The 224701-nt window shown below is 67.2% G+C and carries 212 protein-coding genes, 2 tRNA genes, 2 pseudogenes and 2 riboswitches (1 of these 218 cut by a window edge); of the genes and pseudogenes, 118 read left to right on the forward strand and 98 right to left on the reverse strand.

Annotated elements, in window-relative coordinates; genetic code table 11:
* A partial coding sequence (locus KNW02_RS01430) for an integrase core domain-containing protein (protein ID WP_216031480.1) occupies positions 1–295 on the forward strand: 295 nt, incomplete at its 5' end.
* Between the two features lie 42 nt (positions 296–337).
* Here the strand turns inward: KNW02_RS01430 and KNW02_RS01435 are convergent.
* The 3 genes and pseudogenes from KNW02_RS01435 to KNW02_RS01445 form a co-directional block, all read right to left on the reverse strand.
* A pseudogene (locus KNW02_RS01435) lies at positions 338–775 on the reverse strand (CaiB/BaiF CoA transferase family protein); the annotation flags it as partial.
* A 14-nt stretch (positions 776–789) separates the two neighbouring features.
* On the reverse strand, positions 790–1128 hold the full coding sequence (locus tag KNW02_RS01440; RefSeq protein ID WP_216031481.1) for a cupin domain-containing protein: 339 nt from the start codon (positions 1126–1128) through the stop codon (positions 790–792).
* Between the two features lie 149 nt (positions 1129–1277).
* On the reverse strand, positions 1278–1889 hold the full coding sequence (locus tag KNW02_RS01445) for a cysteine hydrolase family protein (RefSeq protein ID WP_216031482.1): 612 nt from the start codon (positions 1887–1889) through the stop codon (positions 1278–1280).
* Positions 1890–2014: 125 nt separating this feature from the next.
* Here KNW02_RS01445 and KNW02_RS01450 point away from each other — a divergent pair, with 125 nt between their 5' ends.
* The 8 genes from KNW02_RS01450 to KNW02_RS01485 all read left to right on the forward strand — a co-directional run bounded on the left by KNW02_RS01450 (position 2015) and on the right by KNW02_RS01485 (position 10906).
* On the forward strand, positions 2015–2971 hold the full coding sequence (locus tag KNW02_RS01450) for a GlxA family transcriptional regulator (RefSeq protein WP_216031483.1): 957 nt from the start codon (positions 2015–2017) through the stop codon (positions 2969–2971).
* Between the two features lie 187 nt (positions 2972–3158).
* On the forward strand, positions 3159–4904 hold the full coding sequence (locus KNW02_RS01455; protein WP_216031484.1) for a sigma-54-dependent Fis family transcriptional regulator: 1746 nt from the start codon (positions 3159–3161) through the stop codon (positions 4902–4904).
* Between the two features lie 164 nt (positions 4905–5068).
* On the forward strand, positions 5069–6868 hold the full coding sequence (locus KNW02_RS01460; RefSeq protein ID WP_216031485.1) for an NAD(P)/FAD-dependent oxidoreductase: 1800 nt from the start codon (positions 5069–5071) through the stop codon (positions 6866–6868).
* A 65-nt stretch (positions 6869–6933) separates the two neighbouring features.
* Entirely contained in the window at positions 6934–7989 is a 1056-nt protein-coding gene (locus tag KNW02_RS01465) for a 2,3-butanediol dehydrogenase (RefSeq protein WP_216031486.1), read from the forward strand.
* A gap of 162 nt (positions 7990–8151) precedes the next feature.
* Positions 8152–9237 (forward strand): NAD-dependent epimerase/dehydratase family protein, encoded by a 1086-nt coding sequence (locus KNW02_RS01470; RefSeq protein WP_216031487.1) that lies wholly within the window; start codon positions 8152–8154, stop codon positions 9235–9237.
* Between the two features lie 277 nt (positions 9238–9514).
* Positions 9515–9880: a hypothetical protein gene (locus KNW02_RS01475; RefSeq protein WP_216031488.1), complete on the forward strand. Its 366-nt coding sequence runs from the start codon at positions 9515–9517 to the stop codon at positions 9878–9880.
* Positions 9877–10506, forward strand: a complete 630-nt coding sequence (locus KNW02_RS01480; RefSeq protein ID WP_252733344.1) for an RNA polymerase sigma factor — start codon at positions 9877–9879, stop codon at positions 10504–10506. Before KNW02_RS01475 ends, KNW02_RS01480 begins: the two co-directional genes overlap by 4 nt.
* Positions 10507–10585: 79 nt before the next feature.
* Positions 10586–10906, forward strand: coding sequence for a hypothetical protein (locus KNW02_RS01485; RefSeq protein ID WP_216031489.1), 321 nt, complete (start codon positions 10586–10588; stop codon positions 10904–10906).
* A 69-nt stretch (positions 10907–10975) separates the two neighbouring features.
* Here the strand turns inward: KNW02_RS01485 and KNW02_RS01490 are convergent.
* Positions 10976–11505, reverse strand: a pseudogene (locus tag KNW02_RS01490) (transposase).
* Positions 11506–11800: 295 nt separating this feature from the next.
* On the opposite strand from KNW02_RS01490, the gene KNW02_RS01495 reads away from it, so the two are divergent.
* From KNW02_RS01495 to KNW02_RS01520, 6 genes are all read left to right on the forward strand, one after another.
* Entirely contained in the window at positions 11801–12316 is a 516-nt protein-coding gene (locus KNW02_RS01495; protein WP_216031490.1) for a HutD/Ves family protein, read from the forward strand.
* 104 nt (positions 12317–12420) lie between these two features.
* Positions 12421–14004 carry a BCCT family transporter gene (locus KNW02_RS01500; protein ID WP_216031491.1) on the forward strand — a complete coding sequence of 528 codons (1584 nt, stop codon included), beginning with the start codon at positions 12421–12423 and terminating at the stop codon, positions 14002–14004.
* Positions 14005–14020: 16 nt separating this feature from the next.
* Positions 14021–15532: an HAL/PAL/TAL family ammonia-lyase gene (locus tag KNW02_RS01505; protein ID WP_252733345.1), complete on the forward strand. Its 1512-nt coding sequence runs from the start codon at positions 14021–14023 to the stop codon at positions 15530–15532.
* Positions 15533–15915: 383 nt separating this feature from the next.
* Positions 15916–17202, forward strand: a complete 1287-nt coding sequence (locus KNW02_RS01510) for a CAP domain-containing protein (RefSeq protein WP_216031493.1) — start codon at positions 15916–15918, stop codon at positions 17200–17202.
* Positions 17203–17385: 183 nt separating this feature from the next.
* On the forward strand, positions 17386–18426 hold the full coding sequence (locus KNW02_RS01515) for a glycosyltransferase family 4 protein (RefSeq protein ID WP_216031494.1): 1041 nt from the start codon (positions 17386–17388) through the stop codon (positions 18424–18426).
* 1 nt (position 18427) lies between these two features.
* Complete coding sequence (locus KNW02_RS01520; protein WP_216031495.1) at positions 18428–19045, forward strand: glycosyltransferase family 29 protein; 618 nt, start codon at positions 18428–18430, stop codon at positions 19043–19045.
* 50 nt (positions 19046–19095) lie between these two features.
* Here KNW02_RS01520 and KNW02_RS01525 read toward each other — a convergent pair whose 3' ends face one another.
* From KNW02_RS01525 to argS, 7 genes are all read right to left on the reverse strand, one after another.
* Positions 19096–20202 carry a THUMP domain-containing class I SAM-dependent RNA methyltransferase gene (locus tag KNW02_RS01525; RefSeq protein ID WP_216031496.1) on the reverse strand — a complete coding sequence of 369 codons (1107 nt, stop codon included), beginning with the start codon at positions 20200–20202 and terminating at the stop codon, positions 19096–19098.
* Between the two features lie 38 nt (positions 20203–20240).
* Complete coding sequence (locus tag KNW02_RS01530; protein ID WP_216031497.1) at positions 20241–20435, reverse strand: hypothetical protein; 195 nt, start codon at positions 20433–20435, stop codon at positions 20241–20243.
* A 9-nt stretch (positions 20436–20444) separates the two neighbouring features.
* Positions 20445–21140 carry an SMC-Scp complex subunit ScpB gene (gene scpB, locus KNW02_RS01535; RefSeq protein ID WP_431356727.1) on the reverse strand — a complete coding sequence of 232 codons (696 nt, stop codon included), beginning with the start codon at positions 21138–21140 and terminating at the stop codon, positions 20445–20447.
* 1 nt (position 21141) lies between these two features.
* Positions 21142–21954, reverse strand: a complete 813-nt coding sequence (locus tag KNW02_RS01540) for a segregation and condensation protein A (protein WP_216031706.1) — start codon at positions 21952–21954, stop codon at positions 21142–21144.
* A 178-nt stretch (positions 21955–22132) separates the two neighbouring features.
* Positions 22133–23125 carry a beta-N-acetylhexosaminidase gene (gene nagZ / locus KNW02_RS01545; protein ID WP_216031498.1) on the reverse strand — a complete coding sequence of 331 codons (993 nt, stop codon included), beginning with the start codon at positions 23123–23125 and terminating at the stop codon, positions 22133–22135.
* Positions 23125–24273, reverse strand: coding sequence for an SPOR domain-containing protein (locus KNW02_RS01550; RefSeq protein ID WP_216031499.1), 1149 nt, complete (start codon positions 24271–24273; stop codon positions 23125–23127). Before KNW02_RS01550 ends, nagZ begins: the two co-directional genes overlap by 1 nt.
* A gap of 72 nt (positions 24274–24345) precedes the next feature.
* The gene (gene argS / locus KNW02_RS01555; RefSeq protein ID WP_216031500.1) at positions 24346–26088 is read right to left on the reverse strand and encodes an arginine--tRNA ligase; all 1743 of its coding nucleotides are present in this window, start codon (positions 26086–26088) and stop codon (positions 24346–24348) included.
* A gap of 248 nt (positions 26089–26336) precedes the next feature.
* Between argS and KNW02_RS01560 the strand changes: the two genes are divergently transcribed.
* Entirely contained in the window at positions 26337–27092 is a 756-nt protein-coding gene (locus KNW02_RS01560) for a GNAT family N-acetyltransferase (protein WP_216031501.1), read from the forward strand.
* A gap of 55 nt (positions 27093–27147) precedes the next feature.
* Here KNW02_RS01560 and gdhA read toward each other — a convergent pair whose 3' ends face one another.
* The 3 genes from gdhA to KNW02_RS01575 form a co-directional block, all read right to left on the reverse strand.
* Complete coding sequence (gene gdhA / locus KNW02_RS01565) at positions 27148–28509, reverse strand: NADP-specific glutamate dehydrogenase (protein ID WP_216031502.1); 1362 nt, start codon at positions 28507–28509, stop codon at positions 27148–27150.
* A gap of 169 nt (positions 28510–28678) precedes the next feature.
* Positions 28679–29968: a crotonyl-CoA carboxylase/reductase gene (gene ccrA / locus KNW02_RS01570; protein ID WP_216031503.1), complete on the reverse strand. Its 1290-nt coding sequence runs from the start codon at positions 29966–29968 to the stop codon at positions 28679–28681.
* A 153-nt stretch (positions 29969–30121) separates the two neighbouring features.
* Positions 30122–30928, reverse strand: coding sequence for a hypothetical protein (locus KNW02_RS01575; RefSeq protein WP_216031504.1), 807 nt, complete (start codon positions 30926–30928; stop codon positions 30122–30124).
* A 182-nt stretch (positions 30929–31110) separates the two neighbouring features.
* Between KNW02_RS01575 and KNW02_RS01580 the strand changes: the two genes are divergently transcribed.
* Entirely contained in the window at positions 31111–33090 is a 1980-nt protein-coding gene (locus KNW02_RS01580; RefSeq protein WP_216031505.1) for a protein meaA, read from the forward strand.
* Between the two features lie 31 nt (positions 33091–33121).
* On the opposite strand, the gene lnt is transcribed toward KNW02_RS01580, so the two are convergent.
* Positions 33122–34687 carry an apolipoprotein N-acyltransferase gene (gene lnt, locus KNW02_RS01585; protein WP_216031707.1) on the reverse strand — a complete coding sequence of 522 codons (1566 nt, stop codon included), beginning with the start codon at positions 34685–34687 and terminating at the stop codon, positions 33122–33124.
* Between the two features lie 17 nt (positions 34688–34704).
* Positions 34705–36771, reverse strand: a complete 2067-nt coding sequence (locus KNW02_RS01590; protein WP_216031506.1) for a DEAD/DEAH box helicase — start codon at positions 36769–36771, stop codon at positions 34705–34707.
* A 260-nt stretch (positions 36772–37031) separates the two neighbouring features.
* Between KNW02_RS01590 and KNW02_RS01595 the strand changes: the two genes are divergently transcribed.
* On the forward strand, positions 37032–39020 hold the full coding sequence (locus tag KNW02_RS01595) for a cation:proton antiporter (RefSeq protein ID WP_216031507.1): 1989 nt from the start codon (positions 37032–37034) through the stop codon (positions 39018–39020).
* A gap of 98 nt (positions 39021–39118) precedes the next feature.
* Here KNW02_RS01595 and KNW02_RS01600 read toward each other — a convergent pair whose 3' ends face one another.
* Positions 39119–40216: an AI-2E family transporter gene (locus tag KNW02_RS01600; RefSeq protein WP_216031508.1), complete on the reverse strand. Its 1098-nt coding sequence runs from the start codon at positions 40214–40216 to the stop codon at positions 39119–39121.
* 200 nt (positions 40217–40416) lie between these two features.
* Between KNW02_RS01600 and ndk the strand changes: the two genes are divergently transcribed.
* Positions 40417–40839 carry a nucleoside-diphosphate kinase gene (gene ndk / locus KNW02_RS01605; RefSeq protein ID WP_216031509.1) on the forward strand — a complete coding sequence of 141 codons (423 nt, stop codon included), beginning with the start codon at positions 40417–40419 and terminating at the stop codon, positions 40837–40839.
* 153 nt (positions 40840–40992) lie between these two features.
* Here ndk and KNW02_RS01610 read toward each other — a convergent pair whose 3' ends face one another.
* On the reverse strand, positions 40993–42834 hold the full coding sequence (locus KNW02_RS01610) for a calcium-binding protein (protein ID WP_216031510.1): 1842 nt from the start codon (positions 42832–42834) through the stop codon (positions 40993–40995).
* Between the two features lie 422 nt (positions 42835–43256).
* Here KNW02_RS01610 and KNW02_RS01615 point away from each other — a divergent pair, with 422 nt between their 5' ends.
* Positions 43257–43595, forward strand: coding sequence for a carboxymuconolactone decarboxylase family protein (locus KNW02_RS01615; protein WP_216031511.1), 339 nt, complete (start codon positions 43257–43259; stop codon positions 43593–43595).
* On the opposite strand, the gene KNW02_RS01620 is transcribed toward KNW02_RS01615, so the two are convergent.
* Genes KNW02_RS01620 through KNW02_RS01630 form a run of 3 tightly spaced genes read right to left on the reverse strand, consistent with a single transcriptional unit; the run spans position 43596 to position 46784 of the window.
* Positions 43596–44288 carry a thiamine ABC transporter ATP-binding protein gene (locus KNW02_RS01620; RefSeq protein WP_216031512.1) on the reverse strand — a complete coding sequence of 231 codons (693 nt, stop codon included), beginning with the start codon at positions 44286–44288 and terminating at the stop codon, positions 43596–43598.
* Entirely contained in the window at positions 44281–45825 is a 1545-nt protein-coding gene (locus KNW02_RS01625) for a thiamine/thiamine pyrophosphate ABC transporter permease ThiP (RefSeq protein ID WP_216031513.1), read from the reverse strand. The genes KNW02_RS01620 and KNW02_RS01625 overlap by 8 nt, the downstream gene beginning before the upstream one ends.
* Entirely contained in the window at positions 45801–46784 is a 984-nt protein-coding gene (locus KNW02_RS01630) for a thiamine ABC transporter substrate-binding protein (RefSeq protein WP_216031514.1), read from the reverse strand. The genes KNW02_RS01625 and KNW02_RS01630 overlap by 25 nt, the downstream gene beginning before the upstream one ends.
* A gap of 31 nt (positions 46785–46815) precedes the next feature.
* Positions 46816–46918: riboswitch (TPP riboswitch) on the reverse strand.
* Positions 46919–46987: 69 nt separating this feature from the next.
* Here KNW02_RS01630 and mutS point away from each other — a divergent pair.
* The 8 genes from mutS (at position 46988) to phoB (ending at position 57032) form a co-directional block, all read left to right on the forward strand.
* Positions 46988–49624 carry a DNA mismatch repair protein MutS gene (mutS, locus tag KNW02_RS01635; RefSeq protein WP_216031515.1) on the forward strand — a complete coding sequence of 879 codons (2637 nt, stop codon included), beginning with the start codon at positions 46988–46990 and terminating at the stop codon, positions 49622–49624.
* Positions 49621–50736, forward strand: coding sequence for a chorismate synthase (gene aroC / locus KNW02_RS01640; protein ID WP_216031516.1), 1116 nt, complete (start codon positions 49621–49623; stop codon positions 50734–50736). The genes mutS and aroC overlap by 4 nt, the downstream gene beginning before the upstream one ends.
* A gap of 123 nt (positions 50737–50859) precedes the next feature.
* Positions 50860–51900 (forward strand): substrate-binding domain-containing protein, encoded by a 1041-nt coding sequence (locus KNW02_RS01645; RefSeq protein ID WP_216031517.1) that lies wholly within the window; start codon positions 50860–50862, stop codon positions 51898–51900.
* Between the two features lie 66 nt (positions 51901–51966).
* On the forward strand, positions 51967–53424 hold the full coding sequence (pstC, locus tag KNW02_RS01650) for a phosphate ABC transporter permease subunit PstC (RefSeq protein ID WP_216031518.1): 1458 nt from the start codon (positions 51967–51969) through the stop codon (positions 53422–53424).
* Positions 53421–54776, forward strand: coding sequence for a phosphate ABC transporter permease PstA (gene pstA, locus KNW02_RS01655; RefSeq protein ID WP_216031519.1), 1356 nt, complete (start codon positions 53421–53423; stop codon positions 54774–54776). Before pstC ends, pstA begins: the two co-directional genes overlap by 4 nt.
* A 21-nt stretch (positions 54777–54797) precedes the next feature.
* The gene (gene pstB / locus KNW02_RS01660; protein ID WP_216031520.1) at positions 54798–55595 is read left to right on the forward strand and encodes a phosphate ABC transporter ATP-binding protein PstB; all 798 of its coding nucleotides are present in this window, start codon (positions 54798–54800) and stop codon (positions 55593–55595) included.
* 20 nt (positions 55596–55615) lie between these two features.
* Positions 55616–56338 (forward strand): phosphate signaling complex protein PhoU, encoded by a 723-nt coding sequence (gene phoU / locus KNW02_RS01665; protein WP_216031521.1) that lies wholly within the window; start codon positions 55616–55618, stop codon positions 56336–56338.
* Between the two features lie 4 nt (positions 56339–56342).
* Positions 56343–57032: a phosphate regulon transcriptional regulator PhoB gene (gene phoB, locus KNW02_RS01670; RefSeq protein ID WP_216031522.1), complete on the forward strand. Its 690-nt coding sequence runs from the start codon at positions 56343–56345 to the stop codon at positions 57030–57032.
* Here the strand turns inward: phoB and KNW02_RS01675 are convergent.
* The 8 genes from KNW02_RS01675 to KNW02_RS01710 all read right to left on the reverse strand — a co-directional run bounded on the left by KNW02_RS01675 (position 57017) and on the right by KNW02_RS01710 (position 66336).
* Complete coding sequence (locus tag KNW02_RS01675) at positions 57017–57913, reverse strand: ribokinase (protein WP_216031523.1); 897 nt, start codon at positions 57911–57913, stop codon at positions 57017–57019. The two genes, phoB and KNW02_RS01675, sit on opposite strands and share 16 nt — an antisense overlap.
* A 110-nt stretch (positions 57914–58023) precedes the next feature.
* On the reverse strand, positions 58024–58848 hold the full coding sequence (locus tag KNW02_RS20805) for a cytochrome c1 (protein ID WP_431356730.1): 825 nt from the start codon (positions 58846–58848) through the stop codon (positions 58024–58026).
* A gap of 303 nt (positions 58849–59151) precedes the next feature.
* Positions 59152–60474: a cytochrome b gene (gene petB, locus KNW02_RS01685; protein WP_216031525.1), complete on the reverse strand. Its 1323-nt coding sequence runs from the start codon at positions 60472–60474 to the stop codon at positions 59152–59154.
* Between the two features lie 12 nt (positions 60475–60486).
* On the reverse strand, positions 60487–61047 hold the full coding sequence (petA, locus tag KNW02_RS01690; RefSeq protein WP_216031526.1) for a ubiquinol-cytochrome c reductase iron-sulfur subunit: 561 nt from the start codon (positions 61045–61047) through the stop codon (positions 60487–60489).
* A 255-nt stretch (positions 61048–61302) separates the two neighbouring features.
* Entirely contained in the window at positions 61303–62091 is a 789-nt protein-coding gene (gene radC, locus KNW02_RS01695) for a RadC family protein (RefSeq protein ID WP_216031527.1), read from the reverse strand.
* A 46-nt stretch (positions 62092–62137) separates the two neighbouring features.
* Positions 62138–63310 carry a molecular chaperone DnaJ gene (gene dnaJ, locus KNW02_RS01700; RefSeq protein ID WP_216031528.1) on the reverse strand — a complete coding sequence of 391 codons (1173 nt, stop codon included), beginning with the start codon at positions 63308–63310 and terminating at the stop codon, positions 62138–62140.
* Positions 63311–63387: 77 nt separating this feature from the next.
* On the reverse strand, positions 63388–65304 hold the full coding sequence (dnaK, locus tag KNW02_RS01705) for a molecular chaperone DnaK (RefSeq protein ID WP_216031529.1): 1917 nt from the start codon (positions 65302–65304) through the stop codon (positions 63388–63390).
* 210 nt (positions 65305–65514) lie between these two features.
* Entirely contained in the window at positions 65515–66336 is an 822-nt protein-coding gene (locus tag KNW02_RS01710; protein WP_216031530.1) for an ABC transporter permease, read from the reverse strand.
* A 177-nt stretch (positions 66337–66513) separates the two neighbouring features.
* Between KNW02_RS01710 and cysQ the strand changes: the two genes are divergently transcribed.
* The 8 genes from cysQ (at position 66514) to KNW02_RS01750 (ending at position 75423) form a co-directional block, all read left to right on the forward strand.
* Positions 66514–67311 carry a 3'(2'),5'-bisphosphate nucleotidase CysQ gene (gene cysQ, locus KNW02_RS01715; RefSeq protein WP_216031531.1) on the forward strand — a complete coding sequence of 266 codons (798 nt, stop codon included), beginning with the start codon at positions 66514–66516 and terminating at the stop codon, positions 67309–67311.
* Between the two features lies 1 nt (position 67312).
* Entirely contained in the window at positions 67313–68113 is an 801-nt protein-coding gene (locus tag KNW02_RS01720; RefSeq protein WP_216031532.1) for a 3-deoxy-manno-octulosonate cytidylyltransferase, read from the forward strand.
* 181 nt (positions 68114–68294) lie between these two features.
* Entirely contained in the window at positions 68295–69191 is an 897-nt protein-coding gene (locus KNW02_RS01725) for a UTP--glucose-1-phosphate uridylyltransferase (RefSeq protein ID WP_216031533.1), read from the forward strand.
* 3 nt (positions 69192–69194) lie between these two features.
* On the forward strand, positions 69195–70181 hold the full coding sequence (gene galE, locus KNW02_RS01730) for a UDP-glucose 4-epimerase GalE (RefSeq protein ID WP_216031534.1): 987 nt from the start codon (positions 69195–69197) through the stop codon (positions 70179–70181).
* A gap of 1 nt (position 70182) precedes the next feature.
* Complete coding sequence (locus KNW02_RS01735; RefSeq protein WP_216031535.1) at positions 70183–71232, forward strand: glycosyltransferase family 2 protein; 1050 nt, start codon at positions 70183–70185, stop codon at positions 71230–71232.
* Positions 71233–71315: 83 nt separating this feature from the next.
* Positions 71316–72344, forward strand: coding sequence for a glycosyltransferase family 2 protein (locus KNW02_RS01740; protein ID WP_216031536.1), 1029 nt, complete (start codon positions 71316–71318; stop codon positions 72342–72344).
* Positions 72341–74029 carry a beta-1,6-N-acetylglucosaminyltransferase gene (locus KNW02_RS01745; protein WP_216031537.1) on the forward strand — a complete coding sequence of 563 codons (1689 nt, stop codon included), beginning with the start codon at positions 72341–72343 and terminating at the stop codon, positions 74027–74029. Before KNW02_RS01740 ends, KNW02_RS01745 begins: the two co-directional genes overlap by 4 nt.
* Complete coding sequence (locus tag KNW02_RS01750) at positions 74026–75423, forward strand: hypothetical protein (protein WP_216031538.1); 1398 nt, start codon at positions 74026–74028, stop codon at positions 75421–75423. The genes KNW02_RS01745 and KNW02_RS01750 overlap by 4 nt, the downstream gene beginning before the upstream one ends.
* 20 nt (positions 75424–75443) lie before the next feature.
* Here KNW02_RS01750 and KNW02_RS01755 read toward each other — a convergent pair whose 3' ends face one another.
* On the reverse strand, positions 75444–76832 hold the full coding sequence (locus KNW02_RS01755) for a phosphohexomutase domain-containing protein (protein ID WP_216031539.1): 1389 nt from the start codon (positions 76830–76832) through the stop codon (positions 75444–75446).
* 166 nt (positions 76833–76998) lie between these two features.
* On the opposite strand from KNW02_RS01755, the gene KNW02_RS01760 reads away from it, so the two are divergent.
* The 6 genes from KNW02_RS01760 (at position 76999) to KNW02_RS01785 (ending at position 81312) form a co-directional block, all read left to right on the forward strand.
* Positions 76999–77400, forward strand: coding sequence for a ketosteroid isomerase-related protein (locus tag KNW02_RS01760; RefSeq protein ID WP_216031540.1), 402 nt, complete (start codon positions 76999–77001; stop codon positions 77398–77400).
* Entirely contained in the window at positions 77397–77981 is a 585-nt protein-coding gene (locus KNW02_RS01765; RefSeq protein ID WP_216031541.1) for a GNAT family N-acetyltransferase, read from the forward strand. The genes KNW02_RS01760 and KNW02_RS01765 overlap by 4 nt, the downstream gene beginning before the upstream one ends.
* Positions 77978–78835 carry a carbon-nitrogen hydrolase family protein gene (locus tag KNW02_RS01770; protein ID WP_216031542.1) on the forward strand — a complete coding sequence of 286 codons (858 nt, stop codon included), beginning with the start codon at positions 77978–77980 and terminating at the stop codon, positions 78833–78835. Before KNW02_RS01765 ends, KNW02_RS01770 begins: the two co-directional genes overlap by 4 nt.
* 90 nt (positions 78836–78925) lie before the next feature.
* The gene (gene arfB / locus KNW02_RS01775; protein ID WP_216031543.1) at positions 78926–79348 is read left to right on the forward strand and encodes an alternative ribosome rescue aminoacyl-tRNA hydrolase ArfB; all 423 of its coding nucleotides are present in this window, start codon (positions 78926–78928) and stop codon (positions 79346–79348) included.
* Entirely contained in the window at positions 79345–79803 is a 459-nt protein-coding gene (locus tag KNW02_RS01780) for an NUDIX hydrolase (protein ID WP_216031544.1), read from the forward strand. The genes arfB and KNW02_RS01780 overlap by 4 nt, the downstream gene beginning before the upstream one ends.
* A 66-nt stretch (positions 79804–79869) precedes the next feature.
* Positions 79870–81312, forward strand: coding sequence for an inorganic phosphate transporter (locus tag KNW02_RS01785; RefSeq protein ID WP_252733347.1), 1443 nt, complete (start codon positions 79870–79872; stop codon positions 81310–81312).
* A gap of 9 nt (positions 81313–81321) precedes the next feature.
* On the opposite strand, the gene pncB is transcribed toward KNW02_RS01785, so the two are convergent.
* The gene (pncB, locus tag KNW02_RS01790) at positions 81322–82614 is read right to left on the reverse strand and encodes a nicotinate phosphoribosyltransferase (protein WP_216031546.1); all 1293 of its coding nucleotides are present in this window, start codon (positions 82612–82614) and stop codon (positions 81322–81324) included.
* A 148-nt stretch (positions 82615–82762) separates the two neighbouring features.
* Here pncB and KNW02_RS01795 point away from each other — a divergent pair, with 148 nt between their 5' ends.
* The gene (locus KNW02_RS01795) at positions 82763–83098 is read left to right on the forward strand and encodes a hypothetical protein (RefSeq protein ID WP_216031547.1); all 336 of its coding nucleotides are present in this window, start codon (positions 82763–82765) and stop codon (positions 83096–83098) included.
* Between the two features lie 13 nt (positions 83099–83111).
* Here the strand turns inward: KNW02_RS01795 and KNW02_RS01800 are convergent, their stop codons facing one another.
* Together KNW02_RS01800 and KNW02_RS01805 are read right to left on the reverse strand one after the other, a co-directional pair.
* Positions 83112–83573: an Lrp/AsnC family transcriptional regulator gene (locus tag KNW02_RS01800; RefSeq protein ID WP_216031548.1), complete on the reverse strand. Its 462-nt coding sequence runs from the start codon at positions 83571–83573 to the stop codon at positions 83112–83114.
* Complete coding sequence (locus KNW02_RS01805) at positions 83570–84025, reverse strand: Lrp/AsnC family transcriptional regulator (RefSeq protein ID WP_216031708.1); 456 nt, start codon at positions 84023–84025, stop codon at positions 83570–83572. The genes KNW02_RS01800 and KNW02_RS01805 overlap by 4 nt, the downstream gene beginning before the upstream one ends.
* 129 nt (positions 84026–84154) lie before the next feature.
* Here KNW02_RS01805 and ilvC point away from each other — a divergent pair, with 129 nt between their 5' ends.
* A complete protein-coding gene (ilvC, locus tag KNW02_RS01810) occupies positions 84155–85177 on the forward strand; it encodes a ketol-acid reductoisomerase (protein ID WP_216031549.1) in 1023 nt (340 codons plus the stop codon).
* Positions 85178–85217: 40 nt separating this feature from the next.
* Here ilvC and KNW02_RS01815 read toward each other — a convergent pair whose 3' ends face one another.
* From KNW02_RS01815 to KNW02_RS01825, 3 genes are all read right to left on the reverse strand, one after another.
* On the reverse strand, positions 85218–85655 hold the full coding sequence (locus tag KNW02_RS01815; protein ID WP_348524664.1) for a DUF6841 family protein: 438 nt from the start codon (positions 85653–85655) through the stop codon (positions 85218–85220).
* 57 nt (positions 85656–85712) lie between these two features.
* Entirely contained in the window at positions 85713–86585 is an 873-nt protein-coding gene (yghU, locus tag KNW02_RS01820) for a glutathione-dependent disulfide-bond oxidoreductase (protein ID WP_216031550.1), read from the reverse strand.
* 176 nt (positions 86586–86761) lie between these two features.
* Positions 86762–87469: a corrinoid protein gene (locus tag KNW02_RS01825; protein ID WP_216031551.1), complete on the reverse strand. Its 708-nt coding sequence runs from the start codon at positions 87467–87469 to the stop codon at positions 86762–86764.
* A gap of 123 nt (positions 87470–87592) precedes the next feature.
* On the opposite strand from KNW02_RS01825, the gene KNW02_RS01830 reads away from it, so the two are divergent.
* Complete coding sequence (locus KNW02_RS01830) at positions 87593–88690, forward strand: PA0069 family radical SAM protein (RefSeq protein ID WP_216031552.1); 1098 nt, start codon at positions 87593–87595, stop codon at positions 88688–88690.
* Here KNW02_RS01830 and bmt read toward each other — a convergent pair.
* The 4 genes from bmt to rpsF all read right to left on the reverse strand — a co-directional run bounded on the left by bmt (position 88687) and on the right by rpsF (position 91092).
* Positions 88687–89700, reverse strand: coding sequence for a betaine--homocysteine S-methyltransferase (gene bmt, locus KNW02_RS01835; protein ID WP_216031553.1), 1014 nt, complete (start codon positions 89698–89700; stop codon positions 88687–88689). The genes KNW02_RS01830 and bmt overlap by 4 nt on opposite strands.
* Positions 89701–89865: 165 nt before the next feature.
* On the reverse strand, positions 89866–90459 hold the full coding sequence (gene rplI / locus KNW02_RS01840) for a 50S ribosomal protein L9 (RefSeq protein WP_216031554.1): 594 nt from the start codon (positions 90457–90459) through the stop codon (positions 89866–89868).
* A gap of 12 nt (positions 90460–90471) precedes the next feature.
* Complete coding sequence (gene rpsR, locus KNW02_RS01845; protein WP_085867363.1) at positions 90472–90699, reverse strand: 30S ribosomal protein S18; 228 nt, start codon at positions 90697–90699, stop codon at positions 90472–90474.
* 12 nt (positions 90700–90711) lie between these two features.
* Positions 90712–91092 (reverse strand): 30S ribosomal protein S6, encoded by a 381-nt coding sequence (gene rpsF, locus KNW02_RS01850; RefSeq protein WP_216031555.1) that lies wholly within the window; start codon positions 91090–91092, stop codon positions 90712–90714.
* Positions 91093–91318: 226 nt separating this feature from the next.
* Here rpsF and KNW02_RS01855 point away from each other — a divergent pair, with 226 nt between their 5' ends.
* Genes KNW02_RS01855 through KNW02_RS01865 form a run of 3 tightly spaced genes read left to right on the forward strand, consistent with a single transcriptional unit; the run spans position 91319 to position 93981 of the window.
* The gene (locus KNW02_RS01855) at positions 91319–92638 is read left to right on the forward strand and encodes an NAD(P)/FAD-dependent oxidoreductase (RefSeq protein ID WP_216031556.1); all 1320 of its coding nucleotides are present in this window, start codon (positions 91319–91321) and stop codon (positions 92636–92638) included.
* A gap of 3 nt (positions 92639–92641) precedes the next feature.
* Positions 92642–93019, forward strand: a complete 378-nt coding sequence (locus tag KNW02_RS01860) for a DUF5368 family protein (protein WP_216031557.1) — start codon at positions 92642–92644, stop codon at positions 93017–93019.
* Positions 93016–93981 carry an SLAC1 anion channel family protein gene (locus KNW02_RS01865; RefSeq protein WP_216031558.1) on the forward strand — a complete coding sequence of 322 codons (966 nt, stop codon included), beginning with the start codon at positions 93016–93018 and terminating at the stop codon, positions 93979–93981. Before KNW02_RS01860 ends, KNW02_RS01865 begins: the two co-directional genes overlap by 4 nt.
* Positions 93982–94129: 148 nt before the next feature.
* On the opposite strand, the gene KNW02_RS01870 is transcribed toward KNW02_RS01865, so the two are convergent.
* On the reverse strand, positions 94130–95194 hold the full coding sequence (locus KNW02_RS01870) for a cytochrome-c peroxidase (protein WP_216031559.1): 1065 nt from the start codon (positions 95192–95194) through the stop codon (positions 94130–94132).
* Between the two features lie 144 nt (positions 95195–95338).
* Here KNW02_RS01870 and prfA point away from each other — a divergent pair, with 144 nt between their 5' ends.
* The 3 genes from prfA to KNW02_RS01885 all read left to right on the forward strand — a co-directional run bounded on the left by prfA (position 95339) and on the right by KNW02_RS01885 (position 98284).
* On the forward strand, positions 95339–96391 hold the full coding sequence (gene prfA / locus KNW02_RS01875) for a peptide chain release factor 1 (protein ID WP_216031560.1): 1053 nt from the start codon (positions 95339–95341) through the stop codon (positions 96389–96391).
* A complete protein-coding gene (gene prmC, locus KNW02_RS01880) occupies positions 96388–97212 on the forward strand; it encodes a peptide chain release factor N(5)-glutamine methyltransferase (RefSeq protein ID WP_216031561.1) in 825 nt (274 codons plus the stop codon). The genes prfA and prmC overlap by 4 nt, the downstream gene beginning before the upstream one ends.
* Before the next feature lie 256 nt (positions 97213–97468).
* Entirely contained in the window at positions 97469–98284 is an 816-nt protein-coding gene (locus KNW02_RS01885; RefSeq protein ID WP_216031562.1) for a DUF4167 domain-containing protein, read from the forward strand.
* Positions 98285–98374: 90 nt separating this feature from the next.
* On the opposite strand, the gene KNW02_RS01890 is transcribed toward KNW02_RS01885, so the two are convergent.
* Positions 98375–99109 carry an SDR family NAD(P)-dependent oxidoreductase gene (locus tag KNW02_RS01890; RefSeq protein WP_216031563.1) on the reverse strand — a complete coding sequence of 245 codons (735 nt, stop codon included), beginning with the start codon at positions 99107–99109 and terminating at the stop codon, positions 98375–98377.
* A 64-nt stretch (positions 99110–99173) separates the two neighbouring features.
* Here KNW02_RS01890 and KNW02_RS01895 point away from each other — a divergent pair, with 64 nt between their 5' ends.
* On the forward strand, positions 99174–99743 hold the full coding sequence (locus KNW02_RS01895; protein WP_216031564.1) for a Crp/Fnr family transcriptional regulator: 570 nt from the start codon (positions 99174–99176) through the stop codon (positions 99741–99743).
* Between the two features lie 11 nt (positions 99744–99754).
* Here the strand turns inward: KNW02_RS01895 and rsmA are convergent, their stop codons facing one another.
* From rsmA to lptF, 6 genes are read right to left on the reverse strand one after another with little or no spacing between them, the layout of a single operon-like run.
* A complete protein-coding gene (gene rsmA, locus KNW02_RS01900; protein WP_216031565.1) occupies positions 99755–100615 on the reverse strand; it encodes a 16S rRNA (adenine(1518)-N(6)/adenine(1519)-N(6))-dimethyltransferase RsmA in 861 nt (286 codons plus the stop codon).
* Complete coding sequence (gene pdxA / locus KNW02_RS01905; RefSeq protein WP_216031566.1) at positions 100612–101577, reverse strand: 4-hydroxythreonine-4-phosphate dehydrogenase PdxA; 966 nt, start codon at positions 101575–101577, stop codon at positions 100612–100614. Before pdxA ends, rsmA begins: the two co-directional genes overlap by 4 nt.
* A 4-nt stretch (positions 101578–101581) precedes the next feature.
* Positions 101582–102850, reverse strand: coding sequence for a peptidylprolyl isomerase (locus tag KNW02_RS01910; RefSeq protein ID WP_216031567.1), 1269 nt, complete (start codon positions 102848–102850; stop codon positions 101582–101584).
* Positions 102851–102882: 32 nt separating this feature from the next.
* Positions 102883–105270: an LPS-assembly protein LptD gene (locus tag KNW02_RS01915; RefSeq protein ID WP_216031568.1), complete on the reverse strand. Its 2388-nt coding sequence runs from the start codon at positions 105268–105270 to the stop codon at positions 102883–102885.
* Entirely contained in the window at positions 105267–106376 is a 1110-nt protein-coding gene (gene lptG, locus KNW02_RS01920; protein ID WP_216031569.1) for an LPS export ABC transporter permease LptG, read from the reverse strand. Before lptG ends, KNW02_RS01915 begins: the two co-directional genes overlap by 4 nt.
* Positions 106373–107512: an LPS export ABC transporter permease LptF gene (lptF, locus tag KNW02_RS01925; protein WP_216031570.1), complete on the reverse strand. Its 1140-nt coding sequence runs from the start codon at positions 107510–107512 to the stop codon at positions 106373–106375. The genes lptG and lptF overlap by 4 nt, the downstream gene beginning before the upstream one ends.
* A gap of 119 nt (positions 107513–107631) precedes the next feature.
* Between lptF and KNW02_RS01930 the strand changes: the two genes are divergently transcribed.
* The 3 genes from KNW02_RS01930 (at position 107632) to KNW02_RS01940 (ending at position 110777) form a co-directional block, all read left to right on the forward strand.
* Positions 107632–109152 (forward strand): leucyl aminopeptidase, encoded by a 1521-nt coding sequence (locus KNW02_RS01930; RefSeq protein ID WP_216031571.1) that lies wholly within the window; start codon positions 107632–107634, stop codon positions 109150–109152.
* 167 nt (positions 109153–109319) lie between these two features.
* On the forward strand, positions 109320–109766 hold the full coding sequence (locus KNW02_RS01935) for a DNA polymerase III subunit chi (RefSeq protein WP_216031572.1): 447 nt from the start codon (positions 109320–109322) through the stop codon (positions 109764–109766).
* Positions 109767–109898: 132 nt separating this feature from the next.
* Entirely contained in the window at positions 109899–110777 is an 879-nt protein-coding gene (locus tag KNW02_RS01940) for a MurR/RpiR family transcriptional regulator (RefSeq protein ID WP_216031573.1), read from the forward strand.
* Here the strand turns inward: KNW02_RS01940 and hslV are convergent.
* Entirely contained in the window at positions 110774–111325 is a 552-nt protein-coding gene (gene hslV / locus KNW02_RS01945; RefSeq protein ID WP_216031574.1) for an ATP-dependent protease subunit HslV, read from the reverse strand. The genes KNW02_RS01940 and hslV overlap by 4 nt on opposite strands.
* Before the next feature lie 108 nt (positions 111326–111433).
* Between hslV and KNW02_RS01950 the strand changes: the two genes are divergently transcribed.
* Positions 111434–112336, forward strand: coding sequence for a hypothetical protein (locus tag KNW02_RS01950; protein ID WP_216031575.1), 903 nt, complete (start codon positions 111434–111436; stop codon positions 112334–112336).
* Positions 112337–112367: 31 nt separating this feature from the next.
* On the opposite strand, the gene trxA is transcribed toward KNW02_RS01950, so the two are convergent.
* From trxA to hutC, 6 genes are all read right to left on the reverse strand, one after another.
* Complete coding sequence (gene trxA, locus KNW02_RS01955) at positions 112368–112688, reverse strand: thioredoxin (RefSeq protein WP_216031576.1); 321 nt, start codon at positions 112686–112688, stop codon at positions 112368–112370.
* A gap of 57 nt (positions 112689–112745) precedes the next feature.
* Entirely contained in the window at positions 112746–116120 is a 3375-nt protein-coding gene (gene addA / locus KNW02_RS01960) for a double-strand break repair helicase AddA (RefSeq protein WP_216031577.1), read from the reverse strand.
* A complete protein-coding gene (gene addB, locus KNW02_RS01965; RefSeq protein ID WP_216031578.1) occupies positions 116113–119058 on the reverse strand; it encodes a double-strand break repair protein AddB in 2946 nt (981 codons plus the stop codon). The genes addA and addB overlap by 8 nt, the downstream gene beginning before the upstream one ends.
* Positions 119051–119722, reverse strand: coding sequence for a nucleotidyltransferase family protein (locus KNW02_RS01970; protein ID WP_216031579.1), 672 nt, complete (start codon positions 119720–119722; stop codon positions 119051–119053). The genes addB and KNW02_RS01970 overlap by 8 nt, the downstream gene beginning before the upstream one ends.
* Positions 119710–121116: a tRNA (adenosine(37)-N6)-threonylcarbamoyltransferase complex ATPase subunit type 1 TsaE gene (gene tsaE, locus KNW02_RS01975; protein WP_216031580.1), complete on the reverse strand. Its 1407-nt coding sequence runs from the start codon at positions 121114–121116 to the stop codon at positions 119710–119712. The genes KNW02_RS01970 and tsaE overlap by 13 nt, the downstream gene beginning before the upstream one ends.
* An 83-nt stretch (positions 121117–121199) precedes the next feature.
* Entirely contained in the window at positions 121200–121874 is a 675-nt protein-coding gene (hutC, locus tag KNW02_RS01980) for a histidine utilization transcriptional repressor HutC (protein ID WP_216031581.1), read from the reverse strand.
* A 98-nt stretch (positions 121875–121972) separates the two neighbouring features.
* Here hutC and hutI point away from each other — a divergent pair, with 98 nt between their 5' ends.
* From hutI to hutG, 4 genes are read left to right on the forward strand one after another with little or no spacing between them, the layout of a single operon-like run.
* Positions 121973–123169, forward strand: coding sequence for an imidazolonepropionase (gene hutI / locus KNW02_RS01985; protein WP_216031582.1), 1197 nt, complete (start codon positions 121973–121975; stop codon positions 123167–123169).
* Positions 123166–124686 carry a histidine ammonia-lyase gene (hutH, locus tag KNW02_RS01990; RefSeq protein ID WP_216031710.1) on the forward strand — a complete coding sequence of 507 codons (1521 nt, stop codon included), beginning with the start codon at positions 123166–123168 and terminating at the stop codon, positions 124684–124686. The genes hutI and hutH overlap by 4 nt, the downstream gene beginning before the upstream one ends.
* Before the next feature lie 34 nt (positions 124687–124720).
* Positions 124721–126418 carry a urocanate hydratase gene (gene hutU / locus KNW02_RS01995; protein WP_216031583.1) on the forward strand — a complete coding sequence of 566 codons (1698 nt, stop codon included), beginning with the start codon at positions 124721–124723 and terminating at the stop codon, positions 126416–126418.
* Positions 126419–126476: 58 nt separating this feature from the next.
* Positions 126477–127394: a formimidoylglutamase gene (hutG, locus tag KNW02_RS02000; protein ID WP_216031584.1), complete on the forward strand. Its 918-nt coding sequence runs from the start codon at positions 126477–126479 to the stop codon at positions 127392–127394.
* Between the two features lie 223 nt (positions 127395–127617).
* Here hutG and KNW02_RS02005 read toward each other — a convergent pair whose 3' ends face one another.
* The gene (locus tag KNW02_RS02005; RefSeq protein ID WP_216031585.1) at positions 127618–128043 is read right to left on the reverse strand and encodes a GlcG/HbpS family heme-binding protein; all 426 of its coding nucleotides are present in this window, start codon (positions 128041–128043) and stop codon (positions 127618–127620) included.
* Between the two features lie 309 nt (positions 128044–128352).
* Here KNW02_RS02005 and KNW02_RS02010 point away from each other — a divergent pair, with 309 nt between their 5' ends.
* The 4 genes from KNW02_RS02010 to aroQ all read left to right on the forward strand — a co-directional run bounded on the left by KNW02_RS02010 (position 128353) and on the right by aroQ (position 131872).
* Complete coding sequence (locus tag KNW02_RS02010; protein ID WP_216031586.1) at positions 128353–129348, forward strand: ABC transporter substrate-binding protein; 996 nt, start codon at positions 128353–128355, stop codon at positions 129346–129348.
* 70 nt (positions 129349–129418) lie between these two features.
* On the forward strand, positions 129419–130303 hold the full coding sequence (locus KNW02_RS02015) for an ABC transporter permease (protein WP_216031587.1): 885 nt from the start codon (positions 129419–129421) through the stop codon (positions 130301–130303).
* Positions 130296–131360 carry a quaternary amine ABC transporter ATP-binding protein gene (locus KNW02_RS02020; RefSeq protein WP_216031588.1) on the forward strand — a complete coding sequence of 355 codons (1065 nt, stop codon included), beginning with the start codon at positions 130296–130298 and terminating at the stop codon, positions 131358–131360. The genes KNW02_RS02015 and KNW02_RS02020 overlap by 8 nt, the downstream gene beginning before the upstream one ends.
* A gap of 77 nt (positions 131361–131437) precedes the next feature.
* Entirely contained in the window at positions 131438–131872 is a 435-nt protein-coding gene (gene aroQ, locus KNW02_RS02025) for a type II 3-dehydroquinate dehydratase (RefSeq protein WP_216031589.1), read from the forward strand.
* A gap of 15 nt (positions 131873–131887) precedes the next feature.
* On the opposite strand, the gene KNW02_RS02030 is transcribed toward aroQ, so the two are convergent.
* Positions 131888–132793, reverse strand: coding sequence for a LysR family transcriptional regulator (locus tag KNW02_RS02030; RefSeq protein WP_216031590.1), 906 nt, complete (start codon positions 132791–132793; stop codon positions 131888–131890).
* Positions 132794–132975: 182 nt separating this feature from the next.
* On the opposite strand from KNW02_RS02030, the gene speB reads away from it, so the two are divergent.
* The 6 genes from speB to KNW02_RS02060 all read left to right on the forward strand — a co-directional run bounded on the left by speB (position 132976) and on the right by KNW02_RS02060 (position 141090).
* Entirely contained in the window at positions 132976–133935 is a 960-nt protein-coding gene (speB, locus tag KNW02_RS02035) for an agmatinase (protein ID WP_216031591.1), read from the forward strand.
* An 11-nt stretch (positions 133936–133946) separates the two neighbouring features.
* Positions 133947–135305, forward strand: a complete 1359-nt coding sequence (locus tag KNW02_RS02040; RefSeq protein ID WP_216031592.1) for a YjiH family protein — start codon at positions 133947–133949, stop codon at positions 135303–135305.
* 14 nt (positions 135306–135319) lie between these two features.
* Positions 135320–135772 (forward strand): universal stress protein, encoded by a 453-nt coding sequence (locus tag KNW02_RS02045; protein WP_216031593.1) that lies wholly within the window; start codon positions 135320–135322, stop codon positions 135770–135772.
* Positions 135769–137367, forward strand: coding sequence for a 5-guanidino-2-oxopentanoate decarboxylase (locus tag KNW02_RS02050; protein ID WP_216031594.1), 1599 nt, complete (start codon positions 135769–135771; stop codon positions 137365–137367). The genes KNW02_RS02045 and KNW02_RS02050 overlap by 4 nt, the downstream gene beginning before the upstream one ends.
* Positions 137364–138809: an aldehyde dehydrogenase family protein gene (locus tag KNW02_RS02055; RefSeq protein WP_216031595.1), complete on the forward strand. Its 1446-nt coding sequence runs from the start codon at positions 137364–137366 to the stop codon at positions 138807–138809. The genes KNW02_RS02050 and KNW02_RS02055 overlap by 4 nt, the downstream gene beginning before the upstream one ends.
* Before the next feature lie 100 nt (positions 138810–138909).
* Positions 138910–141090, forward strand: coding sequence for an esterase-like activity of phytase family protein (locus tag KNW02_RS02060; RefSeq protein ID WP_216031596.1), 2181 nt, complete (start codon positions 138910–138912; stop codon positions 141088–141090).
* Between the two features lie 58 nt (positions 141091–141148).
* On the opposite strand, the gene KNW02_RS02065 is transcribed toward KNW02_RS02060, so the two are convergent.
* Genes KNW02_RS02065 through KNW02_RS02080 form a run of 4 tightly spaced genes read right to left on the reverse strand, consistent with a single transcriptional unit; the run spans position 141149 to position 144908 of the window.
* A complete protein-coding gene (locus KNW02_RS02065) occupies positions 141149–141769 on the reverse strand; it encodes an ABC-type transport auxiliary lipoprotein family protein (protein WP_216031597.1) in 621 nt (206 codons plus the stop codon).
* 8 nt (positions 141770–141777) lie between these two features.
* A complete protein-coding gene (locus KNW02_RS02070) occupies positions 141778–143037 on the reverse strand; it encodes an MlaD family protein (protein WP_216031598.1) in 1260 nt (419 codons plus the stop codon).
* Between the two features lie 3 nt (positions 143038–143040).
* Positions 143041–143820 carry an ABC transporter ATP-binding protein gene (locus KNW02_RS02075; protein ID WP_216031599.1) on the reverse strand — a complete coding sequence of 260 codons (780 nt, stop codon included), beginning with the start codon at positions 143818–143820 and terminating at the stop codon, positions 143041–143043.
* Positions 143817–144908, reverse strand: coding sequence for an ABC transporter permease (locus tag KNW02_RS02080; protein WP_216031600.1), 1092 nt, complete (start codon positions 144906–144908; stop codon positions 143817–143819). Before KNW02_RS02080 ends, KNW02_RS02075 begins: the two co-directional genes overlap by 4 nt.
* 173 nt (positions 144909–145081) lie before the next feature.
* Here KNW02_RS02080 and KNW02_RS02085 point away from each other — a divergent pair, with 173 nt between their 5' ends.
* Entirely contained in the window at positions 145082–145789 is a 708-nt protein-coding gene (locus tag KNW02_RS02085) for a GntR family transcriptional regulator (protein WP_216031601.1), read from the forward strand.
* A gap of 92 nt (positions 145790–145881) precedes the next feature.
* Here KNW02_RS02085 and KNW02_RS02090 read toward each other — a convergent pair whose 3' ends face one another.
* A complete protein-coding gene (locus KNW02_RS02090) occupies positions 145882–146370 on the reverse strand; it encodes a phasin family protein (protein WP_216031602.1) in 489 nt (162 codons plus the stop codon).
* 442 nt (positions 146371–146812) lie between these two features.
* Positions 146813–148891 (reverse strand): TonB-dependent receptor domain-containing protein, encoded by a 2079-nt coding sequence (locus tag KNW02_RS02095; RefSeq protein ID WP_216031603.1) that lies wholly within the window; start codon positions 148889–148891, stop codon positions 146813–146815.
* Positions 148892–149039: 148 nt separating this feature from the next.
* Here KNW02_RS02095 and KNW02_RS02100 point away from each other — a divergent pair, with 148 nt between their 5' ends.
* The 6 genes from KNW02_RS02100 to KNW02_RS02125 are packed head-to-tail and all read left to right on the forward strand — an operon-like array spanning position 149040 to position 155837.
* Positions 149040–150077: a hemin-degrading factor gene (locus KNW02_RS02100; RefSeq protein ID WP_216031604.1), complete on the forward strand. Its 1038-nt coding sequence runs from the start codon at positions 149040–149042 to the stop codon at positions 150075–150077.
* A gap of 47 nt (positions 150078–150124) precedes the next feature.
* Positions 150125–150985 carry a heme/hemin ABC transporter substrate-binding protein gene (locus tag KNW02_RS02105; RefSeq protein ID WP_216031711.1) on the forward strand — a complete coding sequence of 287 codons (861 nt, stop codon included), beginning with the start codon at positions 150125–150127 and terminating at the stop codon, positions 150983–150985.
* Entirely contained in the window at positions 150985–152055 is a 1071-nt protein-coding gene (locus tag KNW02_RS02110; protein WP_216031605.1) for a FecCD family ABC transporter permease, read from the forward strand. Before KNW02_RS02105 ends, KNW02_RS02110 begins: the two co-directional genes overlap by 1 nt.
* Positions 152052–152840: a heme ABC transporter ATP-binding protein gene (locus KNW02_RS02115; RefSeq protein ID WP_216031606.1), complete on the forward strand. Its 789-nt coding sequence runs from the start codon at positions 152052–152054 to the stop codon at positions 152838–152840. The genes KNW02_RS02110 and KNW02_RS02115 overlap by 4 nt, the downstream gene beginning before the upstream one ends.
* 55 nt (positions 152841–152895) lie before the next feature.
* A complete protein-coding gene (locus KNW02_RS02120) occupies positions 152896–154953 on the forward strand; it encodes a 4Fe-4S binding protein (protein WP_216031607.1) in 2058 nt (685 codons plus the stop codon).
* Positions 154950–155837, forward strand: a complete 888-nt coding sequence (locus KNW02_RS02125) for an FAD:protein FMN transferase (RefSeq protein WP_216031608.1) — start codon at positions 154950–154952, stop codon at positions 155835–155837. The genes KNW02_RS02120 and KNW02_RS02125 overlap by 4 nt, the downstream gene beginning before the upstream one ends.
* 4 nt (positions 155838–155841) lie before the next feature.
* Here KNW02_RS02125 and KNW02_RS02130 read toward each other — a convergent pair whose 3' ends face one another.
* Genes KNW02_RS02130 through KNW02_RS02150 form a run of 5 tightly spaced genes read right to left on the reverse strand, consistent with a single transcriptional unit; the run spans position 155842 to position 161409 of the window.
* The gene (locus tag KNW02_RS02130) at positions 155842–156801 is read right to left on the reverse strand and encodes an ABC transporter substrate-binding protein (protein WP_216031609.1); all 960 of its coding nucleotides are present in this window, start codon (positions 156799–156801) and stop codon (positions 155842–155844) included.
* Positions 156802–156816: 15 nt separating this feature from the next.
* A complete protein-coding gene (locus KNW02_RS02135) occupies positions 156817–157785 on the reverse strand; it encodes an ABC transporter permease (protein ID WP_216031610.1) in 969 nt (322 codons plus the stop codon).
* On the reverse strand, positions 157782–159266 hold the full coding sequence (locus KNW02_RS02140; protein WP_216031611.1) for a sugar ABC transporter ATP-binding protein: 1485 nt from the start codon (positions 159264–159266) through the stop codon (positions 157782–157784). The genes KNW02_RS02135 and KNW02_RS02140 overlap by 4 nt, the downstream gene beginning before the upstream one ends.
* Positions 159263–160360, reverse strand: a complete 1098-nt coding sequence (locus tag KNW02_RS02145; protein WP_216031612.1) for a Gfo/Idh/MocA family protein — start codon at positions 160358–160360, stop codon at positions 159263–159265. The genes KNW02_RS02140 and KNW02_RS02145 overlap by 4 nt, the downstream gene beginning before the upstream one ends.
* Complete coding sequence (locus KNW02_RS02150) at positions 160357–161409, reverse strand: sugar phosphate isomerase/epimerase family protein (RefSeq protein WP_216031613.1); 1053 nt, start codon at positions 161407–161409, stop codon at positions 160357–160359. Before KNW02_RS02150 ends, KNW02_RS02145 begins: the two co-directional genes overlap by 4 nt.
* A gap of 95 nt (positions 161410–161504) precedes the next feature.
* Between KNW02_RS02150 and KNW02_RS02155 the strand changes: the two genes are divergently transcribed.
* The 12 genes from KNW02_RS02155 to KNW02_RS02210 all read left to right on the forward strand — a co-directional run bounded on the left by KNW02_RS02155 (position 161505) and on the right by KNW02_RS02210 (position 174497).
* Positions 161505–162518, forward strand: coding sequence for a LacI family DNA-binding transcriptional regulator (locus KNW02_RS02155; RefSeq protein ID WP_216031614.1), 1014 nt, complete (start codon positions 161505–161507; stop codon positions 162516–162518).
* 205 nt (positions 162519–162723) lie between these two features.
* Positions 162724–163980: an imelysin family protein gene (locus tag KNW02_RS02160; protein WP_216031615.1), complete on the forward strand. Its 1257-nt coding sequence runs from the start codon at positions 162724–162726 to the stop codon at positions 163978–163980.
* Positions 163964–165529, forward strand: coding sequence for a di-heme oxidoreductase family protein (locus KNW02_RS02165; protein WP_216031712.1), 1566 nt, complete (start codon positions 163964–163966; stop codon positions 165527–165529). Before KNW02_RS02160 ends, KNW02_RS02165 begins: the two co-directional genes overlap by 17 nt.
* Positions 165530–166510, forward strand: coding sequence for an imelysin family protein (locus tag KNW02_RS02170; RefSeq protein WP_216031616.1), 981 nt, complete (start codon positions 165530–165532; stop codon positions 166508–166510). It abuts the gene before it with no gap.
* Positions 166507–167586 carry a DUF1513 domain-containing protein gene (locus KNW02_RS02175; RefSeq protein ID WP_431356731.1) on the forward strand — a complete coding sequence of 360 codons (1080 nt, stop codon included), beginning with the start codon at positions 166507–166509 and terminating at the stop codon, positions 167584–167586. Before KNW02_RS02170 ends, KNW02_RS02175 begins: the two co-directional genes overlap by 4 nt.
* Positions 167587–167825: 239 nt before the next feature.
* The gene (locus KNW02_RS02180) at positions 167826–168125 is read left to right on the forward strand and encodes a hypothetical protein (RefSeq protein ID WP_216031618.1); all 300 of its coding nucleotides are present in this window, start codon (positions 167826–167828) and stop codon (positions 168123–168125) included.
* A gap of 249 nt (positions 168126–168374) precedes the next feature.
* Positions 168375–168451 (forward strand) — tRNA-Arg (locus KNW02_RS02185).
* A gap of 254 nt (positions 168452–168705) precedes the next feature.
* Positions 168706–169809, forward strand: coding sequence for an ABC transporter ATP-binding protein (locus tag KNW02_RS02190; protein WP_431356728.1), 1104 nt, complete (start codon positions 168706–168708; stop codon positions 169807–169809).
* Between the two features lie 121 nt (positions 169810–169930).
* Positions 169931–171001, forward strand: coding sequence for an ABC transporter substrate-binding protein (locus KNW02_RS02195; protein ID WP_216031619.1), 1071 nt, complete (start codon positions 169931–169933; stop codon positions 170999–171001).
* A 99-nt stretch (positions 171002–171100) separates the two neighbouring features.
* Positions 171101–172177 (forward strand): ABC transporter substrate-binding protein, encoded by a 1077-nt coding sequence (locus KNW02_RS02200; RefSeq protein WP_348524665.1) that lies wholly within the window; start codon positions 171101–171103, stop codon positions 172175–172177.
* A gap of 61 nt (positions 172178–172238) precedes the next feature.
* Positions 172239–173537, forward strand: coding sequence for an ABC transporter permease (locus KNW02_RS02205; RefSeq protein WP_216031621.1), 1299 nt, complete (start codon positions 172239–172241; stop codon positions 173535–173537).
* A gap of 6 nt (positions 173538–173543) precedes the next feature.
* Positions 173544–174497, forward strand: coding sequence for an ABC transporter permease (locus KNW02_RS02210; RefSeq protein WP_216031622.1), 954 nt, complete (start codon positions 173544–173546; stop codon positions 174495–174497).
* A 21-nt stretch (positions 174498–174518) separates the two neighbouring features.
* Here KNW02_RS02210 and KNW02_RS02215 read toward each other — a convergent pair whose 3' ends face one another.
* The 8 genes from KNW02_RS02215 to KNW02_RS02250 form a co-directional block, all read right to left on the reverse strand.
* Positions 174519–175481, reverse strand: coding sequence for a HesA/MoeB/ThiF family protein (locus tag KNW02_RS02215; RefSeq protein ID WP_216031623.1), 963 nt, complete (start codon positions 175479–175481; stop codon positions 174519–174521).
* On the reverse strand, positions 175478–176074 hold the full coding sequence (locus KNW02_RS02220; protein WP_216031624.1) for a thiamine phosphate synthase: 597 nt from the start codon (positions 176072–176074) through the stop codon (positions 175478–175480). The genes KNW02_RS02215 and KNW02_RS02220 overlap by 4 nt, the downstream gene beginning before the upstream one ends.
* Positions 176071–176841 (reverse strand): thiazole synthase, encoded by a 771-nt coding sequence (locus KNW02_RS02225; RefSeq protein WP_216031625.1) that lies wholly within the window; start codon positions 176839–176841, stop codon positions 176071–176073. The genes KNW02_RS02220 and KNW02_RS02225 overlap by 4 nt, the downstream gene beginning before the upstream one ends.
* Position 176842: 1 nt before the next feature.
* A complete protein-coding gene (gene thiS, locus KNW02_RS02230; protein ID WP_216031626.1) occupies positions 176843–177040 on the reverse strand; it encodes a sulfur carrier protein ThiS in 198 nt (65 codons plus the stop codon).
* A complete protein-coding gene (gene thiO / locus KNW02_RS02235) occupies positions 177009–178001 on the reverse strand; it encodes a glycine oxidase ThiO (RefSeq protein ID WP_216031627.1) in 993 nt (330 codons plus the stop codon). The genes thiS and thiO overlap by 32 nt, the downstream gene beginning before the upstream one ends.
* Complete coding sequence (gene thiD, locus KNW02_RS02240) at positions 177998–178801, reverse strand: bifunctional hydroxymethylpyrimidine kinase/phosphomethylpyrimidine kinase (protein ID WP_216031628.1); 804 nt, start codon at positions 178799–178801, stop codon at positions 177998–178000. Before thiD ends, thiO begins: the two co-directional genes overlap by 4 nt.
* A gap of 52 nt (positions 178802–178853) precedes the next feature.
* A riboswitch (TPP riboswitch) is annotated at positions 178854–178955 on the reverse strand.
* A gap of 38 nt (positions 178956–178993) precedes the next feature.
* Positions 178994–179563, reverse strand: a complete 570-nt coding sequence (locus KNW02_RS02245; protein WP_216031629.1) for a retropepsin-like aspartic protease family protein — start codon at positions 179561–179563, stop codon at positions 178994–178996.
* On the reverse strand, positions 179563–180180 hold the full coding sequence (locus tag KNW02_RS02250; protein WP_216031630.1) for a MarC family protein: 618 nt from the start codon (positions 180178–180180) through the stop codon (positions 179563–179565). The genes KNW02_RS02245 and KNW02_RS02250 overlap by 1 nt, the downstream gene beginning before the upstream one ends.
* 160 nt (positions 180181–180340) lie before the next feature.
* Here KNW02_RS02250 and KNW02_RS02255 point away from each other — a divergent pair, with 160 nt between their 5' ends.
* The 14 genes from KNW02_RS02255 (at position 180341) to KNW02_RS02320 (ending at position 191214) form a co-directional block, all read left to right on the forward strand.
* Positions 180341–180577 carry a twin-arginine translocase TatA/TatE family subunit gene (locus KNW02_RS02255; RefSeq protein WP_216031631.1) on the forward strand — a complete coding sequence of 79 codons (237 nt, stop codon included), beginning with the start codon at positions 180341–180343 and terminating at the stop codon, positions 180575–180577.
* Between the two features lie 22 nt (positions 180578–180599).
* Positions 180600–181085 carry a Sec-independent protein translocase protein TatB gene (gene tatB / locus KNW02_RS02260; RefSeq protein WP_216031632.1) on the forward strand — a complete coding sequence of 162 codons (486 nt, stop codon included), beginning with the start codon at positions 180600–180602 and terminating at the stop codon, positions 181083–181085.
* Position 181086: 1 nt separating this feature from the next.
* Complete coding sequence (tatC, locus tag KNW02_RS02265) at positions 181087–181944, forward strand: twin-arginine translocase subunit TatC (protein WP_252733352.1); 858 nt, start codon at positions 181087–181089, stop codon at positions 181942–181944.
* A complete protein-coding gene (locus KNW02_RS02270; RefSeq protein WP_216031634.1) occupies positions 181941–182798 on the forward strand; it encodes an ATP-binding protein in 858 nt (285 codons plus the stop codon). Before tatC ends, KNW02_RS02270 begins: the two co-directional genes overlap by 4 nt.
* A gap of 56 nt (positions 182799–182854) precedes the next feature.
* Entirely contained in the window at positions 182855–184129 is a 1275-nt protein-coding gene (locus KNW02_RS02275) for an XRE family transcriptional regulator (protein ID WP_216031635.1), read from the forward strand.
* 100 nt (positions 184130–184229) lie between these two features.
* On the forward strand, positions 184230–184589 hold the full coding sequence (locus tag KNW02_RS02280) for a response regulator transcription factor (protein ID WP_216031636.1): 360 nt from the start codon (positions 184230–184232) through the stop codon (positions 184587–184589).
* Between the two features lie 35 nt (positions 184590–184624).
* Positions 184625–184963: a hypothetical protein gene (locus KNW02_RS02285; protein ID WP_252733354.1), complete on the forward strand. Its 339-nt coding sequence runs from the start codon at positions 184625–184627 to the stop codon at positions 184961–184963.
* Positions 184953–187613, forward strand: coding sequence for an ATP-binding protein (locus tag KNW02_RS02290; protein WP_216031637.1), 2661 nt, complete (start codon positions 184953–184955; stop codon positions 187611–187613). The genes KNW02_RS02285 and KNW02_RS02290 overlap by 11 nt, the downstream gene beginning before the upstream one ends.
* Positions 187614–187694: 81 nt before the next feature.
* Complete coding sequence (locus KNW02_RS02295; RefSeq protein ID WP_216031638.1) at positions 187695–188909, forward strand: flagellar motor switch protein FliM; 1215 nt, start codon at positions 187695–187697, stop codon at positions 188907–188909.
* Between the two features lie 87 nt (positions 188910–188996).
* The gene (gene infA, locus KNW02_RS02300) at positions 188997–189215 is read left to right on the forward strand and encodes a translation initiation factor IF-1 (RefSeq protein WP_010397442.1); all 219 of its coding nucleotides are present in this window, start codon (positions 188997–188999) and stop codon (positions 189213–189215) included.
* A 22-nt stretch (positions 189216–189237) separates the two neighbouring features.
* Entirely contained in the window at positions 189238–189840 is a 603-nt protein-coding gene (locus KNW02_RS02305; protein ID WP_216031639.1) for a Maf family protein, read from the forward strand.
* On the forward strand, positions 189837–190889 hold the full coding sequence (locus KNW02_RS02310) for a ribonuclease E/G (RefSeq protein ID WP_216031640.1): 1053 nt from the start codon (positions 189837–189839) through the stop codon (positions 190887–190889). Before KNW02_RS02305 ends, KNW02_RS02310 begins: the two co-directional genes overlap by 4 nt.
* Positions 190889–191053: a DNA gyrase inhibitor YacG gene (locus KNW02_RS02315; RefSeq protein ID WP_216031641.1), complete on the forward strand. Its 165-nt coding sequence runs from the start codon at positions 190889–190891 to the stop codon at positions 191051–191053. Before KNW02_RS02310 ends, KNW02_RS02315 begins: the two co-directional genes overlap by 1 nt.
* Positions 191054–191138: 85 nt before the next feature.
* Positions 191139–191214 (forward strand) — tRNA-Phe (locus tag KNW02_RS02320).
* Between the two features lie 67 nt (positions 191215–191281).
* Here KNW02_RS02320 and KNW02_RS02325 read toward each other — a convergent pair.
* From KNW02_RS02325 to KNW02_RS02385, 14 genes are all read right to left on the reverse strand, one after another.
* Positions 191282–192310: a site-specific integrase gene (locus KNW02_RS02325; RefSeq protein WP_216031642.1), complete on the reverse strand. Its 1029-nt coding sequence runs from the start codon at positions 192308–192310 to the stop codon at positions 191282–191284.
* Positions 192307–192495 (reverse strand): hypothetical protein, encoded by a 189-nt coding sequence (locus KNW02_RS02330; RefSeq protein WP_216031643.1) that lies wholly within the window; start codon positions 192493–192495, stop codon positions 192307–192309. The genes KNW02_RS02325 and KNW02_RS02330 overlap by 4 nt, the downstream gene beginning before the upstream one ends.
* A gap of 2 nt (positions 192496–192497) precedes the next feature.
* The gene (locus tag KNW02_RS02335; RefSeq protein ID WP_216031644.1) at positions 192498–193199 is read right to left on the reverse strand and encodes a hypothetical protein; all 702 of its coding nucleotides are present in this window, start codon (positions 193197–193199) and stop codon (positions 192498–192500) included.
* A gap of 97 nt (positions 193200–193296) precedes the next feature.
* Positions 193297–193431: a hypothetical protein gene (locus tag KNW02_RS21095; protein ID WP_256447677.1), complete on the reverse strand. Its 135-nt coding sequence runs from the start codon at positions 193429–193431 to the stop codon at positions 193297–193299.
* Between the two features lie 297 nt (positions 193432–193728).
* A complete protein-coding gene (locus KNW02_RS02340; RefSeq protein ID WP_216031645.1) occupies positions 193729–194802 on the reverse strand; it encodes a phage portal protein in 1074 nt (357 codons plus the stop codon).
* A gap of 1 nt (position 194803) precedes the next feature.
* The gene (locus KNW02_RS02345) at positions 194804–195349 is read right to left on the reverse strand and encodes an HK97 family phage prohead protease (RefSeq protein ID WP_216031646.1); all 546 of its coding nucleotides are present in this window, start codon (positions 195347–195349) and stop codon (positions 194804–194806) included.
* Positions 195349–196575 carry a phage major capsid protein gene (locus tag KNW02_RS02350; RefSeq protein ID WP_216031647.1) on the reverse strand — a complete coding sequence of 409 codons (1227 nt, stop codon included), beginning with the start codon at positions 196573–196575 and terminating at the stop codon, positions 195349–195351. The genes KNW02_RS02345 and KNW02_RS02350 overlap by 1 nt, the downstream gene beginning before the upstream one ends.
* A complete protein-coding gene (locus KNW02_RS02355; protein ID WP_216031648.1) occupies positions 196568–196921 on the reverse strand; it encodes an HNH endonuclease in 354 nt (117 codons plus the stop codon). Before KNW02_RS02355 ends, KNW02_RS02350 begins: the two co-directional genes overlap by 8 nt.
* Complete coding sequence (locus KNW02_RS02360) at positions 196912–198441, reverse strand: terminase large subunit domain-containing protein (protein WP_216031649.1); 1530 nt, start codon at positions 198439–198441, stop codon at positions 196912–196914. Before KNW02_RS02360 ends, KNW02_RS02355 begins: the two co-directional genes overlap by 10 nt.
* A gap of 88 nt (positions 198442–198529) precedes the next feature.
* Positions 198530–199018 carry a head-tail connector protein gene (locus KNW02_RS02365; RefSeq protein ID WP_216031650.1) on the reverse strand — a complete coding sequence of 163 codons (489 nt, stop codon included), beginning with the start codon at positions 199016–199018 and terminating at the stop codon, positions 198530–198532.
* Between the two features lie 38 nt (positions 199019–199056).
* Entirely contained in the window at positions 199057–200526 is a 1470-nt protein-coding gene (locus tag KNW02_RS02370; RefSeq protein ID WP_216031651.1) for a helicase RepA family protein, read from the reverse strand.
* The gene (locus KNW02_RS02375) at positions 200523–201083 is read right to left on the reverse strand and encodes a hypothetical protein (RefSeq protein ID WP_216031652.1); all 561 of its coding nucleotides are present in this window, start codon (positions 201081–201083) and stop codon (positions 200523–200525) included. Before KNW02_RS02375 ends, KNW02_RS02370 begins: the two co-directional genes overlap by 4 nt.
* A 204-nt stretch (positions 201084–201287) precedes the next feature.
* On the reverse strand, positions 201288–201473 hold the full coding sequence (locus tag KNW02_RS02380) for a hypothetical protein (RefSeq protein ID WP_216031653.1): 186 nt from the start codon (positions 201471–201473) through the stop codon (positions 201288–201290).
* Positions 201474–201558: 85 nt separating this feature from the next.
* Positions 201559–203862, reverse strand: a complete 2304-nt coding sequence (locus tag KNW02_RS02385; protein WP_216031654.1) for a transglycosylase domain-containing protein — start codon at positions 203860–203862, stop codon at positions 201559–201561.
* Positions 203863–204249: 387 nt separating this feature from the next.
* Here KNW02_RS02385 and KNW02_RS02390 point away from each other — a divergent pair, with 387 nt between their 5' ends.
* Complete coding sequence (locus KNW02_RS02390; protein ID WP_216031655.1) at positions 204250–205593, forward strand: ammonium transporter; 1344 nt, start codon at positions 204250–204252, stop codon at positions 205591–205593.
* Positions 205594–205697: 104 nt separating this feature from the next.
* Here the strand turns inward: KNW02_RS02390 and KNW02_RS02395 are convergent, their stop codons facing one another.
* Positions 205698–206699 (reverse strand): polyprenyl synthetase family protein, encoded by a 1002-nt coding sequence (locus KNW02_RS02395; RefSeq protein WP_216031656.1) that lies wholly within the window; start codon positions 206697–206699, stop codon positions 205698–205700.
* 75 nt (positions 206700–206774) lie between these two features.
* On the opposite strand from KNW02_RS02395, the gene KNW02_RS02400 reads away from it, so the two are divergent.
* The 3 genes from KNW02_RS02400 to KNW02_RS02410 are packed head-to-tail and all read left to right on the forward strand — an operon-like array spanning position 206775 to position 207959.
* Positions 206775–206984 (forward strand): putative signal transducing protein, encoded by a 210-nt coding sequence (locus tag KNW02_RS02400; protein WP_216031657.1) that lies wholly within the window; start codon positions 206775–206777, stop codon positions 206982–206984.
* On the forward strand, positions 206977–207735 hold the full coding sequence (locus KNW02_RS02405; protein WP_216031658.1) for a tRNA1(Val) (adenine(37)-N6)-methyltransferase: 759 nt from the start codon (positions 206977–206979) through the stop codon (positions 207733–207735). Before KNW02_RS02400 ends, KNW02_RS02405 begins: the two co-directional genes overlap by 8 nt.
* A 59-nt stretch (positions 207736–207794) precedes the next feature.
* Entirely contained in the window at positions 207795–207959 is a 165-nt protein-coding gene (locus KNW02_RS02410; protein ID WP_216031659.1) for a YdcH family protein, read from the forward strand.
* A gap of 77 nt (positions 207960–208036) precedes the next feature.
* On the opposite strand, the gene phbB is transcribed toward KNW02_RS02410, so the two are convergent.
* The 3 genes from phbB to KNW02_RS02425 form a co-directional block, all read right to left on the reverse strand.
* Positions 208037–208762, reverse strand: coding sequence for an acetoacetyl-CoA reductase (phbB, locus tag KNW02_RS02415; protein ID WP_216031660.1), 726 nt, complete (start codon positions 208760–208762; stop codon positions 208037–208039).
* Positions 208763–208847: 85 nt separating this feature from the next.
* Positions 208848–210020 (reverse strand): acetyl-CoA C-acetyltransferase, encoded by a 1173-nt coding sequence (locus KNW02_RS02420; RefSeq protein ID WP_216031661.1) that lies wholly within the window; start codon positions 210018–210020, stop codon positions 208848–208850.
* Between the two features lie 185 nt (positions 210021–210205).
* Positions 210206–211021 carry an EAL domain-containing protein gene (locus tag KNW02_RS02425; RefSeq protein WP_216031662.1) on the reverse strand — a complete coding sequence of 272 codons (816 nt, stop codon included), beginning with the start codon at positions 211019–211021 and terminating at the stop codon, positions 210206–210208.
* 99 nt (positions 211022–211120) lie between these two features.
* Between KNW02_RS02425 and KNW02_RS02430 the strand changes: the two genes are divergently transcribed.
* Positions 211121–211696: a DNA-3-methyladenine glycosylase I gene (locus KNW02_RS02430; protein WP_216031663.1), complete on the forward strand. Its 576-nt coding sequence runs from the start codon at positions 211121–211123 to the stop codon at positions 211694–211696.
* On the opposite strand, the gene KNW02_RS02435 is transcribed toward KNW02_RS02430, so the two are convergent.
* Complete coding sequence (locus tag KNW02_RS02435) at positions 211671–212219, reverse strand: TlpA disulfide reductase family protein (protein ID WP_216031664.1); 549 nt, start codon at positions 212217–212219, stop codon at positions 211671–211673. The two genes, KNW02_RS02430 and KNW02_RS02435, sit on opposite strands and share 26 nt — an antisense overlap.
* A 21-nt stretch (positions 212220–212240) precedes the next feature.
* On the opposite strand from KNW02_RS02435, the gene argH reads away from it, so the two are divergent.
* Genes argH through KNW02_RS02455 form a run of 4 tightly spaced genes read left to right on the forward strand, consistent with a single transcriptional unit; the run spans position 212241 to position 217596 of the window.
* On the forward strand, positions 212241–213647 hold the full coding sequence (gene argH, locus KNW02_RS02440) for an argininosuccinate lyase (protein ID WP_216031665.1): 1407 nt from the start codon (positions 212241–212243) through the stop codon (positions 213645–213647).
* Entirely contained in the window at positions 213644–213787 is a 144-nt protein-coding gene (locus tag KNW02_RS02445) for a lipoprotein (RefSeq protein ID WP_216031666.1), read from the forward strand. Before argH ends, KNW02_RS02445 begins: the two co-directional genes overlap by 4 nt.
* Positions 213788–215053 (forward strand): diaminopimelate decarboxylase, encoded by a 1266-nt coding sequence (gene lysA / locus KNW02_RS02450; protein ID WP_216031667.1) that lies wholly within the window; start codon positions 213788–213790, stop codon positions 215051–215053.
* Positions 215054–215112: 59 nt separating this feature from the next.
* Positions 215113–217596: a DUF4175 domain-containing protein gene (locus tag KNW02_RS02455; RefSeq protein WP_252733356.1), complete on the forward strand. Its 2484-nt coding sequence runs from the start codon at positions 215113–215115 to the stop codon at positions 217594–217596.
* A 15-nt stretch (positions 217597–217611) separates the two neighbouring features.
* Here KNW02_RS02455 and KNW02_RS02460 read toward each other — a convergent pair whose 3' ends face one another.
* Positions 217612–218469, reverse strand: coding sequence for a zinc-ribbon domain-containing protein (locus KNW02_RS02460; RefSeq protein WP_252733358.1), 858 nt, complete (start codon positions 218467–218469; stop codon positions 217612–217614).
* Positions 218470–218563: 94 nt separating this feature from the next.
* Between KNW02_RS02460 and KNW02_RS02465 the strand changes: the two genes are divergently transcribed.
* From KNW02_RS02465 to KNW02_RS02480, 4 genes are read left to right on the forward strand one after another with little or no spacing between them, the layout of a single operon-like run.
* Positions 218564–219238, forward strand: coding sequence for a cell division ATP-binding protein FtsE (locus tag KNW02_RS02465; protein ID WP_431356729.1), 675 nt, complete (start codon positions 218564–218566; stop codon positions 219236–219238).
* Positions 219235–220164 (forward strand): cell division protein FtsX, encoded by a 930-nt coding sequence (locus KNW02_RS02470; protein WP_348524666.1) that lies wholly within the window; start codon positions 219235–219237, stop codon positions 220162–220164. Before KNW02_RS02465 ends, KNW02_RS02470 begins: the two co-directional genes overlap by 4 nt.
* Positions 220161–220934, forward strand: a complete 774-nt coding sequence (locus KNW02_RS02475; RefSeq protein ID WP_252733359.1) for a lysophospholipid acyltransferase family protein — start codon at positions 220161–220163, stop codon at positions 220932–220934. Before KNW02_RS02470 ends, KNW02_RS02475 begins: the two co-directional genes overlap by 4 nt.
* Positions 220931–221533, forward strand: coding sequence for a pyridoxamine 5'-phosphate oxidase family protein (locus KNW02_RS02480; RefSeq protein ID WP_216031668.1), 603 nt, complete (start codon positions 220931–220933; stop codon positions 221531–221533). The genes KNW02_RS02475 and KNW02_RS02480 overlap by 4 nt, the downstream gene beginning before the upstream one ends.
* A gap of 33 nt (positions 221534–221566) precedes the next feature.
* Here KNW02_RS02480 and KNW02_RS02485 read toward each other — a convergent pair whose 3' ends face one another.
* Both KNW02_RS02485 and KNW02_RS02490 read right to left on the reverse strand, forming a co-directional pair.
* Entirely contained in the window at positions 221567–222526 is a 960-nt protein-coding gene (locus KNW02_RS02485) for an acetyl-CoA carboxylase carboxyltransferase subunit alpha (protein ID WP_216031669.1), read from the reverse strand.
* Between the two features lie 105 nt (positions 222527–222631).
* Entirely contained in the window at positions 222632–223819 is a 1188-nt protein-coding gene (locus KNW02_RS02490; protein ID WP_216031670.1) for a MalY/PatB family protein, read from the reverse strand.
* A gap of 80 nt (positions 223820–223899) precedes the next feature.
* On the opposite strand from KNW02_RS02490, the gene def (KNW02_RS02495) reads away from it, so the two are divergent.
* On the forward strand, positions 223900–224421 hold the full coding sequence (gene def / locus KNW02_RS02495; protein WP_216031671.1) for a peptide deformylase: 522 nt from the start codon (positions 223900–223902) through the stop codon (positions 224419–224421).
* A gap of 27 nt (positions 224422–224448) precedes the next feature.
* Positions 224449–224701, forward strand: partial view of a peptide deformylase gene (def, locus tag KNW02_RS02500; RefSeq protein WP_216031672.1) — the 5' portion only. It continues 251 nt past the right edge of the window; only the first 253 of its 504 coding nucleotides appear in the window; its start codon is at positions 224449–224451; its stop codon lies beyond the right edge, outside the window.

The raw sequence follows: 224701 nt of genomic DNA on the forward strand, positions 1-224701 counted from the left end.
TCTGTCGATCCGATACACGGAACGGCTGGCCGAGGCAGGCATCGACACCTCGGTGGGCAGCGTTGGAGATTCCTATGACAATGCCCTGGCCGAAAGCATCATCGGTCTCTTCAAGGCCGAGGTCATCAAGTTCCTTGGCCCCTGGAAATCCGTCGGTCAGGTCGAATGGGAAACCCTGAAATGGGTCGACTGGTACAACAACACCCGCCTGCACAGCGCCATCGGATACGTCACACCACAAGAAGCAGAGGAGGCCTTCTACGAAACCTTGAATGCTGCCGAAAAAGCAGCCTAATCATTGAAACAGAAACTCTCCGGTAAACCCGGGGCGGTTCACCTGGATGATCTGATCATAGGCCGGACGCTCGCGCCACGGTCCCTGCTGGCCGAAGCCCGAGATGGCGCAATAGATCAGCCGCGGATTGACCGCCTTCAGCATCTCGTAGCCGACACCGAGCCGGTCCATGACGCCGGGCCGGAAATTCTCGACCAGAACGTCGGCGGTCCCAACAAGGCGCTTCAGCAGCGCCTTGCCCTCGTCATGCTTCAGGTTGATCGTGATGGATTTCTTGCCGGCATTCTGCGCGAGAAAGGAGACCCCCATACCGCGCTTGTTCAGATCGGCATCGGCGCCAAGGTTGCGTGCCAGGTCGCCCTTGCCGACGGACTCGACCTTGATGACCTCAGCGCCCAGATGCACCAGCTGGTGGCAACAGAACGGCCCGGCCAGCACATTGGTCAGATCGAGAACGCGGATGCCTTCGAGCGGCTTCATGTTCTGGCTGGTCATCAGACGATTCCCCGCAGCGGGATGACACCGAACAGGATGGCGCCGAAGAGCATCGCGAAGACCAAGCCAATGACCCAGAAAATCGAGGCGCGCTGATTGTCGCCGTATTCGACGCCAACAAGGTTCACCAGCAGATGGGTCGAGACGACCAGCGGGCTGCTGTCGATCACGGCATAGAACGTGCCCTGCATCACCACGGTCGGGATCGCCTGGCTGTGGTAGTGGAACGGGTTGTCGGCACCGGCGGGAAACAGCACGAAGGCTTCGTAGGGGCCTTTTCCGGCCAGATCGCCGCGCAGGTTGGCGTATTTCACGCCGCCGGCATTCGGCAGCTCCATCCAGTTCAGCTCGCGGGTCGGGGCTGAAACGATCCCGCCGGTCGCGGCGGTCTGGGCGGCGGCATCGACGGAGGTCAGCGCCAGGACGGCCAGCTATGCAAGATGGGTCACCGTGAACATCTCCTTGGCTTCCGGAGGGAAAGACGAACTCAGCCCTTCGCCAGCGCCAGCACCGCGTTGGTATCGAGGATGTCGGCGAAGGTGTCCGCCAGCGTCACCAGCGACGACTTGTGCAGGTCCGCATGGGGAACAGTCTTGCCGTCGGGGCCGGTGATGTCGCGGGTGGCGCAGGCATCGGCGGCGACGATGACGTCGTAGCCGAGCGGAACCGCATCGCGGGCGGCGCCGGCCACACAGGCATGGGTCATCAGGCCGGTGACGATCAGGGTCCTGATGCCGGCGGCCTTGAGCTGTGCGTCGATATCGGTGGTCGGGAACACGCTGACCGAGGACTTGCGCACCGTCTTGTGATGCGGCGCGGGCGTGATGTCCGGATGAAAATCGACCGTCTTGCCATCCTCGGCGAAGATCGGCGCTCCCGAGGGCGTGACATGCTGGATGTGGTAGACCGGCATGCCGAGCGCATCTGCCCGGTCGATCAGGCGCCTGGCATTGGCCAGGGCGCTGGCGCCATCCGGCACCGGCATGCGGCCTTCGAAATATTCCTTCTGGAAGTCGATCACCAGAACGGCGGTCGTCGCCGGATTGACGCTCTCCGGCGCATTGGCGCCGACCATGCTCCGGATGGTGGGATGAGTCACGGCGTGTCTCCTTTCGCTGTGTGTCGTGGAGTTGAATCTGGCGAATTTTTCCGTTCATGAAAGTGGCCTGATGGACAAGTTATGATAGGATTGGGCCAAATTCATCGGATCGGATCAGCCGCGCCATGCACACCATCGCCGTGATCGCCTATGAGGGCGTCATCCCGTTCCACCTGTCAGTGCCCTGCATCGTGTTCGGCGATGCTCTGCTCAGGCTTGGCGCGCCGCGTTACGAGGTGCTGGTCTGCGGCGAGACCGCCGGGCTGACACCGACCATTTCCGGCTTCCAGATCGAGGTGCCGCATGATTTCTCGGTTCTGGAGCGGGCCGATACCGTCATCATGCCGGCCTGGCGCGACACCGAGGACCCTCCTTCCGAGGCCCTGCTCGACGCGCTGCGCGGCGCCCATGCCCGCGGTGCCCGGCTGGTCGGCCTCTGCCTCGGCACTTTCGTGCTGGCCCGGGCCGGATTGCTCGACGGCCGCACCGCCTCGACCCACTGGGCCTGGGCCGACGAGTTCGAACGCTGCTATCCCAGCGTGGTGCTCGACCGCAACGCGCTCTATATCGACGAGGGCGATATCATGACCTCGGCGGGCACCGCGGCCACGATCGACTGCTGCCTGCATCTGGTGCGCAGCGACCACGGCGCCGAGATTGCCAACAACATCGCCCGGCGGCTGGTGATGGCGCCGCACCGCCATGGCGGGCAGGCGCAATATATCGAGATGCCTCTGCCCGATTCCGGCACCCGGGATCAGCTTTCCGCCACACTGGACTGGGCCATCGCCCATCTCAACGAGCCGCTGGGTCTGGAGGCGCTGGCTGGCCATGCCTGCATGAGCCGGCGCAGCTTTACCCGCCACTTCCGGAAGAAGACCGGAACCACCGTGACCCGATGGCTGCTGAATCACCGTCTCGCGGCAGCTCGGCGCCTGCTCGAAACCGGAGAATGCTCCATCGAGCATGTCGCCGAGATGGCCGGATTCGGCTCGGCAGTATCGCTGCGGCAGCATTTCGCGCGGGCGTTCTCGATCTCCCCGGCCAGCTATCGCAGGCAGTTCCGCGACAGCGCCGCGTGATCCGCCATGACACCCGCCAAGGCCAGGACAGGCGGGGCAGGGCGCCAAAACCATAGGTGTGCGTTCAGGCTCGAAGCAGGGCGAAGGCAACCACCCCTGTGTCGTGTAGTGTGGTGTGAGCCTTGCGTTGAAAACACGCGGGACAGAGCAGGTTCTGTGCAATACTCCCGAGATTAAGGGGGAGTAGATGCGCAACCAAGAACATGTCGCCGAGATCGAGCGCGTCATGCGCGGCCAGGCAACGGGTCGTGATGGCGTGGTGCTGGACAGCTGGCGGCGCTGCGTCGAGACCTATAAGCTGGACCCCGCGCGCCCCTCACCGGCTCATATCGTCACCGAGGCCGAGCTGCGCAGCCACCGCGAACAGTCCGAGCGGCTGATCGCCATTGCGCGGTCGGGGCTGGAGGCGCTTTTCCGGCAGGTGTCCGGGCAAAGCTATGTGCTGCTGATGGCCGATGCGCAGGGGGTTACGGTGGATTCCCTTGGCAAGCCGCAGGATCAGGAGGCGCTGCGCGAGGCGGGTCTGTATCTGGGCTCGGACTGGTCCGAACATCGCGCCGGAACCTGTGCCGTCGGGTCCTGTCTGGTGACGGGCGAGGCGGTGACGATTCACCAGACCGACCATTTCGATCTGCATCACACGCCCCTGTCCTGCACGGCCGCGCCAATCTTTGACATTTCGGGCAAGCTGTCCGCGGTGCTGGACCTGTCGCTTCTGCGCTCGCCGCAAGCCAAGGCCAGCCAGAATCTGGCGATGAATCTCGTATGCGCTGCGGCCCGGCGGGCCGAGATGGCCAATCTGATGGCGATGACCCGGCGCGAATGGGTCTTGCGGCTGTCGGCCAGCCCGGAATTCCTTGAGGTCGATCCCGAGGCGGCGATCGCACTGGATGGCTCGGGCCGCATTATCGGGCTGACCCATGCCGCGCAGCAGGTATTGGGGGGCGCCGATGGCGATCTGATGGGCCAGCGGCTGGACCGGCTGATGGAGATCGGCATCGACGACCTGCCTGAACTGATGCGCGGCCGCCCGACCGAGGAGCGGGTGATCCGGCTTCGTGACGGGCGGGCGCTGTTCGGCCATGCCATTGCCCCGCAGGTGCCTCGGGTGGCGCGCAGCGCCGGGGCGGTGCTGCCGGGCGGGCTGTCCAGCCTTGCGGGCCCCGATCCTGCCATGCAGCATGTGCTTTCGCGCGCCGCCAAGCTGGCGCGGACGCAGATCCCGCTGCTGCTGGCGGGCGAGACCGGAACCGGCAAGCAGCGGCTGGCCCGTGCGATTCACATGTGCGATCCGCAGCCCCGGCCCTTTGTCGCGCTGGATTGCGCCGGAGCCGACCCGGCCGCGATCGACGCGTTGCGCCCGCAGGCCGAGGTGCAGGGGACATTGTTTCTTCAGGGTGCCGACGATCTGTCGCCGGCGGGTCAGGCTGCGGTCCTGCGGCTGCTGGGCGACGCCAAGCTGCGGGTAATCGCCTCGGCGCGCGAGGATCTGGCGGCGATGACCCGGCAGGGCGCGTTCCGGGGCGACCTGTTCTTTCGCATTGCCGGGGTGGCGCTGCATTTGCCGCCCTTGCGGTTGCGGCAGGATTTCGACTGGCTGCTGGAGCGGCTGCTGCGGTCGCGCAACCCCGACGGGCTGCGCCTGACCCCCGCCGCGCGCGCCGAGCTGCAATCGCGTGTCTGGCCGGGCAATCTGCGCGAACTGGCCAGCGCGCTTGAGGTCGCCGTCAGCCTGTCCGAGGGCGGCACGATCGACATTGGCGACCTGCCCGATCCGGTGCTGGCGCAGCCTGCGGCCGAGACGGCCGGAAGCCTCGAATCGGTGCTCGATGCCTGCGGCTGGAACATGGCGCAGGTAGCGCGGCGGCTGGGGGTGAACCGCTCGACCATCATGCGCCGGGTCAAGCGCGCGGGCCTCGCGCCGCCGCAATAGGCTGGCGCGGCGTTGCGGGCGTGTTGCGCGGCGTTGCATCTGCAACCGCGGGGCAGGAAAACCCGGGCCTGCATGTGGCCCGCACCTGAAAATCCTGTCCCGGACGGGAGCCGCCCCTCATCCTGATCAGCGGAGGAGATCCGCATTTTCAGGAGGAGGATAACATGCTTGATTCCACTTTGACCGATCAGGTGCAGGCCGTTCTGGACGATTTCGGCGCCGCGCTTGAGGCCGGGGATATCGCCCGCGCCACGCAGATGTTCGTCAGCGATTGCTATTGGCGCGATCTGGTCGCCTTTACCTGGAACCTGCGCACGATGGAGGGGCGGGACCAGGTGGCGGACATGCTGACAAACCAGCTGGCCTCCGCCCGGCCCGGCAAATGGGCGCTTGAGCCAAACGAGATCCCTGCCCAGGACGGCGGCGTCATCACCGCCTGGATCTGCTTTGAAACCGCTGCGGGACGGGGCCGGGGCATGATCCGGTTGCGCGATGGCAAAATCTGGACGCTGCTGACCGCGCTTCAGGAACTCAAGGGGCACGAGGAATCCAAGGGCTTCGCTCGACCACTGGGCGCCAAGCATGGCGCCGGCAAGAACCGCCTCAGCTGGCAGGAAGAGCGCGACAGGGAAGCCGCCGAACTGGGCTATGACCGCCAGCCCTATACGCTGATCATCGGCGGGGGGCAGGGCGGTATCGCCCTTGGCGCGCGGTTGCGTCAGTTGGGCGTGCCCACGATCATCATCGACAAGCACGAACGCCCCGGCGACCAGTGGCGCAAGCGCTACAAGTCGCTGTGTCTGCATGACCCGGTCTGGTACGACCATCTGCCCTATATCAAGTTCCCCGACAATTGGCCGGTCTTCGCGCCCAAGGACAAGATCGGCGACTGGCTGGAAATGTATACCAAGGTCATGGAGCTGAACTACTGGACGAAAAGCGAATGCAGATCGGCCAGCTATGACGAGCAGGCGCAGGAATGGCGCGTCGTCATCGACCGCGACGGCGAACAGGTCACCATCCGGCCGAAGCAGCTGGTGCTGGCTACCGGCATGTCGGGCAAGCCGCGCGTCCCGACCTTCCCTGGCGCCGACAGCTTCGCGGGCGAGCAGCATCATTCCTCGCAGCATCCCGGCCCGGATGCCTATGCCGGCAAGAAGGTGGTCATCATCGGCGCCAATAACTCGGCCCATGACATCGCCGCCGCCCTGTGGGAACACGAGGCCGAGGTGACCATGATCCAGCGCTCGAGCACGCATATCGTGCGGTCGGATTCGCTGATGGAGATCGGGCTGGGCGCGCTGTATTCCGAACAGGCGGTGCAGAACGGCATGACCACCGAAAAGGCCGATCTGGTCTTTGCCTCGCTGCCCTACAAGATCATGCATCAATGGCAGATCCCGCTTTACGAGCAGATGAAGGAACGCGACAGGGATTTCTATGCCGGGCTGGAAAAGGCCGGGTTCAAGCTGGACTGGGGCGATGACGGCTCGGGCCTGTTCATGAAATACCTGCGCCGCGGCTCGGGCTATTACATCGACGTGGGCGCCAGTCAGCTGATCATCGACCGCGAGGTCAAGGTGGCGCAGGGCCAGATCGAGAAGATCGTCCCCGAGGGCGTGGAACTGAACACGGGCGAGGTGCTGCCGGCCGACCTGATCGTCTATGCCACCGGTTACGGCTCGATGAACGGCTGGGCAGCCGACCTGATGGGCCAGGAGGTCGCCGACCGCGTCGGCAAGGTCTGGGGGCTTGGCTCCGAGACCAACAAGGACCCCGGCCCGTGGGAGGGCGAGCAGCGCAACATGTGGAAGCCCACCCAGCAGGAGGCGCTGTGGTTCCATGGCGGCAACCTGCACCAGTCGCGGCATTACTCGCTGTATCTGGCGCTGCAGCTTAAGGCCCGGATGGAGGGAATCGAGACCCCTGTCTACAAGCTGCAGGAAGTCCATCACCTGTCCTGACCATGATTTTGCGCCCGGGGCCATGGTCCCGGGCATCACCATATTTTCAATCAAGGAGAATCGTCATGAAAGTCGCACGCTGGCACGCCGCAAGGGATATCCGCGTGGAAGAGGTCGATGAGCCCAGCCCCGGTCCGGGGCAGGTCAAGATCAAGGTCGCCTGGACCGGGATCTGTGGCAGCGACCTGCATGAATATCTGGCCGGGCCGATCTTTATCCCGGTGGACCAGTCCCATCCGCTGAGCCAGGGCAAGGCACCGATTACGATGGGTCATGAATTTTGCGGCACCGTCACCGAACTGGGCGAGGGCGTCGACGGGCTGGCGGTGGGCGACCGCGTCGCGATCGAGCCGATCTTCGCCTGCGGCGATTGCGCGGCCTGCCGGGATGGCAAGTATAACCTGTGCGAGAATCTGGGTTTCGTTGGCCTTTCTGGCGGGTATGGCGGTTTCGCCGCCCATTCGGTCGTGCCCGCGCGGATGGTCCACAAGATGCCCGACGGGCTGTCGATGGAGCAGGGCGCGCTGGTCGAGCCGGCGGCGGTCGCGCTGCATGCGGTGCGGTTGAGCCAGATCAAGGCGGGCGACAAGGCGGCGGTCTTTGGCGCCGGTCCCATCGGGCTGCTGGTCGTCGAGGCCCTGCGCGTCGCGGGCGCCTCGGAAATCCATGTCGTCGAGCCATCCGATATCCGCCGTGCCCGCGCGCTGGAACTGGGCGCGACCAGCGCCATCGACCCGCGTGACAGCGACGCGGTCGCGGTGATCCGCGCCGCCACCGGCACCGGCGTCCACGTGGCCTTCGAGGTGACCGGCGTGCCGGCCGTTCTGCCCCAATGCGTCGACGCCACCACGCATGAGGGGCAGGTGCTGATCGTCTCGATCTGGGAGGGCGAGGCCGCGATCCAGCCCAATTACCTGGTTCTGAAAGAGCGGCAGTTGAAAGGCACCATCGCCTATCGCAACATCTATCCCGCCGTGATGGCGCTGATGGAGCAGGGCTATTTCAGCGCCGAGCGGCTGGTCACAAAACGGATCGGGCTGGATGATATCGTGGCGGAGGGTTTCGAGGCGCTGGTGGCCGAGAAGTCGCAGGTCAAGATTCTGGTGGAGGCCCCTGAGTGATGGATTGCGGCTTCTGGTGGTACACCGGAAGCAAGCAGCGAGAGGGAGTAGCCGGAGACGGGGAAGCATGCCGAAACGAAATCATGCCGGCGCGGGGCACCGGGCCGGCGCTTCCTCGATTTCCGTGCTGCTGAATTCGCGAGGGCCGAGGAACCTGCGCAAATGAAAGGTCGGGTCTGGATACTCGGCGGAACCGGTCAGGTGGGAGCACATGTCGCTCGCCTGCTGGAGGCCGATGGCGCCGGAATCGTTACGGTGTCGCGGCGTGGCAGTGCCGGGTATGAGCACGTGGCAGCGGATCTGTCGGCGCAAGACACGCATCTTCCGTTTGAAGCCGGGGATCGGGTGATCAACCTGACCGAGGCCACCGGCGCTGCAATCATGCGATCCGCGATTCGCCTGGGCGCGGTGCTCATCGAGACCTCCGCCACGCCGGAATATATGCTGTCGTTTCGCGATCTGGCGCGCCGTGAGGGCGGCCCGGGAATGCTGCTCGATTGTGTCGGCGTCGCACCGGGGCTGACGAACCTGATGGCACATGAACTGCGGCGCCTGCATCCCGACCTGCGGCGGCTTCATATCGGTGCCGAACTTGGCCTTGGCGCGCATGCCGGGCCGGCGGCAATGCGCTGGTTCTATGAAAGCCTCGGCACACGCCTTTCGGTGCGCAGGGACGGGCGCATGACCGAAATCGCGACCGGGCGGCTTGTGCGCCGGTTTCCCTTTGCCGATGGCAAGCCGGATCGCATCGCGCTGAACTTTCCGTTTGTCGAACAACGGATCCTGGCCGAAGAATTCGGGCCGTCGGTCGAGACGGTGCAGGTGTTTCTCGGCATCTCGCCGCCCTGGGTCACGCATCTCTTGCGCTGCGCCTTGCGCCTTGGCTTCGGCGGGCTTGGCGCGCGATTTGCCCGACCGCTGGCGCGCGCCACCCTTGCCGGCCCGACGCTGGGCGAGGCGACGACCCGGATCGTGGTCTGCGGCAGCGACAGCCGGGGACACAGGATCGTCCCCCTCCGGTTGGAAACGGGCGAGCCGAGCATCGCAACCGCAGCGGTCATTGCCGCCGCGGCGGGCCGGGCCCGTCCATCGCCCGGCCGGTCGATTTCCAGCATCGCGGATTGTCTGACCCTGGACGATGCGGTGCGGGCGATCCGCAACCTGCTTCCCGAGACAAGGCTCACCAGCGCGGACCGGGAGGCGGTGACGACCGCGGGCGGTGCCTGCGACCGTTCGGGAAGCACGTAGATGACTTTCAATGGCCGACCCTTCTGACGTCGGCGCTGTTACGGGTGCTGGTCTGGATGTGTGTTCGGCGCGCGCGGTTCGGCAACGATTGGGACCGTGACGCCGAAGCGACGCCTGCGTTCATACCCCGCTTTTCCAACCGCGCCGGAGCATCCGGAGGCAATGACTTTTCCGGCTGATCGCATGATCATTCCCCGCCGCTCATCGGAGAAACCGACCACCGATGGCTGTTTCCGGACCGGACTCGAGACATGAAGGGCGGAAGGCGGGAAGCGCCATGCTGGCGGCTATCGCCCTTGGCATGGCGGCGGCGAATTCTCCCTTGGTGGATACCTACAGGCTGATTCACCACTTCCCATTGCGGCTCACCTATGTGATCTACCTGTTCCTGATCATCGCGCCGCCGGCGATCTTGACCTACCATCACATGCGCTTGTTCGCCCTGACCATTGTGGCCGTGGTCGTTGTCGACATCCTGTTCCTGCGCTACGCTTACATCTCGTTCTTCTGTCTCTTGGCCGGGCTCGGCACCTTGCACCTGATATATATATCATTGTGCGTAACAAATGCGCGCGCGAATGTCCGGTCCTGTTCGCATGAGCCCCGGATGACGGACGCCCGCGCAAGGAAGGAACGGCGATGACAGGCATGGCAAAGGACGGCAACCCGGATGGCGCCCCGCTGGAGCGGACGCTGCGGATCGGCCGCGGTGCGTTTCTGGGCTTCCTGATGAAACGGCTTGGCAACCGGGCGGATGCCGAGGACGTGCTGCAGGACTTCTGCATCCGGGTTCTGGCCCGCAAGGACCAGCTGCGCGATGCCGAGCGGATGGACGCCTGGCTTTATGCGGTGTTGCGCTCGGCGCTCAACGATCATTATCGCAAGGCGGGCCGGTCGCGGCGCCTGAACGATGCGGTCGCGCTCGAGATGCAATCCGCCGAACTTGCCGAGGAACCGGTCGAGGGCAGGGTGGTGATCTGCCACTGCGTCAAGGGGCTGGTGGGAGGGTTGCGACCGGCGGATGCGGATCTGATCCGTAGCATCGACATCGACGAGGATGATCGCGCGACGGTGGCGGCCGATCTGGGCGTGAAGCCGGGTGCCCTGAATGTCCGGCTGCACCGCGCCCGCACGGCCCTGAGCGAGGCGCTGCTGGCGCATTGCGGGCCGTGCTGCCGCCACGGCTTTGACGATTGCTCCTGCCCGCCCGCGGGATGCGAGCATCCGGTGGACGAGACGGATTGCGCGGACGAACTCTCCGCCGGCTGACGCTGGCCATGTAACCAATCCGTGTGACTGGCGTCCTCTTGCAGACGGGCGATCGCGCCCGCGCGAGAGGGGGCTTTTCATGACACGTTCGCGGCCGATGCGACCGGCCACCACCGTTCCCGCGACCGATTCAATACCCGAGATCGAGGACCTGCTCATGGGCGTCTATTGCGCCTGTGAGGAGGATCTGCGGGTTCATGTCGCCTCGCTGGCCTGCCAACTGTTCCGCCGCGTCGATATCGGGGGCGAAGATCTGGCCGCGGTGGCGCGGTCCCTCGATCTGGAAACCGGGGACGCCGAGGCGATCCTTGCCATCGTCCGCCGCGACTTGGCGAACGCCATCGTTGGCCGCCTCTCTACGGTTGCCGACCCATCAAAAAGGCGTCGGAAGCGGCACTGACACCCTTGGGGCATGCGCAGCGCTGTACCGTAGCCTTGTTGCGCAAAGAGCGTGCAGCCCGGACCTCCCCTATCCCAGACGGAATTTTCCCACGGGCTCTGTGTCAGGGATGCCAAGCACGGTGTAGCCGTTCAGCACGGCGGCGCGGACCTGGAGTTCTGCGACCTGGCGATCGAAGTCGCGTGCCATGAGGCTCTGCCCCAGCAGCTTCACGCAGTGCATCTTCGTTTCAGTGCGACTTCGGCGGTGATAGGGAATGGTCACCGCCAAGGACTTCTGTCGTCTGCTCAGCGTGCTGAAGTCCGGCACCGACCAGTCGAGGCCGACCAGGCCTAACAGGCGCTCGACGAACCCGCCTCGCCATGGTCACTCGTCAATGGCGCAACAATGACGACCATGCCGGACAGCACCTTCATCGAGAGCCAGGTCTGGATGGCGGCATCGCTATGCTGCGGCTGCCTGCCTCGCTTGCCGGTCGGTGCCGACATCCACGCCATGTCCGGATCGAACCAGATCGTCAGTGAGCCACGCTGCTTCAGCGCTTCGTTGCAGGTCGGCCAGTTCTTGGCCTTGCAGCCCGGCGGGATGGGTCTGCACATGATGACCAGCTACCACGCTGGACGCACATGATGAATCCTCCACGGCATTTCCGCAACAAAGCCGTCGGGGAGCGGTTACACGATCAACGCCGTATGGTTGCGCAAAATAACTATAGACATAGAACTAAAATACGTTTAGACATATTTTGGGGCTTGGGAGGGTCGCTGCTGTGCTCGGCAAGGGTGTCAAATCGCTTGAGGACTTGTCCGGTGGCCTTCGGCTGCGTGCAAACGCAGGTTCTGGGGCTGTTGTCCGATTTGACATGAATCTGGTCCGTAGGGGCACGGCCACGCCATGCCGTGGAAGAATGGCGGTGGCACCACTCATGAGATTGCGACGTTTCCTCCGGGTGCCGGGATGGAGGATTTCGATTTCCGTGTCAGCCTGGCAGAGGTCGCCGCCGGCGGCCCTTTCTCGCGCTTCGAGGGTGTTGATCGGACGCAGTGCCTCATGCAGGGCGCCGGCATGATGCTGACGCTGCACGGACAAGGCCATGCGCTGGATGCAGCCCATCCCATGATCCGCTTTCCGGGCGAGGCGGAGGTCACGGCGCGACTGACCACCGGCCCGATCCCTGATTCGAACATCATGACCCGTCGTGCCCGGCTGCACCACCGGGTCGTGACGCTGGAGGTCGCCGGCAGGCCTCGTCCGGCTTTGCCCGCGACATGGGCTGTCATCTGCCGGCAAGGAAGAATTTCCGTTTCCGGGCAGGTTCTCGGCCCGAAGGACTGCATGTTTCCGGGCAGTGATGAAGCACAGATCGACGGTGAGGGGGCCGTCCTTATCGCTCAGTGCGAATCGGTGTGAGGAAGCTCGGGAACATCTTTCAGGATCACCGCACGGCAAACGGGAAATACATCGGTTACACATTCCAGAGGGAGGGAAAGTTGGATACCACAAAGCACACACGCATGAACGCGCCGGTTTTTATCCCGGCATTCGCCATCATCCTGATTGCTGTCGCAGTCGGACTGCTGAACAATGAGATGCTGGTCCGCGTGGCCAAGGCCATCTTCTATTTTTCGCTTTCCGATTTCGGCTGGCTGTATCAGCTTCTGGCCTTCGCCGCGCTGGCGATCACGGCCTTCATCTTCTTCTCGAAGGCTGGCAAGATCCGCCTTGGCGGGGAGGACGCGAAACCTGCCTTCTCGCTGCCTTCGACCTTCGCAATGGCGCTGACAGGCGGCATTGCCACCGGTGTCGTGACCTATTCGGTCAATGAGCCGATCATCTATCTTGGCAATGTCTATGGCGAGATCGCCAACCAGTCCTTCCAGCCCGGCAGCGCCGAGGCCGCGATCTTCGCGCTGGCCCGCAGCTTTCATAACTGGAGCTTCATTCCCTACGCCATGTATTCGGTCGTGGGTCTGATGATCGCCTATATGCACTATAACCGCAAACAGCAGTTCTCGATCGCCTCGACCCTGGTGCCGTTGTTCGGCGAACGGGCGATGCAGCCATCAGTCCGTGCCGTCATCAACGTGATCTCGGTGCTGGCGATCGCGCTCGGGCTGGCTTCGTCGCTGGGCGCGGGCCTGGCACTGATCAGTTCCGGGATGGAGGCGCAATACGGTGTCCAGTCCAACCCGACGACGTGGCTGATCCTGACCGTCGTGATCGCAGCAGTGTTCATCTCGTCGGCACTGTCGGGTCTGCGCCGGGGCATCCAGTTCCTGTCCGCGATCAACGCCTACGTCTTTTACGGCCTCGTGGTCGTGCTACTGCTGATCGGGCCGGTCAACTATGTCCTCAGCCTCTCGACCACCTCCTTCGGCTATTGGCTGAACAATTTCTTCACCTGGTCCTTCGATACCAAGGAGCATGGTGGCGAGGCGCTGGTGACCTGGTGGACGATGTATGACTGGTCGATCTGGATCGCCTATGCGCCGCTGATGGGCCTGTTCCTCGCCCGTATCTCCTACGGCCGGACGCTGCGCGAGTTTTTGATCATCAACTGGATCCTGCCCTCGGCCTTCGGGATGGTCTGGTTCGCCATCTGGGGCGGATCCGCAATCAAGTGGCAGCTTGACGGCACCCTCGATCTGGTCGCCATCATCACCGAGAATGGCGCCGTGGCCGGGCTCTGGGGCTTCCTGCAGAACCTGCCTCTGGCGGCGCTTTTCGTGCCATTGATCATCTTTACCCTGATCATTTCCTTCGCCACGGCAGCCGACTCGATGAGTTCCACCATCGCCTCGATCTGCACCCGCGATATCACTGCCGACGAGGAGGCGCCGAAAAGCCAGAAGCTGATCTGGGGCCTGTCGATCAGCGCCATCGCCTATGTCATGGTCGCCTTCGGCGGCGGCGCGCAGGGCGTGGACGGGATCAAGTTCCTGGCAGCGGCCGGCGGCTTCACCGTACTGTTCCTGTTCATCCTGATCGTCGCTTCGGCCACGCGTGAATTCGCCCTCGGGCGGGGCCGGCCTTTGAATGCGGACGAGGTCAGCCCCGCGTCCATTCAGGACACAGCGCTGATTGTCGCTCATGACTGACCGGGCGCATCAGATCATGTCAGGTGATGGTCCCATCGCCTGGCAAGACATCGTGAAGGTCGCCCGTCACGGCGCCGATCTCCAACTGACCGAGGTTGCCTGGGCGCGCATTCGCCGCGCCCGTCGGGCGGTGCTGGAGATCGCGGATTCCGGCCGGCCCAGCTATGGCATCAACACCGGCCTGGGGGCACTGTGCGATATCGTGCTGGATCGCGACGAATTGCACCGGCTGTCGCGCCATACATTGCGCAGCCATGCCTGTGGCGTAGGTGAGGATCTGCGCGCCGAACAGGTCCGCGCCATCATCGCGGCGGCGGTGATCAACTACAGCCACGGCCATTCCGGCATCGACGAAAGCATTGTCTCGGGGCTTTTGGCGCTGCTGGAGCATGACATTCTGCCCAATGTGCCGGCCGGCGGCTCGGTCGGCTATCTGACCCATATGGCGCATATCGGCCTGGCCCTGATCGGCGAGGGCGAGGTCGATATGAAGTGCCAGCGGATGCCGGCGCGGCAGGCGCTGGCATCCGTCGGATTGCAGCCGGTCACGCTGGGGCCGAAGGACGGGCTTTCGCTGGTCAACGGCACACCGGCGATGACCGGGCTGGCCTGCCTCGCGCTGGCGGACGCCGAGCGGGTGGCGGGCTGGGCCGATGTCACCGCAGCACTGAGTTTCGAGGCTCTGGGCGGCCAGATCGACGCCTTCGATCCGGTCGTCATCAGCCTGAAGAAACATCCCGGCATGCAGGAAAGCGCTGGGCGGCTTCGTTCCCTGCTGGCTGGCAGCCAGCAGATCGCCGGCAGCAGGGGACGCCGGCTTCAGGACGCGCTGAGCCTGCGCTCGATCCCGCATGTCCATGGTGCCTGCCGCGATCAGTTGGCCCATGCCGCGCGGCAAATCGAGGCCGAACTGAACTCGGCCACCGACAATCCGCTGGTGGTCGAGATGGGCGGCCGTTTCCGCGTGATGTCCCAGTCCAACTGCCACGGGGAATCGGTGGCGATGGCCTGCGACCTGTTATGCATCGCAGCGGCCGAACTCGGCAGCATCTCGGAGCGTCGAAGCTTTCGCCTTGTAACGCCTCAGACCAGTGAATTGCCGGCCTTCCTGACGGGCGATGGCGGCGTGAAATCCGGCATGATGATCGCCCAGTACACCGCCGCCTCGCTGGTCGCCGACAACAGGCGCCTGGCCGTGCCGGCGGTGACCGACAATTTCATGACCTCGGGCCTGCAGGAGGACCATGTCAGCCTGGGCGAAAGTGCCGCCCTGAAGCTGGATCAGGCATTGCGGAATACCCTGCAGGTGCTGGCGATCGAATATCTCGTCGCCGCGCAGGCGCTGGAATTTGTTGACGCCAGACCGCTCGGCCGGGGCACGGCCCGGGCTGTCGCTCTGCTGCGAGAGCAGGTCGCCGCGTATGAAGAAGACCATCCGCTGTTTCTGGATTTCAGGGCGGCAGCGGCCATGATGCGTGATAGCGATGCCAAGGTGTTCTGGGATGAGGAGGTGTCTGCATTTAGCTGATCACGGCCATCTCAGGTTGACGGCGTGAAGTTCCCCGCAGGAGGTCGCCGATGCCGTTTTTGGGACGACCGCCATATGATCCCGCCCCTTCGCTGACCGGAGCCAGCCTCGCCCGGCCCGGTTAAGGCGCCGTTAAGGCGCCGGGCGTTGTCGGTGTACGCGCGGTGCCCGCCCGGTGCGCGCCCCGTGCCTGCCCGGTGCCGCCGATTCCGGGCCCCGGTCTCGGCCGGAATCCGCCCCGCCCCGCCGGCCTGCGGCGGCCCGCCGACGGCGCCGGGCCTGCTGGGCAGGGACCTGCCCAGATCGGCCGCTCTCGCAAAAAAGGGCTGGATGCGCGGGCAGGCTCTGCTAGCCCTGTCCTCCTGTCACAGAGGGAGACCGGGATGGTCACGGCGACTGCGGATGAACGCTATTTCCTGAGCCTAATCAACCAGTCACGGGCTGGCAGCGGGCTGTCCGCGCTGCAGCTCGAGACGCATCTCAACGGCTCGGCCGATCAGCATACCGGCTGGATGCTGTCGACCGGGCGCTTCTCGCATGAGGGCGGCGGGGGCAGCAGCCCGACCGCGCGGATGCGCGCCGCCGGCCTCGATCTGTCGGGCAGCTGGAGCACGGGCGAGAACATCGCCTATGTCAGCCTCGACAACGATGGCACCATCCGCGACGAAATCCAGCAACTCCACACCAACCTGATGAACAGCCCCTCACATCGCGCGAACCTGCTGTCCTCGTCTTTCGAGCTTGTCGGGATCGGGCTGAAGGTCGGCTGGCTCACGGTTGATGGCCGCAGCTACAAGGTCTTGATGGCGACCCAGAATTTCGCGGTGACCCAGGGCGACTATCAGCTGGACACCGCGCCTGGTACGGTCCCGCCGAGGGCCAGTCTGCCGAATCTGGCGGTTGCCGATCCGGTCTATGCGGACTGGGTCAGGTTCTTCGACGGTGAACTTGTCCGCGCCGACGGCAGGGGCGGCCCCTTGTCCGGCACCGCCCGCGGGGACGATCTGCGCGGGGCCGCCGGGGCGGATGTCGTGGTGGCCGGCGGCGGGCATGACTGGGCGCTTGGTGGTGCCGGCAACGACAGGCTGCACGGCGGCATGGGCAGTGATTTCCTGCTGGGGCAGGACGGGGCGGACCTGATCCGCGGCAATCAGGGCTTCGACCGGATTTCGGGCGGCAACGGCGCCGACCGGCTGTTCGGTGACCTCGGCAACGACGTGCTGCGGGGCAATCTGGACCGCGACCAGTTGGAAGGCGGCGACGGTCACGACCGACTGTCGGGCGGTTACGGCGACGACCTTCTGCGCGGCGGCACCGGCTCGGACCTGCTCCGCGGCGATGCCGGGCGGGATGTGCTGAACGGTCAGGCCGGGAATGACCTCATCGTCGGCGGCACCGGAAACGATGTCCTGCGCGGCGGGGCCGGCGCCGACAGATTCGTCTTCGGCGGCCAGACCGGGGTGGATCGTATCCATGACTACAACCCGGCCGAGGATCGGATTCTGGTCGCCGAAGCGTTCCTGGGTGGTCCGGTCGCGACCTGGCTTGAGGATCATGTGAAAAAGACCCCCGACGGGGTTGTCATCGAGCTTGCCGGCACGAACCGGGTGCATGTGCTGGGCGCCGACCTCACGGTGGCGGCGGTGACGGACGACATCTTCATCGTCTGATGCCTCGCCGCAGGACCGTCATGCCGGTCGCCCGTGCCGGCTCATGGCCGCGACGACTGCGGTAACTGGACCGGAAGCCGCAAACGCCATACCCTCCGGCGCGGGCCTTCGCTATGCTGTCCCCGTTCTTCCTGATGCCGCTGGCGGTCGGGTTCACGCAGGTTCTGACGCCGGAGGCCAGAGATGCCCGACACACCGCTGGTCATCGCCCCCAATCTCAAGCGCCGCCTGTCCGGGGTGACCGCGACCGTCGTCCGGCTGATCCCGGTGCAGGCGCGGATGATCGCGATCCGCGCCACCGGCCCCGGCCTGCCGCCCGGGGTGCCGCATATCCCGCTTTTGCGCGTGGCCAGCCTGCCACGCGACCGCTGGCGGGTCTGGCACGCCCGCCGCAATACCGAAATGGCGCTTGGCCTGATCCTGCGCCACATCCTGCGCCGCCGGTTCCGGCTGATGTTCACCTCGGCCGCACAGCGCCACCATACCGGCTTCACCAGATGGCTGATCCGCCGTCAGGAGGCGCTGGTCGCCACCACGCCGCAGGCCGCCGGCTATCTGGAACGGCCGGCGCAGGTCGTCATGCATGGGGTGGACACCGAAATATTCCAGCCGCCGGCCGACCGTGCCGCCCTGCGTGCCGAGCTGGGTCTTGACCCCGATGCGGTGCTGGTCGGCTGTTTTGGCCGCATCCGCGAGCAGAAGGGCGTCGATCTGTTGACCCGGGCCGGGCTGCGCCTGCTGCCCGACCGGCCGCGTGTGCAGATCATCTTCACCGGCCGCATCACGCCCGACAACCGCGCCTTCGCCGACGGGCTTCTGTCCGAGATCCGCGATGCCGGGCTTCAGGACCGGATCCGCTTTCTGGGCGAACTGCCATGGGACCTGCTGGTGAAACACTATCAGGCACTGGACCTGTTCGTCGCGCCGGCCCGCTGGGAGGGGTTCGGCCTGACCCCGCTTGAGGCGATGGCCTGCGGCGTCCCCGCCATCGGCAGCCGCGTCGGCGCCTATGAGGCGCTGATCCGCGACGGCGAGACCGGCAACCTGGTCGAGACCGGTGATCTTGACTCGCTCGCCCAGGCGCTGGCCCGCTGGCTGGACGACGATGCCGCCCGCGCCGCCGCGGGCCTCGCGGCGCGCGCGCATGTCGAGGCTCGCCACAGCATCGAGGCCGAGGCAAGCGCGCTGGTCGCGATCTATCGCGATCTGCTGGCCCGGCCATGACATGACCCGGCTCGGCTTTCATATCGCACGGCTGATGCGCGACGAGGCGGGCCTTGCGCGCCTTTCGGTGCCGCAGGGACAGTTGCTGGACGCGCTCGAAGGAAAATCCGTTGCCCTGATCGGCAATGCCCGGGCGCTGGCTGAAACCGGGCATGGCAAGGCCATCGATGCGGCCGATCTGGTCATCCGCATCAACCGCGCGCCCATGCCCTCGCCCGACAGCCACGGAACCCGGACCGACTGGCTGGCCCTTGCGGTGCGGCTGGCCGAGGCCGACCGCAGCCGGCTTGGATCGCCGCGCCTGTTGTGGATGTCGCCCAAGCGCAAGCGGCTGGACTGGTTCAGCGCCACCAGCCCGGGCTTCTATCTGCATCCGCTGGGCGATTACTGCGCATTGCGCGAAAGCCTTGCGGCACCGCCCACCACCGGCGCGATGATGATCGACCTGCTGCTGCGGTCGCGGCTGTCCAGCCTGACCCTCTATGGTTTCGACTTCTTTGCCAGCCTCAGCCTCTCGGGGCGGCGCACGGCCCAGCAGGTGCCGCATGATTTCGGCTCCGAGGCGGAGTGGGTGGCAGGCTGTGCCCGCGCGGATGACCGGCTGTCACTTGCCCCGTGATCGTCCGGCCAGCGTCCGGCCCGGGTGATCGGCAGGCCGGCCTGTGGCCGTCACAGCGGCCCGGTCTGCCATAGCCTGACCTTCAGCCCGCCATGCGCAACGATGGGGCCGGGTGCCTGAAAGGGCAGCCCCGTCGCCCGGGCCAGCCCCGCCTCGCTGGTCACGATGCCGACGCGCCAGCCGGACAGGCGGTCGCGGAACACCTCGCCCATCACCGTATGCAACCCGAAGAGCGGCCCCTTGTTGCCGACCCGCGCGCCATAGGGCGGGTTGACGATGACCATGCCGGCGGGGCCGTCGGGGCGCGGCAGATCGGCCAGCGGGTGGCACGCGAACCGGGTCCAGTCGGCCACCCCGGCGCGTTCGGCATTGGCCGCGCTCATCCGCACCGCGCCGGCATCGCGGTCGCTGCCGAAGAACTGTACCGGCGGGGTCCGTACCGCCCCCATGTCGCGCATGTTCCGCCAATCGGCGGCATCGAAATTTGACAGGCTTTCAAAGGCAAAGCCGCGTGATCGCCCCGGCGCCAGACCGGCCGCGATCTCGGCTGCCTCGATCACGAAAGTGCCCGAGCCGCACATCGGGTCCAAGACCGGCTGGCTGCCGTCAAAGCCCATCTCGCGCAGGAACATCGCCGCCATGGTCTCGCGCATGGGTGCCTTGGCGACCGCCTGCTTGTGTCCGCGCTTGTGCAGCGATTCGCCGGTGGTATCGAGGCTGATCGTCACCAGATCGTCCTCGATCCGCACCTTGATGACGATGCCCGCATCCGCCGCGATGGGCGCGCCAAGCTCTTCGGTGATGGCGCGTTCGATCCGCTGGGCGGCGGCGCCGGCATGATAGATGCGGCTGGCCCGGCAGGTGGCCTCGACCTTCACCGGCAGGTCGGGGCGCAACAGATCGCCCCAGGGAAACCTGCGTGCCCGCTTGTCCAGCTGCGCCAGATGCAGCGCCCGGAACTGCCCGATCCGGGCCAGCACCCGCGTCGCCCCGCGCAGCATCAGGTTCGCCCGCCGGACATCGGCCCAGCCGCCCCGGATCGTCACCCCGCCCGGGCCGATCTCGGGCGCCCAGCCCAGATCACGCGCCTCGGCGGCGAGGGGCGCCTCCAACCCCGGCGTCGCCACCAGAAAAATCTCGAAAGGATCGTCGGTCATGGCGCAGCCCTATCGCGCCCGCGCGGGATTGGCGAGGCTCAACGGCCAAAGCGGCGGGTGATGCGCAGCGCCTGGCGCGCACGTTTCGCGGCCTTGCGCGCGGCGCGGGCCTGTTCGGGCGACAGCGCCGCAGGACCGTCGCCCTTCGGCTTCGACAGGTGATCGATGCCCTTGCCCACACCCCAGTTCGTCAGGCGCCGAAGAAGCATGTTCAGAAGTCTGTTCGCGTTCATCCGGCCCTCCTATTCATCCTCGAAGAGATCGTCGGCCGGGCCGTCGACCGCATCGTCCCCGTCGTCATCCTCGGGCAGGACCGGCAGCGCCATCCCCTCGGTCGGCGGGCGCGATTCCAGCAGGCCGGCCGCCCGCAATTCCGTCAGCCCCGGCAGGTCGCGCGCCGATTCGAGGCCGAAATGATCGAGGAACGTCTCGGTCACCACGAAGGTCGCCGGGCGGCCCGGCGTCATCCGGCGGCGGCCCATGCGGACCCATTCCATCTCGATCAGCTGGTCCAGCGTGCCGCGGCTGACGGCGACGCCTCTGATCTCCTCGATCTCGGCGCGGGTGACGGGCTGGTGATAGGCGATGATCGCCAGCGTCTCGACGGCGGCGCGCGACAGGCGGCGCTGCTCGATCGTCTCGGACTGCATCAGGAAGCTGAGATCGGGGGCGGTGCGGAAGGCATAGCCGTCGCCGATCCGTTCGATCGTCACCCCGCGCCCGTCATAGCGGCGGCGCAGCGCGGCCAGCGCCTCGGCGGGATCGCAGCCGGCGGGCAGGCGCGCGGCCAGATCGCGCGTGCTGAGGGGGGCGGCGGCGGCGAACAGGATCGCCTCGACCATCCGTTCCTGCTGGGCGATCGGCGGGGGCGGGAAATCCGGCGCGGGCGCGGCGTATTCGTCGCTGTCGGGACTGTCGTTCTGGGTCAGGTCGGTCACGTCAATGGTCGGTTGTGGGGCGGCGTCTGAAACTGATGGGCGCGAAGCTGTCGGACTGACGTATCTCCAACCGGCCCTGGCGCGCAAGTTCCAGCGAGGCGGCAAAGGTCGCGGCGGTGGCCGAGCGGCGGCGCTTGCCATCGCTTTCCCAGCCATCGGGCAGAAAGTCGGACAGGTCGGTCCAGTCGCCGGCAAAGCCGATGATCCTGCGCATCCGGTCCAGCGCCTGTTCCATCGAATAGATGTTCCGCCGCTCGAAGGCATAGGGGCGGAACTCGTCCTTGGTCTTCAGCCGGGCATAGGCGCGCATCAGGTCGATCAGCCCGGCCTGCCATTCGGTGCGCCGCTTGCGGGCCACGGTTTCGGGTGCGCCGCGCTGGAAGCGGCTGATCCCCAGCCGGTCGCGGCCCATCAGCTGCGCCGCCGCCTGCCGCATCGCCTGCAGGCGTTCGAGCTGGAAGGCCAGATGCGCTGCCATGTCCTCGGCCGAGGGACCCTCGGCCTCGGGGTCGGGCGGCAGCAGCAGCCGCGATTTCAGGAAGGCCAGCCAGGCGGCCATGACCAGATAATCGGCGGCCAGTTCGATCCTGAGCTTGCGGGCCTGCTCGACGAAGGTCAGGTACTGTTCGGCCAGCCGCAGGACCGAGATCGTCATCAGGTCGACCTTCTGGGTCCGCGCCAGCGTCAGCAGCAGGTCGAGCGGGCCTTCATAGCCATCGACATCGACGATCAGCGATTCCTCGGCCCGGCGCTGTGCCACCGCGCCGGCATCGAAAGGATCGGCCGTCGCCCCGTCATCGGGGACGGGCTTCAGATAGGGCACGTCGGGTGTGGGATGCGCCACTTGGCCTCCGCTGGATGCTGGCGGACAGGGTCTGCGCAACTGCCGCGCAAGTCAAGCTGCCGGGGCGAGCGGGGGGCCTGCGTCCCGCGACCGCCGGGGGCTTCGCGCCCCCGGACCCCCGCGGGATATTTTCGTGAAGAAGAAAGGGTCAGGCGGTTGCCGACGCGGTGAGGCGGCGCCATTCGGCCAGGAGGGCGCTGCGGTCGTGATCCTGCGGCGGATGGCGCAACTGCTGCGCGGCCGCGGCGCGGCGCAGTGCCGCAGCGGTCATCGGGCCGGCCGCGGCGACCACAGGTTCCATGCTGGCGATGCTGCCATTGCAATGCAGGACCAGGTCGCAGCCGGCCTTGAGCGCTGTGGCGGCGCGGTCGGCCTCGGAGCCCGAAAGCGCCCTCATGGTGATGTCGTCGGTCATCAGGAGGCCGTCGAAGCCGATCCGGTCGCGGATCAGGGCGATCATGCGGGGCGAGGCGGTGGCGGGTGCATCGTCCAGCGCGGTGAAGCGGATATGGGCGGTCATGCCCATCGGCAGGTCGTTCAGCGCCCGGAAGGGGGCGAAATCCAGCGCCTCGAGATCGGCCAGGGTGGCGGTCACCACGGGCAGGTCGTGATGGCTGTCGGCGATGGCGCGGCCATGGCCGGGCAGGTGTTTCATCACCGGCAGCACGCCCGCGGCCAGCAGGCCGTCGGCGGCGGCGCGGCCGAGTTCGGCCACGCGCGCGGGATCGCTGCCAAGGCAGCGGTTCCGCAGGAAGGGATGGGTGTCGGATCGGGCGATATCCAGCGTCGGCGCGCAATCGGAATCGATGCCCGCGTCGCGTAACTCCTGCCCGATCAGATGGTAGCGCAGCCACATCGCCCGCGCCCCGGCCGTCGCCTGATCCAGCGGTGCGGGCCATTCCGCCCAATGCGGGGCGCGCAGGCGCTGGACCCGACCGCCCTCCTGATCGACGGTGATGACGGCGTCACGGCCCACCGCCGCGCGCAGGTCGCCGGTCAGGCGGCGCAGCTGGTCGGGGTTGTCGATATTGCGGGCGAAGAGGATGAAGCCCCAAGGGTCGGCCGCGCGGAAGAAATCCCGCTCGGCCCCGGTCAGTGCGGTCCCGGCGATGCCGCCGAGGATCGTGGCATTGGGCGCCATTATTGCGACAGGGCGAGGCAGTCCGTGCCGCCCGATTTCAGCGCCGCGCAGAACTGGCGCGCTTCGCCGATCGAGTCGAAACCGGCGACGCGCAGGCGCCAGAAGGTGCGGCTGTTGGCCTGATGCTGCTGGATCACCTGCCCCTTGCCCGAGAAGAGCGCGCCGAATTTTCCCGACAGGCGGTTCCATTCGCCGGCGGCGAGGGCGTTGCTGTCGAAGGCGCCGATCTGGACCAGCGGGCCGCTGGCGCTGGAGGCTGCGACGGGTGCGGCTGCCGGGCGTCCGGCCGGGGCGGCGGCGGCGGGGCGGGCGTCGCCTGCCTGCTGGGTCACGGCCGCGGCGATGCGCAGGCTGCGCGGCCGGGGCGCCGGGCGCGAGGAGGTGCTGATGATGCCCGGATTGGCCGCCGCCTGCGCCTCGATCAGCGCGGCGGTGATGGCGTCGGTCTGGGCCGGTTCGCCGAACTCGTCGGTCACCACCGCGTTGACCGGCCCCTCGGATGCGGGGGCGTCGATGATCGAGGCCTGGGCCACGTCGCTGGCAGCCATCGCCAGCCGCTCGGCCTCGGCCGAGGCAGCGGCCTGGGCTTCGGCCAGCGCGCGGGCCTCGCTGTCGGACATGGGCATGATCGGCTCGCCATCGAAGCTGAGCGGCACCTCGGAAGGGTTGGCCGGTTCATGCGCGACCGCGCCCAGCCGCCCCATCGCCACATCCTCTTCGGTCAGATCGGTCGCCATGGGCGCGATCGCGACCTGCGCGGCGGGTTCCGGTTCGACCCCCTCGGCCACGTCATTGACCGCATAGCCGGTATAGCTGGTCAGCTCGCCACCCGGATCCTCGGGGGCCGAGCGGGCCTCGCCCTCGATCGCCTTGATGACCGGCACGCCCGAGACATCGCGCGACACCAGTTGCCAGCCCCAGGCCAGCAGCCCGACCATCAGCGCGACCGAAGCCAGGGCGCCAAGGTAATGGGTCAGCCGTGCGATCCGGGCCGAAAAGCTGTCGGCGCCGTCAGGATCCGCCGCGAATCGGCTTTGGTCCTGGTCGGGCCGGTCATCCTCCCAGCCGCCCTGATCGTAAGAGAATTCGCGCCGCACCTTGTGACGCGAGAATACATAACCGCCTTCGCGGAAATCCATCACTGCCATTGCCTGCCTGCCTGCCGGTTGACCCGGTTTACCGTTGACTGCTCGTTACGTCCGGCGGGGCACTTGTTTGGATCAGCGCATTTCCTCGGCCGGAGTGACGCCAAGGATAGCGAGACCGGATGAAATGACAACGCCAACCGCCCGGGCCAGCGCGATTTTTGCTTGCGTCGTTGCCGAATCGCCATCCTGGACAAAGCGCAGCGTGGCGTCGTCATTGCCCCGGTTCCACAGCGAATGCAGCTCGGATGCGATTTCGTAAAGGAAAAATGCGACCCGGTGCGGCTCATGCGCGCGGGCGGCATGCTCGACGAGGCGTGGCCATTCGGCAACTTTCCGGGCCAGGTCAAGCTCTGCCGGATGCGAAATTTTTGCCAGATCGGCGGCCAGAAGCGCCTTGTCCGAGACGTCGATGCCGGCCTGGGTCGCCCGGCGCAGCACCGAATGGATGCGCGCGCTGGCATATTGCACATACCAGACCGGGTTGTCCTTGGACTGTTCCAGCACCTTGGCAAAGTCGAAATCCAGCGTCGCATCGTTCTTGCGGGTCAGCATGATGAAGCGGGTCACGTCGGCGCCCGCCTCGTCCACGACATCGCGCAGGGTGACGAAGGTGCCGGCGCGCTTGGACATCTTGAAGGGCTCGCCGTTCTTGAACAGCTTGACCAGCTGGATCAGCTTGATGTCCAGCGGCACGCGCCCGTTCGACAGCGCCTTCACCGCCGCGTTCATGCGCTTGACATAGCCGCCGTGATCGGCGCCGAAAACGTCGATCAGCTGATCGAAGCCGCGATCGATCTTGTCCCAGTGATAGGCGATATCGGGGGCGAAATAGGTCCAGGCCCCGTCGGATTTCTGGATCGGCCGGTCCACGTCGTCGCCGAATTCGGATGAGCGGAACAGAAGCTGCTCGCGCGCCTCCCAATCCTCGGGCAGCTTGCCCTTGGGCGGCTCCAGCACGCCGCGATAGATCAGCCCGGCGCCTTCCAGCTGCGCGATGGCCGCCTCGATGCGGCCGGTGCCGTAAAGCGCCTTCTCGCTGGAATAGAGATCCATGCGAACGCCAAGCGCGGCCAGATCCCGCCGGATCTCGGCCAGCATCGCCTCGGTGGCGAATTCGCGGATCTCGGCCAGCCAGTCTGCTTCCGGGCGGTCCAGAAGGCTGGTGCCGTATTTCGCCTTCAGCGCCTCGCCGACCGGGATCAGATAGTCGCCGGGATAAAGGCCCTCGCGGATCGCAGGCTCCAGCCCGTTGGCCTCGCGATAGCGCTCATACGCGGAACGCGCCAGAACATCGACCTGGGCGCCGCCGTCATTGATATAGTATTCGCGGGTCACGTCATGGCCCGAGAAGGACAGCAGATTGGCCAATGCGTCGCCGAAGACTGCGCCGCGCACGTGACCCACATGCATCGGGCCGGTGGGGTTCGCGCTGACGAATTCGACATTGACCTTCTGGTCCGCGCCGATGGCCGAGCGGCCGAAATCGCTGCCGCCGCGCAGGGCAGCGGCGATGACGCCCCGCCAGACCGAGGGTGACAGGCGCAGGTTCAGGAAGCCCGGACCGGCAACCTCGGCCGCGGCGATGCGGTCGTCGGTCAGACGGGCGGCCAGCCGGTCGGCGATCTCGCGTGGCTTCATCCCCGCAGGCTTGGCCAGCACCATCGCGGCATTGGTGGCCATGTCGCCATGGGCCGGATCGCGCGGTGGCTCGACCGCGACATTGGCGTAGTCGAGACCGGCGGGCAGTTCGCCCGCCTGCGCCATCTGGCCGAGCGCATCGACGACAACCCCGCGAAGATCGGTGAAAAGGTTCATATCTGGCTTCCTGACTGACAAGCTGTGGGTTAACGCCTGCACCCGGGAAAGGTCAACAGCGAGGCGGCGCGGCGACCATACACATGTGCCGACCGGTATCCGGGGCGCCGAAAACGGGCTGGCGCGGCCTTTTCGGGGGCGAACGGGTCAGGAGACCCGGCATTTCGCCTATTCATCCCATTGCGTATTCGCAAATCCGATACAACATTCCCATAAAGTGGTGCCGTTGCTGAACGAGGTGCCGTCCCATGCAACCATTCAGGCGAGGCCGGTATCAGGCCAGGCTGGCCGAGACCGAAGCCGATGTCAGCGCAGCACAGCGCCTGCGCTGGCTGTGCTTCATCGCGCGCAACGGGGTTGCCGATGACGGCGCCCTGCGCGATGCGGATGCGCTGGACGCGGAATGCCATCACATGCTGATCGAGGAGGTCGCGACCGGCAGGCTGGTCTGCTGCTATCGCTTTCTGCCGCTGTCCGGCGGGGCCGAGATCGCGCGCAGCTATTCCGCCCAGTTCTACAACCTCAAGGCGCTGGAAGCCTTTGACGGGCCGATGGTCGAGATGGGGCGTTTCTGCATCCATCCCGAATGGCGCGATGCCGACATCATCCGCTGCGCCTGGGCGGCGATGACGCGCTATGTCGACGAGGCCGGTGTCGAGATGCTGTTCGGCTGCTCGAGCTTCGTGGGCACCGAGCCCGAGGCACATGCCGAAGCCTTCGCCATGCTGAAGGAACGACACCTGGCCCCGCGCCGCTGGCTGCCGCGCGTCAAGGCACCGAAGGTGTTCCGCTTTGCCCGCGCATTGCGGCTGCGCAAGCCCGATCCCAAGCGCGCCATGGCCTCGATGCCGCCGCTTTTGCGCAGTTATCTGGCGATGGGCGGCTGGGTCAGCGATCATGCGGTGGTCGATTCCTCGCTGCGCACCATGCATGTCTTCACCGGGGTCGAGATCCGCGCCATTCCACCCGCAAGGCGGCGCCTGCTGCGGGCCACGGCGGGCTGAGCCGCCGCGGCCTGTTGCTTTGCCCATCCCGGCCCCTGCCGGGACGGGGCCGGGTTCAGATCACGCCGAAAGCCAGCATCGGCTCGGCCACGCGGATGAAGCCGGCGATATTCGCGCCGGCCACATAGTCGCCGGGCGCGCCGTATTCCTCGGCCGTGGCATAGCAGCTGTCATGGATGTCGCGCATGATGTCGGCCAGCTTGGTCTCGGTCTTCTCGAAGGTCCAGCGGTCGCGCGAGGCGTTCTGCTGCATCTCCAGCGCCGAGGTGGCGACGCCGCCGGCATTGGCCGCCTTGCCGGGGCCGAACTTGACGCCGGCCTGCTGGAAGGCGCGGATCGCCTCGGGGGTGCAGGGCATGTTCGCGCCTTCGCCCACGGCCAGAACGCCGTTCTTGATCAGCGTCTTGGCATCCTTGCCGGTCAGTTCGTTCTGGGTCGCCGAGGGCATCGCCACCTGGCATGGCACATCCCAGATCGAGCCATCGGCGGACTTGACGTAATAGGCGCCGCTGCCCTCGCCCTTGAGGCGCGCATATTCCGAGATGCGGCCGCGGCGGACCTCCTTGATCTGCTGGACCAGTTCCAGATCGAGGCCGTTTTCGTCCACGATATAGCCCGAACTGTCCGAGCAGGCGATGACCTTGCCGCCGAATTCCTGCACCTTCTCGATGGTGTAGATGGCGACATTGCCCGAGCCCGAGACGACGACGGTCTTGCCGTCGAAGTCATTGCCGTCGGTTTGCAGCATGGCGCGGGTGAAGTAGGTGTTGCCGTAGCCGGTGGCCTCTTTCCGGGCCAGCGAGCCACCGTAGAACAGCCCCTTGCCGGTCAGCACGCCGGCCTCGTAGCGGTTGGTCAGGCGCTTGTACTGACCGAACATATAGCCGATTTCGCGCGCGCCCACGCCCATGTCGCCGGCCGGCACGTCGGTATATTCGCCGATATGGCGATAAAGCTCGCTCATGAAGCTCTGGCAGAAGCGCATGACTTCGGCCTCCGATCGACCCTTGGGATCGAAATCCGAGCCGCCCTTGCCGCCGCCGATGGGCAGGCCGGTCAGCGCGTTCTTGAAGGTCTGCTCGAAGCCCAGGAACTTGATGATTCCGACATTCACCGAAGGATGAAAGCGCAGCCCACCCTTGTAGGGGCCCATGGCCGAGGAAAACTGCACCCGGAAGCCGCGGTTGATATGGACCTTGTTCTGGTCGTCGGTCCAAGGCACGCGGAAGATGATCTGCCGCTCGGGTTCGCACAGCCGCTCGATCAGCGAGCTTTCAAGATATTCGGGGCGTTTCGCCACGACCCGGCCAAGGCTTTCCAGCACTTCGCGGACGGCCTGATGGAACTCGGCTTCGCCGGCATTGCGGCGCAGGACCTCCTCGTAAATCGGGGCCAGTTTGTCATCTATCTGGGGCACGGGTTCACTCCATCGTGGGAATCGACCCTCCGCTTAGCCCTCAAATTCGGCAGTTTGAATAGCCCATGACGGTGAATCGGGCAGAAAAGACGGAAAAACGGGCAGAATGACGAAAGCCCGCCAGTCCGACGGGCTTTCGGATCATCTTTAGGTCTGATCCGGACAGGTCTCAGCCGCGACCGGCCTCCAGCGCGTCCTCGAAGGTGCGCAGCCCGGTGGTCGGCGCCTGCACCAGCACCGCCATGTTCCCCGGCTTGTGCTGGTTCTTGTACATCTTCATATGCGCCTGCGGGATTTCGGCCCAGGGAAAGACCTCGGACATGCAGGGGTCGAGGCGGCGTTCCAGCATCAGCTTGTTGGCGGCGCTGGCCTGTTTCAGATGCGCGAAATGGCTGCCCTGCACGCGCTTCTGGTGCATCCACAGATAGCGCACGTCGAAGGTGCAGTTGAACCCGGTGGTGCCGGCGCAGATCACCACCATGCCGCCCTTCTTGCAGACGAAGGTCGAGACGGGGAAGGTCGCCTCGCCCGGATGCTCGAAGACGATGTCGACGTTGTTGCCCTTGCCGGTGATATCCCAGATCGCCTTGCCGAACTTGCGGACCTCGTTGAACCAGTCCTTGTATTCCTGCGTGTTGACCTTGGGCAGCTGGCCCCAGCAGTTGAACTCCTTGCGGTTGATGACGCCCTTGGCGCCCAGGCCCATGACGAAATCGCGCTTGTCCTCTTCGCTGATGACGCCGATGGCATTGCCACCCGCCGCGTTGATCAGCTGGATCGCGTAGGAACCAAGCCCGCCCGAAGCGCCCCAGACCAGCACGTTATGGCCCGGTTTCAGCTCGTGCGGTTCATGCCCGAACAGCATCCGGTAGGCGGTGGCCAGCGTCAGCGTGTAGCAGGCCGATTCCTCCCAGGTCAGGTGGCGCGGGCGCGGCATCAGCTGCTGGGCCTGAACGCGGGTGAACTGGGCAAAGCTGCCATCCGGCGTCTCGTAGCCCCAGATCCGCTGCGTCGGCGAATACATCGGATCGCCGCCATTGCATTCCTCGTCGTCGCCATCGTCCTGGTTGCAATGGATCACGACCTCGTCGCCGACCTTCCAGCGCTTGACCTTCTCGCCCACCGCCCAGACGATGCCTGCCGCATCCGAGCCGGCGATGTGATAGGGCGCGCCATGGCCGTCGAAGGGGCTGATCGGCTGGCCGAGGCCGGCCCAGATGCCGTTGTAGTTGACGCCGGCCGCCATCACCAGGACCAGCACCTCGTTGCTGTCGATCTGGGGCGTGTCGACGACCTCAAGCTGCATGGCCTTGTCCGGCTCGCCATGCCGTTCGCGGCGGATCGCCCAGGCGTGCATCGATTTCGGAACATAGCCCAGGGGCGGCATCTCGCCCATATTGTAGAGGTCCTTTTCGGGCGCGTCATAGGGCGCGATCGGGGTCGGGGCGTCGAGGGCCATCAGCTTCTCCTTGCGTCTTGCCGCGGCGCAGAATCGCCGCGGAGATTGGCTCGTCCTACGATGCGCGGCGCAACATTGCAACCACAGCGAAGTTGAATTTGTAATAATCTGTCCGAAAGTTCAATGCGCCTGCCGCAGCGCGGCGATCCTGCCTCAATCTTCGGCTGCCGCGGGGTTTTCCAGACCGTCCAACGCCCATTCGTAGATTCGCGTGTCGGTGCGGAAGGTCCAGATGCGGGCCGAGCCGATGTCCATGATTTCGGTGACGATCACGCACCACAAGACCGACAGCACGATCCCCGGACCGCGCCCGCGCCGCCCGGTAAGCCCGAACTGATAGCCGACGGCGGCAATGCCGAGACCGCTCATGACCAGCAGCAGCCAGATCACCTGCTCGGGCATGCGGTATTCCATCGCCAGCTGCATCGCGGTCGAGGAATCGAAGGCGGCATTGATGGCGTTCATCAGCGAAACCACGTCAGGCGCCGGCCGTTCGGCAACGAGGCTGCTCAGCTGTGCCCAGATTTCGCCCTGCAGCTTCTGTGTCTCGGCGGCGATACGGGCCAGTTCCCCGGGCTCTCGGCTGGCGCCGGCATAGGCATGGCGAATCTCGAGATAGGTCTTCAGCTTCGCCGCGATGCCGTCGGGGCCGCCTTCGGCGATGGCCGATGCCTGCATCAGGGCCGTGCCGATCGCATTGACCTCTTCCAGCGTCGCGTTGATGCGGCGATCGAAGCGCGAACTGGCATTGGACAGGTTCAGCGCCAGCACGAAGGCCAGAAGGCCAAGGATGCTGCCGACGACCAGGGTCGCGCCTTCATCCGCCTTTTCGCCGTTTCGGGCGCGGCGCCCGCGCCCGATCCGCAGCCCGAACTCGAGGAAGGCCAGCAGGACGATGAAGAAAACGGCGACGAAGGCCAGTCGCGATTCGAGGGCATAATTGAAGAACGGCGCAGTCATTCTGACGAACTCACCTCCGGAACGTCGCGTGATCCTGTAACCCGGGCGAGGATAATCGAGCCGTGGCAAACGACAAGGGGAGGCAGGGCCGTGCCGCAGCGCAGCGAATTGACAAGGTCAGGATGTTTCGCCTATCCCTGCGGCTCAGTAACAAAGTTACAACCGACATGCAGGAGCGAGAGATGACCGAAGCCGCCTCCCCGAGCCCCTCGAAGGACAAGCCCTGGCTGTTTCGCACCTATGCCGGACATTCCACGGCGGCGAAATCGAACGAATTGTATCGCACCAACCTGTCCAAGGGGCAGACCGGCCTGTCGGTGGCCTTCGATCTGCCGACCCAGACGGGCTATGACAGCGATCACGTGCTGGCCCGCGGCGAGGTCGGCAAGGTCGGCGTGCCCATCTGCCATCTTGGCGACATGCGGGCGCTGTTCGACCAGATCCCGCTCGAGCAGATGAACACCTCGATGACGATCAACGCGACTGCGCCCTGGCTTCTGTCGCTGTATATCGCCGTGGCCGAGGAACAGGGTGCTGATGTCGGCCAGTTGCAGGGCACGGTCCAGAACGACCTGATCAAGGAATACCTGTCGCGCGGCACCTATATCTGCCCGCCGAAGCCCAGCCTTGCGATGATCACCGATGTTGCCGCCTATACGCGCGAGCATCTGCCGAAATGGAACCCGATGAATGTCTGTTCCTACCACCTGCAGGAGGCCGGGGCGACGCCGCAGCAGGAACTGGCCTATGCGCTGGCCACCGGCATCGCGGTGCTGGACGACCTAAAGGGCAAGGTGCCGGCGGATGAGTTCCCGGCCATGGTCGGGCGGATCAGCTTTTTCGTGAATGCCGGCATCCGCTTTGTCACCGAGATGTGCAAGATGCGTGCCTTCACCGAGCTGTGGGACGAGATCACCCGCGACCGTTACGGCATCGAGGACGAGAAGTTCCGCCGCTTCCGCTATGGCGTGCAGGTCAACAGCCTTGGCCTGACCGAGCAGCAGCCGGAAAACAACGTCTATCGCATCCTGCTGGAGACGCTGGCGGTGACCTTGTCGAAGAACGCCCGCGCCCGCGCCGTGCAGTTGCCGGCCTGGAACGAGGCGCTTGGCCTGCCCCGGCCCTGGGACCAGCAATGGTCGCTGCGGATGCAGCAGATCCTGGCCTATGAGACGGATCTTCTGGAATATGGCGACCTGTTCGACGGCAACCCGGTGATCGCCGCCCGGGTCGAGGAGCTGAAGACCGGCGCGCGGGACGAGTTGAAGCTGCTTGACGACATGGGTGGGGCGATCGCCGCCATCGACTACATGAAGTCGCGGCTGGTCGAATCGAATGCCGAGCGGCTGAACCGGGTCGAGGCGGGCGAGACCGTCGTGGTCGGCGTGAACCGCTGGCAGCAGGGCGAAGCCTCGCCGCTGACGGCCGGCGACGGCGGCATCATGGTCGTCGATCCGGCGGTCGAGCAGGACCAGATTTCCCGGCTCGAGGCCTGGCGGGGGGCGCGCGACGAGGGTGCCGTCGAGGCCGCCCTCGCCGCGCTGCGCGTGGCTGCGCAGAAGGGCGAGAACATCATGCCCTATTCCATCGCGGCGGCGAAGGCGGGGGCGACGACCGGCGAATGGGCAGGCGTGATGCGCGCCGTGCATGGCGAATATCGCGGGCCGACGGGCGTGTCGTCCTCGCCCTCGAACCGGACCGAGGGGCTTGAGGAGATTCGCGAGGCGGTGGACGCGGTCAGCACCCGCCTCGGCCGGCGGCTGAAGTTCGTGGTCGGCAAGCCGGGCCTCGACGGCCATTCCAACGGCGCCGAGCAGATCGCCTTCCGCGCCCGCGACTGCGGCATGGACATCACCTATGAAGGCATCCGCATGACCCCCGAACAGATCGTCGCCAAGGCGGTCGAGGACGAGGCGCATGTCGTGGGTCTGTCGATCCTGTCGGGCAGCCACCTGCCGCTGATCGAGGAGGTGATGGAGCGGATCCGCGCCGCCGGTCTGGGCCATATCCCGGTGATCGTCGGCGGCATCATCCCCGACGAGGACGCCCGGCGCCTGCTGGCCATGGGGGTGACGCGGGTCTATACGCCCAAGGATTTCCAGCTGAACACGATCATGATGGATATCGTGGCACTGGTCGAGCCGGGGGCTGCGGCGGCATAGGCTGCAGCAACCTCGGGGCGTGTCCGGGTCGTTACCGGCCGCGACCCGTATCCGTATCGCGATGGCGAAGATGCGCCGTCGCGACAGAAGCCAGCAGGATGATCAGGCTGAGCGCCAGAACCGGGGCCGGCCCGTAGCGCAGCCACAGGGTTTCAGGCAAGGCTCCGGGCAGGGGCGTGTCGATCTTGCCCGCGACCCCGAGGGGCAGCGTGTCGCGTATCTGGCCGCGCGCGTCGATGACCGCGCTGACGCCGGTATTGGCCGCGCGGATCAGCGGCAACCCGGCTTCGATCGCCCGCAGCCGCGCCTGTGCGAGATGCTGATAGGGGCCCGAGAACCGGCCGAACCAGCCGTCGTTGGTGGCCTGCAGAATCCATCCGGGGCGCTGGTCGAGACCGCGCAGATGCTGGGGAAAGATCGCCTCATAGCAGATCAGGGGCTGAAAGCCCGGCAGGCCCGGGGCCTGCAGCAGCGCCGGGCCCTCGCCCGGGGAATAGCCATTACCCGCCTGCGCGGCGAAGGCAGTAAAGCCAAGACGCGCCAGGGCGTCGCCCCAGGGCATGTATTCGCCGAAGGGAACGAGGTGAAACTTGTCATAGACCTGCTGCACCGCCCCCTCGGGCGACAGCAGGGCGAGGCTGTTGTAGAAACGTGCCCCTTCGCGGCGCTGGATGCCCAGAACCAGCGGCGCCTGGGCCGATTTCGCCATGGCCGGCAGCACCTCGCCCGCATCGTCGAGCAGGAAGTTGACGGCGGTTTCGGGCCAGATGACCAGATCGCGCGGCCCGGGCTCGGCCGAAAGATCAAGCAGCCGGCGGAAAAAGACGGAGGACCATTGCGGATCCCATTTCAGCCGCTGCTCGGCATTGGGCTGGACGATGCGCAGCGACAGGTCGGCATCAGGTGCCACGGGTTGCGCCAGACGCGCCAGACCCGCCGCCCAGAGACCGCCCAAGAGCAGGATCGCCGCCGTGACGCCTGGAAGGAGGCCCGGAACCGGCCCTCGGGCCGGGGACCAGAACAAGGGTGGCAGCGCGGCAATGCCCAGCGTGACGAGGCTGAGGCCGATGGCACCGCCCCATGCCGCGGTCTGCGCCACCGGGGTTTCCGCCCAGACATGCCCGATCAGGGCCCAGGGCAGGCCGGTGAATATCCAGCCGCGCAACCAGTCGGACAGAACGAGGACCGCCGCGATGGACAGGACGCGGGCCCGCCAGTCCGGGGTAAGCCGCACCGCGAGCCAGACCGGCAACGCCCAGAACAGCGCCCCGCCCAAGGCCATCAGGAACAGCGCGAAAGGGGCCATCCAGCCATAGATCTCGGGCTCGACCAGAAAAGGCTCGACGATCCATGACATGGACAGCCCGAACCAGCCGATCCCGGCCGCAAGGGCGTGCCAGAAGGCGATGATCGCACGCGGGCTGCGGGCAAGCCGCCCCAGCAGCAGCGCGAAGGCGATCAGGGTGATGCCCCAGATGCCGAAGGGCGCAAGCCCCAGGGCGGCCGCGGCCCCAAGCCCCAGGTCAAGCAGCAGCTGGCCGAGGGCGGGGCGCCCCTGTCGGGACAGATGCGGCGGGCTGACAAGGCTGCGCGGCATCGCAGTCACGGGCGGGATCAGGCGTCGGCGCCGGCTGAATCGGCGGATTCGTCCTGCTGCGCCCCGTCCGCGGTCGAGGCTTCTGCCGCAGTCTCGGATTTTTTCCGGCGGCTGCGTTTGGGGGCGGGCTCTGCAACGGCTTCGGCCTCATCGGCCTTCTTGCGCCGGCTGCGCTTCGGCTTCGGCGCCTCTTCGGCTTCGGCTTCCGCCGGTGCCTCTTCGGGTTTGGCTTTCCGGGCGCGCGGCTTGCGGGCTTTCGGCTTTTCCTCGGCCTCGGCGGCGGGTTCTTCCGTCTCGGCCTTCTTGCGCCGGCTGCGCTTGGGCTTTTCGGCCACCTCTTCCTGCGCGGGCGCGGCATCCGCCTCGGGCTCGGCTTCGGGCTGCGTCACCGGGGCTTCGACGGCCATGGCTTCGGCGGCTACGGCCTCAAGCGGTGCGGACTCCGCAGCCACGATGGCCTCGTCGGTCGCCTTTGGCTTGCGCCGGCTGCGCTTGGGCCGCGCGGGTTTCTCGGTCGCGGGCGCGGGGAGAGGCTCGGCCGTCACCACCTCTGCCCGTGCCTCTGCCTGCGGCGCGCTTTCGGTCTCGTCCATCGGCGGGCGCAACTCGACCAGCATGAACTGCGGGACATGATCGCCCATCCCGACGATGGCGGGGCCGCGATAGTCGTCCCCCCGGCCGCGCCTGCGGTTGTCGCGGTGCTGCTGGTCGCGACGCTCGTGCCGGTGCGGTTCCTGACGCTCGGGGCGTGCGGCGGCCGGTTCCGGGCGGGTATCCTTGCCCGCAGGCTCGTCGTGCCGTGCCTCCGCCGAGCGGCGGCCGTCCTGCGAGCGTTCGTCGTCGCGCCGGCCGCGGCGGCGGCGGTCGCCCCGGCCACCCTTGCGGTCGTCGCGGTCCGCGCGCGGCGCCGAGGTCGCGGCCTCGGACAGCGAGAACCCTTCGGGTGCGGCGGCGCGGGGCAGGGTCTGCTTCACCAATTGCTCGATCGCGGTCAGGTATTTCTCGTCGGCCGGGGTCGAGATGCTGATGGCCGTGCCTTTGCGGCCGGCGCGGCCGGTCCGGCCGATGCGGTGGACATAGTCCTCGGCATGGCTGGGCAGGTCGAAATTGAACACATGGCTGACGGCCGGGATATCCAGCCCGCGCGCCGCCACGTCCGAGGCGATCAGCAGCTTCAGCTTGCCGTCGCGGAACCCGTCCAGCGTCCTCGTGCGGTGGCTCTGGTCCAGATCGCCATGGATCGGCGCCGCGTCATAGCCGTGTTTGTGCAGCGATTTCGCCAGGATATCGACATCGGTCTTGCGGTTGCAGAAGATGATGGCGTTGGTCAGCCCCTCGCCCTCGGCGTCGATCAGGGCGCGCAGCAATTCGCGTTTCTGCTTGGCGCTCTGGTCGCGGCGGGTCGGGGTGATCTCGACCAGCTTCTGGGTGATGGTTTCGCTGGTGGTGGCCTGCCGGGCGACCTCGATCCGCTGCGGCGCATGCAGGAAGGTGTTGGTGATTCGCTCGATCTCGGGGGCCATGGTGGCGCTGAAGAACAGCGTCTGGCGGGTGAAGGGAGTCAGCTGGAAAATCCGCTCGATATCCGGGATGAAGCCCATGTCCAGCATCCGGTCGGCCTCATCTACGACCATGATCTGCACCCCGGTCAGCAGCAGCTTGCCGCGCTCGAAATGATCCAGCAGCCGGCCCGGCGTGGCGATCAGCACATCGACGCCGCGGTCGATCAGCTTGTCCTGTTCGGCAAACGACACCCCGCCGATCAGCAGCGCCTTGGTCAGCCGGGTATGCTTGGCATAGGTGTCGAAATTCTCGGCCACCTGGGCGGCCAGTTCGCGCGTCGGGCACAGGACCAGCGAACGCGGCATCCGCGCCCGCGCCCGGCCACGCCCCAGCAGCGTGATCATCGGCAGGGTGAAGCTGGCGGTCTTGCCGGTACCGGTCTGCGCGATGCCCAGCACGTCGCGGCCTTCCAGCGCATGCGGGATGGCGCCGGCCTGGATCGGGGTCGGGTCTTCGTAACCCGCCTCGGCAACGGCCTTCAGAACCTTGGGATCGAGTTTCAGATCGGAGAATTTCGTCATACGGGGCTTTCCAGGCTGCGACGCCAGAATGAGTAATGCGTTCCGTGACCGCGCGCCCCAGTGGCGCCCTTGCGGCCCTTGCGGGACGCAATCATGCACGCCCCTTCGGTCGACCCGCCGGATGCGGGTCAGGCTTCGCCTAGACCAAAGCTGGCAGCAGGTCAATATTTCCAGACGAATCCTCAGCAAAATGGCATGTTTCGGGAACCGTTCGGGGGTTGGACCGGTTCCGGGCAGGCAAAATTCGCAAAAGGATGTTCATGGCGACGGAACTGACCGGCGGGCTGGACCCGATACAGGCCTTCGCGATCGTCGGGATTGCAGGGGTCGGCGCGCAGTGGCTGGCCTGGCGGTTCCGCCTGCCGGCGATCGTGCTGATGCTGGCGGCGGGGCTGCTGCTGGGGCCGGTCAGCGATATCTTCGTCCCCGCGCGCGACATCGGTGCCATCACCGGGCCGCTGATCTCGCTCGCCGTCGCGGTGATCCTGTTCGAGGGCGGGCTGACGCTCAGCTTCAGCAAGCTGGCCGATGCCCGTCCCGCGGTGCGCCGGCTGGTCTATGTCGGCGCGCCCCTGGGCTGGGTGCTGTCCTCGCTGGTGCTGGTCTTCGGCGCCGGGCTGGGATGGGAGGCCGCCATGGTCTTCGGCGGCATCATGATCGTCACCGGCCCGACCGTCATCGCGCCGCTTCTGCGCCAGGCCCGGCTGACCTCGCGTCCGGCGCAGGTGCTGCAATGGGAGGGGATCGTCAACGACCCGATCGGGGCGCTGGTCGCGGTGGTGGCGCTGGAGATCGTGCTGGTGCTGCGCACCGGCGTCACCTGGGGCGAGGCGGCGGGACAGCTGCTGCTGGGCATCGGCTTCGCGGCCCTGATCGGCATCGCCGCCGGCTGGCTGATCGTGCAGTCCTTCCGGCGCGGCTGGGTGCCCGAATACATGAAGGTGCCGCTGCTGTTCGTTGCCGTGCTGGCCGTCTTCGCCGGCTCGGACAGCCTCTTGCATGAAAGCGGGCTGCTGGCGGTGACGGTCATGGGGCTGATGATCGCCAATGCCGACCTGCCCAGCTATTACGAACTGCACCGCTTCAAGGAACATGCGACGATCCTGCTGGTCTCGGGCGTGTTCATCCTGCTGGCCGCAAGCATCCGCTTCGAGACGCTGGCCCAGCTCAGCTGGTGGCGAGCGGGGCTGTTCGTGGCGCTGGTGGTGATGGTCGCCCGTCCGCTGACGGTGCTGATCTCGCTCATCGGGACCAATCTGCCGATGAGGGAGCGCCTGCTGATCGCCCTGACCGGCCCGCGCGGGGTGGTGCTGGTCGCCGTCTCGGGCGTCTTCGCCGAACGCCTGGTCGGCGAGGGGATCGCCGATGGCGGGTTGATCGCGCCATTGGCCTTCGTGCTGGTGCTGGTCACGGTGGTGCTGCACGGCTTCACGCTGGCGCCCTTGGCGCGGCGGCTGGGGCTGACCTCGGGCGACCGGCCGGGGCTCCTGATCGTCGGCGGCTCGATCTTCGCGACCGGGCTGGCGAAGGCACTGGAAAAGGCGGATGTGAACGTGCTGGTGACCGATCCCAACCGCGGCCATCTGCGCAGCGCGCGCGCGGCCGGTATCCAGACCTTCTATGGCGATATTCTGGGCGAGGCGGCCGAGCATAATGTCGAATTCCTGGCCTTCGGCACGATCCTCGCGGCCTCGGACAACGATGCCTACAACACGCTCGTCGCGACCGATCTTGCGCCCGAATTCGGCCGTGACAGCATCTGGCAGCTGGCCCGCCACAAGGAGGACCGGGCCCGGCACGTCCTGCCCACGCAACTGGGCGGCCGGGCCATCGCTGGCAATCGCACGCTTGCCCAGTATCTCGATCTGATGGCCGAGGGCTGGATCTTTCGCACCACCCGCCTGACCGAGGAATACCGCCTCGATGACTGGCGCACCGCCCGCGAAGGTGCAATTCCGCTGGCCGTGATCCAGAACGACCAGCTTTGGTTCGTGGGCGGCAAGAACGATCTGATCGACAAGCCGGGGGTCCGGATCGTGTCGCTGCTGCCGCCCGAGATCGCGGAACGGATCGCGTTGGAAAACGAGGCTCAGGCTAAGCCGGGCGAAAAGGCCCGCAAGGTGGCACGCGCCGAGGCCGAGGCGGCCAGACGCGGCGAGGGCAGCGGCAGCGTCCCGGGCGGCGAGGCCCGGCCGACGGTCGAAAGGGCGAAGGACGATCCCGACCTGATCGAAACCCGGTGCGACTGAAGCGGCGTCAAGGCCGTGGTGAGGAAACACCCCGGATATCGGGTGGGGGCCTTGGTGGCGGAAGGGCGAACCTGCCTCACCGGCCGCGGGCCGGGCACTCAGTCAGGCGCGGCCTTGTCGTCCGTCCGGTCGCCCAGCACGTCCTCGATATAGATGCGCCGGACCAGGATCATGGTCACGACCAGCAGCGGCGTGGCCAGCAGCACACCGGCAAAGCCGAACAGCGCGCTGAAGGCAAGGATCGCCAGCATTGTCAGCACCGGCGGCAACTCGACCGCCCGGCTCTGGATCATCGGCATCAGGATGTTGCCCTCGACCTGTTGCACGATGATGAACAGCAGCGCGACCTGCACCGCCAGATCCGGGCCCTGGGTCAGGCCGAACAGTACTGCCGGCACGGCCGAAAGAAACGGGCCGATATAGGGGATGATGTTGGTGACCCCCGCGATGACGCCCAGCAGCAGTGCCAGAGGCACGCCCAGAAGCCACAGGCCCAGCCCGATCGCGACCGCGACGATTGCCATGTCCAGCGCCTGCCCCGACATCCAGCGGCCGAGGGCCTGGCCGATCTCGTCCACGATCCGGGCCATCCGGTTGCGATAGGCGGGCGGCACCAGCCGCAAGGCGCCGTTGCGGTAGAGCGGTCCGTCCAGCGCCAGAAACAGCGCCATCGTCGCCAGCAGCACCAGATTGGCCATGCTGCCGATGACACTGCTGATGGTGCCGGTCACATAGCCGAAGATCGACGGCAGGCTTGCGGCGCCCGAGGTCTGACCGCCGGAGGCGCCGGCCTCGACCCGGCGCTCGATGAACTGGGCGATCGGACTGGCGGCCAGCCAGGCCTCGATCCGGCTCCAGGCGTCGGGCAGGCTGGCCACCAGCTGGCTGAACTGCTCGGATACCGCCGGTCCCGCCAGAACGATGGCAAGCATCAGTCCGCCGATGGCGATCAGGACGGTGACGATCACGCCCAGCCTGAAATTCATGCCCAGCCGGCGATGAAGGAAGCCGGCACCGGCGCGCAAGGCGATGGCCAGAAGGATCGCCGCAAATCCCAGCAGCAGGATGCTGGACCATGTCCAGATCGCCGCCAGCAGCAGGGCGATGGCGAAGACCGTGGCGATACTGGCCAGGGGCGGGCGCGGACGGGGGCGCGGTTGCGGGCGGTCGGCAGCCGAGGCGGGCATATCGGTCATGTCGGCGCTTTCCGGCTGATCACGGTCTGTCCCCGCCTCTAGCACGTTCCGCGATCAGGGTCAGCCGGATCGTCCCTTTCCGGCCACGCGGCGCGGTCCGCTGCGACCTGCGGCTTGCCGGGCCGGGGCAAGCCTGCTAACCGGACGCGGATTTCGCAAGCAGGCGGGCGCGGTCCGCCGCAGACAGACAAGGTGAGACCATGGCCATCGAACGCACCCTTTCGATCATCAAACCCGACGCGACCAAGCGCAACCTGACCGGCAAGATCAATGCCAAGTTCGAGGAAGCCGGTCTGCGCGTCATCGCCCAGAAGCGCATCAAGCTGTCGCCCGAACAGGCCGGCAAGTTCTACGAGGTCCACAAGGCGCGCCCCTTCTATGGCGAACTGGTCGAGTTCATGGCCTCCGAGCCGGTCGTCGTGCAGGTGCTGGAAGGCGAGAGCGCGATCACCAGAAACCGCGATGTCATGGGTGCGACCAATCCCGCCGACGCCGCGCCCGGCACGATCCGCAAGGAATTCGCCCTGTCGGTCGGTGAGAACTCGGTCCACGGATCCGACGCGCCGGAAACCGCCGCACAGGAAATCGCCTTCTTCTTCTCGGGGCTGGAACTGGTCGGCTGAGCCGTCAGATTGCCGGCAGACGAACGGGGGCGTCCGGCCCCTTCGAAAATCTCTGATGTCCGTGCCATTCCCGACAGCTTGGGCGCGCGCGATCAGGGAACGAAAAAAGGGCGCGGCCGTTTCCGGCCGCGCCCGATGCCTGTCTGATCGGGTTCAGAGGAAGAAATCTCCGGCCCAGTAGTTGCCCGCACTTGCGGCGCCATCCACGATCCGGACGCTCATCTCGGGCGTGACGTCGTTGTCGGTATTGACCCGCAGCCAGGTCTCGCTGCCGACATTCTCCATCCAGATCCTGCCCGCGCCGCCAGCCGTCGTGCCGTTGAAGACAAAGGCTTGGTTGCCCGCAAGATGGACATTGGCGTCGATCGACGACAGGTCGATCTTGTCCTCGATCGTCGACACGAACTGGATCCCCGCGCCCTGGAAGTCGGTGATCCGGTCATAGGCCGAACTGATCCCGTAGGGCGAATCGGTGGTGCTGTAGAACCGGAACACATCCTCGCCGCCCGAGCCGGTCATCACGTCGGTCCCGGTGCTGCCTGCCAGCGTATCGTTCCCCGACCCGCCATTCATCGTGTCGTTGCCGAGGCCGCCATGCAGGAAGTCGTTATCGCCGCCGCCGAACAGGCGGTCATTGCCGGCATCGCCGTAAAGGCTGTCGCTGCCGTTATCGCCCGACAGCAGGTCGTTGTCGTTCCCGCCGCGCAGGTAATCATTACCATTGCCGCCATAGACGGTGTCGAGACCGTTCTGACCATAGAGGAGGTCGTTGCCGTCGAGGCCGGAGATGCGATCGTTGCCATCGCCGCCGTATATCCGGTTGGCGTCAACGGTTCCGGTCAGCGTGTCGTGGCCGCTGCCTGACAGCAGATTCTCGAACTGGGTATAGCTCTCACCGGTGAAATTGGTGACGCCGGTGGTCAGGTTGACACTGTAGTTGCCGCTGAAGGTTGCGGTGTTCAGCCAGTCGACCCCGGCGCCGCCGCGCAGGGTCTCGGGCGTGCCGATGCCGGCATAGACATAGTCGTCGCCGTCCTGGCCGTCATAGATGCCCGCGCCGCTGGAGTGGATGGTGTCGTTGCCGCTGCCGCCATAGACGGTATCGGTTCCGCCGCCGCCGACGAGGCTGTCATTGCCGGCGCCGCCGCTGATGTAGTCGTTGCCGCCCAGCCCGTCGATCCGGTCATCGCCGTTGTTACCATACATGTAGTTGTTGCCCGAGGTCCCGGTCAGGGTGTCGTTGCCGCTGCCGGAATAGATGTTCTCGAACTGGGTAAAGCTTTCACCGGTATAGTTGGTGAGGCCGGTGGTCAGGTTGACGTTGTAGGCGCCGCTGAAGGTCGCGGTGTTCAGCCAGTCGACCCCGGCGCCGCCGCGCAGGGTCTCGGGCGTGCCGATGCCGGCATAGACATAGTCATTGCCGTCCTGGCCATCATAGATGCCCGCGCCGCCCGAGCGGATGGTGTCGTTGCCGCTGCCGCCATAGACGGTATCGGTTCCACCACCGCCGACGAGGCTGTCATTGCCGGCGCCGCCGCTGATGTAGTCGTTACCGCCCAGCCCGTCGATCCGGTCATGGCCATTGTTGCCATACATGACGTTGTTGCCCGAGGTTCCGGTCAGGGTGTCGTTGCCGCTGCCGGAATAGATGTTCTCGAACTGGGTAAAGCTCTCACCGGCGAAGTTGGTGAGGCCGGTGGTCAGGTTGACATTGTAGTTGCCGCTGAAGGTGGCGGTGTTCAGCCAGTCGGTGCCGGCGCCGCCGCGCAGCGTCTCGGGCGTGCCAAGGCCGGCATAGACATAGTCGTTGCCGTCCTGGCCATCATAGACCCCCGCGCCGCTGGAGCGGATGGTGTCATTGCCGGTTCCGCCATAGATCGTGTCGCGGCCACCGGCCCCGCCCAGGCGGTCGTGCCCGCCGAAGCCATAGATCAGGTCTGCAGCCGTTGTACCCGGGATATTGTCGTTACCGTTAGTGCCAAAAAGCGTAGCCATGAGGTTCTCCTTTTCAGTCCTCGTTTTCCTGCTACCCCTGTCTCCGGGGCTGTCCCGCCGGTGTGATATGTCGTCGCACGTGAAAGCGGTGTGAAAGCTGTTTACGGAAGATTTATCTTTTAAGATCAGTGTATTGGCGTTTATCCGGCAGTTTCCGGAGGTGCCGGAAATCAAAATGTGAGAAAGCTTTCAAAGCCAAATCAAACGTTTGCAAGGATCGGTCTGCGCGAATCTGTGCAACGCCGGGTTGTGAATTTGACTGTCGCCGCCAATTCATGCCGGGCCGGGGCTTCCTTTTGGCGGGCTCGCAAGGGATCTGATGCCGAAGCGATCATCCCCCGTCCGGGCTCGGGTGCCGGCTTGCCATTGCGCCGAGGAATTGATATTCAAATAGAAGAATGTGAAATCGAAGGATCTGCCGAATGGACAGCAAGGCCAGCATCAGCGAGATGAAGGATCAGCTTCGCAATCTCAACCGGGCGCTGCCCGAACAGACGCGCGGCTATGGCGCCATGCAGAAGGCGATCAAGGAGGGTGGCGTTCTGGGGGTGAAGGAAAAGGAATTCATCGCCCTGGGCATTGCCATCGCCACCCGCTGCATGCCCTGCGTCGAGTTTCACGTCGATGCGCTGATGAAGGCCGGTGCCACGCGCGAGGAGATGGGCGATGTCTGCGCCATGGCGATCAACATGGCCGGTGGCCCGGGCCTGATGTATGCGGCCAAGGCGCTGGCCGTCTGGGACCAGCTGGCCGAGGCGTGATCAGCCCAGATAGGCCCGCAGGCCCGGCGGCGGATCGTCCAGAAGCGGGCCGGTGGGGGCGGGCGGCTGGGCGATGCCGCCATCGATCAGGACCGTCTCGGGGGCAAAGCTGCGGGCATCCTGCGGGTCGTGGGTGACGATCAGCACGGTGGCGCGGGTCTCGGCCGCGATGCGGGCCAGCAGGTCCAGCATCTCGGATTTCAGCGCCGGGCCAAGCGCGGCGAAGGGTTCGTCCAGCAGCAGCAGCGGCCGGGCGCGCAAGAGGACGCGGGCCAGTGCCACCCGGCTCTGCTGGCCGCCCGACAGGCTGGCGGGGCGGCGATCCTCCATCCCGGCCAGCCCGACCTCCTCCAGCACCTGCGCGACACGCGCGCGCTGCGCCCCGTTCAGCCGCAGATCGGGGCGCAGGCCAAGGCCGACATTCTGCGCCACGCTCAGATGCGGAAACAGGTTCTGATCCTGAAACAGGAACGACACCGGGCGCCGGCCCGGGGGCAGGGCGGTGATGTCCTGCCCGTCCCACAGGATCCGGCCGCTGTCGGGGGCCAGAAACCCGCCGATCAGGGACAGCAGCGTCGATTTGCCTGCGCCCGAGGCGCCGATCACCGCGATCCGCGCGCCCCTCGGCACCGTCATGCTGGCGCGCAGGGCATAGTCGGCGCGGATCACGCTGATGTCGCGCAGTTCAAGCAAGGCGGCCTCCGCGGTCGAACAGCCAGAACAGCGCAAAGCTGATGACCATCAGCAGCACCGCGCAGGCCGAGGCGTCGGTCATCCGATAGGAATTCATCAGCTGATACAGTTTCAGCGGCAGCGTGGGCTGGTCGCTGGCGAACAGGGTGATGACGCCCAGATCACCCATCGCCAGCGCCGCCGCCAGCCCGCCGGCGAAGCCCAGCGGACGGGCCAGGCGCGGCAGGGTGACCAGCCGCAGCCGCGCCAGCCCGTGCATCTCCAGCGAATCCGCCAGCCGGCCGTAATCGGCGCGCAGGGTTCGCGCCGCCGGGATCAGGGCGCGCAGCCCGAAGGGCAGGGCCATGATCGCGTTGATTGCCACCGTCACCGGCAGCGCCAGCGCATCGGTCGAAAACCAGCCGCGCAGCAGGATGAACAGCCCGGTGCCCAGCACCAGCGGCGAGGCGACAAGCGGCAGCATGCCGGCCGCCTCGATCCAGGCCGCGCGGCCGCGCGCGATGGCCAGCGCCAGTGTCAGGCACAGCACCAGCGCCAGCAGCGCCGAGACCAGCGCCATGACGACCGAGCGCAGCGCGGCTGCCCAGACCTCGGGCGGCAGGGCGGGGATGCGCGGCAGGCCCTGCGCGGTGACGGCAAGGATCGGCCAGAGCAGGAAGGCCGTGGCGGCCACGATGGCCAGCGCATCGGCGCCCTGCCGCCAGCCCGCTGGACCCTGCGGCCCCTGTGCCTCGTCCAGCCCGGTGCCGAAGGCTGCGGGGATGGCGATCCGGCGGGTCAGCAGCATGGCGGCAAGGCAAAGCCCGATCTGCACAAGCCCCAGCGTCGCCGCCCGTCCCAGATCGAAATCGAAGCGGAAGGCCTGATAGATGGCCAGTTCCACGGTCGTCGCGGACGGACCACCACCAAGCGCCAGCGCCACGGTAAAGCTGGTCAGGCAGACCAGAAACACCGCCAGCCAGACCCCGGGCAGCACCGCGCGCAGCATCGGCCGTTCCAGATGCCGGGTCAGGTTGGCGGGCGCGAAGCCAAGGCTTTCGGCCAGCCGGAACCGCTCGGCCGGGATTGCCTGCCAGCCCTGCAGGATCAGCCGTACCGACAGCGGCAGGTTGAAGAACACATGCGCAAGGATCACGCCCTGCCAGCCATAGACGCTGAATTCCGGCAGGCCGAGGGCGCGCAGCCCTTCATTGATGGCGCCGTTGCGCCCGAAGACCGCGATCAGGCCCATGATCGCCACGATCACCGGCAGGATGAAGGGCGCACCCAGCAGCGTCACCAGCGCCGCGCGCCCCGGAAACCGCCGCCGCGCCAGCGCGCGGGCGACCGGCATGGCCAGCGCCGCCGACAGCAGGCCCGAAACCGCCGCCTGCCAGATTGTGAACCAGACCGCCCGCCAGTCCCAGGCGCCCAGCCCCGACAGCCCCCTGGCCTGCAGGGCGACGGCCGCCAGCGTGCCGAGGATCAGCGCCGCAAGCCCGGCCGCGACCGCCGCGCCGCCGGCCGCGGGCCTTATTGCGAAAACGCCCGCAGCCATTCGTCCAGCGCCGGCTGTCGCAAGCTTTCGGCCTCGTCCTCGCTGTAGAACAGGGTCGTTTCAGGGCGAGGCAGGTCGCGCATGACCTCGGGCCAGTCGGCCTGATCCAGCCGCGAGGGCAGCGACCAGTTGGCATGGGGAATGGCCGACTGGAAATCGGGCGTCAGGATCCAGTCCATGAACTGCTGCGCCAGTTCCGGCTGATCGGTGCCCTTCAGCTGCGCGGCCAGTTCGGCCAGCAGATAGTGACCCTCGGGGAAGATCGCGGCGCGTTTGGTCAGATCCTCCTCGGCCTCGATGTGATAGGCGGGCGAGGTGGTGAAGGACAGCACCATGTCGGCCTCGCCATCGGTGAACATGCCGTAAGCTTCCGACCAGCCCTTGGTCACCGTCAGCACCTTGGGCGCCAGCTTCGCCCAGGCCTCGGCCGCGCCGTCGCCATAGACGGACTTCACCCACAAAAGCAGCGCCAGCCCCGAGATCGAAGAACGCGGATCCTGAATGACGATCTTCAGATCCTCGGGTGCGGCCAGCAACGCGTCAAAGCTGGAGGGCGGGTTTTCCAGCCGCGTCTCGTCATAGATGAAGGCCGTCTCGGCCCAGTTATAGGGCAGGAAGATGTCGTCGTTCCATGCGACCGGCAGCGACAGATCGCCGGTCTGCTGACCATGCGGGGCGAAGAGGCCCGAGGCGCGCGCCCGCGCCGTCACATCGGTGTTCAGGCCGAAGACGATATCGGCCTGCGTGCCCTCGCCCTCCATCAGGATGCGCGGCAGGATCTCGCCGGTCACGAATTTCAGGTCGCAGTCGCAGAAGGCCTCGAAACCGGCCTCGATCTTTGGCCCCGGCCCCCATTCGCTGGCGACGTAATCGCCGGCATAGACGGTCAGGACGGGCTTGTCCTGCGCGGCGGCGGGTGTCGCGGCCAGCAGGGCAAGGGCAAATGCGCGGGTCTTCATCGCTGCCTCCTTTCGGTCGGTGTTTCGAAAGAAAGGACAGCGAAACCTTCCCTCCGCCGGGTGCAAGCCGGATCAGGTTCAACGGGTCCGCGTTCGCGTCTCAGCCCGACCATGGGGCACCCCGAGGTAGCCGCCGAATGTAAAGGTTCCACAGCCGGACGCAAGCGGATAGAAACGCCCGGAACCGCAGGCGAAGGACCTCCATGAGCGATCAGCCGACCCCGATGATGGCGCAGTATCTGGCGATCCGCGACGCCAATCCCGGCGCGCTGCTGTTCTATCGCATGGGCGATTTCTACGAGATGTTCTTCGAGGACGCGGTGCAGGCCGCCGCCGCGCTGGATATCGCGCTGACCAGGCGCGGCACCCATCTGGGCCAGCCGATCCCGATGTGCGGGGTGCCGGTCCATGCGGCGGAAAGCTATCTTCTGACGCTGATCCGCAAGGGCTTTCGCGTCGCCATCGCCGAGCAGATGGAGGATCCGGCCGAGGCGAAGAAGCGCGGCTCGAAATCCGTGGTCGCGCGCGACGTGGTGCGGCTGGTCACGCCCGGCACGCTGACCGAGGAATCGCTGCTCGAGGCGCGGCGGCACAATTTCCTTGCCGCCTTTGCAACCGTGCGCGAGGACACGGCGCTGGCCTGGGTCGATATCTCGACCGGCGCCTTTCAGGTCATGGATTGCCCGCTGCCGCGTCTGGCGCCGGAACTGGCCCGGCTGGCGCCGCGCGAATTGCTGGTCGCCGATGGCGCGGGCCTCGACGATCTGGCCGCCGAGGCCGGGGCGGCGCTGACCGATCTGCCCGCCGGCGCCTTCGACAGCGCGGCGGGCGCGCGGCGGCTGTGTTCGCTTTACGGCGTGGAGACGCTGGACGGGTTCGGCGCCTTCAGCCGCGCGGAACTGTCGGCCATGGGTGCGGTGGTCGACTATCTTGAGATGACGCAGAAGGGCAAGCTGCCGCTGTTGCGACCCCCGGTCCGCGAACGCGCGGGCGGGGCGATGCAGATCGACGCGGCGACCCGGCGCAATCTGGAACTGACGCAGGCGCTGTCGGGCGGGCGCGACGGCAGCCTGCTGCACGCCATCGACCGCACGGTGACGGCGGCCGGTGCGCGCCTGCTGGAACGCCGAATCGGCGCGCCAAGCCGCGACCTGGCGTTGATCCATGCGCGGCAGGAAGCGGTGGCGATGCTGGTCGATGATGCCCGCCTTGTGGCCGATCTGCGCGAGGCGCTGTCGCGCGTCCCCGACATGGATCGCGCCCTGTCGCGCCTTGCCCTGGAACGCGGGGGGCCGCGCGATCTGGCCGCGATCCGGGCCGGGCTGACGCAAGGCGCGCAAATCGCCACGCGGGTCCCGGCGGATGCAGCCGAGGTGTTGCGTCAGGCGGGGCGTGATCTGACCGGCCATGACCGGCTGATCGACCTTCTGGACGACGCGCTGGTGGCCGAACCGCCGCTGCTGGTGCGTGATGGTGGTTTCGTCGCCCCCGGCCATGACGATGATCTGGACCAGACCCGCAGGCTGCGCGACGAGGGGCGCGGGGTCATCGCGGGCCTGCAGGCCGATTATGCCGCGAAGGCCGGGGTGGCCAGCCTGAAGATCAAGCATAACAACGTGCTGGGCTATTTCATCGAGACCACGACCACCCATGCCGAAAGGATGATGGCCCCGCCGCTGAACGAGACCTTCATCCACCGCCAGACCACCGCCAACCAGATCCGCTTCACCACGGTCGAGCTGTCGGAACTGGAAACCCGCATCCTCAATGCCCGCGACCGCGCGCTTGAGATCGAGCGCGGCATTTTCGAGTGTCTGCGCATGGCCGTGCTGGACCGCGCCGCGCAGATCGGGCAGGCCGCGCGCGCGCTGGCCGAGATCGACCTTGCCGGCGGCTTCGCGGATATCGCCACCGGCGAGGGCTGGAGCCGCCCGCGCGTCGATGACAGCCGCGCCTTCATGATCGAGGGTGGGCGGCACCCGGTTGTGGAACGCGCGCTGAAGCGCAAGTCGGAATCCTTCGTCGCCAATGACTGCGACCTGACGGCGGGCGAGACGCCTGCGATCTGGCTGCTGACTGGCCCGAACATGGCCGGCAAATCGACCTTCCTGCGCCAGAATGCGCTGATCGCGGTGCTGGCGCAGGCCGGCGCCTTCGTTCCCGCCCGCCGCGCCCATATCGGCATGGTCAGCCAGTTGTTCAGCCGGGTGGGCGCCGCCGACGATCTGGCGCGGGGCCGGTCCACCTTCATGGTCGAGATGGTCGAGACGGCAGCGATCCTCAATCAGGCCGACGATCATGCGCTGGTGATCCTGGACGAGATCGGCCGCGGCACCGCGACCTGGGACGGGCTTTCCATCGCCTGGGCGGTGATGGAGCATCTGCACGGGGTCAACCGCTGCCGGGCCCTGTTTGCCACCCATTACCACGAGATGACGGCCCTGACCGCGCGGCTGGAGGGCGTCGAGAACGCTACCGTCGCTGTGCGCGAATGGGAGGGCGAGGTGATCTTCCTGCACGAGGTCCGCAAGGGCGCGGCCGATCGCAGCTATGGCGTGCAGGTCGCGCGGCTGGCCGGTCTGCCGGCCTCGGTCGTGGACCGCGCCCGCGAGGTGCTGCATGCGCTGGAATCGGGCGAGCGCGAGGGCGCGGCGCGTCCGGCCGCGCTGATCGACGATCTGCCGCTGTTCCGCGCCGCCCCCGCCGCGCCGGTCGCGGTGAAGCCGAAGGACAGCCCGCTGGACGCGCGGATGAAGGACGTGCATCCCGACAGCCTGACCCCGCGCGCGGCGCTGGATCTGATCTATGAACTGAAATCCCTGACCGGAGAACACGCATGAGCTTCAACACTTTCGGCCGCGAATTCCGGTTCACCACCTGGGGCGAAAGCCACGGCCCGGCCCTGGGCGCGACGGTTGACGGCACCCCGCCCGGCGTGCCGCTGGACGAGGGTTTCATCCAGCAATTCCTTGACCGCCGCCGTCCCGGCACCAGCAAGCACACGACGCAGCGCCAGGAGGCCGATCAGGTCCGCATCCTGTCGGGCGTGTTCGAGGGGCGCACGACCGGCACGCCGATCCAGCTGATGATCGAGAATACCGACCAGCGCAGCAAGGATTACGGCGAGATCGCCACCAGCTTTCGCCCGGGCCATGCCGATATCACCTATCACCTGAAATACGGGCTGCGCGACTATCGCGGCGGCGGGCGGTCATCCGCGCGCGAAACGGCCGCGCGTGTGGCGGCGGGCGGCGTGGCGCAGGCCGTGCTGGCGCATCTGCTGCCGAGTCTGAAGATCACCGGATACATGGTGCAGATGGGCGCGATGCATCTGGATCGCGCGCGTTTCGATGCCGGCGCGATTGCCGGCAACCCGTTCTTCCTGCCCGACGCGACTGCGGTTCAGGCGTGGTCCGACTATCTTGACGGCATCCGCAAGGACCAGAACAGTGTCGGCGCGGTCATCGAGGTGCTGGTTCAGGGCTGCCCGCCGGGTCTGGGCGCGCCGGTCTATGCCAAGCTCGACACCGATCTGGCCGCGGCGATGATGTCAATCAACGCGGTGAAGGGGGTCGAGATCGGCGAGGGCATGGCGGCGGCGATGCTGACCGGCACCGCCAATGCCGACGAGATGCGGATGGGCAATGACGGGCCGATCTTTCTGTCGAACCATGCCGGCGGCATCCTTGGCGGCATCTCGACCGGGCAGGACATCGTGGTCCGGTTCTCGGTCAAGCCGACCAGTTCCATCACCACGCCGCGGCGCACCATCAACCGGCGCGGCGAAGAGATCGACCTGATCACCAAGGGGCGTCACGATCCCTGTGTGGGCATCCGTGCCGTGCCGGTCGCCGAGGCCATGGCGGCCTGCGTCATTCTGGATCATCTGTTGATGGACCGGGCGCAGACCGGCGGCAGCAGGGGTGAAATCGGGCCTCTGTCACAATCCTGACGTGAAAACCGTGTAATAATCGGGACTGTCGCAAAACTGTCATGCCTGCTTCGCAATAGTGTCACCCCCGACGCTTAGGTGACGGTCAGCCCCCAAGGGCACAGACCGACCCAGGAGAGATCCATGACATCCGTGAAATTCACCGTCTCGGCGCTGGCCGTTATTGCCGCGTCCGCGACGATGGCCTCGGCCCGCGAGAACATCCAGACCGCCGGTTCCTCGACCGTGCTGCCCTATGCGACCATCGTCGCCGAGGCCTTTGGCGAGAACTTCGACTTCCCGACCCCGGTCGTCGAATCGGGCGGCTCGGGCGCCGGCCGCAAGAAGCTGTGCGAGGGCGTGGGCGAGAACACCATCGACATCGCCAATTCGTCCAGCCGCATCTCGCAGTCGGACATCGATCTCTGCGCCTCGAACGGCGTGACCGAGATCATGGAGGTCCGCATCGGCTATGACGGCATCGTCTTCGCCAGCGACATCAATGGCGCCGAATTCGCCTTTACCCCGGCCGACTGGTTCAATGCGCTGGCCAAGGATGTCGTCGTCGACGGCGCCGTGACCGCGAACCCGAACACCAGCTGGTCGCAGGTGAATGCCAACCTGCCCGAGCAGGAAATCATGGCCTTCATCCCCGGCACCAAGCACGGCACCCGCGAAGTCTTCGACGACAAGGTGATCCTGGCCGGCTGCGAGGAATCGGGCGCCATGGCCGTCTTTGCCGAAGCCAATGGCGGCGACGAGGAAAAGGCCGAGGAAATGTGCACCGCGCTGCGCACCGACGGCGTGTCGGTCGATATCGACGGCGACTATACCGAGACCCTGGCCCGTATCGACGCCAACAAGAACGCCATCGGCGTGTTCGGTCTGTCCTTCTATCAGAACAACACCGACAAGCTGAAAGTGGCGACCATGTCGGGCGTCACGCCATCGACCGAATCGATCGCCTCGGGCGAATATCCGGTTTCGCGCCCGCTGTTCTTCTACGTCAAGAACGCGCATCTGGGCGTGATCCCCGGCCTGCAGGAATATGTCGAGTTCTTCGTGTCCGATGACATGGCCGGCCCGAACGGCCCGCTGGCCGATTACGGTCTGGTGTCCGACCCGGAACTGGCCGCGACGCAGGAAATGGTTGCGAGCGGCACCCCGATGGGTCCGCTGCAGTAATCCCTGCCGAACAAGCTGGGGCGACGGCCGGTCCGTCGCCCCGTCCCCAACTCTCACAGGTATCCCATGAGCATTGGCCTTCTTCTGCTGATCGTGGTCGGCTTGGGTGTGATCGGCTATTTTCTGGGCCGCCGCCGGGCACTGGCCAGCGTTTCCGGCGACCCGCGCCGCCTGCATTCCCTGCCCAGCCAGTACGGGCAGTCGGTTTTCCTGTTCACCGTGGTGCCTGCGCTGCTGCTGCTGGTCGTCTGGCTGATGGCCCAGCCGCAGGTGATTGACCGGCAGGTGCGCGGCATGGTCGCCGCCGACGGCTCCGAAGGGGCCGCGCTGTCGCTGAAGATGGCCGATGTCACCCGCATTTCGGAGGGGCTGGACGCGCTGGTTGCGCGCTCTGCCGTGACCGAGGAACAGCTGGATTCGATGCGCGCCGATTTCAGCGACATCCGTGGCCGACTGGCCGAGGTGGGGGTGGCGGTCGGCGCCGATGTCGAACCCGACGTTTTCCAGGCGGCCAAGGCACGGCGCAGCCTGGTCGGCACCAGCGCCCTCATGATGAGCCTCGCCGTGCTTGCGCTGGCCGCAGCAGGCTTCGCCTTCGCGCTGAACCGTATCGGGCCGGAATTCCGCGCGCGGAATGTCTCGGAGGCGGTCGTCATGGCGCTGCTGATCGGCTCGTCACTGGTGGCGATCCTGACCACCCTTGGCATCGTGCTGTCGCTGATCTCGGAGACGCTGCGCTTCTTTCAGGTCTATCCGGCCAGGGAGTTCTTCCTGTCGGGCGTCTGGAACCCGCAATTCCGCGGCGGCTCGGATCTGGGTATCTGGCCGCTGATCTGGGGCACGCTCTACGTGTCCTTCATCGCGCTGCTGGTGGCGGTGCCGATCGGGCTTCTGGCGGCGATCTATCTGGCCGAATATGCCGACAAGCGGGTTCGCGGCGTGGCAAAGCCGATGATCGAGATCCTCGCCGGTATTCCGACCATCGTTTACGGCCTGTTCGCGCTGATCACCGTCGGCCCGTTGCTGCGTGACTATTTCGCGCAGCCGCTGGGGCTGGGGAATTCGTCCTCCTCGGTGATGACCGCCGGCCTGGTCATGGGGGTGATGCTCATTCCCTTCGTCAGTTCGCTCTCTGATGACATCATCAATGCGGTGCCGCAGGCGATGCGCGACGGCTCTTACGGGCTGGGTGCGACCAAGTCCGAAAGCATCAGGCAGGTGATCCTGCCCGCGGCCCTGCCCGGCGTCGTCGGCGCCGTGCTTCTGGCCGCCAGCCGCGCCATCGGCGAGACGATGATCGTGGTGATGGGGGCGGGCGCGGCGGCCAAGCTGTCGCTGAACCCGTTCGAGGCGATGACCACGGTGACGGTGAAGATCGTCAGCCAGTTGACCGGTGATACCGAATTCGCCAGCCCCGAAACGCTGGTCGCCTTCGCGTTGGGTCTGACGCTGTTCGTCTTTACCCTCGGCCTCAACGTGCTGGCGCTCTACATCGTCCGCAAATATCGGGAGCAATACGAATGACCGACGCGACCGCCAACAATGTGCCCGCCTCGTCTGTCCACGGCGGATCGCTGCTGTCGCAGAATGTGCGCACGCGCCGCCGGAATGCCGCGGAACGGCGCTTTCGCCTCTATGGCGTGATCGCGATCGGCCTGTCGGTCGCGGCCCTTCTGCTGCTGGTCAGTTCGGTTCTGAACAACGGCGTCTCGGCCTTCTTTCAGACCTATGCCAAGGTCGAGGTGATGCTGGACCCCGAGGTGCTGGATCCGAAGGGCAACCGTGATCCGGCCGAGATGAGCAAGGTCACCACCATCGGCTACGGCAACCTGATGAAAGACGCCTTTCCGGCGGCGCTGCAGAAGGCGGGCATTTCCGTCGAGGGCATCACCGACAAGGAAATCGGTGACATGCTGTCGAAAGAGGCCCCGGCGCAGTTGCGCAACCGGGTCCTGGCCGATCCCGACCTGCTGGGCCAGACGATCGAATACTGGGCGCTGGCGACCGGCCGTATCGACGGCTATCTGAAGGGCCGGGTGACCATGGCCTCGGCCGAGCTGGACAGCAATGTCAGCCCGGCGCAGCTGCGGCTGGCCGACCAGATGCGCGAAGCCGACATGCTGGAAACCCGCTTCAACTGGGATTTCATCACCTTCCCCGACGCTTCGGAACTGCGTCCCGAGGCCGCGGGCCTGGGTGTAGCCATCATCGGCTCGGCCTACATGATGCTGATCGTGCTGTTTCTGGCGCTGCCGATCGGGGTCGCCGCCTCGATCTATCTTGAGGAATTCGCCCCGCAGAACCGCCTGACCGACATCATCGAGGTGAACATCTCGAACCTCGCCGCGGTGCCGTCGATCGTTTTCGGGATCCTCGGCCTCGCCGTGTTCATCAACTATGCGGGGCTGCCGGCCTCGGCACCCATCGTCGGTGGTCTGGTGCTGACGCTGATGACCCTGCCGACGATCATCATCTCGACCCGCGCGGCGCTGAAGGCTGTGCCGCCTTCGATCCGCGATGCCGCGCTTGGGGTGGGGGCATCGAAGATGCAGTCGGTCTTTCACCATGTCCTGCCGCTGGCCCTGCCCGGCATCCTGACCGGCACGATCATAGGTCTGGCGCAGGCCCTGGGCGAGACGGCGCCGCTGCTGCTGATCGGCATGGTCGCCTTCGTGCGCGACTATCCCAGCTGGCCGGTCGATGGCTTTTTCGAACCCGCCTCGGCCCTGCCGGTGCAGGTCTACAACTTCACGACGCGCGGCGATCCGGGCTTCGTCGAACGGGCCTCGGGGGCGATCATCGTCCTGCTGGTCTTCCTGCTCTGCATGAACCTGCTGGCCATCTGGTTGCGCCGCAAGTTCGAGCGTCGTTGGTAATCCGGGCCGAAGGAGGCAAATATGTACGATATAAACCGCGTGGAGAGCTCCGTGACCCAGGGCGACATCAAGATCTCGGCCAAGGACGTTCAGGTCTATTACGGCGACAAGCACGCCATCAAGGATGTGAATGTCGAAATCCTCGACAAGACCGTGACCGCCTTCATCGGCCCCTCGGGCTGCGGCAAGTCGACCTTCCTGCGCTGCATCAATCGCATGAACGACACCATTCCGATCTGCCGTGTCGAGGGCAGGATCGCGCTGGAGGGCGAGGATATCTATGACAAGCGTGTCGATCCGGTGCAGCTGCGCGCCAAGGTCGGCATGGTGTTCCAGAAGCCGAACCCCTTTCCGAAATCCATCTATGACAACGTGGCTTACGGCCCGCGCATCCATGGCCTGGCCCGGAACCGTGCCGAACTGGACGAGATCGTCGAGAAGTCGCTGCGTGGCGCGGCATTGTGGAACGAGGTCAAGGACCGCCTGGCCGAGCCGGGCACCGGCCTGTCGGGCGGGCAGCAGCAGCGCCTGTGCATCGCCCGCGCCGTGGCCACCGCGCCCGAGGTCCTGCTGATGGACGAGCCCTGCTCGGCGCTGGACCCGATCGCAACCAGCCAGGTCGAGGATCTGATCGACCAGCTTCGCGCCGATTTCTCGGTCGTGATCGTGACCCATTCGATGCAGCAGGCGGCGCGGGTCAGCCAGAAGACGGCCTTCTTCCACCTTGGCAATCTGGTGGAATATGGCAGCACGGACGATATCTTCACCAAACCGCAGGATTCGCGGACCGAGGCCTATATCTCGGGCCGGATCGGCTGACGGGCAGGGAGGCAGGCAGGATGAACCGGGACAAACATATCTCTTCGGCGTTCGACCGCGATCTGGAAACGATCCAGGCGCAGGTCGTCAAGATGGGCGGCATGGTCGAGGCGGCGATCAACGACGCCGCCGTCGCGCTGGAGAATCGCGACGAGGATCTGGCCGAACAGGTCCGTCGCCGCGACAAGGCGATCGACGCGCTCGAGGCCGATATCAACGAAGAGGCGGCGCGGCTGATCGCGCTGCGGGCGCCCACGGCGACCGATCTGCGCATGGTGCTGGCGGTCATCAAGATCAGCGCCTCGCTCGAGCGGGTGGGCGACTATGCCAAGAACATGGCCAAGCGTACCGAGGTGCTGTCGCATCTGCCCAATATTGTGGGTTCGGGGATCGCCCTGCGCCGGATGAGCGTGGCGGTCAACCGGATGCTGCAGGACGCGCTGGACAGCTATATCCGCCGCGATGCCCAGCTGGCCGAGGATGTCCGCCAGCGCGATCTGGAAGTGGACCAGATGTATAACGCGCTGTTCCGCGAGTTCCTGACCCACATGATGGAGGATCCGCGCAACATCACCTCGTGCATGCATCTGCATTTCATCGCCAAGAACACCGAACGGATGGGCGATCATGCGACCTCGATTGCCGAACAGGTGATCTATCTGGTGACGGGCGAATTGCCCGACGATGCGCGCCCCAAGTCGAACGCCGTTCCCACTGCCGGCGCGGAATCGACCGAGGTCTGACCGGATGGTGCGACAATCACCCTGTGTTCTGGTCGTCGAGGACGAGGGCGCGCAGCGCGAGGTGTTGCAATACAACCTCGAGGCCGAAGGCTTCGAGGTTGTGGTTGCGGACAATGGCGAGGACGCGCTGCTGCTGGTGCAGGAGGAACAGCCCGACCTGATGGTTCTGGACTGGATGCTGCCGCGGGTCAGCGGCATCGAGGTCTGCCGTCAGGTCAAGGCCGATCCGGCGACGCGCTCGATCCCGATCATCATGCTGTCGGCGCGGGGCGAGGAGGGCGACCGGGTGCGGGGGCTGGAAACCGGTGCCGACGACTATGTGGTCAAGCCCTATTCGGTGGTCGAACTGATGGCGCGGCTGCGGACCCAGCTGCGCCGCACCCGCCCGGCCAGCATGGGCGAAAGGCTCAGCTTCGGGGATATCATCCTTGATGCCGCCGAGCATCGCGTGTTCCGCGCCGGCCAGCCGCTGCATCTGGGGCCGACCGAGTTCCGGCTGCTCAGCACGCTGATGGAAAAGCCGGGCCGGGTCTGGACGCGCGAGCAGTTGCTGGACCGGGTCTGGGGGCGTGACATCTATGTCGATACGCGGACCATCGACGTGCATGTCGGCCGGCTGCGCAAGGCGCTGATGCAGAATGGCGGCGACAATCCGGTTCGCACCGTGCGCGGCACCGGCTATGCCCTGGGCTGAGGCCGGGCCGGCCTTCGACCCAGAAAGTCCAGAACCTCGGCCCGATCCGGGATCGCGTCGCCCGCACCCTTGCGGGTGACCTTCAGTGCCGCCGCCGCCGAGGCCATGTGCAGGGCTTCGGGCACGGTTTCCCGGCGATCCAGCGCCGCGGCGAAATAGCCGGCGAAGGTGTCGCCGGCGCCGGTCGTATCCACCGCCTGCACCGGAAAGGCCGGCTGCCGGTCGATCTGCCCCGTTCGCAGGTCGCGATACTCGGCCCCCTTGCTGCCGCGGGTGACCAGCAGCCCCTCCACCGGCAACTCGCCCGGGATCTCGCGGAAAAGCTGCTCGGCCTCGCCCTCGTTCATGGCGAGAATCGAGGCATGGGGCAGAACCTGCCGCAGGGCCGCAATCTCGAAGGGGGCGGCGGAATAGAGGACCCGCGCCCCGGCCGCACGGGCGATGCGGGCGGCCTCGACCTGACAGTTGGTCTCGTTCTGGATCAGCAGCAGATCCCGCCCGGTGATCCGGCCCAGGGTCCGCGACAGGTCCGCCTCGTCAATGGCCCGGTTGGCGCCGGCATGGATCACGATCGAGTTCTCGCCGGCGCCGTCCACCAGGATGATCGCATGGCCGGTGGCCAGATCCGGCCGGCGCTGCAGGTCGGCGGTGCCGACGCCGGCATCGCGCAGGCGTTCGATCACCCAGTCGTCGCCCGGTCCCATGGCGCCGATATGCCGGACCTCGGCCCCGGCCCGGGCCGCCGCGACCGACTGGTTCGCGCCCTTGCCACCCAGACCGACCGAATGATGCCGCGCGGCAATGGTCTCGCCGGGCCGGGGCAGGTGGTCCAGCCGGTAGACGTGATCGATATTGATCGAGCCCAGGTTCCAGATCGCCATTCTCGCCCCTCCTGTCGCGGCCTAACTGACGGGTGCGCGCGGGGCTTGTCCAGCAACGAAAAAACGCGCCCCGAAGGGCGCGTTTCGTTGCCTTGCAGTCTGGAACCGGCTCAGCTTCCGAGATGCTTGCCCTTGTGGGGCGCCCAGAGCCGCTTGTTGGTCAGATAAAGCAGCGCGGTCAGCACGATCAGGAACAGCACCGAGACAAGGCCGACCTGCTTGCGGTCCATCATCTTCGGCTCGGCCGTCCACATCAGGAAGGCCGAAACGTCGCGGGCCATCTGGTCGACGGTGGCCGGGGTGCCGTCCTCATAGGTGACCAGATCGTCCGACAGCGGCGCCGGCATGGCGATATAGCCGCCCGAGAAGGCGGTGTTCTGGTAGAAAACGCTGCCCGCCTGTTCCATCTCCTCGCCGGTATAGTCGGTCAGGATGGCATGGATGTATTCCGGGCCGCCAATGCCGTTGAACAGCTGGCTCATGCCGGTGCCGTAGGGGCCGTGGAAGCCCGCCCGTGCCTTGGCCATCAGCGACAGGTCCGGTCCCATGCCATCGCCCGAAATCGCCGGGAAATGGTCGGTCGGCAGGCGCGGACGCTCTTCGTCGGTTTCCGGGTCCAGAACCTCGGTCAGGCCGGCCGCATAGGCGCGGACCTGGTTTTCGGGCAGGGCGGGGCCGCCCTCGTCCGCGAGGGTGCGGATCGGCACGAATTTCAGGCCGTGGCAGGCCGAGCAGACCTCGGTATAGACCTGCAACCCGCGCTGCAACTGGAACTGGTCATACTTGCCGAAGGGGCCTTCGAAGCTGAACGCGATGTCCTCGATATGGGCTTCGGCTTCCTCTTCGCCGGCTTCTTCCTCGGCCGCGGCCTCTTCTTCCTCACCGGTGGTTTCACCCTCGGCGACGGTCGGCTCGGCAGCCTCTTCCGCTTCGATTGCGGTTTCGGCGGCCTCGCCGGAAGGCTCCTGTTCCTCCGCGGCGGTCACTTCCGCCGCCGGGGCATCCTCCGCCGGCGCGGCTTCGTCCTGAAGCACTTCCTCGGCTTCGGGCTGATCGGCGGATTGCTCCGGCGACAGCTCTTCCGTGGCCTCCTGCGCGATCGCCTGGCTGCTGACGGCCTCGTCAGCAGCCGGTTCGGTCGGTGCGCTTTCCTGCGCCAGGGCAAAGCCGGCCGCAGAGATCGTCAGGGCCGCGACGGCCGTGAGCGTCTTGGTTCTCAGGGTCATTGATGGCTCTCCTTACTCGGCAGGCTGCGCTTTGGCGCCATAGTGATCGTCGAAGTCCGCCTCGATGGTGGTCGGCATCGCTTCGGGCTTCTCGATCACGCCCAGCAGCGGCAGGATCACCAGGAAATAGGCGAACCAGTAGGCCGCGCCGGCAAGGGCGATATAGGGATAGATCCCCTCGGCGGGCATCGCGCCGGCCCAGGTCAGGATCACGAAGTTCGCCGCGAACAGCCAGAACCACCACTTGAACTGCGGGCGATAGCGGCCCGAGCGCACGCGGCTGGTATCAAGCCAGGGCACCAGCGCCAGGACCACGATCGCGCCGAACATGGCGATGACCCCGAAGAACTTGGCGTCGATGATGCCGAAGCTCAGCCATTCGACCAGCATCACCACCCAGACATCGGCGGTGAAGGCGCGCAGGATCGCGTAGAAGGGCAGGAAATACCATTCCGGCACGATATGCGCGGGCGTCGAAAGCGGGTTCGCCTCGATATAGTTGTCGGGGTGGCCCAGATAGTTCGGCATGAAGCCGACGATGGCGAAGAACACCACCAGCACGATGCCAAGCGCGAACAGGTCCTTGATGACGAAATAGGGCCAGAAGGGCAGGGTGTCCTTCTTCGCCTCTTCCTTGCTGGTGCGGCGCACCTCGACCCCGGTCGGGTTGTTGTTGCCGGTGGTGTGGAAGGCCCAGATATGGACCACGACCAGCGCCGCGATCACGAAGGGCAGCAGGTAATGCAGCGAGAAGAAGCGGTTCAGCGTGGCATTGTCCACTGCCGGCCCGCCCAGAAGCCAGGTCTGGATCGAGGGGCCGATGCCGGGGATCGCGCCGAACAGGCCGGTGATGACCGTGGCGCCCCAGAAGGACATCTGCCCCCAAGGCAGCACATAGCCCATGAAGGCGGTGCCCATCATGCACAGATAGATCAGCATGCCGACGATCCAGGTCACTTCGCGCGGGGCCTTGTAGCTGCCGTAGTAGAGGCCGCGGAAGATGTGGATATAGACCGCCAGGAAGAACAGCGAGGCGCCGTTGGCGTGCAGGTAACGCAGCATGTAGCCGCCGTTCACGTTGCGCATGATGTGTTCGACGCTGGCGAAGGCCATGTCGACATGCGGCGTGTAATGCATCACCAGAACGATGCCGGTGATGATCTGCAGCGCCAGGCAGAAGGCCAGGACGATGCCCCAGATCCACCACCAGTTCAGGTTCTTGGGCGTCGGGATCATCAGCGTGTCATAGACAAGGCTGACCACCGGAAGACGGCGGTGCAGCCATTTCTCGAAGCCCGATCCGGGCTCGTAATGGTCGTGTGGAATACCGGCCATGTGGTGCCCTCCTCAGCCCAGCTTGATGGTGGTGTCGTCGACGAATTCGGCGACCGGGATATACAGGTTCTCGGGCGCCGGACCCCTGCGGATACGCCCCGAGGTGTCGTAATGCGAGCCGTGGCAGGGGCAGAACCAGCCGCCGAAATCACCGGAACCCTCGCCGATGGGAACGCAGCCCAGATGCGTGCAGACGCCGATCATCACCAGCCATTCGCCGGCCTCGTCCATGACCCGGTTCTGGTCGGTGGCGGGCTCGCCCGGCTTGTTGGCATTCTCGGCGTTCTGGTCGATCAGATCGCCCAGATCGACGGCGCGCGCGGCCTCGATTTCCTCGGTGGTCCGGCGACGGATGAACACCGGCTTGCCCAGCCATTTCACGGTCAGCTGAGTCCCGACCTCGACGCCACTGATATCGACCTGAATCGAGGACAGCGCCTGGACGTCTGCCGAGGGGTTCATCTGGTTCACAAGCGTCCAGGCGGCGGCACCGGCGGCCACCGTGCCTGCACCCGCCGTGGCATAGTAGAGGAAATCCCTCCGGGTGCCTACGTGGTCATCTGCGTGGGACACGGGTCATACTCCATTTCGGGCCGGAAGCCCGGCCGATACGACTTTCGGGGCTGCAAGAGAATGCAACCTTCGCGTCGCGGTTCTAGCCTTCAAAAATCTGTCAGTCCAGCCGATAACCCGGCGCCGCGCGCTTCATGTGGCCGCATCTGTTGGATTTATGTCGCGTGGTCCCCGCCGCGACGGGCGCCGCAGGTCATGCGGCGGCGGTCCGGTTTTTCGCGCCATGACAGCGGTCACATCAGCCAGATCAAGGACTCAGAGCAGGCCCTCCGCGCGAAAACTGAGTTCGCGTGATCTGCCGATGATGATGTGGTCGTGGATGGTGATGCCCATGCTGTCCGCCGCCTGGGCGATGCGGGCGGTCATGGCGATATCGGCCTCCGAGGGTGTCGGATCGCCTGATGGGTGATTATGCACCAGAATCAGCGCCGAGACGTTCAGTTCGAGGGCGCGGCGGATGATTTCGCGCGGATAGACGGGGACGTGATCGACGGTGCCGCGGCCCTGTTCCTCATCTGCGATCAGCACGTTCCTGCGGTCCAGATACAGCACCCGGAACTGCTCGGTCTCGCGATGTGCCATGGTCGTGTGGCAATAATCCAGCAGCGCCTGCCATCCCGACAGCGCCGGGCGGTTCATCACCCGCGCGCGGGCAAGCCTCTGGGCCGCGGCCTCGATGATCTTCATCTCCACCACCACGGCGGGGCCGACGCCTTCGACCTCCTGCAGGCGCGGGGCGGGCGCGGTCAGCACCCGGTTGAAATCGCCGAATCGGTCGATCAGGCGCCGGGCCAGAGGCTTGACATCCTGTCGCGGGATGGCGCGGAACAGGACCAGTTCAAGCAATTCGTAATCGGGCATCGCGGCGGCGCCGCCCTGCAGGAACCGTTCGCGCAGCCGCGCCCGGTGATCGGCCAGATAGGAGGGGGGCGCCTTGCCGCCCTGACCCACCGGCCGCATGACCGGACCCGGCGCCGCCACATCGTCGGGGGCGGGGGCAAAGAGGGGCAGGGGCGTTTCGCCAAGCGCGCGATTCGGGTCCATGCGCGCAGCATGGCGCGCAAGCGGTGAAGAAACGGTAAACGCGGCCTCAGCTGGTCATGTCGTCCCAGAAGCCCTTGACCTTGCGGAAGAAGCTGTCCGATTGCGGGCTGTTGTCGGCCTTCTCGGCGTCGAATTCCCGCAGCAGCTCGCGCTGCCGGGCGGTCAGGTTCACCGGCGTCTCGACGACCAGTTCGATCAGCATGTCGCCGGCTTCGCCATTGGCACCGGCTCCGTGGCGCAGGGGCGGCATGCCCTTGCCGCGCAGCCGCATCTGCCGTCCGGACTGGCTGCCCGCGGGCACCTTCACCCGCGCCCTGCCGCCATCGATGGTCGGGACCTCGACCTCGCCGCCAAGGGCGGCGATGGCCATGCCGACCGGCACCTGACAGGCCAGCGTCTTGCCGTCGCGCAGGAAAATCTCGTGTTCGCGGATCTCGATGAAGATATAGAGATCGCCCGACGGGCCGCCGCGCAGTCCGGCCTCGCCCTCGCTGGCAAGCCGGATACGGGTGCCGGTCTCGACCCCGGCGGGGATATTGACCGACAGCGTGCGCTCGCGCTCGACCCGGCCGGCGCCGTGGCAGGCCTTGCAGGGATTCTTGACGATCTGGCCTTGGCCACCGCAGGTCGGGCAGGTGCGCTCGACCGTGAAAAAGCCCTGCTGGGCGCGGACCTTGCCCATGCCGGCGCAGGTCGGACAATTGGCGGGCTGGGTCGCGCCTTCGGCGCCGGTGCCCTGGCATTCGGTGCAGGAGACCGAGCCGGGAACCTGAATGGTCTTCTGCAGCCCGGCATAGGCCTCTTCCAGCGACACCCGCAGATTATAGCGCAGATCCTGCCCGCGTTGGGCGCGCGCCCGGCCGCCGCCGCCCCCGCCGCGCCGGTTGCCCATCATGTCGCCGAACAGATCCTCGAACACATCGGCGAAGGCCGTGCCAAAATCGCCCGGATGGGCGCCGCGGCCGCCGAAGCCGCCATTGCCCATGCCGCCATTCTCGAAGGCGGCGTGGCCAAAGCGGTCATAGGCCGCCTTCTTCTGGCCGTCCTTCAGGCAGTCATAGGCTTCGTTGACTTCCTTGAAGCGCGCCTCGGCCTGAGTGTCATCCTTGTTGCGGTCGGGATGAAGCTCTTTCGCCTTGCTGCGATAAGCCTTCTTGATTTCGTCCGTCGAGGCCCCGCGCGTGACACCCAGAACCTCGTAATAGCAGCGCTTGGCCATCTCGTTTCCTGTTCATCTCCCCCAAGCAAGCGGCCGGCCCGCGATCCGCGGGCCGGCCCCAAGGGGTGCGGCCCGGATCAGCCGCGTTTGTTGTCGTCGCCGAGATCCTCGAAATCGGCGTCCACGATGTCGTCGTCGACATCGCGCGGCGAGTCGGCATCCTGATCGGCGCTTTCGGCATCATCCTGCTGCGCCTTGTAGATCGCCTCGCCCAGCCGCATCGAGGCGTCCATCAGGTTCTGGATGCCCGACTTGATCTTGCCGGCATCCTCGGATTTCAGCGCCTCTTCCAGCGCGCCGATGGCCAGTTCGATCGCCTCGACGGTCGAGCCGTCCACCTTCTCGCCATGCTCTTCCAGCGACTTCTTGGTCGAGTGGATCAGGCCTTCGGCCTGGTTTCTGGCCTCGACCAGTTCGCGGCGGCCCTTGTCGGCCTCGGCGTTTTCCTCGGCATCCTTCACCATCCGATCGATATCCTCGTCGGACAGCCCGCCCGAAGCCTGGATGGTGATGTTCTGCTCCTTGCCGGTGCCCTTGTCCTTGGCGGAAACCGACACGATGCCGTTGGCGTCGATGTCGAAGGTCACCTCGATCTGCGGCAGGCCGCGCGGCGCGGGCGGAATGTCCTCGAGGTTGAACTGGCCAAGAAGCTTGTTGTCCGCGGCCATCTCGCGCTCGCCCTGGAAGACCCGGATCGTGACCGCGTTCTGGTTGTCCTCGGCGGTCGAGAAGATCTGGCTCTTCTTGGTCGGGATGGTGGTGTTGCGGTCGATCAGCCGGGTAAAGACACCGCCCAGCGTCTCGATGCCGAGGCTCAGCGGGGTAACGTCCAGCAGCACCACGTCCTTGACATCGCCCTGCAGCACGCCGGCCTGAATGGCGGCGCCGAGGGCCACGACCTCATCGGGGTTCACGCCCTTGTGGGGTTCCTTGCCGAAAAACTCGCTGACCTCCTGGATGACCTTCGGCATCCGGGTCATGCCGCCCACCAGAACCACCTCGTCGATTTCGGCCTTGGAGACGCCGGCATCCTTCAGCGCGTCGGCGACCGGCTTCATGGTCCGCTTGATCAGGTCGCCGACCAGCGATTCCAGCTTGGCGCGGGTCAGCTTCATGACCATGTGCAGCGGCGTGCCGGAATTCTTGTCCATCGAGATGAACGGCTGGTTGATCTCGGTCTGGCTGGAGGAGGAGAGTTCGATCTTGGCCTTCTCGGCAGCTTCTTTCAGGCGCTGCAGGGCCATCTTGTCGCCGGTCAGATCGACGCCATGTTCCTTTTTGAACTCCTCGGCGAGGTAGTTCACGATCCGCATGTCGAAATCCTCGCCGCCGAGGAAGGTGTCCCCGTTGGTCGATTTCACCTCGAACAGGCCGTCGTCAATCTCAAGGATGGTGATGTCGAAGGTGCCGCCGCCGAGGTCATAGACCGCGATGGTCTTGCTTTCCTTCTTGTCCAGACCATAGGCCAGCGCGGCCGCGGTCGGCTCGTTGATGATGCGCAGAACCTCAAGGCCCGCGATCTTGCCGGCATCCTTGGTCGCCTGACGCTGGGCGTCGTTGAAATAGGCCGGAACGGTGATGACGGCCTGCTTGACCTCTTCGCCCAGATAGCTTTCGGCGGTCTCCTTCATCTTCTGAAGGATCATGGCGCTGACCTGCGCCGGCGAATATTTCTCGCCGCGGACCTCGACCCAGGCGTCGCCATTGCCGCCATCGACAATGGCATAGGGGACCAGTTTCTTGTCCTTCTCGACCGCCTCGTCGCCGATGCGGCGGCCGATCAGTCGCTTGACGGCGAAGACGGTGTTGGTCGGGTTGGTCACGGCCTGACGCTTGGCGGCCTGGCCGACCAGTCGCTCGCCCTCGGTGAAGCCGACGATCGAGGGCGTGGTGCGCGCGCCTTCACTGTTCTCGATGACCTTGGGCTGGCTGCCGTCCATGATGGCGACGCAGCTGTTGGTGGTGCCCAGGTCGATGCCGATAACTTTGGACATGTATAATAACCTCTCTTGCGGCGATGTCTTGGGCCTCGGGTCCGTTGTGGCCCCCGTGGCCCGATCCCATTCTTCGATATGACCCGGAAGGCTCCGGGTGCTTCGGGGCTGTATATAGGGATGGTTTTCAGGCCCGCAAGCGTCCGCAGCGTCCAATTCGACCCGCAAATGCGGAAGAAACGGTCAGGAAGCCGCGGGAGGATCGCCCGCCTACTGCGTTGCGCCCCAGCTGATGGATTCGTATTTGCGGGTCGAGAAGTTGATCAACAGCCCCACCATCAGCGCCGCAAGCGAGAACCACAGCGCGTAAAGCGGATAGGTCTTGTGCGGCGTGTAGTTGATGAACATGTAGCCACGCTCCTGGTCGATGACGTGGAACAGCGGATTCCAGATGAACCATGGCAGCATGAAATTCGGCAGGACATTGGCCACGAACATCTTGCCCGAGGCGAACATGTTCACCCGCTGATAGATGGTGGTCAGGATCTTCGAGGTCTGGGGTGACCAGGGCCGGATGCCGAGGAAGATCAGCCCGACGCAGACACCGGAAAACCAGGCCAGCAGATACATGGCCAGACAGCCGACGGGATCGGCGATGGCGACCGGATTGACCAGCACATGATAGAGCCACAGGATCGTCAGAAAGCTGATCGTCTGGCGGTACAGTACGGCCAGCGCCGCCGCGGCGATCAGCACCGCGGGGTTCAGCGGCTCGTGCTTGATCAGCCCGCCCGAGACCGAATGGCTGTTCGAAACCGCGCCGACGGTCTGGACATGGGTCATGTACAGGAAGATGCCCGACATGATGAACATGATGAAATCCGCCCGGATCGGCGATTGGCGGATGCCGATGATCACGAACATCAGCAGGAAGGCACCGATGAAGATGCCCGATTGCAGGATGGTCAGCAGCAGGCCGACCACCGCGTTGCGATGCGCGGTGCGCAGGTCGTAGACCGTCTGGTGATAGATCAGCGACAGCGTCGTGCCTGCGGCCTCGAGGATGGTGCTGTTGCGGCGCTGGATGAACACTGGACGGATCCGCCTGTCGTTTAGTTCGTGCTGTTTCGGTCATGGCGACCGGACCGGGTGCGTCCGGCCGGGTCTGGCTGGTGCTTGCCCAACCCGCCTGCCAAGATCATAAGGGGATGGAAGCAACCGCACAATTCCGCGGTGGATGCCGGGGCGCCGGATGGGAAGGAATAGTGAATGCAATTTGATCGACTGACCGCCGAAATGCGCCGGCTTGCGCTGCAGGCCGGGGCCAGGATCATGGAGATCTATCAGGCCGAGGATTTCGAGGTGCGGGCGAAATCCGACGATTCGCCCGTGACCGAGGCCGACGAGGCCGCCGATGCGCTGATCTCGGCCGGGCTGCGGGCGGCCTTTCCCGATATCGCGCTGGTGACCGAGGAACAGGCCGCGACCCATGACCAGACGGCCACGACCTTTCTGATCGTCGATCCGCTGGACGGCACCAAGGAATTCGTCCAGCGCCGCGGCGATTTCACCGTCAACATCGCCTATGTCGAGGACGGTGTGCCGCTGCGCGGCGTGGTCTATGCGCCGGCCAAGGGCCGCCTGTTCTATACCACCGCCGATGGCCGCTCGGTCGAGGAGCGCGGCCCCTTCGGCGACGAGCCGGGCGAGACCGTGCCGGTCGGTGTGAACCCGATGCCCGACAATCGCGGGCTGATGGTGGTGGCCTCGAAATCGCACCGTGACGCCGCGACCGACGACTATATCGCGCAATATGGCGTGCGCGACATGACCAGTGCCGGCTCGTCGCTGAAATTCTGTCTGGTGGCGACCGGCGAGGCCGATCTCTATCCGCGCCTCGGCCGGACCATGGAATGGGATACGGCGGCGGGTGATGCGGTGCTGCGCGGCGCGGGGGGCGAGGTGGTGCGCTTTGACGATCACCGGCCGCTGGCCTATGGCAAGCCGGGCTTCGAGAACCCCTTCTTCATTGCCTTCGCGCCCGGTGTCCTGCTGGTGAAGGACTGAGATGTCGGTCGTCATCATCATCCCCGCGCGCCACGCCTCGACCCGCTATCCGGGCAAGCCGCTGGTCGATCTGAGGGGGGCCTCGGGCCAGCCGCGCAGCCTGATCCGGCGCAGCTGGGAGGCGGCGATGGCCGTCGCCGGTGCCGACCGGGTGATCGTGGCCACCGACGATATCCGCATCCGCGACCATGCCGAAGCCTTCGGGGCCGAGGTGGCGATGACCTCGGAAAGCTGCCGCAACGGCACCGAGCGTTGCGCCGAGGCAGTGGGCAATCTGGGTCTGTCGCCCGAGATCGTGGTCAACCTGCAGGGCGATGCGCCGCTGACCCCCGCCTGGTTCGTCGAGGATCTGGTCGCCGGGCTGCGCGCCGATCCGGCCGCCGAGGTGGCCACGCCGGTGCTGCGCTGTTCCGGGCGGATGCGCGCCGATCTGATCGCCGACCGCAGGGCCGGGCGCGTGGGCGGGACCACGGCGGTCTTCGGCCATGACCGGCAGGCGCTGTATTTCTCGAAAGAGGTGATCCCCTTTGCGGCGGGCGATGTCGCGGATGACGCGCCCAGCCCGGTCTTTCACCATGTCGGCGTCTATGCCTACCGCCCTGACGCGCTGGCCGCCTATCCCGGCTGGGACGAGGGCCGGCTGGAAAGGCTGGAAGGGCTGGAGCAGTTGCGTTTCCTCGAACGCGGCCGCCGCATCCTCTGCGTCGAGGTCGATGCGCGCGGCCGCCAGTTCTGGGAGTTGAACAACCCCGAGGACGTGCCCCGGCTTGAGGCGATGATGCGCGAGATGGGGCTCGATTGAAACGGGCTCGCCGCTATCCGAACGGGTGATGCGTCGAAATGAAGCGACCGTCTTGTTGGGGACCTGCCTGACGGATTATTGTATGGCGCGAGTCTTGCAGCCATTCGCGCTGTGAAGTGTTGTGCCATGATCGCCGCGATCATGAATGCGGTGTTCGACGTTTAAGCAAAGGTGTCAGGAAATGAGTCGCAAGGTAACCAAGGCAATCTTCCCCGTGGCTGGTCTGGGAACGCGATTTCTGCCTGCGACCAAAAGCATCCCGAAAGAAATCATGACGCTGGTCGACCGGCCGCTGATCCAATACGCGATCGACGAGGCGCGCGCAGCCGGAATCAAGGAGTTCATCTTTGTCACCTCGCGCGGCAAGGGTGCGCTGGAAGACTATTTCGATCACGCCCATGAGCTGGAATCGAGCCTGAAGAAATCGGGCAAGACCGAGCTTCTCGAGGTGCTGCGCGCCACCAACATGGAATCGGGCGCCATCGCCTATATCCGCCAGCACAAGGCCCTGGGTCTGGGCCATGCGGTCTGGTGCGCCCGCCGCCTGCTGTCCGAGGATGAGCCTTTCGCGGTGATTCTGACCGATGACGTCATCAAGGGCGAACCGCCCTGCCTGCAGCAGATGATCGAGGCCTATGGCGAGACCGGCGGCAGCATGGTTGCCACCATGGAGGTCGCGCCCGAGAAGGCGCAGGCTTACGGGGTGTTGGACATCGCCGAGGATATGGGCGCCATCGTCCGCGCGCGCGGCATGGTCGAAAAGCCGGCTCCTGGTACCGCGCCCTCGAATCTGGCGGTGATCGGCCGCTATATCCTGGCGCCGACGGTGATGCAGAACCTCAACAAGCTGAAGGCCGGTTCCGGCGGCGAGATCCAGCTGACCGATGCCATCGCGGACGAGATCGAGGCCGGGCGCGGCGTCTATGGCCTGCGCTTTCGTGGCCTGCGCTTCGATTGCGGCTCGAAGGCGGGCTTCCTGCAGGCGACCGTGGCCTTCGGGCTCGAGCGCGACGAGTTGAAGGAGGAATTTGCCGAATTCCTGCATGACATCGTGTCGATGCGCCGGGCGGCAGAGTAGCGCATGTCCGACCGGGTTCTGGTGACCGGCGGCGCCGGCTATATCGGCTCGCATGCCTGCAAGGTGCTGGCGCGGGCGGGGTATGAGCCGGTGGTGCTGGACAATCTGTCGACCGGCTGGCGCGAGGCGGTGAAGTTCGGCCCGCTGGTCGAGGCCGATCTGATGGATCGCGCCGCGCTGGATGCGGCCTTCGCCGAATACCGGCCCGTTGCCGTCCTGCATTTCGCCGCCCTCAGCCAAGTGGGCGAGGCGATGGCCGAACCGGGCAGGTACTGGCGCAACAATGTCGGCGGCTCGCTCAATCTGATCGAGGCGGCGGTGGCGGCGGGGTGCCTGGATTTCGTCTTCAGTTCGACCTGCGCCACCTATGGCGACCGCGATGGCGAGGTTCTGGACGAGGACACGCCGCAGGCGCCGCTGAACGCCTATGGCGCCTCCAAGCGCGCGATCGAGGACATGCTGGTCGATTTCGGCGCGGCCCACGGGTTGCGGCATGTCATCTTTCGCTATTTCAACGTCGGCGGCGCCGACCCCGAGGCCGAGGTCGGCGAGTTCCACCGCCCCGAGACGCATCTGATCCCGCTGATCCTCGATGCGGTGGACGGGCGGCGCGCCGCGCTGACCATCCACGGCACCGATTATCCGACGCCGGACGGCACCTGCATCCGCGACTATGTGCATGTGATGGATCTGGTCGATGCGCATGTCGCCGGGCTGGAATGGCTGCGCGCCGGCAAGGGCAGCCGGGTGTTCTGCCTCGGCACCGGTGACGGCTTCTCGGTCCGCGAGGTGGTCGAGGCGACGCGGCATGTGACCAACCGGGCCGTACCCATGCAGGACGGGCCGCGCCGAGGCGGCGATGCCGTCAAGCTGGTCTGCGGCAGCCAGCGTGCCAGGGACGAACTGGGCTGGCGGCCCGCGCGCTCGACCATGAAGCAGATGATCGGCGACGCCTGGCGCTGGCACCAGAACGGCCACTACGAGGCCTAGGGTGGCGCGCGGGCGCCTGCGCCGGGCCTGGTCGGCCTATCGCCTGCGCTGGAAACGCCGTGCGATCCTGTGGCGTGTGCTTCGCGCCGGGCGACAGTTGACGCCGCTTTGCGACCGGACCGCCGCCATTGGCCGGGGCGACATCCTGCTGTTCGCCACCCTGCGCAACGAGATCGGCCGCCTGCCCGAGTTTCTGGCCCATTACCGCGGGCTTGGCGTGGCACAGTTCCTGATCGTCGATAACGCGAGCGATGATGGCTCGGCCGAATTGCTGCGGGCCGAGGCGGATGTGTCGCTGTGGCGGGCGCAGGGCAGCTATCGCGACAGCCGCTTTGGCATGGACTGGCTGGGCGCGCTGCTGCTCCGGTACGGGCATGGCCACTGGTGCCTGACGGTCGATGCCGACGAACTGCTGGTCTATCCCGATTGCGAGCGGCGCAAGCTGCCCGACCTGACCGCGCATCTGGAGGCGCGCGGCATTCCCGGCATGGGGGCACTGATGCTGGATCTTTATCCCGGCGGTGCGCTTGACCGGGCCGAGGCGCCGGCCGGCGCGCCGCTGACCCGGCGTCTGCCGTGGTTCGATGCCGGACCCTATCGCTGCCGGATCCAGGAACCCCGGCGCAATCGCTGGGTGCAGGGCGGGGTGCGCGAACGGGTATTCTTCGCTGATCGTCCGCGGCGGGCACCGACCCTGAACAAGCTGCCGCTGATCCGCTGGCACCGGTCCTTCGCCTATGTCAACTCGACCCATTCGATGCTGCCGCCGCGGATGAACGACCTCTATGACGGCCCCGGTGATCCGCGCCTGTCGGGGGTGCTGCTGCACAGCAAGTTCCTGCCCGAAATCGTGGCGAAATCCGCCGAGGAACTGTCCCGGCGCCAGCACTTTGCCGATCCCGATGCCTATGCCGGCTACCATCGCGCCCTGACCCGGGCGCCGGTGCTGAAGGGGCCGGATTCGCTGCGCTATCAGGGCACGCGGCAGCTGCTGGATCTGGGGCTGATGGGCGCGGGCGACTGGCTGCATCCTGCCTCGCCTGATGCGTGAATTCCCTTGCCAATCTTTTCCCGAGGCCGCATGTCGGGGTCAATGATCCGATGTGCCACAAGCGATGCGGGGCGGGCCGCGCGATGATGCGTTTCAACCGATTCCGCCTGCCCGCCAGAGTTCGCCGCAGGGCCGAGCGGCAATGGCTGATCGGCCGGGCGATCCAGCGGCGGGGCGCGCTGCGCGCCGTCGCCGACCGCACTGCGGCGATCCGGCCCGCCGATATTCTGGCCTTCGTCACGCAGCGCAACGAACGGATCCGCCTGCCCTATTTCCTGGACTATTACCGCGATCTGGGCGTGCGGCATTTCCTGTTCGTGGACAATGCCAGCGACGATGGCAGCACGGACTATCTGCGCCGGCAGGAGGATGTATCGCTGTGGCGGGCCGAAGCCAGCTACAAGCGTGCGCGTTTCGGCATGGACTGGATCAACTGGCTGCTGTGGCGATACGGCCGCGATCACTGGTGCCTCAGTGTCGACCCGGACGAATTCCTGGTCTATCCGCATTGCGACTGTCGCCCGCTGGCGGCGCTGACCGACTGGCTGGATGCCTCGGGACGGCGGTCGTTTCCGGCCATGCTGCTGGACATGTATCCCCGCGGCGCGCTGGAGGACGAGACCTATCGCGAGGGCGGCAACCCGTTCGAGATCGCGGGCTGGTTCGATCCGGCCAATTACTCGATCGCCAAGAACAAGTATTACGGCAATCTGTGGATTCAGGGTGGGCCGCGCAGCCGGGCGTTCTTCTCCTACGATCCGCTTGCCGGGCCGGCGCTGAACAAGATCCCGCTGGTGAAATGGCAGCGGCGCTATGCCTATGTCAGCTCGACCCACATGCTGCTGCCGCGGGGGCTGAACCTGGTCTATGACGAGAATGGCGGCGAGATGGCCTCGGGCTGCCTGCTGCATGCCAAGTTCCTGTCCACCTTCTCCGAGAAATCCGCCGAAGAACTGGACCGCCGCCAGCACTATGCCGACAGTCAGGAATACCGCGCCTATCATGCCGGGCTGCAGGGCGGCACCCGCCTGTGGTGCAGCGAGTCCCGCGAATACCGCGACTGGCGACAGCTTGAGGATCTGGGGCTGATCTCGCGGGGGAACTGGGCATGACCGCGCCGGTCCGCCTGGGGGTGATCCTGCTCTGCCATGACCGGCTGGACGTCGCGGCGCGGATGGCGCGGATCTGGGCCGAGGGCGGGGCGCGCGTGGCCATCCATGTCGATGCCAAGACGCCGGGGGCCGAGATTGCGACCCTGCGCACCGCGCTGGCCGATCTGGAGGGTATCCTTTATTCGCGGCGCCGGCGCTGCGACTGGGGTCGCTTCAACCTGGTGCGGGCCACGCAGGACGCCGCCGAGGAACTGCTGGCGGCCTGCCCCGATCTGACCCATGTCTATCTGGCCTCGGGCGCCTGCCTGCCGCTGCGGCCGGTCGCCGAACTGGCCGCCCATCTGGCCGCCGATCCGGGCCGGGACCATATCGAAAGCGTCAGTGCGCATGATGTCGGCTGGACCGTCGGCGGGCTGAACGACGAGCGGTTCACCCTGTATTTCCCCTTCGACTGGCGGCGGCAGCGGGGACTGTTCGACCGCAGCGTCGAGTGGCAGCGCCGGTTGCGCGTGCGACGCGGGATGCCGCGCGGCATTTCGCCGCATCTGGGATCGCAATGGTGGTGCCTGACCGCGGCGACCCTGCGCGCCATCCTGACCGATCCGCGCCGGGTCGAGTTCGACCGCTATTTCCGGCTGACCTGGATCCCCGATGAAAGCTACTTCCAGACGCTGGCCCGCCGCCATTCGGTGACGATCGAAAGCCGGTCGCTGACGCTGGCCAAGTTCGATCACAAGGGGCGGCCCTATCAGCTTTATGACGATCATATCCCGATGCTCGAGGATTCGCGCTGTTTCGTGGCCCGCAAGGCATGGCCGGGCGCGACGAAGCTGCTGGCGCATTTCCCGCGCCCGCCGGCCGAGCTGCCGGATCCGGCGCCGCCCCGGCCGGCGCGGATCGAAAGGCTGATCAATCACACCGTGCGCCGCCGGGTGCTGGGGCGGCCGGGCCTCTACATGCAGAGTCGCTATCCGCGCAAGGATGCCGAGAACGGCAAGACCTCGGCGCCCTATGCGTTGTTCCAGGGCTTCAGCGACATCTTTCCGGATTTCGAGACCTGGCTGGCCGAACGGGTTCCGGGCGATGTCCATGGCCATCTGTTCGGCCCGGAACAGGTCGAATTCGCCGGTCGCCCCGAAATCGGACCGGGCGCGATCTCGTCCAACCCGCTGCTGCGCGACCATGATGCGCAGGGCTTCCTGACGGCCCTGATCCGCATCACCGGCCGGATGCAGATCTTCCAGTTCAGCCCGCGCGACAATCAGGTGCTGAACTGGTTCATCGCCACCGATCCCAACGCCCATGTCTTCGTCATTACCGGCGCATGGATGCTGCCGCTGCTGCATTCGGGCATGCCCTTCGACGATATCCGCCGCGTCAGCGCCCAGCTTCAGCGGGCCGAACTGGAACATGTCGAGGTGCTGAATTCCGTCTGGGTGAAGGCGCGGGCACAGGTGTATGAACTGGCGGATTTCCTGGCCCGGCCAGAGGTTCTGATGGGCGAGGTGCTGCGCCAGCTTGACCCGCAGGTGGTCCCGATTACCTCGCTGCCGGACATGCGCGATCCGGCGGGGCTGGCGCAACTGCTGCGCCGCCTGCGCAATTCCGGCTTGCAGCCGCGTCTGATCGGTGCCGAACTGCCGCCCGCCGATCCGCCCGGGACCGAAAGAAAGGCCGCCGAATGACCTCTGGCTTCCGCAGTTTTGTCATCTTTGCCGAGATGCGCACCGGCTCGAACCTGCTCGAGGCGACGCTGAACCGGATCAGGAAGGTCACCTGCTTTGGCGAGGCTTTCAACCCCTACATGATGGGCTGGCCCGACAAGGACGAACTTCAGGGCATTTCCCGCGAGGAGCGCGAGGCCGACCCGATGCCGCTGCTGCACAAGCTGTTGGACAAGCCGGGGCATCTGTCGGGGTTTCGCTATTTTCACGACCACGATCCGCGCGTCCTCGACGCGATCCTTGATGATCGCGGCTGCGCCAAGGTCGTTCTGACCCGCAACCCCCTGGACAGCTATGTCTCGACCCGGCTGGCATGGCAGACGAACCAGTGGAAGCTGAACGAGACCGAATCCCCGATCCCGGCCAGGATCACCTATGACGGCCCCGAGTTCCGGCAGATGCTGGCGGATGTCGAGCAGTTTCAGTTGCGGGTGATGCAGCGCCTGCAGGGCACCGGGCAAAGCGCGTTCTGGCTGGGTTACGAGGATCTGCGCGATGCCGGCGTGATGACCGGGCTTCTGCACTGGCTGGGGCGGACCGATCTCGAACGGGTGCAGCCGGCGCGCGATCAGGTGCCGCAGAACCCGCGCGAACTGGCCGAGAAGGTCGAGAATTTCGACGAGATGCAGGCGGATCTGGCGCGCCTCGACCCCTTTGAGATGCGCCGGATCCCGAATTTCGAGCCTCGCCGCGGCCCCGCCGTGCCCAGCTTCGAGGCCAGCGAGGCCGGGGCCGGACTCTTGCACATGCCGGTCCCCGGCGGTCCGACCGAGATGGTGCAGGGCTGGCTGCGGTCGCTGGGACGGGCGTCGGGCGATTTCACCCAGACAAGTCTGCGCCAGTGGAAGCGCAGGCATCCCGGCCATCGCAGCTTTTCCGTGCTGCGCCATCCGCTGCACCGGGCATGGGACGCCTTCCTGCATCTGCTGGCCGTTGCCGGCCCCGACCTGCGGCAACTGATGCGCGAGGTGTACCGGGTCAACCTGCCCGCAGACGACATGCTGACGCAGATGCAGGACGATCTCGCCGCCACGCTGTTCGCCGAGTTTCTGGATTTCATGCGCCGCAACCTGAACGGCCAGACGACGCTGCCGGTGCATCCGCATTGGGCCAGCCAGTCCGAGGTGATCGCCGGTTTCGCGCGTTTCGCCCTGCCCGACATGCTGATCCGCGAGGATCGCCTGATCGAGGAAATGGGGTTTCTCTGCGCCGGGGCCGGGATCGACGAGATGCGGTCGGATGGGCTGGCGGCCGAATCCTGGCCGGATTTCCTGTCCGATCCGCATCTTGTCGCGGCCTCGAAGGCCGCCTATCTGCGCGATCATATCGCGTTCGGATTTCCCGACCGCCCCTGACGGGCAGGGGCGGCCCCGCCTCAGCCTTGCAGCAGCGCGGCCAGTTCCGCCTGTTTTTGCTGCACAAGGGCCGCGTCGCCATCGGATTCGAGGTTCAGTCGCACCACCGGCTCGGTATTCGACTTGCGCAGGTTGAAGCGCCATGTGCCGAAATCCAGCGACACGCCGTCCAGATCGTCGCGACCATCGGCCTCTGGCTCGTACCGGTCGATCAGCCGGGCGATGGCCGCGTCGGGATCGTCGATGTGATAGTTCGTCTCGCCCGAGGACGGGTAGAGCCGCATCCGCTCGGACAGCAGTTCCGCCAGCGTCTGGCCCTTGCGCGACAGCAGTTCGATCATCAGCAGCCAGGGGATCATGCCGCTGTCGCAGTAATAGAAGTCGCGGAAATAGTGGTGCGCCGACATCTCGCCGCCGTAGATGGCACCGACATCGCGCATCTTGCGCTTGATGAAGGCGTGCCCGGTCTTGCTGACCACCGGCTCGCCCCCCGCCGCCTCGATCATGGCGCGGGTGTTCATGATGACGCGCGGATCATGCACGATCTTCTCGCCCGGCGACTTTTCGAGAAAGGCGGCCCCCAGCAGGCCGACGATATATTCGCCCGGAATGAAGCGCCCGTTCTCGTCGAAGAAGAAACAGCGGTCGAAATCGCCGTCCCACGCGACGCCAAGATCGGCGCCCTCGGCCTTGACCCGCGCGACCGTGACCGGCTGGTTCTCGGGCAGCAGCGGGTTCGGAATGCCGTTCGGAAAGCTGCTGTCCACATCGTGATGCATGCGCACGAATTCCAGCGGCGCGCCGCGCCGTTGCAGCTCGGCGGCGATGGTGTCGAAGGTCGGGCCAGCGGTGCCATTGCCGGCATTCACCACGATCTTCATGGGTTTCAGGACCGAGACATCGACGAAATCGGCCATCGCCTGGGCGTAACCGGCGCGGGCGTGGCTGAAATCGGTCACGCTGCCCTTCGTGGCCGGGGTGAAGCTGCCCGAGGTGGCCAGATCCACGATAGGCGGCAGTTCGGTGGCGGGATCCAGCGGGGCCGAGCCACGCCCGACGATCTTCATGCCGTTATAGTTGATCGGATTATGCGACGCCGTGACCTCGATCCCGCCATCGGTGTCGTGAAAGCCGGTGTGAAAATAGACCTCTTCGGTGCCCGCCAGACCCAGATCCAGCACATCGGCGCCGCCATCGGTCAGCCCCTCGATCAGCGCCGCCGCAAGTTCGGGCGAGCTTTCGCGGCTGTCGCGCCCGACCACGACGCGGCGCGCGCCCCGCGCCTGCGCGAAGGCCCGGCCGATGCGATAGGCGACATCCGCGTCAAGATTCTTGCCCAGTTCGCCGCGTACGTCATAGGCCTTGAAGCAGGTGATCTCCCGCCGGCCAAGCTGATCCCGGTTGCTCATCCTTGCGAATCCCTCCTGCGCAGGTCTGACCAGCGCTAACATGTTGTCCTCAAAATTCAAGCTGCGCCGGCCCCTGCAGCCTTTCATGGGGCATCTGGTCCCTTGGGCCGAGGTGACGCGCCCCGGAAACAACGCTAGATCAGCTGCGGGCACAAGGAGAAACGCGATGGATACCAGAACCCTGATTGCCAGCTATTACGAGGCCTTCAATGCCGGCCAGACCGACCGGATGCTTGACCTGCTGCATGATGAGGTCGAACATCACGTCAATGAGGGCGGGATCCGTCGCGGCAAGGCGCTGTTCGCGGAGTTCAACCGTCACATGACCGAAAGTTACAGGGAGGATCTGACCGACATGGTGATCTTCGCCAATGAGGCCGGCGACCGCGCGGCGGCGGAATTCGTGGTCAACGGCACCTATCTGAAGACCGATGAGGGGCTGCCCGAGGCGAAGGGCCAGACCTACCGGCTGCCGGCAGGCACCTTCTTCAGCATCCGCGATGGTAGGATCGCCCGCGTGACCACCTATTACAACCTTGCCGACTGGACCCGGCAGGTCTGCGAATGAGCGTGACCACCCGTGTCCTGACCGGGGATGCACTGGCGGCCGCGCTGCCGGACGTGGCGCGGCTGCGCATCTCGGTCTTCCGCGACTGGCCCTATCTCTATGACGGCGACGCGGATTACGAGGACGACTATCTTCGCGCCTATCAATCGCCCGGCGCCGTCGTGGTCGCGGCGCTGGATGGCGATCGCATCGTCGGAGCGGCCACCGGGGCGCCGATGGCCGATCACGCCGCCGATTTCGGCGCCGCCTTCGCGCTTTGGCCCGAACCGCTGTCGCAGATCTTCTACTGCGCGGAATCGGTGCTGCTGCCGGAATATCGCGGGCGCGGCATCGGTCACGCCTTCTTCGACCTGCGCGAGGCCCATGCCCGTGGTCTTGGGCTGCGCTGGTCCGCCTTCTGCAGCGTGATCCGCCCCGACGACCATCCCGCCCGCCCGGCCGACTATCGCCCGCTGAACGAGTTCTGGCGCAAGCGCGGCTATACGCCGCTGCCGGGCGTGACCGCCAGCTTTTCCTGGAAGGATCTCGGGCAGACGGCCGAGACCGAGAAGCAATTGCAATTCTGGATGCGACCGCTGTGAGGATCGCCGCCGCCGCCTATCCGATCGACTGGTTCGACAGTTTCGACGATTACGAGGCCAAGCTGACCCGCTGGGTAGAGGATGCGGCGGGCGCCGACCTGCTGGTCTTTCCCGAATATGGTGCGATGGAACTGGCCTCGCTTGGCGGGCCGGAGGTCGCGGGCGATCTTGAGCGGTCGCTGCACGAGGCGGCGGCCCATTCCGACGCGGCGGCCGATCTGCACGCGCGGCTGGCGGCGGCGCAGGGCTGCCATATCCTTGCGGCCTCGGGGCCATGTTTCGATGCGGGCGCGCGGCCGGTCAACCGTGCCGTGCTGTTCGGCCCCTCGGGCCGGATCGGTCATCAGGACAAGCAGATCATGACCCGGTTCGAGCGGGAAAGCTGGCATGTCGTGGCTGCGCCGGGGCTTCGGGTCTTCGAGACGGCGCTTGGCCGGATCGGCATCCTGATCTGCTATGACAGCGAGTTTCCGCTGCTGGGCCGGGCGCTGGCCGAGGCCGGGGTCGAAATGCTGCTGGTGCCAAGCTGCACCGACACGGTGGCGGGCTTCAACCGGGTCCGCATCGGCGCCATGGCCCGGGCGCTGGAAAGCCAGTGCGTGGTGGTCCATGCGCCGACGGTCGGGTCCTGCCACTGGAATCCGGCACTGGATGAGAACCGTGGCCGGGCCGCGATCTATGGGCCGCCGGACGGGTTCTGGCCCGAGACGGGGATCATCGCCGAGGGCGAGATGGATCGCCCCGGCTGGGTCTTTGCCGAGGTCGAGCTTGCCCGCGTCGGCCGCAGCCGCCGCGAGGGCGCCGTGCTTCCCTTCGCTCACTGGCCGGAATCCGTGCAGTCGGCGCGCCGCTAGGTCAGGTTTTCCTGTCTGTTCGGGCAGATTTCACACTTCCTTAACCAAAACCGCTTTAATTGGGCGATATGTACGCCATATCTTGCGGTCATGTTACATGTGAACGACCAGATCGCGATTGAAGAATGGGAACTCTCGGAGCAGTTTACCCGTTCTCAGGGTCCGGGGGGGCAGAACGTGAACAAGGTCGAAACAGCGGTCGAGCTGCGCTTCGAGGCGGCGCGCTCACCCAATCTGCCCGAGCCGGTGAAGCGCCGGTTGCAGCGGCTGGCGGGGCGGCGCTGGACCTCGGATGGCGCGGTTCTGATCCTTGCGCAGGAGACCCGCAGCCAGGCCCGGAACCGCGAGATCGCACGTGACCGGCTGGCCGATCTGATCCGCCGCGCGGCGGTGGCGCCGAAAAAGCGTATCGCGACCCGCCCGACCCTTGGCAGCCAGCGCCGGCGCCTGCAGGCAAAGTCGGTGCGCGGTCAGGTGAAGGTGCTGCGCGGAAAGGTGGACTCCGAGGAATGAGCGTGCTTCGCAATTCCCTGCGGATACTGATCGGCAAGCGTCCGCCGCCCATCCAGGTGGGGGCGCTGTGCATCGATGACGATACCGGACAGGTGCTGCTGATCACCAGCCGCGGCACCGGGCGCTGGATCATTCCCAAGGGCTGGCCGATGGAGGGCCGGACCCTGCCGGGGGCGGCCGCGCAGGAGGCGTGGGAGGAAGCCGGCGTCAAGGGGCGCGTCAGCCACGAGGAAATCGGCCGCTATACCTATGACAAGGATCAGGACAGCGGCTTCACGGTGCCGGTCGAGGTCCGGGTTTTTCCGCTGCAGGTCGCCAGCGCGTCGAAGGCATTCCCCGAGGCCGATGAGCGGCGGCGGCGCTGGTTCGATCCCGCCGACGCGGCCGAGCAGGTCGAGGAACCCGGCCTGCAACAGATCATCCGGAGGCTGGTCAAGGTGCCACGGGCGGGTTAGGTCGGGCAGGAGGAGCCAGGGAGAAACCGGCATGGGGCCCAAGCAGGGTCCGGCAGGGCTGCAGTGATGCGCAAGGGCCGGAGCTTTCACATACTCGACAAGGATCTGGGCCGGCTCACCTATGCCGAAACCGCGCAACGCCATGCGCTGCGTCCGCTTTTGCGGATGGGGCTTGCGGTGCTGTCGCTGGTCGCGGGGCTGGTCGTCATCATGTGGATGGATGTCGGGCCGAATCTCTATGCGGGACTGGTTGCGGGGCTGATCGTGGCCGGCTGGCTGGGGCTGGCGATCGGCTCGAACGATGTCGCCAACTCGCTTGGTCCGGCCTTCGGCGCCGGGGCCATCGGCCTGCTGCCGGGGTTGGTTCTGGTGGCACTGGCCGAAATCGCCGGCGCCAGCCTTGCCGGCGGCGCGGTGACGCACCGGCTGGCCAGCGGCATTGTCGATGCTGCGCCATTGGCTTCGGGGATCAGCACGCGGCTGGTCATGCTGTCGGCGCTGGTCGGGGCGGCGGCGTGGATCACGACGGCGACCGGCCTCGGGCTGCCGGTCAGCACCTCGCATTCCATTGTCGGCGGGATCGCCGGCGCCGGGCTGACGGTGCTGGGGGCCGGGGCGATCGAGTGGGGCACGCTGGGCATGATCGCCTCGATCTGGGTGGTGGCGCCCCTGGCTGCGGGCGCCCTGGCCGGGCTGTTCGTGATCTTTCTGCGCCTCAGGGTGCTGGAGGCGCCCGATCGGGCGGCCTCGGCGCGGCGCTGGCTGCCGCTGATGGTGGCGGCGATGACCGGCCTCTTCGTGGCCTATCTGGCCGAAATGCTGGCGCGGGCATCCTATATCAGCCATGGCGGCGCCGGGGCGGCGGGCGTGGCGGCGGCGATCCTCGGCTGGCTGGTGATGCGCCGCCTGCTCGAGGCGGAACTGGCCAGAACGGACGGCCATCCGGGCAGCAAGCGGCTGTTGCGGCCGCCGCTTCTGCTGGCGGCGACGATGATGGGCTTTGCCCATGGTGCCAATGATGTCGGCAATATCGCCGGGCCGCTGTCGGTGATCCTGGCCGGCGAGGTATCGGCCGCCAGCTCATTTGCCGTTCCCGTCGCGGTGCTGCTGCTGGCCGGTCTGGCCATCGCCCTGGGCACGATGCTGTTCGGGGGTCGCCTCGTGATCACCGTCGGCAGCGCCATCACCCGGCTGAATGCGGGGCGGGCGCTCTGTGTCTCGCTGGCGACGGCGGTGACCGTGCTGACGGCTTCGACCTTCGGGCTGCCGGTCTCGACCACCCATGTCGCGATCGGCGGCATTTTCGGCGTGGGTTTCGCGCGCGAATGGCTGGACCGGCGCAACATGAAGTTACGCTCGCCCCTGCCGGCCGAAGAAACCCGGCGCCGGCTGCTGATCCGGCGCAGCCATGTCGCCACCATTTCGGCGGCATGGGTGGTGACCGTGCCGGTGGCCGCAGCGATCGCCGCGCTGTGTTGCCGGGCGATCATCTGGGCGACCGGCGTCTGAGCCCGGCTCTCAGACCAGCACCTCCTGCACCGTCTGGTGGTGGACGCCGAAGACCCGCTTGTAGCGTTCGATTGCTTCGGCCGGCCCTGTCGCCTTGGCCGGGTTGTCCGACAGCTTGACGGTCGGCCGCCCGTTCGCCGCGACCGCCTTGCAGACCAGGCTGAACGGCGCCAGCCCGTCGCCCGGCACCAGCCCGCGGAAATCGTTGGTCAGCAGGGTGCCCCAGCCGAAGCTGACCTTGACCCGGCCGTGGAACTGGTGGTGCAATTCGATGATCTTCCCGACATCCAGCCCGTCCGAGAAGATGACCAGCTTCGAGCGCGGATCCTCGCCGCGCTCCTGCCACCAGCGGATCGCGGTCTCGGCCCCGGTCGCGGGATCGCCGCTGTCGATGCGGATCCCGGTCCAGCCGGCCAGCCAGTCGGGGGCGCCGGCAAGAAAGCCCTCGGTGCCGTAGGTGTCGGGCAGGATGATGCGCAGATTCCCGTCATGTTCCTCGTGCCAGTCGGCCAGCACCTCATAGGGGGCCTGCCGCAGTTCCGCATCGCTGTCGGCCAGCGCGGCATAGACCATCGGCAGTTCATGCGCGTTGGTGCCGATCGCCTCGATGTCGCGGCGCATGGCGATCAGGCAGTTCGAGGTTCCGGTGAACCGCTCGGCCAGGCCCTCGATCATGGCCTGCACGCACCAGTCCTGCCACAGAAAGCCGTGCCGGCGGCGGGTGCCGAAATCGGCGATGCGCAGGTCGGGCAGGTCGTGCAGGGCCTGCACCTTTTCCCACAGCCGGGTCATGGCGCGGGCATAAAGGACCTGCAACTCGAACCGCCCCAAGTCCTTCAGCACCGCGCGTGAGCGCAGTTCCATCAGGATCGCCAGCGCCGGAATCTCCCACAGCATCACCTCCGGCCAGCGCCCCTCGAAGGTCAGCTCGTATTGCCCGTCGCGCTTTTCCAGCTGATAGGGGGGCAGGCGCAGCCCCTCGAGGAATTCCATGAAATCGGGGCGGAACATCTGCCGCTTGCCGTAGAAGGTATTGCCGCGCAGCCAGGTGCTTTCGCCGCGGGTCAGCGACAGGCTGCGGACATGATCCAGCTGCTCGCGCAGCTCGCCCTCGTCGATCAACTCGGCCAGGCGGATGGATTTCGTGCGGTTGATCAGGCTGAAGCGGACATTGGTGTCGGGGCGGTTGCGGAACACCGACTGGCACATCAGCAGCTTGTAGAAATCGGTATCGATCAGCGACCGGATGATCGGGTCGATCTTCCATTTGTGGTTATAGACCCGCGTGGCGATATCGACCATGATCCGACCTCCCTCATCCGGCCCCTTTGGTGCCCCGAAAACGCCACATTGCGCAAGCCTGCGCAATTCAAGCAAATTTTCAATTTCTGGTTGTATGCATCCGCTCACATGATAGATGTTTGATGCAAACCTTCTTCGAGGAAATTCCATGGCTTACGCGACAGTTAATTTTCACCATCGACAATCCGGCCGTATCAAGAACGCGCCTGTCGGATTTTCTTGGACTACGTTTTTTTTCGGCCTTTTCCCCGCGTTATTGAGGGGGCACTGGGTCGGGGCGATCGTGATCGGACTGCTTTCTTTCGCGACCTTTGGGTTTGCCGGACCCGTGATCGCGTTTTTCTATAACAAGTGGTATATCAATCACCTGATCGGCGAAGGCTTCAAAGTATCCAGTGCAAGCCAGGATATCTCGTATTTGAGCCAGCGACTAAAAGTGGCCCTGCCCTTGGACGAAGATCAGCCGCAATCACTCGTCGCTTGAACGTGCATTGATACTAGCGGCCCAGCGGGCCGGGGCGGCGTTCCTCGGACAGCATCACGTTCGCCTCGACCTGCCCGATGCCGGGCAGGGTCATGATGCGGCGGCGCAGGATGCGCTCGAAGTCGGAAATGTCGCGGGCGGTGATGCGCAGGCGATAGTCGAACTGGCCCAGGACATGCTGGACCGTCTGCACCTCGGGGATGGCGGTCACCGCGCGCTCGAATTCTTCCAGCGAGGTGCGGCCCTTGGCGGCCAGGCGGATGCCCAGGAACACGGTCACGCCGAAGCCGAGCGCGGCATTGTCCACGACCACCCGCCGGCCGGCCAGCACGCCCTGTTCGGTCAGCTTGCGGATGCGACGCCATGCCGCCGGCTGGCCGATGCCGACCGCCCTGCCGATCTCGGCCGCGCTGCAGGTGGCGTCCCCGGTCAGAAGCCGCAGGATCGCCAGGTCGGTGGCGTCCAGCGCCGTCACAGCGCCAGCTCCGCGCTGTCCTTGATGGTCGAGACCAGCATCAGCGCATCGCTGTCCGACACATGCGGCAGGGTCAGGATACGTTCGCGGTAGATCTGCTGCCAATGCGCCATGTCCCGCGCGATCACCGAAAGCCGCAGATCGACGCTGCCGAGGAAGGTCTGGATCTCGATGACCTCGGGCACCTCGCGCGCGGCCGAGATGAACTCGTCGAAGGCGCGGGGATCGGTCTTGTCCAGCGTGAAGCGCAGGCTGACCTCGACCTCCCATCCCAATGCCCGCCAGTCGATGCGGCTTTGGATGGCGCTGATGACCCCGGCCTCGCGCATCCGCTCCAGCCGCCGCCACAGGCTGGCCGCGGTGACGCCGGCACGTTCTGCCAGGGTGGCACTGGACGCGCCGGGATCGGCCAGAAGCTGACGCAGAATGCGCCGATCCGTTGCATCGGGCATGAATTTCATGAAATTTTCGCCTTTCTCGACATGATTATTTCGACAATCTTGCACATCCTGCGAGAATTCAACATCCCTGATGCGCCGGAAGGGGCTAGAACCCTGGCATCGGAGAGGAAAGGACTCAAGATGCGCGTTTATTACGACCGCGATTGCGACGTGAACCTGATCAAGGACAAGAAGATCGCCATTCTCGGCTATGGCAGCCAGGGCCATGCCCATGCGCTGAACCTGCGCGATTCGGGTGCCAAGAATGTCGTCATCGCCCTGCGTGAAGGCTCTGCCACGACCAGGAAGGTCGAGGCCGAAGGGCTGAAGGTGATGGGCATTGCCGAGGCCGCCGCATGGTGCGACCTGATCATGTTCACCATGCCGGACGAACTGCAGGCCGAAACCTACAGGAAATACGTCCACGACAATCTGCGCGAGGGCGCGGCGATCGCTTTCGCCCACGGCCTGAACGTGCATTTCGGCCTGATCGAGCCGAAGGCCGGCGTCGATGTCATCATGATGGCGCCCAAGGGTCCCGGCCACACCGTGCGCGGTGAATATGTCAAGGGCGGTGGTGTGCCCTGCCTCGTGGCGGTGCATCAGGACGCTTCGGGCAAGGCGATGGATCTGGGCCTCAGCTATTGCTCGGCCATCGGCGGTGGTCGTTCGGGCATCATCGAAACCAATTTCCGCGAGGAATGCGAAACCGACCTGTTCGGCGAGCAGGCGGTGCTGTGCGGCGGCCTGGTCGAACTGATCCGCATGGGCTTCGAGACGCTGGTCGAGGCGGGCTACGAGCCCGAGATGGCCTATTTCGAATGCCTGCATGAGGTGAAGCTGATCGTCGATCTGATCTATGAGGGCGGCATCGCCAACATGAACTACTCGATCAGCAACACGGCCGAATATGGCGAATATGTCAGCGGCCCGCGCATCCTGCCTTATGACGAAACCAAGGCGCGGATGAAGGCGGTGCTGCGCGACATCCAGACCGGCCGCTTCGTGCGCGACTTCATGCAGGAAAACTCGGTCGGCCAGCCGATGTTCAAGGCCACCCGTCGGATCAATGACGAACACCAGATCGAACAGGTCGGTGCCAAGCTGCGCGAGATGATGCCCTGGATCTCGAAGGGCAAGATGGTCGACAAGGCGCGGAACTGAACCGCAAGAACCCGAAAGCCCCGCCTTGGCGGGGTTTTCTTTAAATGATGCCATGCGCCTTCAGCAGCGCCTCTGCGTCGCCTGAAACCCAGCCGAAAATCTTCGGCTCGTCGCCGAGCTTCTGCAGGAAATAGTGTACCTCGAAGTCGATCGGCAGATCCGGCGCCTTGTCGCGGGCATAGACGGCCGTCCAGCCGACATGCGCGACGCAATGATATTCGTCCAGCGGTGAGACGCGGAGATCGCGTATCCGCATCTCTTTCGTGCCGACCTTCCGGTGATGGACGTATTCCCGCGCGATCGCCTGACCAAGCTGCGCATCGTTCCTGCCGGCCAGCACGCCCTGCGGCGCGGCGCCGATGAACTCTGCCGCGAAGAGTGAGGTGATCCGGTCCACATCGACCTCGCCGCCAAGCGCCTGCCGGCACAGGCCTTCATAGAGGTCGAACAGATCCTTCACGTCGTCGTCGGTGATCACGGTTTGCCCCCGATGGCGGGAACCGCCCGCCCCGGCGGGGGCAGGCGAAGGGTTCTGTCAGGACTGCGCTTCCAGCTTGTCCTGGGTCCGCGTCTCGAAATCGCCGGCGTCATGCCGTTCGTGCAATTGCCCCGCCGGATCGCCCGAGCTGCGGTTGACCATCAGCCCGCGCTGCACCGCCGGGCGCGCCGCGATCTCGTCGTTCCAGCGCACGACGTTCCTGTAGCTTTTCCCGTCAAGGAAGGTCGCGGCATCGCCATAGACGCCGCCGGTGGTGATCCGCCCATACCACGGGAAGATCGCCATATCAGCGATGGAATAGTCCTCCCCCGCCATGAAGCGGTTCCCGGCCAGATGCCGGTCCAGCACGTCCATCTGGCGCTTGACCTCCATCGCATAGCGGTCGATCGCATATTCGATCTTGACCGGGGCATAGGCGTAGAAATGCCCGAAGCCGCCGCCGAGGAAGGGGGCCGAGCCCATCTGCCAGAACAGCCAGTTCAGCGCCTCGGTCCGGGCCGTCGGGTCCGCGGGCAGGAACTCGCCGAACTTCTCGGCCAGATACAGCAGGATCGAGCCCGACTCGAACACCCGGCGCGGCGGGGTCACCGAATGATCCATCAGCGCCGGGATCTTCGAGTTCGGGTTGACGCCGACAAAGCCGCTGCCGAACTGGTCGCCATCGCCGATGCGGATCAGCCAGGCGTCGTATTCGGCGCCCGCATGGCCCTTGGCCAGCAACTCTTCCAGCATGATCGTGACCTTCTGCCCGTTCGGCGTGGCCAGCGAATAAAGCTGCAGGGGGTGCTTGCCGACGGGCAGTTCTCTGTCATGGGTCGGGCCGGCAATGGGCCGGTTGATGCTGGCGAATTCACCGCCATTCGCCTTGTCCCAGGTCCAGACCTTGGGCGGGGTATAGTCATTGCTCATCGATATGTCCTGTCTGCTGCGCGCGGCCCGTTGCCGGGCATTCCCCTTCGCCGGCAACTTGTGCGCCTTGGACGAGGCTTTCAACCGCCGGCGCAGAAAAACCCGCCTTCGCGCAGACAGAAACCCGGCGCGGGAGGGAGGCTTCCCGGCCGGGCAGGCGGCGCGGAGGGACGCGCCTACTGGCTTGCCGCCAGTTGGTTATGCTTACGCTGGATGAAGTCCTTGGCCGTCTCGACCGCGACGGCGGCGTCGCGGCAATAGGCGTCGGCACCGATGGCGCGGCCGAATTCCTCGTTCAGGGGTGCGCCGCCGACCAGCACGATATAGTCGTCGCGGATGCCCTGTTCCTTCATCGTGTCGATCACGACCTTCATGTAGGGCATGGTGGTGGTCAGCAGCGCCGACATGCCGAGGATGTCGGCCTCTTCGCGGGCGATGGCCTCAAGATATTTCTCGACCGCGTTGTTGATGCCCAGATCGATGACCTCGAAGCCGGCGCCTTCCATCATCATCGAGACCAGATTCTTGCCGATATCGTGGATGTCGCCCTTGACGGTGCCGATCACCATCTTGCCCATGCGCGGCGCCCCGGTCTCGGCCAGCAGCGGCTTCAGGATCGCCATGCCGCCCTTCATCGCATTCGCCGCCAGCAGCACCTCGGGGACGAACAGGATGCCGTCGCGGAAATCGTGACCGACGATGGTCATGCCGGCGACCAGTGCCCTGGTCAGCACGTCATAGGGCGCCCAGCCGCGTCCCAGCAGGATATTGACGCCTTCTTCGATTTCATCCCTCAGGCCGTCATAGAGGTCGTCCATCATCTGCTGGACCAGATCCTCGTCGCTCAGTTCGGACAGGATGATTTCGTCGTCGTCCTCGGCCATGATCGGACTCCTCATGCTCTTATCTGCCGAATGACGCCGAAACGGCGCGGGTGACGGCCATAAAGCGACATGACGAGGATCGCAGGCGACGCCGCTGTAGAATCCCTTTCAAATGTTCCTGTAATGTTCTATCCTGACCCCATGCTGCCGCCCCGCAATCCCGATGAAAGGCTAAAGGCCCGAGGCGCCGATACCCGCCCCGAAGGCCGGTTCGAGCCGCATCGCCGCATCCGCGAAGCGGATGGCTGGGACATCCCCGAGGACGAACACCTGCTGCGGACCGAGGTGGTAAGCGAAAGCCCGCGCAGCATCATCACCCGCAACACCTCGCCCGATATCGGCTTCGACCGCTCGATCAACCCCTATCGCGGCTGCGAGCATGGCTGCATCTATTGCTATGCCCGGCCCAGCCACGCCTATCTGGGCCTGTCGCCGGGGTTGGATTTCGAGACGAAGATCACCGCCAAGCCCGGTGCCTCAAAGCTGCTGGAGCGGGAACTGGGCCGGCCGTCCTACAGGCCGGCGCCGATCGCCCTGGGAACCAATACCGATCCCTATCAGCCGATCGAAGCGAAACTGGCGATCATGCCGGGCATCCTGCTGGTGCTGCGCGACTGGAACCATCCGGCCACGCTGGTCACCCGCGGGCAGACGGTGCTGCGCGATCTGGACCTGTGGGCCGAACTGGCGGCCAGGGACCAGGCGGCGGTCGGCATCAGCGTGACCACGCTGGACCCGGCCCTTGCCCGCGCGCTGGAGCCGCGCGCACCCGCGCCTGCGACCCGGCTGCGCATGATCCGCGAGCTGGCGCGGGCGGGGGTGCCGGTTCGGGTCATGGTCGCGCCGGTGATCCCGGTTCTGACCGAGTCCGAACTCGAGGCTATCCTCACCGCCGCGCGCGAGGCTGGCGCGACCACCGCCAGCATGATCCCGCTGCGGCTGCCGCATGAGGTCGCGCCGTTGTTTCGCGACTGGCTTGACCGGCACCGGCCCGGCATGGCCGCGCATGTGATGAACCGGGTGCAGGCGATGCGGGGCGGTCGCGACAACGATCCACGCTTCGGTCACCGTTTCCGGGGCGAGGGGATCGAGGCCAAGCTGCTGCATCAGCGCTTCAGGCTGGCCTGCCGCCGGCTGGGCTATCGCGAGGGGATGCCGGCGCTGGATTGCAGCCGCTTCGGCCCGCCACCGCGGGCGGGCGACCAGTTGTCGCTGTTCTAGCCGCGCCGCCTGCCGCGCCGCTCGCGCGAGGCGGTGGCATCCTCGCCGGTGCCGTCGCCGGTCGAGCTGAACCCGCCCAGCCGCTCGGCGATCAGTTCCAGTGTCGGGCGCCCGCCGTGCGGTCGGGTTTCCAGCGCCTCGCGCATGGCGCGCAGATGCTCGGGCATGGTGCCGCAGCAGCCGCCGATGATGCGCACGCCCAGATCGCGGGCGAGGCAGGCATAATCCGCCATCAGTTCGGGCGTGCCGTCGTAATGGATATGGCCGGCCTCGAAGCGCGGGATGCCGGCATTGCCCTTGGCGATGATCGGGCGTTCGTTGCCCGAGGCCAGAAAGCCGGTCACCGTACGCAGCAGGTCAGAGGCGCCGACACCGCAATTCGCGCCATAGGCGACGGGCGGGTTGGGCAGTTTCTCGACCAGGGCCGAAAGCTGCGCCGAGGTGATGCCCATCATGGTGCGGCCCGCCGTGTCGAAGCTCATGGTGCCGCACCAGGGCATGTCGACCAGCAGGGCGGCCTCGGCGGCGGCGCGGAACTCTTCGGCCGCGCTGATCGTCTCGACCCACAGCACATCGGCGCCGCCGGCCTTCAGGGCCTCGGCCTGCTCGTGGAACATCTCAACCGCGGCCTCATGGGTGAGACTGCCCATCGGCGCCATGATGTCGCCGGTCGGGCCGATGCTGCCGGCGACGATCACCGGCCGGCCGGCGGCATCCGCGACCTCGCGGCCGAGTTCCGCCGCGGCGCGGTTCAACTCGGCCACGCGGGCCTCGGCCCGGTGCAGCTTGAGGCGGCTGGCATTGCCGCCGAAACTGTTGGTCAGGAACAGGTCCGAGCCGGCCTCGACCGCACCGCGATATAACGCCCGAATCCGGTCGGGGTGATCGACATTCCACAATTCTGGCGGTTCGCCCGATTCGAGGCCCATGTTGAACAGGTTGGTTCCCGTCGCGCCGTCGGCCAGGAGCCAGTCGCGTTCGGCAAGAAGGCGGGTCAGCGGATCACTCATTACACATCCTCGGGTGGTTCGCTCGGAAGTTGCAGGGCTGTCTCACATGATGGCGCCTGCGTCAAATCCTACATCTGCGGATCGGTCGATGCAGTTTCAACAACGGAAAGAAAAAACCGCGCCGGTCGCCCGGCGCGGTCGAAACGGTTCCAGGATGCGGGACGGTCAGCCGCGATCGGCGTCGCCGTCGTCATCGTCGGTCGAGGCGCCGCCGATATCGTCGAACAGTTCGGCGATCTCGAACTCGGCTTCGGCATCGGCCTCGGCGGCCAGATCCTGGATCGATTTGCCCTGTGCCTGCAGTTCGGCCTCTTCGGTCGAGCGCGCGACGTTCAGGGTGATGATGGCCTCGACCTCGGGGTGCAGCACGATGGTCACGTCGTGCAGGCCCAGTTCCTTGATCGGGTTGCCGAGGACCACCTGCTTGCGGTCGACGGTAAAGCCGGCCTCGGTCGCGGCCTCGGCGGCATCGCGGGTGGTGACCGAGCCGTAAAGCGCGCCGGCATCGGATGCCGAACGGATCACCACGAAGGTTTCCCCGCTCAGCTTGTCGGCGACTTTCTGCGCGTCGGACTTGGACTCGGCGTTGCGGGCCTCAAGCTGCACCTTGCGGTTCTCGAAAGCCTTGATGTTGGCGTCCGAGGCGCGCAGCGCCTTGCCCTGCGGCAGCAGGAAGTTGCGGGCATAGCCCTCTTTCACCTTCACCACTTCGCCCATCTGGCCCAGCTTGGCCACGCGTTCCAGCAGGATGACTTGCATCGGTCTTCCTCCTTATTTCACGGCGTAGGGCAGCAGGGCGAGGAAGCGGGCGCGCTTGATGGCACGGGCCAGTTCACGCTGCTTCTTGGCCGAGACGGCGGTGATGCGCGAGGGCACGATCTTGCCGCGTTCGCTGATATAGCGCTGCAGCAGACGGGTGTCCTTGTAATCGATCTTCGGCGCATTCTCGCCCGAGAACGGGCAGACCTTGCGACGACGGAAGAACGGTTTGTTCGCCATGGATCAGTCTCCTCAGTTCCGCTCGCGGCGTTCGCGGCGCTCGCCACGGTCACCGCGCTCGCCACGCTCTTCGCGCTTCTGCATCTGCACCGAGGGGCCTTCCTCGTGCGTGTCGACGCGGATGGTCATCACCCGCATCACGTCGTCATGCAGGCGGGCCAGACGCTCCATCTCCTGCACCGCGTCCGCCGGGGCGTCCGAGCGCAGGAAGGCGTAATGCCCCTTGCGGTTCTTGTTGATCTTGTAGGCGAGGGTGCGGACACCCCAGTATTCGTTGTCCACGACCTTGCCGCCATTGTCGGCCAGTACGGTCGAGAAATGTTCGATCAGCCCTTCGGCCTGCGTGTTCGACAGGTCCTGACGGGCGATCAGCACATGCTCATACAGAGGCATGGCGATCCTTTCGGTTTCGGGCGCACTTCATAGGCGGGCAGTTCCTTCCGCACCCGCCACGAGAGGCTGCGCGGTTGCAATGTCTCGGCGGAAGGATGGGGCCTTATAGCGGCGCATGCTGCGAATGCAAGGTGATTCGCCCGCGGCCGAGGCTTGATCCAAATCATGGATGCACCCAACTCATATAGATATTCATCTATCGAGATGTGAAATATGGGAGGGAAATATGGGCAACACAGGAATCGCCATCGGCCGCCGCCAGCTGTTCGGCCTTGCCGCCGGCGCCGGGGCTGCGGCGCTGGCAGGAAGGGCAGGCGCGGCGCAGGCTGCGCCGGTTCGGACCAGCGCGCGGATCGTCATCCTCGGGGCCGGTGCGGCCGGCGCGGCCATGGCCAACCGGCTGGCGGCGCGGCTGGAGGGGGCGACGATCACCATCGTCGATGGCCGCCTGCAGCATTGGTATCAGCCGGGTTTCACGCTGATCGCCGCGGGGCTGAAACCGGCCGATTACGCGGTCAGCACGACACAGCAATGGTTGCCGCAGGGCGTTCGCTGGGTGCAGGACCATGCCGCCGCCATCGATCCCGAGGCGCGGCGCGTGACCACGGTTTCGGGCGAGGTGTTGGATTACGACTATCTGATCCTCGCCACCGGACTGTCGCTGGACTGGTCGGCCATCGAGGGGTTCGGCATGGCACAGGTCGGCCGCAACGGGCTGGGTGCGGTCTATGCCGGACCCGAGCAGGCGGCGGCGACATGGCGCGCGATGGACGAATTTACCCGCAAGGGCGGCACCGGCCTGTTCGGGCGCCCGCCGACCGAGATGAAATGCGCCGGCGCGCCGTTGAAATACACCTTCATCACCGATGACCGGGCGCGCAGCCAGGGCAGCCGCGCGGACAGCCAGTTCATCTATGCCGCCCATAACGACACCCTGTTCTCGGTGCCGGTCGTGGACGAGAAGGTGAAGCTGCTGTTCCGCGACCGGGGTTTCGATATCCGCTGGAGCCACGTCCTGAAGGCGGTCGATCCGACGGCGCGGCAGGCGGTCTTCGACACGCCCGAGGGGGAACGGGTGCTGGATTACGATTTCATCAACGTGATCCCGCCGCAGCGTGCGCCGCAGGTGGTGCGCGACTCGGGCCTGTCCTGGGCCGACAAATGGGTCGATCAGGGCTGGATCGAGGTCGATCAGGGCAGCTTGCGTCATCTGCGGTTTCCCAATGTCTTCGGCGTCGGTGACATCAACGGCGTGCCCAAGGGCAAGACGGCGGCTTCGGTCAAATGGCAGGTCCCGGTGGTTGAGGATCACCTGCTGGCCGAATTGCAGGGCCGCGAGGGCCGCGAAATCTACAACGGCTATACCTCCTGCCCGCTGATCACCCGGATCGGCCGGGCGATGCTGGTCGAGTTCGACTATCAGAACAACCTCACCCCGTCCTTCCCCGGCGTCATCGCGCCCCTGGAAGAGTTGTGGGTATCCTGGCTGATGAAGGAAATCGCCCTGAAGCCAACCTATAACGCCATGCTGCGCGGAAAGGCCTGAGCCATGAAGGATCTGACTTTTGGAACCCTGATCGCGGTGTTCGAGGAAATCTTCGGCCGCGCGACTTTCTGGACGATGGTGGTGCTGGCGGTTCTCGTCACGCTGCTGTTCGTGATGACGCTGATCCGCGAGCGCGGCGTGATGTCGCGCAGCTTCCTGCTGGCGCAGCTGTGGTTTCCGCTGGGCGCCGTCGCGATGGTCTGGTTCGTGATGTGGATCACCAGTTCGCGCCTTGGCGATATCGGCGGGCCGATCGACTGGATCATGCTGCTGGGCCTTGGGGTCTGGGGCGGTCTTGGCGCGGTCATGTGGGCCTATGTGATCGGCGCCGCGGTCCGCCGGCGCGGCGGCCGCATGACAGGGGCAAGGATCGCGCAATGACCAATGGCGACACGACGGCAACCCGCGACCGGCTCGAACATTTCCCGATCACCTTCTTCGCGACCACGATGGGATTGGGAGGGCTGGCCCTGGCGCTGCGCGCGGCCTTCGGCGCGGCCTCACCGCCGTTTCTGGCCGCGCTGGCGGTGACGGCTGCGGTGTTTCTGGCCGTGGTCCTGTTCTATCTGCTCAAGCTGATGCGCCATCCGGCGGCGGTCGCGGCCGAATGGCGTCACCCGGTGCGGCTGGCCTTCTTCCCGACCGTCACCATCTCGGCGCTGATCCTTGCCACGGCGGCGCTGCCGGTGCTGCCGGGATCGGCGCGGCTGCTGTGGATCGTCGGGATGGCGGGGCAGGGTGTGCTGACGCTGGCGGTGGTCTCGGGCTGGATCGGATCGCGCAGCTTCCAGCATGGCCATGTCTCGCCGGCCTGGTTCATCCCGGCGGTGGGCAATGTCATCGTGCCGATCGCCGGGGCGGAACTGGGCTGGATCGAGACCGGCTGGCTGTTCTTCTCGGCCGGGATGATCTTCTGGCTGGTGCTGCTGGCGCTGGTGTTCAACCGGCTGATCTTTCACGATCCGCTGCCGGGCCGGCTGCAGCCGACGCTGGTCATCCTGATCGCCCCGCCGGCCGTGGCCTATATCGCCTGGGTGCGGATGACCGGCGGGCATGACGCCTTCGGCCATATCCTGCTGAGCCTTGGCTATGTCTTTGCCGCGCTGGTCGCCACGCAACTGCCGCGAATCCTGCGGCTGCCCTTCGCGCTCAGCTTCTGGGCGCTCAGTTTTCCGGTCGCGGCCCTCTCGGTCGCCAGCCTGCTGCATGGCGAGGTGGCGCAGTCCCCGGCCCATCACGCCGTCGGGCTGGCATTGCTGGCCGGGCTCTCGGTGCTGATCGCCCTGCTGGTATGGCGTACCCTGCGCGCGGTCGCCGCCGGCCAGATCTGCCAGCCCGAATAGGAAATCTCCATGAGACCCATGCCGAGGCTGGCATCGGAAAATGCGACCGCAAGCCAGCCGCCGGTGGTGAACCCGGCCACGCGATAGCCCGGCCCGTTCCGCACAGCAGAAGGGGGCGGAGCCGCCCCCTGTCCTTCCTCAGCCGGCCCTACTTGACATACATCGGCTCGGGCTCGGGCGTGGCTGCGCCGCGCACCGGCAGGATCGGATGCACGACCTCGGGTTGCTCGCCCGTCAGCGTGCCGAGGAAGGCCACGATATCCTCGACCTGACCCTCTTCCAACTCGGTGCCCAGCTGCGCCGAGGACATGACGCGCACGGCTTCGGGCAGATCCCAGACCGCGCCGGAATGGAAATAGGGCGCGGTCAGCGCGACGTTGCGCAAGGGCGCGGCGCGGAAGACATATTCGTCATCCGCCGTCTCGGTCACGGCAAAGCGCCCGCGGTCGCCCTCGGGCAGGACCGAGCCGCCCGGCCGTTCGATCAGGCCGAAGGGATAATATTCCTGCCCGCCGAGGTTCACGCCGCCGTGGCAGGCCGCGCAGCCGGTTTCCATGAAGGCGGCCAGACCGCGTTTTTCCTGATCGTTCAGCGCGCCATCCTGACCGTTCAGGAACTGGTCGAAGCGGCTGTTGGGGGTGATCAGGGTCGCCTCGAAGGCCTCGATCGCCCGGGCGAAATTGTCAAAGCTGATCGCATCCGCCTCGCCGGGGAAGGCGGCGGCAAAGGCATCGACATAGCCCGACATGGATTGCAGCGTTGCCACCACATTGTCGGGGGTGTTGTTCATCTCGACCCCCGCCTGCACCGGGCCCTTGGCCTGTTCGGCCAGATCGGGCGCGCGGCCGTCCCAGAACTGCGCGATGTTGAAAATCGCGTTCAGCATGGTCGGCGCGTTGCGCGGTCCCTGCTGCCAGCCATGCCCGATCGAGGTTTCCAGCCCGTCCACCCCGCCAAGCCCGACATTGTGGCAGGACTGGCACGAAAACAGCCCCGAACGCGACATGCGCGGATCAAAGAACAGCATCGCCCCGAGGTCGATCCGCTCGCGCGTCATGATGTTGCCCTCGGGCGCCTCGGCGGTCAGCGGGATGGCCGCGAAATAGGACAGGGCATCCTCGCGAAGCGTGGCATCGTCGATGGCGGCATCCTGGGCAAGTGCCGGGGCTGCCAGCGCGCCGAAGGCCAGAATGGCGAGAAGAGAAGTCTTCATGGCTGTCTCCAAGACATGGTCTTTGCGCGTCATCGCGATTCTTGCATGTATCCCGCGTCGCGACCATGACATGGATCAAAACTGTCGCCTGCCGGGGCGCTGATCGCGCTTTACGACGGGCTGCGCCGCGGGTAATCCCCGTCCATGCTGCCCGAAGACCGCCTTGACCAGATCACCCAGCGTTTCGAGTTCCTCGAAGCGCGGCTGAATGCCGGTGCCGCCCCTGACCAGATCGCCACCATCAGCCGCGAATATGCCGAGCTGAAGCCGGTGGTCGAGGAAATCGCCCGCTGGCGCGAGGCTCGCGACGGCATCGCCGAGGCGCAGGCCATGCTGGCCGATCCCGAGATGCGCGAACTGGCCGAGGACGAACTGGTGCGGCTGCGCGAGGGTCTGCCCGATCTGGAACAACGGCTGCGCATCGCCCTGCTGCCGAAGGACGCGGCCGATGCCCGGCCCGCGATCATCGAGATCCGCCCGGGCACGGGCGGCGACGAGGCGGCGCTGTTCGCCGCCGACCTGCTGGCCATGTATCGCCGCCACGCCGAGGCGCAGGGCTGGAGCTTCCAGCTGCTGGACCTGTCCGAAACCGAACTCGGCGGCGTCAAGGAGGCGGTGGCGCGGGTCGAGGGCGACGGCGTCTTCGCCCGGCTGAAATACGAATCCGGCGTCCACCGCGTGCAGCGGGTGCCGGAGACCGAATCCGGCGGGCGCATCCATACCAGCGCCGCCACCGTCGCGGTCCTGCCCGAGGCCGAGGAGGTCGATATCGACATCCCGGCGGGCGATATCCGCATCGACACGATGCGGGCCAGCGGTGCCGGCGGGCAGCATGTGAACACCACCGATTCGGCCGTGCGCATCACCCATATCCCGACCGGGATCGTGGTCACCTCATCCGAAAAGTCCCAGCACCAGAACCGCGCCAATGCCATGGCCGTGCTGCGCGCCCGGCTCTATGACATGGAACGCCAGCGCGCCGATGCCGAACGGGCCGCCGACCGCCGCTCGCAGGTCGGATCGGGCGATCGCAGCGAACGCATCCGCACCTACAATTTCCCGCAGGGCCGGATGACCGATCATCGCATCAACCTGACGCTCTATGCGCTGGACCGGGTGATGCAGGGCGACCTGACCGAGACCATCGACGCGCTGACCGCCCACGATCAGGCCGCCCGGCTGGCGGCTCAGGAATGAAGCTGTCGCAGGCGCGGGCGCAGGCCGCCGCGACCCTGCGCGCCGCCGGGATCGACGGTGCCGCCCGCGACGCCGACCGGATCCTTGCCGCCGTGCTGGGGGTCGAGCCTGCCCGCTTGCGAACCGCCGATGACCGCGACCTGAGCCCCGGGGAGATCGTCCGGCTGGATCAGGGCATCGCCGCGCGCGCGACCCGCCAGCCGGTCGCCCAGATCGTGGGGTTTCGCGATTTCTACGCCCATCGCTTTCGCGTCACCCGCGACACGCTGGACCCGCGCCCCGAGACGGAAACCCTGGTCGAGACGGCGCTGTCGCTGCCCTGGGGCAACGTGCTGGACATGGGTACCGGAACCGGTGCGATCCTGATCTCGCTGCTGGCCGCACGGCCGGGAAGCCGCGGGACCGGCACTGATATCTCGGCCCCCGCGCTTGAGGTGGCCCGCGACAATGCCCATCTGATCGGGGTCAGGGCAGATTTCCTGCGGGCCGACTGGTATGACGGCCTCGGCGGTCGTTTCGACCTGATCGTGTCGAACCCGCCCTATATCGCGCTGGCGGAAATGCCCGGCCTCGCCCCGGATGTCCTGCAATGGGAGCCGCATTCGGCGCTGACCGATGGCGGCGACGGGCTGGCGGCCTATCGCGCGATCGCGGCGGGGGCGTTGGCGCATCTGGCGCCGGGCGGTCATGTCCTGGTCGAGATCGGGCCGACGCAGGGCGCGGCGGTTGCGGCGGTCTTTCGCCAGCACGGCGCGGAAACCCGCCTGATTCCCGACCTGGACGGGCGGGATCGTGTCGTTCTGGCCCGTTTCGGGGCCTGAATCGGCAGATTGCCGGGAAAAAGCGGCCTTGCGCGTGTTTTTTTGCTTGTGTCGCCGCCCCCCGCGTGATTAGTCAGCACCGTGCCGGGGTCGAAGGGCCGCCGCACGGGTCAGCCTGACAACGCCGAAACCGACCGGGTGCGCGACGCATCCCAGAGCGGCTCAAGGCGGGGTTGAACGGCTGGGGGCGATTGTCGCCGCCGACGCCGCCCGGAATGCTGTCCAGACCAACCTGGAACCACTGACAGACAAACTGATGAGATCATCCAAATCCCGTTCGCGCAACAAGTCTAACCGCCAGCGCACGCTGGGGAATATCGTCAACCGCGTCTTTGACAGCTCGGGCCCCGAGGGCAAGGTCCGCGGCACGCCACAGCAGATCATCGACAAGTATCTGACCCTGGCCCGGGACGCGCAGCTGTCCAACGACCGTGTGGCCGAGCAGGCGTTTCTGCAGCATGCCGAGCATTACACGAGAATGCTGGGCGAAGCGCAGCGCGAGATGGCCGAGCGCCAGCAGCAATACCACCAGAATCAGCGTCAGAACGGCGATGACGAGACCGGCCAGCCGCGCGAGGGTGGCCAGAATGGCCGCGACTATGTCGATCGCGGCGGGCGCGACCAGCCCCGCCGGCAGGACAGCCCCGCCGCACCCGAGAGTTCTGCCGCGCCGGTCGCCCAGCCGGTGGCCGCGCCTGTGGCCAGACCCGCAGCTGCCCCCGCGCCTGAGGCTGCCGAGCCTGAACACGCGGCCGAGCCTGCCGTCACCGTCGAGACGGCGTCTGACGCCGAACCCGCCGCGCCGGTGCGTCGCGGCCGTGGCCGCCCGCGGCGCACGCCTCTGCCCGAGGCCCAGGCCGAAAGCCTGCCCGACGCGGTGTCGCTGGGTGACGGCGAGACATCGGCCCCGGTCGAGACGCCGGAAACCGAGGCTACCGCCAAGCCGCGGCGCCCGCGAACGCCGCGCAGCGCCACCGGGCGCACCCGTCGCAATGCTGCGGGAACCGAAACGGCGGAAGCCGCGGGCGAGGCGGGCACGAACCCGGCCGAGAACGGCACCGGTGAAGGCTGATCCGGCTTTCCCGACGGATATAAAACGGGCCGCCCAAGCGCGGCCCGTTTTGCTGTCCGGGCCGGCGTCCCTTGCCGTCATGCAGGGGGTTCACGAACCCCGCAACAGGCGGCGCGGAATCGCCGGGACCAGCCGCGACATGACCGGCAGCAGCCGGGCCTTGCCGATCCAGATCTCGGGGCGGCCCGTGCGGATCGCGGCGATGATCGCCGCTGCGGCCTCATCCGGCGTGATCTTGCCGCGCCCCCGGCCCCGCGTCATCGGCGTATCGACCAGCGGCAGGATCGCCTCGATCACCGCCACCCGCTCGGCCCCAAGCTGATAGCGCAGGCTCTGGGAAAAGCTGTGCAGCCCCGCCTTCGTCGCGCAGTAGAGCGCGGTTCGCCGCTTTGGAAAGCAGGCAAGGCCCGATCCGATATTGACCACCGCCGACCCCGGGGCATTGGCCCGCAGCCGATCCAGCAGCCCGTGGACCAGCAGTGCCGGGGCAAGCAGGTTGACCGCGACCTCGGCCTCCATCGCGGCGCTGTCGAAATCGGGCTCGGTCAGCGCGGCCGGGTATTGCAGCCCGGCATTGTTGATCAGCACCGAAAGATCGGCATGGCGCGCCGCGATCTCGGCCGCGACCCGCCTGACCTCGGCGCTGTCCGACAGGTCGATATCGATCATCTCAAGGCCGGGGCGGGGCGACAACCGCGTTGCGTGCCGCGCCAGGGTGATGACATGGTGGCCTGCGGCCAGCAACCGGTCGGTCATCGCGGCGCCGATGCCCGAGGTGCCGCCGGTCAGAAGGATTTTTGACGGAAGGGAAAGGGGTGCCTGCATTGTCGCTCGCCTGTATCTGTCCGGGTGTTGGAGCCGAATCCTATCACCGCCCGGAACGCGGCGCATGAACCCGGGTTCAGCCGCCGAGGAATCCGCGCCCGAGGCGTTGCTGCGCCAGATCCGCATCAAGGCACGGGCCGACGAGCTGTGGCATCTCCGTGATTGTCCCGCGGGCACCCAGGTGCTGGTGCAGGGCGTCGCCACGCCCGATCTGTTCGTCCTGCAGGGTGGGCTTGTGAAACTGGACTATCTGACCCCGGACGGTCGTGAACGGATCAAAAGCTTCATCGTCGACCGTGGCCTCTTCGCCATCGAGGATGCGGACCTGTCCTTCGGCGCCCGCACGCTCGAGCCGTCGCAGATCGTGCGGCTGCCGATCGGCTGGGCGCGGGCGCAGCTGGCGCAGGATATGGTGCTGCGGCAGGCCTATGCCGATTTCACCGACTGGCTGCGGCTGCGCAAGGCCCGGCGCGAGCAGTTGCTGCTCTGTGCCTCGGCCGAGGAACGCTATCGGCTGCTCTGCGAACACGAGCCCGGCCTGATCCGCCGCCTGTCGCAGGGCGATATCGCCCGCTATCTGGGCATCACCCCGGTCGCCTTCAGCCGGATCAAGCGGCGGCTGCGCGGCGGCTGACCCTCGCCATTCTATGGCGTACCTGCGTCACGCCGGGCCTGAAGCGCCCGTGCCAGCGTGCAGAAACGCTCAAGCTCGATCTCCTCGGCCCGCGCCGTGGGGGCAATGCCGGCCTGATCCAGCAACGCCTCGATCTGCGGGTGCAGGCCGCGCAGGCTGGCGCGCAGCATCTTGCGGCGCTGGTTGAAGGCGGCGGCGGTGATCTGCGACAGGATCGCCGGATCGGCAGGAAAGCGCGGTCCCGGCAGCGCGGTCAGCTGGACGACTGCGGAATGGATCTTGGGCCCGGGCACGAAGGCCTCGGGCGGCAGCGTCATCACGATGCGCGCATCCGCCCGCCATTGCGCCAGCAGGGCCAGCCGGCCATAGGCCTTGCTGCCGGGCCGGGCCACGATCCGTTCGGCGACCTCCTTCTGGAACATCAGCGTCAGCGATTGCCAGAAGGGCGGCCAGTCGGCCGGGGTCAGCCAGCGGATCAGCAATTCGGTGCCGATATTGTAGGGCAGGTTGGCGGCCACGCGGATCGGCGGGGTCAGATGCTGCAGCGGGTCGATCTGCAGGGCATCGCCATGGATGACGGACAGCCGGCCCGGATAGGCGGCGGCGATCTCGGCCAGCGCGGGCAGGGCGCGGGCGTCCTTTTCGATCGCCAGCACATGGCGCGCGCCCTCGGCCAGCAGGCCGCGGGTCAGCCCGCCGGGGCCGGGGCCGATCTCCAGCACGTCGCATTCGTCCAGATCGCCGGCCTGCCGGGCGATCTTGGCGGTCAGGTTCAGATCCAGCAGGAAGTTCTGGCCAAGCTGCTTCTTCGCCCGCAGATCGTGGCGGGCGATGACCTCGCGCAGCGGCGGCAGATTGTCGATGCTGCTCATCGCCGCTGGGCGGCCATGTCGCGGGCCATGCGAAGCGCGGCGATGGTCGAGGCAGGATCGGCGCGGCCCTGACCCGCAATGTCGAAGGCGGTGCCGTGATCGGGCGAGGTGCGGATGAAGGGCAGGCCCAGCGTGACATTCACCCCGCCGGCGAAATCCAGCGTCTTGATCGGGATCAGCGCCTGATCGTGATAGGCACAGACCGCCGCGTCCCAGCGGGCGCGGGCCGGGGCATGAAACATCGTGTCGGCGGGCAGCGGGCCCGCGATGTCCAGCCCCTCGGCCCGCAGCCGGGCGATCAGCGGGGCGATGCGGTCGGCCTCCTGCCGGCCCATCGTGCCGCCCTCGCCGGCATGCGGGTTCAGCCCGGCCACGGCGATGCGCGGGTCGGGGATGCCGAAATCGCGGATCAGGGCGGCATGGGTGATGCGCACTGCCTGTTCCAGCACCTCGTCGGTCAGCGCGGCGGGAACCTGTTCCAGCGGGATATGGATGGTCGCGGGCACCACCCGGCAGGGCGGCGTCACCGTGGTCGAGGCCAGCATCATCGCCACCGGCAGATCGCCGGCCAGATGGGCGAGAAACTCGGTATGGCCCGGAAAGGCGAAGCCCGCACCTTGCTTCAGCGCCTGCTTGCTGATCGGCAGGGTGGTGAGGGCCGCGGCCTCGCCGCGGGTGATCAGATCGACCGCGCGGGCGATCACCTCGACCACGCCCGCGGCATTGGCTGGGTCGGGACGGCCGGGCGTGCGCGGGGCGGCGAAATCGTGGCGCAGGACCGGCAGCCTGCCGACGGGCACCGGGTCCGAGGGGGCGGTGATCTCGCAGAAATCAGTGCCGGGCGGCAGGTGCCGCGGATCGCCGATCCAGACGAAATCCACCCCCGATGCCAGCGCCAGCGGGGCCAGTTCGGGGCCGATGCCGGCCGGCTCGCCGCAGGTCAGCAGGATACGGTGCGGCATCGGCTCAGGGCCGCCGGATGACCGCATTGGCGCGGAGCTCGGCCAGATAGGCGTCGGCGGCGAGGCTTGCCTTGCGGTTGAACAGCTCGTCGCGGACGAGGTCGCGGCTGGGCAGCGCATCGGCCGCCGGCACCGCGGCTTCGACCCCGTCATCGGGCAGGGCGGTGGTCGCCACCTCCTGCCGGGCCTCGGCCAGAAGGGCCGGCTCGCGCGAACACAGCACGACCAGATCGGCGGCGCCGCCATAGCTGACCACCCCGGTTTCGCCATCGTCCATCGAGGCCAGCTGCGTGGCGATCAGGGTCGGGATGGCGTTCTGCGACTGGGTCTGCCGCGTGATCATCGGCGCGACCTCGGGGCCGACCTCGACATAAAGATCGTCGCAGCCAAGGGTGCGGGCGGCGATCTGGGCGGCCTCGGCCGCCGAGGCCAGGCGCAGCGTCATGTAGTCAAGGACCTGCTCGCGGGCGCCGGGACGCAGGGTGCCCTGCTCGTCGCGCAGGAAGAACAGGATCACCGCGCCCTGAACGGTCAGCGGCTGGCTAACCTGCCCGGGACTCAGCGACAGCAGGATCGGGCGCAGCGAGGGCGGCAGGTTTTCCAGATCGACCCAGTTGAGGCGCCCGCCGGCACCGGCCGAACCGGCGGCCGAATATTGCCGCGCGGCGGCGGCGAACTGCGCCTCCGAGGTGACCGAGGCGGCGATCGAACTGGCGCGGTTCATGGCCGCCTGTTCCTGTCCCGGCGGTGCCGGAATGACCAGTTCGGAAACCAGCACGCGGCTGATGACCGGGGTTTCGATCTGGCGCTTCAATTCCTGATCGACCTCGGCATCCGAGACGGTGATCTGCGCGGTCAGCCGTTGGCGGACGACCGCGCGCCAGACGAGGCCGGCCTCGACGTAGTCGCGAAAGATCTGCGGCTCGACCCCGGCCTGGCCGAGGGCCTCGGTGAATTCCGCCGCGCTCATCCCGGCGCGGCTGGCGAATTCCTCGAGGCCGGTCTGCATCCCTTCCTCGGTCGTGGCGATGCCCATCTGCTCGGCCGCATAGAGGCGCAGCCGGTCGTTGATCAGCGCCTGCTCGACGGTGGCGTCGTCGCCGGCCGTGCCGAGGACCTGCATGAAACGGGCCCGCTGCGCGATCTCATAGCGGGTGACGGCACGGTCGTTGACATAGACGACCGGCTCGAACGGGTTCTGGGCGACGGCCGGGGCGATCGCGCCAAGAAACAGGCCCGCCGCCAGGGCGAAGCCGGGAAGGAAATGCCGCATCTGCTGCCCCCAAATCATTCGTTGCCGCAAGACTAGCGCATGCAACTGCGCCGCGCCACCGTGCCCGGGCCCTCATTCTGGCTGCCGAAACCGGCCAGCCGGACCGACAGGTCGAAACTGGTCTCGGGCCGCACGTCGCCCGTCTCGGTAAAGCGCCTGGACAGGCCCATTTCCACCGTCAGGCACTCGTTGCGATAGGTCAGGTCCAGCGAAGCCTCCTGCGCCTGATTGGCGGCAAAATCATAGCGCGTATCCGCCACCCCCCACCAGCCCTCGGCGATCTGCCAGCCGATATTGGCCACCAGTTCGCTGGTATCGTCGTCGCGCTGCTCGTTCTCGTCGCTGTCGATCCACAGATATCCCGCCGACAGTTGCAGATCGGGCCGGATCCAGCCGACGCGCAATTCGTTGCGCGAGAAGACGAAGGACTCGTTGAACAGGGCGCGGTTGGCGATCGCCAGACCGGTGCCGCTGTCGAACTGCGCGCCCAGAAGCCAGTCCGAGCTGCGCCCGGTCAGCGGCGAATCGGCTGCAAAAACCTCGTCCTCGCGCGTGCGCAGCACCTTGCCGCCGGTCACCCCCAGCGACCAGCCGGTCGGGTCGATCCGGGTCCAGGTGACGCCGATATTGGCGCGCAGCCCGTTCTCGCGCGCATCCCAGCCGGGGAACCGGTTGGCGGAAAAGAGATTGCCCTCGTCGAATTCGATCAGGCGGCTGTCCTCGTTCGGGATGTCGTCGTCCTGACCCGGCGGCGACCACAGGATCTGGGCCACCGGCTCGACCATATGGGTGGCGCCGGTGCCGTCGCTGCCCATCAGCGGCCAGCGCAGTTCGACCCCGACCACCGGATCGGCGCGGGTGACGATATCGTCGTAATTGCGGTCCTGCGAGATGCGGTAGATATCGGCGTCGAGGCCCGCGATCACGGCGCCGACGACCCCGCCCGGCAGGATCTCGCTGCGCCGCCAGTCAAGTCCCAGCGAGGCGCGCGCCATGTCCCGGCCGATCGCGTCCTGATCCGAGGGACGGCGCTGCGCGTGGATCGACCATTCCATCACCCCCATGCCGCCGATCAGGCCGGGGGTGAAGCGGCGCTGCCAGAGGATGTCGGCCACCTGCGCCGGCTCGGTCTCGTTGTCCACGTCCTCGCGCAGGGTCTCGTAATTGCCGATCCGGCCGAAGAACAGCAGCTCGCGGGTAACCCGTTCAAGGGTGATGCCGCTCCACAGCCGGTCGGCATCGCTGATGTCGTAATCCAGCAGATAGCCGCGATCCGAGGCCATCTGCAGTTGCAGCCCCATCCGGTAGCCGCGCGGCAATTCATAGACCGCGTTGGCGAAGATATAGCCGCGGGTCTCGCCCGGCTGGATGTCGTCGCGGGTGACGGCGCCGTTCCATTCGGCCGCGCCGCCCTGCCAGGCCTGCCGGTAACGCAGTTCCAGCGTCCGGGTCCAGCTGGCCGAGACATAGGGGGTGAAGGTCAGGTCGGCGTGATCGCCGAGGGTCTGGAAATAGGGCAGCTTGATCCCGAAGCCGAGATTCGATGTGGTCCGGATCTCGGGACGCAGAAAGCCCGACCTGCGCTCGACCGTGGGATCGGGCGCGGTGATGGTGAAGGGCAGGGCGGCAATCGGGACGCCGAAGGCGCGCAGTTGCGGCCGGTCGATGGTCATTAGCCGCGTCTCGGCGTCATGGGTGACGTTGCGGGCGCGGATCTCCCACAGCGGCGTCGGATCGTTGGCGCAGACCTGACAGCTCGAGGCGGCGACCTGCCTCAGGCTGGTCATGCGGCCGCCGCCGGTCCGGACCAGTTCCTCCGAGGCGAGCTGCAGTTCGCGGGCGATCATCAGCCGGGCCCCGCGGATGATGCCGTCCTGCAGCTTGCGGTCAAGCTGGGCGGAATCGGCAATCAGCACGGCCTCGTCGTCGGGGTTGATCGCGCCGGGGCGGGACAGGTGGATCGGCCCCTCGATGGTCAGGTCGCCGCTGGCGCCATCGACGATCAGCCGCGAGGCGACCAGCCGCGCGCCCTGATACCAGATCACCACCCCCCCCGCGGCGATCAGCGTCCGGTCGCCCTGCAGGATCATGGTGTCGGCCAGCACGGTGGCCGCATCCTCCTCCGCGCCTGGGGCCGGGCGGCTTTCCAGCGTGACATCGGCATCGGGCGCGGCGGTTTTCAGCTGTGGCGCGCTCGAGCCCGGATCGCCGAAGGTCAGATCGTCCAGCCGCGTGGCCGCCGGCGCCAGTGCCGCCTCGCCCGAGGTGGTGGTCAGCGGCGCCCCGGCCATGCCCGGCCCCGAAAGCCCCTCGCCTGCCAGCGACTGCGGCAGCGCCGGCAGCGGTGCCGCAGTCCACGCGGCCAGACCGGTCAGCAGACCGGCCGTTCGCGTCAGGCGTTTCAGCCCTGCAGGCGTCATCCGTCCTCCCGTTGCAGGATCAGCGCCAGCGCCAGCATCGCGCCGACCAGAGGCGGCGACCAGGCTGCCATGGCCGGGGTGATCTGCCCGTTATCGCCCAGAACCTGGGCCAGATTGCGCAAAAAGAACAGACCGATCCCGGCGCCGAAGGCCAGAAGGACGGCGATGCCGACATTCCTGCCACGGATATGCTGCATGGTGAAAGCGGCGGCGATCAGGACCATCGCCGCCATCAGCAGCGGCCGGGCCAGTTCCATCTGGAACCAGACGCGGTGGCGGGCGGCGGAAAAGCCGGCGCGTTCCAGCCCGGCGATGAAGCCCGGCAATTGCCAGACCGGCACCGATTCGGGGCGGCCGAACCCCTCGCGGATGCGCTGCGCGGTCAGATCCGAGGCCAGGCTCAGCGTCTCGGTGCTGCCGGCCGCGGCCTCCGGGTTCGGCTGGTCCAGCGGATAGTCGCGCACCCCGCTCAGCTGCCATTCGCCGCTGCCCAGCCGCGCCTCGCGCGCCTCGATCCGGCGCACCGGGCCGCTGTCCTGGTCGAAGACCATGAAGCTTGCGTCATAAAGGGTCGTCGCGTCCGGGCTGGCGCGGCGGGCGCGGATGACGATCTGGCCGGCCTCCTCGCCATCCTCGGTCACCGCCTGGCGCAGCCAGACCGCGCTGTCGCCGACCGAGACGGTCTGCCGCCCGTCGCGCTCGATCTCGGCCACCGCCTCGTCAAAATGCCGCCCCGTGACCGCCACCATCGGGTTCAGCAGCGCCACCGTCAGCGCGCCGACCAGCGCCGCCGTGACCGCCGGCGCAGTCACCACCTTCAGCCCCGAGCGGCCAGAGGCGCGGATCGCCACCATCTCCGAACTCCAGGCCAGCCCCAAAAACAGCGCGATCCCGGCCAGCACGGTGATCAGCGGCAGGATCGAGTAGAAACTGTCGGCGATGTTCAGCCCGGCCAGCCGCGCGGCGCCCGACAGGCCGATATCGGCCCCGGCAAAGCGGCGGATCATCTCGATCATGTCGACCAGCAGCAGGATCAGCAGGAAGACCCCGGCGATCAGCAGGAACTGGCGCAGAAACCGCCGCGCGACATAGCGGGCGAGGATCATGTCGCCGCCCCCCCGGAGCCGCGCCCGCCGCGCGGCCGCCCTGGCCGCGCCGCCAGCCACAGCAGCAGGATGCAAAGCCCGATCCCGACCAGCGCCGGCACATACAGCACGGGCCATTGCGTGGGATCGCGCCCGGCCTGATTGGCGGCGGCATTGGTCAGGAACTGCACCAGGATCAGCCCCATGATCGCCCAGATCACCTGCTTCCAGACGCCAAAGCGCGAATAGCCGCCGATCAGCAGCGTCGCAAAGCCGATCATCGCCGCGATCGGCGACAGCAGCGGCTGGGCGAAACGCTCATGCGCCTCGCGCCGGGCATCGGCCGGGTCGGCGCCGGTCGCCTCCAGCAATTCGCGGTCGGGACTGAGCAGCCGCAGGGTCGAATAGTCGCGCAGGTCGCTGCCGCGCCGGCCGCCGCCATGCAGCATCGCCCCGATGTCATAGCTCAGCTCGTCAAAGCGGGTGACCGCCAGCCGGCGCTGATCGCCCTCGATGCGCAGGTTCTGCGACATGCCGTCCAGCAGGATCAGCACCGGCCCGGTCTCGTTGCGCGCCGCCAGCGCCTCCTCCGAGGTATAGGTGTACTGGTCGGCCGGATCGCGGGCATCCTCGATGAAGACATCCAGCAGCCGCCCGTCGGCGGCAATGTCGCGCACATAGACGGTGATGCCGTCGGTCGGATACTGGAAGGTGCCCGGCCGCAGCGCCTGGACGGTGACATCCTCGGCCAGTTCGCTCTGCCGGTCCGACAGGCGCATGCGGGCGGTCGGGACCAGCCCGTGGATCAGCACCGTCACCAGCAGCCCGACGAACAGGCCGAAGACCAGCACCGGCTGCGCCAGCCGCCAGGGCGACAGCCCCGCCGCCTGCATCGCCACCAGTTCGGATTCGTTTGCCAGCCGGTTGGTGCCATAGGCGGTGGCCGCGAAGGCCGCCACCGGCAGCACGACCGAAATCACCAGCGGCAGGGTCAGGACGGTGAATTCCAGCACCACCAGCGCCGTGCGGCCGTCGTTCAGCAGGTCGTCGAACAGGCTGGCGGCCCGGTTGATCCAGTAGACCGACACCAGCACCAGCGCGAAAAAGCCGAACAGCGTCAGCATCTGGCTGAGAATGTATCGGTCGATCCGGGGCATCGCGGGCGCTGTCTTTCTGATCCAGAGGCACAGGTCCCTGATTAGCCCGAAGGAGGGCTCTGGCCAAGGCCCGGCGGCGAGTCTAGGCTCCGGCCCTGCCGAGATGCGAGGAGCCGGACATGACGCAGCCCGTGGAAATCACCTTCACCCAGATCGCCGCCGACAGGCTTGCAGGCCACGAAGGGCGCGTGGCGCTGATCGTGGCGCCGGATGGGCGGCTGCCTGCCGGCCTGCCGCGCGCCGCACGCGAGGCGGCGGCCCGCGCCCTGGCCTCGAAGGCGGGCAAGGCGCTGAAGCCGGGCGGATCGCTGGAGCTTGCTTTTCCCGCCGGCATGGCGGCCGAGGCGCTGCAACTTGTGGCCCTGCCTGCCGGTGCCGCCGTGTCGGACGCCCGCAAGGCCGGCGCCGCCATCGGTGCCAAGCTGGGCAAGGCGCATACGCTGGTTCTGGCCGGCGCGCACAAACGGGCGGCCGAGATCGCCCTGGGTCTGGCGCTGCGCGGCTATGATTTCACCGCCTACCAGACCAGGTCCGAGGCGGAGGATGCCGAAGCCGGCGAGGCTGCGGCCGAGGCCGGTGGCGAGGACAGTCCCGCCCCCGAAAAGGCCCGCGTCACCTTCATGGTGAAGGATCCCGAGGCGCTGGCCAAGGCGGCGAAGGACGGCGCGGCGGTGGCCGAGGGGGTGTTCTTCACCCGCGATCTGGTCAATGAGCCGGCCAATGTCCTGACCACCGCCGATTTCGCCGACCGCCTGAAGGCGATGGAGGAAATCGGGCTGAGTGTCGAGGTTCTGGACGAGGACGAGCTTCGCAAATTGGGGATGCGCGCGCTTCTGGGCGTGGGTCAGGGCAGCGAAAGCCCCTCGAAGGTCGTGGTGATGCGCTGGAACGGCGGCGGGGACGAGGCGCCGCTGGCGCTGGTCGGCAAGGGCGTCGTGTTCGATTCGGGCGGGATCTCGATCAAGCCCGCCGCCGGCATGGAAGAGATGACCATGGACATGGGCGGTGCGGGCGTGGTGGCGGGCGTGCTGCGCACCCTGGCGCTGCGCCGCGCCAAGGCCAATGTCGTGGGTCTTGTCGGGCTGGTCGAGAACATGCCCGATGGCCGCGCGCAGCGCCCCGGCGACATCGTGAAATCGATGAAGGGCGACACCATCGAGGTCATCAATACCGACGCCGAGGGCCGCCTCGTGCTGGCCGATGTGCTGTGGTATGCGCAGACCCGGTTCGAGCCTTCGGCGGTGATCGATCTGGCCACCCTGACCGGCGCCGTCATCATCGCGCTGGGACACGAGAATGCCGGCATCTTCGCCAATGACGACAAGCTGGCAGCGGGCATCCTGTCGGCCGCCGGCGCCGAGGGCGAGGGCGCCTGGCGGCTGCCGCTGGGGGCGGCCTATGACAAGCAGATCAAGTCTCGGCTGGCCGACATGAAGAATACCGGCGGCCGCCCGGCGGGCTCGATCACCGCGGCGCAGTTCCTGCAGCGCTTCATCCGCAAGGACCAGGCCTGGGCGCATATCGACATCGCCGGGGTGGCGTTGCCGCCCGCGGCCACCGATTTCGCCCCCAAGGGCGCGACCGGCTGGGGGGTGATGACGCTGGACCGGCTGATCCGCGACCGTTTCGAGGGGAAATGAGCCAGGCAACGCCCGCAAGCGGTGTACGCGCTGTGCACGTCCGGTGCCTGCCCGGTGTACGGGACGTGCGGGCCGAAACCCGGCATTTGCTGGCGTTTTCTGGCGGCCCGCCCGTCGCCCCATCACGCGCAACGCCCGCAGCCGTTGCGCAACGCTAGGGCCGGGCGATGGGCAATGCGCTGTTCTACCACCTGACCCGCTCGCCGGCCGAGAGCCTGCTTCCCGTCCTGATCGGCAAATCGCTTCAGGCCGGCTGGCGGGTCGAGCTGCGGGGAACCGATCCTCAGCGCATGGACTGGCTGGACCGGCAGCTCTGGCAGGGCGACGGCTTCCTGCCCCACGGCCTTGCCGGCGGCCCGCATGACGCCCGCCAGCCGGTGCTGCTGACGCTGGCAGGCCAGCCCGCCGCCAACGATCCGGCCTGCCTGATGGCGCTGGACGGCGCGGAGGTCGCGGCCGCGGAATGCCAGTCGCTGCAACGCAGCTGCATCATCTTCGACGGCGGCGACAGCGCCGCCGTCTCGCGCGCCCGCGACCAGTGGCGCGCCCTGACCGGGGCCGGAGTGACCGCCGAATACTGGTCCGAGGAGGCCGGCGGCTGGCAGCGCAAGTGAGCGGCCAGGTCGATGATCTCTCCATGGTTGCGCCACGGTGAAGTTCGCCCGGGAACTGCGCCGAAAATCATGGAACAAAGCCCCGGCTGACGGCACAATTCCCTCGCGGGAACAGCGCAAGCGAGGCGAATCATGGAAGGAAACACGCCCCACAGTACTGATGAGTTCATTGCCCGGCTGAGCGAGATGCATGCCAGCCTGCCACGCCGCCTGCGGCAATGCGCCGAATATGCCGCCCACCAGCAGGCCCGGCTGGCGCAGGCGACGATCGCCGAATTCGCGCGCGGTGCGGGCGTTCCGGCCTCGGCGGTGGTACGGTTCTGTCAGGCGATGGGGTTTTCCGGCTATGCGCAGATGCGCGACCTGTTCCGCAGCCCCTATGAATTGCCGCGCCCCGACTATGCCCAGCGGCTGGAACAACTGAGCCGCCAGGGAAGCGCGCGCCCGGCCGGGCTGCTGGCCGAGTTTGTCGAGGCCGGGCTGCATTCGCTGGAACGGATGATCGATACCGTCGATGCACAGGCGTTCGACCGCGCCGCCGGCATCCTGTCGAAAGCCGGGCTGGTGCATGTGGTCGGCCATGGCCGCTGTTTCGCCGCCGCCGCGCATACCGCCTATATTCTGGAGCGGGTCGAGGTGCCGGCCTTGCTGCACGGCGCCTTCGGCCAGATGAGCGGGGCGGGCTCGGTGCGAAAGGATGACGCGGTTCTGGCGATCTCGTTTTCCCCGCCGGTGCCGGAAACGCTGGATTTCTGCGATCAGGCCGCCGGCAATGGCGCCGAACTGGTCCTGATCGGGGATCCGGGGGTGGCGCTGCGGCTGGGCGACACGGCCCTGCCGCTGGTCCTGACCGAGGTCGAGGCGGCGGGCTTTCGCCCGCTGACCGCGACGGCCACGCTGGCGCTGGCGCTGGCGGCGGCCACCGGAGGGCTGCGTGCGCATCACCGGAAATCGGCGGGAAAATCCGGCCGTCGGGCCTCGGTATCGGCTGCGGCCGGCAGGCCGGGCTAGATCGTCTCGACCGTCAGATTTCCGTTGGTGTAGACGCAGATATCGGCGGCGATGGCCATGGCCTTTCGCGCCACCGCCTCGGCATCCAGATCGCTTTCCAACAGCCCGCGCGCGGCGGCCAGCGCGAAATTCCCGCCCGAGCCGATGGCGGCCACGTCATGTTCGGGCTCCAGCACGTCGCCGGCGCCGGTCACCACATAGATCTGGTCGCCATCGGTCACGATCAGCATCGCTTCGAGGTTTCGCAGATATTTGTCGGTGCGCCAGTCCTTGGCCAGTTCCACACAGGCGCGCTGCAACTGGCCGGGCGCGGCCTCAAGCTTTTTCTCCAGCCGTTCCAGCAGGGTGAAGGCATCGGCGGTCGAGCCGGCGAAGCCCACCACCACGTCGCGCCCGCCGGGTGTCAGGCGGCGGACCTTGCGCGCCGTGCCCTTCATCACCGTCTGGCCGACGCTGACCTGCCCGTCGCCCGCGACCACCACCTTGCCGCCGCGCCGCACCGCCAGAATGGTCGTGCCGTGCCAGCCGGGAAATGTGTCATCCGCCATGAGGGATCTCCGTGTTTGCGTGGGCTTTTGCCTTTCGGCTCAGATATGGGCGTGGCGCGGGCTTCGCAACCCGTTGAACCGGGGACGCGCGCGACCTAGCCTGCCGGCATGAGCCAGCCCCGCATCCTGCGCATCTATCTTCACCCGCCGATCCTGCACCTGGCGCAGGCCGGAAAGCTGGGCTTTCTCAACCGGATGCGCGGCCTGCTGGAGGCGCGCGGCTGGCAGATCGAGATCCGCCGCTCGGGTCCGCCGGCGCGGGCCGAGGCGCCAAGCCTGCCGGGCTATGCCCTCTTCAACATGGAAAAACCGACGCATGCGCGCGCCCTGACCTTCCGGCTGGCCTATCACTATCCGTTCTGGCGGCTCGAACGGATCGCCGAACGCTGGCGCTGGCCGGTTGCCCTCGCGCGTTTCGAGCCGGGCGAAATCGATCCCGGCATGGCGGGCGATTTCGCCACAAGGCTGCGCCACCGCGTCCTGCCCGGCCCCGAACCCCAATCCGGCGGCCATGTCCTGATCCCCCTTCAGGGCCGGATCCGCAAGGAACGCTCGTTCCAGACCATGAGCCCCGTCCGCATGGTCGAGGCCGTGGCCCGGACCGGGCGCGCCTCGATCGTCACGCTGCACCCGAAGGAAACCTGTGACGCGGGCGACCATGCCGCCCTGCAATCGCTGGCCGATCGGTTTCCCAACCTGAGTATCGGCGGCGATACCGCCCGGCTGCTGCGCGACTGCGCCTTCGTGGCCACGCAGAACAGCGCCGTGGCCTTCGACGGCTATATCCTCGGCAAGCCCGCGGTGCTGTTCGGGCAGTCGGATTTCCACCATATCGCGCTGAACGTGGCCGATCTGGGCACGGCCGAGGCGCTGGCCCGCGCCCCCGATCACCGCCCCGATTTCGCCGCCTATCTGCACTGGTTCCTGCGCCGGACCAGCCTCGACATGATGGCGCCGGATGCCGATGCGCGGCTGCTGGCAGCCATGAAAAAGGGCGGCTGGCCCGTGTAAGGCCGCCGCCCGGTTCCGGGGAAAGCCCGGATCAGACCGATTCTTCGATCCAGCTTTTCAGCGCCGCCTTGGGGGCCGCGCCCATGCGGTTCGAGATCACCTCGCCGCCCTTGAACATGAACAGTGCCGGGATGCCGCGCACGCCCAGGACGGCGGCCTGTTCCGGGTTCTCGTCCACATTCACCTTCACGATCTTCACCTTGCCGGCATATTCGTCCGACAGTTCCTCCAGCGCCGGGCCGATCTGCTTGCAGGGGCCGCACCATTCGGCCCAGAAATCGACCAGGACCGGGGTCTCGGCCTGACGCACTTCGGCGTCGAATTCGCTGTCACTGACATGCACGGTAGCCATGCTCTTGCTCCTTGAAGGTCGGGGCCGGTCGCTCCGGCGGGACGGTTCCCCTTCCAGCTATGGATGCGAGGGCGCCGGGTCAAGCCCGGCCATGGCCCGGTCCAGCAGCGGATCGGGAATTGCCATCAGGCTGCGGGTGGCGGTCCAGAGGATCGCGGTCTCGACCGCGCGCCCGGGCCAGATCGCGCGCAGGGCGGCGCGATAGGCGGCCATCTGGCGCAGGATCCCCACGGGGATGGCCTCGGGGCGCGGCGGCACCTCGCTGTTCGACTTGTAGTCGATGGCGAGGATGCGGCCATCCGCGACGATCAGCCGGTCGATGGTGCCATGCAGCACGCCGATGCCCGGCAGGGGCGCGGTCAGTGCCACCTCGCGCAGCACCTGCGCGGCCGGGTCGGGATCCATCACCTCGGCCAGATCCGGCGCCTCGATCACCTGCCGCGCCTCGTCCAGCAGCGCGGCCAGTTCGCCCGCGTCGGGCAGCCCGCCCTCGGCCCCGGCCAGTGCGGCGCGTGCCAGATCGGGCCAGTCCCCGGCCGGCGTGCCGGGCAGATGTTCCAGCAGCAGATGCAGCCGCGTGCCGCGCAGCATGGCGGCGGCGGGATCGGCATCCTCGACCGGCGCGGCGATCACCTTGGCCCCGCCAAGCGCGGTCGCCGCCACCGGCCGGCGCAGGGCGGGCGGCGTCGGAGCCGGGTGGCGCAGCCAGTCGGGCAGGGCGACATCGCGCCGGGCCGCCAGATCGCTTGCCGTGACCGCATCGGCGGGCCAGTCGCCGAAGGACAGCCGCAGCGCCGCGCCGATGCCCTCGATCGCGACCTCGCCACGATCCAGACCGGCGCGATCCGCGCCCGCCGCGATCGTCGCGTGCCAGCTGTCAAGACCGTCCCCGGTCTCGCCCGCCGCCGCCACGATCAGCCAGCTTTCCGCCCGCGTCATCGCCACATAGAGCAGCCGCCGGCGTTCCTCCTCCTGCCGGCGCGCTTCGGCCGCGACCGCCTCGGCCACCGGATCGGGGCGTTCGGCCGCGCCACCCCGCCAGACCGGCATGTCCGACAGCCGCACCACGCGCGCATGGTTGCCGGGGCGGCGTTTCTGCGTCTCGGGCAGGATCACCACCGGGCTTTCCAGCCCCTTCGAGCCATGCACCGTCATCACCCGGATCAGCCCGCCCGCGCCGCCGGGCAACTGCCGCTTGACCTCGACCTCGCCGCTGGACAGCCAGACCAGAAAGCCGGTCAGCGAGGGTGTCTCGACCGATTCGTAAGCCAGCGCCTGCGACAGCAATTCGTCGATGCCGTCCTCGGCCTCGGCGCCCAGCCGGGCCAGCAGCGCCGCCCGGCCGCCATGCCGGGTCAGCAGCCGCGAGATGATGTCATAGGGGCGCACGACATCGGCCTGACCCATCAGGTCGCTGATGATGTCGCGCGCGGCCAGGTGATCCGAGGCCCGCAGACGCTGGATCAGATAGGCCTTCCCGCGCCCGGCGGCCAGCCGGTAGAGATCGTCCTCGGACAGTCCGAACAGGGGCGAGCGCAGTGCAGCGGCCAGCGACAGGTCGTCCTCGGGCGTGGCCAGAACCGACAGCGTGGCGGTGATGTCGCGCACGGCCAGTTCGGCGGCCAGTTTCAGCCGGTCGGCCCCGGCCACCGGCAGGCCCGCCGCCTTGCATTCGCGCAGCAGATCCTCGAACAGCCCGGCGCGGCGCTGGACGAGGATCTGGATATCGCCCGGCCCGATGGCGCGCACCCGGTTCGACTTGGCATCATGGAAGGGCGTGCCGATCATGGCCCTGATCTGTGCCGCGACCGCACGCGCCAGCATGGTATCGGCGGCGTTCTCGGCCGGGGCATCGACCGGCGCGGTCCAGTCGCCGGGTTCGGGCGCCTCGGGTTCGGGCAGGGGCGGCCACAGATCGACCCGGCCGGGCAGGGTGTCGCGAAAGGCGATATGGCGCGGCGGATCGCCAAGACCCTGCGCCGCCTCGTCCTGAAACACCGCATCGACCAGCGACAGGATGGCTGGCGACGAGCGGAAACTGTGGGCCAGCCCGCGCTGCTGCATCGGGCGTTCAACGGCCTGAAAATCCTGATCGAAACGGGCGCGCATCGCCTCGAACACGGCGATATCGGCGCCCTGGAAGGAATAGATCGACTGTTTCGGGTCACCGACCACGAACAGGCTGCGCGGATGGTCCTGCGCGCCCGCGCCGCTGGTGAATTCACCGGTCAGGCTGCGGATCACCCGCCACTGCGCCGGGCTGGTATCCTGCGCCTCGTCGACAAGGATGTGATCGATGCCGCCATCCAGCCGCCACAGCACCCATTGCGCCATGCTGGCCTCGGACAGAAGCCGTGCCGCGCGCCGGATCAGGTCGTCGAAATCCAGCCAGCCATGCGCCGCCTTGCGCTGTGCCAGCCGGTGCGTGAAGGCATGGGCAAAACGGTGCAGCGCCAGCGTCCTTTGCGCCAGTGCCAGCGCCAGCACATCGGGCCGGGCCTCCTGCACCCGCAGCATCAGATCGTCGAGATTGGCCATGAAGGGGGCGCAGGGCCCCTCGCGCAGGGCCTTGGTCGGCAGGCTGCCGATCTTGGCGGTAAAGGGTTCCTTGGCGCCGGCGCCGGTCAGCAGCGCCCCGATCAGGACATGCAGGTCCGCCATGCCGGGGTTCCGGCCATTGACCTGCCGCAGCCTGTCGGCCAGCCTGCCGTCATTCGTGCCGCTTTCGGCAAGGATCGGCACCAGGGCATCGAACAGATCGCCCTCGGCGCCCTGAAAGACGTGATCCAGCAGCACATCCTCGGTCAGCCCGGCCCGCAGATCCAGCGTCGCCCAGATCGCATCCGCATCGGGCGGGGCGGCGAAATCGGCCTCGGACAATCCGGCCAGAAACCCGTCCAGATTGTCGCCGCCATGCAGCGTGGTCAGGTCCGCCATCGCCGGATCGCCCGCCTCGGCCATTTCCTCGACGATCTCGGCGCGCAGCGCCCGGGCCGAGCGGTCGTCGAGTTCGGCAAAGCCCAGGGGCACCCCAGCCTCCAGCGGAAAGCGCCGCAGCAGCGCCGCGCAGAAGCTGTGGATGGTCTGCACCTTCAGCCCGCCCGGCGTCTCGATGGCGCGGGCGAACAGCCGCCGGGCCTCGGCCAGATCGGCGGCATGGTTTTCGCCCAGATCGGCCAGCGCGCGCCGCAGGTCGGGCTCGGGCAGCATCGCCCATTCGCCCAGCCGCCTCAGCAGCCGGTTCTGCATCTCGGTCGCGGCGGCCTTGGTATAGGTCAGGCACAGGATCCGCTCGGGCTGGCAGCCCGACAGCAGCAGCCGCGCCACCCGGTCGGTCAGCACCCGCGTCTTGCCCGACCCGGCATTGGCGGTAAGCCAGGTCGAGCGCGCGGGATCGGCGGCCTCGATCTGGTTGCGGGTCGCGTCATCCATGATCGCCCACCTTTCCGGGTCGCGCCGGATCGGCCAGCGACCATTCGCCAAACCGGGCCAGATGGTCGTAATCGCCGGCATGGAGGGCCTTTTCCGGTGCCCTCCTGGCGGTAAACCCGGTGCCGCCGGTCAGATAGGCGGCGATCAGGCGGATAAACCCGGCCCAGTTCTCGGTCTCCATCTGCGGCGAATAGGCGCGTTCGTGCGTGCGCCCCTCGCCGCCCAGCTGGATATAGCGGATGCCCGCGACATCCACCGGCCCGAGGGCATCGAAACCGCCCCACCGCGCCATCGCCGCCTCGAGGATCAACTGCTTGTCAAAGCTCTGGATCTGCACATCCGAGGGCGGTTTGCCGGATTTGTAGTCATAGATCATCACCTGCCCGTCATGCAGCAGGTCGATCCGGTCGGGCCGCGCGGTCAGGCGGAACTCCATCCCCGGCACGCCTATGGCGCCGCGCCGTTCGATCACCTGCGGCCTGCCCTCGGCCAGCCGGGCCAGTTCATCAACCACGATCTGATCCGCGATCCCCTCGATCCGCGCCTGCCAGAAGACGCGGGCGGCGGGCCAGGGCACCTCGTTGGCCAGCACCTCGGCGGTGATGCGCAGGAACTCGGCCCGCAGCCGCTCGGGCGGCGTATCGGCCGAGGGGTTCGATTTCAGCAGCCGCTCGACAATGGCATGCAGGGTCTGGCCGCGCAGCGCTGCATTGGGTTCGGGCCGCAGCGGATTCAGCGGACGCAGCCCGAGGACGCGCTTGGCATAGACCGCATAGGGATCGCGGATCAGCAGTGAGACATCGGTGACCGGCAGTTCCCGGAAGGGCGGCGCCGGCGGGATGGGCGAGGGGCGCGGGGCCGGATCGACCGGCACCTCGGGCCGGGCCAGCGCCTGCGCCATGTCCAGCCAGCCCGCGCCCCGCGCCCGCATCGCCGCCAGTGCCTGCGGCCCGCCGGTCACCGAAAGGCCGGAGAGAAGATTGGTCAGCCGGTTCAGCCAGCGCGAGGGGATGGTCTCGGCCTCGGCATCGCGCCGGGCGCGGGTCAGAACGACGCGGGCCGCGCCCATGCCCTGCTGGAAATCATGGGCGGCAAGGCCGATCAGCCTTTCGGGCGAGGTCAGCCCGGCCTGCCGGCGCATCTGCCGCGACAGCCACGGATCGGGGGTCAGGGCGCGGGGCCAGCCGCCCTCGTTCAGCCCCGACAGGATCACCAGCCCGTCGGCGACGATCCGCGCCTCGCGCGGGCCGCGGATCTTCAGCAGCGGGTGAAAGGCCATATCGTCATGCGCCGTCTGGGCCTGCAACTCATCCATCAGCAGCGAGGCGAAGTCGCCCGGTCCCATATCGGGGCCTTCGGCGGCATGGCCGGCCAGATGATCCAGCACCGCGCGGGCCATCTGGCCGGGTTTCCTGCGCCACAGTTCGGACGCCTCGGCATCGCCGCCGGGGCCGCCGGCCAGCGCCTCGGCCATGGCGCGCAGGTCGGCCAGACGGTCGGGCAGCGGCCGCGGGCTGCGGTCAGTGGCGAAATGGGCAAAGCGGTCGAGGATCCCGGCCAGCCAGTCGGCCCAGAGCTTGCGCGCACCGTCGCCCCTTGCGCCCCAGTCGCGCAGCGCCGCGCCATCGGGAAAGACCGGGCCGCGGGCGCGCAGATGCAGTTCCAGCTCGCGCGCCTGCAGGCGGGCCTCGCGCGTCTCGACCGTGGCCGAGCCCGAGGCGGTTAGCGGGTGTTTCAGCAGGATCAGCAGCCGGTCGATGGTCAGAGGCTCGCCGAACAGCCCGGCGATCTGGCGCAGCAACAGGCCCTGCGCGGTCAGCGAGACGGGGCGCCCGGCGCTGTCATCGGCGCGCAGGTGCCAGCGGTCCAGCGCCGCAACGACTCGCCGGATCAGGTTGCCGTCGGCGGCGATCAGTGTCACCGGCTGCTGCCGCTCGGCCGCGTCGCGCATGACCAGCGCGATGGCTTCGGCCTCCTGCCCCGGCTGATCGGCCTCGATCAGGGTCAGCCCCTCGGTCGCGGCGGCCAGATCGGGCAGATGCGGGCCTTCGGCGATCCATTGATCGGTGACCGGCGCCGGCCGCAGCGCCAGCGAGACCAGCGCATTGCGCCCCGGCGCGGCCGCCGGGCGGTCGGTCCAGGGCCGTGGATGGCCCATCGCCCCGATCAGCGGCGCATAGCGGGATTGCGGATGATCCTCGGCCGCCTCCAGCCCGTCCCAGACGGGCTGCGGCTGATCGCGATCAAAGCCGGGCAGCACCACCGCGCCGTTCGGCAGCGCCGCCACCGCCCGCATGAACAGCCGCGTGGCCCCGTGCGAGCCGGTCGAGCCGGCCACGATCACCGGCGCCTCGGGCAGGTCGCGCCCCTCGGACCAGTCGTTCCTCGCGGCTTCGGCGGCGATGCGCTGGCGGGCGGCGCGATCGACGGGGGCGCCGGTCAGGTGGAACCGGGCGGCGATCTGCAGGAAGGCCAGCGCGTTCTGCCAATGGCCGGCATGATCGCCGGTGTCGATGGCCTCCAGTGCCCCGGCGCCGCGCCCCTCGGTCTGCATCTCGGTCATCAGATCGGCCAGTGAACGGGCCAGGGCCGGAACCGAATGGCCGGCCGCCAGATCGGGACGCGCCGCCAGCAGCCCGTCGATCAGCCGCGCCAGTTGCAGCCTGCGCGCCAGCGGCGCGGCCAGCGGTCCCTGTGCCGCGGCCGGTCCCGCGCCCAGATCGGTGACCACGCGCAGCTGCGGCAGCAGCAACGGCCCGTGTCGGTCGAAAGCCTCCTGCAGGGCGCTGCGGGTGCGGCCGGAATTGGCATAGATGGTGACGCGGGCGATGGCCTCGGGCGGCTGGCCGGCCATGCGCTCCAGAAAACCGGCGACGAACTCGCCGGCGAAATCGACGCCGCAGGGCAGCGCGAAGAAGCCGTTCTGCCACTCAGCCATGGGCCAGCATCGCTTCGGCCAGCGGGATCGTCTCGGGCCGGCCGACATCGCACCATCCGCCCTCATGGACCATGCCGAAGGCGGTGCCGCGCGCGATCAGCAGATCCCAGAGCCGGTTCAGCGAAAAGACCTCGTCGGGGATCTCGGCCAGACGGTCGGGGCGGATGAGCTGTGCGCCGGCATAGACGAAATCGCCCTTGCGGCTCAGCCGGCCTGCCCCGTCACGCGCGAAATCGCCGGCGCCGACCCGCGCCCTCGCCCGCGCCAGCGGCACCAGCACCAGCAGTGCCTCCATCTCGTCGCGCCAGGCGGCGGCCAGTGCGGCCAGCGGGTTCGGGCCGGTCCAGACCACATCCGGGTTCAGCGTCATCACCGGCCCCGCGCCCAGCAGCGGCAGCGCCCTGCGCAGCCCGCCGCCGGTATCCAGCAGCAGATCGGCCTCGTCGCTGATCGCCACCTCCTGCCCGTCCAGATGCGCGGCGATCTGGGCGCCCAGATAGTGGCTGTTGACGGCAATCGGCGCAGCGCCGGCCTCGCGGCCCAGGCGCAGGGCACGGTCCAGCAGGGTCTGGCCGCCGATCTCGATCAACGGCTTGGGGCGGGTTTCGGTCAGGGGCCGCATGCGGGTGCCAAGCCCGGCGGCGAAGATCATCAGCGGGCGCATTGGCGGCGGATCCTTTCGATGATGGCGGCGTCGGGGGCGGGCAGGGTTGCGATCACCTCTGCCAGAGGCGCAAGCGCGGGATGCGACAGGTCGCGGCGGATATGGCCCCAGACGCGCGGCATGAACTCCAGATAGCGGGTCTTGCCGTCGCGCAGGCAAAGCCGGGTGAAGATGCCCATGATCCGCAGGTTTCGCTGGGCGCCCAGCAGCGCATATGCGGCGCGGAACCGCTCCTCGTCCAGCCCGGTCGCGGCCAGATAGCGGGCGATGCAGGCGGCCTCGATCGCGGGCGCGACATTGCGGCGGGCGTCCTGCAGGGCCGAGACCAGATCATAGGCCGGATGGCAGGCGACCGCGTCCTGATAGTCGATCAGGCCCAGCGGCGCCGTGCCGCGCCAGATCAGGTTCTCGGCATGGAAATCGCGCAAGGACAGGGCCGGCGGGGTATCGGCGGCCAGTTCCGCATGCAGGCGGGCGATGATCGGTGCGATGGCCTGCGCCGCCTGATCGCTGGCACCGGCCGCCTGCGGGTACCATTCGGCAAACAGCCCGACCTGATCGGCCAGCGCCGCACCATCCAGAGGATTGACGAAATCGGGCACCGGCTGGCGGTGCAGATCGACCAGAAGATCGGTGATCCGCTCATAGATGGCGGGCGCCATCCCGGGCCGCGTCTCCAGTACCCGCGCTACCAGATCGTCGCCCAGATCCTCGACCAGAAGCAGGCCGGCGGCAGGGTCCGCGGCCAGGATCTCGGGGGCGCCAAAGCCATGTGCGCGCAGCCAGTCGGTCATGGCGGCGAAACGCGCGCAATCGCCCGCCGGATCGTCCATCAGCACCGCGCTGTCGCCGCCATGGACCAGCCGGAAATAGCGCCGCGCCGAGGCGTCGCCCGCCAGCGGCAGCACCCGCGCCGCAGCCCATCCGGCAGTGCCGACGAAACGCGCGCGCTCGGCCGCGCGGGCGGCATCGCCACCGATCAGCGCGATCCGGCGCGTCTCGGGCCCGTCGCCGTCCACGATGGAAACGGTCAGCGCACCCTCGGGCAAGGCCTCCATCCGGTCGGGCCATTCGATCAGGCAGATGGCATCCTCCATCGCCTCGTCGAGGCCCAGTTCCTCCAGTTCCGACGGATCGCTCAGGCGGTAAAGATCGGCATGCCAGATCTCGGTCCCCATCGGGTCGTCATAGGTCTGGACCAGGGTGAAGGTGGGGCTGGGAACCTCTTCGGCGGCGTCGCCCTGACGGGCGCGAATGAAGGCGCGGGCGAAATGGGTCTTTCCGGCACCGACGGGGCCGTCCAGCAGGATCGTGTCGCCCGGTCGCGCGGTTGCGGCCAGCATGCGGGCCAGCGCGGCGGTCATCTCTTCGTCGGCGGTCAGGCGCGTGGTCATGTCCTGCTTCTATCCGGTGGGACGGGGGGCGCAACCGGTCTTGCCAAGCGCTTTCTTTTGTCTTGCGTTTTTGTGGTCTGGTTTCAGATGGAGAGGGTTGTGACCTGGTATTGTTCTGCGGGATGGGACAGGCGGGCTTCGGTCAGGTGGGCCTCTCCCATGAAGGTTTCGCGGCTGACGATGAGCAGGGGGGCGTGTTCGGGGACGGCCAGGATTTCGGCGATCTCGGCTTCGGCCGCGGCGGCCGAGATGCGGGTGATGACGCGGGTCGCGGGCACCTCGCGGACCAGCCATTCATTCGGGCCGGTGACCCGGAAGGGCTGCTCGGCGGCCTGGGGCAGCGTGTCGAGGTTGATGGTCCGGTGCTCGAGCTGGAACGGCGCGCCATCGGCGAGATGCAGGCATCTCACCCAGAGCAGCCCGTTGCGCGTCCCGATCCCGTGCAGGCCCGGTTTCACCTCGCGCTCCAGCAGCCGGTAGGAATAGGCGTGGCCGCGGCTTTCGATTTCCTCGCGGATCAGCGGGATATGCAGCTTCGAGGTCTGCGAGGTCTGCCCGACGACGCGGCTGCCGGCGCGCTTGCGGCGTTCGATCAGCCCCTGCTCGACCAGCGTGGACAGCGCCCGCCGGACGGTGCCGCGGGCGGCGCCGAATTCCTCGGTCAGGACCATCTCATGCGGGATGTCGGAACCGACCGGCCATTCGCCGTCATTGATACGGCGCAGCATCTCTTGTCGGATTTCGTCATGGCGGCTCATGCTGCGATCATAGGGGGCAGAAAAATGTTTGACCATGGGCTTCTATGTCTAGACATAGAACGATAAATATGGTTAAACATTTTGTGAGGAGGAGCCCGATGATTCGTTTCATTCTGACCAATGCCCGCCTGCTGACCTGCGCCGAAGGGGCACAGGGATATACCCTTCAGGATGCCGATCTGGCGGTGGAGGGCGACAGGATCGTCGCCATCGGTGATATCCCCGCCGATTTCGCCACGGCCGAGCGGCGCGATCTGGGCGGCCGCATCGTCACCCCGGCGCTGATCGACTGCCACACCCATATCGTCCATGGCGGCGACCGGGCGCGGGAATTCGAGATGCGGCTGGAAGGCGCGTCCTACGAGGACATCGCCCGCGCCGGCGGCGGCATCCTGTCCAGCGTCACCGCCACCCGCGCGGCCGGCGAGGATGAACTGGTGGCCAGCGCCCTGCCGCGCCTGGATGCGCTGCTGGCCGAGGGTGTCGGCACGATCGAGGTCAAGTCCGGCTACGGGCTGACCATAGCGGATGAGATGAAGATGCTGCGCGCGGCGCGGCGGCTGGCGCGGGAACGCCCGGTCCGGATCGTGACCAGCTGGCTTGCCGCGCATGCGGTGCCGCCGGAATACAAGGGCCGCGCGGACGCCTATCTGGACGAGGTGGCGATTCCGGGGCTGCGCGCCGCGCATGAGGCCGGCCTTGTCGATGCGGTCGACGGCTTCTGCGAGGGCATCGCCTTTCTGGCGCCGCAGATCGCGCGGCTCTTTGATGTCGCGGCCGAACTGGGCCTGCCGGTCAAGCTGCATGCCGAACAGCTGAGCCATCAGGGCGGCTCGCGTCTGGTGGCGGCGCGCGGCGGGCTCTCGGCCGATCACGTCGAATATGCGACGGCCGAGGACGCCAGCGTGATGGCCGGGGCAGGGACCGTGGCCACGCTGCTGCCCGGCGCCTTCTACACGCTGCGCGAGACGCAGATGCCGCCGATCGGGGCCTTCCGGGCCGCCGGCACGCGGATGGCGCTGGCCACCGACTGCAATCCGGGCACCGCGCCGCTGACCTCGATCCTGTTGACCATGAACATGGGCGCGACCCTGTTCCGCCTGACGCCCGAGGAATGCCTGCGCGGCGTGACCGCACATGCGGCGCGCGCGCTTGGCCTGACCGATTGCGGCATCCTCGCGCCGGGGATGCGCGCCGATCTGGCGGTCTGGAACATCGCCCACCCGGCCGAGCTGTCCTATCGCATCGGCTTCAACCCCCTGCATGAACGTTACTTTGGAGGAGTAAAATGCTGACGACACTGGTCCCCGGCGAAGCCACGCTGAGCCAGCTCGAGACGATCTGGCGCGAGGGTGGGCCCGTGCGTCTGGCCGATACCGCCCGGCCCGGGATCCTTGCCTCGGCCGGCAGGATCGCCGCCGCCGCGGCGGGCGATGTCGGTGTCTACGGCGTCAATACCGGCTTCGGCAAGCTGGCCTCGGTCCGCATCGCGCCCGAGGATACCGCCACGCTGCAGCGCAACCTGATCCTGTCGCATTGCTGCGGCGTGGGTGAGCCGCTGGACCTCAACGCCGTGCGGCTGATGATGGCGCTGAAGCTGCTCAGCCTCGGGCGCGGCGCCTCGGGCGTCCGTCCCGCGATCGTCGAGCTGATCGAGGGCATGCTGGAACGCGGCGTGCTGCCGGTGGTGCCCGAACAGGGCAGCGTCGGGGCCTCGGGCGATCTGGCGCCGCTGGCGCATATGGCGGCGGTGATGCTGGGCCATGGCGAGGCGTTCCATGATGGTCAGCGCCTGCCCGGCGCCGAGGCGCTGGTACGCGCCGGCCTGACGCCGGTGATCCTCGGCGCGAAAGAGGGGCTGGCGCTGATCAACGGCACCCAGTTCTCGACCGCGTTGGCGCTGATCGGCCTCTTCCGCAGCTGGGCCTGCGCCCGCGCGGCGCTGATCACCAGCGCCATGTCCACCGATGCGATCATGGGCTCGACCGCGCCGATGCATCCCGACATCCATTCCCTGCGCGGCCATGCCGGGCAGATCGAGGTGGCGGCGATCACCCGGGGCCTGCTGGAGGGCAGCGAGATCCGCGAAAGCCACCGCGAGGACGACCTGCGGGTGCAGGATCCCTATTGCATCCGCTGCCAGCCGCAGGTGACGGGGGCGGCTATCGACGTGCTGCGCTTTGCCGGCCGGACGCTGCTGACCGAGGCCAATGCCGTGACCGACAACCCGCTGGTGCTGTCGGACGGGCAGATCATCTCGGGCGGGAACTTCCATGCCGAGCCGGTGGCCTTCGCCGCCGACCAGATCGCCCTGGCCGCGGCTGAGATCGGCGCCATCTCGCAGCGCCGCGTGGCGCTGATGGTCGATCCGGCGCTGAACTTCGGCCTGCCGCCCTTCCTGACGCCGCAGCCCGGCCTGAACAGCGGGCTGATGATCGCCGAGGTCACCACCGCCGCGCTGATGAGCGAGAACAAGCATCTGGCCGCGCCCTGCTCGGTCGATTCCACGCCGACCAGCGCCAATCAGGAGGACCATGTCAGCATGGCCGCCCATGGTGCACGCCGGCTGGGGCTGATGACCCGCAACCTCGCCGTGATCGTCGGCGTCGAGGCGATGTGCGCCGCGCAGGGGATCGAATTCCGCGCGCCGCTGAAGACATCCGCGCCGATCGCGCGGGTGATCGAGGCCATCCGCCAGCGGATCGCGACGATGGGCGAGGACCGCTATCTCGCGCCCGATCTGGCCGCCGCGCAGGCGATGGTCGAGGACGGCACCCTGGCCCGCGCGGCCGCGATCCGCATCGACATCTGATCAGTGTCTGAATTTCAAGTTTGAGGAGGAATCCATGACTACCAATCCCCGCCACAATGTCCGGGACATCTATCCCGATACCGGAACCGAGCTGAAAGCCAAGAGCTGGCTGACCGAGGCGCCGCTCAGGATGCTGATGAACAACCTGCATCCCGACGTGGCCGAGAACCCGCATGAACTGGTCGTCTATGGCGGCATCGGCCGCGCCGCGCGCACCTGGGCCGATTTCGACAAGATCGTCGCGACGCTGAAGGACCTCGAAGCCGACGAGACGCTGGTTGTCCAGTCCGGCAAGCCGATCGCGGTGGTCAGGACCCATGCGGATGCGCCGCGCGTGCTGATCGCAAACTCGAACCTGGTGCCGCATTGGGCCACCTGGGACCATTTCAACGAATTGGACAAGAAGGGCCTGGCCATGTACGGCCAGATGACCGCCGGCTCGTGGATCTATATCGGCAGCCAGGGCATCGTTCAGGGCACCTACGAGACCTTCGCCGAGGCCGGGCGCCAGCATTACGACGGCAATCTCAGGGGGAAATGGATCCTGACCGCCGGTCTGGGCGGGATGGGCGGCGCCCAGCCGCTGGCCGCCGTCATGGCCGGGGCCTGCTGTCTGGCGGTCGAGTGCGACGAGACCCGCGCCGATTTCCGCATCCGCACCCGCTATTGCGACGAGAAGGCGCAGACGCTGGACGAGGCGCTGGCGATGATCGACCGCTGGACAAAGGCAGGCGAGGCAAAATCGGTGGCGCTGATCGGCAACGCGGCCGAGGTCTTCCCCGAGATCCTGCGCCGCATGCAGGCCGGCGAGCCTCTGCCCAACGGCCGGCCCGATATCGTCACCGACCAGACCTCGGCCCATGACCCGATCCATGGCTATCTGCCGACCGGCTGGACCGTTGCCGAATGGCGCGCCAAGCAGGAGATCGCGCCGAAGGCCGTGGAACGCGCCGCGCGCGCAGCGATGCGCGATCATGTCGAGGCGATGGTCGGCTTCTGGAACGCCGGCGTGCCGACGCTGGATTACGGTAACAACATCCGCCAGGTGGCGCTGGAGGAGGGGCTCGAGAACGCCTTTGCCTTCCCCGGCTTCGTGCCCGCCTATATCCGGCCGCTGTTCTGCCGCGGCATCGGTCCGTTCCGCTGGTGTGCGCTGTCGGGCGACCCCGAGGATATCTACAAGACCGATCAGGCGATCAAGGAACTGTTCCCCGAGAACGCGCATCTGCACCGCTGGCTGGACATGGCCCGCGACCGCATCGCCTTCCAGGGTCTGCCGGCGCGGATCGCGTGGATCGGGCTTGGCGACCGCCACCGCGCCGGGCTGAAGTTCAACGAGATGGTCGCGAGCGGAGAGCTGAAGGCCCCGATCGTGATCGGCCGCGACCACCTCGACAGCGGCTCGGTCGCCTCGCCCAACCGCGAGACCGAGGCGATGAAGGACGGCTCGGACGCGGTCAGCGACTGGCCGCTGCTGAACGCGCTGGTCAACACCGCCTCGGGCGCCACTTGGGTGTCGATCCATCATGGCGGCGGCGTCGGCATGGGCTTTTCCCAGCATGCCGGCGTGGTGATCTGCGCCGACGGCACGCCCGAAGCCGCCAAGCGGCTGGAGCGGGTACTGTGGAACGACCCGGCCTCGGGTGTGTGGCGTCACGCCGATGCCGGCTATGACATCGCGCTGGATTGCGCGCGCGAACACGGGTTGCGCCTGCCCGGTATTCTGGGCTGATCCCTGCGGGGCCGGTTCGCGCCGGCCCCGCTCAACCACCGGCAGAGGAGCCAGCACCATGATCGAGTTTCGCGACCCGTCGCCCTGGACCGGGCGCAGCGACCCCGAGGACGGGGATCTGGCCCTGCGCATGCACCATCTGGCCGGGCGCGCGGATGCCCCGGTCGCGCTGATCGGATTTGCCTGCGACGCGGGCGTGCGGCGCAACAAGGGCAATCCCGGTGCCGCCGAAGGGCCTGCCGCGATCCGCGCCAGCCTTGCCAATCTGGCCGCGCCCGGCGATCCGCGCGGCTTTCACGATGCCGGCGATCTGACCCTGACCGGTGAGGATCCGGGACCCGGCCAACAGGCGCTGGCCGAACATCTGGCGCCGCTTCTGGCGCGATACGGCCGCGCCCTGGTGCTGGGCGGCGGGCACGAGACCGCCTGGGGCAGCTGGCAGGGCCTGCGCCGCGCGCTGCCCGGGGCAAGGATCGGCATCGTCAATATCGACGCGCATCTGGACATCCGCGCCATCGGCCCCGCCGGCCCGTCCTCGGGCACGCCCTTCCACCAGATCCGTGAGGCCGACCCGGAGGGCTTCGATTACGCGGTCCTGGGGCTGGCCGAGGAGGGCAATACCGAGGCGCTGCGCAGCCGCGCGCGCGACTGGGGCGTCGCCATCATCGAGGATCATGCCCTGCAGATCACCGCCGATGCGGGCTTTGCCGTCATCGACGCGATCTCTGCGCGCAACGATGCGATCTATCTGACCATTGACCTCGACGTGCTGCCCGCAGCCCAGGCTCCCGGCGTCAGCGCCCCCGCCGCCCGCGGCATGCCCCTGCATGTCGTCGAGGCGCTGGTCGCGCGCGTGCTCGCCTCCGGCAAGGTCCGGCTCGCCGATATCGTCGAACTGTGCCCGCCCCGCGACCAGAACGACCGCACCGCCCGCACAGCCGCCCTCATCGCAAGACGCCTGCTGACGGCAAGCTGAGGGCGGCGCCAACCGACGCCGCAGCAACAGGGAGAAGAGACCGAATGTCGGACAGGACTGCGCGCCAGCCCCGCTACCGATCCGGTGATCTCGATGGGATGGGCCCGATGGCGGCAGGTGATTGCGGGCGGGGCGCGTCTTGATGTGATCGCGCCGATGCCCCGGTCGCGGATGACCGTGGGCAGGGCGAGGCGGCACGCACGGGGCCGCCGCCTCGGATCGCCTAACCCGCGTCGGCGCTAAAGCCGGCCGCCTCGATGGCGCGGCTGGCGCAGGCCTCGTCATTGTCGGAGGTATCGCCGGTGATCCCCACGGCGCCCAGAATACGGCCGTCGCGGCGGATCAGCACGCCGCCCGGAACCGGCACCAGCGCACCGCCGGTCAGCCCGTTCAGCGCCTGCACGAAATAGGGTTGCTCCTTGGCGCGCTCGAAAATGGCGCGAGAGCCCATGCCGAGCGCGATCGCGCCCTTGGCCTTGCCCTGCGCGATCTCGGGGCGCAGCGTGCTGGTGCCGTCCTGCCGCAGCAACACCTTGAGATGCCCCGCCGCGTCCAGCACGGCGACCGTGATCGGCTTCAGCTTCATCTCCGTGGCGATCCGCAGGCAGCTCTCGGCCATCGCGCGCGCCTCTTCCAGTGTCAGATCCATTTGTCCTCCGTTCCCGATTTGATCCGTTCCCCCGGGCACATTCATCAGCCGGCTGGTGCTGCCCGAAATCGTCCTCCCCGACCGGTCGCTGATAGCCTGACGCGGCGGCAAGGTCGAGAATGGAGTATACACCACATGAAAACCGCAGGATTTTCATATTCTTGAAAACAGTTTCGCGCAAAAATGTGACAATCGCGAACCTGTCGTCTATGATCCCGGCAAGCCGATTGTGCTTGCGGCCGCCCGGCGGGTGGCCAGTCGCGGGGCCCCTGCGCCCATTCGATGAGACAAGAAACGAAAGGACATTTCATGAACCCGCTGAAACCAGCGCTGGCCTTTCTGGGCCTGATGGCGGCTGCGCCGGCCGCATTCGCGGCCGGAGAGTGCGGCGATGTCAGCATTGCCGAAATGAACTGGGCCTCGGCCGGTCTGGCGGCATGGGTCGACAAGATCATCCTCGAGGAAGGCTATGGCTGCGACGTGGCGCTGGTCACCGGCGACACGGTGCCGACCTTCACCTCGATGAACGAGAAGGGCGAACCCGATGTCGCGCCCGAACTGTGGGTGAACACGATCAAGGTGCCGCTGGACGCGGCCGTCGCGGAGGGCCGGATCCTCGTTGCCTCGGAAATCCTGACCGATGGCGGGGTCGAGGGCTTCTGGGTGCCGACCTGGCTGGCCGAGAAGGAGGGGATCAGGACCATCGAGGACGCACTGGCCCGCCCCGAACTGTTCCCCGGGGCCGAGGACGACAGCAAGGGCGCCTTCTTCAGCTGCCCCTCGGGCTGGGCCTGCCAGATCCTCGCCCAGAACCAGTTCCGCGCCCTGGGCGGCGAGGGCAAGGGCTTCGAACTGGTCGATCCGGGCTCGGCCGCCGGGCTGGACGGCGCCATCGCGCGGGCCTTCAACCGCGAAGAGGGCTGGCTGGGCTATTACTGGGCGCCGACCGCGATCTTGGGCAAATACGACATGACCCGGCTGGATCTCGGGGTTGAGCATGACCGCGAGCATTGGGACAGCTGTACCTCGATCAACAACTGTCCCGATCCGAAGCTGAACGAATGGCCGCGTTCCGCCGTGTTCACGGCCGTGACCAGCGAATTCGCCGAAAGCAACGCGGTCACCATGGATTATCTGGGCAAGCGGGCCTGGGCGAATGACACGGTGAACGAGTTGCTGGCCTGGATGGGCGACAATCAGGCCACCAACGAGGACGGCGCCTGGTATTTCCTTGAGAACTACCCCGATATCTGGAGCGCCTGGCTGCCCGGGGACGTGGCCGCCAGGGTCAAGGATGCGCTCTGAGGCGCGGCGGACAGGGCGTCACCTGCCTGCCCCGCCAACCCAAATGCCGGAGGCCTGACAAAGAGAGACAATGGACCTGGTTGATTTCCCATCCATGAGCCGCGGTGATCTGCGCGACATGCGTATCGCCATCGATACCGCCTTCCGCGATTTCACCCGCGCCTATGGCGATACGCTGGAAAGCATCTTCCACCCGATCCAGGTGCTGCTGGTCTTCATCGAGGATCTGCTGATCGACGCGCCCTGGATCGTCGTGCTGGCCGGGCTGGCCGGGCTGGTCTGGGCGCTTGGCCGCAGCTGGAAGATCGTGGCGGGCACCGTCATCGCGCTGCTGCTGATCGGCTATTTCGGGATGTGGGAAGACACCATGCGGACCATCGCCATGGTCGCGGTCTGCACGCTGATCGCGGTGGTGATCGGCATCCCGGTGGGGATCCTGATGGCGCGCTCGGACCGGGCCAACGGGGTGATCACGCCGATCCTCGACATGATGCAGACCATGCCCAGCTTTGTCTATCTGATCCCGGTGGTGATGATCTTCGGGCTGGGCAAGGTGCCGGGCGTCATCGCCGTGGTGATCTATGCCGTGCCGCCGATCATCCGCCTGACCAATCTGGGCATCCGGCAGGTGCCTGCCGACGTGCTGGAGGCGGCCGAGGCCTTCGGCTCCAGCGCCGGGCAGAAGCTCAGGGAAGTGCAACTGCCGCTGGCGCTGCCCACCATCATGGCCGGCGTCAACCAGACCATCATGATGAGCCTTGCGATGGTCGTCGTCGCCTCGATGATCGGGGTGCGCGGGCTGGGCCAGCCGGTGCTGCAGGCGATCAACAACCAGTATTTCACCCTTGGTGTGATGAACGGGCTGGCCATCGTCGCCATCGCCATCATCTTCGACCGCTCGACCCAGGCTTATGGCAAGCGGCTGCAGCGGCATCTGGAGGCGCAGCATGGCTGAGGCGACCCACGACATCGAGATCCGCGACCTCTACAAGATCTTCGGCCCCAACGGCGCGGCGCATGTCGCCGATGTGAAGGCGGGCATGAGCAAGGAGGACCTGAAGGCTCGCCACGATCACGTTCTTGGCCTCGATGACATCAACCTGACCATCCCGGCCGGCCGGATCCAGGTGGTGATGGGGCTGTCGGGTTCGGGCAAATCGACGCTGATCCGGCACATCAACCGGCTGATCGAGCCGACCGCCGGCAAGGTGATCTTCGAGGGTCGCGACATCGTGCAGATGGGCCCGGCCGAGTTGCGCGATTTCCGCCGCGAAAAGACGGCGATGGTGTTCCAGAAATTCGCCCTGTTCCCGCATCGCACGGTGCTGGAAAACACCACCTACGGGCTGAATATCCGCGGCATCCCGGACGGTGAGGCCGAGGAACGCGCCCGCCGCTGGATTGCCCGCGTCGGGCTGGAAGGGTTCGAGGGCAGCTATCCCAACCAGTTGTCGGGCGGCATGCAGCAGCGCGTGGGTCTGGCTCGCGCGCTGACCAACGATGCCGGGATCCTGCTGATGGACGAGGCGTTCTCGGCGCTGGATCCGCTGATCCGCACCGACATGCAGTCGGTGCTGCTGGATCTGCAGCAGGAGTTGCAGAAGACCATCGTCTTCATCACCCATGATCTGGACGAGGCTCTGCGACTTGGCGACCGCATCGCCATCCTGCGTGATGGCCGCATCATCCAGGAGGGCACGGGCGAGCAGATCGTGCTGCGCCCGGCGGACGATTATATCAGCAGCTTCGTGCGCGACGTGAAGCGCGGCCATGTCATCACCGCCCGCACCGTCATGCGCAGGGTCGAGCCGGTGGAAACCCCGGTGACGCTGCCGGCGACGGCGCTGCTGGAAGAGGCGGCCCGTGCCATGACCGATGCGGATGCGAGCCGGGCCAATATCGCCGCGCAGGACGGCGCGCATCTGGGCGTCGTCACCCTGTCGAAATGCGTGGCCGAGATGATCGCCCCCGATGACGGCGATGAGGCGGACGCGAAAGCGCAGGTCGCCTGAACCGGCCGGGCGCTTTATGTCTTACCATGCGGGGCCGCGGCGCTATGATGGCCGCGACCCTGACCGAAGGTTGACGCATGAAGACGATCTATGTCCTGAACGGCCCGAACCTGAACCTGCTGGGCAGGCGCCAGCCCGAAATCTATGGCCGCGAGACGCTGGATGATGTCGGGCACTTGTGCCGCGATGCGGCCGGCGAGGGTTACCAGATCCGGTTGCTGCAATCGAACTGGGAAGGCCAGATCATCGACTGGATCCACGAGGCGCGCGAGGCTGCCTGCGGCATCGTCATCAACCCGGCGGCGCTGACCCATACCTCGGTCGCGGTTCTGGATGCGCTGAACACCTTCGAGGGGCCGGTGATCGAGGTCCATATCAGCCAGGTCCACAAGCGCGAGGCCTTTCGCCACCATTCCTATGTCTCGATGCGCGCCGACGGGGTGATCGCCGGGCTGGGGATCGAGGGCTATGCCGCCGCCACCCGCCGCATCGTCTCGCTGACCCGCGACTGAGGCGAGGCAGGCGGCTCAGCCGCCCTGCCGGGCAAAGCCGGTGGCCAGCGTCCGGAACCGCTTCATCGCCGCGGTGTCGCGCCGCCCGGCCCGCGACAGCAGCGAGATCCGGTGCGACAGCGCCCCATCCTCGGTCACCCGGCGCAATTCCGCGCCGCCGGCCACGGCATTGGCGAAATGTTCGGGCAGATAGCCCAGCACCGGCAGCGAGCGCAGGATCACCGCCACCGCCTCGAGATTGGCGGCGACCGCCGCGGCGCGGCCGATGGTCGGGCCCTGACCCTCCAGCGGCGTCAGTTCATAGCTGCGGCGCACCCATCTTTCGGCCTCAAGCTGGCGGCTGCTGATCGCGACCGGGGCGGCGTCGAACAGCGGATGCGGCGGGCCGCAATAGATGAAATGCCGTTCGACATAAAGCGGCGCCAGATCGAAACGGGTATCGGCAGGAAAGGCCCCGATGGCCAGGTCAAGGGTCCGGTCGAGGACCTGCTCGGCCAGGGTGGACTGGATGTCCTGCACGATTTCCAGGCTGACCTCGGGCGCGCGCTCGTGAAAGCGGCGCAGCAGTTCGACCGTCGGAAACCGCGGATCGGTCGAGGTATTGTCCATCAGCCCCAGCCGCAGCGTTCCGACCGCCCGCCGCGACAGGTCGGCGGCGGTTTCGGTGAAATCCTCGATGGCAAGGTTCAGCCGCGCATGCGCCTCCAGCATGGCCCGACCGCGCTCGGTCAGCCGAAAGCCGCCGGGACCACGCTCGCAGAGGCGAAAGCCCAGCCGTTGTTCAAGCCCGGCCAACTGCGCGCTGATCGTCGATTGCCGCACGTCCAGCCTGCGCTCGGCCGCGGCGAAACTGCCGCATTCATAGATGGTCTGGAACACCCGCAGCGCGCGCAGATCGGCGGCGGAAAGCGAACTGAGCATCGGGCGACCCCCGGAAAGCTTCGATTTCAATCGAAGCATTTTATCGAACCGGCGTGATGGGCCAAGGGGGCGGGCGATGATATTTCTGCCGCTCAAGCCGAAATCACGAAACCGCGACGATATGCCGAGACAACCGGAGCCAGCCTGGCAGCCGTCTTGTCGCCGGAGGAGGGGAAACACGCATGACCGATAATCCGCAGTTCAACCAGCCGCTGGGCGGCAACCAGATGCCTCGTTTCGGCGGGCCGGCCACGATGATGCGGCTGCCTGTGGCCGACAGTGCGGCGGGTCTCGATGCCTGTTTCGTCGGCATCCCGATGGATATCGGCACCTCGAATCGCGCCGGCACCCGCCACGGGCCGCGCCAGATCCGCGATGAAAGCCGGATGATCCGCCCCTACAATATGGCGACCGGGGCCGCGCCCTTCGCGCGCATGCAGGTGGCCGATATCGGCGATGTGCCGATCAACACCTTCGATCTGAAGAAATCGGTCGCGATCATCGAGGATTTCTATGACCGGATCCTGTCGCATGACGCGATCCCGATGACGCTGGGCGGCGACCACACGCTGACCTGGCCGATCCTGAAGGCCATGCGCAAGAAGCACGGGCCGGTGGCGCTGATCCATGTCGATGCCCATTCCGACACCAACGAGGCCATGTTCGGCGAGACCGTCGCCCATGGCTGTCCGTTCCGCCGCGCCTGGGAGGATGGCTGCCTGCTGAACGACCGCGTGACCCAGATCGGGCTGCGCGCCACCGGCTATGCGCCCGACGATTTCGACTGGGGCCGCAATCAGGGCTGGCGCGTGGTGCAGGCCGAGGAATGCTGGTACCGCTCGCTGGCGCCGCTGATGGACGAGGTGCGCGCGCGGGTCGGCGATGCGCCGGTCTATCTGTCCTTCGATATCGACAGCCTCGACCCGGCCTTCGCGCCCGGCACCGGCACGGTCGAGCCGGGCGGGCTGTCGATCTGGCAGGCCTACGAGATCGTGCGCGGCTGCGCCGGGCTGAACCTTGTCGGCTGCGATCTGGTCGAGGTCTCGCCGCCCTATGATCCCAGCGGCAACACCGCGCTGATCGCCGCGAACCTTCTGTATGAAATGCTCTGCGTGCTGCCCGACCGGCGCAATCAGGGCTGAAAGGAAACCACATGAGCGATAATGTGACCGCCGCCGCCACCCCGCGCGGCCTGTGGGTGAAATTCGCCCTGCCCTCGCTGCTGGGCGCCATCGTGTTCCTGTTTCCGGTCCCGAACGGGGAAAGCTTCACCATCCCCTTCGGCGTGCTGATCGACTGGGTGAACGAGAATTTCGGCACCCTGGTCAGCGGGCTGCTGATCGCGGTGACGGTGATCTCGGCGGCGGTGACAGTGGCCTTCTCGGTCTTCGGGCTGGGTCCGAAACAGGGCTTTCTGCGCCATGTCTTCCAGGTCTCGCCGACCTGGATGGTGCTGCGGGTCCTGGGTGCGGTGTTCTGCCTGCTGTACTTCACCGGGACCGGGCCGGATTTCGTCATCTCGGACGCGACCGGAGGCACCGTCGTCGGCTTCCTGATGAAGAACCTGCTGGCGCTGTTCTTCTTTGCCGCGCTGGCCCTGCCGCTGCTGACCGATTACGGCTTCATGGAATTCGTCGGCGCCTTCCTGTCGGGGGTCTTCAAGCGGCTGTTCAGGCTGCCGGGGCGCTCGGCCATCGACGGGCTGGCCTCGTGGCTGGGGGCCGCACCGGTCGGAGTCATGCTGACGGTGCAGCAATACGACATGGGCGTCTATACCCGGCGCGAGGCGGCGACGGTCGCCACCACCTTCTCGATCGTCTCGGTGCCCTTCTGCTATGTCATCGCCAAGGTGGTGGGGCTGGAAGGGGTGTTCTTCAGCTATTATGCCTCGGTCATCCTGATCGGTTTCGTCTGTGCGCTGGTGCTGCCGCGGATCCCGCCGCTGAGCCGCATGCCCGACACCTATGCCAACGGCGCCGTGCCGCATGACGACGACGTGGTTCTGCCAGGCGAAACCCTGTTGCGGGCCGGCACGCGGATGGGGCTGGCCCGCGCCGCCGCCGCGCCGGGACCGGCCGGGTTCCTGCGCAACGGCGTGCAGAACCTGATCGGCATCTGGTTCGGTCTTGTGCCCGCCACGCTGGCCATCGCGATGATCGCGCTGATCGTGGCCGAATACACGCCGCTGTTCACCTGGCTGTCGATGCCCTTCGTGCCGGTGCTGGAATGGGCCGGCGTGGCCGATGCGCAGGCCGCCGCGCCCGGGCTGGTGATCGGTTTTGCGGACATGTATCTGCCCGCCCTGATCGGCGCCGATATCGCCAGCCAGGAGACGCGCTTCCTGATCGCCATCCTGTCGGTCTCGCAACTGATCTACATGTCCGAGGTCGGCGCCCTGCTGCTGCGTGCCAATCTGGGGCTGAATCTGGGCCATCTGGCCATGCTGTTCGTGATCCGCACCATCATCTCGACCCCGATCGCCATCTTCCTGGCCAAGGTCGTGGTCTTCTGAGGAAAGGTTATCCCATGGTTACCGCCGCCCATCCGCCGACCGTCCTGGTGACGCTGGATCCCGCCTCCGAGCATGACCGGACGCATCTGTTCGACATCGCTGAGGGTCATGCCGCCATGCTGGGGGCGAGGCTGGTCTTTCTCAGCGTCGTGCCCGAGATCTATCTGTCGACCTCGACCGATCCCGAGGGCGTCATCGCCGGCATGACCGCCCATGCCGAGCGCGAGCAGGCGAGGCTGCTGGAAGGGCGCTGGCCCGATGCCGGGGCAGCCCCGAGGCTGGTGCGCTATGGCCCGGTGGCCGGCACCATCATCGAGGTGGCCAAAGAGGTCGGGGCACAGCTGATCGTCATGCATGCAAGGCGGCCGGGCATCGCCACCTATGCCCTTGGTTCGGTCGCCTCGCGCGTGGCCAACCATGCCGAGGCCTCGGTCCTCGTCATCCGCGACCCGGAGGCCGCGCGATGACCACGGTTGGCGAAATCCTGCCCCGTCTGCTCGAGGCGCGTGGCATCGACACCGTCTTCGGCATCCCCGGCGTCCACACCGTGGAACTGTATCGCGGCATGCCGAATACGGCGCTGCGCCACGTCACCCCCCGGCACGAGCAGGGGGCGGGCTTCATGGCCGATGGCTATGCCCGCGCCAGTGGCCGGCCGGCGGCCTGTTTCATCATCTCGGGGCCCGGCATGACCAATATCGCCACGGCGATGGGTCAGGCCTATGCCGATTCGATCCCGATGCTGGTGATCTCCAGCGTGCTGAACCGCAACGAACTGGGCCGGGGCGAGGGCCGGCTGCACGAGTTGAAGAACCAGAGCGCGCTTGTCGGCGGTGTCGCCGCCTTCAGCCATACGGTAATGTCGGCCGAGGAACTGCCGGCGGTACTGGACCGGGCGGCTTCGGTCTTTCACGCCGCCCGGCCGCGGCCGGTGCATGTCGAATTGCCGCTGGACGTGATCGTCGCGCTCGCCGACGGGCTGCCGGTCGCGGCGGCGGCGCGGCCCACCCCGCCGCTGCCCGACCCGCAGGCCGTGGCGCAGGCGGTCGACTGGATGCGCGGCGCCCGCGCGCCGCTGGTGATCCTTGGCGGTGGCGCGGTCGCGGCCGGCGAGGCTGCCCGGACCATGGCCGAGGCGCTTGGCGCGCCCACGCTGTTGACCATCAACGCCAAGGGGCTGCTGCCGCCCGGCCATCCGCTGCTGGTCGGCACGCTGCTGCCGCAGCCCGCGGTTCTCGACGCCCTGCGCGAGGCCGATGTGGTCCTGGCCATCGGCACCGAACTGGGCGAGACCGACACGCTGCTGTTCGGCGCACGCCCGCAGATCGGCGGGCGGCTGATCCGCGTCGATGTCGAGGCCGAGCAGATCGCCCGCAACGCGCCGGCGGCCCTCGGCATCGTCGCGGATGCCGGGGCCTTCTGCCGGGCACTGGCCGCACAGGCCGGCCCCGGAACGGTCATGCAGAGCCAGCGGGCTGCGGCGCTGCGCGATGCGGCCTGGCAGCCGATCCCGCCCGCATATCGCATCCATGGCCGCATGTTCGACCTGATCGCCGGGCGCTGGCCCGGGCTGATCGTCGCGGGCGATTCCACCCAGCCGGTCTATGGCGCGAACCTGACCTATGACGCGCCCGGCCCGCGCGGCTGGTTCAATTCCTCGACCGGCTACGGCACGCTGGGCTATGGCCTGCCGGCGGCCATCGGCGCCAAGCTGGGCTGCCCCGAGCGCCCGGTCATCGGGCTGATCGGCGACGGCGGGCTGCAATTCACCATCGCCGAACTGGCCACGGCGGTCGAACTGCGCCTGCCGCTGCCGATTCTCTTGTGGAACAATCGCGGCTATGGCGAGATCAAGACCTATATGCGCGACCGCCGGATCCCCGAGATCGGCGTCGATATCCTGACCCCGGATTTCCAGACCATCGCCCGCGGCTTCGGCGCGCAGGCGGTGACCGCCGACAGCCCCGATGCGTTGCTTCGGGCGCTGGAAGTCGGGTTCGCCACGGCCGGCCCGACCCTGATCGAAATCGACGATGCAACTGCACAAGGATGGTTCCAATGACCCTGTCCCCGCTGACCCTGCGCGACCGCCCGCTGTTCATCGGCGGCGAGTGGTGCGTATCCGAGGGTGCCGTCATCGAGGTGCGGGATCCCTGCCGCAACGAGGTTTTCGCCCGCATCGGCACCGCCAGCCCGGCGCAGGTGGCCAGCGCCTGCGAGGCCGCGGCGCACGCATTTCCGGACTGGCGCCGGACCACGGGGGCCGAGCGCGGCGCCGTTCTGGAAGCCTTTGCGCGCGGGCTGCTGGCGCGCCGCGACGACCTGATCGCGTTGCAGATGCTGAACAACGGCAAGCCCCGTGCCGAGGCCGAACTGGACCTGGCCGATGCCACCGCCTGCTTCGATTATTATGCCGGGCTGGCGCGCAACCTCGACCAGCCGTCGGGGCCGGAATCCCTGTTCGACGGGGATTTCAACGGCTATCGCCGTGCGGCGCCCATCGGTCCTGTCGGGCTGATCGTGCCGTGGAACTTTCCCCTTGTCACCAGCGCATGGAAGATCGCGCCGGCGCTGGCGGCGGGTTGCACCGCCGTTCTGAAGGTGTCGGAGATGACGCCGCTGGCGGAACTGGCCTATGGCGACATCGCCGCCGAGATCGGCCTGCCCGCCGGTGCGCTGAACATCGTCACCGGGCTTGCCGATGCCGGTCGCACCCTGGGCGAAAGCCCGTATCTGGCGAAACTGTCCTTTACCGGCTCGAACCCGGTCGGTGCGGCGGTCATGGCGGCGGCTGCGGCGCGGACGCTGCCGGTCTCGCTGGAACTGGGTGGCAAGTCACCGATCGTGGTGATGGCCGATGCCGATGTCGAGACGGCGGCGGGCCTGGTGCTGGACGGCATCTTCATGAATTGCGGGCAGATGTGCTCGGCGACCTCGCGGCTGATCGTCGAGGCGCCGCTGGCCGGGCGGCTGACCGAGGCGCTGGTCGAGGGGGCGCGGAGCCGCGTTCTCGGCCCGCCCGAGACGGGGCAGATGGGGCCGGTGACGACGGCACCGCAATACCGCCGGGTGCTGGCCAGTTTCGAGCGGGCACGGGCCGAGGGCGCGCGCTGTCTTGCCGGCGGCCTGGCCCGCGATGATCTGCCGGGGCAATTTGTCGCACCGACCATCTATGACGAGGTCGCCACGGACAGTTTCCTGTGGCGTGACGAGCTGTTCGGCCCGATCCTGTCCATGCGCCGGGCGGCGGATGAGGCCGAGGCGGTGGCGCTGGCCAATGACACCGAATTCGGTCTGGCCGCGACGGTGGTGTCGGGCGACCGCGACCGGGCACTGGCCATCGCCGGGCGTGTCGATGCCGGTCATATCTGGATCAACGCGCCGCAACTGATCGCGCCCGGCTCGATGTGGGGCGGGTTCCGCGCCAGCGGCATCGGGCGCGAGCTTGGCCCGGCCGGGCTGGCCGCCTATCAGCAGCAGAAGTTCCTGACCGCGCCGGTCTGAACGCGCTCTGGCCCATCCGGTTCGGCCCGGGTGGGCGGCTGTCATATTCCCGTCGCGTGTTTGGGCCATTGAACCCGCAGACAAGAATATGGAGCCTTCGATGTTTCTGCGACTGACCACCGGTGCCCTGCTGGCGATGACCACGGCGCTGCCTGCGCTTGCCGCGCCGAATTTCAACCGCATCGCCGCATTTCCCGTGGCCGACAATGCGCCGGAGGGCGGTGACAGGGCCGCGGAAACCTCGTCCGAGATCATCGCGGCGACGGAAGACGGCAACACGCTGGTCTATACCGACAGCCCCGCCGGAGCGGTCGGCCTGATCGACATCGCCGACGCTGCCGCGCCCAAGGCCCTTGGCCGGATCGCGCTGGAGGGTGAGCCGACCTCGGTCACGGTGATCGGCCGGACCGCGTTCATCGGCCTGAACACCTCGGACAGCTATGCCGCGCCTTCGGGGCAGTTGCTGATGCTGGATCTGGACAGCCGCCAGCAGACGGGCGCCTGCGACCTGGGCGGGCAGCCGGATTCGGTCGCGGCCGCGAAGGATGGCAGCTTTATCGCCGTCGCGATCGAGAACGAGCGTAACGAGGATGCCGGCGACGGCGGGTTGCCGCAGATGCCGGCAGGCTTCGTCGTGAAGCTGCCGGTGACCGACGGCGCGGCCGATTGCGCCGCCCTGCAGAAGATCGACCTGACCGGGCTCGCTGCGGTGGCGCCCGAGGACCCCGAGCCGGAATTCGTCGATGTGAACGGGCTGGGCGAGATCGTCGTCACCTTGCAGGAAAACAACGAGATCGTCGTGATCGGCGCCGACGGGCAGGTTGCCAACAACTTCAGCGCCGGCACGGTTTCCATCGACGGGATCGACACCGAGGATGACGGCAGGCTGGATTTCACCAGCGCGATCACCGACATTCCGCGCGAACCCGATGCCGTGAACTGGATCGACGACGAGCATTTCGCCATCGCCAACGAAGGTGACTGGCAGGGTGGCAGCCGCGGCTGGACCATCTTCCGGAAGGACGGCACGCTGGTCCATGACAGCGGCAACGGCTTCGAGCGCGCCATCGCCGCGATCGGCCATTTCCCCGAGGGCCGCGCCGACAACAAGGGTGTCGAGCCGAAATCGATCGAATTCGGCATCTTCGACGGCCAGCCGCTGCTGTTCGTGGGATCGGAACGCGGCTCGGCCGTGGGGGTCTATGACGTCAGCGACCCGGCCGCGCCGCAATTGCTGCAACTTCTGCCCTCGGGCGTCGGGCCGGAAGGCTATGTCGTGATCCCCGGGCGCAACCTGCTGGTCTCGGCCAATGAGACCGATCTGGGCGAGGACGGGCTGGCGCGTTCGCATGTGATGCTGTTCCAGCGCAGCGAAGGCCCGGCCGCCTATCCGATGCTGACCTCGGCGGGCAGCGATGAGCTGATCGGCTGGGGCGCGCTGTCGGGCCTTGCCGCCGATCCGGCGCGGCCGGGCATCTTCCATGCGGTCTCGGACAGCGTCTATGGCGCGCAGCCGCGCATCTTCACCATCGACGCCAGCCAGACGCCCGCCCGGATCACCGCAGCCCTGACGGTGACGCGCGATGGCGCCCCGGCGCAGCTGATGGACATGGAAGGCATCGCCAGCGATGGCGAAGGCGGGTTCTGGATCGCCAATGAGGGCCGCGCCGACCGGATGATCCCGCATGGCATCATGCATGTCGGTGCCTCGGGCGAGATCGACCAGCAGATCGGCTTGCCCGACGCGCTGAGCGTCGCGCAGACCCGTTTCGGCTTCGAGGGGATCGCGCAATCGGGCGATCTGCTGTGGATGCCGCAGCAGCGCGAATGGAAGGACGATCCGGCGGGCATGACCAAGCTGGTGGCGTACAATACCGACAGCAAGGAATGGGGCGCGGTCCGCTATCCGCTGGAGCCGAAGGGCGAGGGCTGGATGGGCCTGTCCGAAATCGTAATCTTTGGTGACTTTGCCTATATCGTCGAGCGCGACAACCTGATCGGCGACATGGCGGCGGTGAAGAAGATCTTCCGCGTCAGGCTGGCCGACATGGTGCCGGCCGAACTGGGCGGCGAGTTGCCGGTGGTGGCGAAGGAAGAGGTCCGCGACCTGATCCCCTACCTGACCGCGACCGGCGGCTATGTCGTGGACAAGGTCGAGGGGCTGGCCATCGACGCCGCGGGCAACGGCTGGGTCGTGACCGATAATGACGGCGTCGACGACAGCTCGGGCGAGACGCTGTTCTTCCCGATCGGCCCGGTCGAGCCGGCGGCCACGAACTGATCGACGCCTGAGGGCGAAGGGGGCGGCGCAGGGCGGGGGCCTTGCGCCGCCTTTTTCGTCAGCGGCAGGAGGCCGGGTTCACGCCAACGCCGCGCAGCGCCCAGTCGGTCATCTGCGCGGTCAGTTCCTGCCCGGCCAGATCGAAGGCCGGGACCAGTTCGGATGTCTTGGTGCCGGCGGCGGGCATGGTCACCTCGAAGCTGCCGCGCGAGACGATGCTGGCATCCATCTCGCGCACCAGCTGGGCGCTGACGCGCAGCCGGACCAGGGTTTCCTCGCCCGCGACCTCGGCGTTGAAATCGTCGATCTCGCTGATCAGCGCGTAATCGCCGGCAAGGCCCAGCGGCGCGCGGCCGACATGGCCGAAGACGTCATAGCTGCCCAGCCCCTGCACCAGCAGGCGTTGCAGCGTGACCGGCACGGTGTCGCCCCATTGCGCGTCCGGCAGATATTCGGTCTGCAGCGGCGAGGGCCGGATCATGATCCGTTCGCTGTCAAGCGTGCCGCGGGTCTTCGGCTGTTCGACCACCAGCTGCGCGATCCGCCCGCGACCGCAGCGCGTGGCCTCGAAATCGGGGGCGCGCAGTTCGTAGACGTCAAGATCGGGGCCGCCCTGCAGCAGCCCGGCGCAGCCGGACAGGGTGGTGGTCAGGGCCAGAAGCAGAAGGGGCGTGCGCATCGGGAACCTCAACGGCGGAATTCAGGGACGCGCGGACCGGTCAGGATCTGCGCCGGGTTGCGTTTCAGGGCGTCGACGAACTGGTTCACATTGCCGACCAGTCCGCGCAGCTCGACCGACAGGCGCGAGAACTGCGGCAATGCCTCGGTGGCGAAAGCCTGCACCGGTTGACGCGCGCCGTCCAGCAGATCGCGCAGCGAGGCAAAGGCCGAGGCCGCTGAATCGGCGGCATTGCCGACCTGATCGACGATTCCGGGCAGCCGGTCCGAGACGCTGCCGATGGCCTCGCTGACGCTGGTCAGCGTGACCCGCAGATCGGCGATGATCGGGCCGAGATCGGTGCCGAAAATCTCCTGCGCGGCCTCGAAGGCGCCGGTTCCGGCATTCAGCGTGCGGTCCAGCGCGTCAAAGCTGGTCTCTGCCCGCGCGGCCAGTTGCGACAGATCGGTTTGCAGCGTCGCCGCAGTCTCGTCCAGCCGCCGGGTCAGATCGGTCAGATCGCTGTTCACATAGCCGCGGACAGCCTCCAGCGTCTGGGTCGCGGTGGCGAAGGTGCCATCCGCCGTCTGTGCCGCCTTCGAGAAATCGACCAGCGCCGTGTCAGCCGTGCCGCTGAGCCGATCCAGGGTCTTTCCGAAGGCCGAGATGCCCTCGGCCGCCTCGCCGATGGCGTCCGTGGCCGAAGAGACATCGGCCATGGCCCGATCCAGATTGCCGCTGGCCCGTTCGACATTGCCGAGGATATTGCTCACGCGGGTCTGGTTCTCGTCGCCCAGAAGCCGGGTCAACTGGTCGGCGACGGTGTTCAGCCGCTCGATGATTTCGGGGCCCTGTTCGGCCAGGGTCTGCAGGGCCGAGCGGGTGGAGCGGATGACCGGGATCGACTGGTCGGATTGCTCGCGCAGCAGCGGCGTGGCGGTGTTGCCCGAGGTGATCGAGACATAGGACACCCCGGTCACGCCCAGCGACTCGATCGAGGCGCGCGAGGTGACCCGGATCGGCGTACCCTCGGCCACTTCCAGCCGCACCCGTACCGGGCCGTCGCTGTCGGGCGCCAGCCGCATGTCGACCACCGTTCCCACGTTCAGCCCGGCAAAGCGCACCTCCGAGGACACCGCCAGTCCCGACACTTCGGTGAAATAGACGTCATAGCGATCGTAGGTCCGGTCCAGCTGCAGCTTGGCGAACCACATCAGAAAGCCCAGCAGGGCCAGAAATCCGGCCGTGGTGAAGGCGCCGATCAGGATGAAATTGGCCTTTGTTTCCATGCTCTAGCCTTTGCCTTCATCCAATGGCTGCGCCGCGCGGGCGCGGGGGCCGTGGAAATATTCATGCACCCAAGGGTGATCGATCTTCAGCATTTCCGCCATGGTGCCGGTCGTCAGCACCCGTTTTTCCGCCAGCACCGCGATCCGGTCGCAACAGGCATGCAACGTGTCCAGATCATGGGTGACCATGAACACCGACAGGTTCAGCGTGTCGCGCAGCGCCACGATCAGCCGGTCGAAGGCACTGGCCCCGATCGGATCCAGCCCGGCGGTGGGCTCGTCCAGAAAAACGATCTCGGGGTCCAGCGCCAGCGCCCGGGCCAGCCCGGCCCGCTTGCGCATCCCGCCCGACAGATCCGAGGGAAACTTGTCATTGGCGAGCCGTGGCAACCCGGCCATCGCCACCTTCAGTTCGGCCAGCGCGCGGCGCCGGTCATCGCCGAGGCCGGGCACGGCGCGCAGCGGCACCTCGACATTCTCGCGCACGTTCAGGGCTGAAAACAGCGCCCCGTCCTGAAACATGACGCCCCAACGCTGTTCCAGCGCCTCGCGGGCCTCGCCGGTCAACTCGTCCAGATCCATCCCGAACACCCGGATCGAGCCGGCCGAGGGCCGGTTCAGCCCGACGATGCTGCGCAGCAGGACCGACTTGCCGGTGCCCGATCCGCCGACCACGCCCAGAATCTCGCCCCGCCGGACATCCAGATCCAGCCCGTCATGGACGACATGGCTGCCGAACCGGGTCTGCAGGCCCCGGACCTCGATGACATTCTCGACGCTCACAGATTGACCTCGGAGAAGAAGATCGAGAACAGCGCATCGGCGATGATGACGGCGAAGATCGCGTTGACCACGGCGGTCGAGGTCTGCCGGCCCAGCGAATCCGCGTCCTTGCCGACCTTCATGCCGGCATGGCAGCCGATCACGCCGATGATCAGCGCAAAGACCGGTGCCTTGACCAGCCCGACGAGGGCGTTGGAGGCTTCGACATCGGACAGGCGGGCCAGAAACATTGCCGGCGAGATGCCAAGCTCGATCCAGGACATCACCGCGCCGCCGACCAGACCGGCCACATCCGAGATCAGCCCGAGGATCGGCAGCATCAGGACCAGCGCCAGAACCCGCGGCAGGATCAGCACCATGTCCGGATCCATGCCCAGCGTCCGCATGGCGTCGATTTCCTCGTGCATCTTCATCGAGCCGATGGCCGCGGTCAGTGCCGAGGCGGTACGGCCGGCGACGATGATCGCGGTCAGCAGGATGCCCAGTTCGCGCAGCACCGCGATGGCGATCAGATCGACGACGAAGACCTCGGCGCCGAACTGCCGCAGCTGGGTGGCACCCTGAAAGGCCAGCACCACGCCGATCAGGAAGGACATGAGGGTGACGATGGGCACCGCGCGCAGCCCGGTTTCCTGGCAGTGATAGACCAGCGAGGTCAGCCGGAATTCGGACGGGTGGCGCAGCGCCCGCAGCAGCGCCGCGACGAAGCGGCCCAGATATTCGGCCAGTTCGCGAAAGAAGACCAGCCCGGAGACCACCCGCCGGCCCGCCCGGTCCAGCATCTGCCGCCAGCGCGGCATGTCCGGCGCGGGGTCGGGCACGGGTTCGGTCATGGCGCCGGCGACAGTGTCCAGAAGCTCGGCATGGCGCTCGGACAGGCCCGACAGGGTCGCGCCGGCGGCCTGCTGGCGGGACAGATACCACGCGCCGGCCGTATCCAGCCGCGACAGCCCCGACAGATCCAGACGCGGGACCGCCCCGTCCGGCAGGGTGGGCAAGGTCCAGACCACCAGATCACCTTGCAGCGCGACCGTTCCGTCGCGGTCCGAGCGCGTCAGTTGCGCCCTGTTGGGGTCGGGTGAGGACATTGGACCTCTGATCCGTAAACGCTTGCGGATCCATCGCCCGGATGGCCGGCCATGTCAAACCGGCGCGGGCGCAAAGTTCTGTGATACGATCATGGCAAATGATATATCGAACCGCCTTGCCTGCCCGGACTTTTGTTCTAGGATCGTGGCCGGCACGAGACGGGGATGACAGGATGGGCAAGCAGGGGGACTGGTATCTGCCAGAGATCCGCAAGGATGACGGCATGACCACGCAGGACTATGCCTATCGCCGGATATTCAACGCCATCATGCTGGGCGCGATTCCGCCGGCAACCTCGCTGACGATGCGGGGGCTGGCGGCCTATCTGGACCTCAGCCCGACCCCGGTGCGCGAGGCGATCCGGCGGCTGAGTTCGGATCAGGCGGTCGAGGTGCTGGATAATCGCCGCATCCGGGTGCCGCAGATGCGGATCGGCCGGTTCCGCGAGTTGATCGAACTGAGGATCGTGCTGGAATGCCACGCGGCGGTGCGCGCCTTGCCGCATCTGGCCGATATCGCCATCGCAGACCTGGCCGCCGTGGACGCGCGAATGGATGCCGCGCTTGGGATGCAGGATTACGACCAGTTGACCCATCTCAACCACGAATTCCACCGCCGGCTGTATCTGTCCAATCCCGATCAGGCCATCATGCCGCTGATCGAAAGCGTCTGGCTGCAGCTTGGCCCGTTCCAGCGACAGGTGCTGAAGGGGGTGCAGAGCTATTATCTGGTGGATCATCACAAGACGATCCTGTCGGCGCTGCGCGATCGCGACGCCGACAGGCTGACGGTCGCCATCGCCGACGACATTCGCGATGGCATCGGCCGGTCCGGCGCCGAGGCGCTGGAAGGAAGCCAGGACCTTCCTCCGGCCGGTTGACCGTCCTTAGTCTGCCCCCGGGGGCAGGGGCAGAAGAACGGGGCACCCGGCATCTGCGGGCGCCCCGATCGAATTCGGAATGCGGTTTGCGATCAGGCCGCGGTCGCGGGCTTCGCCGGCTCGGTCTTGGCGACTTCGACCTTGGCGGCTTCGACCTTGGCGACCGGCTCGGCGGTGTTCTCGACCAGGTCCTGCAGCGGGGCCCAGGCTTCCAGGGTCCGGGCCTGAGCCAGGTCAACCAGCGATTTCAGCTGGCTGGCGACGCAGTTCAGGCGGCGGGTGGCGAAGTCCTTCTGCATCTCGGCAACGGCCTTCAGGCTCGGCGCTTTCAGCACTTCGCGGCCATAGGTGACGCTGTCCTCGATGCCTTCGCGGACATGCTCCAGCACGGTGCGGTCGAATTCCAGCACGCCTTCATAGGTGGCGCGGCCCGAAGCGACGACGGCCTGCGAAACCTTGCGGACGTTCTCTTGCGCGTTCTTCAGGTTGCCGGCGGCATTGCCATAGGCTTCGTGGAATTTCGCGGACAGCTTCCCGTCTTCGGCTTTGGTCGAGACGGCGGTGGTGGCTGCTTTGGCCATTGGTTCTCTCCAGGTTCGGGCGGCGTCTGCCGCTTGATGAGGTGAATATGGAAGACCCGATGCTGCATTGCAATATCAATCCATGCTGCGATGCAGCAAAATTGCGCGGGATTCCATATTCCCATTTTGACTCAGATGGTTGGAGATTATGTGACGCTGCGTGACTTAGTGACGCATCCTCGGGAATTCCGGCGATTTCCGCGCCCCGGGCGAGGCTGCGGCTGGCGGTGCAACGATGTTCCAGCCGGCCGCAGCGATGCGCCGCGATTCCACGCCCCATCTTCATCGCCCCGATGATGGCGAGGGCCGGCGTTCCGGTGACAGGTGCGATCAGGGCCGGCGCCGTCGATGTCTGCCTGCGGCACCCCGTCGCCACCGTCTGGGCGGATGCCCTTGTCGAAAAGGCCCCGGCGGCGGGATGCCGGCCGGGGCTAAGGGGGCGTCAGAAGGCGCGGCTCAGCGAGACCTTGAAGTTCCGGCCCGGCGCCGGTCCGGTCACATAGGTCGCGGGCACGTATTCGCGGTTGGTCAGGTTGTCGATGCCCATGTTCACCTCAAGCCCGTCCAGCGCGCCCTGCTGCGGCGTCCAGATGGCGAAGATGTCATAGACGCCATAGCCGCCGCGATGGCTGTCATCGGGCTTGTCCCGGCCCTGGGCCAGGGTGCCGCGGGCGCCCAGCTGCCAGTCCGGCGTGGCCTGCCAGACCGCCGACAGCAGCAGGGTGTTGTTCGGCAGGGTGTCGAGGACCTCGCCATCCTGATCCTCGCCGTCAACGACCGACACGCCGGCGTTGAGCAGCCAGTCGCCCGACAGATAGCTGGCCTCCAACTCGCCGCCGCGCAGATAGGCGCGGTCGATATTGACATAGGACGGGGTCGGCGCGGGCATGTTGGTGCGCATGATCATGTTGTCGATGCGGTTGTGGAACAGGGTCAGTTTCATCGACGCCTCGTCGCCGGCCCGCAGCAGGTCGGTCGAGGCATAGCTGACGCCGATCTCGATGTTCCGGCCTTCCTCGTTCTTGAGATCGGGTGAGGGCGCGCCGCCCATGAAGCCGTCGTAAAGCTCGTCCACGGTCGGCAGACGGTTGACCAGGGCCAGCGAGCCGAACACCGACCAGGCATCCGTCAGGCTGTACATGAGCGCGATCTGCGGCTCGAACGAGTTGCCGTCGACCTCGTCGGTCACGCCGGCGACGCTGTCCTTCGCCTCGGTATTCTGGCGCTGGTAGCGCAGGCCCGCATTCATGCTGAACCGGCCCCATTCCGACTGCGACCAGGCGAAGATCGCGGCCGAGCGCGTATAGCCCTCGGGATGCGAGGACGAGGTGGTGCTGTTGGACCGGTCCTGCTTCGAGGTTTCGGCGCCGATGGTCAGGAAATGGTCGAAATTCTCGCCCGACAGGTCCGAGACGTTCTGCGCCCGCAGCCGCCACAGGGCATAATCGCGCCGCCCCAGCAGGCTGTCCATGATCGGCTCGTCCGGGTCGCTGCCCTGCTTCGTGTCCTTGATCGTGTTGGTGTAGGACAGGCTGACCATCGTATCGATATAGCGGTTGTCGGCCGGTGCCCAGCCCCATTCCAGCCGGGCGACCTGATCGCGGGTCAGGATGTCGCCGACGCCCCAGCCGGGAAAGCCGGGGAACAGACCGATCTGCGGGCCGTCAAGCTGGTTGAAATCCTGGTCGTCGCCCTCGGCCTCGAGATGCTGATACGAGGCCTCGACATACTGGTCGCCGAAGGTCTTGGTGGCCTTCAGCAGGACGTTCGGGGTCTCGGAATTCGAGCGGACGATGACATCGCCATCGGCATCGGTCGTATCGCCCAGCTTGCGGAAGGCCAAGGCCGCCAGCGCCTGGAAGTCGTCGCTGGGCATCCAGCCCCAGGCGATGCTGCCGAAAGCCGTGTCGGGGTTCGAGGCATAGCCCAGCCTGACCCGGCCGCCGCTGGTCTGGCCCAGCGGGATCACGTCGGCGGCGTCGATCGTCTCCATCGAGATGATGCCGCCAAGCGCGCCCGAGCCATAGAGCGTCGAGGCGCCGGGACCACGCAGGACCTCGACCCGTTTCAGGAAGTCCGGCTCGACGAAGATCGAGCCCTGGCGATAGGATTCGTAATACTTTTCCTCGCCGTCGATCAGCTGGACGATGCCGGCCTCCGAGGCCGCGGTCCCCGGCGAGCCGAAGCCGCGGATGTTGAAGCCCTGCCCGAAGAAGCCGCCCGATCCGACCCCGGCGACGCCCGGCACGTTCTCGAGGATGTCGCCGATATTGCCGGCCTGGATCTCGTTCAGTTCCGCGCCGCCCACGACGCTGACCGATTGCGGCACGGATGAGGCGACCTGCTCGACCCCGGCGCTGAGCACGATTGGGTCGAGGGCGGTGGCCCTTTCGGCCGCGGGATTCTGGATGAGCGTGTCTTCACTGGCCGGAACCTCAAGCGCCGGGTCCTGCGCCGCGACCGCCGCAGGCAGCGCGGTCGATCCCAGCAAAATGGTGATTGCTGCAAAATGTCTGTTCATTGCCAGTCCTCTATCGGTGCCGGGGCGTTGTTTTTTGCGCTGGCGGCGGCTGGCGTCTTGCGTCCGCTAGAGAGTCTTATTAAAACTGTCAAGAACTGCGTCCGGCTGTTTGCCGGATAATTCCGAATGCTTGCAGCAGAGGCTCACCATGAATGATCTGACCCCCGCGCGGCTGCGCGAACTGAAGCGCGAGGCGACCGTGCGACCCTATGATCTGGCCGCGCAGCTTGGCGTCTCCGAGGCCGCGCTGGTCGAGGCCGATCTGGGCCTGGGCGTGACCCGGATCGACCCGGTTCCGGGCCGGCTGATTCCCGCGGTCGAGAGGCTGGGCGAGGTGATGGCGCTGACCCGCAACCGGTCCTGCGTGATCGAGAAGATCGGGCGCTATACCGATTTCCACGATGGCGACCACGCGGCGATGACGCTGAACCCCGAGATCGACCTGCGCATCTTCCCCGGCCGCTGGACCCATGCCTATGCGGTCGAGGCTGAAAACGCGAACGGCCCGCGCCGTTCGGTGCAGGTCTTCGATGCGGCGGGCGATGCGGTCCACAAGATCTATCTGCGCGAGGGCTCGGACCTCGGGGCCTGGTCGGCGCTGCTTGGCGAACTGGCGCTGCCCGATCAGGAAACGCCGTCCGAGTTCCGGCCCCGCGCCAAGACCCCGCCGGCGAAGATCGCCGAGGACCGCGCCGACAAGCTGCGCAGCGAATGGGAAAAGATGACCGACACGCACCAGTTCAACACGCTGGTCAGCCGCCTGAAGATGAACCGTCTGGGCGCCTATCGGCTGGTCGGCGCGCCCCATGCCCGGCCGCTGGACGTGGACGCGGTGCCGGCACTGTTCGAGGCGGTGCGCGACCAGAACCAGCAGGTGATGATGTTCGTCGGCAACATGGGCTGCATCGAGATCCATTCGGGGCCGATGCAGAACCTCAAGCCGATGGGGCCGTGGCTGAACGTGCTGGACGAGCGTTTCAACCTGCATCTGCGCGCCGATCATGTGGCCGAGGTCTGGCTGGTCAACAAGCCGACCAAGCGCGGCCCGGCGATCTCGGTCGAGGCCTTCGATGCCGAGGGCGCGGTGATCTTCCAGTGCTTCGGGATGCGGCCGGAAAAGGGCGGCGATGCCGAGGGCTGGGCGCACCTGGTCGAGGCGCTGCCGGCGCCCAAGGTTCCGGCATGAACGCCCGTATCTCGCTCGCCGAGCCCGCGCGGCCGGCCTGCCTTTGCATGACGCTGCTGCCGATGGCGGCGGCGCTGGCCGGGCTGCTTTGGGCCGCGCCCGCGCCTGCGGGTTCCTACCCCGAGGCGGGGCGGGTGCTGTCGATCGGCGGGGCGGTGACCGAGATCGTCTATGCCCTGGGCCAGCAGGACCGGCTTGTCGCCCGCGACACCACCTCCAGCTTTCCGCCCGAGGCCGAGGCCCTGCCCGATGTCGGCTACATGCGGGCGCTGTCCGCGGAAGGGGTGCTGTCGGTGGCGCCTGACCTGATCCTGTCCGAGGAAAGCGCCGGCCCGCCCGAGACCATCGCCGTCCTGAAAGAGGCGGGCATCCCCTTCGAGACCATTCCCGACGGCACCGGCGAGGGCGGGCTGATCGCCAAGATCGAGGCGGTGGCCGAGGCTCTGGGCGTCCCCGAGGCGGCCGAGGCGCCGGTCGCCCGGCTGCAGGCCGAACTGGATGCGCTGGCCGCTCTGGCCGGCAAGACCGAGACCCGGCGGGTGATGTTCATCCTGACCCTGCAGGGTGGGCGGGTCATGGCCGCCGGCCAGGACAACGAGGCGGATACCATCATCCGCATGGCCGGCGCGGTGAATGCCGTGCAGGGCATCGAGGGCTACAAGCCCCTGACCGACGAGGCGGTGACGGCCGCCGCGCCCGATGTGATCCTGATGATGCATCGGGGCGAGGCGACGGCCGATCTGGACGCGACGAATGACGAGCTTGCGGCCGTGCCCGCGCTTGCGACGACGCCGGCGGTGAAGAATGGCGCGGTGATCCGCATGGACGGGCTTTACCTGCTGGGCCTCGGGCCGCGCACGGGCCGGGCGGCGCTGGACCTGCATGACGCCATCTACGGGGGATCCTGATGGTGGCGCTGGACGCCCCGCGCGGCCGGCTGGCCGGCGACCGCAGGCATCTGGGCCGCGCGCTGGCGGCCTGGCTGACCCTGCTTTTGCTGGCGGTGTCGGTCCTGTCGCTGGGCAGCGGGGCATCCGGTGTCTCGGCCGCTGCCGTGCTGACGGACTGGGCCGCCGGGCGTGATCTGGCCGAGATCGACCGGGTGGTGCTGTTCGACATCCGCCTGCCGCGGCTGCTGTCGGGGGTTCTGGTGGGGGCCGCGCTGGCCGTCTCGGGGGCGGTGATGCAGGGGCTGTTCCGCAATCCGCTGGCCGATCCGGGGCTGCTGGGCGTCAGCGCCGGTGCCTCGCTGGGGGCGATTTCGGCCATCGTGCTGGGCGGGCTGCTGCCGCCGTCCATCGCCGCGCTTGCGGGCTGGCATCTGGTGCCGCTCGCGGCCTTCGCCGGCAGTTGGGTGGCGATGATCGTGCTTTACGGCATCGCCACGCGGCAGGGCCGCACCTCGGTCGCCACCATGCTGCTGGCCGGCATCGCGCTGGCGGCGATGATCGCCGCCCTGTCGGGGCTGATCATCTATCGCGCCAATGACCAGCAACTGCGCGACCTGACCTTCTGGGGGCTGGGCTCGCTGGCCGGAGCCAGCTGGACCAAGCTTGGCGCGGCGGCACCGATCATCCTTGCGGCGCTGGCGGTCACGCCCTTTCTGGCGCGTGGCCTGAACGGGCTGGCCCTGGGCGAGGCCGCCGCCGCCCATGTCGGGCTGCGCGTGCAGCGCGTCAAGGCCGGCGCGATCCTGTCGGCCGCGGCCGCGACCGGGGCGGCGGTCGCCATCTCGGGCGGGATCGGCTTTGTCGGCATCGTCGTGCCGCATCTTCTGCGCCTGCTGGCGGGGCCGGATCACCGCTGGCTGCTGGTCAATTCGGGGCTGCTGGGGGCCTCGGTGCTGATCGCGGCCGACATGATCAGCCGCAGCGTCGTTGCCCCGGCCGAGCTGCCGATCGGCATCGTCACCGCGATGATCGGCGGGCCGTTCTTCCTCTGGGTGCTGCTGTCGAACCGCCGGGTGCTGGACGCATGAGCCTGATCGCCCGCGACATCCACCTGCGCCTCGGCCGGACCGATATCCTGCATGGCGTCGATCTGACCGCCCCTGTTGGCCGGGTGACGGCGATCATCGGCCCGAACGGATCGGGCAAGACCTCGCTGCTGCGCGCCCTGGCGGGCGAGATCGTGCCGGTCTCGGGCCGGATCGCGCTGAACGGGCTGCCGATCGTCGGGATGCGCCCCGAGGTGCTGGCCGGGCATCGGGCCGTCCTGCCGCAGCAGAGCGCCATCAGCTTTCCCTTCACCGCCGCCGAGATCGTCCGCATCGGCCTGACCTCGGTTGCCGGGGACCAGATCCGTCAGGGCGCGCTGATTGGTGAGGCGTTGGCCGCGGTCGGGCTGCCGGGCCATGCCGGGCGTCTCTATCAGGAACTGTCGGGGGGCGAGCAGCAACGGGTGCAGCTGGCCCGCGCGCTGGTTCAGGTCTGGCAGCCGGTCGTCGATGGCGCGCCGCGCTGGCTGCTGCTGGACGAGCCGGTCAGCAGCCTCGACATCGCCCATCAGATCGCGGTGATGCGGCTGGCCGCCGATTACGCGCGGCGCGGCGGTGGCGTGGTGGCGGTGATGCATGACCTGAATCTGACCGGCATGTTTGCCGATCATGTGCTGCTGATGCGGGGCGGCCGCGCCATGGCCGAGGGGGCGCCGGCCGAGGTGCTGGACAGCGCGCTGCTGTCGGATGCCTATGGCTGCCGGCTGCGGGTGGGCGAGGTCCCGCGCGCGGGCGTCTGGCTGCTGCCGCACAGCGCCACCCTCTGAACCGCCTCGACTTTCGTCGCATTTATCGGTGCTGCGCCGGCGCTACTCTGGTGCCATGCGCTGGCTTGTCCTTCTGTTCGTCCTGCTTTCGGCCCCGCTTCGGGCCGAGCCGCTGGCGCGCGAGGCGCTGGCGGCGCTGATCTCGGCCCCCTATGCGCTTGGCGAGCCGTTGAATGACCGTGGCGTCTGGAGCCTGCTGAATTCCGGCGGCGGCGAGGCGGGATATGTGTTCGAGACCGGCCCGCTGGCGCCGTTGCCCGGCTTTTCCGGTCAGCCGATCAATATCCTCGTGCTGCTGGATCTCGACGGCGCCTTCATCGACACCCGGCTTCTGGGTCATAACGAGCCGATCTTTGTTTCGGGTCTGGGCGAGGCGCCGCTGCGTCAGTTTCTGTCGCAATATCGCGGCCATTCGATCAATCAGCCGCTGGTGGTCGGCAACCCTTATGGCGCGGGTTCGGGTTCGGATCTGGTCTATCTGGACGGGGTGACCAAGGCCACGGCCAGCATCCGCATCGCCCATGAATCGATCCTCGCCGCCGCACTGGCCGTCGCGCGCGAGCGGATGCAGGGCGTGACCGCTGGCCCGCCGCCGCGCCCGGACCCAGGATATGCCGAGACGCTGGACTGGGACGCGCTGATCGCCAAAGGTCTGGTGCGGCATCTGCGGGTCGGCAATGCCGAGGTGCAGGCGGCCTTCGCGGGCACGAAATGGGCGGATGACGATCCCGAGGCTGCGGGTGATCCCGAGGGGACCTATCTGGACCTCTATGCCGTCGATATCGGGCCGCCCGCCATCGCCCGGGCAGTGCTGTCCCCCGATACGCTGGCCGAGATCGAGGGTCTTGCGGCGCTGGCCCTCGATGACGAACTGCTGCTGCTGATCGAGGCCGGGCGGCACGGGCTGGTCAGCGACGCCTTCGTTCGCAACACGGCGCCCGATCTTCTGGGGGCGATGCAGGACGGCCTGCCGCTGGCGCTGCGCGACGCGGATATGCTGGCCGGGCTGTCCGGGGATATCCCCGAGGATTTGCAGAATGCGACCCGGATGATCCTGCGTCTGGACCGGCGGCTGGGGTTCGATCCCTCGCGCGACTGGCAGCTTGTGGTGCAGGCCCCGCGCCGTCACGGCATGTTCCAGCCCGAGACCGGCACCCGCGATTTCACCCTGGCCATGGGCCTGCCGGATCGCTTTTTCCGGTTTCCCGAACGCGCCGCACCACCCGCGCCGCCCTGGCTCGATGCGCTGCACAATCGCAGCACCGACCTGATGCTGCTGGCGGCGGGGCTTGCCGGGCTGTTCCTTCTGCTGTGGCGGCAGGGCTGGCTGGCGACGCGGCGCCGGTTCACCGTCATCCGGCTGGCGATCCTTGCGGTGACGATCGGCTTTGTCGGCTTCTGGGGGCAGGGGCAGCTGTCCATCGTCACGCCGCTGGCAGTAATCCGCAGCGCGGTGCAGGGCGGGGGGCTGGCGGTTCTGCTTTACGATCCCTTCTCGCTGCTGGTCTGGGTCGCGGCGATCCTCGGGTTTCTGCTGTGGGGCCGGGGGCTGTTCTGTGGCTGGCTGTGCCCTTACGGCGCGATGCAGGAATTCGCCCATCACCTTGGACGCCGCCTTGGTCTGCGCGAGTGGCAGCCGCCGCGCGCCGTCGGACGGGCATTGCTGTGGAGCGGGCCCGTCGCGCTGGTCCTGCTGGTCGCAACCGCCTTCCTTGCGCCCCAGCACGCCGAGACGGTGGCCGAGATCGAGCCGTTCAAGACCGCCATCACCACCCACTTCGCCCGGCCATGGCCCTATGTGCTGTGGGCCGGGGGGTGGGTGGCGGTCTCGCTGGTCTGGTTCAAGGGCTATTGCCGGACGCTTTGTCCGCTGGGGGCGCTGATGCGGCTGGGCGGGCTGTTGCGGCTGCGGCGCTGGATCCCGCGCCGGGCGGAATGCGGCAGCCCCTGCCAGCTGTGCCGGGTGCGCTGCCGCTATGACGCCATCGCGCCGAAAGGGCAGATCCGCTATTCCGAATGTTTCCAGTGCCTCGATTGCGTGACCATCCACGACGATCCGGCGCAATGCGTGCCGCTGCGCCTGCAGGCCCGGGGCCGGAGGCTGGCGGCATGATCGGGCGGCGGCGGGTGCTGACGATCATCGCGGGCGGGATCCTGGCCGGGCGGGGCGTCCGGGCGGCGGAATGGCGGGGCCGGGCTCTGGGGGCCGAGGCCCGGATCCTGATCCGCGGTGGCGCGGCGCCCGACGATCTGCTGGCCGCCGTCCGGGCCGAGATCGAACGGATCGAGGCGGTATTCTCGCTCTATCGCGATTCCGAACTGAGCCGGCTGAACCGGGACCGGCGCGGCGCGCCGTCGCCCGAGATGCGCGCGGCGCTGTCGCTGGCCCGGCGGGTCCATGTGGCGACCGGCGGGGCGTTCGATCCGGGTGTTCAGCCGTTGTGGCGGCAACTGGCCGAGGGCGGAGGGCCGGATCCGCGCGCGCTGGTGCCCTTTGCCGGGCTGCGCCAGCAGGGAACGGAGCTGCGGCTGGCGCCGGGTCAGGCGCTGACGCTGAACGGCATCGCCCAGGGCATCGCCACCGACCGGGTTGCCACGCTGCTGGCCGGGCGCGGTCTGGGGCAGGTGCTGGTCGATATGGGTGAGGCCCGGGCGCTCGAGGGCGATTTCGCGCTGGAACTGGCCGATCCCGCCGCCGGCACGCTGGGCCGCATCACCCTGCGGGCCGGGCGGGCGGTGGCGACCTCATCCCCCGGCGCGCTGCTGTTTCCGTCGGGGCAGGGCCATATCCTGGGGCCGCGGGGTCAACCCCCGCTCTGGTCCACGGTGTCGGTCGAGGCGGCGTCGGCGGCGCTGGCCGATGCCGCCTCGACGGGCTTCGTGCTGATGCAGCGCGAGGCCATCCGGCAGGCCGCGCGGCGGCTGGGGCTTGGGCCGGTGCGGCTGGTCGATCCTGAGGGCGGGCTGAGCACGCTTGATGGCCAGCCCGCCGCCTGAGCGATCAGAACGGGCTGTCGGGATAGTAGAACTGTTCCGCGTTCTCGGGCGTGATCAGCTGGCTGCTGATGATGAAACGCCCGGTCATCGGCGCGTTCGAGACAAAGCGCAGCGCCGTCATCTCGATGGCCGAGGAGATCAGCGCCGGCGGATAGGTGACGTTCACCGGCAGTTGCGGGTCGCCCTCCATGATCCGCTTGACCACCTCCTTCATCCCGGCGCCGCCGATCACCCACATTTCCTCGGTGCGGTTGGCGGCGGCGATGGCCTCCATCACGCCGATGGCCATGTCGTCGTCGGCCGCCCAGACGGCGTCGATCTCCGGGTATTTCGACAGATAGTCCTGCATGACGGTGAAGGCGTCGTCGCGGTTCCAGTTGCCGTGCTGCATGTCGAGGATCTCGATTTCGGATCCGTCCAGCGCCGCCTGGAATGCCTCGACCCGCTCATTGTCCAGCGTCGTGGGGATGCCGCGCAGCACGACGACCTTGGAACCGGCCTCGAGGTTCTGGGCGAAATATTCGCCCGCCACCCGCCCGAAGGCGGTGTTGTCACCGGCGACATACAGATCCTCGATGCCTTCCTGACTGAGGCCGCGGTCCACCACGGTGACGAATTTCCCGGCCTCCTTGACGGCGGCGACCGGCGCGGTCAGCGGCTCGGATTCGAAGGGCAGCACGACCAGCCCGTCGATATTGCGGGTGGCCATCATGTCCTCGATATCGTTCACCTGCTTGGCGGCATCGCCGGCCGTGGCCAGCACGAATTCAAGGTTCGGATAGGCCGCCGACAGCCGTTCGATACTGTCCTGCGCGTGCCAGTTCAGCCCGCCCATGAAGCCGTGGGTGGCCGAAGGGATCGACACCCCGATCACCTTCTTCTCGGCATCCTGCGCGCCGGCCGCGCCTGCGCCCGCCAGAATGGCGGCGATGGCGGCGGCTTTCATCAGGCTTCTGCGTTGCATGTTTTTCCTCCCTGTTTACCGCTCGTCGGCGGTGCGTTTTTCCCGCTGCAGGACCACAGCAAGAACGATGATGACCCCCTGGATCGCCCCGTTTAGATAGGGGCTGACCAGATCGGCCAGGTTCAGGATATTGTCGATGAGGCTGAGGATCAGGACCCCGACCACGGTGCCCCAGACCCGGCCCGTGCCGCCCTTCAGCGCGGTGCCGCCGATGATGACGGCGGCGATGGCCTCGAGTTCCCACAGCACACCCGTCGATCCCGAGGCCGAGCCGAGCCGCGGTACGTAAAGCACCACCGCCAGCCCGACCAGCAGGCCCAGCAGCACATAGGTCAAGAGCCGCACTCGGTTCACGTCGATGGCCGAATAGCGCGCCACCCGGTCGTTCGAGCCGATGGCCTCGACATGGCGGCCGAACCGCGAATGGCGCATGATCCATTCGCCGGCAAGCGCGACCAGCGCGAAGACGATGATCGGCCAGGTGATCCAGCCGATGCCGCCGTAATAGACCGGGCGATAAAGCGTGCGCAGCCCGTATTCGAGGCTGAGCGTGCCGCCATCGGCCAGCCAGGTGACCAGCGAGCGGAAGATGCCCATGGTGCCCAGGGTGACGATGAAGGGCTCGATCCGGGCCTTGGTGATCAGCGCACCGTTCAGATAGCCCGCCGCGATCCCGCCCGCGATGGCCACGCCCATGCCGATCAGGATCGTGCCCCAGTTCTCGCCCATGCCGGGCAGGGCGGCGTTCATGGCGATGATGGTGATCCCGGCCAGGAATGCGGCCATCGAGCCCACCGACAGATCCAGTCCGCCCGCCGTGATGACGAAGGTCATGCCCACCGCGATCATGCCGATGAAGGCCGAGCGCGCCAGCACGTTGGTGATATTCGCCGGCGCCAGGAAGGCGGGGTTCAGAAGCGCCCCGAGGATCACCAGCGCGATCAGCGCCACCAGCGGCCCAAGCGTATGCAGGTCCATCTTCATGCGGCTTCTCCGGCAACGCCCATGGCGAGGCGCACGATGTTGTCTTCGGTCATGGCGTCCCCCTCGACCTGCCCGGCCAGCCGCCCCTCGCGCATCACCAGCACGCGGTCGGCCAGTCCGATCACCTCGGTCATTTCGCTGCTGATGACGATCAGGCTGCGGCCCTCATCGGCCAGCTTGCGGATGAAGGCATAGATCTGCTGCTTGGTGCCCACGTCGATGCCGCGCGTCGGCTCGTCGATGATGATGATCTGCGGGTAGGGCAGCATGGTCTTGGCCAGCAGCAGTTTCTGCTGGTTGCCGCCCGACAGCTTGCCCGCCACCATCTCGCGGCTGGGCGCGCGGATGTCGAAATCCTGCGTGGCACGGTCCAGCGCCGCATCCTCGGCCCCGGTATCCAGCCGCCAGTTGCCGAAACGCTCCAGCGTGGCCAGCGTCAGGTTCTCGCGCAGGCCCTTGTTCAGCAGCAGCCCCGCCTCCTTGCGGTCCTCGGTCAGATAGGCGAGGCCGGCGGCGAAGGCGTCGCGCAGGTCGCGGATGGCCACGGCGCGACCCTCGACCCGGATATCGCCGGTCGCGGGCAGCAGCCCGACGATCCCCTCGGCCAGTTCCGTTCGGCCCGAGCCGACCAGCCCGGCGATGCCCAGCACCTCGCCCTTGCGAAGCCTGAGGCTGACACCATGCACCCGGCCCGGCACGGTCAGGTTCTCGACCTCCAGCGCGGGTTGATCCGAGGGGTTGCCCTTGGGCGGATAGAAATCCTGCAGCTCGCGTCCGACCATGGCGGCGGCCATGCCGTCCTCGGTCAACTCGCCCCGAAGTGCCTGCCGGACCACGCTGCCGTCGCGCAGCACGGTGATGCGGTCGGCCAGATGCGCGACCTCGTCCAGCCGGTGTGAGCAATAGAGGATCGCCACCCCCTCGGCCCGCAGCCGGTCGATCTGTTCGTAAAGCGTGCCGACCTCTCGATGGGTCAGCACCGCGCTCGGCTCGTCCATGATCAGCACGCGGGCATTGCGTGACAGCGCCTTGGCGATCTCGACCATCTGCCGGTCGGGCACGGACAGGTCGCGAATCGGCGTGCCGGGCGGGATCGGGCTGTGCAGCCGGTCCAGCAGCGCCTGCGTCCGGGCACGCATGGCGGCATGGTCGATGCGGATGCGGCCGATCTCGCGGCCCAGGAAGATGTTCGCGGCCACCGAAAGGTCGGGGGCGAGGTTGAATTCCTGATGGATGACGACGATGCCCTGCGCCTCGGCCTCGGGCCCGCTGGCAAACCGGACGGGCTGGCCGTCCAGCACGATCTCGCCCGCCGTGGGGTCCAGGAACCCGCCGAGGATCTTCATGATGGTCGATTTGCCGGCGCCGTTCTCGCCGATCAGGGCATGGACCTCGCCCGGCTCCAGCGCCAGATCGACACCGTGCAGCACTTCGATCGGGCCAAAGCTTTTCGAGACCCCGCGCAGCGCCAGAACCGTCATGACCCGACCTCGACCCAGGCACCATTCTCGGCCGAAGATCGCTGCGCCGCGGCGATGAAGGCCATGCCCGACAGCCCCGCATCCAGCCCCGGCACCCGGTCCTGATGCGCAAGATCGCCCCGGATGATCGCGGCGATGTCGGTATAGAGATTGGCAAACCCCTCCAGATAGCCCTCGGGGTGACCCGGCGGGGTGCGGAACGAGGCGCTGCGGTCCTGCGCGCGCGTGAGGAGCTGCGCCGGGCCGTCCTTGGGCGTCAGGATCAGCCTCTCGCTGTCCTGCAGGCGCCATTCCAGCGCGGCTTTCGTGCCGAAAAGGCGCAAGGAAAGCCCGTTTTCCTGACCGACCGCCACCTGACTGACCCACAAGCCCCCCTTGGCACCCGAGGCATAGCGCAGCGCGATCCGGGCGTTGTCATCGACCGGGCGTCCGGGGACCATGCTGGACAGATCGGCGCTCAGATGCGCGGGCGTCTGGCCGGTCACGAATTGTGCCAGTTGCCAGGCATGGGTGCCGATATCGCCAAGCGCGCCGGCGCCGGCACGGGCCGGATCGGTGCGCCATTCGGCCTGCTTTCCCTCGGCCGGATCGGCCAGCCAGCCCTGCAGATATTCGGCCTGGACCAGCCGCAATTCGCCAAGCACGCCGTCGGCCACCAGCGCGCGGGCCTCGCGCACCATCGGCAGGGCGGAATAGTTATGCGTCAGGAAGAAGCGCGCCGTGCTCGTGCGCGCGGCTTCGGCGATCTGCGCGGCCTGATCCGGCGTCGCCGCCAGCGGCTTGTCGCAGATGACATGGATGCCGGCCTTCAGGAAGGCCACCGCGGGCGCGGCATGCATGTGGTTCGGGGTGACGATGGCGACCGCCTCGATCCCGTCCGTGCGCGCAGCCTCGGCCCGCGCCATCGCGGAGAAATCATCATAGCTGCGCGGGATGCCCAGTTCCGCCGCGCTGGCCTGCGCGCGGGCCGGATCCGAGGACAGCGCCCCGGCCTCCAGCACATATTTGCCGTCCATCCGCGCGGCGATGCGGTGGATGGCGCCGATGAAGGCGCCGCTGCCGCCGCCGACCATGCCAAGCCGGACCGGCCTCATAGCCCCAGGACCCGGTCAAGCGCGGCCCGGTCGATCCCGGCGGCGGCGAAATCGTCAAAGGCATGCGGGGTAACGCGGATGATGTGATCGCGCACGAACGCCGCACCTTCGCGGGCGCCGTCCTCGGGATGCTTCAGCGCGCATTCCCATTCGACCACCGCCCAGCCGTCGAAATCGTGCTGCGTCAACTTCGAGAAGACGGCCCCGAAATCCACCTGCCCGTCGCCGGGGCTGCGGAAACGCCCGGCCCGGTTCACCCAGGACTGGAACCCGCCATAGACCCCCTGCCGCCCGGTCGGGTTGAACTCGGCATCCTTGACGTGGAACATGCGGATCCGGTCGTGATAGATGTCGATATGCTGCAGGTAATCCAGTTGCTGCAGAACGTAATGCGACGGATCGTACAGCATGTTCGCGCGCGGATGGGCGTTCACGCGGTCAAGGAACATCTCGAAGCTGATGCCGTCATGCAGATCCTCGCCGGGATGGATCTCGAAGCAGATATCGACGCCGCGATCCTCGGCCAGATCCAGCAGCGGCCGCCAGCGCAGGGCCAGCGTGTCGAAGGCGGTCTCGACCAGTCCCGGCGCGCGCTGCGGCCAGGGATAGAGATAGGGCCAGGCCAGCGCGCCCGAGAATGTTGCCATCCGGTCCAGCCCCAGCAACCGGCTGACCCGGATCGCGCGGGCGACCTGATCGACCGCCCATTCCTGCCGTGCCTTGGGATGGCCCCGCAGGGCGGCGGGGGCGAAGGCATCAAAGGCCGAATCGTAAGCCGGATGCACGGCGACAAGCTGGCCCTGCAGATGGGTCGAAAGCTCGGTCACCTCGACACCGTTCGCGCGCGCGGTGCCCAGAAATTCGTCGCGGTAATCCTGCGAGGCTTCGGCCCGGTCCAGATCCAGCATTCGCGGGTCATTGGTCGGCACCTGCACGCCCAGATAGCCGCAATCCGCCGCCCAGCGGGTGATGCCGTCCCAACTGTCGAAGGGTGCCGTATCGCCGATGAACTGCGCCAGGAACAGCGCCGGCCCCTTGATGGTTCGCATGATGTCACCTCTTCCCTGCGCCTAGGCTGCACTGGACTGCAATCGATTGCAAACATTTTCTTGCGGGACCGGTCCGGGGCGCCTAGTCTTTGACGATGGACAAATGCGCCACGCCGCCCGGACGGGCTAAACTATCGGATGTCGCGCGGCTGGCAGGGGTGTCGGCCTCGACCGTCAGTCGCGTGCTGTCGCGGCCCGGTCTGGTGGCCGATTCGACCCGCCAGGCGGTGATGGCGGCCGTTGCGGCCAGCGGTTACCGGATGAACCACGCGGCCCGGAACCTGCGCAAGCAACGGACCGGCTGTGTGGTCGCGCTGGTGCCGAACCTGGGCAATCCGTTCTTTGCCAAGATCCTCGACGGGATGGGCCGCGAACTGGCCGGGGCCGGCTATGACCTGCTGGTCGCGGACACGCTGGACGGGCAGGGCCGTCACGGCGATCTGCGCCGCTTCATGGACCCGTCGAGGGCGGACGGGATCATCCTTCTGGACGGGCTGGTGCCGCTGGCCGATCTGGCCGGGCGCGCGGATCTGCCGCCGCTGATCACCGCCTGCGAATGGATCGAGGACCGGGCGCTGCCGGGCGTGATGCTGGACAACCGCGCCGGCGGGCGGCTGGCGGTCACGCATCTGCGCGAACTGGGCCACGACCATATCGGCGTGATCGGCGGCCCGCCCGAGAACGTGCTGCACAAGGCCCGGCTTCAGGGGGTGCATGACGCCCTCGGCGATGCGCGACTGACCCTGCTGCCCGGCGATTTCACCCTGCAATCGGGGCAGGAGGCCGCGCAAGGCTGGCTGGCCCTGCGGCCCGGCGACCGGCCCGGCGCGGTCTTCGCCTTTTCGGACGAGATGGCCTGCGCCTTCATGGCCGGGCTGCTGCGCGCCGGCTTTGCCGCGCCGCGGGACCTGTCGATCATCGGCTTCGACGATATCGAGATGGCCTCGCATCTGGCGCCGGCACTGACCACGATCCGCCAGCCCAAGCGCGAGATCGGCCGACAGGCGGCAAGGCTGATCCTGAATTGGATCGAGGGTGAACGGACCGAAGCCGTCACCCTGCTGGAACCGAAGCTGATGCTGCGCGAGACGACGGGAACCCCAGGGTAGCGGGCGGTCATTCACGGAGCAGAATTCGGCAGTGCCGCATTGGCGTCTTGCGCCCGGATGCCGTGATTCATGTCCCGCGCGACCGGAGCCGCATTGTCCCAGAAAATATATCAGGAATTGACACGCGGCGTCTGGCGGGGGCAGAAACGCATGGCCGGCGGCGTCCTAGACGGGCGCGGAGCCTTCCGAGGAATGAGAGGACAGCATGAAGATCAAGCTCGCAATTTCAGCACTGGCCTGCGCGGCTGCCGCACCGGCATTTGCCGGCAAACCCGAGGTCGTCTCCACCTATGTCGCCATCGCCCATGCCGGTTACGAAGACAGTCTGATCAAGGCCCGCGAGTTGCAGGCCGCCGTCGATGCGCTGCTGGCCGAGCCTTCGGCGCAGGCGCTGGAGGCCGCGCGACATGCCTGGCTGGCGGCGCGCGTGCCCTATCAGCAGACCGAGGCCTATCGCTTTGGCAATGCCATTGTCGATGACTGGGAGGGCAAGGTGAACGCCTGGCCGCTGGACGAGGGGCTGATCGATTATGTCGATCCCTCCTATGGCGGTGCGTCGGACGAGAACGAATATGCGGCGCTGAACGTGGTGGCCTCGCCCAGCTTCTTGCTTTCGGGCAATGAGGTCGATGCCAGCCAGATCACGCCGGAACTGCTGGCCGAGACCCTGCACGAGGCCGATGCGATCGAGGCGAATGTGGCCACCGGCTATCACGCCATCGAATTCCTGCTGTGGGGGCAGGATCTGAACGGCACCGATCCGGGCGCCGGCAATCGCCCCTGGACCGATTATGCCGCCGCCGATGCCTGCACCGGCGGCAATTGCGACCGGCGCGGCGCCTATCTGAAGGCCGCGACCGACCTGCTGGTCAGCGATCTGGAATGGATGACGGCGCAATGGGCCGAGGGAGGCGAGGCCGCGACCTCGCTGGCCGCCGACCCGGACGCTGCCATCACCGCCATGCTGACCGGCATGGGCAGCCTCAGCTATGGCGAATTGGCAGGCGAGCGGATGAAGCTGGGTGTCATGCTGAACGACCCCGAGGAAGAGCATGACTGCTTCTCGGACAACACCCATAACAGCCATTACTATGACGGCATCGGCATCCGGAACGTCTATCTGGGCGAATATACCCGCGCCGATGGCAGCGTGGTCTCGGGCGAAAGCCTGTCCTCGCTGGTCTCGGCCGCCGATCCTGCGGTGGATCAGGCGCTGCGGGCGGGGCTGGACAACAGCGTGGCCAAGCTGGGCCGGATCAAGATCGCGGCCGAGGCCGGCACCTCCTACGACCAGATGCTGGGCGGCGAGAACCAGACCGGCGAGGCGCTGGTGATGGCGGCGGTCGATGCGCTGGTCGCGCAGACGCAGGACATCCAGCGCGCGGTCAACGTGCTGGGCCTGCAGGAAATCGGCTTTGAAGGATCGGACAGCCTCGACAACCCGGATGCGGTGTTCCAGTAAATCCGGCCCGCGGCGGCTTTGGCCGCTGCTGGCGATCCTCGGCGCCGGGGGGGCCTTGGCCGAACCCCCGACGCTTAGCGACCTGCACCTGTCGGTCGTGCCCCGGACCGAGAGCGAGGCCGGGCGCGTGGCCGGCGTGGTCGCGCCGACCGATGATTTTTCGGCACCCGAGCAGTTCGAGGCCAATCCCGGTGGCGGCGCGACCGTGCGGGCGCGCAGCGACGCCGATGCCTATTCGCTGCCCTCGGGCAATATCTCGTTCGAGGGCGAGCTGGATTTCAAGGTCGGCAATGGCCTGTTCCGCAAGCTGTGGGTGTCCTCGCCGTCCTCGACGCAGGCCTCGGACGGGCTGGGGCCGCTCTACAATTCGCGCGGCTGCCAGAACTGCCACCTGAAGGACGGGCGCGGCCATCCGCCTGATGCGCCCGGCGAGCCCGGCGGCTCGATGTTCCTGCGCCTGTCGGTGCCCGCGCCCGGCGATGCGGCCCGGACCCGGATCGAGGAATATCTGCTAAAGGCCGGCATGGATTTCATCCCCTCGCGCCCCGATCCGGTCTATGGCGGCCAGTTGCAGGACCTGTCGGTTGCCGGCATCCCGGCCGAGGGGCGGATGGTGATCGACTATGCCGAGACCGAGGTGGCGCTGTCGGGCGGCGAGAGCGCCAGCCTGCGCGCGCCGGTCTATCGCATCGACAATCCCGGCTATGGCCCGTTGCGGGACGATCTGATGACCAGCCCGCGCGTCGCCCCGCAGATGATCGGGCTGGGTCTGCTGGAGGCAGTGCCCGCCGCGGATATTCTGGCCGGAGCCGATCCCGATGACGCGGATGGCGACGGCATTTCCGGCCGGCCGCAGATCGCCTGGTCGATGCGATACGGCGCGCCGATGCTGGGCCGTTTCGGCTGGAAGGCCGGCAATCCCACCATCGAGGAGCAGTCGGCCAGCGCCTTCGCCGGCGATGTCGGCATCTCGAACCCGCTGAAGCCGGCGCCCGCGGGCGAATGCACCGACGCCCAGATCGCCTGCATCAATGCCCCCCACGGCGCCGATGATGCGCGCGGCGACGAGATCGACGCCGAGGGCATGGATTTCGTGACCTTCTACAGCCAGAACCTGGCGGTGCCCGCCCGCCGCGACATGGACGACCCGCAGGTGTTGCGCGGCAAGGAGGTGTTCTACGGCACCGGCTGCACCGCCTGCCATCGGCCGAAATTCGTCACCGCCCGGCTTGAGGATCAGCCCGAGCAGAGCTTTCAGCTGATCTGGCCCTACAGTGACATGCTGCTGCATGACATGGGCGAGGGGCTGGCTGACAACCGTCCCGAAGGCGTGGCCGACGGTCGCGAATGGCGCACCGCGCCGCTGTGGGGGATCGGGCTGACCGAACAGGTCAACGGCCACACCCTGTTCCTGCATGACGGCCGCGCGCGTTCGCTGCTGGAGGCGGTGCTGTGGCATGGCGGCGAGGCGCGGCCCGCCCGCGATGCCGTCGTCTCGATGCCGCCCGAGGATCGTGCGGCGCTGATCCGTTTCATCGAGAGCCTGTAGATGCGTCTTGCCCTGCTGCTTGCCTTTCTGCCGCTGCCCGCCCTTGCCGGCGTGGCCGAGGCGGTGGATGACCAGATCCTGCCCGCGACCGAACGCTTTGCCGCCTCGGCCGGTGCCTTGGCCGGGGCGGCCGCGGCGGATTGCACCGCCCCGGCGCTGCGCCCGGCCTATCAGGACACCTTCGATGCGTGGATGGGCATGTCGCATCTGACATTCGGGCCGCTGGAACGGGACGGGCGCGCGCTGACGATCGAGTTCTGGCCCGACCCGCGCGGCCGTGTCGCCCGCACCGTCAGGGGCTTGGCCTCGGAGGCGGATCCGGTGGTCGGGGATGCCGCGGGCTTCGCGCAGGTGTCGATCGCCGGGCGTGGGCTGATGGCGCTGGAGCAACTGCTCTATGACGAGGAATTGTCGGGCTATGGGGCCGGGGATTACCCTTGCCGCTATGCCACCGCCATCGCCCGGGATCTGGCCGCCATGGCCGAGGCCGTGCAGGCGGAATGGCAGGATCATTCCCGGCTGATGCTGAGCGCGGGTGAGCCGGGAAACCCCCGCTATCTGGCCGAAAGCGAGGCTTCGCAGGCGCTTTATACCGCGCTTCTGGGCGGCCTTGAATTCGACGCCGATCAGCGGCTGGGGCGACCCTTGGGCAGTTTCGACAAGCCACGTCCGCGACTGGCCGAAGCCCGCCGCTCGGACCGGCCGCTGCGCAATATTTCCCTGTCGCTGGCGGCGCTGCGCGACCTGGCCGTAGCGCTGTCCGACGCCCCGATCCCGGCGACCCAGGCCGCCTTCGAGGCCGCGCAGGCCACGGCCGGGGCGCTGGACGATCCGCGCCTTGCCGGGGTTGCCGATCCCGCCGGCCGGCTGAAGGTGGAAATCCTGCAGCAGCAGATCCGCGCGATCAGCGACGCCATCGAGGCCGAGATCGGCGGCGCCCTTGGCCTGACCGCCGGCTTCAACTCGCAGGACGGCGACTGATGCGGCGGCGCGGCTTCCTGACCGCCCTGCTGGCCGGTGCGATGGCGCCGCGTCTCAGCTGGGCCGATGTCGGCAGCCCGGCGGTGCTGGGCGCCGCGCGCGAGGCGGGCGGGGGCTACGCGCTGTTCGGGATCGGTGCCGATGGCACCGACCGGTTTCGCATCCCGCTGCCTGCGCGCGGCCACGCCGCCGCCGCCCATCCGACGGCGCCCGAGGCCGTCGCCTTCGCCCGCAGCCCGGGCAGCTTTGCGGTGGTGCTGAACTGCGTCACCGGCGCGGTTCTGGCCCGGCTGGAAGCCCCCGAGGGGCGGCATTTCTACGGCCACGGCACCTTCATCGCCGGAGGCGAAATCCTCTGCACTTCGGAAAACGATTTTGCCACCGGGCAGGGCCGGATGGGGCTGTGGTCGCGCGGCCTTGGCTGGCGGCGGGTCGGCGAGATCCCGACCCATGGCATCGGCCCGCACGAGATCAGGCGCATGGCGGGCGACGTGCTGGTCGCGGCGAATGGTGGCTATCGCAGCCATCCGGCGCAGCCCGGCGTCAAGCTGGACCTCGACCGGATGCGCCCGAACCTCGCCTATGTCAGCGCCGATGGTGCGCTGCTGGAGAAGGTCGAGCTTGCGGACGATCTGCGCCCGAACTCGATCCGTCACATCGCCCTCGGGCGCGACGGGCTGGTTGGCTTCGGGATGCAGTGGCAGGGCGACCCGGCCGAGGGGGTGCCGCTGCTGGGCCTGCACCGGCGGGGCGCGGCGCCGGTGCTGGACCGGATGCCGGTGCATGAGGCAAGGGCGATGGCGGGCTATGTCGGCTCGGTCGCTTTTGACGCGGCCGGGGACCAGGTCGCGATCAGTTCGCCGCGCGGAGGGCGGGTGCAGGTCTTCGATGACACGGGCCGGCATCTGCAGGCGATCCTGCGCGAGGATGTCTGCGGGATCGCGGCGGTCGCGGGCGGCGGGTTCCTGCTGTCGGACGGGCTGGGCGGGTTGATGCGGGCAGATGGCCAGATCAGGCCCCTGGCGAAACGGCCGGGCCGCGCCTGGGATCATCATCTGGTGCCGGTCTCGGCCTGAGCGTTGCGCGCAACGGCGCCGTGCGTTGCGTGATGCCGCTGCCGCGCGGCAATGTCCGGTCGGGCCAGGAATTGCTGGCTCTCCGGCTGCACAAGGCGCGCACTGGAAGCGCACCGGATGTACACAGCGCGTACACCGCGTGCGAACGCCGGGTGTTGCGGGTGGGACGGAGCGGATGCTTGCCGGCTTAACAGAATTGGCGGATAACTGCCTTCGGTTTGCTCTCTCCAGGGGATCAGATGCGCTTACAGATCGGCGACGCGGTGTTTATCCCCGGGCGCGACGCGGTCCGGCGCGGACATCTGATATGGCCCGTCGATTGCCCAATACCATTCATGGAAAATCTCACTTTAGATCAAACATATAGCGGAGATTGCCGGGTCGCGGATCGAGGGACAACCGTCTATGCGGGCCTCGCGCTCATGAGACGGCGGAAGCAGTATGCCGACGATGTGCTCGTGGTTCTTCTGCCCGATGTGGATATTGGGCAACTCTCTCCCGACGCAACAATCGACCTTGACCCTGATCGCCTCGAGTGACTGCAATGGGCTCGAACCCGTCATCCCTTGCCGCGTGGCGTCATGACCAGCGGTGACGTTGCCTGCCGGTGTCAGGCGGCGGGGGTCGTGGGGTAGGCTGTCAATCCGATCAAGCCCCGGTTCGATCAGAAGGAACGGCGGATGCCCGATGGCCGGGCGAGGGCGCGATAAATCCGCCAATGAAAACAGTCATGTGGGTAAGGGGCGGGCGATTGTAATTCGGTCCCCGAGGCGCTATCAAGGCGACACGGCCCCGTAGCTCAACTGGATAGAGCACGGACCTTCTAAGTCTGGGGTTGGGGGTTCAAGTCCTCCCGGGGTCGCCAGCACGATCCGCTTGCCGGCGACGGGTTCGACGCCCGGACCGGGCGCAGGCCGGGTCCTGCCCTTCGTCGGGCGGGGCGGGTGCTGCCGCGGTGCTGTCCAGGGTTGCGGCGCTGTTCGGCAGGATGATACGGCGGCTGGTCGCATTGCCGTCGGTATCGCGCGAAATGTCGCAAATGGTGTTGCCAGCAACGGGATCGGGCGCTTAACCTCGGCCTGCGCTGAAGAACCAAAACCATATCAGGGAGAGCGCTCATTGCTGGATCAAGGCACAGGCGACGCTTTCGTCGCCTTTGAGCATGTGCAGAAAAGTTATGACGGCCAGACACTTGTCGTCAAGGATCTGAACCTGTCGATCGGCAAGGGCGAGTTCCTGACCATGCTGGGGCCCTCGGGCTCGGGCAAGACCACCTGCCTGATGATGCTGGCCGGCTTCGAGACCGCGACTCATGGCGAGATCCGGCTGGACGGGCGCCCGATCAACCAGGTGCCGCCGCACAAGCGCGGCATCGGCATGGTGTTCCAGAACTATGCGCTGTTTCCGCATATGACGGTGGGCGAGAACCTGTCCTTCCCGCTGGAGGTGCGCGGCATGGACAAGGCCGAGCGCGAGCGCCGGATCAGGCGGGCGCTGGACATGGTGCAGATGGGCGCCTTTGCCAATCGCCGCCCGGCGCAGTTGTCGGGCGGCCAGCAGCAGCGCATCGCCCTGGCCCGGGCGCTGGTCTTCGACCCGCAACTGGTGCTGATGGACGAGCCCCTGGGCGCGCTGGACAAGCAGCTGCGCGAGCATATGCAGTTCGAGATCAAGCATCTGCACGAGGAGCTTGGCATCACCGTGGTCTATGTGACGCATGATCAGGGCGAGGCCTTGACCATGTCGGACCGGGTGGCGGTGTTCAACGACGGCCGCATCCAGCAGCTTGCCCCGCCTGCCGATCTCTACGAGCGGCCGGAAAACAGTTTCGTGGCGCAGTTCATCGGTGAGAACAACAAGCTGCCCGGCACGATCGAGGAACTGACCGGGACGCATGCGCTGGTGCGGCTGGCGACCGGCGAGGTGATCGACGCCACCCCGGTCAATGTCACCCAGAAGGGGCAGCAGACGCTGGTCTCGATCCGGCCCGAACGGGTCGAGTTCAAGCCCGAGATGATGCCCGCGGGCGCCCATATGGTCGACGCCACGGTGATCGAGATCATCTATATGGGCGATATCCTGCGGGCGCGGCTGCGCGTGGCCGGGACCGAGGATTTCGTCATGAAGATGCGCAACACCCTTGGCCAGACCCCGCTCGAGCCGGGGCAGCAGATCAAGGTGGGCTGGCATCCGGCCGATGCGCGCGCCCTCGATCCGGTCTGAGCCGGGGTCGGGCGTCTGAACCTGACGGCAGCCTCCCCGCCGGGGTCCTGGCTGCCGCTGCCCGATCCGGGCCAAGAATGACGGCCAAAGCGCCGCGCCCTTGAAGCAGTTGGAGCATTTCATGAAGAGAACACTTGTCCTGACCACCGCGCTTGGCCTGCTGGCCGGGCCCGCGCTGGCCGATATCAACCTGCTGTCCTGGGGTGGTGCCTATGGCAACAGCCACCTGGAAGCCTATGCCAAGCCCTTCGAGGCCGAGAGCGGCATCAAGGTCGTCATGGCCGATGCCGACAACCCGGCCACGCCGATCAAGGCGATGGTCGAGGCGGGCAATGTCTCGGCCGATGTCGCCTCGGTCGAATATGCCGATGCGGTGCGGCTGTGCGACGAGGGGCTGCTGGAAACCATCGATCCCGCGATCCTGGCGCCGGCCGCCGATGGCACCCCCGCGGCCGAGGACTTCATCGCGGGCGCGATCACCGAATGTTTCGTCGGCACCGATGTCTATTCGATGATCCTGGCCTATGACGACAGCAAGTTCGCCGATGCCAAGCCCGCGACCCCGGCCGATTTCTTCGATCTGGCAAAGTTCCCCGGCAAGCGGACCATGCGCAAGGGCGCCAAGTTCAACCTGGAATTCGCGCTGATGGCCGATGGCGTGCCGGCGGCCGAGGTCTATGACGTGCTGGGCACCCCCGAGGGCGTCGACCGCGCCTTCGCCAAGCTGGACACGATCAAGAACGACGTGATCTGGTGGGAGGCTGGCGCCCAGCCGCCGCAACTGCTGGCCGATGGCGAGGTGACCATGGCCTATGCCTTCAACGGCCGGATCTTCAACGCCGCCCAGGGCGAGGGCAAGCCGTTCAAGATCGTCTGGGACGGGCAGATCTATGAAATGGAGGGCTGGGTGGTGCCGAAGGGCGCGCCGAACCTTGCCGATGCGCTGAAGTTCATCACCTATTCGACCTCGCCCGCGCCGCAGGCCCGGGCGGCCGAATTCATCAGCTATGGCCCGCCGCGCACCTCGGCCGCAGCACTGGTCGGCAATATCGAGGGCACCGATGTGCCGATGGGGCCGAACCTGCCGACGACGGCCGAGAACCTGACCAACGCGCTTGGCTCGAACCTGGATTTCTGGGTCGATCACGATGCCGAGTTGAACGAGCGTTTCAACAGCTGGCTGGCCGGCTGACACGCCATGCGGGCGGCCCCCCGAGGGCCGTCCGCCGCCCCGCAGAAGGGCAAACAAGGGCGAGACCGAAAAATCGCCCGAACCAACGGGAGAAAAAACGTGAAAACAACACTGATTCTGTCCACCGCCCTTGCCGGCATGGCCTTCGCGGCCACGGCGCAGGAAGTGAACGTGGTATCCTGGGGCGGCGCCTATGAGGTCAGCCAGGTCGAGGCCTATAACAAGCCCTTCGCCGAACAGACCGGCATCAAGGTCAACATGATCGCCGCCGACAACCCGGCCACGCCGCTGAAGGCACAGGTCGAGGCCGGCAACATCACCGGCGATGTCTTCGATATCGAGGTGTCGGACGCGATCCGCCTTTGCGACGAGGGCGCGCTGGTCGAGATCGACCCCGCCGACCTGCCGCCCGCGCCCGACGGCACGCCCGCGGCCGAGGATTTCATCGACGGGGCGCTGCAGGATTGTGCGGTCGCCAATATCTTCTGGGGCACGGTCATCGCCTATGACACGACCAAGTTCGAGGGCAATGCCCCGGCCACGGCGGCCGATTTCTTCGATCTTGAGGCATTCCCCGGCAAGCGTGGCCTGCCCAAGACCCCCAAGCGCACGCTTTATCTGGCGCTGATCGCCGACGGGGCTGCGGCGGATGAGATCTATGACCTGCTGGGCAGCGAGGAAGGCGTCGAGCGCGCCTTCGCCAAGCTGGACACGATCAAGAACGATGTCGTCTGGTGGGAGGCCGGCGCCCAGCCGGTGCAACTGCTGGCCGATGGCGAGGTGACCATGGCCACCGGCTATAACGGCCGCTTCTTCGACGCCATGGTGGGCGAGGGCAAGCCCTTCGCGATCATCTGGGACGGGCAGTACATGGACCTGGACATGTTCGCGATCCCCAAGGACTCGCCCAACCCGGAGGCGGCGATGGAATACCTGAAATTCGCCACCGACACCCAGCGTCTGGCCGATCAGGCGAAATACATCGCCTATGGCCCGGCGCGGAAATCCTCGGCGGCTCTGGTCGGGCTCTATCAGGACGGCAAGACCGAGATGGGGCCGCATATGCCGACCAATCCGGAATACATGACCACCGCGGTCATGGACGATCCGGAGTTCTGGGCCGATCACGACGCCGAACTGACCGAGCGGTTCAACAGCTGGCTTGCCGGTTCGTGATCTGAAAACACCTCTCCGCGCCCTGCGGTTCGAGCGGGGCGCGCTGACTGCCGGGGAGATCATGGCGAACGCTCTTGACCCACATGCCGCCATTGTCACCACCGCCTCGGGCGCGGGTGACGGGATGCTGACCACCGCCGACGGCAAGCCGCTGGCCCGCGCGCTGGCGCGCAGCCAGTCGCGGGCCCGGCGCCGCGCCTTCCTGCTGGTGCTGCCGCTGCTGGCCTTCGTCGTCGTGACCTTCGTGGTGCCGATCGGGCAGATGCTGCAGCGGTCCTTCTATAATGACGGGTTCTCGGCCAACATGCCGCAGCTGTCGGCATGGTTCGACCAGAACCCGCGCGGTACCGAACCCGACGATGCGGCATGGGAGGCGCTGGCCGGTGATCTGGTCGCCTCGGCCGAGGTGCGCAGCATCGGTGTCGTCGGCACCCGGATCAATTACGACGTGCCCGGCACCCGTTCGCTGTTCACCTCGACCGGGCGCAAGGTCCGCGGCGGGATCGAGCCGCCCTATCGCGAGGCGCTGCTGGAGATGGACGAGGACTGGGGCAGCGCGCGGCTGTGGAACGCCATGCGCGAGGCGGCGACGCCGATAACCGCGAATTTCTATCTTGCCTCGCTGGACCGGCGCCGCGCCGAGGACGGCAGCATCGAACAGGTGCCCGAACGCCAGCGCGTCTATGTGATGCTGTTCATGCGCACCTTCTGGCTGTCGCTGCTGATCACCGGGCTGACCTTCATCCTGGGCTTTCCGGTGGCGCATCTGCTGGCGACGCTGCCGATGCGGAAATCGAACCTGTTGATGATCCTGGTGCTGCTGCCCTTCTGGACCTCGCTGCTGGTCCGGACGACAAGCTGGATGGTGCTGCTGCAGCAGCAGGGGGTAATCAACGACATCCTCGTCTGGCTGGGGGTGATCGAGAACGGCCAGCGGTTGCAGATGATCTACAACCAGACCGGCACGATCATCGCCATGACCCATATCCTTCTGCCCTTCATGATCCTGCCCCTTTATTCGGTGATGCGCACGATCAACCCGTCCTATGTGCGCGCCGCGCGCAGCCTGGGCGCGACAAGCTGGACCGCCTTCCGCCGCATCTATTTCCCGCAGACCCTGCCGGGGCTGGGGGCGGGGGCGCTGCTGGTCTTCATCCTTGCGGTCGGCTATTACATCACGCCCGCGCTGGTCGGCGGCTCGTCGGGGCAGCTGATCTCGAACCTGATCGCCGAGCATATGACCGGCACGCTGAACTGGTCGATGGCCGCGGCGCTGGCGGCGCTGCTGCTGGCCTCGGTCCTCATCCTCTACTGGCTCTATGATCGGCTGGTGGGCATCGACAACCTGAAGCTGGGGTGATCGCGCATGGCTGTCCCGAGTTACGCAAGCCCGCTGGAACGCGCCTGGCATTATGCCTATCTGGTGATCTGCGGGCTGATCTTCTTCTTCCTGATCGCGCCGATCATCGTGATCATCCCGCTGAGCTTCAACGCCGAGCCCTATTTCACCTTCACCGACAAGATGCGCAGCTTTGACCCCGAGGGCTACAGCCTGCGCTGGTATGACAGCCTGCTGACCTTCGGCATGGTTGCCCCCGACGGGCCGCGCGACGCCGCCTGGTGGGCCGATGCCTGGGCCAATGCGAAATGGGTGAAGGCGGCCAAGAACTCGATTATCATCGGGCTGTTCTCGACCATCCTTGCAACCGTGCTGGGCACGCTGGCGGCCCTGGGCCTGTCGCGCCCCGAGATGCCGTTCCGCCGCGCCATCATGGCGACGCTGATCTCGCCCATGATCGTGCCGCTGATTATCACCGCGACGGGGATGTTCTTCTTCTACTCGAACCCCTGCCAGTTGCTGGGCCTGTTCGGGCTGCCGACCAATTGCGGGCGGCTGGCGGGCACCTATCTGGGGGTGATCCTGGCGCATGCGACGCTGGGCATTCCCTTCGTCATCATCACCGTGACCGCGACGCTGGTCGGGTTCGACCAGTCGCTGAACCGGGCGGCGGCCAGCCTTGGGGCCAATCCGCGCACCACCTTCTTCCGGGTGACCATGCCGCTGATCCTGCCGGGGGTGATCTCGGGCGCGCTGTTCGCCTTTGTCACCAGCTTCGACGAGGTGGTGGCGGTGCTGTTCATCGCCGGCCCCGACCAGCAGACCATCCCGCGGCAGATGTGGAACGGCATCCGCGAGCAGATCAGCCCGGCGATCCTGGCGGTGGCGACGCTGCTGGTGCTGTTCTCGATCGCGCTGCTGACCACGGTGGAACTGCTGCGCCGCCGGTCCGAGCGAAACCGGGGCATCACCCCGCATTGACGCGCCGGGCGGTTGGCCGGTTCAGCCGACCGCCAGCATCGCCATCTCGCCGTCCCAGCTTGCCGCCAGCCGCTCGGTCGCGGCCCAGGCGCGCAGGCCCGAGCGGCAGCACATGACGGCGCGGCCCCCCGGGGCGGGGCGGGGCGTGTCGGGGCCGATCTCGTCCACGCTGAGGCGCAGCATCTCGGCACGCAAGGGCGGGCCTTCCTCGGGCGCGCGCAGGTCGATCAGCAGATCGGCCGGGCGCAGTGCCTCGGCGGCGATGAAGGGGATGCGCCGCGCGGGTTCGGGTGCGCCGCCGAAGTCGAAGCCGCCAAAGCGGAACCGCGCGGCATCGAAGCTGACGATCCGGCCCAGCGGCGAGGGGTCGAGCCCGGCCAGATGCGCCAGCGCCATCTGCGCCTGCAGGCAGCCCAGCGTGCCGACGACCGGGCCGAGGACACCCTCGCTGGCGCAACTGCCGGCGGCACGGGGCAGCGCGGGGAACACCGCCCGAAGCGAGGGCGCGCCGCCGCAGAAGCCGCCGGCATAGCCCTGAAGCCCGAGGGCCGAGGCCGAGATCAGCGGCAGCCCGTGATCCTGCGCGTGATCCGACAGCACATAGCTGGCGGCGAAACTGTCGGCGCAGTCGAGGATCAGGTCCACGCCCGCAGAGAGTGACGCGACATTGCCGGGATCGAGGCGCTGGCGCAGCGGCTCGATCCGGCAATCGGGGTTCAGCGCCGTCAGCGTTTCGGCCGCCGCGACGGCCTTGGGACGGCCCCGATCGGACAGGCGGAACAGGGTCTGGCGGTGCAGGTTGCTGTCCTCGACGCAATCGGGATCGACCAGGCGGATGCGGCCGATCCCCGCACCGGCCAGATATTGCAGTGCGGGCGCCGCCAGCCCGCCCGCGCCGACGACCAGCAGATGGGCGCCGGCAAGCCGCGCCTGACCGGCCGCGCCCATGCCCTGAACGGCGATCTGGCGGGCATAGCGGCTCATCGCGTGGCCCCGATCCAGTCGCGGATGCGGGCCTCGGGGTCGGCGTTCAGGGTGATGTCGGTGACCGCCGCGACGATATCGGCGCCGGCCTCGAAGGCAAGGGGCGCGCGCGCGATCGACAGCCCGCCGATGGCAACCAGCGGCGTGCGGCCAAGCAGCCGGCGCCATTCGGCCAGCCGGTCCAACCCCTGTTCGTGCCATTTCATTTTCTTCAGGATCGTCGGCCAGACCGGCCCGAGCGCGACGTAATCGGGGGCAAGCGACAGGGCGCGGTCCAGTTCCGCATGGTCATGGGTCGAGACGCCCAGCCGCAGCCCGGCGCGGCGGATCGCGCCCGGATCGGCCGCGTCCAGATCCTCCTGCCCCAGATGCAGCCAGTCGCAGCCCAGATCGATCGCCAGCCGCCAGTGATCGTTGACCACCATCACCGCCCCGGCCGCGCGGCAGAGGTCGCGGCTTTCGGTCAGCAGGGCGCGCAGCTCGGCTTCGGGGCGGTCCTTGATCCGCATCTGCACCAGCCTGACGCCCAGCGGCAGGGCGCGGCGCAGCCAGTCAGGGTGATCGAAGATCGGATAGAAGCGGTCCAGCCTCATGCCAGCACCGCCAGCCCGATCAGCGGCGTCGAGGGCGCGGCCATGTCGCGCGGCTCCATCGGGTCGGCCTCAAGGGCCAGCCGCCCGGCTTCGAGGGCGCGGGCAAACCCCTCGGCCATGGCCGCCGGATCGCCGGCGCGGGCGACGGCGGTGTTCAGCAGCACCGCGTCAAAGCCCATCTCCATCGCCGCCGCGGCGTGGCTGGGCAGGCCCAGCCCGGCATCGATCACCATCGGCACCTCGGGGAACTGCGCCCGCAGCGTCCGCAGCCCATAGCGGTTGTTCAGCCCCAGCCCGGTGCCGATGGGCGCGCCCCAGGGCATCAGCACCTGGCAGCCCGCCTCCAGCAGCCGGCCGGCCAGAACCCCGTCCTCGGTCATGTAGGGAAAGACCTTGAAGCCCTCCTCCGTAAGGATGCGGGCGGCCTCGACCAGTCCGAACGGGTCGGGTTGCAGCGTGTCGGGATGGCCGATCACCTCAAGCTTGATCCAGTCGGTGCCAAAGACCTCGCGCGCCATATGGGCGGTGGTCACGGCCTCGCGCACGCTGTGGCAGCCGGCGGTGTTGGGCAGGACCGCCACGCCCAGATCGCGGATCAGCTGCCAGAAGGCGGCGCCCGCGCCCCCGGCCCCCTCGCGGCGCAGCGAGACGGTGGCGATGCCCGCGCCCGAGCGGCGGAACGCCTCGGCGAGGATCGCGGGCGAGGGGTATTGCGCCGTGCCCAGCATCAGCCGCGAGGCGATTTCGGTGCCGTAGAAAACCGGCATCTCAGCCCCCCTGCATTGGCGCGAGGATTTCCAGCCGGTCGCCGGCCGCAAGCGCAAGCCCGTTCCGCGCCGGGGCGGGCACGAAGCTTTCGTTCACCGCCGTCGCCACGCGGGCCTCGGCATAGCCAAGCTCGGCCAGCGCCTCGGCCAGCGTCAGGGCCGCGATCTCATGCGGCGTGCCATTCACCGTGATCTTCATCCATCACCTCCGGTTTTCTGCCGTCGAGGACCAGTTCCGCCACCATCCGCGCCATTGCGGGCGCCAGCAGGAAGCCGTGGCGGAACAGGCCGTTGACGAGGATGCGGTCGCCCTGCCGCCGGATCCGCGGCAGGTTGTCGGGGAAGGCCGGGCGCAGATCGGCGCCGACCTGGATCACCCCGGCCTCGGCAAAGGCCGGGTCCAGCGCATAGGCCGCGTTCAGCAACTCGACCACCGAGCGCAGCGTGGCCGCGCCGCGATGTTCGGTTTCGATCTGGGTGGCGCCCAGCATGTAGGTGCCGTCGCCGCGCGGCACGAGATAGATCGGATGGCGTGGATGCAGCATCCGCACCGGGCGGGTCAGCTCGATGCCGGGGGCGCGCAGCAGCACCATCTCGCCGCGCACGCCGCGCAGGTCTGGCAGGCGGTCCCGTGCCGCCAGCCCGCGGCAGTCGATGACCGGGCCGGTGGCCGGTGCGGTCTCGATGCCGACGCCCTGCGCCTCCAGCCGGTCGGCCAGTGCCGCCAGCGCCTTGCGTGGCGCGATATGCGCCTCGGTCGGAAACAGCAGCGCGCGGTCAAAGCGCCCGGCCAGCGCCGGCTCGGCCTCGGCCAGCGCGGCGGCGTCCAGCATCCGGTGATGGCTGGTGCGGCGGGCAAAGCGGTCCAGCTCGGCCCGGTCACGGCCGAGGGCCAGGACCAGCGAGCCCTGATGCGTGACCTCGGCCCCGGCGGCCTGCCACCAGCCGGCGGCTTCCCGGCCCAGCCGGACGACTGGTTCCTCGGCGGTCTCGCCTTCGCAGAAGGGGGCGAGCATGCCACCGGCCCACCAGGAACAGCAATGCCGGCCGGGCCTGCCTGCGGGATCGATCAGCCGGACGGCGGCGCCGCGGCGGGTCAGTTCGGTGGCGACGGCGAGGCCCGCGACGCCTGCGCCGAGGATGGTGAAGGTCCGGCTCATGTCCATATCCCGTGGAAGTGATGCACCGGCCCGTGGCCCGCGCCGATCCGCAGCAGATCGGCCGAGGCGATGGCCCCGTGCAGCCAGCGATGGGCCGCGCCGACCGCCTGTTCCAGCGCCAGCCCCCTGGCCAGTTCGGCGGCGATGGCCGAGGAAAAGGAACAGCCGGTGCCATGGGTGTTCGCGGTCGTGATCCGGGGGGCGTGGAAATGCGTGGCGCCGGCGGGCGTCACCAGCCAGTCCGAACAGATCTCGCCCTCGGCATGGCCGCCCTTGACCAGCACCGCCCCGGCGCCGGCCGCGATCAGGGCCGCCGCCTGCGCCGCCGCCTCGCCCGAGCCCGTGGCGACCGGGCGGCGCAGCAGCCGCGCGGCCTCGGGCAGGTTCGGCGTCAGCAGGGTGGCGCGCGGCAGCAATTCGTCGCAAAGGGCCGCCACCGCATCCTCGGCCAGCAGCGCGTCGCCGGATTTGGCGATCATCACCGGGTCCAGCACCACCGGGCCGTCATAATCCGCAAGCGCCGCTGCCACCGCCCGCACGATGCCGGCATGGCCCAGCATGCCGATCTTGACCGCATCGGCGCCGATATCCTCGAGCACCGAGGCGATCTGCCGGGCCACGAGGTCAGGGGTCAGCATCTCGACCGCCTGCACGCCGCGGGTGTTCTGCGCGGTGATCGCGGTGATGGCCGTCGCCGCATAGACGCCACGCGCCGAGGCGGCCTTGAGATCGGCCTGGATGCCGGCGCCGCCGCCGCTGTCCGAGCCTGCGATGATGAGGAGTTTCGCGACCCCCGGCATATCGTCCTCCACATGCGGGCGGCGGCGAGACGGGGGGAGGCGGCGCGGCTCAGCGCGGGTGGTCTCCGTTCCCTACGCCGGTATTGCCCGGATCAGGTTCGATGGGTTGGCTGCGGCCTCTCAGCCCCGCGACGGGGCACCCCAACGGAATGGCGGCACGATAGTCCCCGGCCGCAGGCTTGGCAAGCCGGCTCAGCGTTCCAGCACCAGCAGATCGCCCTCGAAGCCGACGCGGGCAAAGCTGCGCAGGTAGGACATGCCCAGAAGCGAGCCGTCCAGATCGCCGCCGATGACCCAGGCGCGGACATTGCGGTCGACAATATCACCGATGGCGAATTCCTCGATGGTGACGGGCGCCGTCTGTACCTCGCCATTGGCAGTCATGGCGCTGCCGATATAGGCCAGATCGTCGGGGTCGATGCCGATCCGGCGCGCGTCCTCGGGGCCGAGCGCGATGCTGGAGGCGCCGGTATCGACCAGAAAGCGTACATCGGCCCCGTTCAGCCGCGCGGTCAGGCGGAAATGGCCGTCGCGGCCCATCGGAATCTCGATCCGGCCGCCCTCGGCGACCTGCTGGCGCGGGCCGTCGCCCTCGACCCACCAGTTCGCGGCAAAGATCGCCCCGGCGAAGATCACCCCCCAGAGTGCCGCCTGCCTGAGTGCGCGGCTGCCGCGGCCCGAGACCTCGATCAGCAGCGCGCCGCCGATGAAGACCAGAAGCAGTGCGTAATAGACCAGTTGCATACCGTCATCGGTGGACATCAGAACAGGCCCGATCCTTTCAGCCCGTCGATCACGAACTGCACCGACAGCGCCGCGAGCAGCATCCCCAGAAGGCGGGTGATGACGACGACCCCGGTGCGTCCCAGGGCCCGGGCCAACGGGGTGGCCAGATAAAGCAGCAGCAGCACGATGGCCAGAACCGCCAGCAGGACCAGGTTGATCATCACCACATGCAGCCAGCCGTCCCGCTGCCCGACCAGCAGGATCATGGTGGCGAAGGCCCCCGGCCCGGCGATCAGCGGCATGGCCAACGGAAAGACCGAAGGGTCGTGGGTGACGGGTTCGCCATGGCCCTGACCCTCGCGCCGCTCGGTCCGGCGCTCGAACAGCATGTCGAGCGCGGTCAGGAACAGCAGCATCCCGCCGGCGATGCGAAAGGCCGGCAGCGAGATGCCGATGGTGGTCAGGATCGCCTCGCCCGCCAGCCCGAACAGCATCAGCAGGACGGTGGCGATCGCAAGGGCGCGGATCCCGACCCGGCGCCGCTGGGCCGCGCTCATGTCCGGGGTCAGGGCGATGAAGATCGGCGCCAGCCCGATCGGATCGATGATCACGAACAGGGTGACAAAGGCGGTGACATAGAGCGACAGGTCCATGTCTCCCTTATCGCCCGAGCCTTGCGCGCTGCCAAGTCGCAGAAGGGCGGCGGCGATTGGCCGCGGCGCGTGATCGTGACCGATTCGGCCTTTGCAATCCCGCCCCCGAAGCCCTAAATCTGTCGCACGGACGGGATTCCGTCCGGCAAGGGAGTTTTCAATGCCACTGCAAAATATCGGCCTTCCCGGCCTTCTTCTGATCGCGATCGTCGTTCTGGTCCTGTTCGGGCGCGGCAAGATCTCGTCCCTGATGGGCGAAGTCGGCAAGGGCATCACGGCCTTCAAGCGCGGGGTCAAGGACGGCACCGACGAGATCGAGAAAGCCGCCGAGGAACCGCGCGACGTGCCCGGTGAAAAGGCGCGCGACGTGACGCCGAACCCGACCGACCGCAGCTGACCCGGAAAAGGCGCGGCCCGTCATGTTCGATATCGGCTGGACCGAGCTTCTGCTGATCGGCGTCGTGGCGCTGATCGTGGTCGGTCCCAAGGACTTGCCGCATCTGTTCCATTCGCTTGGGCGGTTCACCGCGCGGGCGCGCAGCATGGCGCGCGAATTCAGCTCGGCCATGGAGGATGCGGCGAAGGGTTCGGGGCTGGACGAGGCCGCCGGCACGCTGCGCGACGTGAAATCGCTGACCTCGAAAAAGGCGCTTGGGCTGGGCGCGCTGGACCGCGCCGCCTCGCGGTTCGAGAACTGGGATCCGAAGCTGCCCGAAGCACAGGCCAAGGCCCCCCGCGATCCGGGCGCGACCGAGCCGACTGCGGGCGCCGGTGCGACGGCGGCCAGCGCCGCAGTGACGGCCCCGGCGGCTGCCGAGCCGACGGTCGCGGCTGCGGCCGCGCCGACGACGACCGGCGCACGGCGGCTGCATGCGGTGCGACGCAGCGACAGGAAAGACGACTGAATTGGCCGGAAATACCGAACAGGACGACGCGCTTGAGGACAGCTCGGCCCCGCTGATCGAGCATCTGGCCGAGCTGCGCACCCGCATCATCTGGTCGATGCTGGCCTTCATCGTGGCGATGGTGCTGTGCTATACGGTCTGGAAGCCGGTCTACAACGTCCTGACCCAGCCGATCTGCGAGGCGCTGGCCGCCCGCGATCAAAGCTGCCAGTTGCAGATCATCAAGCTGCAGGAAGGCTTCTTCACCGCCATCAACATCTCGTTCTTCGGCGGCTTCGTCCTGGCCTTCCCGATCATCGGCTATCAGATGTGGCGCTTTGTGGCACCCGGCCTCTATCGCAGCGAGAAACAGGCCTTCCTGCCGTTTCTGGTCGCCTCGCCGGTGATGTTCACCATCGGCGCCAGCTTTGCCTATTTCGTCATCCTGCCGATGGCCTATGACTTCTTCCTCAGCTTCCAGCAGGCGCCGGTGGTGGCCACCTCGGAGGAGGTGACGACGACCGGGAACGTGGCCGGGATCGCCTTTCAGGGCTCGATGCAGGAATATCTCAGCCTGACGATCAAGTTCCTGCTGGCCTTCGGCCTCAGCTTCCAGTTGCCGGTGCTGCTGACGCTGATGGGCAAGGCCGGGCTGGTCAGCGCCGAGGGCCTGGGCGCGATGCGCAAATACGCCGTGGTGGCCATCCTGGTGCTGGCCGCCGTCGCCACGCCCCCCGACGTGATCAGCCAGGTGGTCCTGTTCACCGTGGTCTATGGGCTTTACGAGGTCTCGATCCAGCTGGTGCGCCGGATCGAAAAACGCCGCGAGGCCGAATTGCGGGCGCAGGGCCTTTGGGTCGATGACGAGGAAGAGGCATGAGGGATGACGGTTCGCAGGGCGACACGCTGAGCCGCATCGCCGCGGCGCTGGAACGTCTGGCCCCGCCGCCGGCGCCGGAACCCACATTCGCCGAGGCCAGCGCCTTTGTCTGGCATCCCGATCCCGACCGGCTGGAACCGGTCGAGACGGTGAACCGCGTCGATCTGGTGCAGCTTATCGGCATCGACCGGGCCAAGGACACGCTTCTGGCCAACACGCTGCAATTCGCGCATGGTTTCGGCGCCAACAACGCGCTGTTGTGGGGCGCGCGCGGGATGGGGAAATCCTCGCTGGTCAAGGCGGTCCATGCCGAGGCGGTGGCCAGGGGCCTGCCGCTGGTGCTGGTCGAGATCGCGCGCGAGGATCTGGGCTCGGTCGGGCGGCTGCTGGCGATCCTGGGCCGCGCGGCGGACCGGCGCTTCCTGCTGTTTTCCGACGATCTGTCCTTCAGCCATGACGATACCCAGTACAAGTCGCTGAAGGCGGTGCTGGATGGCGGCATCAGCGGGCGGCCGGGGAACGTGATCCTTTACGCCACCTCGAACCGGCGCCACCTGATGCCGCGCGACATGATCGACAACGAACGCTCGACCGCGATCCATCCGGGCGAGGCGGTCGAGGAAAAGGTCTCGCTGTCAGACCGGTTCGGGCTGTGGCTGGGATTCCATCCCTGTTCGCAGGACGAATATCTGGCCATGGTGCGCGGCTATTGCGACGCCTATGACCTGACGATCGCGGCGGACGAGCTGCGCGCCGAGGCGGTCGAATGGCAGGCCACGCGCGGCGGCCGTTCGGGCCGGGTGGCGTGGCAGTTCTTCACCGATCTGGCCGGACGGCACGGCATCGCCGTCTGAGCGCCGTTTGCCAAGCCGCTTGCGCAAGCCGCGCGGGCGGGGTTTCATCCCAAGTCATGAGCAGCCGCGGCCCCACCCATGTCCTGACCGGCACCCGGATCCGGGAACGTCGCCTGTCGCTGTCGCGGCGGCAGGCGGATGTGGCGCGGGCGGCGGGCATCTCGCCCGCCTATCTGAACCTGATCGAGCATAACCGCCGCCCGGTGGGCGAGGATCTGGTGCAGCGTCTGGCCGAGGTGCTGGAGGTGCCCTCGGACGAACTGGCCGAGGGCCGCGAGGAGGCGCGCATCGCCGCCCTGCGCGAGGCCGCCGCCCGACTGCCCGATGCCGCGCGCGGACTTTCCCCGGAACTGGAGCAGGCGCCCGAATTCCTGGCCCGCTTTCCCGGCTGGGCGGCGGTTCTGGTGGCAAGCGCGCGCCGGTCCGAGGCGCTGGAGCGGCAACTGGTCGCGCTGTCGGACCGGATGACGCAGGACCCCTATCTGCTGACGACGCTTCACGAGGTGCTGTCGGCGGTGACCTCGCTGCGCTCGACGGCCTCGATTCTTGCCGAAGGCTCGGAGATTCCCGAGGACTGGCGGCAGCGCTTTCATGCCAACCTGAACGAGGACAGCCTGCGCCTGTCCAACATGGCCCAGGCGCTGGTGAAGTATCTGGACAGCTTCGAGACCGACGGCGCGATCTTCACCCCGCAGGAGGAGGTCGAGGCCTGGATGGCGGCGGGCACGCCGCCGGTCGAGGGATCGGGGGATCTGGCCTCGGATGCGGCCCGGCTGCTGGCCCGGGTGCATCTTGAGCGGATCGCGGAGGAACGCGCGACCCTGCCCGACGAGGAACTGGCCGCGGTGGCGGGGGATGAGCGCGACCCGCTGCGGATCGCGGCCGAGCTGCGCCAGCCGCTGGATCTGGTGATGCGGCGGCTGGCGCAGCTGGGCCGGGCGGGGTTCGAGCGGGCCGGGCTTCTGGTCTGCGACGGCTCGGGCGCGCTGACGCTGCGGCGGCCGGCGCCGGGCTTTCCGTTGCCGCGCCCCGGCGATGCCTGCCCGCTCTGGCCGCTGTATCAGGCGCTGGCGGCGCCGCAGACGGCGATGTCGCATCTGGTCATCACGCCCGAGGGGCGACGTTTTGCCACGCTCAGCTATGCCACCCGGCGCCAACCCGGCGGGACTGGCGGCCCGGTGCTGACCCAGGCGCAGATGCTGATCCTGCCGGCCGAAACCGCCGCCGCATCACCCGCATTGCCGGCAATTCCCATCGGTCCGTCCTGCCGGATCTGTCCGCGCACGGTCTGCGCCGCGCGGCGCGAGCCGTCGATTCTGCGCGGGTCATAGCACTTAGGTCGGATCCTTCCCGGGGAATCGGGCTTTGACAGCCGCGCCGCTTCCGTCACATGATCCGTTCAGTCTGAAACGGAGGGGCGGCTCGGGGCCGATGGTGCTGGACATCCTGATGATCGAGGATGAGCCGAACATCGCCGAGGCGGTGCGGTTCATCCTTGGCCGCGACGGCTGGCAGCTGCAACTGCATGCCGATGGTCTGGGCGGGATCGAGGCGATCCGGCAGGCCCGGCCGCGGCTGGTCATCCTCGATCTGATGCTGCCGCATCGCTCGGGCGCCGAGATCCTGGCCGATCTGCGCAGCGATCCCGACGCGGCGCTGGCCGCGACGCCGGTGCTGATGCTGACGGCGCGCGGGCAGACCCCGGAACTGGCCGCCCAGGCCGATGCGGTGCTGGGCAAGCCCTTTGCCAATGACGATCTGCGCGCCCAGGTGCGCCGGATGCTGGCATGAGCCGCAGGGCCATGGAGCGGGGGGGGGCGTGACCGATGCCTGATCGTCCGCTGTTTCTGGAACGGGCCTCCTTCCGCCGCCGCCGGCTGGGCGATGCGGCACGGGTGCTGCCGGTGGTGTCGGCCCTGCTGGTCCTGCTGCCGGTCTGGTGGATGCCACGCCTGATCAGCTTTGCCGCCGGGGCGGCCTGGTTCTTCGGATTATGGGCGGCGCTGATCCTTGCGGTCTGGGCCCTGCACCGCGCGCTGCTGCGGGCCGAGGCCGTCACCCTGCGCGCCGAGGCCGCCGTGGTCGAGGCCGCGCGCGAGCGCGCCGCCGCGCAGGCCGCCGAAACGGGCGACACCGCAGCCAGGGACAGTCACGGTGCCTTTTGAGACCCTGGTCGCGGGCTGTCTGGCCTATGTCGCGCTGATGTTCGCGGTGGCCTTCGCGGCCGACCGCGCGGCGGAACGGGGCCGGGTCCGCTGGCTGGATCATCCGCTGGTCTATACGCTGTCGCTGTCGGTCTATTGCTCGGCCTGGACCTTTTACGGCGCGGTCGGCTATGCCACCCGCTCGGGGCTGGAATTCGCCACCATCTATCTGGGGCCGACCATCGTCTGCACCGGCGCCTGGTGGGGCCTGCGGCGGCTGGTGCGGGTCGCGCGGATGCATCATGTGACCTCGATCGCCGACCTGATCTCGGCCCGGTTCGGCAAGTCGAACCCGCTGGCGGCGCTGATCACCCTGATCGCGGTGATCGCGGCGACGCCCTATATCGCCCTGCAGCTGAAATCGGTGCGCCTGTCCTTCGAGGTCTTTGCGACCGAGACCCCGCAGGGGGCCGCGCCGGGTGGCGCCTTCGGCGGAATCGGGCTTTGGGTGGCGGCGGGGCTGGCGCTGTTCACCATCCTGTTCGGCACCCGCAACCTTGCCGCCGACGAACGTCACCACGGGGTGGTCACGGCGATCGCGCTTGAGGCCGTGGTCAAGCTGCTGGCCTTTCTGGCGCTTGGCGTCTTCGTCGTCTGGGGGCTGGCCGAGGGCCCCGCCGACATGCTGGACCGCATCGCCCGCGCCGGCCGCGACCCCGAACTGGCCGAAGGCTGGCTGCTGCGACCGGACCGCTGGACGGCGCTGATCCTGGTCTCGGCCGCGGCGCTGGTGACGCTGCCCAGGATGTTTCAGGTGATGGTGGTCGAGGCCGCGGACGAGGAACGGCTGCACGTCGCCGGCTGGGCCTTTCCGGCCTATCTGTTTGCCATGTCGCTGTTCGTGCTGCCGATCACGGTGATGGGGCGCGAGTTGCTGCCCGCCGATGCCAATCCCGACCTGTTCGTGCTGACCCTGCCTGCGGCGGCCGGGCAGAACCTGCTGGCCTTTCTGGTGTTTCTGGGCGGTTTTTCGGCTGCGACCTCGATGGTCGTGGTCTGCGCCATCGCCCTGGCCACGATGATCTCGAACCACTGGATCGTGCCCGGCTGGCTGGCGCTGCGCCGCCGCCCGGCCGGCGAGGAAACCGAGGATCTGCGCGGGCTGGTGCTGAACGCCCGGCGTCTGGCGATCATCGCCGTGGTCGGCGCGGGCTGGGTCTATCACGAGGCCTCGGGCGGCGGCGCGGCGCTGGCCTCGATGGGGCTGGTGGCCTTCACCGGCATGGCACAGGTGCTGCCGACGATGCTGGGCGGGCTGCTGTGGCGCGGTGCCAACCGGCGCGGCGCCTATGCCGGGTTCGGGACCGGCTTTGCGCTGTGGCTGGCGCTGATCTTCCTGCCCTCGATCGGGATCGGCGCGCTGCCGCCCCTGCCCGAGAGGGTCGATCCGCTGGCCTTCAGCATCTTTCTGTCGCTGTCGCTGAACACGCTGGTCTTCATCGGGGTGTCGATCTTCGGCTTTCCCGACCCGGTCGAGCGGCTGCAGGGCCTGTCCTTCGTCAGCGCGGTCGAGCCGATCCGCCACAGCCGCATGACCCGCGGCGAGGATCGGGCCGAGCCCCTGCTGGCCATGGCGCGTCGGGTCTGGGGTGCCGATCCGGCGCTGCGCTTTTTTCAGGCCGAGGCCGCGCAGCAGGGGAAATCCGGCTATCTGCCCGATCTGACGCCGAATTTCCTGACCCGGCTGGAGCGGCGGCTGGCCGGCTCGATCGGGGCGGCGACGGCGCATGCGATGATCGACCGGGTGGCGGGGGGCGTGGCGCTGACCGTCTCGGACCTGCTGCAGGTTGCCGACGAGGCACAGCGCGCCAAGGAAGAGGCGCAGCGGCTGGAAAGCGCCACCACCGAACTGGCCCGCACCGCCACCCAGTTGCGCGAGGCCAATGACAAGCTGACCGCCCTGTCGGTGCAGAAGGACGCCTTTCTGGGCCAGATCAGCCACGAGCTGCGCACGCCGATGACCTCGGTCCGGGCCTTTTCCGAGATCCTGATGACGCCCGATCTGTCGGACGAGGAACGGGCCCGCTTTGCCAAGATCATCCATGACGAGGCCGGGCGGCTGACGCGGCTGCTGGACGACCTGCTGGACCTGTCGGTGCTGGAAAGCGGCCGCGCGCAACTGACCGTGACGGCGGCCAATCTGCACGACCTGATCGGCCGGGCGCTGTCGGCGGCCTCGGCCACCCGCCCCGAGCGCAGTTTCACGGTCGAGCGCGACATGCCCTCCGAACATCTTCCCGTCATCACCGATGCCGACCGGCTGTTGCAGGTGCTGATCAATGTCATCAGCAATTCGCGCAAATACTGCGATTCCGACCGGCCGGTGCTGCGCATCCGGGCGCGCCGGTCCGAACAGGGCGGCGCACAGATCGACATCATCGACAACGGCTCGGGGATCGACGCATCCCGGCAATCGCTGATCTTCGAGAAATTCGCCCGGCTGAACGATCCGGCGCGGGCGGGCGGGGCCGGGCTGGGCCTTGCCATCTGCCGCGAGATCATGGCCGTTCTGGGCGGCGATATCACCTATCTGCCCGGTCAGGGCGGGGCGGCCTTCCGTATCGAACTGCCGCGGCGGCCCCCCGCAGGCGCCGCGCAGACGCATTCGTAAACGCTTTCTCAACCTGTCCTTGCCAGATTGCCCCTTGGGACATGGCGAATCGGGTTGATGATGGCGATGCAGGATACAGGCTTGGCGGACCGGGACGAAGGCCCCGGCAGTGGTGTTCTGCGGCGCCTGCTGACGGCGCGCGATCAATCGGCGGCGGGGGCCGAGAAGGCGCCACACCTGCCACAGCCCGTGCCTCCGACACCGGCGCGCGCCGCGGCAACGGCCATCGGACGGGCGGCCGACCGGCTCTATCATCTTGCGGTGCAGCCGGTCGCGGTGACCCCCGGCGCGCTGACCCTGGCGGAACTGCCCGAATTGCTGCCCTCGCCCGCGCTTCTGGTGGTGCTTCAGGGGCCCGGCGATCTGGTTGGCACGATCGCGCTTTGCCCGGAAACGGTGACCGCCCTGATCGAGATCCAGGCGCTTGGCCGCGTGACCGCGCGGCCGGTGGAACGGCGCCGCCCGACCCGCAGCGACGCGATGATATGTGCCGATTTCGTCAATGCGCTGATGGCCGAACTGGCCTCGGAAATGGCCGGGATCGACGGGTTCGACGGCATCAAGGGCTATCGCTACGCAACCTATCTGGATGATCCGCGCCCCTTGGCCCTGATGCTGGAGGACAAACCCTATCGCAGCCTTGCCTTCGATTTGCGGCTGGGTGGCACCGAAACGCGGGACAGCCGGATCTTTCTTGCGCTGCCCCAGCCGGCAGCACAGGAGAGGGCGCCGGCCGGCAGGGACGACAGCCCCACCCGGGCCACCCCCACGGAAGGCCGGTCCGCTGGACCCGTCGTGGCCGGCGCAGCCCCCCCGGTGGCGGCGCCGTCGCGGCGGCCCGCCAGCGCGTCACTTGCGTCCTCCGTCCAGCTGGCGCCGGTGGATCTGGTTGGTGTGCTGTTTCGCCGGCGTATGACTCTGGGTGAGTTGCGCGGGCTGGCGGCAGGCAGGCTTCTGCATATGCCCCGGGCAAGCCTGACCGAGGCGCGGCTGGAAACACCCTCGGGGCAACTTCTGGCCATCGGCAGGTTCGGCGAGGCCGAGGGATGCCACGCCCTGCGCCTGCGTGACCCCCTCGCGGTCCTGACCCCGGCCCCCGCGGCGTCGGAGGCGGTTGATGCCGGGGCGGCGCGTCCGGCCGGGACCACCGCGCCGGGCGCCGCGCCCGAGCCGCCGATCGAGGATCTGTCTGAACCCGATGCCTTCCGGCAGAATGACGCCGACAGGGGATCCGTGGCGCCCGGTTCCGTCGCCACGGCCACGCAAGGTGCGGCAAAAGCGGCCGGCGGCGCCTGAGGGCGCTCTTTTCCCTTGAATTCCGCGCCTTGTGGACGCATCTAACGACCGTCCCGAATCTTGCGGGGCGATCATCGCGGAGTAACCATGGCCAAGGAAGAAATGCTCGAATTCCCCGGCGTCGTGAAGGAACTCCTGCCGAATGCGACATTCCGGGTCGAACTCGAGAACGGCCATGAGATCATCGCGCATATGGCAGGCAAGATGCGGAAGAATCGCATCCGGGTTCTGGCCGGCGACAAGGTGCAGGTCGAGATGAACACCTACGACCTGACCAAGGGACGTATCAACTATCGCTTCAAATAGTCTGCCGCCGGACGCGCCGGTGATGACCGATCGCAGACCGCCAAGGCTTGTTCTGGGTTCGGCCAGTCCGCGCCGGCTGGAACTGTTGGCCCAGATCGGCGTCCTGCCCGATGCCGTTCGCTCGGCCGATATCGACGAGGCGCCGCGCAGGTCTGAGGCGCCGCGCGACTATGTGTGCCGCATGGCCGTCGAGAAGGCCGAGGCCCTGCCCCTGGCCGGCGATGAGGCCCTGCTGACCGCCGACACCACGGTCGCGGTTGGTCGGCGGATCCTTGGCAAGCCTGCCGATCGCGACGAGGCGGCGCAGTTCATGCGGCTGATGTCGGGCCGGCGCCACCGCGTCCTGACCGCCATCGCATTGCGCCACGACGGGCGCATCAGGCAGCGGCTGGTCGAGACGCAGGTCCGCATGCGGCCGCTGTCGGCCGCCGATCTGGAAGCCTATCTCGATATCGGCGACTGGCGGGGCAAGGCGGGCGGCTATGCGATCCAGGGCGCCGCCGCCGCCTATATCCCATGGATCCAGGGATCCTTTTCGGCGGTGGTTGGTCTGCCGCTGGCGGAAACCGCGGCCATGCTGGCCGCCATCGGCCTGAAAGGGCGCGCAAGCGAGGGGGCGACATGAAGGGACGTCAGATCGTTCTGGATCACCTGTTCGGCGCGGCTGCCGCGGCGCTGATGGAAGACGGCAGGCTGATCGACCTCGTCATCGATGCGGATGATCTGACGCCGCTTGCCCCGGGCGCCATCTGCCGCGGGGTCGTCGAGCGGCTGGTGAAGGGACAGGGCGGGGTCTTCCTGCGTCTGCCCGAAGGTCAGCGCGGCTATCTGCGCGACCGAACCGGTTTCCGCGAGGGGCAGTCGCTGCTGGTTCAGGTTGCCGGCGTCGCCGAAGAGGGCAAGGCGGTTCCGGTAACGTCGCGGCTGCTGTTTCGTGGCCGCTTCGGGCTGGTCACGCCCGGCATGCCCGGCGTCAACCTGTCGCGCCGTATCCGTGAGAGTGAGACCCGCGCCCGGCTGGGCGCTCTGGGCGAGGATGTTCTGGCCGGCCGCGGGCACGGCCTGATCCTGCGCAGCGCCGCCGCCCATGCTGAGGCGGACGAGATCACCGGGGAACTTGTTCCGCTGATCGATCTGGCCGACCGGATCACCGGCGAGACCAGCGGCGCCCCTGAATTGCTGCTGGATGCGTCGGACGCGTGGGAGCGCGCCTGGTTCGACTGGGCCGACCCCGAGCCGGACGCCGTGGAACGGGGCGAGGGCAGCTTTGCCCGCAATGCCGTGCTGGAGGCCGTGGACACCCTGCTGTCGCCACGCATCGACCTGCCCGCCGGGGCCGGGGCCTTCATCGAGCCGACCCGTGCGCTGGTCGCCATCGACGTGAATACCGGCCGCGACACCAGCCCCGCGGCCAGCCTCAAGGCGAATATCGCGCTGGCGCGCGACCTCCCGCGGCAGTTGCGTCTGCGCGGGCTGGGCGGGCAGATCATCGTCGATTTCGCGCCCGTGCCCAAGCGCGATCGCGCGACGCTGGACCAGGTGCTGCGCACCGCCTTCAGGGGCGACGGAACCGAAACCACGCTGATCGGCTGGACCGCGATGGGGCTCTACGAGATCAGCCGCAAGCGTGATCGTGTGCCGCTGGCGCGGCTTGCCGCGGGGCGAGGCGGCTGATGGCAGCCTGCCCCCTCTGCGGAAAGCCCTCTGCCGCGGCCTACCGTCCGTTCTGCTCGAAACGTTGCGCCGATATCGATCTCGCCCATTGGCTGCGCGGCGATTACGTCATTCCGGGAACCTCCCAGGACGAGGTCGCGCCAGATCCCGACGAGCGCGACTGAAACATTCGTGCTTTTGGGTCTGGACATGGTGCCCCGTCACCCGTAAACAGCGCCGCACACCCGGTGTCGGACAGACGCTCAGGGCGCCCGGATAGCTCAGTTGGTAGAGCAGCGGATTGAAAATCCGCGTGTCGGTGGTTCGAATCCGCCTCCGGGCACCATCTTTTCAAAGACTTGCGTCATGTCGATGACCTCATTGCTCGATTTTTGAAACAGCCGTTGAAACATTTACGTTCTGGGCTTGTTCTGTTCCCAGCGATTTCGGGCTTCCTGCGCCCTTGTCGCCAACTCTTTCTGCCTTATCTGTCCTCCGTATTTTTTCAGCATCTCAGCGCCAGAATGGCCGGTAACGGCCTTCACTAGCTCGTCGTCATTGCCAGCCTGATAAAGCTCAATGGTGGCGTTCTTGCGCAGCCCGTGGGTGACGTAGGTCATGGCGTCCGGGTGCTGCATCCCGGCTTTCACCTTGCGCATATCCTTGGCGACAACCTCGTATCGAACAGGGCGGCCCTTATCGTCGGTGATGACGGTCAGGCCCTTTTTCTCGACCGTCGCGAGATAGGCATTCAGGCGGTCGGTGAACGGGATCCACAGGGGCTTGTCCGTCTTGCCTTGGGTGAAGTCCCATGCGCCGTCCTTGATATGGTTCCAGCGCATTTTCACAATGTCACCGATCCGCTGGCCGGTGCCGATGCACAACTCATAGACCAGACGGGCGCGGGGCGGGGCGAGGCATTCAAACTCGGTCCGCACGTCATCAGGCCAGGGCACCCAGCCGTCGCCTTCCTGCTTGAACAGGGGAATACCCTTGGCAGGGTTGCCGTGTTCCTTCTTGAGGAAGCCGATCAGGCGGGCGTGGTTCATTAGCACGACCATCACCTGAACCAAATAGTTCGCCTGCCGCCAGTGTTCGGCGTTGGCGCGGTGCAGTTCGTAGATGTGGTGCGTCTCGATCTTGGTCGGGTCTTTGGTGCCCCAGATCGTGCGAATGTGGCTGATATACTTCTGATAGTCGCGCTTGGTGCGCGGCTTCAACTTCTTGAAACCCTCGCTCTCATAGTAGCTGAGGATCAGCGCCTCGAAATTGCGCTTCACCGGGACAGGCTCACGGCCTTTCAGCAGCAGGTTATAATGGTCCCAGAACTCGGGCGTGCCCGGCTCCTCCTTCATCATGACCGACTGACCGCGCGCCCGGCGGATGAACCGGACATAGTTGCGATCCTGATAGACATACTTGGGCAGTTCGCTTTTCGTCATTTGCCCATCCTCAGATCGCCGCTTGTGAAGTCGTCGCCGCCCTCGGGGTCGGTCATGCTTGCATCAAGTGTGATGCTGCCGTCAGGCTTGATCTCGAACCTTGTCCGCATCCAGCCAGCCGCCCGTGCGTCGCGCAGAAGCGCGGCAACGGTGCTTTTTGCTTGGGTGGTAGGGCGGGGGGCCATCGTCAGGCCCCTTTCATCCAGTTAGTATCGCGAGCGCGAACATACGCCTTGATTTCGGCAAAGCGGCGCTGACGTTTTTCACCGCGCAATTCATCGTTCCAGGGATGCGTGAGAGCCAAGGGATAACCTTGATCGTCAGCGCCATAGAAGCGACTTGCCCACATCTCGGCGGCAACGGTCAGCAGGGCCACGGGCGCAAGGCCGCGCACGCGCATGATTCCGCTATGCTCGGCACGGTCCTTATCCAGCAACTCAGCGGTAGGTTCTGGCGTTCGGAATTTGACCGTGGTGTTCTTCATCTTGAACACAGCATTTTTCTGGTTTTCTTGGATCTCGAAATACGGAAATTCGCCGAAGTGGGATTCATCATCCAGCTCAGCGCCAAACATCCTAACCAGAACTTGCTCAAGGGTCGGACCATCTCCAAAGAGATATGCCGGAAGATTGCCATCTCCTTCAACGGTGCGCAGCTTCATGTCGCGGTATCGTTCGACAGCCTCAACCATCTTTGCCGGACTGTCAGTCGAAAGCAGCGCAATAGTCATTCGCGCCGCGTCCAATGGTATCATGTTGGGCGCGTTGACGCCTCTTGCACCTGTCGTCAGAAGGCCCGCCTCCTTGAGGCTGCGGGCCACCAGTGTGACGGTCTTTTCGTCAACGCGATAGACGCGCGAGATAAGCGATATGAACGATCCAGATTTCATGCCTTATTGTCTATCACGCAATAAGAGGTGCCGCAATCATTTTGTGTATCGCTCAAATAGTGCCCGGCCAGACCTCGATCCAGCCGGGCGATCCGCATCATGCGGCTTCCCGGCGCTTGGTGCATTCGGCCTTCCAGAGTTCAAGCGCCGGTTCCAGTTCAAGGCCCTCGTCCAGAACGGCTTTCAGCACGAACGCCATTGCCTCCGCCTCGTGGCCGGTCAGGTGCCGCAAGCCTTCCCTCGTGCGCTTTTACAGCTTGTATCCCTAGTTCGCGATTTCTTGCCGGGAAAGACGGGCGAATGAAGCGGACGCCTCCCGACGTCGGGAGGCGCTTACCTTCGGTTCCTCCACGCGCGCGCGGGCGAATGAAGCGGGGCCGGTGCAACATCCCGCTGCCCCGCAGGTAATGGACGTGCGCCGGTATCGTGAATCGCAGCAGCCAATCTTGAATTACCTGCCCGTCAGGATCGACATCCTCGAAAGGCTCATAAAACCCGGCTATGCGTGTCAGATCGTCAGCCGCGATTTTCATTCCTCGGCCCAATCAATAAACGACAAAGCGTCGGTGACGGTGGCATCATCCAGCCCCGCCTCTTTCGCCTGTGCCATCGCTTGCAACATCCCCGCGAAGGCCCGTGCTTTGCCGCCATGATCGAAAGCCTGCATCGGCCTGACACAATCCAGCGTGACCTTGCTGCCGATCTTGGCGGTGGCTTCCTCGGCCATCAAGTTGCAGATCGGTTGCAGGACAAGCTGCGCTAAATGGCGTTGCGCTTCCCTCACAAGCGGCCCGGTGGTTGCCGGGTTGTGCAGGCCGGGAAGGATACCAAACGCGCTGTAGATCGCGCCCTTGGCGTCCGTCAGCAGCGTATCCGCCAGGGTGCGTTGCAGGTCCGGGGTAAGCTGATCAGGTGCCTTGCCCAGATTGGGGTGCATACCAGCAGCGGTTGCCTGCGCCACGCCCTCGATCACAAGAGCCTGACCACGCCGCCCGCGAAAGCCCTTCCGCAAGCTATCCATATCGTCAGCCGCCGAATCCGGGACATGGACGATCTGGGAACCGATAGGCGCATCCCGGAATACATCGGTCAGCGCCGTCTCGACCGCGTTCAACAGGTTTGCCGACAGCTTGGCCCGCATCAACGGTGCCGTGCCGGTCCAAGGTGCCGCTGAATCGCTGCCGATCCTGAAATGAAGCACCTCGCCTGCCAGCGCCGTTTCAGATCGCCCGCCGCCCGCCTCGGGGATACTCATGCGGTAAGCACGGGGTTCGCCGTTCCGCGTGGACAAGTCCCAGTCAACCGCCGGAATCAAGCGATCCCGGATCAGCCAAACAGATTCGCCCCGCAGCGCCAGAGAACGCGCTGTGAGCGCCAGAGAGTGCCGGGATAGCAGATCGGTGCCCGACACGTCAGAAAGGCTTAGACCGGCCTCCCAGAGGCTCACAGAGGCTTGTGCAGCCGCCGTCAGTTCCGCGATCCCGGATTGCCCGCTGATCCAGCTTTCCCGAGCCGCCACGATCTGCGCCGTGAAACCGGGGGAAACTGCGCGGGTTTCGACGGGCCGGGATTTCAGCCGGTTGAATAGATCCATCAGGCCCATGTCACAGCCTCCAACGGTTGAGGGGGTGAAGCGGGCGGGCGACTGCCTCTTTCATGCCCCATGCCCGAGCCTCGATCTGCGCCGAGGGATAGGCGGGCCGGGTCACTGCGCTGATCTCGAACAGATCGGCCTTTGTGACAGTCCGCAGCATCCCGTTGCCCCGCCGCTCAATCCGTTCGCCATCAGGCCGGACGCGAAAGCCCGGTGACAGCCCCCGAATCAGGCCAGAGCCATGAGCCGCCAGAAAGTCCCGCGCCCATGAAGTCCCGCCGTCCAGTGTGGCGTCGATCTGCAAGGCGTCGTCGGTTTCGGTCAGGGTCAGGTTGCCCGCCGATCTGGATGCCAGCGGGCGATTGTAGTCATGGCCCGCCAGCAGGTGAATATCTTCGCCGGTTTCAATCCGGTCTGCGAAAGCGCGGGCGGCGATAACCTCATACCGCCCGTTAGCCAATTCGGTTTCTTGGCCGTAGGGGAACCGGGCCGACAGACGGGTTTCCCCGCCTGCCGTCCTGATTTCCAGGCTACCGATTGAGCCGCCCCACAACATTACGCGGAACCGATGCCGGTGATCACGCGGACCTGTGCCTGACGCGGCATGACCAGATCAGTGGTCAGCAGGCCGGTAAGCCGCAAGCCGCCGCTCGTGGCGTCCGAATACGGGTCGCGGATCATATCCACGCCGCCCCAAAGGCCCAGATAGGCCGGGGAAAGCCCGCCAGCGGTGACGGTCAGCAGAGCCGTGCCAGCGTCCAGTTGCGTGGCCTTGACCACGTTGCCAGCGCCGACATGCTTCACTAGGCGGTCCCATTCGGTAATTCCGCTGCCCGCGTCCCAGATCGCATCGTCAAGATCGGACCAATCTTGCGGATTGATCGCCAGCTTGACCTGCGAAGGATCGGCAATGGCATTGGCAGCCATGAAGGCCAGAATTTCAGCCTTGAAGGTCGCCCACGTCGCCGCCCCGGTAATCGCCTCGGTATTGCTCGCCCCGGTGACGATGCCGGTGGGTTCGCCCGAAGCGCCCGAGCCGATCAGGATCGCCCGATCCAGTTCAGCGCCGATAGCCGCCGCCATATCCCGGCGAATAGCCTGCTCAAGCCCCGCGCCGGTTTGCTTCATGGCCTTGCGAGAGATACGCATATGCGCCCCGAGCGTGTGATCGGGGGAAAGCGTAGCCTCGGCAGTCTGGAACGCGGTTGCCGCCGGAACGTCGCCGCCCTCGGTCGCAGCCCATCCAGCAGTCGCGCCAGCGGTCGCAACAGGGTATTCCTGCGATCCCTGCGCGATCTGCACCGAATTAACGCCGATCCGGGACGCAACGGAAGTCGGAAACAGCCGGTCGAAAATGCTCAGGGTGCGCACGGGCGACGGGGTATCGGTCGAAACCGTATTCCGTTGCTCCAAGGCTTCCAGCGGAACCGGAATGCCGCGGTATCCGCCTGCCTCGCGCATCTCCTGCACAATCTCGGCCGTCTGGCCCGAGAGGCTGCGACCTTCATCAAGCGCCAGCACAACCTGCCGAGTCTCGAAAGAGGCCATCATCTCGGCCCATTCCTTGTCGGAACGGGTTTCCAGTTCTTCGCCCGCCTCGCGCCGCTCGGTATCTTCGGCAATCAGCGCAGCCCGGTAACGGGTTTCATTGGCGCGATATTCTGCATCCAGCGATTCCATGCTGCGGGTTTCATCGTCGGACAGATCGGGCTTGCCGACCAGCGCCGAAAGTGTTTGGCGAATTTCGGACTGTCGCCGTTGCAGTCTTACAGAATCAAGCATGATTAACCTCATGTGTTGCTCGATTGGATTTTGCCGCTAAATCAGCGACGGCTTGCCCCCAAGCGCGTTTCTCGGGGGTGTCAAAGACCGGCGACCAGCCGACTTCGATTCGGGTTTTCTGCGCGTGACAGGACGGTGCCAGCGCCTGCAAATTGGCCGGATCGAACGCCAGTTCGGGATGCGTCCGCACGGGTTTGATGTGGTCAATTTCCAACCGCCGCCGTTCACCGCAGCCGCAAGCACAGGTCCAGTTGTCGCGTTCCAGAATGATCTGCCGCAGAACCTGCCAGCGTTTGGTTGACGTCACGCGCCGGGAATGTTTCCGATATTCGCGTTTCAGGCCCATGCGATTCTCGCTTTCTTCGCGGGTGCAGCCAGCATCCGGGCACCTTGCGCCACAGCCAGGACGGTTGCCGCCACAGCGTCTATGCGGCCCAGAGAGCGGCCTTTCGCCAGCTTGGCGTTGCCGTTCGGATCATGAATGACAATGGCGTCACTGAACGCGCTGCGCAGCAGCAGGGACGGGATAACGCTGATCTCGCCATCGAACAGTGCCCGCCTGAACCGCTCAATATCTTCGGAGCCGTCTTTCCAGCCAAAGCCCCGCCAGATGAACGGCACCTTGCCCAGCCCCGCCTTGTCCATCGCCTCGGTAAACTCGGCATGGCGGAACCTGTCTCCGCAGATACAGGCCGGGGTGATCCCGTCCAGCATCCGAACGATCTCGGCCAGCCACGGCCCCGGCGGAACGGTGTTTTCGCCCATGACCGACAATTCGCCGCGTTCCTGCATCTCGACATAGCGGCCTGACACGCCATCAGCCGCGCCACGATCCGAAAGGCCGGGTTTGCCGGGAAAGGTGCCTATCGCTTCAAGTCTGCTTGTCTGGGGCCAGTAGAACGCCGCTGCCGACATTGACCGAGATCCACCAAGATCAACGCCAAGGATGCACGGCCCTTCCCGTGCAGGCAGTTCATCCGGGTTGACCTCGGCAGTCAGCCATTCATCCACGGTGATCAGGACCGACTTGTCCTCGGTGCTGACACGCTCGTTTCTGTTCAGGTTGCGGAAGCTGGACAGCGCCGATCCGCCCCGCGCAATCGCCCGCCGCGCTTGTGCGACCAGCCATTCCGGGCTGGAACCGATGCCTTCCTTAGCGCCGGGATTGGCTTCCAGCAGCGAATCCAGATCGTCCGCAGGCAGGCCAAATGCGGGCCGGTGTTCTTGCACGAAAGTGCCGGGGGGCGGTTCATCAAGCCAGCGGGAAAAGGTATTCGCATCATCCGGTGCGGACGTGCTGATGATCAGGGCGCGACCATCGCGCTTGCCAAGGCCCGACAAGATCGCGTTTTCCAGATTGTCGCCCTTGTCGCGTTCCCATGCGGCCCGCTCATCCATGATCGCCAGTGTCGGTGCGCCGCCCAAGATCGACTTGCCATCTGCCGCAATGACGCGGGCCAAGCCGCCGCCATTGTCGGGATATTCGACCTCAAGTTTGCTGCCGCGCCGGATCGTGAACAGTTCCTGTTCTTCCTCGGGCAAGGATTCGATGAAGCCGACCAGAAACCCGAAAGCCGTTTTCGCCTGATCCCGATTTCGGGCCGCGAATATGATTTCCCGCTTGGGCTGATCGTCCCATGCCCCGACCAGATGCCCGAGAGACAAGCCCGCCGAAAGCGCGGTTTTTGCGTTGCCGCGACCGATCGACAGAACGCCGATCATGTTGCCCGGTGCCAGAGCGCCGCGAACGAATTGCTTCTGATACCGCGCCAGTTTCAGCGGCTTGCCAGCAAGTTTGCCCTCGGGGATCGTCAGCCCGGCAAGGAATTTCAGCGCCGCAGCGGCATGTTTCGTTGGACGGCTCATATCTGCCCCCGGAATTTTTTCGGAAGAGAGAAAAGAACACTCAGGCGCGGGTCACACGCCATTGCAGGTTTCCGGGCATTGGGACCAGTCATACCGCGACCCTCCGATAGCGGGCTGCGATCCGTGACGCTGCCGGTGTCAGGTGCGGACGCTTGGTATCGTCGCCCCGGTAGTCGAAGATCCCCGAAGCCTGATCCATGACGGCCAGCTTCAGATCGTCGGGCACGTCTGCCGGGTCTGTGCCGTATCCCGCTTCATAGCTGATCGTCAGTGCGCCGCTCATGTCCTCGGGCAGCGTGAGCCGGGGATACCTGCCGCCTTCCACTGTGCCGGTGAAGGCTGTGCCGTTGACAGTGACGGTGCTGCCTGGTGCAAGCGGGCCAACGGGCAGGCTGATCAACTCGCCCGCCTCTGCAAACGTGTGTGCCGTGATCGTCTGCGTGGTCAGGCTGATCTCGCAATAAGCCTCGATCTCCATCGCTGCCGCATCTGCCAGCCGCTGGCACTCGGCCAGTATGGTGGGTTCGGTATCCGCAGCCGTGAAGCCGGTGCGCATGTGGACAACCAGCGCGTCCATATCGACAGCCGCCGAAGCGCGTGGAGTGCGTTCGTATCTCATTGCCATGCCTCGCTGTTGTTGGGATCGTTCATCGCCTCGAAGTCATCAGCCGCCGACTGTGCGCCGGTGCTGATCGCCTCATCAGTGAAGCGCTGGGGTTCTCGTTGCGGTGAAGGCGTTACCGTTACCGGGTCAGATTCTTGGTAACGGTCACGGTCCGAAGTCGTTACCTCGTTAACCGGCGGGGTCTCCGTTACCGCGTTACCCCCCTTTAGGGGGGAGGTAACGCCGGTAACGCTGGATTGACCGGATTCAGAAGCGTTAACGGTTTCTTTGGTAACGGTCGGTAACGCCGGTAACGGTGCATCATCTGGGGCGACTTTCCACAGCCAACCATCAATGATCCTGACAACCTCTTTCTCTTGCAGTCGGTTCTTGACCTTGTGGAAGGCCACCCGCTTGGCGCTATCGCTTTCGCCGCTCGAAAGGCTGTGCCGGTCGCAATACTCGCGCCATTTTTCCAGAGATATACAGCGCCGGTTGCGGGGGTAATTGTCACTGCTCATCTTCTGGCCATGATCGCGGACACAATCATCCAGAGCCTGCAATGCGATCTTGTCGGTGCCCGTCAGCCTGACCTTTTTCGCCACCGGCTCGGCGGGAACCACCACAGCGGATGCCACCTGATCGCCATCTTCATCGAAGCCGATATGGACCAATTTCAGGCTATAGGCGAATACGCTGTCACAGGGCAGATCGCGTTGCTTGCGCGCCTCGGCCTGCACGATGCCATCATTGCGGGTCAGTTCGATTTCTGTATCCGCAGCCGCGCGAAGGCTGCCAGAGCCTCGCGCGCCCTTGCTTTCGTCTTTGCCGCTGTGATGCACGACCATGACATGCGCCCCGGTCGCTGCCCGTATGTCATCCACTGACCGGACCAGCTGGCCCATGTCCTTGGCGCTGTTCTCGTCGCCACTGCCCATGACGCGGGCCAGCGTGTCGATGACGATCAGGGCGGGCATTGCCTTGAATCCTTCGCGGATCGCCTCGACCAGATATTTGGCGTCCTCGGCGGTGCAGAGGTCCAGCGGTGCCGACAGGATCGACAGATGGCCCCCGGCCTCGATCCGGCCCATCAGGTCGGGGTTGTGCCGCCTCATGGCCTCGATGCGGCTGCGGATGCCTCGCCCGCCCTCTGCCGCGACATACAGCACCGGCCCGGCGAATTTGTCATCGGTCGGGACGCGGCTGCCGTGCCAGTCCTCGCCCGCAGCTATGTGCAGCGCCAGGTCCATCGCGAAGAACGTCTTGCCGACATTTGACTGACCGTAGACCACGCTGAACGCGCCGCGATCCAGCCAGCCCTTGACCAGATACCGCGACCGCAGATCGGCCTTGATCCGTGCCAGCGGCATGATGGCTGCCGACAGGTCCGCAGTTCGGCCTGTCAGTCGGCTGCGGCTGTCAAAGCCCATGTCTGCCCGGTGCTGGGCGTCCAGATCGCCCATTTGCTGAAAGACGGTCATGCCGCAGCCCTCCCTTGCACGTAGCCCAGGAAGGCGTGTTGATCCGATGCCGACAGGCGCGTGTAGCAGGCCAGCGCATAGGCTTTCAGTTCCGCCGCGCTGGCCCAGTCGGCCCAGTGCGATGCCTCGGCCATGACGCTATCGAAGGCCGGGACGGGCTGGCCGGGGCGCAGCGCCTCGATGAACCGCTCCATCAGCGGAACGCGGTCACGGCGGTCGCAGGCCAGCACGGCCTCCAACAGCCCCCTTGCCGCCGCCTCGCGGCGTGTGCTAGTGTCGATCCATTCGAACCACGAATGCAGATCAGCCCCGATTGCGCCCGCCAGCGCGTCGGGGTTTTCATTTGCGCCTGTCAGATAGGCGTTTGAAACATTCTCGTTAAGTTCACGATTTGTCGGGGCCGCTTTTGAAACAGAAGCCCGTTGATTTTCTTGGATTTCGTGCCGGATTGAAAATCCGCGTGTCGGTGGTTCGAATCCGCCTCCGGGCACCACAACTATTCTATAGCCGATTTCTGCACGAGAAAATCGAGTAAAGTCAATTTGCGTGGTATCCATGCGTCCGTATGCATCCCCATGCGTCTCACGCCCCTGACGATAAATGCGACGGTAGAGCGACGACCTGGTCCCTCGCTCATGATTGATCCTCTGTCCTGAGAGTATATTGGCTCCCAGTCTCGGATCACGGGCAAGGTCAGTCCTGCCGGCTGGTCAGCATGCGGCGGGTCTCCTTCCGGCAGCGTGGCAGCTACCGGGCGCCCTTCACCCCGGTCGTGCAGGGTCTGACGGTCCGTCCCGCAGGTTTCTGCCGATGTCCTGCGATCCAGCGCCTTCCAGAACCAATACGATTGCCAGTGTCCGGCGCGCCGCATTCGCTTCCTGCGCCGGCACCGCTGCCAAACGAAGCTTGCCTGCCGGAACATCCTGCCGTGTGATTTCAACCGCCATCCAACCTTCCATCCTGCAACAGCAGTGATTCAGATTATCTGACGGAAGGGAACCCAGTGCGAGTCACAGGCGAAGGCCGTTGGTCTCAGTTTCCGCCCAGAATGCCGTTCAGCACCTGGCTCAGCGCGTCGTCCGAACTGACCGAATTGCTGCTGCCGGGCGTTCGCGGCGCCCCTCCCTGAACCTCGGTCGGTGCGGTGATGACGCGCCCGCCGCCCTGAGGGGCGCGGCGTTCGCCATCGACGCTGTTCATCACGCCGGCCAGGGCGGCGGCCAGCGGGTCGTCCGCTGAACCCGAGGTGACCACTTTGGGCGTGCTGGTGCCTTCCGAGACGATGATGCCGCTGCCATCGGGCGAGACCGTCGAAAGCGGCAGTTCCGGCAGTCCGTCGTGAATTTCGGACATCACCGCCTGCCAGATCTCGGCCGGAAGCCCGCCCCCGGTCACGCCTTTCAGCGGGGTGTTGTCGTCATAGCCCATCCAGACCCCGGTCACATATTGCTCGGTGAAGCCGACGAACCAGGCGTCACGATAGCTGCTGGTGGTGCCGGTCTTGCCGGCGGCGGGGCGCGATCCCAGCCGGGCGCGGGTGCCGGTGCCCGAATCGATGACCTGCTGCATCATGTAGATCAGCTGTCCGGCGGCGCGCTGGCTGATGACGCGCTGGCCCATGCCGCCCAGCTGGCCCATCAGCGGCTGGTCGTCGCCCTTGATGCTCAGCTCGACCAGGCCGTAGGGCGCGACCGAGGTGCCGCCATTGCGGATCCCCGCATAGGCGCCGGTCAGTTCCAGCAGCGTCGCCTCGGAGGCCCCAAGCCCCAGCGAGGGACTGGTGGTCAGGTTGCTCACGATCCCGAAGTCATAGGCCACGCGGCGCACCGCATCGCGCCCCACCGCCTCTTGCAGGCGGATCGTCGCGGTGTTCAGCGAGTTCTTCAGCGCGCTGGTGAGCGGCACCTGGCCATAGAACTTGCGGGTGTAGTTCTGTGGTGACCAGGGCTTGCTGCCGGGGATCCGGATGGTCAGCGGGCCGTCCTGAACCAGATCCGAGGGCGAATATCCGGCATCCAGCGCGGCCGCATAAACAAAGGGCTTGAAGCTGGAACCGGTCTGCCGCTTGGCCTGGGTGGCGCGGTTGAAGGCGCCGTTGACGGTGGTGTCGCGGCCGCCGACCATCGCGCGGACGGCACCATCGGCAGACATCACGACGACGGCTGCCTCGGCCTTGCTGCCGTCATTGACCTTTTCGGCAAAGACCCGCTGCAGGGCGCGCTCGGCCGCGCGCTGGATGCCCTGATCGAAGGTGGTCTTGATGGTAACGTCCTCGGTGGTCTCGCTGGTCAGGAAGCCGGGGCCCGATTCCATCACCCAGTCGGCGAAATAGCCGCCGGCGCGCTCGGCCGCGGCCTTGGACAGAACCGCCGGGTTTGCCTTGGCGCTGGCGAGTTCCTGTTCGGTCAGATAGCCCTGATCGCGCATCAGCCCGAGGATGACGCCGGCGCGGTCCTGGCTGCGCTGCAGATCGGCGGTCGGCGCGAAATAGCTGGGCGCCTTCAGCAGGCCGGCCAGCATCGCGGCCTCGGCCGGGGTCACATCGGTCGCGGGCTTGTTGAAATACCGCTGGCTGGCGGCCTCGAAACCGCGCGCGCCGGCGCCCAGATAGGACCGGTTCATATAGATATTGAGGATGTCATCCTTGGAATACTTTGCCTCCAGCGCGAAGGCGAAGGGCACCTCCTTGACCTTCCGCCACAGGCTGCTGGTGCGGCAGTCGGCCTCGAACTCGGCCTCGTTCTTCCAGCGGATCGGATCGAAACTGTCGCCAAGGCACAGCAGCTTTGCCACCTGCTGGGTAATGGTCGAGCCGCCATTGCCCTCCAGCGGCCCGCGCCCTTCGGCAAGGTTGATCCTGATCGCGCCGGCGATGCCGCGCGGGCTGACGCCCAGATGGCCGTAGAAGCGGCGATCCTCGGTCGCGATCACCGCCTCACGCAAGACGGGCGCGATCCGGTCGCTGGTCACGGTGCCGAAGGTCTCGCCACGCCAGGCGAAGACGCGGCCCTCGCGGTCCAGCATGGTCACCGATCCGCGGGCGCGGGCGTCGAACAGATCCTCGGGCTCGGGCAGGCCGCTGTAATAATAGAGCGAGGCGCCGCCGATGATCAGCGCCATCACCATCGCCAGCCGCCAGATCGAGCCCCAGACGACGCGCCAGATCAGGCCGATCGTGCCGGAAATCGCGCGCAGAACCGCGTTGCCGCGCCGGGGCGGGCGCGACTTGTGCCGCTTGACGCCGCTTTTGCCCGTCGCAGAGGGTTTGGAAATGCTGCGCTTTTCGGCAACGGGGCTGCGGCCCGTGCGCTTCGGGGTGCCGGTGGGTCGTTTCATGCCTTGGATGCCTGCGTTTCTGCCGGGCCGGTTGTCCGGGCCAAATTTCGCGCCAGCATACAGGAAGAATCGCGTCGTGGGAATTGACCTGACCAATCCGTGATGCACCGCAGCAATATCCGCGCATGATCGCGGCAGCAGCCGTGTCGGAGTCGTCCGAAAACTGCCCAAGCCTTGGGCGCAGGTGCCAGAGAATGGGTCGGATCGCAGGCCAAACCTGCCGGAAACTCGGGCAAATCCGGCAATAACTGCCCGATTATCAGGCAAAAGCTGATTCTGCACCGCGGCATTCCGCCCCCAGCTTGTGCGAATTGGTGTGAACCGGGGATCAAGGCATCAGATGCGGCCCGGCTCGCGGTCGCCGAAGCTAGAAGACAGCGAGGAACCATGAAACAGAGACTTCCAGGATTGGTCGCGGCGCTGCTGCTGTGTGCGCTGCCAGCGGTGGCACAGGATGCCGCGGCGCCCGTCGAGACCCCCGCGGTGGCCGAGGCCGTCAGCGCGGAGGTCGCCTATATCTTCAACACGCTGCTGTTCCTGATCGGCGGCTTTCTGGTCATGTGGATGGCGGCCGGCTTTGCCATGCTGGAAGCCGGGCTGGTGCGGTCCAAGAACGCGACCACGCAGCTGTTCAAGAACATCGTCCTCTTCGCCATCGCCGGGATCATGTACTGGCTGGTCGGCTATAACCTGATGTATCCGGGCGACGGCTGGACGGTGCCGGGCGTGATCGGCCAGATCTTCAGCCCCAAGACGCTGGATCCGGCTGGCGCGGGCGAAGTCAGCGCGGGCTATTCCGCCGGTTCGGACTTCTTCTTCCAGCTGATGTTCTGCGCCACCACCGCCTCGATAGTCTCGGGCACGCTGGCCGAGCGCGTCAAGCTGTGGCCCTTCATGATCTTCACCGTCGTGCTGACCGGGCTCATCTATCCGATCGAGGCCAGCTGGCAGTGGGGCGGCGGCTTCCTGTCCGAGATGGGCTTCTCGGATTTCGCCGGCTCGACGCTGGTTCATGCCACGGGCGGTTTCGCGGCGCTGGCCGGTGCCATCGTGCTGGGTGCGCGCTATGGCAAATACCGAGCCGACGGGCGGATGCAGCCGATGCCGGGCTCGAACCTGGCGCTGGCCACGCTGGGCACGTTCATCCTGTGGCTGGGCTGGTTCGGTTTCAACGGCGCCTCGCAGCTGGCCATCGGTTCGGTCAATGATGCCGCCGATGTCAGCCGGATCTTCGTGAACACCAACATGGCCGCCTCGGCCGGTGCGGTTGCCGCGGTCATCGCCACGCAGCTGCTTTACGGCAAGATCGACCTGACCATGGTGCTGAACGGTGCGCTGGCGGGCCTCGTGTCGATCACCGCCGAGCCGCTGATGCCCTCGATCCTTGCGGCGGTGCTGATCGGTGCTGTGGGCGGCGGGCTGGCGGTATTCGTGGTGCCGATGCTGGACCGCCTGAAGATCGACGACGTTGTCGGCGCCATCCCGGTGCACCTTGTCGCCGGGGTCTGGGGCACGATGATCGTCCCGGCGACCAATCCCGATACCAGCTTCGTCACCCAGGCCACCGGCATCCTTGCGATCGGCGCCTTCACCTTCGTTCTCAGCATGATCCTCTGGACGGTGCTGAAGATGACGGTCGGCATCCGGGTGGATCGCGAAGCCGAGATCAACGGGCTCGACATCTCGGAAATGGGGATGGAAGCCTATCCGGACTTCGTGCAGGCGAAATAGCCGGCACAACGGGTCTCTTCCCGGAGAGGGGGCGGGCTGCGCAAGCGGCTCGCCCTTTCCGTTCGGCGCGGGCTGCAGCGCGGGTGCGACCGGCGTTGGCCGGATCAGGCGACCCGGCTGACCACGAAATCGGCCAGATCGGACAGCATGGCGCGAATCGGATGATCCGGCAGCGCCTGCAACGCCGCCTTGGCACGACCCGCCCATTCCAGCGCGTCCTGTCGCGCCGCCTGCATCGTACCGTGACGGGCCAGTAATTGCAGGGCCTGCTCCAGATCACCCTCGCGCTGGTCGCCCTTCTCGATGGTCCGGCTCCAGAAGGCGCGTTCCTCGGCATCCGCCCTGGCGACGGCCTTGATGACCGGCAGGGTCAGTTTCCGTTCGCGGAAATCGTCACCGACATTCTTGCCGATGGTCTGCGTCGCGCCGCCGTAATCCAGCAGGTCGTCGACGATCTGGAAGGCGATCCCCAGGGCGTCGCCATAGTCGAACATGGCCTGCACCTGCGCCGCCGGGGCGCCGGCGATCACCCCGCCGACCTCGGTCGCGGCCGAGAACAGCGCCGCGGTCTTGCCGCGGATCACCTGCAGATACAGCGCCTCGTCGGTGCGCAGGTCCTGCGCGGCGGTCAGTTGCAGCACCTCGCCCTCGGCGATGGTCGCGCTGGCATTGGCGAGGATCTCGAGCGTCCGCAGATTGCCCGGCTCGACCATCAGCTGGAAGCTGCGCGCGAACAGGTAGTCGCCGACCAGAACCGAGGACTTGTTGTCCCACAGCAGGTTCGCCGTCGGTCGCCCGCGCCGCTGGCTGCTTTCGTCCACCACATCGTCATGCAGCAGCGTGGCGGTGTGGATGAACTCGACGGTCGCGGCCAGATGGATGTGGAAGGGGCCGTCATAGCCGGCCAGCTTGGCCGTCGCCAGCGTCAGCATCGGGCGCAGCCGCTTGCCGCCCGCCTCGATCAGATGCGCCGTCACCTCGGGGATGCGCGGCGCGTGATGGCTGCTCATGCGTTGCCGGATCAGGGCGTTGACCGCCTCCATCTCCGTGGCCAGTTCGGCCGACAGTTGATCCAGCGGTTTCTGGACGTTTTCTTTCACACCCATGCCCATACCCCGTTGCTGGCCCAACGCATTGCCACGCCATCGACAAATTCGCAACCGCCGCTTACCTATTGAGCCATGAAAGAGCTATTGCGCAGCACCGATCCCGTCCGCATCTCGCGCGTCCTGGGCCTGTTGGGGGCCGAGGGCATCATGGCTTTCGAGATGGATCAGCACATGAGCGTGCTGGAAGGATCAATCGGCATACTGCCGCGCCGGATCATGGTCGCCTCCCGCGACGAGTTCATGGCCCGCGCCATCCTGCGCGATGCCGGGCTGGATGACTGACAGCCGCGAGGACGGCTTTCTAGGCGGTCGGTTGCGGATTGCCCAGCCGGCGCGGGGCTATCGCTCGGGCGCCGATGCGGTGATGCTGGCCGCCGCCTGCCCCGCAAGCCCCGGCGAATCGGTGCTGGAACTGGGCTGCGGCGCGGGGGTCGCCAGCCTCTGCCTCGGCTGGCGCGTTCCCGGCCTGCGGCTGATCGGGCTGGAACGGCAGGCCGACTATGCCGATCTGGCGCGTCGCAATGCCGCGGCCAACGGCATCGCCCTGACGGTGCTGACCGGCGATCTTGCGGACCCGCCACCCGAGTTGCGCGGGCAGAGCCTCGATCACGTCATCGCCAACCCCCCGTATTTCCTGTCCGGCACCTCGGCGCCGCAGCCGGGGCGCGCCGCCGCGCGGCAGGAGGCGACGCCGCTGGCCCTCTGGATCGACGCCGGGCTGAGGCGGCTGCGGCCCGGTGGCGTCCTGACGCTGATCCAGCGCGCGGACCGGCTTCAGGACGTTCTGGCCGCGCTGTCGGGGCGGGCCGGCGCGGTCACGATCCTGCCCCTGGCCGCGCGCGCCGGGCGCGAGGCCGGGCGGATTCTGCTGACGGCGCGCAAGGGCGCGCGCGGCCCGCTGCGCCTGCTGGCACCGCTGATCCTGCACGCGGGCACCCGGCACGAGGCCGATGGCGAGGATCTGACGCCCGCCGCGCAGGCGGTGCTGCGGCATGGCGACACGCTCACGAGGCTGTTTGCGAAAGTCTCGTGACAAACACGGAAAGCTGTGCTGCAATCCCTTGGTTCGACACAACCACAGAGGAGGACGCGATGTCGGTTACTTCCCATGTCGAGGAGCTGCGCAGGAAGCACCAGACCCTTTCGGACGCCGTTGAAAAGGCTCAGAGAAGTCCGGGGGCCAGCGATCTTGAGATTACCGCGATGAAACGGGAAAAGCTTCGCCTCAAGGAAGAAATCACCCGCCTGTCCCATTGATCCGTTGAACAGTGACAGAGTTATGAACAAGGCCCGCGCAAACTGCGCGGGCCTCTCTCGTTGCCGGGCTGGCTGGCTCAGACGAAGAACTGGCCGCCATTGGCGCTGATCGTCGAGCCGGTGATGAAGCCGGCCCCGTCGGAGGCCAGGAACACCACGCAGCGGGCGATTTCCTCGGGCTCGCCCAGACGGCCGACCGGGATCAGCGGGATGATCCGCTCGTTCAGGACCTTCTCGTCGATGGCGCGAACCATCTCGGTGCCGATATAGCCGGGGCAGATGGCGTTGACGGTGATGCCCGCCCGCGCACCTTCCTGTGCCAGCGACTTGGTAAAGCCCAGATCGCCCGCCTTGGCCGAGGAATAGTTGGCCTGGCCGGCCTGGCCCTTCTGCCCGTTGATCGAACTGATGTTGATCACCCGGCCGAACTTGCGGTCACGCATCCCGCCCCAGACCGGATGGGTCATGTTGAACAGGCCCGTCAGGTTGGTGTCGATGACCTCTTTCCACTGCTGCGGCGTCATCTTGTGGAACATGGAGTCGCGGGTGATGCCGGCATTGTTGACCAGCACGGCGACCGGACCCAGTTCGTCCTCGACCTGCTTGATGCCGGCGGCGCAGGCGTCGTAATCGGCGACCGACCATTTGTAGGTCTTGATCCCGGTTTCCGCGGTAAAGGCCTTGGCGGCGTCGTCATTGCCGGCATAGTTCGCCGCAACGGTGTAGCCGGCCTCTTTCAGTGCCTTCGAAATTGCCGCGCCGATGCCGCGCGACCCCCCTGTCACCAGAGCAACTTTCGACATGGATCCCTCCTTCCGTTAGAGTCGTTGAAATCTTGCTACCCAACGGGGCGTCTGCGCGCAACATGATTGCGCGCAGGATCGTCCGTCAGCGTTCGAGACACAGGGCGACGCCCATGCCGCCGCCGATGCACAGCGTCGCCAGACCCTTCCGGGCATCGCGGCGCTTCATCTCGAACAGAAGCGTATTCAGGATCCGGCAGCCGGAAGCGCCGATCGGGTGGCCGATGGCGATGGCGCCGCCGTTCACGTTCACGATCGACGGATCCCAGCCCATGTCCTTGTTGACCGCGCAGGCCTGCGCGGCGAAGGCCTCATTCGCCTCGACCAGTTCCAGGTCGCCGACCGACCAGCCGGCCTTTTCCAGCGCCTTGCGGCTGGCCGGGATCGGGCCGGTGCCCATGATCGCCGGGTCGAGGCCGGCGGTCGCGTAAGAGGCGATGCGGGCAATCGGGGTCAGGCCGCGGCGATTCGCCTCATCCTCGGTCATGACCATCACCGCGGCGGCGCCATCGTTCAGACCCGAGGCGTTGGCGGCGGTCACCGATCCGTCCTTGGTGAAGGCCGGGCGCAGCTTCTGCATCGCCTCGATGGTGGCGCCGTGACGGATATACTCGTCCTTGTCGACCACGATGTCGCCCTTGCGGGACTTGACGGTATAGCCGACGATCTCGTCGTTGAAACGGCCTTCCTTCTGTGCCGCCTCGGCCTTGTTCTGCGAAGCCACGGCAAATTCGTCCTGCTGCTCGCGGCTGATCTGCCATTTCTCGGCCACGTTCTCGGCCGTCTGGCCCATGTGGTAGTTGTTGAAGGCGTCCCACAGCCCGTCGCGGATCATCGTGTCCACGGCCTGCATGTCGCCCATCTTCTGCCCGGCGCGCAGATACGAGGCATGCGCAGACAGCGACATGCTTTCCTGGCCGCCGGCCAGAACGATATCGGCATCGCCCAGGCAGACCTGCTGGGCCGCCAGCGCGACGGCGCGCAGCCCCGAGCCGCAAACCTGGTTCAGCAGCCATGCCGGCGCTTCCTTGGGCAGGCCGGCATTGATATGCGCCTGGCGCGCCGGGTTCTGGCCCTGGGCGGCGGTCAGCACCTGCCCCAGGATGGTTTCGCTGACCTCGGCGGGGTCCACCCCGGCGCGAGAGACGACCTCCTTCAGGACGACCGCGCCGAGGTCGTGGGCCGGCACATTGGCGAATGATCCAAGAAAACTGCCGACCGGCGTGCGGGCGGCTGATACGATAACGGCTTTGGTCATGTCGGGCTCCTTCCCCTCGACGCCGGAACATCGGCGAATCGCGGCTAGGATGCGGGTTCGTGCCGTCGCGTCAAGCGCATCGCGGGCCAAACCGTTCAGAACAGATGTGCTTTGCGGATGGTGCAACCCTCGGCCCGCGCGGGCCCCCTCTTCCGGGGCGGAACCTGCCGGCGAGGCCGGGAACCTCAGCGTCGTGCGATCGATGGCGGGTTTTTCCACGGCGGGGCGATGGTCGGCGCCCCGAAATAATAGCCTTGCAGGCAGTCGATGCCGTTATCGATCAGGAAGCTGGCATCCTCGGCCGTCTCGACCGATTCGGCGACGGTGAACATGTCGAAATGCTGCGCGATGGACATCAGCGCGCGGGTCAGGACCTGATTGTCCGGGTGTTCGGCGATCTCGCGGATGAACTGGCCGTCGATCTTGATCATGTCGAAGCAGAAGTCACGCAGATAGCGGAAGGAGGTGTAGCCTGCGCCGAAATCGTCCAGCGCCAGCGAAACCCCATGCCGCTGGACCTCGCGCATGAAGTTCTGCACCTGACCCGGCATCCCCATGGCCGAGCTTTCGGTGATTTCCAGAATCAGTCTTTCGCCGACATGCGGATCCTCGGCGATGCCCTCGCGCAGCAGGCGCAGCCAGTCGGGATAGCCGATCGAGCGCGCCGACATGTTGATCGACAGGCGCAGCGACGGATCCTCCATCAGGGCCTCGAGCCCCAGCGACAGCGACAGGCAGTCGATCTGGCGCCCGAGTTCGGTGGTTTCGGCGACGGGCATGAAATCCTTCAGCGGCACGATGCGGCCGCTGTCGTCGATGATGCGGATCAGCCCTTCATAGAAGGCCGCGCGTTCGGTCCGCTGCGCCTGAACAATGGGCTGATAGGCCAGCACGCCATGACCGCGTTCGACCGCGGCACGCACGGCAGGCAGGGTCAGCCGGCTTTGCCGGTCGACGGCATAATCCAGCGGCGATCCTTGGGGCGTGGTGCCGTTGTTCACATCAGGCCTCTTCTACGGACAGGTTTCCTTGCACTCTCGCCATGTTTCCCTAATTTTGCGTCAACTTGCAGGATTTTCTGGACTCAGGGTTAACAGGCCATGGCGCGCTGCAGCTGGTGCGGGACCGATCCGCTTTATGTCGCCTATCACGACGAGGAATGGGGCGTGCCCGAACATGACCCGCGCGCGCTGTGGGAAAAGCTGGTGCTGGACGGGTTTCAGGCCGGGTTGAGCTGGATCACCATCCTGCGCAAGCGCGAGGGGTTCCGCGAGGAATTCGAGGGTTTCGACCCCGAACGCGTGGCCCGCTGGGACGAGGCGCGGATCGACCGCGCGCTGCAGAACCCCGGCATCATCCGCCATCGCGGCAAGATCGCGGCGACGGTCAAGGGTGCGCGGCTGTTCCTCGAGATCGAGGAGGTCGAGGGGTTCACGCCATGGCTGTGGTCCTTTGTCGGCGGCGCCCCGATTCGGAACGACTTCGCCAGCATGGCCGAGGTTCCGGCCTCGACCCCCGAATCGACCGCCATGTCGAAGGCGCTGAAGAAGCGCGGCTTCAACTTCTGCGGGCCGGTCATCACCTATGCCTTCATGCAGGCGACCGGCATGGTCAATGACCACATGACCGGCTGCCCGCGCCATGCCGAGGTCAGTCGGCTGTCATCTGCCGGATGACCTGCCTGGCGGGCTCGCTGGCCCAGTCGGCGTCGCCGATCAGCCGCGCCACCTCGCGGCCCTCGCGGTCGATCAGCACCGTCACGGGCAGGCCCAGAACGCCCAGATCGCGGGCCAGCTGCTGCTTCGGATCCAGCAGCACGGGCAGGTTCCGGACCCCGGTTTCCTCGAAGAACTTGTCGATCTTCGCGGGTGGGTTGCGGCCGGTGGCGACGGTCACGACCTGGAAGTCCTCGCCGCCCATATCGGTCTGCAGTCTGTCCAGGGACGGCATTTCCTCGCGGCAGGGGGCGCACCAGGTCGCCCAGAAGTTCAGCAGGACGACCTTGCCACGATAATCCGCAAGGCTGTGGCTGCCGCCCTCGGGGTCGGTGAATTCGGTATCGGGCACCGCCGGACGGTCCTCGTTCGGAACCAGCTTGACCAGCCCGGCACCATGCGCCGCCGCCCAGTCCACCTCGCCCGCGAAAGCGGCATTTGCACCGAAAACCAGTGCCGTATAAAGCAGGAATGAACGCAGCATGAGACCTCCGAAGGACCTGATATGACCGACCGGCCCCAGACCAAGGACGCCGCCAACAGCATGTGGGGCGGACGCTTTGCCGCCGGACCCGACGCGATCATGGAGGCGATCAACGCCTCGATCGGCTTCGACCGGCGGCTTTACGCCCAGGATATCCGGGGCAGCCGGGCCCATGCCGCCATGCTGGCGGCACAAGGCATCATCAGCGATAGCGATGCAAAGGCCATCGGGGAAGGGCTGCTCACCGTCTTGTCAGAAATCGAGGCGGGGAATTTTCCCTTCTCGACCGCGCTTGAGGACATTCACATGAATGTCGAGGCGCGGCTGAAGGAGATCATCGGCGAGCCCGCCGGCCGGCTGCATACCGGGCGGTCGCGCAACGATCAGGTGGCGACGGATTTCCGGCTCTGGGTGCGCGATCAATGCGATGCGGCAATCGCGGGACTTCAGGCGCTGATCCGCGCGGCGCTGGCGCAGGCAGAGAGCGGCGCCGACTGGGTGATGCCGGGCTTCACCCATCTGCAGACCGCCCAGCCGGTGACCTGGGGGCATCACATGATGGCCTATGTCGAGATGTTCGGCCGCGATCTGGGCCGGTTCCGCGATGCCCGCGCACGGATGAACGAATCACCGTTGGGCGCTGCGGCGCTGGCCGGGACCGGCTATCCGCTGGACCGTGCGATGACCGCAAGCGCGCTGGAGTTCGACCGGCCGATGGCCAACAGCCTCGATGCCGTCAGCGACCGCGATTTCGCGCTGGAGTTCCTGTCGGCGGCCTCGATCTGCGCCGTGCACCTGTCGCGGCTGGCGGAAGAACTGGTGATCTGGTCCTCGGCCCAGTTCCGTTTCGTGTCGATGTCGGACAAGTGGTCGACCGGTTCGTCGATCATGCCGCAGAAACGCAATCCCGACGCAGCCGAACTGATCCGGGCCAAGATCGGTCGGATCCTCGGGGCGACGGTGGCGCTGTTCACGGTGATGAAGGGCCTGCCCTTGGCCTATTCCAAGGACATGCAGGAGGACAAGGAACAGGTCTTCGACGCGGCCGACAGCCTGATGCTGGCGCTGGCGGCGATGGGGGGCATGTTGTCCGACCTGACCGCCAATCGCGCCAATATGGAGGCCGCCGCCTCGGCCGGGTTCTCGACCGCGACCGATCTGGCCGACTGGCTGGTGCGCGAGGCCGGGCTGCCCTTCCGCGACGCCCATCACGCGACCGGGGCGCTGGTCGCGCTGGCCGAGAAGAAGGGCTGCGATCTGGACGAATTGTCGCTGGCCGAGATGCAGTCGGTGAACCCGGCCATCAACCAGTCGGTCTATTCGGTGCTGGGCGTCCATAATTCGGTCGCCTCGCGGCAAAGCTATGGCGGCACGGCGCCCGATCAGGTGCGCGTGCAGATTACCCGCTGGAAGGAGAGACTGGCATGAAACGTCTGGTATTGATAGCGGTTCTGGGACTGGCGGGCTGCGGTGTCGACGGCCCGCCCGAGCGTCCGGCCGAGGAGGCTCCGCAGACCGGGGTGACCATCTCGGGCGATGCCCGGATCGGCGTGATGACGGAGCTGTAGGTGGATCACTTCAACTATCGGGATGGCAGCCTGCACGCCGAGGAGGTGCCGCTGACCCGCATTGCGGCCGAGGTCGGAACACCGGTCTATGTCTATTCCACCGCCACGCTGACCCGCCATTTCGGCCTGTTCCGGCAGGCGCTGGACTGGACCGATCATCTGGTCTGTTTCGCGGTGAAGGCCAATTCCAATATCGCCGTGCTGAAACTGCTGGGCGATCTGGGTGCGGGCATGGATGTCGTCTCGGGCGGCGAATACGCGCGCGCGAGGGCCGCCGGCGTGCCGGGCGGGCGGATCGTGTTTTCCGGCGTCGGCAAGACCCGGGCCGAGATGCGTCAGGCCATCGAGGGTGGTATCCGGCAGTTCAATATCGAAAGCGAACCCGAGATGCGGGCGCTGTCGGATCTGGCCGTCAGCATGGGCGTGCAGGTGCCGGTGGCGATCCGGGTGAACCCGGATGTGGATGCCAAAACGCATGAGAAGATCTCGACCGGGAAATCGGAAAACAAGTTCGGCATCCCGATCGCCCGGGCGCGCGAGGTCTATGCCGAGGCGGCGGCGCTGCCGGGGCTGAAGGTGGTCGGCATCGACGTGCATATCGGCAGCCAACTGGTCGATCTGGAGCCCTTCCGGCATGCCTATGCCAAGCTGGGCGATCTGACCCGCGCGCTGCGCGCCGACGGGCATCAGATCAGCCGTCTCGATCTGGGCGGCGGGCTGGGCATCCCCTATCGTCGCGACAACAACGCGCCGCCCCTGCCGATCGAATACGGGCAGGTGATCCGCGAGACCGTCGGCGACCTGGGCTGCGAGATCGAGATCGAGCCGGGCCGGAACATCGCCGGCAATGCCGGCGTGCTGCTGGCGCAGGTCGTCTATCTGAAAGAGGGCGAGGGCCGCGATTTCCTGATCGTCGATGCGGCGATGAACGATCTGCTGCGCCCCTCCATGTATGGCGCCCATCACGATATCGTCCCGGTGACCGAGCCCGCGCCGGGCGCCGAGGTCAGCCCCTTCGACGTGGTCGGCCCGGTTTGCGAATCGGGGGATACCTTCCAGAAGGGTACGCAACTGTCGCGGCTGGCGGCCGGCGATCTGGTCGCCTTCCGCTCGGCCGGGGCCTATGGCGCGGTGATGGCCTCGGAATACAACTCCCGCCCGCTGGTGCCCGAGGTTCTGGTCAGCGGCGATCACTTCGCCGTCATCAGGGCCAGACCGACATATGAGGAAATGCTGGCCCGCGATACCATCCCCGGATGGCTTTGACGCGGCGCCAGCATCGGACGTCACAGCCGGGGGCTGTTTCCCCCCGGATGCCTGCGGACATGTCCGCGAAGACCACGGGCCGTGTCGCCCGCGCCCTGCGCCTGACCCGCTGGGGCATGGTCTGGGAACGCGGGGCCCGCGCCTTCTGGCCTGTGGCAACGATCCTGGCCTGCCTGTTCGCCGCCTTTGCCCTGGGAATCGTCGCGGCGGTGCCGCCGCAGGCGCTGCTATGGCTGGCCGGGATGGCGCTGGTCGCGCTGATCGCGGCCGCGATCCGCGGCGGGCTCAGCTATCGCCGGGTGCGGGCGGTCGATGCGGTCGAACGGTTGGACCGGACCCTGCCGGACAGGCCCCTGGCCGCGCTGGCCGACCGCGCGGCGATCGGCGGTGAGGGGGCGTTGTGGCAGGCGCATCTGGCGCAGATGCAGGCGCGGGCGGCGCAGGCACGGGCGGTCAGGCCGGATGCCGGCCTGGCGCGGCGCGATCCTTTCGCGCTGCGGCTGGCCGGGCTGGTCGCGCTGGCGATGGCGCTGCTGTTCGGCGGTGCGGCGCAGATGGGGCAGGGGGTTCAGGCGATTGCCGCGACCGTCAGCCGACCACTTGCCGGCGATACCGGGACCGCCGTCGGTCCCAGCTGGGAAGGCTGGGCCGAACCGCCGGCTTATACCCGGCGCCCGACCATCTATCTGAACGCCCTGCCCGAGGGCGAGGTTCTGGAATTGCCCAGGGGCAGCGCCGTCAGCTTTCGCCTCTATGGCGACGGGGTCACGGTGACGCAGGGGATCGGCGCCGCGGTCGGCGACGATCCGCGCGCGCCCGGGTTTCGGGCCGATGCGTCGGGCGTGATCGAGGTGGCTGGCCGGCGTTTCGACGTGACGGTGCTGCCCGATCTGGCGCCGCTGATCCGGGCCGGTGCGGCGCCGGTGCGGCGGGCGGATGGCCGGCTGGTGCAGGATTTCCGGGCCGAGGACGATCATGGCGTCATGGCGGGTCGGGCACGCATCGATCTTGATCTGGTCGCGGTCGATCGCCGCTTTGGCCTTGCCGCGCCGCCCGAGCCGCGCGAGGCGGTGGAACTGGCCCTGCCGCTGCCGCGCGGCGGGGATCGGCGCGAGGTCAGCGGGCAACTGGTCGAGGATCTGTCCCGCCACCCCTGGGCCAATCTGCCGGTGACGCTGGTCCTCGAGGCGGTGGACGGGATCGACCAGACCGGCGCGGCCGCGCCGATGCAGATGGTGCTGCCGGGGCGGCGCTTCTTCGAACCGCGGGCGGCGGCGCTGATCGAGTTGCGCCGCGATCTTCTGTGGTCGCGCGAGAATGCCGGGCGCAGCGCCGAGATTCTGCGCGCGATCACCTGGCGGCCCGACGGGTTCATCGACCAGCCGCTTTACCTGCAGCTGCGCGGCGGGGTGCGGGTTCTGGAAAGCGGTCCGCTGTCCGGGGAAGCCCGCGACAAGCTGGCCGAGGCGCTGTGGAAGGCAGCGATCCAGCTTGAGGATGGCGGGCTGGCGGACGCGCTGGAGCGGATGAAGCAGGCGCAGGAAAAGCTGTCCGAGGCGATCCGCAACGGCGCCAGTCCCGACGAGATCCAGCGCCTGATGGACGAGTTGCGCGAAGCGACCGACGCCTATACCCGGATGCTGGCCGAGCAGGGCGAGCGCGACCCGGCCGAGCGCTTTACCCAGAACCAGGGAGGGCAGCGCATCACCGGCGACCAGATCCAGCAGATGATGGATGAGATCCAGCGGCTGATGAACGAGGGCCGGATGGCCGAGGCCCAGCAGTTGCTGGAACAGTTCAACCGGATGATGGAGAACCTTCAGGTCCAGCAGGCCCAGGGTGGCGAAGGCCAGCAGGGGCAGGGCAACCCGTCGATGAACGGTCTGGCCGATACCCTGCGCCAGCAGCAGCAACTGTCGGATGAGGCTTTCCGCGACCTGCAGGAACAGTTCGGCGAGGGGCAGTTGGGTCAACCCTCGGAGCGCGGGGGCGAATTTGCCGACCGTCAGCGGCAGCTGCGCGAAGAGCTTGGCCAGCAGCGCGGGCTGTTACCCGGGCAGGGCTCGGATCTGGGCGATCAGGCGGGGCGGCAACTGGATGAGGCCGGCCGCGCGATGGAGGATGCGGAACAGGCGCTGCGCGATGGCGATACCGGCGGGGCGCTGCAGCGGCAGGCCGACGCGATCGAATCGATGCGCGAGGGGATGCGGGCCCTGTCCGACATGCTGGGGCAGCAGGACCGCCGTCAGGCTGGCGAGGGCCAGGAAGGGCAGGACGGCCAGCAGCCGGAAGGCCAGCCGGGCGAAGGCCCGCGTGCAGGAAGCGATGCCACGACCCGGGACCTGCGGCCGATGCTGGATCCGCTGGGCCGGCAGATGGATGGCAACGGCAACATGATCACCCTGGGCGACCCGCTGGCCGAGGGTGCCGATCCCTCCAGACGCGCGCGCGACCTGCTGGACGAGATCCGCCGCCGCAGCGGTCAGCGCGAGCGGCCGCAGGACGAGCGGGACTATCTGGGTCGGCTGCTCGAGCGGTTCTGACGCCGGTCGCCGGCCTCAACCCGCGACGATGCCGACCTGTGCCTGCAGCCAAAGCCGGCCTTCGTCGACCACCCGCCTGAGCCCGCCGAGCGCGTCGCCCAGGGGGCCGGCGTCGGCCAGAACCGGGGCCAGCAGATAGAGCGCCAGGCCGATCCCCGTGACCATCGCCGCCACCGCCAGACCCTGCCGGTAGGGGGCGCCATCCGCTTCGGGCGCCGTCGGGGGCAGGGTCAGCGGTTGCGGCGGCTGGTCATCAGTCAGGATCGACTGCGCCTCTGGGACCGGGGCGGGAGCGGGTTTCCCGGGGAATGTTGTGGCCGCCGTTGCTGCACCGGTCGTGGCTGCTGCGGCGGCCGCGGCCGGGATCCTGACCGGCGGCCGGGGCGCTTGCGGCTTTTCGCCCTGCGGTGGTTCCGGGGCCGGCGCGGCACCGCCTGCCGGGGTGACCACCGTGGTCGCCGGCCAGTCGCCTTCCGAGACCGGGATGTCGGGCTGCGCCGGATCCGGCATGGGTCTGGGGCTTTCCTGATCCTTGCCGAAAGCCGTGTCCTCGGCCATCCGTGCCCGGCGCTCGTGCTCGACCTCGCCGCGCAGGATGTTCAGGACCGAGTCGGGCAGCTTGCGGCTCAGCTGCTGCTCGGCCGGCGAGGGCGCGGGCAGATCCTCGCGCGGGGGCTCGGGGGTCGGGCCGAACGCCGCCTGCTTCTGCTGCGGTTCCCGGTCGGTTGCCGGTTGCGGCACCGGCAGGCGCCGTGCCTGCCAGACATGGCCGCAGGCGGTGCATTCGACCTCGCGTCCCTCGGCGGGGATGGCATTCTCGGGCAGCCGGTACTGGGCGGCGCAGCCCGGACAGATCAACCTCAATTCAGCCATGCCGACCCTCGCATTCGTCCTGTGGCTGTTCTATCAAGCGCGGGGCCGGCTTCCAAGCCGCCGATGGACGAACCCGAACACGAGGGGGTGTGGCTTGATCGAGATGCAGGAGGCCGGTTTCGGCTATCAGGACGGGGCCGAACTGCTGTCGGGCATGACGCTGAGCCTGCAGCCGGGGATGTTCCATTTCCTGACCGGGCCTTCGGGATCGGGCAAGACCACGCTGCTGCGGCTGCTTTATGCCGATCTGCTGCCGACCTCGGGCCGCATCACCGCCTTCGGGCAGGATCTGCGCGGGCTTGGCCGCGACGAGATCGCCGCGCTCCGCCGCCGGGTCGGGGTGGTGCATCAGGACACGCAGTTTCTGGATCATCTGCCGGTGGCCGAGAATGTCGCCCTGCCGCTGGCGGTTTCGGGGCAGGGGGTGGACATGACCGCGCTGCGCGATCTGCTGGGTTGGGTCCAGCTGGGGCAGCAGGCGCGGGCCTTGCCGCCCTCGCTGTCGGGGGGCGAGCGGCAGCGCGCAGCACTGGCCCGCGCTGTGATCCTGTCACCGGATCTGGTGCTGGCGGACGAGCCGACCGGCAATCTGGACTGGGACATGTCGATGCGGCTGATGCAGTTGCTGATCGAGTTGAACAAATCGGGCAAGACCGTTCTGGTGGCGACGCATGACCTGAACCTGATCCGCGCCGCCAAGGCGCAGGTGGCGGCGCGGGTGTTGCGGATCGCTGGTGGGAAGTTGCAACTGGCGGGGGCGGATCTGTGAGGAGAACCGAGTTCAGGGCGCTGCGTCTGCGGGCGCTGTGGCGGGGATTGCTGCACAGCGAGGGCGGCAGCGGCGACCGGATCGTGCCGCCCACCGGCATCACGGCGCAGCTGACCCTGTTTTCGGCCGGGGCGATGGCCTTCCTCGCGGTGTTCGCGCTGGCCCTCGCGCTGGCCTCGGGGCGGCTCGCTGAACGCTGGTCGTCGGAACTGGGCCAGTCGGTGACGGTCCGCGTCTCGGCCCCGGCGGCCGAACAGGAGGCGCGGGCGCAGGCGGTGCTGCAGATCCTGCAGGCAACGCCGGGGGCCGGTCGGCCGCGGCTTCTGTCCGAGGATGAGGTGACCGAGTTGCTGATGCCCTGGTTCGGACCCGACATGCCGGTTGCGGCGCTGCCGGTTCCGGCGCTGATCGACCTGCCCATCGCCGGCGACGATTTCGACGCCGAGGGCCTGCGCCTGCGGCTTGAGGCCGAAGCGCCCGGTGCGATCCTCGACGACCATACGCAATGGCGCCGGCCGCTGGTCTCGGCGGCCAGCCGGCTGCGGGTCCTGGGGGCCGTTTCGCTGCTGCTGATCGCGGGCGCATCGGGGGCGATGATCGCGCTGGCGGCCAAGGCGGCGCTGGCCGCGAACGGGCAGGTGATCAGGGTGCTGCGGCTGATCGGTGCGCGCGACATCACCATCGCCACCGCCTTCGTGCGCCGCTTCACCCGCCGCGCAGCCATCGGCGCCGCGGCCGGCACCCTGCTGGGCATGGGGGCCGTGGCCCTGCTGCCCGACATGAGCGCGGCCGGCGGCTTTCTGACCGGGCTGGGCTTTCAGGGCTGGGGCTGGCTGTTGCCGCTGCTGATCCCGGTCATCTCGGCCGCTGTCGGCTTTCTCGCCACACGCTGGGCGGCGCTGACCATGCTGGGCGCGGTCAGATGAGTATGCGGAACCTCTCACCCGTGCCCGGCCGGCTGGGGCCGTGGCAATATCTTCAGAACGCGCTCTATTACCTGCATGTCGGGCTGGCGACGCTGCTGATCGGTCTGGCCGGGCTGCCCTTCGTGGCCTTCGGGGGCCGCGACGCCGCGAATGCGGTCGCGACGCGCTGGATCGGCTATATGCTGTGGGCGGCGCGGCTGCATCTGGGCGTCACTTGCGAGTTGCGCGGCACGCCCCCCGAAGGCGACTGCATCGTCGCGGCCAAGCATCAGTGCTTTTTCGATATTCTGGTCATCGCCCATGCCCTGCCGCGTCGTGCCTTCGTCATGAAGCGCGAGGTGATGCGGGTTCCGATCATGGGCTGGTATGCCTACAAGGTCGGCTGCATTCCGATCGACCGCGCGCGCGGCCGCGATGCCCTGCGAGCGATCGCGGGCGAGCTCAGGGCGCGGCTGGCCTCGGCCGGCGGGCTGGGCCAGCTGATCATCTATCCCGAAGGCACCCGGACCCGGCCGGGCGAGCGGCGCGACTACAAGCACGGTGTCGGGACGCTGCGCCTTGCCGCCGATCTGCCGGTCGTGCCGGTCGCGGTCAATACCGGGCTGTTCTGGCCCCGCAAGGGCTGGGGGGTGCGCCCGGGGCGTGCAGTGGTCGAGTTCCTGCCGGTCATCGCGCCGGATTTCCCGCGCGACGAGTTCATGTCTCGGCTGCGGGCGGATATCGAGGATAATTCCGACAGATTGCTGGCCGAGGCGGGGTTCCGGCAATGAACTGGCTGGATGAGGCCGATCTGGCGCGGCTTTATGACGAGCCGCGGCCGACGGCGCTGCGCAAGGTGGCAGATCGCCTGACACCGGATTACGCGGCGTTCCTGCGGGCGGCGCGGTTCTGCGTGCTTGCGACGGTCGGACCCGAGGGCACCGATGCCAGCCCGCGCGGAGACGAGGCGCCGGTGGTGCGCGCGCTGGACGATCGGCATCTGGCACTGCCCGACTGGCGCGGCAACGACCGCATCGATTCGCTGAGGAACATCGTGCGCGACGGGCGGGTCAGCCTGACCTTTCTGGTCCGCGGCTCGGGCAACGCGATCCGGGTGAACGGCCGGGCACGGCTGACCGATGACGCGGAACTGCTGCAGGGTTTCGAGCGGCAGGGAAACCTTCCCCGGGTGGTGATCGTCGTGCGCATCGCCGAGGTCTATTTCCAATGCGCCCGGGCGGTCATCCGCTCCGGGCTGTGGGAAGACCGGGATGACAGCGAGGGCCTGCCGAGCCCCGGCCGGATCCTTGCGAACCTGACCGGAAACGAGGTCGGTGGCCCGGCCTATGACGCCGAATGGCCGGTCCGCGCCGCCCGCACGATGTGGTAGCCGGTTCGACGGCGCGACCTTGCCGCCTGCGGTTCAGGCCAGCGATTTCGATCCCATGGACAGGAATTTCTGCCGCCGGTCGCGGATCAGATCGGCGGGCTGGCGGCCTGAAAGCTCTTTCAGCATCGCCGCGATCTCGTCACCCACGGCCGCCATGGCAGCGGCGGGATCGCGCTGCGCGCCGCCCATCGGTTCGGGCACGATGCGATCGATCACGCCCAGCTTTTTCAGATCCTGGGCGGTCAGGCGCAGCGCCTCGGCGGCGTCGCGCATCTTGTCGGCATCCTTCCACAGGATCGAGGCGCAGCCCTCGGGCGAGATCACCGAATAGATGGAATGTTCCAGCATGGCGATGCGGTTCGCCGTGGCAAAGGCCACCGCCCCGCCCGAGCCGCCCTCGCCGATGATGACCGAAACCAGCGGCACGCCGATATCGAGGCATTTCTGGGTGCAGCGGGCGATGGCCTCGGACTGGCCCCGTTCCTCGGCGCCCTTGCCGGGATAGGCGCCCGGGGTATCGACCAGCGTCACCACCGGCAGGCCGAACCTGTGCGCCATGTCCATCAGCCGGATCGCCTTGCGATAGCCCTCGGGCCGGGCCATGCCGAAATTGTGGTGAATCCGGGTCCGGGTGTCATTGCCCTTCTCATGGCCGATCACCACGCAGGGACGGTCCCGAAAGCGGGCGAGGCCGCCCATCACGGCGTGATCGTCGCCAAAGGCGCGGTCCCCGGCCAGGGGCGTGTATTCGTTGAACAGCGCCTCGATATAGTCGCGGCAATGCGGCCGGTCGGGATGGCGCGCGACCTGGGTTTTCCGCCAGGGATCGAGGCTCTTGTAAAGCTCTCTCAGCAGGTCGCCGGCCTTCCGGTCCAGCGCCGCGGCCTCTTTCTCGACATCGACCGCATCCTCGGCCTTGCGGGCCATGGCGCGAAGCTCTTCGGCCTTGCCCTCGATATCGGCCAGCGGCTTCTCGAAATCCAGATAGACCATGCGCGGGATGCTCCGGGGCTGTTCGCGGTTCGCGCCCCTATATGATCGCGCCCGCGCCGGATTGCAACGCGCGGCCTGCCGTGGCCGGTCGGGCGCCGCTGCCGATTACTGCAGGTCCGCGAAGGCGCTTTTCAGGCGGCGGACGGCCTCGGCCACATGCGCGCGCGGCGTCGCGAGGTTGAAACGCAGGAAGGTTTCGCCGCCCCGGCCGAAGCTGGCGCCGTGGTTGGCGGCGATCAGGGCGGTCCGTTCCACGCGGGCGGTGAATTCGGCCGGGCTCATCCCGGTGCCCGAGAAATCGACCCAGGCCAGATAGGTCGCCTCAAGCGGCATCGAGCGCAGGCCGGGGATGGCGTTCACGCCCTCGTCGAAGAGGCGCCGGTTGCCGTCCAGATATTCCACCAGCGCATCGGCCCATGCCGCGCCTTCGGGGGAATAGGCGGCGGTGACCATGTCCATGCCGAACAGGCCGGGCGAGATCGACAGCGCCGCAATCCGGGCCTTGAAGCGGGCGCGCAATCCCTCGTCGGCGATGATCGCGTTGCCCAGATGCGCGCCGGCGATGTTGAAGGTCTTGGTGGCGGCATTGAGCGTGACCAGCCGGTCGGCGATTTCGGGCACCGCCGCCGCCGTGACCAGGTGGCGCGGGCTGCCGGGCATGACCAGATCGCAATGCACCTCGTCCGAGATCAGGATCAGGTCGTGGCGGATGCAGAAATCCGCGACCTCGCGCAGTTCCGCCTCGGTCCAGACCCGTCCGCCGGGATTGTGCGGCGAGCAGAGGATCAGAAGTCTCTCGCGGCCGGTCAGCATGGTTTCCCACCGCGACCAGTCCATGCGATAGGCGCCGTCCCGATTTGCCAGCGGCAGTTCCAGCAACTCGCGCCCGGCGGCGCGGGTGACGCGGCCGAAGGCGTGATAGACCGGCGACATCACCGCCACGCCGTCGCCGGGCCGGGTATAGGCGTCGATTGCCAGCGCCACGGCATTGACCAGACCGGCGGTGGTCAGGATCCAGCCGGTATCGACCTTCCAGCCGTGGCGGTTGGCCATCCACCACGCGATCGCGTCCAGATAGGGGCCATGCGCGCCGGGATAGCCATAGACGCCATGCGCGGCCGTCGCCTCGACCGCGCGCTGGACGGCGGCGGGCGGGCGGAAATCCATGTCGGCCACCCACATCGCCAACCCGCCCTCGGCCGGGCAGACCCCATAGGCGCCCTTCATGTCGTCCCATTTCGAGCAATGGGTGCCGGTGCGGTCGATGATCTCGTCGAAATCCGGGCGGGTCATGGGGGCCTCGTCGCTGTGGCGGTCAGGCCCTGCATACGCCGGTTGTTGCGTCTGGTGAAGCCATCCCCTAAATCGCCCATATGACCCTGCGCCCGATCCTGATCCATCCCGACCCGCGCCTGAAGAAGGTGGCCGAGCCCATCGCCCGCATCACGCCCGAGATCGAGGCGCTGGCGGAGGACATGCTGGCGACCATGTACGAGGCGCCGGGGATCGGGCTGGCCGGCCCGCAGGTCGGCGTGCTGAAGCGCATCTTCGTGATGGACGCGACCCGCGATCCCGAGGCCGAGCGGACGCCTCTGGTGCTGGTCAATCCCGAGATCGAACAGGTCTCGGAAGACCTGAACGTCTATGAGGAGGGATGCCTGTCGATCCCCGATCAATATGCCGACGTGACCCGGCCCGCGCAGGTGCGGATGCGCTGGCTGGGGCTGGACGGCAAGACCCATCAGCAGGATTTCGACGGGCTCTGGGCGACCTGCGCCCAGCACGAGCTGGACCACCTGAACGGGGTGCTGTTCATCGACCATATCTCGGCCATCAAGCGGCAGATGATCACCCGCAGGATGGTCAAGCTGAAGCGCGAGCAGGCGCGTGCCTGAGCCCGGCCGCCGGTCCAAGGCCCGCGCATGACCGTCCGGCCCTTCCTCGGCCATGATGACCGCCGCCTGCACCTGCCGGCCGGGCCGGTCGCCGCCGTGACCGAGACGGTGCAGATGATCTGGGACGACATGATCGACACGATGGAGGCGATGCCGGGGGTGGGGCTGGCGGCGCCGCAGATCGGCATCATGCTGCGGCTGGCGGTGGTCGATGCCTCGGAGAGGCGCGGGCAGGCGCTGCGCTTGGCCAATCCCGAGATCCTGCATGCCAGCGCGCAGC

Origin of the sequence: Paracoccus marinaquae (genome assembly GCF_018860165.1) — a bacterium.
In the GTDB taxonomy this organism is placed as follows: Bacteria; Pseudomonadota; Alphaproteobacteria; order Rhodobacterales; family Rhodobacteraceae; genus Paracoccus; species Paracoccus marinaquae.

Excerpts from the sequence above, each read along its gene's own strand:
- KNW02_RS01440 (WP_216031481.1), bottom strand. The coding sequence starts at position 1,128 with ATGGAGCTGCCGAATGCCGGCGGCGTGAAATACGCCAACCTGCGCGGC.
- KNW02_RS01450 (WP_216031483.1), top strand. The coding sequence starts at position 2,015 with ATGCACACCATCGCCGTGATCGCCTATGAGGGCGTCATCCCGTTCCAC.
- KNW02_RS01455 (WP_216031484.1), top strand. The coding sequence starts at position 3,159 with ATGCGCAACCAAGAACATGTCGCCGAGATCGAGCGCGTCATGCGCGGC.
- KNW02_RS01460 (WP_216031485.1), top strand. The coding sequence starts at position 5,069 with ATGCTTGATTCCACTTTGACCGATCAGGTGCAGGCCGTTCTGGACGAT.
- KNW02_RS01465 (WP_216031486.1), top strand. The coding sequence starts at position 6,934 with ATGAAAGTCGCACGCTGGCACGCCGCAAGGGATATCCGCGTGGAAGAG.
- KNW02_RS01470 (WP_216031487.1), top strand. The coding sequence starts at position 8,152 with ATGAAAGGTCGGGTCTGGATACTCGGCGGAACCGGTCAGGTGGGAGCA.
- KNW02_RS01475 (WP_216031488.1), top strand. The coding sequence starts at position 9,515 with ATGCTGGCGGCTATCGCCCTTGGCATGGCGGCGGCGAATTCTCCCTTG.
- KNW02_RS01480 (WP_252733344.1), top strand. The coding sequence starts at position 9,877 with ATGACAGGCATGGCAAAGGACGGCAACCCGGATGGCGCCCCGCTGGAG.
- KNW02_RS01485 (WP_216031489.1), top strand. The coding sequence starts at position 10,586 with ATGACACGTTCGCGGCCGATGCGACCGGCCACCACCGTTCCCGCGACC.
- KNW02_RS01495 (WP_216031490.1), top strand. The coding sequence starts at position 11,801 with ATGCCGTGGAAGAATGGCGGTGGCACCACTCATGAGATTGCGACGTTT.
- KNW02_RS01500 (WP_216031491.1), top strand. The coding sequence starts at position 12,421 with ATGAACGCGCCGGTTTTTATCCCGGCATTCGCCATCATCCTGATTGCT.
- KNW02_RS01505 (WP_252733345.1), top strand. The coding sequence starts at position 14,021 with ATGTCAGGTGATGGTCCCATCGCCTGGCAAGACATCGTGAAGGTCGCC.
- KNW02_RS01510 (WP_216031493.1), top strand. The coding sequence starts at position 15,916 with ATGGTCACGGCGACTGCGGATGAACGCTATTTCCTGAGCCTAATCAAC.
- KNW02_RS01515 (WP_216031494.1), top strand. The coding sequence starts at position 17,386 with ATGCCCGACACACCGCTGGTCATCGCCCCCAATCTCAAGCGCCGCCTG.
- KNW02_RS01520 (WP_216031495.1), top strand. The coding sequence starts at position 18,428 with ATGACCCGGCTCGGCTTTCATATCGCACGGCTGATGCGCGACGAGGCG.
- KNW02_RS01525 (WP_216031496.1), bottom strand. The coding sequence starts at position 20,202 with ATGACCGACGATCCTTTCGAGATTTTTCTGGTGGCGACGCCGGGGTTG.
- KNW02_RS01530 (WP_216031497.1), bottom strand. The coding sequence starts at position 20,435 with ATGAACGCGAACAGACTTCTGAACATGCTTCTTCGGCGCCTGACGAAC.
- nagZ (WP_216031498.1), bottom strand. The coding sequence starts at position 23,125 with ATGGCGCCCAATGCCACGATCCTCGGCGGCATCGCCGGGACCGCACTG.
- KNW02_RS01550 (WP_216031499.1), bottom strand. The coding sequence starts at position 24,273 with ATGGCAGTGATGGATTTCCGCGAAGGCGGTTATGTATTCTCGCGTCAC.
- argS (WP_216031500.1), bottom strand. The coding sequence starts at position 26,088 with ATGAACCTTTTCACCGATCTTCGCGGGGTTGTCGTCGATGCGCTCGGC.
- KNW02_RS01560 (WP_216031501.1), top strand. The coding sequence starts at position 26,337 with ATGCAACCATTCAGGCGAGGCCGGTATCAGGCCAGGCTGGCCGAGACC.
- ccrA (WP_216031503.1), bottom strand. The coding sequence starts at position 29,968 with ATGGCCCTCGACGCCCCGACCCCGATCGCGCCCTATGACGCGCCCGAA.
- KNW02_RS01575 (WP_216031504.1), bottom strand. The coding sequence starts at position 30,928 with ATGACTGCGCCGTTCTTCAATTATGCCCTCGAATCGCGACTGGCCTTC.
- KNW02_RS01580 (WP_216031505.1), top strand. The coding sequence starts at position 31,111 with ATGACCGAAGCCGCCTCCCCGAGCCCCTCGAAGGACAAGCCCTGGCTG.
- lnt (WP_216031707.1), bottom strand. The coding sequence starts at position 34,687 with ATGCCGCGCAGCCTTGTCAGCCCGCCGCATCTGTCCCGACAGGGGCGC.
- KNW02_RS01590 (WP_216031506.1), bottom strand. The coding sequence starts at position 36,771 with ATGACGAAATTCTCCGATCTGAAACTCGATCCCAAGGTTCTGAAGGCC.
- KNW02_RS01595 (WP_216031507.1), top strand. The coding sequence starts at position 37,032 with ATGGCGACGGAACTGACCGGCGGGCTGGACCCGATACAGGCCTTCGCG.
- KNW02_RS01600 (WP_216031508.1), bottom strand. The coding sequence starts at position 40,216 with ATGACCGATATGCCCGCCTCGGCTGCCGACCGCCCGCAACCGCGCCCC.
- ndk (WP_216031509.1), top strand. The coding sequence starts at position 40,417 with ATGGCCATCGAACGCACCCTTTCGATCATCAAACCCGACGCGACCAAG.
- KNW02_RS01610 (WP_216031510.1), bottom strand. The coding sequence starts at position 42,834 with ATGGCTACGCTTTTTGGCACTAACGGTAACGACAATATCCCGGGTACA.
- KNW02_RS01615 (WP_216031511.1), top strand. The coding sequence starts at position 43,257 with ATGGACAGCAAGGCCAGCATCAGCGAGATGAAGGATCAGCTTCGCAAT.
- KNW02_RS01625 (WP_216031513.1), bottom strand. The coding sequence starts at position 45,825 with ATGGCTGCGGGCGTTTTCGCAATAAGGCCCGCGGCCGGCGGCGCGGCG.
- KNW02_RS01630 (WP_216031514.1), bottom strand. The coding sequence starts at position 46,784 with ATGAAGACCCGCGCATTTGCCCTTGCCCTGCTGGCCGCGACACCCGCC.
- mutS (WP_216031515.1), top strand. The coding sequence starts at position 46,988 with ATGAGCGATCAGCCGACCCCGATGATGGCGCAGTATCTGGCGATCCGC.
- aroC (WP_216031516.1), top strand. The coding sequence starts at position 49,621 with ATGAGCTTCAACACTTTCGGCCGCGAATTCCGGTTCACCACCTGGGGC.
- KNW02_RS01645 (WP_216031517.1), top strand. The coding sequence starts at position 50,860 with ATGACATCCGTGAAATTCACCGTCTCGGCGCTGGCCGTTATTGCCGCG.
- pstC (WP_216031518.1), top strand. The coding sequence starts at position 51,967 with ATGAGCATTGGCCTTCTTCTGCTGATCGTGGTCGGCTTGGGTGTGATC.
- pstA (WP_216031519.1), top strand. The coding sequence starts at position 53,421 with ATGACCGACGCGACCGCCAACAATGTGCCCGCCTCGTCTGTCCACGGC.
- pstB (WP_216031520.1), top strand. The coding sequence starts at position 54,798 with ATGTACGATATAAACCGCGTGGAGAGCTCCGTGACCCAGGGCGACATC.
- phoU (WP_216031521.1), top strand. The coding sequence starts at position 55,616 with ATGAACCGGGACAAACATATCTCTTCGGCGTTCGACCGCGATCTGGAA.
- phoB (WP_216031522.1), top strand. The coding sequence starts at position 56,343 with ATGGTGCGACAATCACCCTGTGTTCTGGTCGTCGAGGACGAGGGCGCG.
- KNW02_RS01675 (WP_216031523.1), bottom strand. The coding sequence starts at position 57,913 with ATGGCGATCTGGAACCTGGGCTCGATCAATATCGATCACGTCTACCGG.
- petB (WP_216031525.1), bottom strand. The coding sequence starts at position 60,474 with ATGGCCGGTATTCCACACGACCATTACGAGCCCGGATCGGGCTTCGAG.
- radC (WP_216031527.1), bottom strand. The coding sequence starts at position 62,091 with ATGGACCCGAATCGCGCGCTTGGCGAAACGCCCCTGCCCCTCTTTGCC.
- dnaJ (WP_216031528.1), bottom strand. The coding sequence starts at position 63,310 with ATGGCCAAGCGCTGCTATTACGAGGTTCTGGGTGTCACGCGCGGGGCC.
- dnaK (WP_216031529.1), bottom strand. The coding sequence starts at position 65,304 with ATGTCCAAAGTTATCGGCATCGACCTGGGCACCACCAACAGCTGCGTC.
- cysQ (WP_216031531.1), top strand. The coding sequence starts at position 66,514 with ATGCAATTTGATCGACTGACCGCCGAAATGCGCCGGCTTGCGCTGCAG.
- KNW02_RS01720 (WP_216031532.1), top strand. The coding sequence starts at position 67,313 with ATGTCGGTCGTCATCATCATCCCCGCGCGCCACGCCTCGACCCGCTAT.
- KNW02_RS01725 (WP_216031533.1), top strand. The coding sequence starts at position 68,295 with ATGAGTCGCAAGGTAACCAAGGCAATCTTCCCCGTGGCTGGTCTGGGA.
- galE (WP_216031534.1), top strand. The coding sequence starts at position 69,195 with ATGTCCGACCGGGTTCTGGTGACCGGCGGCGCCGGCTATATCGGCTCG.
- KNW02_RS01740 (WP_216031536.1), top strand. The coding sequence starts at position 71,316 with ATGATGCGTTTCAACCGATTCCGCCTGCCCGCCAGAGTTCGCCGCAGG.
- KNW02_RS01745 (WP_216031537.1), top strand. The coding sequence starts at position 72,341 with ATGACCGCGCCGGTCCGCCTGGGGGTGATCCTGCTCTGCCATGACCGG.
- KNW02_RS01750 (WP_216031538.1), top strand. The coding sequence starts at position 74,026 with ATGACCTCTGGCTTCCGCAGTTTTGTCATCTTTGCCGAGATGCGCACC.
- KNW02_RS01755 (WP_216031539.1), bottom strand. The coding sequence starts at position 76,832 with ATGAGCAACCGGGATCAGCTTGGCCGGCGGGAGATCACCTGCTTCAAG.
- KNW02_RS01760 (WP_216031540.1), top strand. The coding sequence starts at position 76,999 with ATGGATACCAGAACCCTGATTGCCAGCTATTACGAGGCCTTCAATGCC.
- KNW02_RS01765 (WP_216031541.1), top strand. The coding sequence starts at position 77,397 with ATGAGCGTGACCACCCGTGTCCTGACCGGGGATGCACTGGCGGCCGCG.
- arfB (WP_216031543.1), top strand. The coding sequence starts at position 78,926 with ATGTTACATGTGAACGACCAGATCGCGATTGAAGAATGGGAACTCTCG.
- KNW02_RS01780 (WP_216031544.1), top strand. The coding sequence starts at position 79,345 with ATGAGCGTGCTTCGCAATTCCCTGCGGATACTGATCGGCAAGCGTCCG.
- KNW02_RS01785 (WP_252733347.1), top strand. The coding sequence starts at position 79,870 with ATGCGCAAGGGCCGGAGCTTTCACATACTCGACAAGGATCTGGGCCGG.
- pncB (WP_216031546.1), bottom strand. The coding sequence starts at position 82,614 with ATGGTCGATATCGCCACGCGGGTCTATAACCACAAATGGAAGATCGAC.
- KNW02_RS01795 (WP_216031547.1), top strand. The coding sequence starts at position 82,763 with ATGGCTTACGCGACAGTTAATTTTCACCATCGACAATCCGGCCGTATC.
- KNW02_RS01805 (WP_216031708.1), bottom strand. The coding sequence starts at position 84,025 with ATGCCCGATGCAACGGATCGGCGCATTCTGCGTCAGCTTCTGGCCGAT.
- ilvC (WP_216031549.1), top strand. The coding sequence starts at position 84,155 with ATGCGCGTTTATTACGACCGCGATTGCGACGTGAACCTGATCAAGGAC.
- yghU (WP_216031550.1), bottom strand. The coding sequence starts at position 86,585 with ATGAGCAATGACTATACCCCGCCCAAGGTCTGGACCTGGGACAAGGCG.
- KNW02_RS01825 (WP_216031551.1), bottom strand. The coding sequence starts at position 87,469 with ATGGCCGAGGACGACGACGAAATCATCCTGTCCGAACTGAGCGACGAG.
- KNW02_RS01830 (WP_216031552.1), top strand. The coding sequence starts at position 87,593 with ATGTTCTATCCTGACCCCATGCTGCCGCCCCGCAATCCCGATGAAAGG.
- bmt (WP_216031553.1), bottom strand. The coding sequence starts at position 89,700 with ATGAGTGATCCGCTGACCCGCCTTCTTGCCGAACGCGACTGGCTCCTG.
- rplI (WP_216031554.1), bottom strand. The coding sequence starts at position 90,459 with ATGCAAGTCATCCTGCTGGAACGCGTGGCCAAGCTGGGCCAGATGGGC.
- rpsR (WP_085867363.1), bottom strand. The coding sequence starts at position 90,699 with ATGGCGAACAAACCGTTCTTCCGTCGTCGCAAGGTCTGCCCGTTCTCG.
- rpsF (WP_216031555.1), bottom strand. The coding sequence starts at position 91,092 with ATGCCTCTGTATGAGCATGTGCTGATCGCCCGTCAGGACCTGTCGAAC.
- KNW02_RS01855 (WP_216031556.1), top strand. The coding sequence starts at position 91,319 with ATGGGCAACACAGGAATCGCCATCGGCCGCCGCCAGCTGTTCGGCCTT.
- KNW02_RS01860 (WP_216031557.1), top strand. The coding sequence starts at position 92,642 with ATGAAGGATCTGACTTTTGGAACCCTGATCGCGGTGTTCGAGGAAATC.
- KNW02_RS01865 (WP_216031558.1), top strand. The coding sequence starts at position 93,016 with ATGACCAATGGCGACACGACGGCAACCCGCGACCGGCTCGAACATTTC.
- KNW02_RS01870 (WP_216031559.1), bottom strand. The coding sequence starts at position 95,194 with ATGAAGACTTCTCTTCTCGCCATTCTGGCCTTCGGCGCGCTGGCAGCC.
- prfA (WP_216031560.1), top strand. The coding sequence starts at position 95,339 with ATGCTGCCCGAAGACCGCCTTGACCAGATCACCCAGCGTTTCGAGTTC.
- prmC (WP_216031561.1), top strand. The coding sequence starts at position 96,388 with ATGAAGCTGTCGCAGGCGCGGGCGCAGGCCGCCGCGACCCTGCGCGCC.
- KNW02_RS01885 (WP_216031562.1), top strand. The coding sequence starts at position 97,469 with ATGAGATCATCCAAATCCCGTTCGCGCAACAAGTCTAACCGCCAGCGC.
- KNW02_RS01890 (WP_216031563.1), bottom strand. The coding sequence starts at position 99,109 with ATGCAGGCACCCCTTTCCCTTCCGTCAAAAATCCTTCTGACCGGCGGC.
- KNW02_RS01895 (WP_216031564.1), top strand. The coding sequence starts at position 99,174 with ATGAACCCGGGTTCAGCCGCCGAGGAATCCGCGCCCGAGGCGTTGCTG.
- rsmA (WP_216031565.1), bottom strand. The coding sequence starts at position 100,615 with ATGAGCAGCATCGACAATCTGCCGCCGCTGCGCGAGGTCATCGCCCGC.
- pdxA (WP_216031566.1), bottom strand. The coding sequence starts at position 101,577 with ATGCCGCACCGTATCCTGCTGACCTGCGGCGAGCCGGCCGGCATCGGC.
- KNW02_RS01910 (WP_216031567.1), bottom strand. The coding sequence starts at position 102,850 with ATGCGGCATTTCCTTCCCGGCTTCGCCCTGGCGGCGGGCCTGTTTCTT.
- KNW02_RS01915 (WP_216031568.1), bottom strand. The coding sequence starts at position 105,270 with ATGACGCCTGCAGGGCTGAAACGCCTGACGCGAACGGCCGGTCTGCTG.
- lptG (WP_216031569.1), bottom strand. The coding sequence starts at position 106,376 with ATGATCCTCGCCCGCTATGTCGCGCGGCGGTTTCTGCGCCAGTTCCTG.
- lptF (WP_216031570.1), bottom strand. The coding sequence starts at position 107,512 with ATGCCCCGGATCGACCGATACATTCTCAGCCAGATGCTGACGCTGTTC.
- KNW02_RS01930 (WP_216031571.1), top strand. The coding sequence starts at position 107,632 with ATGACGCAGCCCGTGGAAATCACCTTCACCCAGATCGCCGCCGACAGG.
- KNW02_RS01935 (WP_216031572.1), top strand. The coding sequence starts at position 109,320 with ATGGGCAATGCGCTGTTCTACCACCTGACCCGCTCGCCGGCCGAGAGC.
- KNW02_RS01940 (WP_216031573.1), top strand. The coding sequence starts at position 109,899 with ATGGAAGGAAACACGCCCCACAGTACTGATGAGTTCATTGCCCGGCTG.
- hslV (WP_216031574.1), bottom strand. The coding sequence starts at position 111,325 with ATGGCGGATGACACATTTCCCGGCTGGCACGGCACGACCATTCTGGCG.
- KNW02_RS01950 (WP_216031575.1), top strand. The coding sequence starts at position 111,434 with ATGAGCCAGCCCCGCATCCTGCGCATCTATCTTCACCCGCCGATCCTG.
- trxA (WP_216031576.1), bottom strand. The coding sequence starts at position 112,688 with ATGGCTACCGTGCATGTCAGTGACAGCGAATTCGACGCCGAAGTGCGT.
- addA (WP_216031577.1), bottom strand. The coding sequence starts at position 116,120 with ATGGATGACGCGACCCGCAACCAGATCGAGGCCGCCGATCCCGCGCGC.
- addB (WP_216031578.1), bottom strand. The coding sequence starts at position 119,058 with ATGGCTGAGTGGCAGAACGGCTTCTTCGCGCTGCCCTGCGGCGTCGAT.
- KNW02_RS01970 (WP_216031579.1), bottom strand. The coding sequence starts at position 119,722 with ATGCGCCCGCTGATGATCTTCGCCGCCGGGCTTGGCACCCGCATGCGG.
- tsaE (WP_216031580.1), bottom strand. The coding sequence starts at position 121,116 with ATGACCACGCGCCTGACCGCCGACGAAGAGATGACCGCCGCGCTGGCC.
- hutC (WP_216031581.1), bottom strand. The coding sequence starts at position 121,874 with ATGAGCCGCCATGACGAAATCCGACAAGAGATGCTGCGCCGTATCAAT.
- hutI (WP_216031582.1), top strand. The coding sequence starts at position 121,973 with ATGATTCGTTTCATTCTGACCAATGCCCGCCTGCTGACCTGCGCCGAA.
- hutU (WP_216031583.1), top strand. The coding sequence starts at position 124,721 with ATGACTACCAATCCCCGCCACAATGTCCGGGACATCTATCCCGATACC.
- hutG (WP_216031584.1), top strand. The coding sequence starts at position 126,477 with ATGATCGAGTTTCGCGACCCGTCGCCCTGGACCGGGCGCAGCGACCCC.
- KNW02_RS02005 (WP_216031585.1), bottom strand. The coding sequence starts at position 128,043 with ATGGATCTGACACTGGAAGAGGCGCGCGCGATGGCCGAGAGCTGCCTG.
- KNW02_RS02010 (WP_216031586.1), top strand. The coding sequence starts at position 128,353 with ATGAACCCGCTGAAACCAGCGCTGGCCTTTCTGGGCCTGATGGCGGCT.
- KNW02_RS02015 (WP_216031587.1), top strand. The coding sequence starts at position 129,419 with ATGGACCTGGTTGATTTCCCATCCATGAGCCGCGGTGATCTGCGCGAC.
- KNW02_RS02020 (WP_216031588.1), top strand. The coding sequence starts at position 130,296 with ATGGCTGAGGCGACCCACGACATCGAGATCCGCGACCTCTACAAGATC.
- aroQ (WP_216031589.1), top strand. The coding sequence starts at position 131,438 with ATGAAGACGATCTATGTCCTGAACGGCCCGAACCTGAACCTGCTGGGC.
- KNW02_RS02030 (WP_216031590.1), bottom strand. The coding sequence starts at position 132,793 with ATGCTCAGTTCGCTTTCCGCCGCCGATCTGCGCGCGCTGCGGGTGTTC.
- speB (WP_216031591.1), top strand. The coding sequence starts at position 132,976 with ATGACCGATAATCCGCAGTTCAACCAGCCGCTGGGCGGCAACCAGATG.
- KNW02_RS02040 (WP_216031592.1), top strand. The coding sequence starts at position 133,947 with ATGAGCGATAATGTGACCGCCGCCGCCACCCCGCGCGGCCTGTGGGTG.
- KNW02_RS02045 (WP_216031593.1), top strand. The coding sequence starts at position 135,320 with ATGGTTACCGCCGCCCATCCGCCGACCGTCCTGGTGACGCTGGATCCC.
- KNW02_RS02050 (WP_216031594.1), top strand. The coding sequence starts at position 135,769 with ATGACCACGGTTGGCGAAATCCTGCCCCGTCTGCTCGAGGCGCGTGGC.
- KNW02_RS02055 (WP_216031595.1), top strand. The coding sequence starts at position 137,364 with ATGACCCTGTCCCCGCTGACCCTGCGCGACCGCCCGCTGTTCATCGGC.
- KNW02_RS02060 (WP_216031596.1), top strand. The coding sequence starts at position 138,910 with ATGTTTCTGCGACTGACCACCGGTGCCCTGCTGGCGATGACCACGGCG.
- KNW02_RS02065 (WP_216031597.1), bottom strand. The coding sequence starts at position 141,769 with ATGCGCACGCCCCTTCTGCTTCTGGCCCTGACCACCACCCTGTCCGGC.
- KNW02_RS02070 (WP_216031598.1), bottom strand. The coding sequence starts at position 143,037 with ATGGAAACAAAGGCCAATTTCATCCTGATCGGCGCCTTCACCACGGCC.
- KNW02_RS02080 (WP_216031600.1), bottom strand. The coding sequence starts at position 144,908 with ATGTCCTCACCCGACCCCAACAGGGCGCAACTGACGCGCTCGGACCGC.
- KNW02_RS02085 (WP_216031601.1), top strand. The coding sequence starts at position 145,082 with ATGGGCAAGCAGGGGGACTGGTATCTGCCAGAGATCCGCAAGGATGAC.
- KNW02_RS02090 (WP_216031602.1), bottom strand. The coding sequence starts at position 146,370 with ATGGCCAAAGCAGCCACCACCGCCGTCTCGACCAAAGCCGAAGACGGG.
- KNW02_RS02095 (WP_216031603.1), bottom strand. The coding sequence starts at position 148,891 with ATGAACAGACATTTTGCAGCAATCACCATTTTGCTGGGATCGACCGCG.
- KNW02_RS02100 (WP_216031604.1), top strand. The coding sequence starts at position 149,040 with ATGAATGATCTGACCCCCGCGCGGCTGCGCGAACTGAAGCGCGAGGCG.
- KNW02_RS02105 (WP_216031711.1), top strand. The coding sequence starts at position 150,125 with ATGACGCTGCTGCCGATGGCGGCGGCGCTGGCCGGGCTGCTTTGGGCC.
- KNW02_RS02110 (WP_216031605.1), top strand. The coding sequence starts at position 150,985 with ATGGTGGCGCTGGACGCCCCGCGCGGCCGGCTGGCCGGCGACCGCAGG.
- KNW02_RS02115 (WP_216031606.1), top strand. The coding sequence starts at position 152,052 with ATGAGCCTGATCGCCCGCGACATCCACCTGCGCCTCGGCCGGACCGAT.
- KNW02_RS02120 (WP_216031607.1), top strand. The coding sequence starts at position 152,896 with ATGCGCTGGCTTGTCCTTCTGTTCGTCCTGCTTTCGGCCCCGCTTCGG.
- KNW02_RS02125 (WP_216031608.1), top strand. The coding sequence starts at position 154,950 with ATGATCGGGCGGCGGCGGGTGCTGACGATCATCGCGGGCGGGATCCTG.
- KNW02_RS02130 (WP_216031609.1), bottom strand. The coding sequence starts at position 156,801 with ATGCAACGCAGAAGCCTGATGAAAGCCGCCGCCATCGCCGCCATTCTG.
- KNW02_RS02135 (WP_216031610.1), bottom strand. The coding sequence starts at position 157,785 with ATGAAGATGGACCTGCATACGCTTGGGCCGCTGGTGGCGCTGATCGCG.
- KNW02_RS02140 (WP_216031611.1), bottom strand. The coding sequence starts at position 159,266 with ATGACGGTTCTGGCGCTGCGCGGGGTCTCGAAAAGCTTTGGCCCGATC.
- KNW02_RS02145 (WP_216031612.1), bottom strand. The coding sequence starts at position 160,360 with ATGAGGCCGGTCCGGCTTGGCATGGTCGGCGGCGGCAGCGGCGCCTTC.
- KNW02_RS02150 (WP_216031613.1), bottom strand. The coding sequence starts at position 161,409 with ATGCGAACCATCAAGGGGCCGGCGCTGTTCCTGGCGCAGTTCATCGGC.
- KNW02_RS02155 (WP_216031614.1), top strand. The coding sequence starts at position 161,505 with ATGGACAAATGCGCCACGCCGCCCGGACGGGCTAAACTATCGGATGTC.
- KNW02_RS02160 (WP_216031615.1), top strand. The coding sequence starts at position 162,724 with ATGAAGATCAAGCTCGCAATTTCAGCACTGGCCTGCGCGGCTGCCGCA.
- KNW02_RS02165 (WP_216031712.1), top strand. The coding sequence starts at position 163,964 with ATGCGGTGTTCCAGTAAATCCGGCCCGCGGCGGCTTTGGCCGCTGCTG.
- KNW02_RS02170 (WP_216031616.1), top strand. The coding sequence starts at position 165,530 with ATGCGTCTTGCCCTGCTGCTTGCCTTTCTGCCGCTGCCCGCCCTTGCC.
- KNW02_RS02180 (WP_216031618.1), top strand. The coding sequence starts at position 167,826 with ATGCGCTTACAGATCGGCGACGCGGTGTTTATCCCCGGGCGCGACGCG.
- KNW02_RS02195 (WP_216031619.1), top strand. The coding sequence starts at position 169,931 with ATGAAGAGAACACTTGTCCTGACCACCGCGCTTGGCCTGCTGGCCGGG.
- KNW02_RS02205 (WP_216031621.1), top strand. The coding sequence starts at position 172,239 with ATGGCGAACGCTCTTGACCCACATGCCGCCATTGTCACCACCGCCTCG.
- KNW02_RS02210 (WP_216031622.1), top strand. The coding sequence starts at position 173,544 with ATGGCTGTCCCGAGTTACGCAAGCCCGCTGGAACGCGCCTGGCATTAT.
- KNW02_RS02215 (WP_216031623.1), bottom strand. The coding sequence starts at position 175,481 with ATGAGCCGCTATGCCCGCCAGATCGCCGTTCAGGGCATGGGCGCGGCC.
- KNW02_RS02220 (WP_216031624.1), bottom strand. The coding sequence starts at position 176,074 with ATGAGGCTGGACCGCTTCTATCCGATCTTCGATCACCCTGACTGGCTG.
- KNW02_RS02225 (WP_216031625.1), bottom strand. The coding sequence starts at position 176,841 with ATGCCGGTTTTCTACGGCACCGAAATCGCCTCGCGGCTGATGCTGGGC.
- thiS (WP_216031626.1), bottom strand. The coding sequence starts at position 177,040 with ATGAAGATCACGGTGAATGGCACGCCGCATGAGATCGCGGCCCTGACG.
- thiO (WP_216031627.1), bottom strand. The coding sequence starts at position 178,001 with ATGAGCCGGACCTTCACCATCCTCGGCGCAGGCGTCGCGGGCCTCGCC.
- thiD (WP_216031628.1), bottom strand. The coding sequence starts at position 178,801 with ATGCCGGGGGTCGCGAAACTCCTCATCATCGCAGGCTCGGACAGCGGC.
- KNW02_RS02245 (WP_216031629.1), bottom strand. The coding sequence starts at position 179,563 with ATGTCCACCGATGACGGTATGCAACTGGTCTATTACGCACTGCTTCTG.
- KNW02_RS02250 (WP_216031630.1), bottom strand. The coding sequence starts at position 180,180 with ATGGACCTGTCGCTCTATGTCACCGCCTTTGTCACCCTGTTCGTGATC.
- KNW02_RS02255 (WP_216031631.1), top strand. The coding sequence starts at position 180,341 with ATGCCACTGCAAAATATCGGCCTTCCCGGCCTTCTTCTGATCGCGATC.
- tatB (WP_216031632.1), top strand. The coding sequence starts at position 180,600 with ATGTTCGATATCGGCTGGACCGAGCTTCTGCTGATCGGCGTCGTGGCG.
- KNW02_RS02270 (WP_216031634.1), top strand. The coding sequence starts at position 181,941 with ATGAGGGATGACGGTTCGCAGGGCGACACGCTGAGCCGCATCGCCGCG.
- KNW02_RS02275 (WP_216031635.1), top strand. The coding sequence starts at position 182,855 with ATGAGCAGCCGCGGCCCCACCCATGTCCTGACCGGCACCCGGATCCGG.
- KNW02_RS02280 (WP_216031636.1), top strand. The coding sequence starts at position 184,230 with ATGGTGCTGGACATCCTGATGATCGAGGATGAGCCGAACATCGCCGAG.
- KNW02_RS02285 (WP_252733354.1), top strand. The coding sequence starts at position 184,625 with ATGCCTGATCGTCCGCTGTTTCTGGAACGGGCCTCCTTCCGCCGCCGC.
- infA (WP_010397442.1), top strand. The coding sequence starts at position 188,997 with ATGGCCAAGGAAGAAATGCTCGAATTCCCCGGCGTCGTGAAGGAACTC.
- KNW02_RS02305 (WP_216031639.1), top strand. The coding sequence starts at position 189,238 with ATGACCGATCGCAGACCGCCAAGGCTTGTTCTGGGTTCGGCCAGTCCG.
- KNW02_RS02310 (WP_216031640.1), top strand. The coding sequence starts at position 189,837 with ATGAAGGGACGTCAGATCGTTCTGGATCACCTGTTCGGCGCGGCTGCC.
- KNW02_RS02315 (WP_216031641.1), top strand. The coding sequence starts at position 190,889 with ATGGCAGCCTGCCCCCTCTGCGGAAAGCCCTCTGCCGCGGCCTACCGT.
- KNW02_RS02325 (WP_216031642.1), bottom strand. The coding sequence starts at position 192,310 with ATGACGAAAAGCGAACTGCCCAAGTATGTCTATCAGGATCGCAACTAT.
- KNW02_RS02330 (WP_216031643.1), bottom strand. The coding sequence starts at position 192,495 with ATGGCCCCCCGCCCTACCACCCAAGCAAAAAGCACCGTTGCCGCGCTT.
- KNW02_RS02335 (WP_216031644.1), bottom strand. The coding sequence starts at position 193,199 with ATGAAATCTGGATCGTTCATATCGCTTATCTCGCGCGTCTATCGCGTT.
- KNW02_RS02340 (WP_216031645.1), bottom strand. The coding sequence starts at position 194,802 with ATGGGCCTGATGGATCTATTCAACCGGCTGAAATCCCGGCCCGTCGAA.
- KNW02_RS02345 (WP_216031646.1), bottom strand. The coding sequence starts at position 195,349 with ATGTTGTGGGGCGGCTCAATCGGTAGCCTGGAAATCAGGACGGCAGGC.
- KNW02_RS02350 (WP_216031647.1), bottom strand. The coding sequence starts at position 196,575 with ATGCTTGATTCTGTAAGACTGCAACGGCGACAGTCCGAAATTCGCCAA.
- KNW02_RS02355 (WP_216031648.1), bottom strand. The coding sequence starts at position 196,921 with ATGGGCCTGAAACGCGAATATCGGAAACATTCCCGGCGCGTGACGTCA.
- KNW02_RS02360 (WP_216031649.1), bottom strand. The coding sequence starts at position 198,441 with ATGAGCCGTCCAACGAAACATGCCGCTGCGGCGCTGAAATTCCTTGCC.
- KNW02_RS02365 (WP_216031650.1), bottom strand. The coding sequence starts at position 199,018 with ATGGACGCGCTGGTTGTCCACATGCGCACCGGCTTCACGGCTGCGGAT.
- KNW02_RS02370 (WP_216031651.1), bottom strand. The coding sequence starts at position 200,526 with ATGACCGTCTTTCAGCAAATGGGCGATCTGGACGCCCAGCACCGGGCA.
- KNW02_RS02375 (WP_216031652.1), bottom strand. The coding sequence starts at position 201,083 with ATGGATACCACGCAAATTGACTTTACTCGATTTTCTCGTGCAGAAATC.
- KNW02_RS02380 (WP_216031653.1), bottom strand. The coding sequence starts at position 201,473 with ATGGCGGTTGAAATCACACGGCAGGATGTTCCGGCAGGCAAGCTTCGT.
- KNW02_RS02385 (WP_216031654.1), bottom strand. The coding sequence starts at position 203,862 with ATGAAACGACCCACCGGCACCCCGAAGCGCACGGGCCGCAGCCCCGTT.
- KNW02_RS02390 (WP_216031655.1), top strand. The coding sequence starts at position 204,250 with ATGAAACAGAGACTTCCAGGATTGGTCGCGGCGCTGCTGCTGTGTGCG.
- KNW02_RS02395 (WP_216031656.1), bottom strand. The coding sequence starts at position 206,699 with ATGGGTGTGAAAGAAAACGTCCAGAAACCGCTGGATCAACTGTCGGCC.
- KNW02_RS02400 (WP_216031657.1), top strand. The coding sequence starts at position 206,775 with ATGAAAGAGCTATTGCGCAGCACCGATCCCGTCCGCATCTCGCGCGTC.
- KNW02_RS02405 (WP_216031658.1), top strand. The coding sequence starts at position 206,977 with ATGACTGACAGCCGCGAGGACGGCTTTCTAGGCGGTCGGTTGCGGATT.
- KNW02_RS02410 (WP_216031659.1), top strand. The coding sequence starts at position 207,795 with ATGTCGGTTACTTCCCATGTCGAGGAGCTGCGCAGGAAGCACCAGACC.
- phbB (WP_216031660.1), bottom strand. The coding sequence starts at position 208,762 with ATGTCGAAAGTTGCTCTGGTGACAGGGGGGTCGCGCGGCATCGGCGCG.
- KNW02_RS02420 (WP_216031661.1), bottom strand. The coding sequence starts at position 210,020 with ATGACCAAAGCCGTTATCGTATCAGCCGCCCGCACGCCGGTCGGCAGT.
- KNW02_RS02430 (WP_216031663.1), top strand. The coding sequence starts at position 211,121 with ATGGCGCGCTGCAGCTGGTGCGGGACCGATCCGCTTTATGTCGCCTAT.
- KNW02_RS02435 (WP_216031664.1), bottom strand. The coding sequence starts at position 212,219 with ATGCTGCGTTCATTCCTGCTTTATACGGCACTGGTTTTCGGTGCAAAT.
- argH (WP_216031665.1), top strand. The coding sequence starts at position 212,241 with ATGACCGACCGGCCCCAGACCAAGGACGCCGCCAACAGCATGTGGGGC.
- KNW02_RS02445 (WP_216031666.1), top strand. The coding sequence starts at position 213,644 with ATGAAACGTCTGGTATTGATAGCGGTTCTGGGACTGGCGGGCTGCGGT.
- KNW02_RS02455 (WP_252733356.1), top strand. The coding sequence starts at position 215,113 with ATGTCCGCGAAGACCACGGGCCGTGTCGCCCGCGCCCTGCGCCTGACC.
- KNW02_RS02460 (WP_252733358.1), bottom strand. The coding sequence starts at position 218,469 with ATGGCTGAATTGAGGTTGATCTGTCCGGGCTGCGCCGCCCAGTACCGG.
- KNW02_RS02475 (WP_252733359.1), top strand. The coding sequence starts at position 220,161 with ATGAGTATGCGGAACCTCTCACCCGTGCCCGGCCGGCTGGGGCCGTGG.
- KNW02_RS02480 (WP_216031668.1), top strand. The coding sequence starts at position 220,931 with ATGAACTGGCTGGATGAGGCCGATCTGGCGCGGCTTTATGACGAGCCG.
- KNW02_RS02485 (WP_216031669.1), bottom strand. The coding sequence starts at position 222,526 with ATGGTCTATCTGGATTTCGAGAAGCCGCTGGCCGATATCGAGGGCAAG.
- KNW02_RS02490 (WP_216031670.1), bottom strand. The coding sequence starts at position 223,819 with ATGACCCGCCCGGATTTCGACGAGATCATCGACCGCACCGGCACCCAT.
- def (WP_216031671.1), top strand. The coding sequence starts at position 223,900 with ATGACCCTGCGCCCGATCCTGATCCATCCCGACCCGCGCCTGAAGAAG.